Consider the following 230,686-nt stretch of genomic DNA (forward strand, 5'->3'; position numbering starts at 1 on the left):
TCTTACACAACAGATCAAAGTCTTCATGACCAGCCCCATAAGGATTTACGCCGTGCAAGAGGTGCAAGTCAGTCAATTGTTCCAACAACTACAGGTGCAGCTAAGGCATTAACAAAAATTTTTCCTAAATTGCACAATAAAATCGGAGGATGCGGTATTAGAGTACCCGTTCCAGATGGTTCATTAACAGATATAACCTTTAATGTAAAACGTGCAGTAAGCATTGAAGAAATAAATAAAGCATTTAAAGAAGCCTCAAAAACAAATTTAAAAGGAATATTAGATTACACCGAAGATCCTATTGTTTCGGTCGATGTAATTGGCAATACACATTCTTGTTTATTTGATGCGCAGTTAACTTCAGTTATCGATAAAATGGTAAAAGTAGTAGGCTGGTACGATAACGAGATTGGCTATTCATCAAGATTAATAGATTTAATTTTACTAATAAGAAAAAAATAAGGTTCATTGTAAAAGCATTGCCATACATGAAATACTGTCTTTTTATTGTTGTTTGTTTTCTTACCCCGTTTTTGTATTCTCAAACCAAAAAGAATACAGATAGCATTAGCTATTATAACAAACTGGAAGCCAGTAACCTTACCAATAAAAATCGCAGTCAGGTACAGCTTCAAAGCCAAAAATCTATTAATTTTTGCGAAGTCATCGGAAAAAAAGAAAATCTAGCCAACCAGACTTTAAAGCTTGGCAAAATTTTTTACAATAAAGGAAAATTTGAAGATGCTTTAAAAAACTTTCATAAAACGGTTTCTTTTTACGATACATTACAGCCAAGCTGTATTAAAGCTTTGGCTTTGTACTATATCGGCGTAACTAATACTGCGAAAGGTGATTATAAAACAGCTGATGTGTACTATGGAAAAGCGCAGAATTTACTAAAAGAGCTTAACCTCACGGATCAAGCAGAATCTCTTCACTATCAAAAAGCATTAGCACAAAAGAAAAATAATGACCTTCCTCTAGCAGCAAAAACTTTTATAAGCATAATTAAAAAACCAGATAATTCAAGTATAATAAGAACAAAAGCAGATTCCTATTATCAGCTTGGTTTGATAGAAACTCAACTCAAACGGAATGATTCTGCCATAATATATTTCGACAAAGCATTAGACTACAACTCTAAGATTAATGATTTTCAAAAAAAATCTAAGATCGTTTTAGCAATAAGCCAATATTATAAGCAAAATAAAAATTATGATATGGCTTATTCTTTTTTGGATGAGCACTATCAGCTGGAAAATTATCTTTTACGTTTAAAAAATGCTAAAGTAGATTTAAATGAATTCGAAAAATTCAAAAAAAATCAATCTTTAAACAATACTATACAAAGAGAAAGCGAAGAAAAAATTCAGCTAAAAACCTATCGGTATTCTAAGTTAGTCAGTATTTTAGCGATTGCGCTGATTTCGATTTTATCTCTTCTAAGTCTGGCATTGTACAAAAACAATATCATTAGAAATCAGAATAATTTATTGCTCCGCGAAAAAAATAAAGAATTGATTTTAGCCAAAAACAAAGCTGAAAAAGCTTCAAAAGCAAGATCTGAATTTTTATCAACTGTTAGTCACGAACTCCGGACACCATTAAACGCAATTAACGGAATTACCCATATCTTACTAGAAGACAAACCGAAGAAAAGACAATTAAAATATTTAGAGTCTTTAAAATTTTCTGGTAACTATTTGACCACTTTTATTAATGAAATCTTAGAAATTAATAAAATTGACTCCACTAAAGTGGAAGTAGAAAACATAAGTTTTAATCTTAAAGAACTGCTATTCAACATTCAAAGTTCACTGAAGGAATTGGCAACAGCCAATAAAAATTATTTCAATTTAGAAATAGACAAATCTATTCCCGACAGCCTCATTGGCGATCCAACCAAATTATCTCAAATCATACTTAATTTAATCAATAACGCTTTAAAGTTTACAGAAAACGGACATGTAAGCGTAATTGCAAAATTGTATTCGCAGGAAAACGAAAACGCTGTCATTTATTTTGAAATTATTGATACGGGAATTGGAATCCCAGAAGACAAACTTCAAAGTGTTTTTGAAAGTTTTTCTCAGGGTTCTATTGAAGTGAATAGAAAATACGGCGGCACTGGTCTTGGTCTTACAATTGTAAAAAAACTAATAGAACTTCTGGGGGGCGAAATAAAACTAAAAAGTGAAGTTGGTAAAGGCTCTACTTTTACCTTCAAACTAAATTTCAAAATTAACAACGAACCATTGGAAGTAATTGAAGAAATAAAATCTTATAACGACAAACAATTGAAAAACAAATCTATTTTATTGATCGAGGACAACAAAATCAATCAAATGATAACTCGTAAAATGCTTGAGAACAAAAACATTAACTGTGAAATCATAGATAATGGAGAAGATGCAGTCGAGCTTTTAAAGATTAAACGTTTTGATATGGTTTTAATGGATGTTCACCTGCCTGGAATTAATGGCACAACGGCTACCAAATTAATTAGAGAATTTGACAAAACAACTCCAATTATTGCATTAACCGCTATTTCGCTTGACGAAAACCGAGATATGCTTCTTTCTTTCGGAATGGATGATGTCATTACAAAACCTTTCGTTCCAGACGAGTTTTATGCTATTATTGCGAAGTTTTTCGATTAATTAAGTTCCTAAGAAGTTAAGACACTAAAGTTTTAAATCTTGCATTTAGGCACATATTTCTACATACTCCAAAATAGCAGTATCAAAATCTTTTTGACTATTAATAAAAGAACTTCTTATTGGCAGATAATATAATTGTGAAACCAATTTAGAATCTTTTAAACGAACATAATCTTTTTCTGTTGTAATAATTTTTCTTCCATTTGCTTTAACCTGAATTGCTTCTAAATCGGCATCGGAAAAATGATGGTGGTCAGGAAAAGTAAGACATTCATCATTTTCATTCTTTAAATAATCATAAAATGGTTTTGGTTTTGCAATTCCAGCCAAAAGCAATTTAGATTCAGATTTGATTTCGCTGACTGAAATTTTTTCTTTCTTGCTGTAGATTTCTTCATCATAATCTATAAAAGTAAAAAAGACTTGTTGGGAACTGCTTAATTTAAGTTTTAATCTAATTGCAGTTTGTTGTTCCTCAGATAAATTTTTAGGACATTTTGTAACCACAACAATGCTGGCTCTTTCTGCTCCGCTCCTGCTTTCTCGCAGATTTCCTGTTGGAAGCATAAAATCATCTGCATATAAATCCCCATAAGAAGTCAGCAAGATATAAAAACCTGCTTTTACTTTTCTGTGCTGATAAGCATCGTCAAGCAGAATAATTTCTGGTTTTTCCTTTTGTGAAAGTAATTGCTGAATTCCATTTGTACGATTAGCATCGACAGCAACCAGAACATTTGGAAATTTTTGATAGAACTGAAAAGGTTCATCACCCAAAATTTCAGCATTTGAATTTTCATCAGCCAAAACAAAACCTTCCGATTTTCTTTTATAACCGCGGCTTAAAGTGGCAACTTTATATTTATCTGACAACAATCGAATTAAATATTCTATTTGAGGCGATTTACCTGTTCCACCTACACTTAAATTTCCAACAGCAATAACTGGAAGGTCAAATGAAGTTGATTTTAAAATTCCTTTGTTAAAGAGAAAATTACGAATGCTGGTAATAAAACCATATAAAATGGCAAAAGGGAAAAGTATTTTTCGAAGTAAGTTCATAGAATTATTTATCTGAGTAATGACCCATTGCAGAAACTATAATAACGGTGACAATCTCTTCTTCTACGCGATAAACCATTCTATCTTTTTGATTAATTCTTCTAGACCAATACCCATTAAGGCTATACTTCAACTCCTCTGGTTGTCCTTCTCCAAAAAAAGGGGTTTCAGTTAGTTCTAAAAGTATTTTTTCAATCTTTTTTATGGTAGCTTTATTTCCTGATTTATAGTGATTTTTCAAATCTTTACGAGCAATATCGTCAAATTCTACAAAATACTTCCCCATATATCATCTGGATTTAATCTTGTCGTTTTTCCTTGTTTAATATTCTCTTCTGCTTTTTTAACTTTTTCAATAAATTCAGCACTATAAATACTTTGCTCCTCATTAACCTGTCCATAACTATCCGTTTCAACAATTTCAATACCATCAAGACCTTTAAAGAAAGTTTCGAACATTTCCATAAATGCTTTTCCTGTCTTCGTGTGTTCGTTAATTTTTATAGTTGTCATCACTTATAAATTTTATATTACAAATGTACTAAATTTGTACTTTTAGTATCAACTATTATTACCATTAGTATAAATAGTTGTTATCAACAAAAATTTGGAAAAACTGAAAATGAAAATCAAAAATATTATATCGTCTCTTGAAGAAATGGCTCCTTTGGCTTATGCCGAAGATTTTGACAATGTCGGACTTTTAGTCGGAGATTCTGAAACCGAATCTACAGGAGTTTTAGTCTGTCATGATGCCTTAGAAAGTGTTATCGACGAAGCTGTTGCTAAAAACTGTAATCTAGTCGTTTGTTTTCACCCGATATTATTTTCTGGAATTAAAAAAATTACAGGCAAAAATTACGTAGAGCGCGCAATCTTAAAAGCCATAAAAAATGATATTGCCATTTATGCCGTTCATACTGCCCTTGACAATCATTCTCAAGGTGTAAATAAAATTTTCTGCGATGCTTTAGGATTAACCAATACCAAAATATTGATTCCTAAAAATAATTTCATTCAAAAATTAGTCACTTTCACTGTTCCTGATAATGCTGATAAAGTTCGAAATGCATTATTTGAAGCTGGGGCCGGCAATATTGGAAATTATGACAATTGCAGCTTTAATACTCAAGGTTTTTTTACTTTTCAGGGAAATGAAGAAAGCAATCCTGTAATTGGAGAAAAAGGGAAACTGCATACTGGGGAAGAAATTAAAATCGAAGTTGTTTTTGAAAAACATATGCAATCAAGAGTTTTAAAAGCTCTTTTTGCAAACCATATTTATGAAGAAGTTGCTTATGAAATTTATGATCTTCAAAATCCCCATCAAAATATTGGATTAGGAATGGTTGGTGAATTTGAAAATGAAATGGATGAAAAAGATTTTCTTCTTTTAGTAAAAGAAAAAATGACTGCCGATGGAATTCGCCATTCTGAGTTTTTAGGAAGAAAAATTAAGAAAGTTGCCGTACTTGGAGGTTCTGGAAGTTTCGCCATAAAAAATGCCATTCAAGCTGGAGCTCAGGCTTTTTTAACTGCGGATTTAAAATATCATCAATTTTATGAAGCCGAAAATAAGCTTCTTTTAGCAGATATTGGTCATTTTGAGAGTGAACGCTATACAAAAAACTATATTGTTGATTATCTTCGAAAAAAAATTCTTAATTTTGCGATCATTTTATCGGAAGAAAATACAAATCCAGTTAAGTACTTATAGAATATGACGAATACGAAAGAATTAAGTGTTGAGGACAAGTTAAGAGCAATATATGATTTACAGCTTATTGACTCTAGAATTGACGAAATCAGAAACGTTAGAGGTGAGCTTCCTTTAGAAGTTGAAGATTTAGAAGATGAAGTTGCAGGTTTGAGCACTCGTTCAGAGAAACTGAAAGGTGAACTTGAAGTGATTGAGGAGCAAATCAAAGCGAAGAAAAACGCTATTGATGAGCATAAAGAGGTTATCAAAAAATACACAAAACAACAGGAATCTGTACGTAATAACAGAGAATTTAATTCTTTGACAAAAGAGGTTGAATTTCAAGAATTAGAAATTCAATTGGCTGAAAAGCAAATAAAAGAAATGAAAGCTTCTATCGAGCACAAAAAAGAAGTTATTTCTAATTTAAAAGAAAAACTTGACGCTAAAAGCTCTCATTTAAAACATAAAAAATCTGAATTGGATGCAATTATGGCTGAGACTCAAAAAGAAGAAATCTTCTTAACTGAGAAATCTGCTGAATTTGCTGGACAAATCGAAGATAGATTATTGGCTGCTTACAACAGAATCAGAAGCAGTGTTCGTAATGGTTTGGCTGTAGTTTCTATTGAAAGAGGAGCTTCTGCTGGGTCTTTCTTTACAATTCCGCCTCAAACTCAGGTAGAAATTGCTTCAAGAAAGAAAATCATCACTGATGAGCACTCTGGAAGAATTTTAGTTGACAGTGCTTTAGCTGAAGAAGAGAAAGAAAAAATGGAACAATTGTTCTCAAAATTCTAAATAAACGGTCCCGATTTAATCGGGACTTTTTTTTATATTATTTGCCACAGATTAAAATGATTTACACAGATTTAAAATATCTCGCGATTTTGAGATTAAAATCTTTAAAATCATTTTAATCTGTGGCAAAACTTTTTTTAGCAGGCGTAAAGTCATATTTTTTACCTTTACTAAAAATCTAAGTTTTGAAAATTAAAAAAGGAATTCGTTTTATTACATTAAAATCTGTTGGATCATACATTAACTTTTTGAGTTATGTTCGTCCGCAAAGAGCCACCGAACTTTCTTATGCGCTTTTTAGCCAGCCGCGAATTGGCAGGTTCAAAAAAGAAACTCTTCCAAAAGTGCTGCAAAACACAGAAACAGAAATTTTTCATCATAACGAACATCATTTTCAAACCTATATCTGGAAAGGAAATGAAACCAAAATTTTACTAGTTCACGGCTGGGAAAGTAATGCCTCGCGCTGGAAAAAAACTTTACCACACTTACAAAAATCTGGAAGTACTATTATTGCAATTGATGCACCAGCACACGGACAAAGCAGCGGAAAAGAATTTAACGTGCCGCTTTATGCGGAATTTATTAATAAAGCGGTTGAAAAATATCAGCCGACTATTATTATCGGGCATTCTATTGGCGGCGCTGCCTGCGTGTATCATCAGTATTTATTTCCGAATACGAGTATCAATAAAATGGTAATTCTTGGCGCTCCATCAGATCTCAAAACTTTGATTGATAATTATATTTCAATGCTGAGCCTGAACACTAGAATGTTATCACTCTTAGAAGGTAAATTCATAAATCGATTCAACTTTAAACTAGAAGAATTTTCAGGACAAAAATTTGCATCCCAATTTACTATCCCAGGTTTCATTGCCCATGATACTTCGGATAAAATTGTTGCTTTTGAAGAAGGAAAAAAAATCGCCAGTAATTGGAAAAACAGTCAGTTCATCGAAACTAGCGGTTTAGGCCACGGAATGCATGATGATGAATTGTATGAGAAAGTGATTGAGTTTTTGTTTGCTTCTGAAGGGTCAAAGTAACAAAGGAGCAAAGGTTTTCTTTACAATTCATATATAACTTATAACTCAAAAAAAATGATCGCCGTAATTTTCGAAGTCATTCCCAATGAAGGAAAAAAAGAAGAATATCTGGATATTGCTGCTAGTCTCCGCCCTGAATTAAATAGTATTGATGGCTTTATTTCTATAGAAAGATTTCAAAGTTTGAATGATCCTGGCAAAATTTTGTCTTTATCTTTTTGGAAAGATGAAGAAAGTATTCAGCAATGGCGAAATCTCGAAATGCATCGTCACGCGCAATCAAAAGGAAGAAATGGAATTTTTAAAGATTATCATTTACGAATTGCAGCTGTAGTTCGCGATTACGGAATGTTTGAAAGAAAAGAAACTCCTGACGATAGTTCCATTTTTCATGACTGAGAAAAGGTGCAAAGGTTCAGAGGAACAAAGTTTTCTTAGATTCTGAGTTGCTAATTCTAAGTTTTGCTTAACAAAATCTAAAATTCTAAGAAGCCTAACAATCTAAGAAGTCCTAAATTTTAGCTACTTTTACAGTATGGAAGAAAATCTAAAACGTCTTAATAAATTTATTGGCGAAACGGGCTATTGTTCTCGTCGTGAAGCCGATAAATTGATCGAAGAAGGACGCGTAACAATAAATGGCGCTGTGCCAGAAATGGGGACTAAAGTTTCTCCACAAGATGAAGTGCGTATTGACGGAAAACTAATTGTTGAAAAACATGAAAAATTGGTTTATCTGGCATTTAACAAACCAGTCGGAATTGAGTGCACAACCAATCTTGAAGTTAAAAATAATATCGTAGACTATATTAATTATCCGAAACGTATTTTTCCAATCGGAAGATTGGATAAAGCAAGTGAAGGATTAATTTTCATGACAAATGATGGTGACATCGTCAACAAAATTCTACGCGCCAGAAACAATCACGAAAAAGAATATACCGTTACTGTTGACAGACCTATTACAGATCGATTTATCCAGCGTATGGGAAATGGTGTTCCGATTCTAGATACGGTTACCAAAAAATGTAAAGTAGAACAAATCAGTAAATACACCTTTAAAATCATTTTAACGCAGGGATTAAACCGCCAAATTAGAAGAATGGCAGAATACTTGGGTTATGAAGTTACGGCGCTTAAACGTATCCGAATTATCAATATTTCTTTGGATGTTCCTGTTGGGCGTTACCGTGATTTAACTGATGATGAGATAAAAGAATTAAATCAGTTGATTGAGCCTTCTAGCAAAACTGAAGAAGCGAGTTTTCCAAAAGTGGAAAACCTGAATAAAAATTCAAACCAAAGTTCGAGTCGAAGAACAACGTTTATTTCTAAACATGATCCTCGATTTAAAAAAAGAGGAGATCAATAAATATCAAAAGTCCCATTCTTTGAAAGAATGGGACTTTTTGGTTATTGGATAATTTTATCAATCTTATCATGAAGATTTTTCTTTATCCAAATATTCATTTCAGTTTTATTTTTAGAATTACTAGCGTGCATAGGAGATTCTTCATTAATCAAAATCTTATCACGCTCTAAATCAATCAAAGAATGATAAAGACCTCCTCTTTGCATTATTAAATAATGCTTTTTTACAAAAATCTTAATTCCATCTATATTTTTTGGGCCTTCATCATAATTGAAACATACAAAATTAAAATTAGCACTTTCGTCTTTTTTATTTCTGACATTTTCTACCAGCTGCTTGTCAATTCTTTCTAGATTTTTCCATTTTCCCCTTTTCCATTTTAGAATACACCATTCCGTATCATCGAAACCAGCCATAGAAAAATATAAAACATATGTTTCATTTTTATAATTTATATGCTGCTGATACAGATAATCTTTAAAATATGTTTTTAAAAGGTTCATTTTTATATTCAAGTAGAGATCTTGTCCAGCTTGGTTCAATCCGTTTTCAGCTTTCTTTTTATACTTTTTTGCAATATTTAAATTTCCATCTAAAAGCCCCCTATCTTGACTTTCTTTAATTTCAGCTTTCTTCAAAATAGAAAAATAATAGTCTACGCTTCGATATTTTAAATTCTGAGAATTTGTAATAAATGAGATAAGAAACAACATCGAAAAAATAAAAATCCTCTTCATTTACTTATTCTTTTCATTTAAAAATTCATAATACAAAGCTTTAGATAAAAAACTTTCATTCTGATAGTTCAAAATCATTTCCTCCCTGCTGCTTTCATCATAGCCGCCATTTAAATTATTTTTTAAAAAATATTCGCGTCGGGCGTCATCATTAAAGTTAAGTCCACTTAAAAATTTGGGTTCGGTACATTTATTTACAGAGATATTATAATTTGTAATCAGATTCCCCCAGTTCACAAAACTGCATAATAACAATGTTCCATAAAAATACCAAATCATATTATTTACCAGATAAGAATTTGTTTTTTGCTTTTTAATTTTTAGAAAAACAAAAACCAAACCTACGATAGATAAAATCAAAAAGGCATATACACCCAATCTTTTATAAGTTAAACCAAAGACAGAAATGTATTCTGAGTTTTTAATTATGGCGCTTAAGATTAAAAAACCATTTAAAACAATCCAAATTTTAGCAAGTTTCTTTAAGCGTGCTGCTTTTTCATCAAAATTAAATCCGCCTTTAAAGTAGAACATGATTAATCCTACTGCCATCAAGATCGAAAAAATTACTGAGTTTACTCGTTCGTGCGTATCTGCGCTTAAATTTGTTTTCTCTACCACTTCAAAAAACTGTTCATAATTATAAGTACCGATAAAAACCAAAAGCATAATATTTAATAAAACCAATGTGATTTCACCGCTTTTTCTCTCGAAATCAAGATCTAGAAATGAAAATGTACTTTGATTTTTTACTTCAGAAATATTAGTAAAATCATTGCTTAGTTTTGAGTTGTATTGATAACAAACGTCTGGAACCCAATAATTCCAAAAACTGAAAGAAATATAAAATCCCAAGATTGTAACCAATATTAATTGCGGCAGATTTATATCTAATTGATAATCGGTAAATAATGACGCAAAATGATTACTTCCGAAAGAATAAGCGATGAAAAACAATCCTAGAAAAATAACGGGAATAACTACAAAGGCAACAAATTTCTTTGCAAAATCATTATGAATTTTTCGTTCTGGAAGCCATTGGTGAAAAAGAAAAATACGTCCTAGAGAAGTGATTCCGTTTAAGAAAATTAACGGAAAAACTTGTACGCTTTTAAGTTCGCCGTCTTGAGTTTTAAATTGTAAAAACAGAATTGAAAGTGCTAAAGCAAAAAACGAAGCGGCATCTCCGTACCACGCAAAAGCAAAACAAGACAAAATAGAAGTCATAACTAAAACCAAATGTGATCGGTCCACAAATTTCTCCTGAAAGAAGTAACTAATTAAAAGAGTGAGAACTACTCCAAAAATAGAGAGATTAATACCAACAGATTCGTTGTAAAAAAGCAGGATAAAAACTGCTGTACAGGCAAAGATAATTTGATGTTTTTTCATTTTAATAGCATTTTTAGTTTGTTATTTATTTTTAAAAGTACTTTGTATTTCAAAGTTTTTAGGTAAAAAAATAGAGCTGCTAAGATCTCATCAATTTTTCGAGATAAGATAAATGTTCCTTAAAAGCCACGCGCCCTAAGTCGGTTACTTGGTAAGACGTTCTTGGTTTTTTGCCTACAAATTCTTTTTTTACTTCAATATAACCGGCTTTTTCTAGCGCAGAAGAATGACTGGCTAAATTACCGTCGGTGATATCTAATAGCGTTTTCATTTCGGTAAAATCTACCCAATCATTGACCATCAGAATAGACATAATACCTAATCTGACACGACTTTCGAAATCTTTATTTAGTTTATCAATGATTCCCATTTGGCTGGTTTATTTATATTTTTTGAACATGATTAATCCGTACAAAATATGTAAAATTCCAAAACCAATGATCCAAAATAGTAAGCCATATCCAATAAGAAAAAGAGAAATTAATCCTAAAAAAAGTTCACAGAAACCTAAATATTTCACATCTGAAAAAGTATACTTTTCTGCATTAATAAGCGCTAAACCATAAAATATCAAAGTTGCAGGTGCCACTAAACCATAGGCTTGATGATACTGTAAAGCCAAGCAAAAAATTCCTCCGGCAATTAACGGAATTGCCAGATTAAATAACATTTTTTTTGTTGCCGATGTCCAAATTGGCAGATTGTATTTTTTACTTTTTCTAATGGTAAAAAATATTCCAAAAGCAAGAGCAAAAAATAGAATAACAAAAGCTGTATAAATTACCTCTGAAACTAAACTACCCGAAAGCAAAATGTGCTCATCGGTAAAATATTCGATTCCATTTGCTTTAAATAATTGATAAACGTACATACCACCAATCAACGCAGAGAGACCTGCAAAAACGCCTGATAGTCCGCTTAAAGATATAAATCTGGAAGAACGCTCCATCATGGAACGAATATGTGCTAAATCTTCTTGGTGCTTTTGATTCATAATTAAAGTACTTTGCAGTACAAAGTTATTATTTATTTTGAATTGACAAATGAAAAAGTGATTTTTTTTATTTCAACAAGACCTAACAGGTTTTAAAAACCTGTTAGGTCTATTATTCGCATAGCTGCGTGAGGGATAGGAGCAAGCTACCGAAGTAGCGCGGATAGCCCGACCGTAACGAGATAAAAAGGCGTATATGCGCAAAGTATGTTTGCCTTTTTATCTCGTTACGGTCACGCCCAAATTATAAAAACGAAAAAAGCCTATTCTTAACGAACAGGCCTTTTTACTGTTTTGAGATTTTAAATTAAAACCATCTTCTTCTTTTGAATAAAAAGACCCCAAAACTGGATAGGATTATAGAAACTAAAAGTAAAATCCAGATTCCGTATCTGCTTTCTTCCAGACCATTTGGGACGTTCATTCCGTACAAACTGGCAATTAGGGTTGGAATCATTAAGATGATCGAAATGGAGGTCATCTGTTTCATAATGTTATTCATATTATTTGAAATAACCGAAGCATAGGCATCCATCATTCCGGTTAGGATGTTGTTGTAAATATTGGCCGTATCCTGCGCCTGATTTAATTCGATTTCGACATCTTCCAGTAACTCGGGATCGTAATTGGCTTTGTGCGCTTTTAGATTTTTAATTCTTTGAAATAAAACGTCATTTGCTTTTAAAGAGGTGATGAAGAATACAAAACATTTTTCGATTTGAAGCAGAGCTTGTAATTCTTCATTTTTGATAGATTTCTCTAAATTATCTTCTGCCAGTTTTATTTTTTGATTGATTTGTTTCAGATATTTTAAGTACCAGACGCTTGATGACAAAAGCAGTCTCAGTACTAAATTGAAATTATCTTCGATTTCGATATTTTTGCGCTGTGAATACGAAACAAAGTCGGCAATGATTTCTGTTTTATAAAAACTGATTGTAACACAGATATCATCTTTAAAAATTAGTCCGAGAGGAACCGTATGAAAGGGTATTTTTACATCTCCACTTTTAATGGGGATTCTCATGATAATTAACGTCCAGCCATCTTCGACTTCTATACGAGGTCTTTCGTCGATGTCCTCAATATCATTGTAAAATGCTTCGGGAATTTGAAGTTCTTCTAGTAAGTAGTTTTTTTCTGTTTCTGTTGGAGATTCGATATGAATCCAGCAATTAGAAGTCCATTTTGGGATTTCAATCAATCCGTTGTTGTTTGTGTAAAAGGCTTTCATTTCAAAATACAGGATTTTATCGCAGCATTTTGAAATTTTCAAAAGCTGCTTAATTTAATACTAACGAATAATAATAATCGTCCATTTGGAGAAGTGTTTTTTAAGTGGTGCAAAAGTATCCTTTATTTTTAAGAACCGAAACTTTAAAGTATTAATAATATATTAAAGTGTTAGTTTGATTGGTTTTTAAACACATAGAATCATAGAAATGCTAGTTTTAGAAAAGGTATTTCATTTGCATTAATTCACATAGCTATGGTGTTAGAAAGTTTAGCACAAAAAAAGCCTGTTCAATTGAACAGGCTCTATATTATTTTGAAACAAAATTACTTGTTTTTTGCGCTTCTCATTTTTCTTGCTAATAGTGTATTTTTTAACAACATTGCAATTGTCATTGGTCCTACTCCACCTGGAACTGGTGTAATAAATGATGCTTTTTTGCTTACGCCGTCAAAATCTACATCTCCTTTAATAACATATCCTTTTGAGTTTGATGCATCATCAACACGCGTAATTCCAACATCAATAACTGTCACTCCTTCTTTTACCATGTCAGCTTTTAAAAATTCTGGAACTCCTAATGCTGTAATAATGATATCTGCATTTTTAGTAAATTCTTCTAAATTTTTAGTTCGGCTGTGTGTTAGTGTAACTGTAGAATCTCCTGGATTTCCTTTACGGCTCATTAAAATACTCATTGGACGTCCTACAATATGGCTTCTTCCAATTACTACGGTATGTTTTCCTGCAGTTTCGACTTTGTAACGCTCTAACAATTCCATAATTCCGAATGGTGTTGCTGGAATAAAACTTTCCATTTCAAGCGCCATTCTTCCAAAGTTAGTTGGATGGAATCCGTCTACATCTTTATCAGGATCGATTGCTAATAAGATTTTTTGCTCGTCGATATGCTTTGGCAATGGTAACTGAACGATATACCCGTCTAGATTATCATCTTCGTTTAACTCTTTAATTTTTGCCAGCAATTCTTCTTCGGTAATGGTTTCTGGCAGACTTACTAAAGTTGAATCAAATCCGATTTCCTGACATGATTTTACTTTACTTCCTACGTAAGTTAAACTTGCTCCATTATTTCCAACTAAAACTGCTGCTAAATGAGGCACTTTTCCTCCAGCTGCTTTTATAGATTGAACTTCGGCTGCAATTTCGTTTTTAATGTCGTTAGATGTTTTTTTACCGTCTAGTAGCTGCATTATCTTGTAGTTAAATGTTTCAGGTTTAAAGTTTCAAGTTTTAGAACTTGTGTTTATTTATTGAAAAAAGTTTCAAATTTCAGTCCCATAACTTGAAACCTGAAACTTGAAACTTTTATTTTTTTTATTTCGGCATTCCTCCTGGCATTCCTTTCATGCCTCCCATCATTTTCATCAGATTTTTTCCGCCTGGCCCCTGCATCATCTTCATCATCTTGCTCATTTGGTCAAACTGCTTCATTAACTGATTTACCTGCTCGACTTTTGTTCCCGAACCTTTTGCAATTCTGGCCTTTCTTTTTACGTCGATAATCGCTGGTTTGCTTCTTTCGATTGGTGTCATCGAGTGAATAATTGCTTCGATATGTTTAAAAGCATCATCTTCAATTTCAACATCTTTCATGGCTTTTGAAGCTCCTGGTATCATTCCTACCAAGTCTTTCATATTACCCATTTTCTTTACCTGCTGGATCTGCGTTAAGAAGTCATCAAAACCAAATTCGTTTTTAGCGATTTTCTTTTGAAGTTTTCTAGCTTCTTCTTCATCAAATTGTTCCTGAGCTCTTTCTACAAGAGACACAACGTCTCCCATACCAAGGATACGCTCAGCCATACGTTCTGGATAGAAAACATCAATTGCTTCCATTTTTTCTCCAGTACCCACAAATTTGATTGGTTTGTTTACAATCGATTTGATTGAAAGTGCTGCTCCACCACGAGTATCACCGTCTAATTTCGTTAAGATAACTCCATCAAAGTTTAAGATATCGTTGAAAGCTTTTGCTGTATTTACAGCGTCTTGTCCTGTCATAGAATCGACAACGAACAATGTTTCTTGTGGTTGAATTGCTTTGTGAACACGTGCAATTTCATCCATCATTTCCTGATCTACTGCCAAACGACCTGCTGTATCGACAATTACAACATTGAATCCGTTTGCTTTGGCATGCTTAATTGCGTTTTGTGCAATTTCTACAGGATTTTTATTTTCTGGTTCTGAGTAAACCTCAACACCTATCTGATCTCCAACAACATGTAACTGATTAATCGCCGCTGGACGGTAGATATCACACGCTACAAGAAGTGGTTTTTTATTTTTCTTTGTTTTTAAGAAGTTGGCTAATTTTCCTGAGAAAGTTGTTTTACCAGAACCTTGAAGTCCTGACATCAAAATAACAGTTGGAGTTCCAGATAAGTTAATACCAGCAACATCTCCACCCATTAATTCTGTCAACTCGTCTTTTACCAGTTTAACTAATAATTGTCCTGGCTGTAAGGTTGTAAGTACGTCCTGACCAATTGCTTTTTCTTTTACTTTAGCCGTAAAATCTTTAGCAATTTTAAAGTTAACATCGGCATCAAGTAAAGCACGACGAACTTCTTTTAAGGTATCGGCAACGTTTACTTCTGTAATTTTACCGTGTCCTTTTAATATATGGAACGCTTTATCTAACTTATCACTTAAATTATCAAACATATCATTTTCTTTATTTGAAGTGCAAAGATAATCTAATTAGATATTTCAGGCAATTTATTTTTAAGGTTCATAGCCGCAAAGACACAAAGTCCCAAAGTTTTTCTTTTAAAGATTTAATTAAGATAAAAATCTCGCAGATACTCTAAGGCGTAAAGTTATTTTCGCCACGAATTGCACCAATTTCCCGAATTATTTTTCTCTCGCAGATTTAGCAGATTGTAATGATTTCTATTAAAAAAATCTGCTAAATATCCGTGAAACAAAAGACTTCGTGCCGTAGCGTCTTCGTGGCAAAACAAAAAAAAGGCGCAAAGAATAAAATCTCTGCGCCTTTGTGCCTTTGTAGCTATGAACCTTTGAACCTTTAAAATTAAAATTGGAAGTAAATAAACGGCTGTGAACCTGCTACTGCTGTCGCGTAAACAATCCAGTAAACAAATCCCAGAATTATTGCTTTTACTAATAATGGTGTTTTATCAAAAACAGATTTCATTCCGTTTGTAAAAGCTTCTGGCAAGAAATGCCAAACGTAACCGAATAACATCAATCCGAAAACATTTTTATAACCTAATACAATTGTTTTCCAAAGTTCTGGTTCAAATGTTAGTTGACCAATATTGTTAATTACCTGTAAAGCTGTTTCGAAATCTCTTGCGCGGAAGAAGATCCAGCAGAAAACCACAAAATGAAAGGTAATTAGAATAGAGAAAAATCTCCACAAGAAATTTGGACTTTTATCTTTTTTCGAAGGAAAGAATTCCATAAATATTTTATGAACTGCCAAAGCTAATCCGTGAAGCGCTCCCCATACTATAAACTGTGCTCCTGCTCCATGCCATAAACCTCCCAAAAGCATTGTAGTAAACAAATTAAAATTGGTTACTAAGGTTTGTTTTATTTTGCTTGAAAGTAAAAATGACAAACAGAAAACTAAAATACTGCTTCCCGCGATTATCAGCGGCATTATGCTTTCATTATAGTTTGAAATTCCCCAAAGCAATAAGCCAAAGAAAAATAAACTTGGGAATAAATATCCTGCGAAAGAGCCTTGTCTGTTTCCTCCAATAGAAATGTATAAAAAGTCTTTTAACCAAGTGGATAGTGAGATATGCCATCTTCTCCAGAAATCGGTAATCGAAGTTGATTTATAAGGTGTTCTAAAATTGGCGGGCAATTTAAACCCTAATAATAATGCAATACCAATTGCCATATCTGAATATCCAGAGAAATCACAATAAATCTGAATGGCGTATCCGTAAGAAGCCATTAAATTTTCAAATGAAGTATAAGTCATCGGCGTATCAAAAACACGATCGACAAAGTTTACCGAAATATAATTTGAGATTACTGTTTTCTTGATAAGTCCGCCAATAATCAAAAACAAGGCGTTGTTTACATCTTCTTTTGTCAAATTTAGTTTTTGATAAATCTGAGGAAGAAAATCTTTTGCGCGCACAATTGGTCCTGCAACTAACTGCGGGAAAAATGATACGAAGAATAGATACTCGATGTAATTTTTCGTCGGTTTGATTTCTTCTCTGTAAATCTCGATTATATAACTCATCGATTGAAAAGTATAGAACGAAATTCCAACAGGAAGAAAAACATTATGAAGTGCAAAATTACCATGAAACATATCATTGTAAGTCACAATTAAAAAGTTCATGTATTTGAAATAGCCTAAAAGTGCTAAATTCAAAATAACACTAATAACCAAATAAAGTTTCTTTACGCTGTCTCTGCTTTCTTTGTAAATAATCTGGCTCAGACCATAATCTACAACAGATGAAAGTAATAATAACAGAAAATAAATCCCACTCGATTTATAATAAAAGAATAATGAGAAGAGAATAACATAGGTTAATCTCAAATAAAATGTTTTGCGTAAAAAACCATACACAAAATAGAAAACCAAAAAAAGGCCTAAAAATAAACCAGTATTGAATAAAAGTTTTTCTTCTGGATTGTAAATAAACCAGCTTTTAACTTGTTCTGTTGTAATTGCACCAAAATTTTGAATGAACCAATTATTAATGCTATCTATTGTTGTCAACTTAATTCTTTAATTTAAAATTATCGTATGTCTTTAAAAACGCCTGCGTAAACAAATTTCCTTGTTTCTCATATCCTTTTTTGGAGTAATGAACCCAGTCTGGACCAATTAATCCCTGCACTTTCAGTTGTTTGATACCGCTCATGCCGCCAAATTCATCGTACAAATCCCAAACGGCAAAGCCATCTTTTTGGGCTATCTCAATAATTTGTCTAGTATAATCATCTATATAAGTATTTGGCTTTCTTCTCAGCAAAGAGGGCGGCGGCGTCATAATTATTATTGGTGCATCAATTTTCTGCGCTTTAATATTACTTATAAACTCCCTCAATTCTTTAATGAAACTTCCAGAATTCAAATGATCATAACTTTCATTTGTTCCTAGTGAAAAAACAAGAAGATCTGGATGTAATGCTTTTAGCTGTTCAAAAAATAATGGATATTTATTATAATCTGAAAACTTGGCTCCATTTACTCCTATACCACTGTAGATAATTCCCGGAGCATCTTTTTCTAAAACCAATCCGTTTAATTCATAATTAGATGCTTCTTTATTCGGAATTAAGAAAATTCGACTAAGCGCATTGTCTGAATTATAATAATGAGTGTAAGAATCTGACTCCACGGCTAATGGAACAAACTCAGACATAGAAATTGTTTTTGCCCTTGTTTCATTAGTCGAAATTTTTAAAGTTCTCCCTGCTCGAATATTATTTGACTTTAAACGATTGTCTCTTTTTATTTCAGTAACCGAAACATTGTATTTATCTGCAATAGTCCCAAGAACTTCTCCTTTTTTAATTTTATGCGTTATAACTTTTCGCTCAGTCGTTTGAATTGAATTAATCTTAGAAGAAACCGCCAAATCAAACATATTCTGATTTTTTGGCGTTATGATTTTTATCGTATTAAATTTATACGCGGGATCTTTTATATTCATTTCCATTACAAAACCGCCAGAATCTCTCCAAAGTCCAATCCCGCTTAATCCAACTGGATTATTTTTGAATGGATAAATATTTCTATAGCTTTCCCAAACTCGATTCGATTTGAAACGCTCGTTATAAGACCCGTTTGTTTTTGCGAGCTGATACGGAAATACTAAACCACGTCCTGCATTACCAAATTTTTGCTGCAAGTTCTTTCTGATTTCATTCGTCATCAAGTCACCTTGAATATGCGAATCTCCTATATGGACAATATTAATTTTTTGGTTTTTCTGATTTTCATTTTCTTCTAATTTCTGAAAAAAATCTTTTAATACTTTGGCATTATAAATCTGACCTTCTACGGGAGTTTCAATTGCTGCGGCATCTACTTTTTGAATCATACTTTTAGGAATTTGAGGTACATCTGTTTTTGAAGTCTTTTCATTCGTAGAGAATAAAAGACAACAAAAGAAAAGAATAAGTTTATTTATCATACGCTGTCTTTTGTTACGGAAACGGAATCTGGTCTGGCCCTTCTTACTGGTTTTGGCTTAGTTCCGCCAGCATCCCTTTTTTCTCTGAGTACTTTATATTCTTCGTATCCTTTGTTTAATTGCTCATATAATAAATTACCAATTGCCTTTGCACCTCGCTGATTAAAGTGCGTATAATCTTTATTGGCTTTTGCCGGTGTTTCATCGACCCATTTTATCATAGAACCGTCTCCTCCCATTAAGGTGTATAAGTTTACAAACCCTGATTGGGTTTCCAGTGCGTAATGTTTTTGCGCTTTCATTAATGGAACTACAGCAGAATCTGTTTTCATTTCCAATTCATATTTGGTTGATTTATCGGCAGTAGAAACAATCAATATTGAAACACCTGGAAAAGATTCTTTTATTTTATTTACAGTTTTAGTCATTCCTTTTTCGTACCAAGAATAATTTTTGGTTCCGTAATTCAAAACATTTGTTCCGTAATGCAGAATAATTAAATCATAATTCAGATTATTATTAAAAGCTCTCATAACATCTGCATTGAACATTGAAATTGGAAGTCCTGAATTTCCTCGTTGCGAGAAATTATCAACGTGAACTCCCATTCCGTTATCAAAATTAAATCCGTAAATCGGAATTGAATCTGCATGCACAAAATTCGCTTTAAAAGCTTTTAAACTTCCAGAAGATACCTTTATTGTGTTGACTAAATTGTTTGGAGAAAGATTCTTTTTAAGAGTGTCTTTGCCAATGATAAAATTAACTTTTCCTGTTTTAGAGGATCGCCCGTAAAACAGGGTTGCGTTATCTAAAGAAGTAGAAAACTTTTTAAGTCCCGCTTCGTATTGAACCCATGTTGGATTTGACGGATCGTTTGCAAAAAACACGTGACCGTTAATTCCAAAAGGGCTTGTTGGTTTTTTGACATTTAAATATGACTGTGTTTTCCAGTTTTTCGAATAAGTAGATTTTACAGAACCTCGCGATGCAGCCGATTCTGAAGTAATTGGAACAAATCCAACTCCATTTCCTCCAAAACGTTCTTGATAATTGGCACGCACATCCTGAACGATTAAATCTCCATCTGTCATAGAATCTCCGTAATAAGCAATTCTAACTTTGTTCTGCGGATTTTTCTCTAACTGATATAATTTTTCGTAAAAAGAAATCAGGTATTGATATCCTTTGTAATTCTCGAAAGTTTCTGCGGGAAATTCAATTCCCTCAGTTTCATCAAAAACAATTTTTTGACTGTTTAATTTTCTTTCACTTTCAGCAATACTATCATCATCCAAAGAAAGTGAATCTTCTGCAACAGATTCTAAAAGTAAACTGTCAATTAATATGTTTTTAGAATCTAGTTTACTGTCTGAAAATATTTTATCTGGAAGGATTTGTTTAAATCCAATAAAGGCAACCAGCGCTAACGCTACGATCGCAAAAGACTGAAAAAAATAAGATTTTGTATTCACCTAATAATTATAAAATATGAAGAACTGCAAATCAAAAATTAAACCAATTAAGTTATCGTTAATTTATTGCAGAAAAAATTTGTGCAAAGATAGAATAACATTTTGTTTCTAATTCATTTTAACAAGAAAGTAGGCAAAAAAAAGAGGTTAGATAAATCTAACCTCTAAATCAAAAAAAAATAAAAAAAACAAAGCTAATGATTAACTAAATTTAATGCGATGCATTATAGTTTTAGAATGAAATACTCTTTATAATTTTTAGATTTTCATTTTAAAATTATTTTAAGATAGCATACTCTAAAGTAGCATGACCTCTTTCACCTGCATCATTTGTCATTGCAAGGAATTTTACTTTGTAGTAGTTACCCGCAGCATCTTTAATTATATAAAAACGATCTGTTCTAATACTTGGTAAGGTAAATGGTCCTCCACCGCTTCTCCAGTTTGCCCCAATAATTCTTTGATCTGTAGCAGAAACAGTAAAGTTTGCTTCTAAAACATCTGCCTTAACAAAAGCTTCGTAAGTTTTATCCGCAGTCAGCACTTGATAAGCTTGAGTACCGCCTTTCATGTTAGTCACAATGAAATCAGAATATCCGTAAGTTACTTCTGTTTCACCACTTAAATAATTTGTAAATGTAGTAAAGTTAAGATCCCATTTTGTTTTTTGAGGCTCAACAGAAACTGTATTTCCTGTTGTTAATGAGAAAAAAGCAAAATTAAAATCAGCTTCTTTAGCAACTGTTTTTTCAGTAAAAGTAGTAGATGCTAAATCGGCGTACTGAATTTTGTAGCCATTCCCATTTCTTAAAATTCTAACTTTTTTCCATCCTCTAGCATCTCCATCAACACTAACAGAACCTGCCGCCGGCTTTGCTGTTGAAACAGCATATCCTAAGTTTACTAAATAAACTTTGTTATCAGCATCTGTTGCAGAAATTTCAGCAATTGCCGTTCCTATTCCTGCTCCAGCTCCTGCTAAAACTCCTGTAGGATTATCTACAAACCCATTTGAAGAAGCAGTTGTTCCTGCACCTACAGTCACATTCGCATCAATTTCTTGAGCTAAAGTTATATCAGAAGTCGATAATTTTTTTACAGCCATTTTTAGAGATCCGTTAATTACTACTCTAAAATCCGAACCACTTGAAAATCCGAAATCCCAACTTTGTCTGTTTATAGATTTAGATTCTCCTGTACTCAAATCTAAATATAATTGATTAGGCTGATTTGCACCTCCAACAGAAGCAGGAATAGTAGCACCTACAGAAGGAACTTCAGGAGCTGTATCGTCATCACTTGAACAAGCTCCAAGTGTCAGTAAAGCGAATGATAAAAGTAAAAATGTTTTTTTCATGGTATTAAAATTATTTATTAAAGATTTAGATTATAAGTCAATTTGATAAAGTAGGAACGTCCATATGCGAGCATTAATTCAGATGAGCCAGCGTGACCCGCACTTTGATTGGTATTGGTCTGTCTAACATTAGTTATATTGCAAATATTTCTGGCTCCAATTGTAGCTTCCAGCTGATTTTTGAAAAAGCCTTGGCGGATAGAAGCATCCAGCCAGTGACTTGGATCAATATCTGACAAAATATAAGAAGAGGTTCCTTCTATAAATTGTTGAGTTTTTCCATTGAATTTGTAGTAGGCAGAAATAATAGTATTCCATTTTGGAAACTGATAAGAAACACTACTGTTGATATTGAAAGAATATAAAAATTTGTCATCTGAAGCAAAAACTTCATTTTCAATTTTTCTTGAAACCCCAATAACAGATGCGCCAATGTTAAAATTAAAATTATCAATTGTGAATTGATTCATGGTAGAAAAATTCCACATCTTATATTTACTTATATTAATATATTGATATTCCGGGTTTCCTGTATCTGGATTAAATCGCACTAAAGCCATATCGATTCTATCATTTACATCAAGAAAGCTTCCTGCAAATGTGCTCGCGTACCTTAAACCAGAATTAAAAGATCCAGATTTCTTTAAACTTGCCTCGTATGAAGTACTAGTTTCTGGAATAAGATTTTCATTTCCTGTAAAAAAGTGACCATCAAAAATTTGTTTGGTGTATAACTCATCAAAAGTTGGTGTTCTAAATGAAGTGCCATAAGAACCCCGAAGTTCAAATCCGTTATCAAACAAATATCTCAATCCAAGCGAAGATGCATATTGATCTTTAAACTGAGACTGAGCAGAAAAACGAAGACCTGGACGAACAGAAAATCTTGATGTTGCCATGATTTCAGAAGAAGCAAAAAAATCGTAGTTTTCCAATGTTTTACGAACGGGAGAATAAATATTATTCCCTTCTTGAACTAAAGCAAACCCTTGATTATTTACAAACTCATAACCAATCTGTAAATCTATTTTTTTATTCGTGAAAAAATTATTTACTGTTCCTGTAGAGTAAAGAACTTCCATCGATTGGTCTTTAGCTCGTACATTATTTGCTTCACTTTTAGTATATAAATAGTACCAAAAATCTTCTACATTTCTTTCTTGCTTTTGATGAGAAAGAGAGACATTATAATTCAATCTGGTAAACATTTTTCCAGAAGCATTTAAGTTATGGAAATACCTATTACTTAAGTATCTTTTATCATTAGCATAGCGATAAGAACCTAATTGTGAGTTGTATCCTGACTGTACTGTTGAATTATAATAATCAACGTCTTCATCTAAATATTCAAATTTGTAAAATATTCTAAAATTATTTTTAGAATAAGAAATTAGGGCATTTCCGTTCAACTGATCTTTCGGAAGCCATCTGTAACCTCTAGTCTGATCATTCTCAAAATAGTCTTTTCCGTTTTTATCATCTAAAAAACCTTGAAAATCATTGCGATTTGCACCAATACTTACAAACCAATTTTCATTAAAAGTATGCGCTGCCCGAATAGATTGTATATGACGTCCTTTATCAAAAAGAGCATATTCATCTTTTACTGTTTCTTCTTGAACTGAAGCCGTTATATTCCATTTATATTCAGAAGATTTTTTAGTAATAATATTCAAAACACCACTTACAGCATTAGCTCCGTAAATTACTCCCATCGAACCTTCAACTATTTCTATTCGTTCAACATCGTTTAAATTAATCTGTGATAAATCTGTATTATTCCCTAAACCAGCTTCATTGACTAACGGAACATTATCTACTAGAATTTTAAAGTATTGAGCATCTAATCCAAATAATGACACTGTAGAACGACCACTGGTGCCACTTGGTCTAACTGTGATATTTAAGTATTGATTTAAAACATCAGCTAAGTTATTTGCCACTAAATTTTTAATGTCCTTACTTGAAATCACTCGAACATTAAATACGGATTTTTTTATGGATTGTGGCTCAAATTGTCCTGTAACAACAACTTCCGATAATTTTTCCTGTGAGTTAATAGTATCTTTTTGCTGAGCAAAAGAACAAGTACAAAAAAGAAGTCCAGCAAAAAGGGTAAAATTTATTTTCATTATTTTTATTCAGTCTTAATAATCAATGCAAATATATAACTATTTTTAATTGTTCTAAATAAAATTTATATATTTGCCAAAATTTAAAAACAAAACAATAAGTTATGATTTCAAAAAGCCTTTTTTTGTCAGCCGCTATGGCTTTAACATGTGGTCTTGGTTTTAGTCAGGACAAAAAACAACAAGACATAAAATCGATTAAATCTATGTGCGGTTGTTATGAAGTAAAGTTTAATTTCACCGAAACATTCTCATACCCAAAAGACACTCTTACCTATAAACCATCTGAAACGAAACACGAATCTGCTTTAGAATGGGTAGAGTTATTACAAGATACTCCTAACAAAATTGTTATGCAGCATTTACTTATTGTCAGTGATGATATGATCATTAAACACTGGAGACAAGATTGGCTATACGAAAACACAGACTTATATTCTTTCGACAAAGGAACTTCTTGGAAATACAAAAAGTTAGACAAAAAAGCTGTTAAAGGGCAATGGACTCAAAAAGTATATCAAGTAGATGACAGCCCGAGATATGAAGGCTCTTCAACTTGGGTACACGTTGATGGAAAAGACTATTGGGCAAATGTAGCGGATGCTCCGCTTCCTAGAAGAGAGCAGACAAAACGTAACGATTACAATGTTTTAAAAAGAAGAAACATTCACGAAATCACTGCTACAGGATGGAACCATCAGCAAGACAACGATAAACTGGTTCGTGACGATGCTGGAAAAGATGTTTTGTTAGCACAAGAAAAAGGATTTGATGTTTACACTAAAGTTCTAGATGTTAAATGTATTGCTGCTCAAAAATGGTGGAAAGAAAACAATGCACTTTGGAAAAATGTTCGTGACAAATGGCAGACTCTTTTTGACAGAAATAAAGATTTGAACTTAGAAGCTAAAGTTGACAGAAAAGCACTTTACTCTCTATTATTTGATTTAAAACCAGATACTGCTAAAGCAGAAACAGATAAAATCATTGACAAATTTGTTAAGTAATTAGAATTAGTTGTACTTAAAAAAGCCGGAAGTTTTGAGACTTCCGGCTTTTTTTTGCTGTAAAAATTTATCTAATTTTTATCCCACCAAACGTTGGTTGTAACATTACTAACTACTGTAGCATTTGGATTATATTGTCTTTCATCAGATGGAGTTGGAAGCCTCAGAGGAATAAACTTTATATTTGATGACTGATTTGGCTCTAAGGCAGGAAAACCAGTTCTTCTATAATCGTTATAAGGTTCCATAGTTAAGAAAAGAGCAAGATATTTTTGCTGCATAATAGTTTCTAAACTTACTGTTGCAGTTGCTGCAGATAAAAATTCGGTTGTTGGTGTGGTACCAGTAACTTTTAGTACCGAGGCCTTTACCGCGTCTTGTAATGATTGTGCTGCATCTTGTCCCAATCTAAATTTAGCTTCAGCTTCTATGAATTTTGCTTCAGCATATGTAACTATTCCAATTGACGAAGTAGCACTCGCAAATGCAGAACCTATGTAAGAAGACGAAGTGGTATCTAAATCATCTGCCGTGTTTCCTGTATAATTACCGTTCTTATCTTTAGCAATAGCAAATGACAATCTCGGATCTTGGGTTTCTTTTAAAGAGTTAACGAAATAAGCTCCCGTTTTTAAGTAATTTGCACGACTATTTTCAAAAGCATACCATTGATTAAGACCGTTTGATGTTCCAGGGAAAAAAGTATTCGCGTCATCACTGTTTGAACTTATACCTGAAGCAGTAATATAATTTAGTGCTTTTTGCGCCGCCTGCGTATCAACCTGCGTTAATCGTAATGCATATCTTGCTTTCAACACATACGCAACTTGAATCCATTTTTTTGTATTTCCATTAAATATGTAATCATCATCTCCAGGAACGGTCAGATTACTTGACTCTGTTTTTTGCAAGTTTACAATAGCATCATCCAAAATACTTTGCAATCTCTCATAAATTTCCTGCTGTGTATTATACTTAGGAGCTCTATTACCTTGTTCAGCCTTAAATGCCTCATCATAAGGCACGTCACCCCACAGATCCGTCGCATAACCTAAATTTATAGCCGTTAAAACCTGACCAATACCATTGTAATATGGATACTGAGCAGCAAAATCACGATTTAAGAGGTAGCCATTCATTAAAGTTGTACTATACAAAGTATTCCATTCGTTATTTACATCCTGCTCACTAATAAAATAACGCTGAATGTCTCCTAATTGTCCCACACTTGTTCCAGCAAGATGCTGATCTAAAATATTTGAAGTTCTAATCAGTCCTGTTGTATGTGTTGAAAAGGTAGAGACTTCCATTGCAGAGAGCAACAAACTCGGTGTAGTCGAAATAGATGAATTAGGATTCTCGTTAAAGTGGTCTAATTCAGACTGACAGCTGGTAAAAAGGCCAAAACCTACAGTGGCCAGTATTACACTTTTTATATATTTTTTCATTTTTATTAATTTAGAATTTAAAATCCAACTTTAAGAGTCATTATAAATGATTTGCTTCCAGGATTATTAAAGTAATCTAATCCATTAATTTTTGAACCTGCACCTGTTAAACTAGTTTCCGGATCAACACCTTTATAATTGGTATTTAACCATAAATTTCGACCTGTAAATGACAACTGCGCTGAATTAATCGCTGTAATTTTTTTCACATTAAAATCGTAACTCAAAGTAACATCACGGAGTCTTATCCAATTTACATCTGTTATGGCTTCTTCAGCAGCTCCTCCACCGTCACCTAAGTATTTTTGGTAATAATTTTTAGCTGATATTGCAATATTATTTGGAGTTCCATCTTCTTTCACACCATCAATAACATAACTATGCTCTCTATCTGCAGAAGCTTCAGAAACACCAAAATTGTGTAATCTTGCCAATGTACCATTATACACGGCACCGCCATGTCTAAAATCTAATAACCCTGACAAACTAACTCTTTTATAAGTAAATGTATTTCTTAAACCTCCTGTCCATTTTGGAGCAGAATTACCTAAATTTCCTGTTTCTTCTGCTACTAACGGTAAACCATTAGATCCAATTATTTTTTGTCCATTTTCATCACGCTGCCATTTTGTACCATAAAAACTTCCTAATGGCTGTCCTTTAACAGCATAATATCCAATAGAACCAAAAGCAGTTTCAATAGAGATTTCATTTAAGTTTCCGTAAATATCAGTTACCTTATTTTCATTTTTAGACCAATTCAAATTTACGTTCCATTGAAATGGTTTATTTTTTTGAAAAATATCATACCCAAGCTCTATTTCAATACCTTTATTAACTAATTCTGCTGCATTTTGATAAACTAATGCATAGCCACTTGATTGCGGTAATGGTAATTCTATTAATAAATCTTTAGATGTTTTGTAATATAGATTTAAATCGAATGAAAGACGATTATCAAAAAACTTACTATTAAATCCAAGTTCATGTCCTAATACTCTTTCAGGTTTTAGCTGTTGATTTCCTAAAACTCCAGAAACTCCCATACCGTTTACCCCGTTGTAAGGAAAACTTAGTCCATCTGTAAAACCATCTGTCATAAATGGCTGAGAAAATGTACTTATTGTGTAATATGGCTGTGGAGCAATACCAACTTCTCCATATCCATAAGTCAATTTCATAAAGTTTACTGACTCTGGCAAATCGAAAGAGCTTGACAAAACCCATGAAGCGGAAGCTGCTGGAAATAAAGCGCTATTTGCGTCTGTTCCGTAAGTAGAAGACCATTCTTTTCTAAGCGATCCTGTAATAAAAAGTTGATTCTTAACATCAAATTCTAATTGTCCAAACAAAGCTCTGGACATAATATTAGATTCTGCGTTTGATGCATACAATTGTGTCGCATTTGACAAATTATAAAGGTTTCTCACAGCAAGATCTTTTCCTCGAGAAAAAACATCTGTGTTCTGAGAAGAACGTAAGTTAAGTCCTGCAGTATAATTTATTTTTAACCATTCTGATTTTAAAGGCAATAATCCTGTTGCTATAAAATCACCATAGAATTGTTTGTTATTAATATTATTAAAAGCAACTTCACCCATACCTGCAAGATTATCTCCATTAGATGAAATAGCGTAAACTTGTTTTCTATAATCAGAATAAGTATCTATCCCTCCTTTTGCAGTAAAAGACAACCAATCTGCTGGTGAATAAGTAAGGTACATATTTCCAAAAACACGATTTACATCACTTGTCGCAGGATTTTCATTGACTGTAAAATATGGATTATCATACGAATTATAATAATTCATATTATTACCCTCTTCATCCTTATAGTTTCTTAGATCATAATTTGAAGGAGAACGAAGCAAACTTAACATTACGCCAGAAGAATTACTTCCATTTTGTGCCAATGTATTGGTAGTGTGAGTATATTGTAAGCTACCCCCTGTTTTCCATTTGTCATTTAGTTTCAGATCTCCAACAACTCTTAAAGTATTTCTTTTTAAACCTGTTTCAGGGATCATACCTGTTTGTGTAACATTACCGTAGGAGGCTCTATAAGTAGCTTTTTCATTCCCTCCATAAAAAGAAATGTTGTTTGTAAAAGTTAATCCTTCCTGAAAGAAATTTTTAACATTGTTATACATCGGAATATTTAGCGACTCTGCCGAAGGCCCCCAGCTTTGAGGAGTATTTGGGTTTACAGCAGTTGCTGCAGCGCTAGTACCTTGAACATATTTATTCTGTCTAGCCGGTAATTGACTTACATGATCAATTGCCAATGCAGTTGAGTAATCTATTCCTAAACCTTTTCCGTTTTTACCTTTTTTTGTTGTATAGATAATAACTCCGTTACCAGCTCTCTCACCGTATAATGCCGCAGCCGCAGGGCCTTTAAGTACTGATACACTTTCGATATCGTCAGGATTAATATCCAAAGCACGATTAGAGTTGTTAATACCTGACAAGTTTGCATTAAATGGATTATCACCTGCACTTGTCTGACTTGTTGCATTATCAATAGGAATACCATCAACTACAATTAGAGGATCTGAATTTCCTTTAATTGTGTTTACTCCTCTAATGATTATTTTACTAGAAGCACCTGGAGTTCCACCCGTACCTATAACCTGAACACCAGCCGCTTTTCCTGCAAGCGCCTGCAAAACATTTTGTTCTCCAGATTTAGTTATTTCATCCGAAGTAATTTTTGAGACAGCGTATCCCAGTTTTTTTTCTTCTTTTTTAACCCCTAAAGCCGTCACCACAACCTCTTCTAGTTGTTCTCCTCCATCCTGCATCTTTACATTTACAGTAGACGAATTACCTATAGTGATACTTTGATCTTTCATTCCCATGTAAGTAAAAACTAAAACATCACCTGTTTTTGCTTTTATCTTATACTTTCCATCAAAATCTGACTGCACACCATTATTTGTGCCTTTCACCAAAACATTTACTCCTGGAATTGGTCCAGCTGCATCCGACACTATTCCTGAAATTGTCTTTTCCTGCGCAAAAAATAATTGCGTTGTAAAAACAAAAACCAGAATAAGTAATCCTTTAATTTTTCCTTTCATTATAGTTTATTTGAATTTAGGGGCGCAACTTATAAAATTAATTTAATTTTAACAAGAATTTATTTCTTTTTAACAAGTATTAATCAAATATTATTCCTACAAATAATAAAATAGAGAATAAAAAAAACCGCCTAAAATTAATTAGACGGTTATCCTTATTTTATTTATTTCTCACTAAAAGGGTTACTAATTCAAAATAGTTAAAAAATGAATATAAGGAAGTATTGTGTATTCTTACATCTGTAATTTAAGCGATGAGTGTTTAAAACTTATAACATTGTTTTTAAACAAGGTAGAAGTTATCATTTCAATGAGGCAAAAAAATACCATTATTTCAAAGTGCAAAATTAACACGAAAAATCATCAATTCATATACTTAATTCTTATTTTGCTGAAAAATGTCTTATTCTGATACTTTTCATTTTTTTAGGGGCAGTTATAAAACAAAAAAGCCGATAGTTAAACTATCGGCTCAGCAGTCTTCTAAAGGTTAGAAACCCTTAATATAATATTATATTATTTAGCTTCTGCGCACTCAGAATATGTGATAACATGTTTTGTTAAATCTGTCCATTTTGGTTCTGGATTTGCAGAAATAATTTTCTCACAGCTTCCCCACAAAGGGACAAATTCTTTTTTATAGTCTTTTTTCTTTAATAAAAATGCTGGTGAATCTTTTTTAGCAACGTAGTAAGATTTAGCATCTCCTCCCACAAATTTTACACCGCCAACGCCTAATGATGTAGTTTCTTTAGCATAAGGATCACAGTATACTTTAAATTCTTTACTAAATCCAGGGTTTAAAAGCTGCATTAATAACTTTGAATTTTTCTTTTTAATCTTCACATCAGCAGTTTCAAAGTAAGCATAACCTTGGTTTAAAAAATCTTGATTTAATTTTTCATCATTCCATTTTTTAAAGTCTTCAAGGAAATTAAGTTTTTTACCTAAATTATCAAGCCCGCTTGGTGGTAAATACATAAACTTAATATCTTCTGGTTTCAATTTGTGTTTTTTGCCAGCTCCGTCTTGTAATTTAATAAATTCAATTAATCCTTTGTCTCTATCGATATCTTTGATAGTTCCGTTAATTTCAGTTCCATCAGCTAAAGTAATGTAAGCTGTTTTACTGTGTGAAAATCCATAAGATGGAGAAATTAAATCTTGTGCATTCATTGCTGTAAAAGCAAAAAACAGCATCATTAATAGTAAAGGTTTTTTAATCATGTTTTTGGGTTTAAAATTTTGCTTACTCTTACGATTTTCAGCTTCCTCGATTATTTTTTTAACATTAGTAAATGTTAAAACGCTTATATTCACTAGCATTTCAAGCTGTTATTATCACTAAATTTCTTACTGTAAACATAATTATAAAAAGCATATATCCAAATGATATTTACTCTTTTTTACACGAAAATTCACTCAGCAGAATTCATAACGTTTTGATAATAATAATTTTTGTTATTCTTAAACCTTACCACAAAAAAAAAGAGCCGATAACTATTCAGTAATCGGCTCTTTGCACTATTTTTAAAAATTTACATTCTCTCTGGAACTTCTATTCCTAATAACTGGAATGCAGAGTTTATTACCTCAGCTACTTTTTGAGACAACTGCACTCTAAATATTTTTTTTGTCAAATCTACTTCACCTAAAATATGAACTGATTGATAAAACGAATTATATTCTTTGACCAAATCGTAAGTGTAATTCGCAATTAAAGCCGGGCTGTGATTTTGAGCCGCATTCTGAATTACTTCTGGGAAAAGTTCGATTTGTTTCACCAATTCTTTTTCTTTTTCATGAAGTTCTTCTATTTCAGTTTTAGCAGTAAAATCAAAATCTGCTTTACGGATTATCGATTGAATTCTCGCGTATGTATATTGAATAAATGGCCCTGTATTTCCTGCAAAATCCACAGATTCTGCTGGATTAAACAAAATGCGTTTTTTAGGATCTACTTTTAAAATATAATATTTCAAAGCTCCAAGACCGATGGTTTTGTACAATTTTGCTTTTTCTTCGTCAGAATAGTAATCAAGTTTTCCTAAATCTTCTGAAATTTGTTTGGCTGTATCAGTCATATCCTGCATTAAATCATCTGCATCTACAACAGTTCCCTCACGGCTTTTCATTTTTCCAGAAGGTAAATCAACCATTCCGTATGATAAATGATATAAGCTTGAAGCCCAGTCAAAACCAAGTTTTTTCAAGATTAAGAATAGTACTTTAAAATGGTAATCCTGCTCGTTTCCTACAGTATAAACCATTCCTCCCACATCTGGCATATCTTTTACACGTTGAATTGCAGTTCCAATATCCTGCGTCATATAAACAGCAGTTCCGTCAGAACGTAAAACAATTTTACGATCAAGACCTTCGTCAGTCAAATCAATCCAAACTGAACCGTCGGGATCTTTTTCGAAAACACCTTTATCTAAACCAACCTGAACAACATCTTTTCCTAATAAGTATGTGTTGCTTTCGTAGTAATATTTATCAAAATTAACTCCAAGATTTGTATAAGTAGTTGCGAAGCCTTCATAAACCCACTCGTTCATTTTTTTCCAAAGCGAAATAACTTCTTCATCTCCAGCTTCCCACTTCTTAAGCATATCTTGCGCTTCGATAATAATCGGCGCTTGTTTTTTAGCTTCTTCTTCTGTTTTACCAGTTTCAATTAAACTGTTAATTTCTGCCTTATATGCTTTGTCAAATTCTACATAATATTTACCAACCAATTTATCTCCTTTTAAACCAGAAGATTCTGGAGTTTCTCCGTTTCCGAATTTTTCCCAAGCCAGCATTGACTTACAAATATGAATTCCTCTATCGTTGATAATTTGAGTTTTGTATACTTTTTTACCAGATGCTTTTAAAATTTCAGCAACAGAATATCCTAACAAATTGTTACGAACGTGTCCTAAGTGCAGCGGTTTATTGGTGTTTGGCGAAGAATATTCTACCATTACAGCTTTCTCCTCAGGATTTGGAGTTACATACCCAAATTGTTTATTATCTTTTATTCCGTTAAAGAAATCTAGATAATAACTATCTGAAATTACAATATTCAGAAAACCTGAAACTACGTTAAAGCGCGCTACTTCAGAAACATTTTCAACTAGATAATTTCCAATTTTATTTCCCAATTCTGCCGGATTACTTTTAATCAATTTTAGCAGCGGAAAAATTACCATCGTGATATCGCCTTCAAACTCTTTTCTAGTAGTTTGAAACTCGATTTTATCAACAGTAACATCAAATAATGCTTGTATTGCTTTTTGTATAGAAGGTGTAAGAATTTGTGGTAATGACATGTAAACTTATTTTAAAGTGAGCAAAGATACTGCTTATTCATCAATTACAGAAAATCAAAAACATATAAAATTCAAGAAAAGAATTTGAATTTGATAAAAAAGTCACATTTTCAATTGTTAAAATTATCAAAAAATCAAAACCATAATCTCTTACAAAACAGGGCATGACATTTTTTTTGTGTTTTTTTTCACAATTTCTTGTAACATATCAATCACAAAAGAGTCTTAATAGAGACTTCAAATTCATTTTGAGGCAGCAAAAGAAAAAAAACAAAAAACTAACAAAAACAGAATCATCATCAATCAAATCAAAATAATCAACAAAGAAATCATGAAATTAAAATTCTTTCTGTTCGCGTTATTGGGGATAATCGCAACAGCACAAGCTCAGAATACGGGAAGTGTTTCTGGAAAAATTACGGAAAAGTCAAATAGTGCACCTATTTCTTATGCAACTGTTTCACTTAAAGAAAATGGAAAAGTAGTTTCTGGCGTTAATACAGACGACAATGGAAATTTTTCATTTAAAAATATTGCTTTAAAAAGCTACACAATCGAAATTCAATACATCGGATTTAGAAAATATATTGGATCTGTTATTTTAAGCGAAAACAAAAAAGCTGCAACTGTAAATGTTTCTCTTGAAGAAGAAGCAACACAGCTTCAAGGCGTAAATATTGTTGCCGAACGCTCTACAATCGAACAAAAAATCGATAGAAAAGTAGTTAACGTTGGTAAGGATTTAACAACGGCTGGAGCTTCTGCATCTGACATTATGAATAATATTCCTTCTGTGAATGTCGATCAGGATGGAAAACTTTCGCTTCGCGGCAATGATAATGTTCGTGTCTTAATTGACGGACGCCCTTCTAATATTGACCCAGCGCAGTTATTGAAACAAATTCCTTCAACTTCTATCAAAAAAATTGAGTTGATTACAAACCCAAGCGCAAAATATAATCCAGAAGGAATGTCTGGAATTATTAATATTATTTTGCACAAAAATGCGAATACTGGTTTTAACGGAAGTTACAGCGGTGGAATCACTTTTGGAGAAACTGCCAAATACAATCAGTCTTTAGATTTAAACTACAAAACAGGAAAAGTAAATTTCTTTGGGAATGTGGGACAAAACTTTGGAACGTATTACAATGATGGTTTTATCAAAAGATTTGACCAAGATATTGTTCAAAGAATTGACGTAATAAATGATAACGACTCTTATTTGTATAAAATTGGGATGGATTATTTAATTGACGAACATAACACTTTATCTATTTACACCAACCAAAACAAGTCGAACGGAAAAGGTTTTGTGAATACTGATATTGACTATAATAATGTAACTAATTCTGATATTTCAAACATTTTTCAAAAATCAAGATATTGGGGACCAGACCAAGTAGGAACTTACAATTTAGCCTACAAACACATTTTCAAAAAAGAAGGTCATACGTTAGATTTCGAAGGAAACTACAGCGATAACAAAGAAACTCAAAATGCTTCTTTTGACACAAAAACAACTAATATTGACAATACAAGTTCAGATTTATTGTATAATGATCTACTGAAAGGTACTCGAAAATTAACAACTTTAAATATCGACTACGTTAATCCTTTAAACGAGAAAACAACTCTTGAAGCTGGAGCCGAAGCAAGGATCACAAGAACAGGTAATGACTACACTACAGGAAATCCATTAATTCCAGCTGCAAGTCAGAATTCTCATTATACTTATGATACAGATATTTATTCTGCATATGTGACTTTTGGACAAAAATTCAAAAAATTCAGCTACCAAGTTGGCGCACGTTTTGAGAGTTATAAAGCTGCGGCTAACTTAAATTATGGTGAGACAACATTTGATGATGATTATATTACATTGTATCCATCTGCTTATTTGACCTACAATTTAAATGAGAAAAACACTTTACAATTCAGTTACAGCCGACGTGTTGACCGCCCAAGTTTAGAGCAGACTAAACCAATTCGTGAATTTGCTACTCCGCTGGTTACATCATTAGGAAATCCTGAATTAAGACCTCAGTTTACTAATTCTGTTGAAGTAAATTATACTAAAACACTTGAAAAAGGAAGTTTTACGGCGGGTGTTTTTGTAAGAAGCATCAATGATCAAATTAGTAGAATTTTATATCCAGACCCAGCAGATCCAAATAAAGAAAAGCAGATTATGACTTTTACAAACTACGATCATAATACAGCTTACGGTTTTGAAGTTTCATTTAACTATAAAATCACAAAATGGTGGGATATTCAACCTTCTATAGACTTTTCAAGCATCAATCAAGAAGGAATTGTGTTTCAATACGATCCTGCAGCAAACACAAGTAATCCTGTTGAAAGAAAAATTACTGTTGCAGCATTCAACGGACGTATGAATTCTAACTTTAAAGTAAATAAACGTTTGAGTTTCTTAGCTTTCGGATTTTACAGAGGCGCTGTAGACGGGCTTCAAAACAACAGTCACGAAATGTACAAAATGGATATTGGTTCTCGTTACACATTGTTAGATAACAAAATGAATATTAGTGTACGTTTCAATGACGTTTTCAACACTATGAAATATGCTTTTGATACAATGTATCCTTATCCTCAAACTGGGCAGTTTACATGGGAAAGCCAAACAGTTTATGTGGGTTTAACCTATAACTTTGGTGGTGCAAAAATCAAAAACCTGCAGCGCAAACAAAGAGAAGACAATACGAATAAAGGTGGAGGCGGAATGTTTTAACCTCTTTTCTTAAACTAATTTTTAATATTTTTTGAATAATTTTTGAATAATTTTTGAATAATTTTTGTAGAAAAGTCTGGAGATGCCACTCCAGACTTTTTTTTATAAAAAGTTACGAAGTTCTTTTATTTCTTCAGGATTTGCAATCTCAGAGTCATTTGTAATTGCTGACGAATGATAAAAAGTCAGGTCTAATTTTTCTTGTAATAATTTTATGTTTGAAGATCTTAAACCGCCGCCAGGCATAATTTCGATTCGATCTCCGGCAAGTTTTTGAAGTTTTTCTAAAGTCCAGATTCCTTCTGCTACATTTATCCCCTGACCCGATGTTAAGATGGTTTTAAAACCGCATTCAATAACATCTTCAAGTGAATTTTCTACATCTTTTACCACATCAAAAGCACGGTGAAATGTACAAGAAAGCGGATGTGCCAAATGCACTAATTCTTTGTTTTGTTTTTTATTTACCTTTCCGTTTTCTTTTAAAATCCCAAACACAAAACCATCAACTCCTAATTTTTTAAATTGTTTAATATCTTGCTTCATTTCTGTAAGTTCTTCATCAGAATAAACAAAATCGCCGCCTCTAGGTCTGATAATCACATGCATTTTGATTTTTAAATCCTCACGGACTTTTACCACCAATATAGAATTTGGCGTAGTTCCTCCAAGTTTCATGTTTTCGCACAGCTCAATTCTGTCCGCACCATTTTCCTGAGCAATAAGTGCAGATTCGTAATTAAAACAAGCTATTTCGAGTTGATTTTTTTTCATTGGGTTTCTTTATTAAAAAGGATTTCAACTTCATTCAATTAAACAGAGAGTTTTCATAATTTTAACTCGACTGTCATCCTGGGCGAAGTCGAAGGCTAATTTACTACTAAACGTCCTTTTTATAAAAATTTTTATGACTTGTTTTATTTAAACATTGTGAAAGTTTTTTCAAATCTTCCCATTTATCATTTATAATTGCTTCTTTCTTATTTCTGCTCCAGCCTTTTACTTGTTTTCAAATGCAATAGCTTGAAACACATCATTAAAATCTGTACAAAAAACCAATTCCAAAGGTCTTTTATTGAAAGTGTAACATTCACTATTTACTCCAAAATTATGTTCATTCAATCTTCTTTCAATGTTATTTGTAAATCCTGTATAATAACTATTATCAGAACATTTTAATATATAGACGTAATATCTTTTCATTTATTTAAAGTTAACTGCATCAAATTTCCAAACACAAAAGTAAGAAAATATCTCTATTTTTTTTCTTTTAGAATATTAGTAAACGGTTTCAGGCTGAGCGAAGTCGAAGCCTCAATCCTATCGGTGCGTATTTTAATTAAGTCGCGAAATTTTATTTTTGAATGAAGCTAAAAAAGCTGACAATTATGACTTTGAAAATTGGAAAGGGCTTCGACTTCGCTCAGCCTGACAGACTAACTTTACTTGAAATTTTTACCAATAAACCAATAAGAATGTATGTTTCGACTCAGCTCAGCCTGACAAAGTTTGTCAAACCGTCTCATAAATATTCCCCTGTTATCACCCTGAGCGAAGTCGAAGGGCGCCCCTATTGGAACGCGGGCTTCGACTTCGCTCAGCCTGACAAATAGGAAATCTTAAAGAAGAAAAAAAAACCTGCTCCAAAAAGAGCAGGTTTTAAAATATAATGCAAGATGAATTAAATTACCATTTAATAATAGCGCTAGCCCAAGTAAAGCCACTTCCGAAAGCTGCTAAAACTACGGTATCGCCGGATTTAATTTTACCTTCTTCCCAAGCTTCGGTTAAAGCAATCGGAATAGAGGCTGCAGTTGTGTTTCCGTATTTTTGAATATTATTATGAACTTGATCGTCTGTCAATTTGAATTTGTTTTGAATGAATTGCGAGATTCTCAAATTCGCCTGATGCGGAATCAACATATCAATATCTGAAACTTGAAGTCCATTTGCTTCCAGTCCTTCGTTAATTACTTCTGCAAAACGAACTACAGCATTTTTAAACACAAACTGTCCGTTCATATACGGATAATAACTTTCGTCATTAGGATCATTATCTGCAATAATATCAGTTACCCAGCGCGCTCCCATTCCAGGTGCCTGCAAAGCTAATTCTTCTGCATGTTGTCCTTCAGAATGTAAATGAGTAGAAAGAATTCCTTTTGTCAAATCTTCTTCACGGCTTAAAACAGCTGCTCCTGCCCCATCTCCAAAAATTACCGAAACACCGCGTCCGCGAGTTGTCATATCTAAACCTGTAGAATGAACTTCTGAACCAATAACCAAAATGTTTTTATACATTCCAGTTTTAATATATTGATCTGCAACAGAAATTGCATAAACAAATCCTGAACATTGGTTTCTAACATCTAAAGCACCAACTGTTTTTAAACCTAAATCTCTTTGCACCAAAACTCCTGGTCCTGGAAAATAATAATCTGGACTTAATGTAGCAAAAACCACAAAATCAATATCTTCTTTAGCAACTCCAGAACGCTCGATTGCAATCTTAGCCGCTTTTACTCCCATTGAGGTTGTAGTATCTTCTCCACGAATGATATGCCTTCTTTCTTGAATTCCTGTTCTTTCCTGAATCCATTCATCATTGGTATCCATGATTTTAGACAAATCATCGTTTGTCACAACATTTGAAGGAACGTAGTATCCTAAGCCTGTTATTTTTGAATGATACATATTGTATTGTTATTTGTTTGAAAATTTAGAATGCAAATTTAAGCATACTTTAAAATATAAGACTACAAATTACTCTTTTTTTCGTTATTAGCAATTTAATATACTTGAATTATAAGACTGTATAAAATCAATTACTTCTCAAAAAGATAAGCTTTCTACCAAATTCTTGAATAAAATGAAAAATACTATCCAAAATGTAACAAGATATAAATATCTTAGACAAACATTTCGAATACTATTTTTAAACCCAAAAAATTCAAACTATGAAATTAAAGGTTACTTTGTTCTTACTTTTCAGTTTTGGTTTTTACTCTTTTGCCCAAGAGAACCTGACATACCAGAAACCATCAAAATCTATTCTAGATTTAGCAGATTACCAAAGAGCTCCAACAGTATCTATGGATACCAAAAAAGAAAATATGCTCTTAATGTATCGAAACACTTATAAAACTCTTGATGATTTAAATCAGGACGAAGTTCGTTTAGCCGGTTTAAGAATCAATCCTATTACTAATATTTCGAGCACTGTAACTTATATCAATAATCTTAAGCTGCGAAAAATTAGCGGTAAAGAGGAAGTTCAGGTTGCAGGTCTGCCAGAAAATCCAAAAATTACAAATATCCTTTGGTCTCCAAATGACAAAAAGATTTTATTCTCTCACACTACAAATTCTGGCGTAGAACTTTGGGTTTTAGATGTAGCATCGGCGCAAGCTAAAAAACTTACAGCAGCAACTGTAAATGCTAATTTAGGAAATCCTTTCAGCTGGTTTTCAGACAATGAAACGATTTTGGTAAAAATGCTTCCCAAAAACAGACAGCCGCTGTTAGATTCTAAAAAAGATCTGCCAACAGGACCAATTGTATCTAATACTTCGGGAGAAAAATCTCAAAACAGAACTTATCCTGATATGCTTAAAAACAAAAATGATGAATTCAATTTTGAAAACAGCGTAACTTCTGAATTATATAAGGTAAAATTAAATGGAGAAGCTGTCTTGTTTAAAGAAGCTGCGATGTTTGCAGGAGAAAGAATTTCGCCAGACGGTAATTACATTATGCTGACTACAATTCAGAAACCATTTTCTTATGTTGTGCCTTTAAACAGATTCCCTTCAACAACTACCGTTTATGATATAAGTGGAAAAGAGATTAAAGTCGTAAACGAAGTTCCTTTAAACGAAATTATGCCAAAAGGTTTTATGGCTGTTAGAAAAGGTAAAAGAGAAATGGCTTGGAGAAATGACAAACCAGCTACTTTAATGTTTGTAACTGCGTTAGACCAAGGAGACCCTGCTAATAAAGTTGAATTTAGAGATGAAGTTTTTCTATGGGATGCTCCTTTTGAAAAACAACCTTCTTCGTTAGTAAAAACACCACAGCGTTTTAACACCATCACATGGGGGAATGACAATCTTGCAGTTATTTCTGATGAATGGTATGATACTCGTAATACGAAAACATATTTAATAAACCCATCAAATCCAAGTCAGCAGCCAAAATTAATTACCGATCGAAATTCACAAGATGTATATTCAGATCCAGGTATTTTTGAAACTAGAAAAAACGAATACAATAAATATGTTCTGGCGCTCGAAAAAGATAACCTTTACCGAATTGGCGACGGTTATACTAAAGAAGGACAATTCCCTTTTATTGATGAATTTGACTTTAAAACTTTAAAGACAAAACGTATTTATACCTCTCCATATAAAGATAAAAAAGAAGATATTTTAGAAATAGAAGATTTTAAAACCGGAAAAGTTTTAGTTCAAATTCAGTCAAAAACAGAATATCCAAATTACTATTTTAGAAATATTAAAAAACAAAATAGTTTAACACCAATTACTGCTTTTAAAAATCCATTTGAAAGCATTAAAAATGTAAGCAAAGAAGTAATTAAATACAAACGTAAAGATGGATTGGAACTTTCAGGTACTTTGTATCTTCCTGCTGGTTATGATAAAGTAAAAAAAGAAAAACTTCCATTATTAATCTGGGCTTATCCAGCAGAATACAAGGATAGAAACAGTGCTTCGCAAACTACACAAAACTCAAATGAATTTACTTTCCCATATTATGGATCATTTGTTTATTGGGTAACCAAAGGATATGTTGTTTTAGATGATGCAGCGTTTCCAATTATTGGAGAAGGAAATACAGAGCCAAATGATAATTTCGTTTCACAATTAGTAGACAATGCGGCCGCAGCAATTGATGCAGTTGATGCTTTAGGATATATTAATCGCAAAAAAGTGGCTGTAGGCGGACATTCGTATGGTGCATTTATGACAGCAAATTTATTGACACATTCTAATTTGTTTGCCTGTGGAATTGCAAGAAGCGGTGCTTACAACAGAACTCTAACTCCGTTTGGTTTTCAAACTGAACAGCGAAATTACTGGGAAGTTCCTGAAGTTTACAACACGATGTCGCCTTTTATGAATGCAGACAAAATGAAAACTCCTCTATTACTGGTTCATGGCGAAGCCGATAATAATCCTGGAACTTTCACATTGCAGACAGAACGTTATTTCCAAGCGTTAAAAGGTTTAGGAGCACCTGCAAGAATGGTAATTCTTCCAAAAGAATCTCATGGTTATGCTGCTAAAGAAAATATTTTACACCTTCTTTGGGAACAAGATCAGTTTTTAGAGAAATATTTAAAGAATTAATACCTCATTAATTTCAAAAAACAAACCCGACAGATTTTTAAAATCTGTCGGGTTTGTTTTTTTGTATTTTCTACTTTCTCGTTTTATTTACAAATAATTCAAAGCCAAAAACACTTCCTGTTCAAGCGGTAAATCTATTTCGCTTTCAAAGAAAATTAATTGTCTTTTATAAACAGTTTCAATTAAATAATGACTTCCTCGAAAGTAAGTTCTTCGAATTTTTACCATCAACTTAGATTCTGAAACCATCTTAAATTGATGCGGATACACTAAAGTTTTATGCGTCTCGTCTTCGTATGATAATAATAAGTGAGTCGGAATCTCATTTACTTCTCCAAATAAAGAAGCTACATATTTAATTTTTGGATCTTCGTAAATTTTTGCAGGCTCATCTTTTACAATTAATTCTCCGTTTCGCATTACAATTGCCTGATCTGCAAATGACAAAGCATCTGTACTATCGTGTGTTGCAATAATACAGGTAATTCCTTTTTGTTTCAAATAACGAAACAAATTACGGCGAAGTGCATTTTTTCTAAAAGCATCGATCTGGCTAAAAGGTTCATCTAATAAAATTACTTCTGGTTCTAAAGCCAAAACTCTAACTAAAGCTACTCGCTGCTGTTGACCTCCACTCAAAAACTTTGTTTTTACATTAGAAAATTGTTCCATTTCTACCATCTCCAACAATTCCTGAACACGTAGTTTTTTCATATTGGCGAATCCATTAGAAAGGAATTTTCCAACATTTTCTGCAACTGTTTCATACGGAGACAAATCGAAATCCTGAGCTAGGTATTTCATATATGGCATTCCCGGAATCAAATTAAATTTTGGACCTAAGACAGGTTTATCACCATAAAAAATCTTTCCTTCATCCAAGTCATACAAACCATAAATTAATTTAAGAAGCGTACTTTTTCCGCATCCGCTTTCGCCGATAATGGAAATATTCTGCCCTTTCTCAATAGTAAATGAGATGTCTTTTATAACGGGTTTGTCTGTATACGAAAAGGATATATTTTGAATGTCAAGCATGAGTTGTAATATGAGAGGTCAAATTTACAATGTTTAATTTCTAATGTCAAAAAAAAGCTGCTTCAATTAAGACTTTTCATTTTAATTGTTTATAAAGAAAAAATAACCAAAAGTATTTTTCTTTTCTTCCTTCAACAACAACTTTGCTAGCTTCAATACTATTTCAAGCGTTTCCTTCATTTTAGCTCTTTAATTCGGCTAATATTTCTTCCGAAATGCTTTTTTTAATGTAGTACTACTTAATTAGAGATAGTTAAAGTATTAAAACAAAAATATTTTTTACAATAAATATTTTTGTTTAGTAACTTTTTACTTACATTGTCTTTGTTTTGTAAAAATTAAGATTTACAAAACAAAACAGCACTAATTTTCCCAAAATTGAACAAAATGGATTTTGGTACCCTATGAGTTCTTCTGAAGTTTATAAATTAGTAGGAGGTTCTCTTTATAATAGTTCTACAAACGAACAGACAAAAAATCAATATTCAAATGCCTGCGCTATAAGAGGATCCAGAGCATTATTATATTCTGGAATAAGTATACCTGTATTAAAATATGGTACTCCACCGTTACAGGCAACACAGAAAGGAGGAGATAATCTAAATTACATTTTATCAGCAAATAGCTTTAATAAGATTATGATTGATAAATTTGGAGACACAACAGATAAACTTGAAGGTGATGATGCAAATGATGCTGCCAAAATAGCTGATATACTTCGTGGAAAATCAGGAATATATGTTATTATAAATAAAAATCCTGGCATAAGTGGTGCAGGTTATTCAGGACATGTCGATGCAATTGTAAATGGTATTTGTATTTCAAACGCATATACGCAACCTAAAGGAGGCATATCATCAATAAGAATATGGACATGAATTAAAAAAATATGAGAACAATAACTATACTTTTTTTTGTATTATTTTACAATATGCTTTCATCTCAAATTATTAAAGGAGAAGAAACTTATTATATAGCAAATCAAGAGAAAAACTACTCTACTTACCATTTTGTAAAAAGCGAATACAGTATACGCTCATTTCAGATATTTGTCGTTAATATGATAAATTTTGAAAAAATAAAATCGAGTATACCCAAAACATTCTCAAGAAGACCAAAACAAGATTTCACTGATATTTATGTTTTAGGTATAGAGAATTTTGACAAGACTCAACTAATGGAAAATGAAAAAAAAATAATTGAAAATTATATAATTGAAATCAATAAGTATAGAGCTTTTTATAATTTATCTGTCATAGAAGATAGAGAGTTTATAGAAAAAAACTTTCTTCATTATATTGACAATGAAAAAGATTTATGTTTATACATGCTATGTCCGGACAAAAACTAAAAAGATAATGTCAATAATTTTAGTTTCATGTATTAGCTGTTGATTATATGGATTTTAGATTAATAATTATGAAAATAAAAATAAAAAATATAATCTTCTTGGAATACTTTATTCGTCAACAGCATTTGAATATCAACTTGGAAAAGATGAAAATCAATGGATAAACATGTATAAAACAGAAGTCTTTTTTAGCTGCCTTAAAAAGGGATAGAATGACCAAAGTGTTTTTTGATTTAATAGCAAAAAAAGATCTTTTTGTTCCTTATGAACCAATTTATGGAGAATACAATAAAATTGATTTGCTGACATCTAAAATGATAAAAGATATTCAAAATCCTATTTTATCCACATTGTAATGATTGTACTGAAGAAGAGAATCAAGAGATTCTAAAAAAGAATTATATCTGTGTAACTTGTTTAAATTATTATGCAAGCAGGGAACTGGATTTAATTGCCCAAAAAAGCATATGAAAAATTATTTAAGATCTGAGAAGAATAATTCTGATTAGAATTAGAATTTATTAATTCAATCATCAAAAAAAAGCTGCTTCAATTAAGAAACAGCTTTTTTTATATTTTATTTTATTCTGGTATTATTTTCCAGCTTCAGCTTTTGCGTCGTTAACCATTTTGTCATTTGCTGTAATTGAGAATTCAACACGACGGTTTTGAGCTCTTCCTTCTGGAGTATCATTTGTTGCAATTGGATCTGCAATTCCTAAACCTGAAGTTTTGAAACGGTTCGATTTTAAGCCTTTTGCAACTAAATAAGCCTGCACAGATGCAGCTCTTTGTCCAGAAAGTGTTAAGTTATATTCTGGTCTACCAGTATTATCAGTATATCCAAAAATCTGAATATCTGTATCTCCATATTCATTAAATACTGGAACTAATTTATCTAAGTTTGCTTTCGCTTGAGTTGTTAGAGTTGATTTATTAGTATCAAAACGAACTGAATTTTCATTTAAAGTTAAATGAATACCTTCTCCAACTCTTTCTACAGAAGCACCTGGTAAAGCTTGATCGATTTCACGAGCTTGTTTATCCATTTTGTTTCCAATAAGTGCACCAGTTCCACCACCAACAGCAGCTCCAATTGCAGCGCCTAAAGCAGCGTTTCCGCCTTTTCCTAAATTATTTCCTAATACAGCACCAATCACACCTCCGGCCACAACTCCAATTCCAGCACCTTTTTGTGTATTATTTGCATTTTTTACTGAATCACAACTAGTAAAAAAACTAGTTAGAACTAGTAAACTACTTAAACCTAAAACCGTTAACTTTCTCATCTTTTATATTTTTAAATATTAATTGGCTCTTTGAAATTGGTAAACCACGTCTTTAACCTGACCACCTACGTTAATGTTATCAATTAACTGAAATGAAGTTTCAGTTACACCTCCAACTTTTAGTAAATAACCATCTCTTACTTTCTTAGCTTTTTCACCAGCATCAAGAATTTTAAGTACTAATAAACCTTGGTTGTTGATACTCCATACAATTGGAGAAGAAAAGGCAGTACAACTTGGCGATGTTAAAGCCATAGTTCCTTTATTATTATTTGAGATAAAGCTCCAAGTACTTCCGATAAAACATTTTGAATCTGCTAGATCAAATGAATTTACTTTTATGTAATCTGAACCTGGATAAGATACATTGGTAAGAACCCAATTACCTTTTAAAGCTACTTGTGTTTTCTTGTCAAGTTTAGTTGAAAGAGCTGTTTCTGTTGAAGCTGTCGACGAAGCAGATTTACACGCAAAAAACAATGCGGCAATCATGCATATTAAGATACCTTTCTTCATTTTGTACAATTTTTTATAGATTAATACTTGCCTTTTTAACAATTATTGTACCACAAATATACGATTCATTCCAGAAAAAAATCTTTTACAATCTATTTATTTTCTTTCAGAATTAACATTTCCGACATTTTGTCACCCCAAAAACAATTGGTATTCTATTTGAATAAGTGAAAATCATCACATTAAAATAAAAATTAAAAATATGGCAACAGGTAAAATTAATGTTTCAGTAGAAAACATTTTTCCTTTAATTAAAAAGTTCTTATACAGCGACCATGAAATCTTCTTACGCGAGCTTGTTTCTAACGGTACCGATGCTACTTTAAAATTAAAACATCTTATCAGCATTGGCGAAGCTAAAGTAGAATATGGCAATCCGATCATTGAGGTTAAAGTGGACAAAGAAGGTAAAAAAATCCACATTATCGATCAAGGTTTGGGTATGACTGCTGATGAAGTAGAAAAATACATCAATCAAGTTGCTTTTTCGGGCGCTGAAGAATTCTTAGACAAATACAAAGATTCTGCTAAAGATTCTGGAATTATCGGACATTTTGGTCTTGGTTTTTATTCAGCATTTATGGTGGCTGAAAAAGTTGAAATCATCACAAAATCATACAAAGATGAACCAGCTGCGCATTGGACATGTGACGGAAGTCCTGAATTTACTTTAGAACCAGCTGACAAAACTTCACGCGGAACTGAAATCATTCTTCACATCGCAGAAGATTCACTTGAGTTTTTAGATGATTCTAAAATCAGTGGTTTATTGAATAAGTATAACAAGTTTATGCCTATTCCAATTAAATTTGGAACAAGAACAGAAACGCTTCCAAAACCAGAAGATGCTCCAGAAGATTACGTGAATGAAACTGTTGAAACTGACAACATCATTAACAACCCTAATCCAGCTTGGACAAAACAACCTTCTGAGTTATCTGAAGAAGATTATAAAAACTTCTACAGAGAATTATACCCAATGCAGTTCGAAGAACCATTGTTCAACATTCACTTAAATGTAGATTATCCGTTTAATTTAACTGGTATTTTGTATTTCCCGAAATTAGGAAACGATATGCAGATCCAGAAAGATAAAATTCAGCTGTACCAAAACCAAGTTTACGTTACCGATAACGTAGAAGGAATTGTACCTGAATTCTTGACAATGTTAAAAGGGGTAATCGATTCTCCAGATATCCCATTAAACGTTTCTCGTTCTGGTTTACAAGCTGACGGAGCGGTTAAGAAAATCTCGAACTACATTACTCGTAAAGTAGCTGATAAATTAAAAGCTTTATTTAATGAAAACCGTGCTGATTTTGAAGCGAAATGGAACGACATTAAAATCGTTTTAGAATACGGAATGTTGTCTGAAGATAAATTCTACGAAAAAGCCGGTGCATTTGTTTTATATCCAACTGTAGATGACACTTACTTTACTTTAGATGAATTAAAAGAAAAATTAAAAGAAAACCAAACTGATAAAGATGGTAAATTAGTAGTTCTTTATGCAGGAAATAAAGATGCACAGCACTCTTACATTCAGGCAGCAAAAGATAAAGGTTACGAAGTATTACTTTTAGATTCGCCAATTATTTCACATTTAATTCAAAAAATTGAAGGCGATAACAGCGGCTTAACTTTTGTTCGTGTGGATTCTGACCATATTGATAATTTAATCAAAAAAGACGAAAACACGATTTCTAAGTTATCCGACGAAGAAAAAGAAACTTTAAAAACTTCGTTAGAAGCTTATATTCCAAAAGCTTACAGCGTACAATTGGAAGCTATGGACAGCCAGGCAGCTCCATTTATCATTACGCAGCCAGAATTTATGCGTAGAATGAAAGAAATGAGCCAGACAGGCGGAGGCGGAATGTTCGGAATGGGCAATATGCCAGAAATGTACAATTTGGTTGTTAACACAAATTCTGATTTAGCTTCAAGCATTTTAAATACTGAAGATAAAACGCATCAAGAGCATTTGGTAAAACAAGCTTTAGATTTAGCTAAATTATCGCAAAACCTATTAAAAGGCGAAGCGCTGACTGCTTTCGTAAAAAGAAGTTTTGAAATGATTAAATAATCATTCGAAAAGAATATTTTGAAAATCCTGCAAATTAAGTTTTGCAGGATTTTTTTTGCTCACAATTAACCTCTAAAAAAGGGTGATTCTCCCCTTTTTCAAAAGACTACCTTTGTATAAATTTGAAAATCAATAAATTACTAATAATTTATAAATTCTAGAAATTATGGACAAAAGAAAATTTACGGAAAATGGCGCAGTTCTAGCAATTATTAAAGATTTAAAAGAACAAATAAAAGGCAAAAAATTCTCTGATATAATAGACAATAACAACTACCAATATGTTGATCTGGTTCAGGAAGGCGGCGGCGTTCTTGGAATTGCTTTAGTCGGATATGTGTATGTTCTGGAAAAAATGGGAATCCGATTTTTAAGTTTAGCAGGAACTTCTGCAGGAAGCATTAACACCATGCTTATGGCGGCCGCAGGAACTTGTGACGTAGAAAAATCGGAATGGATTCTAGACTGTCTTTGTAATAAAAATTTATATGATTTTGTTGATGGAGACCGAGATGCCCGTGAATTTATCGATGCTCTTTTAAGTGATGCCGGTAATTTAAAATTAATCATTAAAGGTTATCAGGTAGTTGATAATTTTAAAGATGATTTGGGTCTGAATCCAGGAAATAATTTCCATCAATGGATGACTAATTTACTTTCGCAAAAAGGAATAAAGAATTATGCCGACCTAAAAGCGTTAAGAGAAAAAGGAGTTTCAGATAAGAATAAATTATATCGAATAAATAAGGTTAATCCTGGCGATAAAGAGGAATACAAACGTATAGATCATTGGAGTGAAATGGCGATCATCGCCGCTGACATTACTACTGAAAGCAAAATCATCTTCCCGAAAATGATTGATCTCTTTTATTCTAATCCGGAAGTTCAAAATCCAGCCGATTTTGTTCGGGCTTCCATGTCGATTCCGTTGTTTTTTGCTCCTTTTAAAATAAAAAATATTCCAACTGGAGCTGATGCTTGGAACAAATGGAATGAAGCAACTTGTCTGCGCACTTCTGTACCGTCTGAAGTGATGTTTATGGACGGAGGAATTATATCCAATTTTCCTATTGATATTTTCCACGAAAATTTAAATGTTCCCGCTTCTCCCACTTTTGGAATTAAACTAGGCTATGACAAAAATGAAATCAATAAAAATGAAAAATTCCCTAATTTAATAAGTTCAATGTTTGACACAGCGCGATACGGTTATGATGCTGAATTTTTAAGAAAAAATCCAGACTTCAAAAACCTCATCGGCTATATTGATACAGGAAGTCATAATTGGCTAAATTTCAATCTGACCGATGATGCTAAAATTGATCTTTTTATTCGCGGTGCACAGCACGCCGCCGATTTTTTAAACCGTTTTAATTGGGAGGAATATAAAAAAATCAGAAAAGCAAAAAGTGACTATTACAAATCAGTTTAGAATCTCATAGAATACTCATTAATAAATCATTATCCATAATTTTTCTTTTGTAAAATCGTTATAAATCCTGTAACCAAGTCTTACAGGATTTTTTATTGCGATTCACTTTTTTTATTACATTTGAATGCCTTTTTTATCTAACACAAAACAAAACCACTATGAAAAAAACCATTATTTTAATCACAACAATTTGTACAACAGTCCTTATTGGTGTTTCATGCTCAAACGACAGCAATGAAACCACAACTTCAACAGATGTAACAACGGTTGGCGCATCTCTTGCTATTGATGCTGCTAACGAAATGGATCTTAACACCGGACTCTTAATAACCTCAAATCCATCGACAGCAAAAACCGCAGAAACTCCTCCAGCAGGAACAACATGTGCTTCAATTACTGTCACAACGCCAAACGGAACAGAATACCCTAAGGTGTTTTTAGCTGATTTTGGAACAGGATGCGAAAGCGATAATCTAAAAAGAAAAGGAAAACTAAAAATAACTCTTTCTGGAGCAATAATTACAACCGGAAGCAAAATGACTATTGAAAGAATTGACTACTCTATCAACGGTATAAAACTAGAAGGAATTATAGAATATACAAATACTACAACTGTAGAAACAGTGCCGCAATGGACAAGAAAAGTAACAAATGGCAAATTCACAGACAACCAAGGCAAAGTATACACTAATTCCGGAATCTATACTACAAAACAAACTGCAGGTGTTGGAACTCCTTTTGTTTTAGCAGATAATGTTTATGAAATTCCAGAAGGAACTCATACCGTAACAGCAGCCGACGGAACTACTTTAACCTTGACCGTAAAAGAAACTTTAATTAAAAAATACTCATGTTTATTTATTTCTAAAGGTCAATTACGAATCGAAGGCGGTATTTTTGATGGTGTTGTAGATTACGGAAACGACAGCTGCGATGCCGTATATACTTACACACATGAAAATGGCAGTTCATTTAATTTATCAATGTAAAACCTTTGCCCAGCATACTTTAAATCCCAATTTAGAAATAGATTGGGATTTATTTTTTTTTATAAAAATAAAACTTCACTCTCTATACATTTAAACTATTTTCTTTATTTTGCACCCAAATCTAATAAACCACCAATGAAAAAAACATTAATAGCTTTTGTTACTCTTGCTATACTTGCATCTTGCAGCAAAAAAGAATCTACTGGTAACGTACATATTACTGGAAATATAAAGGGATTAAAAAAAGGCACTTTATATATCCAAAGAATTGTTGACACATCGCTTGTTGCAATTGACAGCATTAAAATAGACGGAAACCCTGCTTTTGAAAGTAATATCACTTTAGATTCACCAGAAATGCTATATTTATTTTTAGATCGTGGTGTAACTAATTCATTAGATAACAATATTATGTTTTTTGCCGAGCCTGGAAATATTACTATTGAAACTAATCTAGACAACTACATCTCTGGCGCTAAAATTACAGGATCGAAAAACCAAGAATTATACGAGCAATATTCTAAAATAAACAGCCGTTTTATAGATGAAAACCTTTCTTTGGTAGAACCTCGTTTTAGAGCAATCAAAAGACAAGATTTAAAAGCAGTAGACAGCATCACTAAATTGCAGGAAAACAATATTAAAAGAAAATACTTGTACGCTACAAACTTTGCATTAAACAACAAAGATCATGAAGTGGCACCTTATATTGCTTTAGCAGAGATCTACGACATCAATTTTAGGTTTCTAGATACAATTCAAAAATCTATGACACCTAAAGTAGCTAAATCATTTTACGGAAAAAAACTGACCAAATATGTTGGCGACTTAAAGAAACAACAGCCAACTCAAACACCAGAATAACTTCTGACTATCATATTCATAGAAAAGCCCTGAAAATTCAGGGCTTTTTTGCTTTTATAAAGTAATATTTTTATTTGGAACTATCTGCCCATTAATCCTCCAAGGATAGCAAACACAAAAAACAGTGCATAAATACTTAAAAGGATAATCATTAAAATTCCAAAAAATTTGTAATGTGATTTTAAATAGCCGAATGATTCTGTTAAAGCTGCTGAATCATTATCTCTAAAGGCTTTTTTAGCATTTGAACTAAATTTAAACAAATAATACACTGGAAAGAAGTAAAGAGCTGCCATTAAAAAATAAGCTGCTCCCATAGCCGCACCAAAAGACGCGCCCATACCGCCCATTCCTTGCATTGTGCCAAGTGCAGAGAAAATTGTTCCTGCAAAAACAGCTATTAAAAGTAAAAAGCCGATCCCGATGAAACCGATAATTGATAAGAAATAAGCCCATTTGGCTGTTTCTTTTAAAAAGTCTTTTGCAGTTGAATCTAACTGCAATTCAAATTTTTCAAATGCTGAAATTTCTTCCATTAGGTATAATGTTTTTAGGTTATCAAACAAACATAGGAAAAATATTCTTAAAAATAAATTCTAAAAATAAAAAATCCAAATTCCAAACTAAACCTGAAACCTGAAACCTGAAACTTGAAACCTGAAACTTAAAATTTGGAATTTCCGTAAATAAAAAAAACCATTCACTTTGTGAATGGTTTTTTGAGCCGATAGAGGGACTCGAACCCACGACCTGCTGATTACAAATCAGCTGCTCTAGCCAGCTGAGCTACATCGGCCTATTTTCCGGGTGCAAAGATAAAATTGTTTTTTAATATTCCAAAAAAAATTTCACACCTCTCTCTATAATTAAAAAAACCATCACATTTCTGTGATGGTTTCCGTTGAGCCGATAGAGGGACTCGAACCCACGACCTGCTGATTACAAATCAGCTGCTCTAGCCAGCTGAGCTACATCGGCCTCATTACGGGTGCAAATATAAAGCGGTTTTTCGTTTTCCCAAAATAAATTTGCACTTTTTTACACTTTTTTTTGCTTATAAAGCGTTGATTTTTTCAATCAATTGATTAGCAGTTTGTTCTAATTCAACATTGATTTGTTTGAAGTGTGCTTTTTTATTTTCAACGTTCTTTGCGTTCACTTTTGTAATCAAAGTATCGAATGCAGCAATAGCCTCATCGATCAAAGCATTCGTTTCTGGAGTTGGATTTCCTGTTGTTGACATCTCAAACAAGTAAACTGCCTCAATAATATCTCCTAATACGAAGTTGATGTCTTTCTTTAAATTCTTAACGTTTGCCATTTTTAATATAATTTTAATTTGCGTCTGCAAAAGTACACATAATCCTGAAATTACGTGCTATGAAATGTAAATTTCTAAAATAGAAGCTTTTCCGCTTAAATTAAATGCATTTATCGCAGCTGGAACCAACACAGTATCTCCTTTGATGTACGTGTGTTTAAATCCGTCGTATTCGATTTCGAAACTTCCTTCAATACACATATAAACTGTAAATGTTTCGCCATTTTTAGACACAGTAACTTTATCTTCTAACGGAATAAAATTGGTTGTAAAGTACGGGCAGTCAACAACTGTATTAGATGTGTTTGCTTCAGACTCGTATTTCTTTTGGGTATCTACTTTATTATAATTGATTGCGTCTAGTGCTAAATCAACGTGAAGCTCTCTTTTATTTCCGTTTGCATCTACCCTGTCAAAATCGTATAAACGGTACGTTATATCAGATGTCTGCTGAATTTCGGCAACAACCAAACCTGCTCCAATTGCATGAACGGTTCCTGTTTCTAAAAAGAAAACATCGCCAGATTTTGCTTTCACATCGTCTAAAATCGAAACCAAAGTATTGTCATGTAAATGTTTTAAATATTCCTCTTTACTTGAATTTTCTTTAAAACCAACAATAATTCGTGCATCTGCATCTGCCTGCATTACGTACCACATTTCTGTTTTCCCGAATGAATTATGACGTTCTTTAGCCAATTTATCATTTGGATGCACTTGAATAGAAAGATCCTCTCTCGCATCAAGATATTTAAAAAGCAGTGGAAATTGTTTTCCAAAACGCTCATAAACTTTAGATCCTAAAATTGCGTCTGGCGTTTCATCAATAAGATCCATTAAAGATTTTCCTTTAAGATCTCCATTTGCTACCACGCTTACATCTCCTTCTACAGTAGATAATTCCCAGCTTTCGCCAGTAATTTGAGAAACGATTGGTTTATTAAGAATTGTTTTTAGTTTTTCTCCCCCCCAGATTCTTTCTTTCAAAATCGGTTCAAATTGCAAAGGGTATAAAGTTTGGCTCATTTTTTTTAAAGGTTTTAGGCTAATATTTAAGGTTAATTAATTTTATTCTACTATTATTTATCTAATTTATAATACTAATTCTTTGACTGTTTCCAAGGCTTTTGGTATATGTTTAGCAGCATTTACGCTGTCAAATATCGAAATTACCAAACCATTTCTATCTATAATATATGTGACACGTCCCGGCAGCAGCCCGAACAAATTGTTTCGAACACCAAAAAGTTTTCTTAATCTTTTATCTTGATCCGAAAGTAAAATAAAAGGCAATTGATGTTTAGCAGCAAATTTGTGATGTGATTTTACACTATCACTGCTAATTCCAATTACCTCAGCTCCCAGATCCTTAAAATCTTCATATTGGTCCCGAAAACTGCAGGCTTCTGTTGTACAGCCAGGCGTATTATCTTTTGGATAAAAATAAATCACCAGTGGTTTTCTTCCTAAAACACTCTGGCTTTGAAAAATTTCTCCATGATTGTCTTTCGCAGTAAAATTCGGAACTATATCTCCTATTTTTAATGACATTTTTTATTCTCCTTTATAAGTTACAAAATTGCGGTCGGTTTCGTTCAACACTACTTCTAAATCAAAGTCAGTGTGAATTCGTTGTCTAATTTTATTCCATATCACAACTGCAATATTTTCTGCAGTTGGATTTAAATCTAAAAATTCTGGTACGTCCAGATTTAGATTTTTGTGATCAAACGGAATTTCTACTTCTTCTCGTATAATATCCGCTAATACTTTCACATCTAAAACAAAACCAGTTTCCGGGTCAATTTTTCCTGTAACACTTACTGTTAAACCATAATTATGACCATGAAAATTAGCATTGTTGCATTTTCCAAAAACAGCATCGTTTTTTTCAAATGACCAATCTTTTCGATGTAGTCGATGTGCAGCATTAAAATGTGCTTTTCTTGATATGGTTACTCTCATTCTAGGTTTTTGGTTAGTTTGGATTAAAGTTTATGATCTTCTAAAAAATGATAAAATTCATCAAAAATTATTTTAAACCAAACGGTATATATTTCTGGCTGTTTCTGAATATCGTTTTTTACATCCTCAATTTTCATCCATTTCCAATCTTCAACTTCTTCTGTATTGATATCTGGATTATCATTATAATAACCAATCATTACATGGTCTAATTCATGCTCCGTTAATCCGTTGTCAAAAGGTGCTTTATAAATAAAATGAAACAAATCTTTTAAGTCTGTTTTAAACCCCATTTCTTCAAACAATCTCCTGCTTCCCGCTTCAATATTGGTTTCGCCTTCGCGCTGGTGGCTGCAACAGGTATTTGTCCACAGCAGAGGAGAATGATATTTTTGATGCGCTCGCTGCTGCAGCATTATTTCATTCTGTTCATTTAAAACAAAAACTGAAAATGCACGATGCAAAAGCGCTTTTTCGTGTGCTTCTAACTTTGGCATTAAACCAATCTGCTCATCATTTTGATTGACTAATATTACGTTTTCTTCTGTCATAGTGCTTCTTAATCAAACAAAAATACAAAAAAAGATATGGCTTAAAAATCTTGAATACAATTGTAAAAAATCTAAAACCTCTCCTAATTTTTATTTTTCTGATTTACAACATTATAAATTGAATCTAAAAATTAAAAGCTGTTAAAATTAAGACATAAAAACTAGATTGTATTGTTTTACGTAACTAATAAAAAGTTAAAACACACTTAAAAAAATCTGAATTATTTTAAAGTCAGCTTTTTGAGGCAAATCTCATCGTATCTTTGAGAGACAAATTTTTAAAGCCTCAAAAAAACCTGATTGAATACCTTAAACTTTTACTATTTGTTTATGAAATCAAAAACTCAATTTATCAGCCTTTGCTTTTTATTACCGCTTTTTATTTTACAGGCTTGCGGACAAAACACTAAAAAGCAGACAAAATCGACTTCTATGGAAAATAATATCATTACTAAATCTGGAAATCCTTATTATTCTAATACCGACACTACTAAATTGAATGTTAGTGATGCGGAATGGAAAAAAGTTTTACCAGCAGACGTTTATGCGGTAATGCGTGAAGCGGATACCGAAAGACCTTTTACAGGAAAATATTGGAACACAGACGAAAAAGGAACCTATTACTGCGCTTCTTGCGGTAATAAACTTTTTAGGTCTACAGCAAAATTCTCCAGCAGCTGCGGATGGCCGAGCTTTTTTGAACAAGACGATAAAAAAAGTATTGTTTTTAAAGAAGATAACTCTATCGGAATGGAAAGAATTGAAGCTTTATGCGGTCGCTGCGGTGGACATTTAGGACATTTATTTGATGATGGCCCTGCTCCTACTGGAAAACGTTACTGCATGAATTCGATCGCTCTTGATTTTGTTCCAGATTCTAAATAATTTAATTATGAAAAATATACTTTTAATATGTTTTTTGGCGCTTTCGCTGAATGGCTTTTCGCAAAACAAAAAAACTTCTAATCTCGAAACGATTACACTTGGCGGCGGCTGTTACTGGTGTGTTGAAGCCGTTTACGAAGATTTAAACGGAGTAAAATCTGTCGTTTCTGGATTTTCTGGTGGCAAAAGCGCTAATCCTACTTATGAAGACGTGTCTACTGGACAAACAGGTCATGCAGAAGTGGTGCAAATTACTTACGATAAAAACGTTACTAATATTAATGAAATCTTCAAAGTCTTTTTTACCGTTCACGATCCAACGACTTTAAATCGTCAGGGTGCAGATGTTGGAACACAATATCGTTCTGTAATTTTTTATAAAAATGCCGAACAGAAAAAAGCGGCTGAAAGTATTATTGCAGAGTTAAACAAAGCAAAAGCTTACAAAAACCCTATTGTTACTAAAGTAGAGCCTTTTAAAGCTTTTTATAAAGCCGAAGATTATCATCAAAATTATTATGCAAACAATAAAAACCAGCCGTATTGCAAAATGGTAATTCAGCCTAAATTAGAAAAATTTGAAAAGGTCTTTAAAGACAAACTTAAAAAGAAATAAAATTCACAAAAAAGGGAAATGAATTCAACTTCATTTCCCTTTTCATTTATAGTAATTTTAAAACTATTGTTTTGCCACTTTTTTAAATCGCATCATTGGCACATCGCCCTGAATCAAATTCAGCTTTCCATCTTTGTCAATAGAATAACTGGTAATTTGTTTCATTTGTTTCAAAAACTGCTGTTCGCCGCCTCCTTCACAAAACATCATGGTGCTCGGCCCTGGCTCTCCAAAAGTTAACGTTTTTCCGTTTAAAGTAAATGGGGCGCTGTAGCCATTACATCCATTATTACCATAAACATTTTTTTCTTTTTCATCAAAAGTAATTTGCGGCTTTTTATTTGGATATAATCCTTCAAAAGCAATTCTTGGTCCAGAAATATATTCTAATTCCCAAGTTGTATCGTATAAATTACCAGCACTTTTACCATCTTTTGATGCCATACAAGAAGTCAATAATAAAGTTAAAACTGAAAGAACCGCGAGTGTGTATTTTTTCATAAATGTGTTTTTAAAGATTAATATAATTTGTTTTTTGAAGATTGAAATTCTCTACAAGCATACTTTCTCAATATTCGTGCCTAGTCAAGAGATTTTCTAGAATTTTAATTGATAATAAAATGTAATTCGTGATTCTAAGTTACGTTATTTTATTCAAAACTCTACCAATCAAATATTTAAAATCCCAATTGTGATTGCATTTTTTTTGTAATTTGCATCGATCATAAAAAACCAAAAACATCAATCAAAAACCTAAAAAAAATGAAACAATTTCTCTTATTGTTTGTCTTCTTTCTCAGTTTATCGCAAATTCAATCGCAAGAAAATCTTCCAACAGATTATCTTTCAAAAGAATTCCACAAAGAACGCCGTGAAGCATTTAGAAACCTACTGCCTGCCAATTCTGTTGCAGTAGTTTTTTCATATCCGGAAAGAGTATTTTCAAAAGACATCAATTATAATTTTCACCAAAATCCTGATATGTATTACTTAACAGGATACAAAGAACCAGATGCTGTCTTATTAATTTTTAAAGATGCACAAGGCACCGAGAAATACAATGAGGTTCTTTTTGTACGTGAAAGAAATGCTTCGCAGGAAACTTGGACAGGAAGACGTCTTGGTGTAGAAGGTGCTAAATCTAAATTAGGATTTACGAATGTCTATAACGGAAAAGATTTTAATGATTTTGCTATAGACTTTAAGAAATTTGACAAAATTGTATATGATAAAATTCCAACCGACATTAGAAAAAACAGAACTGGTTTTGATCTTTTCGGCTTAATCGAAACTTTCAAAACTAAAGCTTCTATAGCAGCAGAAAATGAATCTTCTGTTGAACTTTTCAATAACATAACTAATTCTTTAAGAGAAATAAAAACTCCAGAAGAAATAGATTTAATGAGAAAATCGGTAAAACTTTCTTGTATTGCACATAACGAAGTTATGAAAGCTGTTGGTCCAGATATGAGCGAAAACGAAGCAGACGGAATTCATGCTTACGTTCACAGACATTATGGTGCAGAAGGAGAAGGCTATCCGCCAATTGTTGGCGCTGGAGCAAATGGCTGTATTTTACATTACGGAGAAAACAATTCTACAAAAATTGACAATCAATTGTTATTGATGGATGTAGGTTCTGAATACCACGGGTATTCTGCCGACGTTACGCGAACAGTTCCTGCAAATGGAAAATTCAGCGAAGAACAAAAAGCAATTTATCAATTAGTTTACGAAGCGCAGGAAGAAGTTTTTAAAATTTGTAAACCAGGAACTCCTTTTCAGGATTTAAACAAAAAATCCCGAGAAGTTATCGCTGCAGGATTAATTAAATTAGGAATTATTACCGATCCAAAAGATGTTAGAATTTATTACCCTCATGGCTGTTCGCACTTTCTTGGCTTAGATGTACACGACAAGGGTAATTATATGAGTAAATTAAAAGAAAATATGGTATTTACTGTTGAACCAGGTATTTACATTCCCGCAAACAGTAAATGCGATAAAAAATGGTGGAATATTGGCGTACGTATCGAAGATGACATTTTAATTACAAAAGATAATTATGAAAATCTTTCTTCGGAGTCGCCAAGAAAATGGCAGGATGTTGAAGCGTTAGCTAAGCAAAAAAGCACTTTTAATGAAATGAAATTCCCTAAAATATAATTTTAATTTGCCTGAGATTAAAAAAACAAAGCTTCGTTTATAATTTAAACGAAGCTTTTTTTATCTGCTTATATAATTGTTTAGTTTGAAAACAAATCATTCTATTTTTTTAATCTGTGCCAAAAAAACATATTTAAATGAAAGCTAATTTTCACGTACTTTGCATTCATAAATTAGTTTAAAATGAAAGCCCTTACCTTCTCTTCATTTGGAAATTCAGATGTTTTAGAATATATCGAAATCCCAAATCCGCAGTTAAAAAACGATGAGATTTTAGTCGAAATGAAAGCCATCGGATTAAATTTTGCAGATGTATATAGACGAAAAGGAAATTATCATTTAAAAGGAAATCCACCTTTTATTGCGGGTTATGAAGGTGCTGGAATTGTTGTTGACACCAATAATCACTCCGAATATAAAGTTGGAGATCGTGTGGCTTTCGCCGATGTTCCTTTCGCAAATGCCGAATTAGTTGCTGTAAACACCAATCATGTTTTGCCTTTACCAGAAAACATTTCTTTTGAAACCGCAGCATCTGTTTTACTGCAAGGTTTAACAGCGCATTATTTAGCAACTGACAGCCACAAAACTCAAAAAGGAGAAACTGTATTAATTCACGCAGTTGCTGGTGGCGTTGGTCAGATTCTAACACAAATAAGTAAACTTTTGGGTGCGAATGTTATCGGTTTGACATCATCTCCTGAAAAAGCAAAAACTGCATTAAAACAAGGTGCCGACCATGTTTTTCTATATAATGAAGACTGGAAATCGGAAATTTTTAAAGTAATACCAAAAGGCGTTGATGCAGTTTATGACAGCATCGGAAGCACTTTAACTGACAGTTTTGAAGTCACTAAAGAATGCGGTCAAGTTGTTTTCTTTGGAATGGCGGGCGGCGATCCAGAACCTGTAAACCCGAGAATGTTAATGGACACCTCGAAAACTTTAACCGGCGGCGATTTATGGAGTTATTTAAATTCTAAAGAAGAAAGAATCAAAAGAGCCAGTCAATTATTCAATTGGATTATTGATGGTAAAATAAAACTTTCTGAGCCCACCTCTTTTAAATTATCGGAAGGCAAATTGGCACACGATTATTTAGAAAGCAGAAAAAGTACAGGAAAGATTATTTTGATTCCTTGATATTTAATTTTCAGTTTTCAGCACAATCTTGTCATCCTGACGAAGGAAGGATCAGACTTGGAATGTCTTCAATCTTCGTCGAATTTCTTGTGTGATCCTTCCTTCGTCAGGATGACAAATATTATCTACAATTGATTAACTTCAATCTTCGTCAATTCAGATAATTCTAAAATTCTTTCAACTTCATCTTTATTGGCAACAAAAAACAAATAATTGTCTCCATAAGTTTCATAAGTCAATAATTCGAGATTTGATCTTTCTAATTCCGATTGAATGTAAGGAAACAATTCGTGACTATAGGTTTCTTCAGGATATTCGAAGGTAAAATCTTCACCAATTAAATCCGAGATAAAATATTCCGCATCTTCGGGATCAAATTTCCAGTCGCTGTTCCAGGCATCAATACTTTCAAAAAAAGCAAAATGATCTTCTACAATACTGTGATATTCTTTTGCTTCTTTTTTATAATTTTTAAAAAGCTTTTTAGATTGCTTTTTCAGTTCTTTTTCTTCGATATTTCCTCTTGAAACCAATTTTATAAACTCTTCAAAATCTGCTTCTGTCGCTTCTTCATTGGCTAGTAAATTTTCAGTTGAAGGAAGCTCAACAGTTTCTGGAATTTCAAGATCTAAGTACTGGCAGATTCCCTGCAGCACCTTTTTAAAATCTTTAATTCCAATTTGCTGAGTTTCGGTTTTAGGATTATCAATATCCAGTTTTTCGGTATCTAATAATCCTTTTGTGTAATCCAAAAAGTGCGTGCTTGAATATAAAATTTTAAAATCATTTGTTTCTAAACTATTGGTACAGCAAAAGAAAATGATAAAGTTATTGATAACACGTTTCAGATATTTTTTCGTTTCTGGACCTGGTTCAGAATAAAACTGAATATGAATAAAGTCATATTCTAATCCCTGCTGCATAGTTTCTTCAGAAAGTGCTCCAATATCAATCTTTTTATAAAGTTCATTTAAAACTTCATAAGCATTATTGAAACCCGCTTTTTTAATTTCTTCCCTGCCTTCTTCATGATCCAGTGAATACGGAAACGAATAAAGATTCACCAATACAGAATCGTAAATTCCTTTCATCTTAAATTCTATACTATTTGACTCGTGATACAAATAGCCGTAAATGGATTCAATTACATCAAAAGAAATTATAGATTTCGGATCGTTATTTCTATTAAATAAGTTGGAAAAGATATTTATCATGGAAGGCGTTTATAAATTTATAGTAAAAACTTAGTCGTTTGAATATTTAAAACTTTGATTCATTTTATCAAAAGGAATAACATCATTCACAATCGATTCCAGTTCTATATCCGTTAATAATCCTCTTGCAGATTCTTTTATTTTTGGAGAAACATTGATTTCGTACTCAATAATATCGCGCTTCAATATCTCTGATAAAATTTCTTTCTGACGATCAGTCAAATACTTTTGATGAGATTTAAAAACCAATTCCAGCTCACTTCTAAATTCTTCATCACTGAGTTCATTGTAAATATCCTGCTTTGACATATCAATCAATAAAACTTTAAAAATAAAATCCTGAAGGTTTTTTGCTAGATAATTAACTTCATTCATGTCATGCCAGACAAAAACAATTGGCACATCTCCGTTATTTTCTTCATTTAAGAAAAAACAATAATGGTCGCCTCCGCCGCTTTTTGCAAATGGAATAAATTTAAATTCAGAATTGATGTTACGGTAATCCTCAGGATCTCGAAGTTCTTCTATTTCTTCGGCTACAGATTTTAAATTTAGTGATTCAAAATCGTAAGAATGCAAAAGCAAAGGAGGATTCTCTTTCAAGGTAGGATAAACTTCTGCGTACCAATTTGGACCGTATTCTCCAATATTGAGCATTCCGTCGGAATCTAATTGTTTGTATAACTGCGGAAATTCAAATCCGTATTTTTTCTCGATTTCTTGTATGGTCATCTTTGGGGGAGTATTCTATTAAAATCAGAATACTAAGATAACAATCTTTTTACTACACCAAAAATACAGAGGTCAATTATTTCAAGGATTCCGCAATCATTAACGCACATTTTTCACCGTCAATTGCTGCAGAAATGATTCCGCCGGCATAACCCGCTCCTTCTCCGCACGGATACAATCCTTTGATTTGTAAATGCTCATAGGTTATAGGATCTCTCGGAATTCTAACTGGCGATGAAGTTCTGCTTTCTGGCGCGTGTAAAATAGCTTCATTGGTTAAATAACCGCGCATTGATTTTCCAAAATCCTGAAAACCCTGACGCATAATCTGCGTTAAAAACCCGGGAAAAACCTGCCCCATTTCTACAGAAGTAGTTCCTGGAACATAAGATGTTTTTGGAATATCTGATGAAACTTTACTTTGCGTAAAATCAATCATTCTTTGTGCTGGAACTTTTTGAGTCTGCCCCGCCAAATGCCATGCTTTTTGTTCGATACTTTTTTGAAATTCCATTCCGGCCAAAGCGCCGAATTTTGCGAAAGGTTTAAAATCTTCCAATTTTAATTCAACTACAATTCCAGAATTTGCCGTTGATTGGTCACGCTTAGATGGTGACCAGCCGTTTGTAACCACTTCTCCTGGACTTGTTGCACAAGGAGCGATTACACCACCTGGACACATACAAAATGAATACATGCCGCGGCCGTTTACTTGTTTTACGATAGAATATGGCGCTGGCGGCAAATGTTCGCCGCGATAATCACAGCTGTACTGAATACTGTCTATTAATTCTTGCGAATGTTCTGCACGAACTCCTAAAGCAAAAGGTTTTGCTTCTATTAAAATTTTCTTTTTATCTAATAATTCAAAAATATCCCGCGCAGAATGTCCCGTTGCCAAGATCAATTTATTGGCGTGAATTTTATCTCCATTTTGAGTTACAATTCCTTCAACTTCATTGTTTTTTACCAGAATATCACTTACTCGGGTTTCAAACAAAACCTGACCGCCAAACTCGATAATTTTTTCACGAATGTCTTCAATAATTTTAGGGAGTTTATTGGTTCCAATATGTGGATGCGCTTCTACCAAAATATCTTCTGAAGCCCCAAAAGCCACTAAAAGTTCTAAAATTCTAGTTACATCGCCGCGCTTTTTAGATCGAGTATATAATTTTCCGTCAGAATATGTTCCTGCTCCTCCTTCACCAAAACAATAATTTGAGTCTTCGTTTACGATATGTTCCCTGTTAATTGCTTTTAAATCGCGTCGACGTCCGCGAACGTCTTTTCCGCGTTCCAGTACAATTGGCTTTAAACCTAACTCAACTAATTGCAATGCTGCAAAAAGTCCAGCCGGACCAGCGCCGACAACAATAACTTCTTGAGCATTGGAAACGTCTTTATATCTTGGAAGTTCGATTTTGGTTTCCTGAAAAGGTTCGCCTTTTAGATAAATAAGAACTTTTAAGTTAATTTTAATAGCCTTTTGACGTGCATCAATCGAGCGTTTCAAAATAGAAACATGCTGAATTTCTTGCGAAGAAACCTTTATTTGTTTAGACAAATGGTCTTTCAACAATGATTCGTTTGCAGCAATTTCTGGTGTAACTTGAAGTAAAAGTTCTTTAGGCATTTTTTCTTTTTTATTCTATTAGCTTTTCTTTCTATGAAAAGAACATGCAAAAATAGTATTTTGAACTGACTTTATGTAATGAACCGCAAAGTGCGCTAAGTTTTTTTTAGGTATGGTTTTACAAAAATACAAAGTTCACAAAGCTTTGTGTTGATGCAGCTTTGTGAACTTTGTGTTTTCTATAAGTAATGAAAATTAAATCTCAGCGTACTTTGCGGTTAATTATTAAGTCTCAGATTATTTAGATTAAAGATTTAGATTACTAAAGAACAGTTAGACGCACTGCAGTGCGTCTCTACAGAAATAACTCAGAACCTGAGCATCTTAGAACCTTAGAACTTTTTTTTCCAAATAGACTTTGTACCTTTGCAGCTTAAAACCTTAGTACCTTAAGAAAAAAATGTCTAGAAAAATAAAATTGATTTGGGATTTCCGCGGACCGGCTTCTGCAAAAACGGCAGAACATCACGAAATTCATTTAAAAGAATATATTATTATCGAAAAACTACCTTTAAATATCACTGGTTTTAACATCATAAATGACATGCATGCAACAGCATTTATGGTTGTTGAAGAACCCAATATGATTCAGGTGAGAGATGCTTTGAAACCGCATCGAGGGGAAGTTTTTGAAGGTTAAAATTACAATAAAAAAATTCCAAATTCCAGTTGTTTCGAAAACTTGGAATTTGGAATTTATATTTTACTATTTGTTTTTTTGGAATTTGGAATTTGAAAAATTGAAAATTATTATTTTTTTAATTCGCTACTTCACTAATAAATTTAATACGCATTAAACGCAATTCATCAATATCGTAATCGCCATCAAATTCTTTTAGCGCGTCTTCGATTTTATCCGATTCTGATTCCATGAAATAATCGTGAATTTCTTCCTGCTGATCATCATCAAGCATGTCATCAATCCAATATTTGATATTTAGTTTCGTTCCCGAATATACGATTTGCTCCATTTCCTTAATCAAAGTATCCATTGTTAAACCTTTTGCAGATGCAATATCGCTCAATGGCAGTTTTCGATCAATATTTTGAATAATGTATAATTTGTTGGCAGAATTTACTCCTGTCGATTTTACGACTAAATCGTCTGGACGAATAATATCGTTGTCTTCGACATATCGACTAATTAAAGCAACAAACTCGCTTCCGTATTTTTTTGCTTTTCCTTCTCCAACTCCATGAATATTATATAATTCAGTTAGTGAAATTGGATATTTTAAAGCCATATCTTCAAGAGAAGGATCTTGAAAAACAACAAAAGGAGGAACGCCTAATTTTTTAGCTACTTTTTTACGCAGTTCGCGCAGCATGCCCATTAAAACTTCATCGGCTGTACCAGTTGATTTTGATGATGCAACAATTGCTTCGTCATCGGCTTCGCTGTACTCGTGGTCTTCCGACATCATAAACGAAACTGGACTTTGGATAAAATTCAAACCTTCCTGCGTAATTTTAATTACACCATAAGTTTCAATATCTTTAGACAAATAGCCCGAAACCAGAACTTGTCGTAATAATGCCATCCAATATTTTTCGTCGTAGCCGGAACCAGAACCAAAATACGGCTGTGTATCTGTTTTGTGAGCTTTAATAACCGCATTGATGCGTCCTATTAAAGTAAACACAATTTCTTTTGATTTGTAAATATGTTTGGTGTCGCGAACAATTTCAAGCAGCTTAACTACTTGTTCTTTCGCTTCGATTTTGTTTTTAGGATTACGAACGTTGTCGTCCATATCAGCGCCTTCGCCTGTTTCGCTGTCGAATTCTTCACCAAAATAATGGAGCAGGAATTTTCTACGCGACATTGAGGTTTCGGCGTAAGCCACAACTTCCTGTAAAAGTGCAAAACCAATCTCTTGTTCGGCAACTGGTTTTCCAGACATAAATTTCTCTAACTTTTCTACATCTTTATAGGAGTAGTAAGCCAAACAATGTCCTTCTCCGCCATCACGTCCTGCACGACCTGTTTCTTGATAATAACTTTCTAATGACTTTGGAATATCGTGGTGAATTACAAAACGAACGTCTGGTTTGTCGATTCCCATTCCAAATGCAATTGTTGCAACTACCACATCTACGTCTTCCATCAAAAACATGTCTTGATGTTTGGCACGGGTTTTTGCGTCTAAACCAGCATGATACGGAACAGCACTAATTCCGTTTACTTGTAAAACTTCGGCAATAGATTCTACTTTTTTACGACTTAAGCAGTAAATAATTCCAGATTTGCCTTTATGTTGTTTGATAAATCGAATAATATCCGACTCAATATTTTTAGTTTTTGTTCGAACTTCATAATATAAGTTCGGTCTGTTGAATGATGCTTTAAAAGTATTAGCATCAGACATATCCAAATTCTTTAGAATATCTTCCTGAACTTTTGGAGTTGCAGTTGCGGTAAGTCCAATAATTGGCACTTTACCCAATTGCTTAATTATATGTCGCAGATTTCTATATTCTGGCCTAAAATCATGACCCCATTCTGATATACAATGCGCTTCGTCAATAGCAACAAAAGAAATTGGCACACTTTGTAAAAAAGCGACGTATTCTTCCTTGGTTAAAGATTCTGGGGCAACATATAAAAGTTTGGTTAAACCGGAAGTAATATCTTTTTTAACCTGAGCAATTTCTGTTTTGGTAAGAGAGGAATTTAATACATGTGCGATTCCATTTTCTGACGAAAGACTTCGAATTGCATCGACTTGATTTTTCATCAAAGCGATCAGGGGAGAAACAACAATTGCTGTTCCTTCCTGAATTAAAGCTGGTAATTGATAACAAAGAGACTTTCCACCGCCTGTCGGCATAATTACAAAAGTATTTGTCTTACCTAAAATACTTGTAATGACTTGCTCCTGCAAGCCTTTAAATTGGCTAAAGCCGAAATACTTCTTTAATTCTTTATGTATTTCAATTTCGTTTGAATTCATTCTCTATATTAATGGTATTTTGTATAAATTTGCAACACATAAAGATACAACTTTCTTTTATACATACAAATTTTAAATATTCTGATTTGATCTCAAAAGAAAATATATTGGCGATAGCCAAAAAAACAATACTCTCTGAAAGTGAAGCAATTACAAAACTAATTGATTTTCTAGACGAAAATTTCTACGAAGCAGTTCAGCGTATCTATGAATCTAAAGGCCGTCTAATCGTTACCGGTATCGGAAAAAGCGCCATTATTGCTCAAAAAATGGTAGCCACTTTTAACTCCACAGGAACTCCTTCTATGTTTTTACATGCTGCAGAAGCGATCCACGGAGATTTAGGAATGATTCAGAAGGACGACGTTATTATCTGCATTTCTAAAAGCGGTAACAGTCCAGAAATTAAAGTGCTGGTTCCTTTATTAAAACGATTCGGAAATACTTTGATCGCTATAACCGGAAACATCACTTCCTTTTTAGCAAAAGGTTCAGATTATATTTTAAACACTACAGTTAACACAGAGGCTTGTCCTATTAATTTAGCTCCAACAAACAGTACTACAGCACAACTCGTAATGGGCGATGCATTGGCAGTTTGTTTAATGGAAATGCGCGATTTTAAACCTGAGGATTTTGCAGTTTATCATCCAGGAGGTGCTTTAGGAAAAAAACTTTTGCTCCGCGTAAAAGACATGATCGAACATTCATTAAAACCAGCTGTCACTCCCGAAACCTCTATCAAAAAAGCAATTTTCGAAATTTCTGAAAAAAGATTAGGTGTAACGGCAGTAATTGAAGACAATAAAATTATTGGAATTATTACTGATGGAGACATCCGACGAATGCTAAACGACGTAGATACTATTGCGGACTTAACTGCAAGGGATATTATGTCTAAAAATCCTAAAGTAGTTTCGTCTGAGACTATGGCAGTCGACGCATTAAATATTTTAGAAGATTTTTCGATTACGCAATTGATAGTTGCGGATAACGGAGAATATAAAGGAGTTTTACATTTACATGACATTTTAAAAGAAGGAATCGTATAATGGCAAAGAAAAATCTTGGCGAGATGTCATTTTTGGATCATCTTGAAGAACTTAGATGGTTATTAGTTAGAAGTACAATTGCAATATGCATTATGGCATTTGTTACTTATTTTGTTAGTGATTATTTATTTGATCAAATTATTTTAGGTCCAATCCGACCTACATTTTTTACTTACGTATGGTTCTGCGATTTATCGCATCAATTGAATTTTGCAGAAAGTATATGTATTACGGAACTGAATTTTATTATTCAGAATACCGAAATGGAAGGTCAGGTCAATATTTTTGTATGGATGTGCCTTTTAGCAGGTTTCATCCTAAGTTTCCCTTATATACTATGGGAAATTTGGAAATTTATCAGCCCTGCGCTTTATGAGAAAGAAAGAAAAAATGCAAAATTATTCATCTTCGTTTCTTCCTTACTTTTCTTTTTAGGAGTTCTTTTTGGATACTTTGTTGTAATTCCGATGTCTGTAAATTTCGTGGCGACTTTCTCTGTGAGTGATGTTGTAAAAAATCAATTTACGCTTGAATCTTACATGGGAATGGTTAAAACAAGTATTCTTGGAAGTGCCATATTTTTTGAATTACCAATCGCCATTTATTTCTTAACGAAGTTAGGATTGGTAACTCCAGAATTTTTAAGAAAGTACTGGAAATATGCCGTAGTACTTATTTTAATTATTGCTGCTATTGTTACACCGCCAGACGTTGTAAGCCAGACGATTGTAGCAATTCCAATGTTAATTATTTACGAAGTCAGTATTCTGATTTCGAAGGTTGTTTATAGAAATAAATTAAAAGAAAATGTCTGATATCATTCAAGAATTTAATGACTATCGTTCTAAAATGAACGAAAAACTGCTTGCTGACAATAACAAAATTGTAAAGCGAATTTTTAATCTTGATACCAATGCATATGCGCCGGGAGCTCTAGATGTAAAAACAAAAGAACTTTTAGGTTTAGTTGCATCTGCTGTTTTAAGATGTGATGACTGCGTAAAATATCACTTAGAAACAAGCCATAAAGAAGGTGTTTCTAAAGAAGAAATGATGGAGGCTATGGGAATTGCAACTCTTGTTGGAGGAACTATTGTTATTCCTCATTTAAGAAGAGCTTACGAATTCTGGGAAGCTCTTGAAGAAGCAGGGAAATAATTAGAAAATGTGCCAATTTGATAATTAGATAATTTCTCTAGAAATAAGTTAATTATTTAATTGTGAAGCACAAATTCTAAATTTGAAAAACGCAATAATTTGTTAATTGATTTATCAAATCGATTATTTTAAATTTATTTTGTCTTTCAAATCAAAATTATAAAATTGAATTTGAGATCGTTTTTTCATTATCTCATTATCTAATTTTCAAATTATCTAATTAAAAAAAATGAAGCTAAGAGCCGATAATTTAATCAAAACCTATAAAGGGCGAAGTGTTGTAAAAGGAATTTCTGTTGAAGTAAATCAAGGGGAAATTGTGGGGCTTTTGGGTCCAAATGGTGCGGGGAAAACAACTTCTTTTTACATGATTGTTGGATTGGTAAAACCAAATCAAGGCAACATTTATCTTGATGATTTGAATATTACCGATTATCCTATGTACAAACGTGCACAGCAGGGAATTGGTTATCTGGCACAAGAAGCTTCTGTTTTTAGGAAATTAAGTATTGAAGATAACATCTTGAGTGTTTTACAATTAACTAAACTTTCTAAAGAAGAGCAAGTTGCTAAAATGGAAAGTTTAATTGAAGAATTCAGTTTAGAGCATATTCGCACGAACCGAGGAGATTTACTTTCCGGAGGTGAGCGTCGCCGTACTGAAATCGCACGAGCATTGGCAACCGATCCGAAATTTATTTTATTGGATGAGCCTTTTGCAGGAGTTGACCCAGTTGCGGTTGAAGATATTCAGAGAATTGTAGCACAATTGAAAAATAAAAACATCGGAATCTTAATTACCGACCACAATGTTCAGGAAACCTTAGCGATTACCGACAAAACCTACTTAATGTTCGAAGGAGGAATTCTTAAAGCTGGAGTTCCAGAAGAATTGGTAGAAGATGAAATGGTTCGCCGCGTTTATCTTGGACAAAACTTCGAGCTTCGTAAAAAGAAACTTGAATTTTAAGAAAGTTATATCTGAATGGTAAAAAGTAAAATGCAAATTTCTTTTTACCATTTTTTTTTTAATCTAATATTCTTAAAAAAGTTACGAATGAAATCAGAAAAACCAACTCAGGAAGATTACGATAATTGGCATAAAGATCCAAAGAATTGGTATTTATTCAATACCTGTTATTATAATCCGAAAGACAAAAGATTACTTCCTCCCAAAAAGATTCAATGGATGGGCTACACTATAAATTTTGCCAATCCATATTCTGTCATGCTCCTATTACCTTTTATAATAATTGTTATTTTAGTTTTATTGAAATAACTTTTAAAGTATTCCAATTACTCAACCGTAATAAAATGCAATTGTTCTAAATCGCCATTGTAGATATTAACATCAACTCGATGTTTGATTCCCGGCAGAGAAGCTTTTTCTGTAAACTGCCAAAAGAGCCAGTCATCTTCAATTTTTTCTCTGTAGAAATTATAATTGGCAATCCAGAAAAGGTATTCGCTAAACTCTTCTTTTAGAAAATCAGAATAATATCTTTCTCCCGAATAAATTATTGGACGAACTTGATAATGTTTTTCAACTTTTGTCAGCCATCGTTTTAATCCTACTTTTAAACTGTCCAAAGACTGATTTTTAGGTAATTTTTCAATATCCAAAACTGGTGGAAGATCTCCTTTTTGAAGCTTCACAGTTTTTATAAAAAGATCGGCCTGCTCGATAGAGTTTTCGTTTGGACGGTAATAATGATAGGCGCCGCGCATCATTTTGTTTTCTTTAGCACCTTCCCAATTTTTTTTGAATTGCCTGTCAACACGATTATTTCCGGCTGTAGCGCGAATAAAAACAAATTGAACGGGATATTTTTCGTCCAAAATCTCAACTTCTTCCCAATCTATTTTTCCTTGAAATTCAGATACATCAATTCCAATAACTTTTCCTCTATGGTTTTCGAGTACGCGAATATTTCTAACATCCGAAAGATGTTTATCAACCTCATCTTCATCTAAAACTTTTTCAGATTTAAACCCTAAATAGTAGGCCAATCCGTTACGATAATGATAAATAACACCAATGAATAAAAGCGCTGAGAAAATTAACAAAAGTCCTCGAAAAAGCCTGCTTAGAAAAGATCTTCCAGCTGGTTTCCTTGAATATGTTTTACGATAAGTCGTTTTTCTTGCCATGAAAATTGAACTACTTCTTCAAAAACAGATTATTAATAATTGACAATAAAACATAGAAAACAATAATCAACGGAATTGCGATGTATTGCAGTAAAACAACTAACAATACTGAAATTGTCAAAAACACAATTTGAAGTGCATTTTCTTTTAAACTGAATTTTTTAATTTTTAAAGAAAACAACGGAATCTCAGCATTCATAATATAAGCACTGCATAAAGTAATAAGCAATAAAACCCATTCATTAGTTAAGATTTCAAGCATCAATAAAGAATCTGAAAATTCTACAACCAAAGGAAGGCTTAAAATAAACAATGCGTTTGCGGGAGTTGGCAAACCAATAAACGAATCTGTCTGGCGAGTATCAATATTAAAGTTAGCTAATCTATAGCAAGCGCCTAAAGTTATGATAAATCCTAAAAAAGGAATAATTTCTTGATTTCCTAATTGATGACCGCTTCTTGTAAACATACTGTACATTACATAACCTGGTACAACACCACTTGTAACCATATCAGCCAAAGAGTCTAATTGTAACCCCAGCGGACTTGAAACTTTAAATAATCTTGCAAAAAAACCATCAAAGAAATCAAAAAAGATTCCTAAGCAAACCATGTAAAAAGCCATCAGAAAGTAAAAAGAATCTTGAAAAGAATTAGCTTTAGATACAAAAACTAATGCGACACAGCCACAAAAAAGATTTATTAATGTAATTAGATTTGGAATGTGCTTTTTAATATTCATAGCTTTAATTTTTGATAATGCAGAGAACAAATTTAGCATAATAACTGGATGCAAAACGAGTTTTTCTAATAGTTTTTTATTTCGCGGCAAGACTTTCAGAATATTTAAGACAACGAACTTAATAGATGATTAAAATATTATATTTTTGATAAAAATTTAAAACCCATATGGGTCAATAAAAAAAGATCTTTTGAAAAAACTTTTAGCATTTCTATTCTTTTGCAGTCTTAGTTCGCAATATGCCCAAACTGTTCGAAAATATTCGAATGAGTTTATGAATATTGGGGTCGATGCTGCAGCATTGGGAATGTCTAGTACGGTAACCGCATCGACAAATGATGTTAATTCAGTTTATTGGAATCCAGCAGGTTTGACACATCTTGAAGATCATCAAATTTCGTTAATGCATGCCAGCTATTTTGCCAATATTGCGCAATATGATTATATAGGTTACGCAAGTCCAATTGATGAAAGAAGTGCCTGGGGAATTTCAATGATTCGTTTTGGAGTTGATGATATTATGGACACCACACAATTAATCGATAATCAAGGAAACATCGATTATAATAGAATCAGCTTATTTTCTACTGCAGATTACGGCTTTACTTTTTCTTACGCCAGGAAACTGCCTGTTGAAGGATTTCAATATGGCGTAAATGCCAAGGTTATTCGAAGGATTATCGGGAAATTTGCCAATTCTTGGGGATTTGGGTTTGATATCGGCCTTCAGTTTGAAAGAAATGATTGGAAATTTGGTTTAATGCTTCGCGACATTACAACAACTTACAATGTTTGGAATATTGATGAAGAAGAATATGAAAAAATCGCCAATGCCATTCCAGGTGAAAACAATACATTACCAGAAAGCACAGAGATTACGCTGCCAAAAGCACAATTAGGGGTTTCCAAAAGATTTGATTTTCATAATGAATGCAGTTTGGTTACTTCTGCAAATTTAAATATGAGATTTGAACAAACGAATGATATTATATCCTCAAAAATAGTAAGTATAGATCCTGCAATTGGATTTGAATTTGGATATACCGATTTGGTTTTTGTGAGAGCGGGCGCAGGAAACTTTCAAAACGTAACGCAGTTGGACAATACTGAAAAAGTAAATTTCCAGCCTAATATCGGTCTTGGTTTTAGATACAAAGGCATACAAATTGATTATGCTTTAACAGATTTAGGAAACCAAAGCACTGCATTGTATTCTAATATTTTTTCACTAAAAGTAGATTTAGGTATCTTTAGATAATCATAAAACCATAAAATCTTAAAAAATTAAAACATGAAAACTGTTATGTTCAAAAAAACACTTTTTATTTTATTCTTCTTATCTAGTTTTATTGGTTTTAGCCAAAGTCTGCCTTTGTCAAAAGATGCTAAAGTAAGTGTTTTAACCTGCGGTCTTGGAAATGAGAGTTATTCATTATTTGGGCATACGGGAATTCGCGTTTCAGATCCGGGAAACAATTTTGATGTTGTTTATAATTATGGAACTTTCGATTTTAGAACACCAAATTTTGTTATGAAATTTGCAAAAGGAGATTTACAATATTTTGCAACTGTACATTCTTTTTCTGATTTTTTAAATGAATATACTTATGAGAAAAGAAGTATTCTCGAACAAGAACTGCTAATTTCACCAGAACTAAAACAACAGCTTTTTGATAAATTAAATTCCGTTTTAGCCTCTGACGAACGTTTTTATACTTATAAATTTATAGATAAAAACTGTACTTCGATGGTTGTTGATGTTATCAATAATACCTTAAAATCTAACTTAATTGTCAAAAAAGAAGATACCGACAAAACTTATCGCACAATACTTTTCCCTTATTTTGACGGACACTTTTACGATCAATTAGGAACAAGTATAATTTTTGGAACAAAAGTGGATCAAATGGGAACGAGAATTTTTCTTCCTTTTGAATTGAAAAACAGCTTAGAAAAAACGATATTTCATAATAAGCCTCTTTCTGGGAAGACCAAAACATTGTTAGAATTTAAAAAAGAAACTCCAAAATCTTGGTGGAATAACATCTATACTTATCTTTTAATCTTGCTGTTTGTCATTTTAGCAAAAGATAAAATAGTCGACAAAATCTATTTTTTGATTTTATCATTAATAGGAATCTTTTTTGTAATAATGGGATTTTATTCTTTTCACCAAGAACTGGCGATGAATTACAACGTTTTACTTTTTAGTCCGCTTTTATTGCTTTTAATTCTGTTTTCTATCTTCAAAAACAAAAAATGGACTTATAGATTTTCTCTTATAAATTTTGTTCTTTTGGTAATCTACTTTTTGTTTTTGATTAATAAAGCACATTTCTTTATAACACTGCCGTTGATTATTACCAGCGGAGTAGTTTTAGTAAGAACTGCAATCCGCAACAAAAAGCCAATTCCGATTATAATATAATGTTATTGGCCTCGGTAGAACAAAACTGTAGTAATAGTTTTGAAAGTGATACTTAAATCGAGAAAGATACTTCTATGTTTGATATAATACAAATCGTATTGAAGTTTAACTAAGCTTTCGTTTATCGATTCTCCGTAAGAATAATTTACCTGAGCCCACCCGGTTAGTCCTGGTTTAATAACATGACGAGTCTCATAAAAAGGCATGACATTTGCAATTTCCTGTACAAAAAATGGTCTTTCTGGTCTTGGCCCAATAACGGCCATATCGCCTTTTAAAACATTAATAAACTGCGGTAATTCATCTATTCTTGATTTTCGCATAAATTTACCAAACGGAGTTACTCTTTTATCGTCATGAGCTGCAAAAACTGCCCCATTGATTTCAGAGTTCTCAGTCATTGTCCTAAACTTATAAATTTTAAAAACAACTCCGTTTTTACCAACTCTTTCTTGTGTATAGAAAAGGCTGCCTTTATTAGCAAAGAAATTACAAAGAGAAATAATAGGAATAAAGATTCCGCAAAAGACAAGTCCAATAAAAGAAAAGAAAAATTCCATTATACGAATTAAAAGCAAGTACAATTTGTTATTATTGCTTCGGCTAAATGGGAAAAATCTATAAAAATCCCGACCAATATAATGAACGGGGATTCGCTGTGTTTTGCTTTCGTAAACCTGGGTATATTCACGAATAATATTACCGCTTTCTAATAAATGGAGTAACTGCTGATATAAATCGGGTGTTATACCGTCTGTTTTCTGAGATGCGATTATAATCTCCGAAACATTATTTTTAGTGACAAATAACTCTAAATCTTCTTTTTTTATTTCTTTCCCGTAATTAAAATCTAATTTTTCATTTGCAGAAGCATCAGAATTTACAAATCCTATAATTTTATAATGTGGATCTACACTTTCTAGTCCTAAAATCAATTCGTCAACCTCGCTTTGATCACATATCATTACTACATTTTGCGAGAAGCGATATGAGGCTAAAAAATAAACATAAAAAAAACGCCATAAGAGTAATGAACTTAAAACCGCAAAATAAAAAAGGACTATTACGATACGCTGTTTAGGAAGTTCTGGCGATAATATCGGTGTAAATAAATACACTGTAACTGCTGTAATTGAAGTTAGAATTACACTTCGCAGTATATGAAGCTGATTACTTGCTGTCTGGAGATTGTACATTTCGAAAATAGCTCCAAAGATGTACACATAAGCAATTAGTAAAAAAGTTTTTAAGAATCGATATTCAGTTAAAACATAATACTGATAATCGAAAAATAAACTCAATAAAAACAATGCGGTAAATATAAATGCGGCGTCAAAAAGAGAAAGCAGAACTTTTCTTTCCGAAATTTCGAAATGCATTTTTCTTTTTAAAAACATTTTAAAAGTTTGTTAGGGGCTTAAACTTGAGGCAAATGTATTATAAAAAAAGAATTAGTCATTATCCATTTTCTTTTTTTTCAGGAATTTTTACCCGAACAGAAAGAAGACATAATGCATAAACAAAAGAAGGGGCTGCAATTCTCATAGCAGCGTGATTTATTGTTAGAAGCCAAAAAAGAAAGAAAGAGAAAAAATATAAATGTTGTCTATTATTTACATAAAGAACAAAAGGCACAAAAAGTAAAATAAGAAAACTAAAGATCCCTAACAAACCATGTTCACTAAATAAACGCGAAATTTCATTATGCGCCGCAACTGCTTGCCCCAGTGATTCTTTTCTATTTTCTTTTCCCATTCCCACACCAATTCCCAAAACAGGATTATCTAGAAACAATTTTAAGTCTGTATCAATAACTGCTTCCCTACCCCCAAGACGATCTTTTTTATCTCTTCCTCTAGCATCCTTATTTGCATATCTTTTTTCAATAAGACCATAGGTTTGAAACGAAGTATAGGAAAATATAGAAACTCCAAGAATTCCTGCTAATACAAAAACAACAGTTATTTTTTTTCTGCCCTTACCATTTGAAAAGGCATAAAGCAACACTAAAAAACAAAAAATCATCACAGCTCCTGTTATTACTCCACCACGCGAAAATGTTGCTATAGCTCTATAACTGATGAAGATTAATAAAATAGCATTTAAAATGATCTCTTTTTTTGATTTTGAAAAAAAAATCAGCTGCGAAAAAAAAATAAACATTCCCAGTCCTAAAATTGTCGATACCTGATTAGGGCCAAATCCTCCTGAAGTTTCAAAATTAGATTGAGTTCCTGTTACTACATCTCTTACACTTGGGTTGTATAAAAATAAATAAATAACTGTTGAAATAATCGGAAGACCTATTGCAATCAAAACATTTTGCAATTCTGAAAACAATAACCGTTTTTGAAACATGTAGATAGAAGCAATTGCTAAACACCACGATCCTGATAAGTTAAATACTACAGCTTTTTTGAGATCAAAATCGAAGTTTTCGTTTGAAGTAGCTACTAAAATTCCAGGAATTAATAACAATAAAAAAATAACGTATAAAAATGATCGTATTGAGAAATTGTTATATAACATTCCAATTATCATAAAAAAAATCACGAGAAATTTCACATATTCATTGTTAAAATTACCTCCCGTCATACGAAGAAACACCTCAACACCAACAAGATATGCTGACACAAAAATTACCTCATTATTTTTATTTCGATTTCGAATTACAATAGAAAGTCCTACAATAGGTATCAATAATGCATAAATTTTAGACAAAAAAGGCATTACAAAAATAATTAATGCTAATAATGCATGAAAAAAGATTATCGCTAAATAACTAAATTTTGTATTTTTCATTATAAATATTTTACTTAGTAAAAATAATTAAAGATTTCAACCATGTTATGTACTCCTTTAAAATTGATTTTTCACCAAAATTTTCATTTACAAAAAGATTTAATTGGTTTCCCATTGAATTACGGATATGTTGATTCTCAATCAATAATTGAAGAGAATCTACAAATTGACTTAAATTATTCGAATCAATTATCAACCCTTCTTTAGGTGAAGGGATTACCTTAGAAATTTCCCCCACATTTGTTGCTATAACAGGTAAATTTGCTAATCCGTATTCTAAAACAGCCAAAGGAAGTCCTTCTGAGAAAGAAGTCAAAACTGCTATCTCGCACTGTTTCAACAAATCTTGAACGTTATTTACCGCACCGTAAAAAAATACTGTATGAGAAAGTCCATTTTCCTTTACTTTTTCTCTTAATATTTTACTATAAGAATCCTTAAAATCTTTACCTATTAAATGAAAAGTCCATTCTGGAAATTTTCGATGAATTTCTATTACGCCATTAATGAGTAAGTTATGGTTTTTTTGAGGTCGCAAATTTGCAACACAAATTATTCTTTCGCCCTCTTTTCCTTTTAACTGACCTATGCTTAGAGACGTTGCGGACTCAATTATAAAGTTTGGAAAGTAAATAATATTTTTACAATTCAAATAATTCTTTGCCCATTTTTTAAGAGAATCATTTACCGAAATAATTCCTAAAAAAAGAAAAGACGAAAGTTTTAATACTAAATTTTTTCTTAATGATAGATTTTGGGAAATTCCATAATGATCATGCCAGATTACCTTAAGCTTTGGCATTGTAACTTTTACTAAAACTGAAATAAAAAAAGAAGAGCTATGTGCATGAATAAATTCAACTTTATTCTTTTTGAGATAATTTCTTAATCTAAAAATTGCCCCTAAATCTAAAGTAGATTTTTTCTTTAAAAATAAATAGATAACTTTTTGATCTAATTGATCTAGAAGCAGACCTTCGTTTCTTGTTGATATTAATCCTGAAAATTCAATTTTGTCAGCGAGTGAATTTGCATAATTTACAGCCATTCGTTCTGCACCACCAACGTCTAAGGAATCTATAATCTGTACAATTCTCATTTTATCAGCAATTTTGCAATTTCATTTTCAAAAACATCAGTAGTAAAATTGCGTGACCAGCCGGCAGCTAGCTGACTTTTGTCAAAAAAGGATTTTTGGTTTATTATTAAATTCTCTAGTTGAACTATATCTTTACTTAAATTCATTTCGAGTAAAATCCCGTGTTTATTAAAATTTAACATATATGGTACGCATGAAACTTTTGTAGCAATAGGAACACATCCCCAGAACATACCCTCTGCGATGGCTTTTGGCCAACCTTCACTTTTCGATGGTAAAATTACAAAATGACTTTTTTGATATGCTTTTATTAAAGTTTCCTTACTATGATTACCCCTTAAAACAATCTTAGTATCCAACTTATTCATCTGAATGTAATTTTCTAATGAATTTCTTTCTATTCCCTCTCCGTACAAATCTAATGTTACATCATTTCCGTTCTTCAGAAGCAACTCAACTAACTTAACCGCATATAATGGATTTTTTCCAACCACTAAATTTCCAACAAAAACAAATTTTATTCCGTTCTTAAAATCAGCTTTTTCAACACTGCTTTTTTCAGATTCTGAATAAGTAGCTGTAAAAAAAGATTTTATATTTTTCGATTGATTTGGCCATTCTCCATATACCAAAACCTTCATATTTCTTGTTAAAAATGCATTACTAAGAATCCATTTTTGAAAGCGATAGCTCCAAGGCTGTTTACTTTTAGGATCCCAATTTCCTGCATACTTTGCTGTCTTTTTCTTAAACGGAAAAAATATTTGAATCATACATCCTAGCAGGCCCATATTACCGGGACATCTTAAATGTATATGATCCGCTTTTTGCATCGCGCAAAATATTCTCCAAAGAATAATCGGAATTTTAAATATAAAAAATACACTGCTTTTGAAACTAGTAAGGCTAAATTCTGGTACAGACAAAAAATCAATATTAGCATGCTCATAAGGTGCATCTATTGCCGATGTTTTTCCTTTTGTCACTGGTGCTACTACTATTAATTGACTTACATTTTTTAGCCACATATTCATTTCACGAATATATGGTGCATAACCAAAATACTGGCAGTCGTTTCTCAGATGAACAACATGTGTAATAATAGCAAATTTCATTATTATTCTTTTATGACTTGGCTATAGATAAAATTCTTTTTATGTAATTTTTTGGATGTAAATTTTGACTGCTCCATATAAAATTATTATGCCTCATCTTTAGATATCTTTTTTCGTTAAGCAGATTTTCAATTTTTTCTGGTAGTTGATTGTAAGCATTTCTAGCGCTCAATTTTTCATAATTGACATGCTCACTAAAATCTTCTATAACAACATTTAATGGAGTTGACACAATTGCTTTTCCAAATAATAGATATTCTCCGATTTTCCATCCAGGAGTATCTTTTAATCCATCATCTGCAATACCAATGTCTGCTTTTAGTAGTGAATTAAAATATTCTTTTTTTGATGTTTTTTTTAAATCCAGCAATAAATCTGGAGCTTTTTTTTGTGACAGGGCATCTGAAAATATCCCAACAGAAGAATTTTTAAAATTATTTTTTATAATTCGACAAGCTTCAATACGAAATTCATTTTGAATCTCTCTTCTTTGTTTTTCTTCAGAATCAGAGTGATTGCTTGCATCCCACAATCTTGTATGAAAAATTATCATTCCGCCATTATCTTTCACTTGATTAGGAAAACCTCTGACATCCATCGCATTATGCGACAAATTGGTTCCTAAATTAAAGTAATCAACTGCGCGTACAACTTCAATTCTATTTTTATTGTTAATAAGATCTTTAAAACCAAACTTTAATAAAAGCTGTAAAGACTTATACGAAAAATTCACTTGAAAATTAAGGGGGTATACATTTTTTTTGTAATCTACCTGTAATAATGATCTTTTAAAATAGAAATCATATTTGTCTGGATTTTCAATAAACAAAATGTTGTCTGAATAATCAAAAAAGATTTTTCTTCCATTTATATGAAGAACTGCTCCGCCAGTCATTATCTTATTGTTAAAAACAATATCGAAATCTAAATTTTGTTCTTCGCAGTGATACATTACCGAATAAATCAGCATATTATGATGAGAAGTCCATTTAGGTAATTCAAGTTTCATTAAAATCACTGTTTTTGTAATACTTCTAAAAGTAAATCATTCCATTGATTCATAACTCTTTTTTTAGAAAAACGTTCTAATTTACTTTTTTGATTTAAAATAGTACTAGTTCTTAATTCTGGAGAATTTATCAATAAATCTAATTTTTCTGCGAATTTGATTTTATCATCTAGAGGAACTATAAATCCGTCTTTTTCATTAGAAACAATAGTCTTTGGCCCATGTGGAGAATCATAAGAAATAATTGCAAGTTCTGCCTGCATTGCTTCTAACAATACCATTGGGAAAGCTTCTGATTTAGAAACTAATACAAAAATTTTAGCCTGTTGCATTTTATTCTTAATTTCTGCAGTTCCAGGAAAAACTTTAAAACTTTGTTCAATCTTTTTTTCAAGAATTTTTTTCTGCAAATTTTTAATATTTCCATTTCCATAAACATGAACTTCCCAATTTAAATTTTCAGAGTGTATTATAGACCAGATATCAACCAAATGATCTAATTGTTTTTCTCCAACTATTCTCCCTGCCGAAATTATTATATTTTTTTTAATTGAATTCGATTCTTTAGATTCCTCTGTATCAATAAAATTTGGAATTACAGTTAAGTTTTTTAAATCGTAATAATCAAGTTCATATTTACTTAACAAAACAACTTTATCATATCTATTGATAATTTGATTTTTTAAGAACCATCCTTTTTTCTTATTAGCGTAATTTGATCTGTGTATTTCTGTTATTTTAGGGATTTTAGTAGCAATAAAAGGAATGATTAAGGAATCAATACTAATCATATTCGTAAATAGAACCTCTATTTTTTCACGCTCTATTATATCTTTAACTTTACGGTATAATTGTATAGCTTTAGGAATATTTTTTACATATTGAGTAATTCCGCCTCCTAATTGGGCAGAAATATTTAGATTATAACGTTTACAATTTGAATTTATATTATAAAAAAAAGGCATATCGATTTCTTTCTTAGTTATTAAAACTACCTCATAACCAAACATTTCAATCCATGCATTAATTTTTTCAGCTATGATTCGCTCAGTTCCTCCTATACCCGCCATTCTATAAACTAAAATTCCAATTTTCATTCTGAGACTATTTGAAATTGATCTGTATTTTTTTTATTATTCTGATTTCCTCTACAAAAGATTTGTATAATCTAAAAATTCTATTTTTGGCTCCGAACTGACTAAGTCAATTCTAACAATTGTAAAAGAATTTTTAGATATTAATTACTTTTTTGCTAAAATTTCCAAAATTAAATCATTCCACTGATTCATAACTCTTTTTTTGGAAAACATATCCAGTTTCATCCTCTGATTTTCAATGAAATTTTCTCTCAGTAATGCATCATTAATCAGTAATTCTAATTTTTCGGCAAAAGATATTTTATTATTCAATGGCACTATAAAACCATCTTTTCCATCAGTAACCATGCTTTTAGGTCCATTTGGCGAGTCATATGAAATGATAGGCAATTTTGCATTCATGGCCTCCAACAAAACCATTGGGAAGGCTTCGGTGGCAGAAACTAATGCAAAAATACTTGCATCCTGCATCTTGTTTTTTATTTGCGCTGTCGAGGGGAATATTTTAAAACTATCCTGCAAGGACATTGCATTAATCTTTTCTCTTAAAATTTCTATTGGACCGTCTCCATAAAGATGAACCTCCCATTGATCATATTTTGAAGCAATTATAGACCAAATATCTATTAAATGATCAAATTGCTTTTCTCTTGAAATTCTACCAGCTGAGATTATAATATTTTTTTTATCGTTTTTAGAATAATTATAATCTGAATTATCAATAAAATTAGGAATTACTGCAATGTTATCCAGTGGATAATAATCAACTTCACTTTTATTGAGCACTACAAATTTTTTGTATCTATTGATAATTAAACTCTTTAAAATCCAAGCTTTTCTATTATGTGCAAAACCAGACCCATGAATCTCAGAAACTTTAGGAATTCTTATTTTAACAAAAGGAACTACTAATGAATCAATTCCTCTCATGGTTGTAAATAAAACATCAATCTTTTCTGATCTCATTACTTTATTTAATTCAGTGTAAAGCTTAAAAGCACTAGGGATATTTTTTATGTAATTTTTGACACCTGATCTTAATTTAGCAGGAATGTTAAGATCATAACGTTTACATTTCTTATTTATCTCATAAAAAAAAGGAGTTTCTGCTTCGCATTTTGTTATTAAAACTACATCATATCCATAACTCTCTATCCATGCATTTACTTTTTCGGAAGTAATTTTCTCAACTCCTCCAACACCTGACATTTTATAAACTAGTATTCCAATTTTCATTTTAAGATTATTACTATTTAGCATTTATTATTCCTCCAAAGAACATTTCAAATAATTACTATTTAAATACTATATTTCTGTAAACATTTATATTTTGGAGAATTATGTTTTCAAGTTTATATTTGTCAAGTACGAATTCTCTGGCTTTGAAACTCATCTTTAGAGCCTTCTCTTTGTTGGAAAGTACCCAAATAATTTTTTCAGCAATATCTTCCGGATTATGTGGATCACAGAGCAACCCAGTTTTGTAATCCTCTATTGCTTCAGGTCCAGGACCATATTTAGTGAAAATTACCACTTTTTGCATTGCCATCGCTTCTGGAGCTACTAAACCTTGCGTTTCCATATGCGATGGAAAAACACATACAGAAGCTTCTGCATACACTTTCGGAATATCATGATACGAAACTAATCCATGAAAATGAATGTCGATTGCTAATTCACCTAATTGTGGTATTTCCTTATCTTTAAGCATGTCAGTATATGAGCTTCCATCTGGAAAAGACCAATCTCGACCATAAATTTCCAGAGTTGCATCTGGAAATTCTCTTTTTACAAATGGAAAAGATTGAATTAATTGACGCACACCTTTTTTTTCGCAGACTGTACCAGCAAAAACAATTCTATTTTTATATTCTTGTTTGCTTTCAAGTGGTTTAAAAAAATCGGTGTCAATGGGATTACTTATATAGTCTACTTGCTTATTATTAAAGCTCAAATATTTCTCTGTATGACTTTTTACATACTTTGAAACTGCAATAAATGCATCAGCTTTTTTAAAAGATCTTTTTTCTTGAAATCCCTTCCATCTATTGATTTCTCTTTTTTCGCTTTCAGCAAAAAAATGATGCCCACCATGAAGCCTTATAATATATTTTACAGCTTTTATTTTAGAAAGAAATGCAAGACCCAGTTCAGAAGATTCAATAATATCAATTCTTTGTTTTTTATGGATTTCTCGAAGTTTTGCATCAATTGCCTTTGAATTTAAATACCAAGATATGCCTTTTATTTTGTTTGGTTTTAATCTATAAATTTCAACTCCTTCAATATTTTGAGTTTCGTTTTCTGAAGTATAATTAATTCCAACAACCGATACTTTAATTCCTTTTTTGACTAATGCTATAGAAATTGTCTTAACAAAACTGCCAATTCCTCCATGTGGAAATCCTTCTTTAGGAAATTCATTTGTTAAGAAACAGATGTGCATTTTGAACTTTCTTTAATAACATTTTGGACTTTCTCTGAAGAATTTTCATAATCTTCCAGTACAAGGTCTTTCCATTTTAGCATACTTGTACTGCATTTTTTTTGAAAAGTAATTTTACTTACTGTTTCCTCTTTACTATTTAGCCAAATAACGGCATCAGAATCTGGCATACTTTTGAAATGTTGATAGTTGTAAACTGTTTTTACTGACCAATCATTTACGGTTTTATTATCTTGATCGTAATTAATAAACGCACAAGGTTTATTAAACATAGCAAAATCAAAACCCATTGTCGAACCAACATTAACAACTATATCGGAATAAAAAGCTGTACTCACTAATAATTTTACATCTTCGACTGAAGGATACACCACATTCCATTCTTTTGACACGGTGAAATACCATAAAGGAGCTACTTCTTTAATTAAATCTTTGTACTGATTTAAAAGCTCATCAAATCTACCAGACAAATCTACAGGACATCTTCTCAAAAGTATCTGATATTCATTTTGCAGATTAGCTTTAGTAATTTCTTCTGCAATATCATTTAAGTAAGATGGATCATCTGGAGATGTTTTTGTGTCATCGCCCGAAAAACAAATAATTTTTTTATTAGGGTCTAGATTATACTTTTTATAAAAAACTTCTTTATCAATTATATTGTCTGAATCGCTATAACATTCAAATTGAGGAGTTCCAGTGATATGAATCTGCTCTAGTTTTATTTCTGGATAATACAAGTTTAGTTCTTTTTTCATGTAATCTGACCAAACCAAATAATCATCAGCTCGTAATGCCAAACGTGCCTTTGGTAGATTATCCCACGAATATATAACGGTTGCTGTTTGAATATTCAAGTCTGCAGCAACACTAAATATTGTAGCAGCCTTTAATGCTCGTTGATGAGAACAAAAAACAACTGAAGGTTTGACTTCTTCCAAAATATCTTTAACCTCTTTATAAAACTTATTTTTGCGGATAGCTTGCTGATATTTTTTTTCAAGCTTTAAAATTCTATGATAGCTTTTAAAATAGGGTGCTAAAATCTCGATTATTTTGTAAAAAATCTTCTTAGAAAATGAATTCTGATTCCAGTTCCAATTGGATAATAACGTCGGATTATTAACCTTTGAATCGTTATAATACAACCTTGAAAGACATATCAATTCTCGAAGAAACTTTTCTTTGACAGATTCCTTATAATTTGGAATTACAATATCTTCATTAATTGATGTATTCTCTTCAATTGCTTTTATAGTTTCTGAATCGAAATTATGGAAGAGAATTAAATCTCCATGAAAGTTTTTAAATACATTTGAATAAAGATAATTCCTTATACCAACACCGTCAGGAAACAATAATAAAACTTTATCTTTTTTCATTCTATTTTGTTGTAAAAAAGTCTTTCAATATCCTTGCTGTAAAGATCTTTGCCCCAGCATCATTCATATGTCCGCAAGATGAAAAGTACTTATCCTCTACAACAACATTTTCATAATTATGAATTTCTGGATATGCTTTTTTTACTTTATCAAAATAATCCATTCCTTTCACATTCTCGCACATTGGCGTCATAAGTGCAATAAAATTAACATTATGACTTTGACAAAGATTTTTTATTTCTTCATAGTATTTATTATGCGGTAATGGGTTTAAATTGACAATATTATTTTTCATATTACCATTTTTATGTTTTTGTAAAGGATAATATCCTAAATTATCCAAAGCATTTGTTTTTTCGTTTGAAACAATTTTATAAACTTCACGAAAGCCAATTTTACCATCATACTTTACATATCGATAGAATGGAATATAATACAACTCGCTAAAATTTTCTTCTGAAGCAAAATGTTCTTTTATAACTTCAGAATTACGAATGTAAGGTAAAAATTTTGCTGAGACTCCATCTGATTCCTTATCATTAGAAAGATTTAAATCGGCTTCAAGGATAATATTTTTTATTTCGTATTTTCTTTCCAACATTAATTTTAGTATTAATGATGCCTCAAATAAATGTCCTCCACTCATCCCATAATTAAATGCTTTTAATCCTTTGTCTTCAAACATTTGGGCTACAAAATGATTATTTGCTCTCGAAGATCCCAGAATAACAACATCATATTTTTGAGCTTTTGAACTAAAAACCTGCTCAATTTTCCCTCTCTTATTAGATTGCATAAAGACATACGTATAGATTCCGTCTAAAAGAAATGCTATTAACATAATCAATAAAACAATTTTAGCTGTATAAATTAAAAATTTATTCATTAGAATTGAAAATATATAAATTCTTTATAATCTGAAAAAGTTCCAAAAGCAATTATTGCTAAAATTGCAAAAGCTGTTTTCAACGTGCTCATTTTCCCTGAAAGTGGTTCTACTTTAGAGCGATTATTCCATTCTATTAAAACAAATAAACCAATCATCAGTAACAATTCATAACTATAACGTTCATTATCGAGATACTGAAAACTGAAATCTTTACTTGTTACAATACGTTTGAGATATGAAACCGCATCTGTTATTGTTCTCGCCCTAAAAAAAACCCATGCTATACAAGTTAATATGAATGTATACAATATGCTAGCAAATATCTTTACCGAATCAAAATTGAATTTCAATTGAATTGTATCCATATTGTTTCGATTGCTGTTTGATAAAAGTAAGGGTAGAAAATAAACCGCATTTATAAATCCCCAAGCGATATAGGTCCAGTTTGCTCCATGCCAAAAACCACTAACTACAAAAATTATAAAAGTATTTCTAATTTTCATCCACAATCCTCCTTTGCTTCCACCTAACGGTATATATAAATAATCTCTAAACCAAGAAGAAAGTGAAATATGCCAACGACGCCAGAACTCGGCTATATCTCTTGAAAAATATGGATAATTAAAATTCCTCAGCAAATCCAAACCAAATAGTTTAGAAACTCCTAGAGCAATATCAGAATATCCTGAAAAATCTCCGTAAATCTGAAAAGCGAAATAAATAGCCCCCACAATAAGTGAGAAAGAATTCATTGAAGTATAATTATCAAAGATAGCATTTGCGTAAGGTGCGCACGTATCTGCAATAACCACTTTTTTGACTAGCCCCCAGATAATTTGATAAATTCCTTCTTTGGCTGTATGATAATTGAATTCTCTTTTTACTTTTACCTGAGGTAATAAATGCGTTGCTCTTTCTATTGGCCCAGCAACTAACAGTGGAAAGTAGCTTACAAAAAGTGAATAGTCTACGAAATTATATTCGGCTTTTATTCTTTTAAAATAAATGTCAATTACATACGAAAGTCCGTGAAAAGTATAAAATGAAATTCCTACCGGAAGAATAACATTTAGAAGAATTGGACTTGCCTTAAATCCTGCCGAAGTAAATAATTCAGCAAAGGAAGCAGCAAAAAAGTTGTAGTATTTAAATACTCCTAAAAACCCCAGATTAACCAAAATGCTTAACCAAAACCAAAACTTTCTATTTTTTTCTGACTTTCCTTTTTCGATCTGAATTCCTGTATAGTAATCTAGGAAAGTTGAAAAAACTAATAGAAATAGAAATCTCCAATCCCAGCAAGAATAAAAATAATAACTGGCAATAATCAGCAGAGCATTTTGTGTGCTTTTGTTTTTATTAAAAACAAACCAATACAGGAAGAAAACGATTGGCAGAAAAATAGCAAATGCTATAGAATTAAAAAACATAAATATTTTTAAGTGATATTGATAAAATCAGACATTTATATATCTCTAAATTGTTTTTGATGGTTGAGATGCCAAATATCGTTTTTCTTTAATGATTGTAAAAATAATTCACTGCTATTTCCTGTACCAAAATCATTATCTGAAATATTAATTTTATGAGAATCAATTTTTGAAAGAGCTTCATTTATCTTTTCTTCTGAATAATCTACATTAATAATATCTGCATGAACAGCTCTGTTTTGCTGACGTGTTCCTATATTTATAATTGGGATTCCATAATACGGAGCCTCTCGAATTCCAGCACTACTATTTCCAATTATGAACTGACAGTTTTTTAATAATGTTAAGAAATATTCAAATCTTAGCGAAGGAAAAACCCTAAATCTTTTATTATTTTCTAATCTTTTAAATGCATCGAGAATATATTGGCTTCCTAAATCATTATTTGGATAAATAACAATGTAATTATGATTGTCATTTAATAAACAGTCAACAAAATCGGAGGCATACTTTTTCATGGAGGAAAACTCTGTGGTCACAGGATGAAACATTACAACTGCATATTGATCAAATTGAATATCGTAATATTTTTTTGCTGTTTCTAAAGAAGGTAGATTTTCCGAAAACATAATATCTATATCTGGAGAACCTATTGTAAATATAGATTCTTTTACTTCTCCCATTTGAAGCAGTCTTTTAGCCGCTTCTTTATTAGACACAAAATGGATGTGACTTAATTTACTGACACTATGACGAATTAATTCATCTACAGTTCCCGAAACTTCGCCTCCTTCTATATGAGCTACCAGAATGTTATTTAGAGAACCTACTATAGCGCCAGCCAATGTTTCTACGCGGTCACCATGTACGACAATCATATCTGGATTTACTTCTTTACAATAGTTAGAAAGTCCTTCAATAGTTTTGGCAAGTGTCAAATCCATTGTAGTCTCGTGAGTATGATTTTTGAACGTATGTACATTTTTAAAATTACAGCGTTCAATTTCTATCAAGGTATACCCATATACTTCCTGAAGATGCATTCCCGTTACAAAAACAAAAACCTCAAATTCTCGCTCTCTTTCAAGTGTTTGAATTAATGATTTTATCTTACCAAAATCCGCTCGGGTACCTGTTAAAAAAAGAATTTTTCTAGTAGAATTACTCAAAATCAGCAAAATCTAATTGTTCATCATTTTCGATATCTCTTGAAGCAGTTTTACCAATTAAGTCATTAAAGTGTTCTGCCAAGATTTTACCCGTACCTGGTCTTTTTACCCAAATATTTTCTTTAGAAAAAATTTCTCCTTTTTTAATTGTTTTAATACTACAAACTGTAGCAAAAGCAAAATCAATGGTAACTTGTTCTTCAAAAGCTGGTTTTTTAGTTCCTCCTCTCATCAATGCAATTTCACTACTAGACACAATAAGTTCAGCACAGGCTTTTTCATCCATGCTGCAGACAATATCTGGTCCTTGTCTCTGCATATGATCTGTAAAATGTCTCTCTAAGATACTAGCCCCAAGAGCAACCGCACCTAAACAAGCGTTATTATTTAATGTATGGTCACTTAACCCAAATACTTTATCAGGAAAATTTTGGTGCAATTCAGTCATTGCTCCAAAACGCACTAAGTGAATAGGTGTAGGATAAAGATTAGTTGTGTGTAATAAAGCTACAGGAACATTATATTTGTCGAAAATGGCAACTGCTTTTTGAATACTTGCAATTGTATTCATTCCAGTGCTTAGAATTACAGGCTTTCCAAAAGATGCAATATGCTCTAATAAAGGATAATTATTACACTCCCCTGAACCAATTTTATAAGCTGGAATATCAAACTTTTTTAATCTTTCGGCCGCTGCTCTAGAAAATGGAGTAGAAATAAAAATCATTCCTTTACTCTCTACATAATTCTTTAATTCCAATTCTTCATCTTCGTTTAAAGAACATCTTTCCATTATTTCATAGATTGAAACATCTGCATTTCCTGGAATTACTTTTTTAGCAGCTCCGGACATTTCATCTTCAACAATATGAGTTTGGTGTTTTACCACCTCAACTCCTGCTCTGTGAGCGGCATCAACCATTTCTTTGGCTACTTGCAAAGAACCTTCATGATTAATACCAATTTCGGCTATAACTAAAGGAGGAAAATCAGATCCAATTTTACGGCCTGCGATTTCTACAAATGGATTCATTAATTTCTTGGATTTGGGATTTTTTATTTCTTTTGATAGAGATATTTCGCATAATCTAAATCATCTTGAGTATCGATATCAACTTGTGCAAAAATATGATTTACTTTGAATGGTAATGCATTTTCTGAAATAATTATATCATTTAAGATTAAAGTCTTTTTTGTAATATAAAGAAGTCCGTTTTCAAAGTAAAGTGGCTCTAAATCTTGGCTTCTCTGTCCGTAAGAATAATTAAATGGAATAAATTTATCATTAATAATTTTCCCAAACTTTTGATGATTTCTTGAAACTGTAAATAAACTGTCTCTATTATTCATCAGGAATTTTTCAAAAGCTTCTCGTAGTAAATTTTCAGGACGCAGTGGATTTGTTGGCTGCAATAAAACTACATTCTCTATCTGATCAGAATCTATATTTTCTAAAACATGCTTTAAAGCAGAAACAGTTGGTTCCAAATCTCCTGAAATTGATTCTGGTCTATCGAGAATCTTTGCACCAAATTGCAAGGCAATTTGTTTGATTTGATCATTATCAGTAGAAACATAGACTTCATCAATTATATCTTTATTTTCTTTTGCATAAATAATGGAATGACCTATCAGCGGTAAATTCCCCAGAGTCTGAATGTTTTTTTCTGGAATTCGTTTAGAGCCTCCTCTTGCAGGAATTATAGCAATTGTTTTATTCATATACGCGGTCTTATATTCAAAATCTTTAAAAAACAACGATTTCTTCTTCTAATTCAGATTTCGAGTAATTCTTCTGTCTTGGATTACATCTGAAAATTTAATTTTACTGTCAAACCTATTACATCTATTAGAAACTGCATTTGCATTATTATCAAAAACTACACTTTTTTAAGCCGCCAGAAAATCAAAAAAAAACATTAATAACAAAATATCCGGACTCTTTAAAATTTTAAATATTAGTTTTTATTTTTTTTATTCGTTTTTATTGAATAAATCTTAACCCCCTTTTTGTTAATTTAAAAGAAATATATCCAATGTTAAATTTCAGCAACCATTTTAGGTATAATACACTAAAATTAAATGTTTTACCAATTAATTTTAAATATAACCTAAAACATTTTGGATGCTCATGTAAAACAATTACATTTTGAACTTGATGTTTAAAAAGGTGATTTTTTATTGTGACTGATAATTTTCCTTCTTGTTCTAAAGAATGTATAATTTGTAGAATAGCATTATGTCGAGATTCAGCTACATTACAGTTAGAGTCGGCAGATTTTGATTTTTCATGAATTCGATATAAGGTTAAATATTCATTGCAAAGAAACAGGGTCGGCTCTTCTATTAATCTTCTGATATGAAAATCCCGATCCTGCATTTTCATCAAATTCTCATTGTATAAGACCTTATCTTTCAAAAAGCTTTTTCTCCATAAAATATCGTGTATATACCATGAAACCTTAAGTGAAATAAAATCCTCAAGTATATTATCCGTCAATACTGTTCTTAATTCCTTTTTAACCACTTCTTTATTATTACTTACCATGATCGTTTTCGAAACTACACCATCAATCTGATGAATATTTGTAAAAACATCTATTTTTTTAAAAAGATGATCTGGAAGTAACAAATCATCCGAATCTAGAAACATGATAAAATGACCCGAACTTTTTTCTATTCCGTAATTTCTGCATGAATTTGACCCCTTGATTCTTTCTGCTGGCCTTTTAAAAAAACGTATTCTTGAATCAGAATTATATTTAGATACAATTTCCTCAGTATTATCTGAAGAATCATCATCGACTATTATACACTCCCAATTTTGATAAGTCTGAGCTAAAACACTATCTAAAGTTTCTGCTATTAGATTTGCTCTATTATATGTTGCGATTATTATTGAAACTAAATTAGTATTGATCATAGTTTAATTATAAAAATTAAATTTCTTCAGAACTCTTACAAGCAAGCTCTTTAAACTATATGGTATTAAAACATACATTTTTTTTGAGTTTTGATAATCAATATCCATTTTGTGAACAAATACTTCTTTTTCATCAATCCAGTTTGGCAATGAATTTCCTAAATGGTAGACAAAGGCCTTTAACAATGAAACTCTGTAATATCCTAATTTATCTATTGGGATATCTAAAAAGCTTAGTTCTCCCCCTGGAAAAACATAAATAGGCTTTTCGAAAGGAAGCTTTTTAAAAATTTCTTTTTTATAAACAGAAGCAAAATGCGCCGCTCCAACAACTACTTTTGTTGTTTTTGCTTCTAAATAGAACTGCTTTTCTTTCCAATTTTTAGTCTTAGTTACAAAAAAATTCTCTTTATTAACGCCTGCTTCAAATAATTCCAAGTCCCTATCTTCGACGACTTTACCTTTCTTTACAAATAAAAATTCATTTGCAAAGAGAGAATTATTGCAATAAAATGTTGTATTGGGATTAGGTGTTAAACCAACAACACCTACATTTTTAAAACTTTTAAAAACTGATAATACTTGATTTTGCCATCCAGAAAAGAAAAAAACATCTGAATCTATAATTGCAATAAAGTCTTCGTAACATCCTCTAGCTTCCTGAAGAACTGTTTGAACTTTTCCGTAGTTTTCTTTACAGTGAATATGCCTGTCAATGTCTTTGTTTAAAAGTAATAGATTTATATAATCCGTAACTTCTTTTTTACTATCATTATTGATTATCGAAATATTTGTGTTTTCCACATCTATAGTCTTTAATAATGAGTCTATGCATTTTTTTAAGACAGAAAAAGAATTTTTAAAATACTCCGATTCATCATCTGGAATATATACAGGAATTATAACCCTAAAAATTTTATATTTAAGTTTCTTCGATTTTTTCTTTTCTGGATTTTCACCTATACGCATATGCCTAATGTCTCTTCAACAATCTTTAAGTATTTATTACTTATTATATCGATTGAATACTCTTCTATATATTTTCTTCTTAGCTCTATAGATATATTTTTTACTTCTAACTCTTTTAAATCTTTAACTTCAAAAAAAACTTTTTCAAAAGATTTAAAATCGTTATAGTCAAACCAATAATCATTTGAAGTTCCTTGCAATCTTTCTTCCATTGCTCCAACTCTAGTAGAAATCACGATTTTACCTGCACACATTGATTCAATTCCTACTAAAGGTCCTGATTCTTCGGGAGATGGTATTATTAAACAATCAACGGATTTAATTAAATCCGAAAGTTTGCTTCCACTTAGAAATCCAAGAAATTTAACATTCCTTGAATTCTTATATTTTGTTTTTAAATAAATTTCCAGAATACCATTTCCAGCAATAAAAAGGATATCCCTTTCAGAACTAACTTTTAAGAAAGAATCTATTATTTCTTCAACCCCTTTTTCTTGGGAAAGTCTGCTCAATATTAAAAAATTACAAACTTGCCTTTGAGAAAGTGGAATATTTAACAAATCTGACTCATTATTTGCACACTGGTCGATAACGGCAAATTTTTTACTTTTATTTATTCTACTCGCATTATTATACGAATGATGTATAAAGCAATCTACTAATTCAATATAATCATAATCTGAAAAAGTTATAGTTCCAGTTGTTCTAAATAGAACCTTTTTATTATCCTTTTTGGCTAATTGAATTATTTCGCTTACTAATCCTGAAGAAAGTTGAGCGATTATAAAAACAGCGTCAAAATCAGAAATCAAATCTTTCAAAACAATTTCTACTTTTTCATCATATTGAAAAAACTTTTTAGCAAAATAATTTTTTACATAATTGCTTACTTCTCCTTTGCAGGTGTTTTTAAAATAAGATAAAAAGCCTGCGATTTTTAATATAAAAAAACGATTAAATAAAAGTTCTTTAATACTAAAAACTCTCTGATTTTTATTAAAATTAAAAAGTTGTGATTTATTAGTTATTGTTCCTGTGCTGCAAATTGATACTTCATACTTGGAAGATAAAACCAAAGCAATTAAACCACATTCAATTTCTCTTCCTCCATAGTCTGCAATTGGACCAAATAATAATATTTTTTCTTTAAACGAATCCACCAAAAACTATCTTATAATTTTCTTTATAATATCCTTAAACATTACAAAACCAACTTTGCCTTTTAAGCCAAAACATATACAATTATATACTACTTCTTGGAGTCTATATTTATCGATCTGTTTAGAATAGCCTATCAAATATAAGTAAGATTTATAGATATAAACCTCTACATTAGCGTCCTTAATTTTTTTTAGGTTATGATATATTACTTTCCAACTTTTCATCAATTTATCAAACTCTTCCTTATTTCTAATGGAACTGGTATTTGATTCATGAATTCTATAGGCAGATAAGACTTCTGGAATCATAATGATTCTAGGTTCTTTCTTTAAAATTTCGGACAAAAAGACAGCATCATCATTCGGACTGTCTTGCCATTTCAATTCACTCAATAATTCCTTTGAAACCAACCAAGATGATGTTGCTATAAACCCTCCAGATTGTCCAAGTTTTTGTATTAATTTATTAGCACTTAATAATTTGTTGGTAAATAAACTTTTAAATGGAAAATTATAATTATCACTCACATCTTTAGTAAATTTCTTCCATTCGCAAATAATAAGTTTATAATCATACATTACCTCATTTAACTGTTTCTCAATTTTAGCTGGAAACAAATAATCATCATAATCTAGAAACTGAATCCAATTTCCTTTAGCAATCTCTAAAGCACAATTTCTAGCATTATCTCGACCTTGAATTGTTTTTATAAACACCAATCTATGATCATTTATATCTAAAAATTTTTTACATTCATTTATTTCTAAATTTCCATTACAAGCGAGTATTACTTCAATATTTTTATGGGTCTGAGATAAAGCACTTTCTACACAACTTATAAAAAAAGAATGAGTCTTATGAACCGGTATTATTATTGAAACTAAAATTTCATTGTGATTTTCAACCATCATTCTAAAATTCTTTCAATATTCCTAACTTAATTAATATTTTTATTTTTCTTGAATTTCTTATTCTTGAAAGTATTTTTCTTAATTCATTTAATTCAATTAATTCATTACTATCTAAAATAAAAGCTTGAAAGTTTGATTTTAACACACTTTCAACTTCACAAGATATCGTATCGTGATTTTTGAAATCCGAACTTAATCCATCTAAATAAAATTTAGTTAAAACTGTGTCAATCCAAATGTAAGAAGAATTGAATTTACAAATACTCTCTATAAAAAATTTCCAATCCGATACAAATCTTAGACTTTCATCATATAATCCCACTTTATCAAATAAGGATGCGTTGATAAAAGTTGCTGGATGAGGCAAAGTACTTTTCATAAAATAAGAAAAAGACAATTCGTTAGGATATTTTTTTACAAACTCTCTATTTTCACCACTCACTTGAAGGTTAAAATAGATTATATCCCTCAATCCTAAATATTTATAATTTTGCTTCAATACCTCATTGTTAAAGAAATGATCCCCACTATTTAAAAATAACAAATATTCTCCTGTAGCCTTTACAATTCCTTTGTTCATAGCATTATAAACACCTTTATCAGTTTCACTGATCCAAAAGTCAATATTTCCACTTTGGCTTTCAATATAAGCATCACTACCATCTGTGGAGCCTCCATCAATAATTATATATTCAAAGTCACGCCAGCTTTGATTTAAAACACTTTCCACAGTACGTTTCAATCCATCGATATTGTTATAATTAATGGTAATTATAGATAGTTTTGGAATGCTCATTTCAAATTATTTTTTTTAACCAAAATTTCTTGTTTGCCTCATAAGGAAAATCTTCTCGAAACCAAGCATGACAACCAAAAGGAGTATCATTTGTTTGTTCATACATATAAGATGGATGTCTGTCCCATGAAAAAGTTAATGCCTCTCCTATTAAAGGCATTTTAAAAATTTTATTCCTTTCATACATTTCAATAAAATAAAAATCTTCATTAAATTCATAATTATTAGCACAATATGAATAATTATTTTTATATCCTATTACATATAACGGCAAGAAAAATAATTCTCTAATCAATTGTACCCTACTAACATTCATCATTTTTTTTTTCTCTTGAAATAATTCTCTAAAATTCTTTATTGTTTTTTTAGACGATAATATTTTTATTGCACTATCAATTTTACGCAAAGAAAAACCTCCATTACCAGCCTTCCACATCTTTGCACCTAAATACGGATTCCCAACAAAACCTTCAAACCAAATACCACCAATGTAATCAAAACCTTTTTTAGCCCACATCAATAATTCATCTCTAAAAACATAGCAATCAGTCTGATAAACGAGCATATAACTAAATGTATCAAATGTTTTATAAAACTCTGAATTCAGCATCAACTTATTATAACCTTTTAGGCTTTCAAAATAGTTCTTATCAAAGAAAATAGTTTTTGGTATTTCACTAAATTTTTTTTCATAAAATTCTATCTTTAATCCTTCTGGCGCTATGAAATATATAGAATAATCCGACAATACCTTTAAGCATTGCAAAACAGATTTTGTTTCTGACAAATTCAATTCTTCCTTATAAATCGGAATTACAATACATATTTGATTCTTTTCCATTTAATGTTTAAATTTAATCTAAACTATTGTAAATTCAGATAGGGTATTACTCAATAGAAATTGAAATATATTACTATTGATTATTTTCAATTACAATATCGAATCGTTTTTCAAATGGAAAAACGTCAAAATAAGAAAATGGATCACCATTATAAACTTCTAGACCTAATGATTTGGCTTCAACTTTCAAACTTTCATACTGCTGATAAAGTTCATATTCCTTATACAAACGTTCTTTTGGAAAAGGAAGCTTTTGCTCTTCATAACTAATTTTTATTCCTTCACTTTTTAAGTAATATTCTAATGAAGGTTTATTGTGATCATAAAAATGAGTATATGGATGAATACATTGCCAGTCATGATGAATCCCTAGCAAAACAATTTTAGGAATTCTACAATAAATAGCTAATTGCAATCCTACTACAGTAACACTCCAAGGAGAAAGTATTTTTTTTGTAAAATCTACTGGCAAATTTCCACCATAAGAATAAAAACAAATTTTACGACCTTTAAATACTTCAACTGCAATATCTCTATCTCTTTTTTCTATTAGGAGCCAAGTTTCTTTTGGCAATGTTTCATTGCATCTTTCCCACCACGAGCGAAGGACTGTTTGAGTAATTGGGGAATGCGAAGCAGCGAAAACATGAATATTAGGATTAATTTCTTTAATCTCCGGGTGCTCATAAAAGTTTCCCATTGTAATAATGAAATTATCCTTAATTTTTTTTAAATCAAACTTAGAAATAGAAGGTCCTGAACCTAAAATTATTGCCTGTTTATAATTCTTGAATTTTGTTTTAAAAATTAGATTTTCCTTATTCACATATGAAGAAGTAAAATAACTTTTAATGTTATTCTTTATTTTCTTTATTAATACTTTCATATTAAATTATTCTTTAAACATTCCATCTATAATAGCTACATTAGTCGCTCTATTAATTTTATTACCTCCCCAATAATTACTTGCAAAAACATTAAATACAAAAACATTATGTAACAAATCAATTTGATTTACTCCTATTTTTCCATTTTGCACTACTATGTCTAAATTATACTGACCACCTCTTAATAAAAGTTTGGGAATTTCTAAATCAACATATCCATTCTTTAAAATATTATTGAATTTCACTCCCATTTCATCCGAATAAAAATCAGCAATTTTAACTTCATTATTATCTCTAAAAACTACTCCAAAAACTAAGCTTTCAACGGAAATTTCTTTCACTATTTCGAAATAAAATCTAAATTTAGAATATTCTCCAGAAAATAATTCGTTAACATTTTGTCCTTTATCATTAAAAAGCATGACGTTAGAAAATTTCAATTCCCCACTTCCTTTTCTATCTCTTCTTGTTAATAAATTATTTCCTGTTTTCTTGTTTTCATTTGCTAGATAGTAATTTACAGCTTCATGTGAATCACCCTTAAAAATAATCTTTCCATACTCCATCACAATCCCCGTAGTACATAAACTTTTCACAGCTGTCATATTATGACTCACAAACAAAACAGTTCTTCCTTCTCCTTTTGCAATATCCTGCATTTTACCAATAGCTTTTTTCTGAAATTCAGAATCACCTACAGCAAGTACCTCATCAATTACTAAAATTTCAGGTTCAAGAAATGCCGCTACGGCAAAAGCCAAACGCACTGTCATTCCCGAACTATATCGTTTAACTGGAGTATCTATATAACGTTCACAACCCGAAAATTCAATAATTTCATCAAGCTTAGAAAAAATTTCTTTTTTAGTCATTCCTAAAATGGCTCCATTAAGAAATATATTTTCTCTCCCTGTCATTTCACCATTAAAACCAGTTCCAACTTCTAATAAAGAAGCTATTCGCCCTCGAGATTTTATACTGCCTGTTGTAGGTGCAGTTACTTTTGAAAGAATTTTTAAAAGTGTGGACTTTCCTGCTCCATTTTTACCAATAATCCCTAAAACTTCTCCTCTCTGAACCTCAAAATCAATATCTTGTAGAGCCCAAACATAGTCTGATTTTCCTTTTGTAGAACGATCATTTGTGTCCCCAATTTTTAAATAGGGATTTTCTTTTCCACGAATTTTATGCCACCATCTATTTATGTCATGACTTAGAGTTCCAGTTCCAACCTGACCCAAACGGTATTGTTTGGAAATATTTTCGGCTTTTAAAATAATATCTTTCATGTAGAATAAAATGTAGACTTAAAACAAGTAATGAACTTTTAGTGTTTAATTTTTATTATTTAATTAAACTGTGTCTATAAAACTTTTTTCTGTTTTATTAAAAACTAGTAATCCAATAAAAAAAACAATTGATGTCACAACTATTGTATAAACTAAACCATAAATTGAGATATTACCAATATCTAAAAGCATAAAACGAGATGTCTCAATTACATATGCTAGTGGATTATATTGAACCATCCAGCCTACATTTGGGATCTTTTCTTTTATTAATTCCATGGGGTACATTACTGCTGATAAATACATTAACAATTGTATCCCAAAACCGACCAAATTATTTAAATCACGGTACTTTGTAACCATCGAAGAAATCAGCATTCCTAATCCTAATCCTAAAATCCCCATAAATATAATTAACATAGGAAAAAAAAATATTGATGCATTTAAACTCAATTTCGCGCCTTGGAAATAGTAGAAAATATAAAAAGCAACGAAAATACCAAATTGAATGCCAAATTTGATTAAATTCGAAACTACAATGGACAAAGGTGTAATAATTCGGGGAAAATAGACTTTTCCAAATATAGAAGCATTGCTTTTAAATGTATCTGAAGTACCTGTTAAACATGAAGTAAAATAATTCCATACTGTAATACTTGCAAGATTAAATAAAAAAGGAGGAATTACTCCTGTGCTAATTCCTGCAACATTATTGAAGATTATAGTAAAAGTAATAGATGTAAATAACGGCTGAATTAAATACCATAACGGCCCTAAAACCGTTTGTTTATATACAGTTATTATATCCCTTTTTACAAAAAGCATTAATAAATCTCGATACTGCCAAATTTCTTTGAAGTTAAGTGAGAAAAAATTATTCTTGGGTGTTATTTCAAACAACCATTCATTTGTGTTTTTAGAATCCATTTAAAAGAACTTGAATGTCTTGCTTTATAAAATTAACAAGATTTTTAACATTTTAAAAATTATTTAAAAATGCGAAAAGGCGTTTTTTTAAAAAAACACCTTTTCATTATACTTTGAGATTTATATTATAATTATTTGTCTAAGACTTCAAAAGTTGAGTTCATGCTTTTAAACTCTGGAACAATTTTTTTCATTTTAGAGACTATATCATCATTTTCATAAAAATCAGCTATGCCGATAAGTTCATCTACATCAATATGCAAATTCTCATATTCATCTTGAATTTCTTGTGCAATCATGATTTTCTCATGGTAAGTCGGCAATGTTTTAGAAGTGTCATTTAACAATTCTTCGTACAATTTTTCGCCAGGCCTTAGACCAACAATCTTGATTTTTATTTCTTTATCTGGAATAAAACCAGCAAGTTTAATCATTTTTTTAGCTAAATCAATTATTCGAACCGGCTTACCCATATCAAATATATAGATCTCCCCCCCATTACCCATTGCTCCAGCTTCCAAAACTAATTGGCAAGCTTCTGGAATAGTCATAAAATAACGAATAATATCTTGATGTGTTATTGTAACAGGTCCTCCCTCTGCAATTTGTTTAGTAAACAAAGGAACAACCGAACCATTTGAACCTAAAACATTACCAAAACGAGTTGTAATAAACTTTGTTCCGCCCTCAATATTTTCTCTTTGATTTTTTAAAAATAAAGATTGAACATATTTTTCAGCAATACGCTTACTTGCGCCCATTACATTACTTGGGTTAACAGCTTTATCTGTAGAGACCATAACAAATTTCTTTACATGGTACTTACAAGCTAAATCTGCTAAATTTTTGGTTCCTTTAATATTAGTTTGAATAGCCTGAGAAGGGTTTTCTTCCATTAAAGGCACATGTTTATATGCTGCCGCATGAAAAACAACATGTGGATTATAATTTTTAAATACCTTTTCTAAAGCTTTTTTACTTCTGACATCAGCAATTACTGCCACAATCTTTGCACTAGAATTCATAGCTTGAGTTTCTAGACATAAATTATGCAATGGCGTTTCTGCATGATCTAAAACTATAACAGTTTTTGGATTAAAGTTTAGAACCTGTCGGACAATTTCGCTTCCAATAGAGCCAGCAGCTCCTGTAATTAAAATTGTCTTATCTTTTAACTGTTTAGAAATTGATTTACTATCAAGAACTATAGGTTTTCTTTCTAATAAATCTTCAATCTGAATATTCTTAACTTTTTGAGAAATTTCTTTTTGATTTTCCCAATCTGAAATTAAAGGAACTGTATATACTCTGTAATTAAATTCCAAACATTGATCAACAATGATTAGTTGTTCTTCCTTGCTTAAACTTTTATCAGCAATAATTACACCTTCTGCAGCGACAGATCGCATTAATGCTGGAAGCTTTTTTCTTAATATCAAAATAGGAAGATCAAGCATACGCTTCGAAGCATTCTGATTGTTCTTATCTACAAATCCTACTATTTTAAATCGAGAAGGCGTTTCAAACTTAAGAGCATTTGCTACAGAAATTGCATTGGCATCTGTACCATAAATAACTGTTCTAACCAATTTTGTGGTCGCTTTTTCTGAAAAGTACATTTCAAAAGTCTGTTTTACTATTACGCGATATAAAAACAAACCACAAAATGACAAAACTAAATTTATAAACAGTGCAGTATTCAAAAAGGCTTTATGCCCAGTGTACAATTCAAAAACTAAATTTATAAATAAGAAAAACACCAAAACCGACATTTGAGAAAAAAGCAGTTTTATTGCATCTATATAACCAGAATGCCTGATAATTCCTGAATATGTCCGGAAGAGCCAAAAGAAAAATACGTTTACAAAAATTAAACTTGCAACAAAATAAAAATCATGAGATGTAATGATATATCCAATTGCAGTCCCTTCAAAAAGCAAATACGTAAAAGAGAATGAAAATAACAGAATCATCACATCGATAGCAATGATTATCCATCTCGGCAGATAACTCAGGTTATTAATGTTAAACCTAATATTCCTTGGAGAAAAGGTTTTATACAATAAAGATGTAATACTATTTGGTTTATCTGTACTCAATTGGGTTTTTATTTAAATATATGAAATCTGAATGGTGTACAAAAATACAAATTAAAGGTTTTAAATAATTAATTATATAGGCAAATTAAATTTTAACACCTTTTTTCTTTTGTTTTAAAAAATCGATCAAATATTTTCCATAACCAGATTTAACTAAAGGCAACGCTAATTCCTCAAGCTGTTCATCGTTAATAAAACCTTGCCTCCATGCAATTTCTTCAATACACCCAACTTTCAATCCTTGTCTTTCTTCTAAAACCTGCACAAATTGTCCTGCCTGCATTAAACTATTAAAAGTTCCTGTATCAAGCCAAGCTGTTCCTCTACTTAAAATTCCAACTTTTAATTGTCCCTTTTCAAGATAAACCTTATTAACATCAGTTATTTCATATTCACCACGAGCACTTGGCTTAATGTTTTTAGCTATTTCGACAACACTATTATCATAAAAATAAAGACCTGGAACTGCATAATTTGATTTCGGCTCTAAAGGCTTTTCTTCAATAGAAATTGCATTTTTAGCTTCGTCAAATTCAACCACCCCATATCTTTCAGGATCAGACACATGATAAGCAAAAACAACGCCACCATCTGGATCAGCATTATCTTTTAACAATTGCTGCATATTTGTTCCAAAGAAAATGTTATCTCCTAGTACTAAAGCAACTTTATCTTTCCCAATAAATTCTTCGCCTATTACAAAAGCTTGAGCTAATCCATTAGGATTTGGCTGTTCTGCATAACTAAATTTACAACCAATTGTACTTCCATCTCCTAAGAGTTTTTTAAAATGAGGTAAATCATGAGGGGTCGATATAATCAAAATTTCATTGATACCTGCCATCATCAAAGTAGATAATGGATAATAAATCATTGGTTTATCATATACAGGCATTAATTGTTTACTTACTGCCAATGTAAGGGGATGCAATCTTGTGCCAGAACCTCCTGCTAAAATAATTCCTTTCATAAACTTAATTTTAGATTGTGATTTTAGATTTTAGATGTTTAATTTTTCAAACCTCTAGAATTCTAATCTAATTTTTTAAACAAACATTTTTTTTAAGCTTTCTTTATAATTTGGAATATTTAAATTATAAATTGCTTTTATTTTTTCTTTACTTAACAATGAAAAGCTTGGTCTTTTTGCCGGAGTTGGGTACAATGCTGATGGAATTCCTCCTACTTTGCAATTATAACCTCCAAATTCTTTTATACTTAATGCAAATTCGTACCAGCTAATTTCTCCTTCATTCGAATAATTATAAACTCCAGGAATCCACTTTGAAGATTCAATGATGTCAATCATTGCCTGTGCCAAATCTGCCGCATAAGTTGGCGAACCAATTTGGTCGTTTACAACATTAATTTCATCTCTTTCCTGCATTAATCGCTGCATCGTTTTTACAAAATTATTTCCAAATTTGCTGTAAACCCAAGAAGTTCTAATAATAATCGATTCAGGATTTTCTTTTAAACATGCGATTTCACCGGCTAGCTTACTTTCTCCATAAACATTTATTGGATTAGTTTCAGCCTCTTCATCTAAAACAATTGATGAACAACCATCGAATACGTAATCTGTCGAAATTTGAATTAATCTAGCATTATTCTCTCTGGTAAATCTTGCTATTAATTCTATTGCTAAGTGGTTCACTCTAAAAGCTAAATCTTTTTCTGATTCAGCTTTATCAACAGCAGTATAAGCTCCACAATTAAATATAATATTAGGACGAATTGCCTCTAATTGAGACTGAAGCATTTCTAAGTTATCTAATGTAATTTGAGTTCTATCTGCAAATACCCATTTATATTGAGGATAAGAAGATGCTAAAACTGAAAGTTCAGATCCTAATTGTCCCGTTGCACCAGTTACTAGAATTTTTTTCATTAAAATAAACTATTACAATTTTCAATAAAAGGAAGAATTTGATCTTTTTCTGAAACTATTGCTTCTTCCAGATTCATTCCCCAATCAATATTCAAAGACGGATCATCGTATTTAATTCCGCCCTCAGAGGCTTTGTTGTAAAATTGATCACATTTATACATTACTGAAGCTGTTTCGCTAATAACAGAAAATCCGTGTGCAAATCCTTGAGGCACTAATAATTGTTTTTTATTCTCGGCTGATAATAAAACACTAAATGCTTTTCCATAAGTAGGAGAATCTTTTCTTAAATCTACCGCAACATCAATAATTTCCCCTTCTAAAACACGAACTAATTTTGTCTGCGCGAAAGGAGGATTTTGGTAATGTAAACCTCTTAAAGTTCCTTTCTTTGAGAATGATTGATTATCTTGAACAAATTCTATATTAATTCCTAAATCATCAAATTTTGTTTTACTATAAGATTCAAAAAAGTAACCTCTTTCGTCTCCAAATACTGTTGGTTCTACAATTACCAAGTCTTTTATATATGTTTCTTCAATTTTCATTTTTAATTTTATATTCATTTAAAGAAATTAATAATAACCTCCTTTATTCTATTTTTATCTTCTTGTGTAATGTTTGACCCAGATGGCAGACACAATCCTTTTTCGAATAATTTTTCTGCAACTTTATTTCCATAATATGGATATTGCTCAAAAACTGGCTGTAAATGCATTGGTTTCCAAAGAGGTCTGCTTTCAATATTTGCCTTTTCAAGAGCAAGTATTAGATCATCTTTATTTTTCTGATTTTTTGTTTCAATCAAAATAGTATTTAACCAATAATTTGAAAAATAATCTTTATTTACAACTTCAAAAATCTCAACACCATCGATATTTCTGAAAATCTCCTTATAAAATTTATGATTCTCTCGTCTGCTTTTCACATTTTTATCCAAAATTTTTATTTGTCCTAAACCAACTCCAGCGCATACATTGCTCATTCTATAATTATAGCCAATTTCACTATGTTGATAATGAATTGCATTATCTTTAGATTGAGTAGCGTAAAAAATAGCTTTTTCTTTTACTTTTTTGGAGTTTGTAAGTAATGCGCCTCCGCTAGAGGTTGTGATAATTTTATTACCATTAAATGATAAAACTCCAAAAGTACCGAAAGTACCGCATTTTTTTCCCTTATAAGAACTTCCTAAAGCCTCTGCACTATCTTCAATAATTGGAATTCCATATCGATCCGCAATGGCGTGAATTTCATCTACTTTATACGGGTTACCATACAAATGAACCGTAATAATTGCTTTAGGTTTTTTGCCTTTTTTGATTCTATCCTGAATAGCAATTTCGAGAAATTCTGGACAAATATTCCAAGTATCTTCTTCGCTATCTACAAAAACAGGAGTTGCTCCCTGATATAAAATAGGATTCGCTGATGCCGAAAAAGTCATGCTTTGGCAAATAACTTCATCATTCTTATTTACTCCCAACAAAATTAATGCTAAATGAATTGCTGAAGTTCCAGAATTTAAGGCCGTGACAAATGATTCATCATCAAAATAATTTTGTAAAGAACTTTCGAACTCATCTACATTAGGACCGCCTGAAGTTATCCAATTTGTATCTAAAGCTTTGTGAACATATTCATGCTCAAAACCACTTTGCTGCGATAACGAAAGAAAAATCCTTTTACTACTCATTTAATCTCCAATAAGTGGGATCATATCTTACATCGTCTTCACTCACATTTGATAAAGGTAATATTGAAAATGAAATTAATTTTGAATTACTTTCTAGTGATTGTATTGCATTTGCATAACCTGCCGGAATATGAACTATTTTACTATCTGACTCAGATACCAAAACAGTCTCAATACTTAAATCTTTTGAAGGATTTTCCCAATTATCAATTTTTACAAAATGAATTTTAAAAGATCCGCTCAAACAATAAAAATTTTTAGCATCTAATTTATGACCTTGCCAGGCACGTATAGGGTTTTCATCAGAATTGCTTATGATGTAAAATCTTTCGATGTCTTTAAATGAAAAGTCGTTTACGTAAGAAATCGTTCCGCGATGATCTGAGAAATTACCTCCTTGAATTATTTTTGGAATCATGCCTTTAATTTTAAATTGATTTTATTCAACAAATAAAACTTTAAGCTATATAATAAAAGTAACGGTGTAACCACTATTATAAATAGTACTATATCATTAACTTTTTGATATAAAAAGATAACTAAGGCTGATACTGCAGTTTGAGCGATTGCATAGTATAAAGACACCAAACGATGTTGTATCTTATATTCATTACTTAAAACTTGATATAAATGAAGACGATGCGCTTCAAAAATATTTTGTTTTAAATATAGTCTATGGATAATGGTACAAACAGCATCAACACCATAAATAGCCAGAAACAACAACCAAATAACAGAATTAGTTATTAAAATAAGTTTTAAAACTAAATAAATTATCCAAAATGCAATAGCTATACTTCCTACATCTCCGGCAAAGCATTTAGCCTTTTTTCTATAATTAAAAAATAGAAAAACAAGACTTGCAATCATTCCGTATTTGATAAAATTACCGTCGGTAAATAATTGCAATTTTGTATTTACGTATAGCAAAGCTCCAAGAACAATTAAAGTGTAAAGACCAGTTATTCCGTTTATACCATCCATGAAATTGTAGGCATTAATGAGTCCTATAGCCAAAACATAAGCGATTAATACTCCCCAAATTGGAACCAAACTAAACAGTCCCAAATCATAAAATATCAAAGTAATAGCTACAAAGTGCACTGAAATTCGGATTTTATTTGACAGACTTTGAATGTCATCCCAAAAACTAACCAAACTAACTAAAGTTATTCCAGTAAAAAAGAAATAATTGCTTTCAATATGCTGTAGAAAATACATTAAAGCAGCAAACCAAAAAATGATTCCACCGCCTCTTAATGTAATCTCTGTATGAGAACTTCTTTGATTAGGCTTATCAATAATATTAAAACGATCTGCTACTTTAAAATAGAGCAGCATTAAAATCATCAAGAGAATTCCGAGTATTGTGTATTCCATTATTTATTTACAAAATTTATTGTACAAATTAATGTAGAGTGCAAGTTACTTACTCCCAATTTGTATCTTTAATTTCATCGTAAACTTTTTGAATACCTTCTTCTAAAGTTATTTTTGCCTTCCAGCCTAAACCACCTAATTTAGAAACGTCCATTAATTTACGAGGAGTGCCATCAGGTTTTGTCTTATCTGTCAGAATTTCTCCTTCAAAACCAACAACTTTTTTTACCAGTATGGCTAAATCTAAAATTGAAATATCATCTCCAATTCCAATATTAACCAGACCTGAATCATTATAGTTTTCCATTAAAAACAAACATGCCTGAGCTAAGTCATCAGAGTGCAAAAATTCTCTCTTAGGGCTTCCTGTTCCCCAAATTGTAACTGATGAATCTCCGTTACGTTTAGCAATGATAAATTTTCTTAACATTGCAGGTAACACATGAGAATTTTTTAAATCATAATTGTCATTCGGACCATACAAATTAGTTGGCATAACAGAAATAAAATTACATCCAAATTGATCTCTATATGCATCACACATTTTAATACCTGCAATTTTTGCGATTGCATATGGCTCATTTGTAGGCTCTAATTCTCCCGTAAGCATGTACTCCTCTTTCAACGGCTGAGGAGCCATTTTAGGATAAATACAAGACGACCCAAGAAACATTAATTTTTTTACATCATTTAGGTACGATTGATGAATTACATTATTCTGAATCATCAAGTTTTCATAAATAAAGTCCCCTCTATAAGTATCGTTGGCAATAATTCCACCGACTTTTGCAGCTGCTAAGAAAACATAATCTGGTTTTTCTTTTTCAAAAAATTCTGCAACAGCCTGCTGGTTTCTTAAATCCAGCTCAGAAGAAGTTCTTAAAACAAAATTGGTATATCCTTCAATTTTTAATTGACGTAAAATAGCTGAACCTACCATTCCACGATGTCCAGCTATGTATATTTTATCATTTAAATTCATAATGACTGCTTCTAATTCAAGAATAATGCTATTCTTAGTTATTTGGAATTAATAATTAATACTAGATCTTACTTCTTTTAACATTTTCTCTTTTAGGACGTACTGGAGATCAGACGCCATCATTTCTTTAACTAATCCGGCCAAATCATATTGCGGCACCCAGCCTAATTGAGTTTTTGATTTTGTTGGGTCTCCAATTAATAAATCTACCTCTGTTGGACGGAAATATTGTGGATCAACAGAAATAACTTGTTTACCCAACTCAATTTGGTAAGCAGGATTGCTACAAGAAGCTACATATCCTTTTTCATTTACCCCTTCTCCTCTAAATTCGATATCTATACCTACTTCGGCAAATGACATTTTAACAAAATCACGTACATAAGTAGTTTCTCCCATAGCAATAACATAGTCCTCAGCAACATCTTGCTGCAGGATACGCCACATTGCCTCTACGTAATCTTTAGCATGTCCCCAGTCACGTTGGGCATCAAGATTTCCTAAATACAAGCAGTCTTGTTCTCCTAATGCAATAGCTGCAGTTGCCATTGTTATTTTGCGAGTTACAAAAGTTTCTCCTCTGCGTGGTGATTCGTGATTAAACAAGATTCCGTTGCAAGCAAACATATTATATGCCTCTCGATAGTTTTTAGTAATCCAAAAACCATAAATTTTTGCTGCCCCATAAGGTGAACGCGGATAGAAAGGTGAGTTTTCATCATAAAACCCTTTTGCATTTTTATTTTCTGCTAAACCACCATACAGCTCAGATGTCGACGCCTGATAAATACGCGTTTTCTTCTCTAATCCTAAAATACGAACTGCCTCTAGAATTCTTAAAGTACCAATACCATCAACATTTGCAACATATTCTGGAGAATCAAAAGAAACCTTTACGTGACTCATTGCTCCTAAATTATAGATTTCATCAGGCTGCACCTCTTGAATGATTCTAATAATATTTGTTGAATCTGTTAAATCTCCGTAATGCAGCTTAAAATTCACATGAGTTTCGTGTTGATCCTGATAAATATGATCAATACGTTGTGTATTAAATGAAGAAGCTCTTCTTTTAACACCATGAACCATGTAACCTTTCTCTAATAATAGTTCTGCTAAGTAAGAACCATCTTGTCCTGTAATTCCTGTTATAAGTGCAATTTTCATTTTTTATTTATTTATTTTTTCTTAAAAGATTCAAATGTTTTAATTAAACCAGCTTCAGCTGATACCGGTAATGACTTTCCTAAAGCGCTAATTACCTTCTTATTGCTTACAACATAATTTTCGGTTAACTTCTGCAGCCGTTCTGAGTTTAGTGGCAAACGTGAATAATCCCCAAATCTGGCTACCATTTTTATAAAGGATGAATTAAGATTCCATATTGCGCTATTTTTATCTAGACTTCTCGCTAATAATCTGATCAAATCATTTGTTGATAATGATTTATCATCAGCGATTTGATATATACCCGACGGAATTTCTCTATTTTCCAATAATTCTTTAATAACAAAGCAAAGGTTTTCAATACTTAAAAAGGAGCGTTGGTTTTCAAAAGCTCCAAGTGGCCAAGGTATACCTTTTGAAACAATTCGATATAGCAAGTTAAGATTGCCTTTATTTCCAGGGCCATGTATCATGCAAGGTCTAAGAATATAAACTCTTTTTTCATCAGGCAGTTTCTTGCTTAAAATATATTCCTCTGCTTGATGTTTAGCTATTCCATAATGAGTTTTAGGATTTGGAGTCATTTCTTCTGTCAAAGTACCATAAACTATATCTGCTACTGCTTTAACTGTACTCATAAATATAAAGACCGAAGCTTCTGAGACTAAAAAAGCATCAAATAATTGTTTTGTAAGCTCGAAATTAGCATCATAATAATCTTTAGGATTACTAACTTTTTTTATATCATGAGCTTTACCTGCAAGGTGAATTAGTGCATAAGTATTGATTTGAAAATATTGAACAGATTCATACCGAACACTCAATGAATCAATTTTATAATTATTATCTAAATGTCGTCGAAGATTAGTTCCTACAAAACCTGAAGCTCCTGTAATTGTAATTCTCATTATTTAAATTGAGATAAGGCTTGATCATTAATTTTTTTTCTTTCTAAATCAAAAAACCAGCCCCATTTATTGAAATAGATAATTGCTGATCTTACAAATATTTTAAACAATCTTTTACTTTTATTAGCACCAGACTCATAATCGTGATATACAGATACTTTTGGGAAATATATGGTTTTAAAATGCTTATGGATTCTTCTGGATAAATCCCAATCTTCGAAATACATAAAAAATCTATCGTCATACATTCCAACTTTACTTATTGCCTTTAAATTAAGTAGTGTAAAACATCCTGACAAGATTGGCGTATTATAAGTAAAATCTCTAGGAACACAACGTAACTCGTATTTACTTATAAATTTTTCATACTTCTGCTTTGGCATTTTAATTTTCCTCATCAGAATACTCGTTGGAGATGGTAAGAGCTTTGGCAAATTTTGGATACTTCCATCTTCATTTAAAATTTGAGGCATCATCATACCGATACTTTCATCATTATCCATATGTTGAATCATTGATTCTACAACATCATTTTCAAAATAAATATCAGGATTAACAATAAAGTGATATTTTGAACCCAAATCTATCGATTTTTGAATTGCAACATTATGTGCTGCACCAAATCCAGGATTAGCAGGATTATGAAAATATAATATTCGCTCACCTTCTACTATTATCTTTAATTCATTAGTTGGGGAATTATCAACTAGAATAAGCTTACTAATAGAATTCGTTTTAAGTAATGATTTTATTGCTTTACTTAGTATATTTATATCATTTAAATATAAAACAATACTCGCAGTTATTTTATTATCGTTCATTGTAATGTTTTTCCCATTTTTTGGAATCAAAATTATATTTCTTTATGACTTTGGCTGGTGCCCCAACAGCAATCACATGATTAGGCAAACTTTTAGAAACCACGGAACCGGCACCAACAATTGTTCCTCTACCAATAGTTACACCAGATAACACAGAAACAAATTCTCCTAACCATACATTATCTTCAATAATTACAGAATTGGAATATAATTTTCTACTATTTGGTGGGGTCTCGGGAGAATCATGAATTTCATTATTCCCATAACTTCCATGATTTAAATCTGATATAAAAACTTTACTTGCAATTAGAACATTATTTCCTATACTCACATTTTGATTTGCAGAAATATGTACATAATCATTTATCTGAACATTTTCGCCAATAAATAATACTTTGATATCTTCATTTGGATAAGCTTCTAATCTACATCCTACTCCTGTGGTAAAACCTTTCGAAATTTGCATATATCTTTTTCCTCTTAAATCAAAAGGAAACCTTATTATTCTAGCATTCCACCAAATAAATTTGGTTCTAATTAACCAAAATGCTAATTTTATCTTGCCTAAGACTGTATAACTATTTCTCAAAATATAATTCTTTATAAAAGTTAGTAGTTTCTTTATATGTTTTATCCCAACTAAAGTTTTTTGATTTCTCAAACCCCATGTCTACACTCTCTTTTCTTAAACTACTATTTATTGAAAGTTCTAATATTTTGTTAGTAATTTTTTGGGCAGTAGGCTCTTTTACTGCCAAATAAATATTACCTATAACTTCTGGTATAGAAGAACAATCTGTCGAAACAACTGGACATCCCGCTCGTTGAGCTTCAATAACTGGTATTCCAAATCCTTCGTAAAGGGAAGGATATAGAAGACAATATGCCTTATTGTAATAATAATTTAAATGCTCCACACTTACTCCAGTGAGCCATTTAAAATTTGCTAACCCAATTTTTTTTTTGAGAATTTGATTTTCTTCTTCAGTTAGTTGTCCACCACCAACTAACAAAAGTGGAATTTTAGACAAAGCACTTGCTTCAACAACCATTCTGAAGTTTTTATGTATTGATTTCCGATCACCAACATAAAGTAAATAATTATAATCTTCAAAAGGATGTTTTTTTTCTAAAATTTCATTATCCTCTAGTACTCTGAATGTTTTATCAACTCCATTATAAATGACCTTAATTTTCTCTTGTTTTATATGTGGCAAAAATCTTAATAAGTCCTTTTTCGTACTTTCTGAAATACATATAATGCCATCCGAACTATTAATTGCTAAGTTTTTTTGAAAAGAATGTACTTTTCTTGCTAAACCCTTAACAAAATACTCATAAGTAAAATCATGAACAGTAGTTATGTTAATAACATTTTTTGCCTTTTCTACCCTATAATGTGATGAATGAAATATATGCTCATCCTTGGCTTTTGAGTACAAATTTATATATCTCTTTAAAAACAAATATTTAGAATCCAAAATATTTACCGTATCATTCTTAAGAGATAAGTTTTTTCTAAAAAAATTATCTACTGCATTGTCATATTCTAAAAATTTACATTTGAAACTATCATCTTTTAGCAATCTTTCTAGATGTTGTTGCCATACAACCGATGCTCCACCTGCTCTCTGTAACGAAAAAATTATATTGTCTAACAGTAAATTCATTATTTAATTATATTAATCTTTACGTGTATTAAAATTAAACTATTTCCAATGGTTTAATTTCCATCAATTATCAATCCTAAACTAATCCTAAAACTCTACGTGTATAATATTTTAATTCAGCCATATACATATCCCACTTTGCTTCTATAATCGTTCTTGAACCATTTCTCACCTTTGCTTTAAATGTTTCTTGAAATACAATTCTACTTTGATTACTTACCCCTCCAACTGTCATTTTCGCCGTTACATTATCAATGTATCCAGTTCTTAAATTTTTATTTGCCCTTAAAAGAAGCTCATAATCACCTACTATTTTAAATTCAGTGTTAAATTTTCCATATTTAGTAAATAATTTAACTGAATGAAGAGTCCCCACATGAGATGTATTCATATAAATTTTAAATTTATTCCAATTCCAAGGTTGACCAATAATTCGTAAAGTTTTTTTATCAGAATTAATTAATTCGACTTTTGATGAAACAAATTCTAAATTATCACCTTTTCTCTCATTAATATAATTAACATAATTTAATATTGCATTCGGCAAATATTCGTCATCAGAGCCTAAAAAAGAAATCCAATCTCCAGAAGCCATTTCTAGCCCTTTATTCCAAGCATCATATATGCCTTGATCCTTTTCAGATAAAAATTTTAATCTACCCTCAAACACCTTTTCGTATTTTTTTACTATAGAAATGGTATTGTCAGATGACCCCCCATCAATAATAAGATATTCAATATTTAAGTAAGTTTGTTTAAGTACAGACTCAATAGTTTCTTTAATTGTTTTCTCTGAATTATATGAAGCGGTAATAATAGTAATTTTGGGTATTTTCATAGAGTTTTTATTATAAAACTAACATTTAAGTTAAACGGTAATTAAAATTATAATTGATACTTTCATTCCTTACATAGTAAATGATGCAAATAAAGGTCAACAAAGTAAAAACAGAAGACATTTCAGGTCTAGTATAAAAATTTAAAAGTATCAAAAATAAAAATTTTAAATAAAAAAACTTTTTGCCATTATTGAGCAAGATAATTTGAAACATAAAATAGACTAAGAATGCATAATAAAATAACGCACCAAAAACGCCATATTGGGCTAGTACAGAAAATAAGTTCGCGCCAGAAATATTCTCTTTAACCGTACCAGAACCTAACAAAGGATATTCAGAGAAAATCTTCTTGTCGTTCTCAATTAGTGGCGCTCGATTATTCTCAGCAAGTCCACTATCATCTATTTCAAATCTCTTAAAGGTAAAATCATATAATTTACTAACAGACCCATCATCTTTATTTTCAATAATGTAATATGAAGACACTCCCAACAAAAATAATATTACTAATACACTTTTTAGGTTCGATCGTGTTAAATAGAAAAATATGAAATAAACCAAAATAGAAATATAGAAAGCTATTGAAAGAGTAAAAATCGTAAGTATTATAAGTCTTAGCTCCATCTTTTTTTGCTGAAAATAAATCTTATTAAGAATGATTGCAAAAAATGAAAATAAAGCAAAAGTTCCAGGCTCATCAAAAAAACCTGAATAACGAACAATTCGGATATCAAATTCATTCAAATAGAGATTTGATGTTGTTAGCCACAAAAAATAAGACTTACCTGATGCTGAATATTGTACTTCAAATAAAGAAGGAACACCAACAAATAAATGAGCAAAAAAAATTATTGTTCCGCCTAATCCCATATAATAAATAACAGAGATATAAGATTTAACAAACTTATCAATTCCAACAAAACCATTTATGTAGGTTACTAAAATAAATAGTGAAATTAACTGAATACATAAATTTATATTTGAAAAATCAAAATGATAAAAGCTTATAAAGATATAATAGGTGATTTGTAATAATATTACAGACAATAATTTAAAGTCAAATATTTGACGAGAACTTTTCATTGCAATTTGAACAACCATTAACAATAAACATAAAAATGTTAAAATTTTATATGGATGTCCAGGCCAAGAGTAGAATATAAATGGAGCAGTACTTGTTAAGGTTATCCATAATAACAGCAAAGATTTATTACGTCTAATTATCTGGAAGCTTTTAAAAAACATTAGTTTTTAAATTTGATATTATATTGAAAATGTTAAGAAAAAACAATTACTCATTATCGAGGTTCATAATTACTGATAATTCTCCAATATTTTTAATCCAAAAATCAAAATCATACCTTTCCCATGCATGACAGCCAAATGGTAACTCATTATTATTACGTTTTAAGCAAATTGCTGGATAGTCTTCAAAAGCAAACTTCAGAGAATCTTCTACAGTAGATAATTTAAAATTTTCAGTAAAAAACTTAGCATAAAAAGCCCAAAATACATCTTCATTCTGTTTATAAAAAAACAAAAAAATTGCTCTAAAATTAAATATTGGTTCTAAAAATTTTAGCTTGTAAAATAATTTCAAAATAATCATCTTTTTTAGACCTGCTCTCATACTGGTTTCCATAAATTTAGTATCTGTAAAAAGAATTTTTTTTGATTTTAATACATTGATAAATTTGGAAATTTTTCTTAAAGAAAGACCTCCATTTCCCATCGAATCTATGATTTTATACTGGTCATTTGTCAACCATGGCGCACCAACATAGTCATATTCTTTTGAAATCCAATAAGATAAATCATCAGAAAAAACTAAAGCATCAAGTTGATATACAAGCATATATTGATAATGAGAAAATGCTTCATAAAAAGACAAATTTAACATCAACTTATTATATCCTTTTATACCATTGAAAAATTTATTTTCAAAATACACAGACTTTAAATCATATTTTTTCAGAATGTCTAAGTACTTCTCATCATACTTTAATGACTCTGGAGAAATGACTTTCAACTCATATTTGTTTAAATATTTTTCACAAAAATATAAGGAAGCTTTATCAGCACTATTTAAACTATTTTTATAAATTGGAATTACTACAACTAAATTATTCATGTATATATAATCAAATTATCAATTTAATTTTAGAAAAAATTAAATTGTTTTTTCAGTTAACTTATCTACTATCTTAAATGGATTTATCCCAAGAACCTTAGACAAGGCTATTATTACTACTATAATAGAAAAAAATTTTACTATAATCGAAATAAGTATATGATCTATACGAAGAAAATAAACCAAGAAACATGTTGAAAGACCTACTATTATAACGCTAAATAGAGGTTTTTTATGATTTACCTCTAATTTAGAGTACCACATTAAAATACATAATTCTACTGTTAAAGCTAAACTTGAAACTATAGCTGCTGACAATAAACCTAATATTGGCAGCAATGTAATATTAAGCGATATACTAATTGTAGCACCTACTATACTTACAAGTGAATTTATTTTAGTTTTTCCTTTTGCTGTAATAACTGTACCATATAACATACTAATGGATGAACTATATACACCAATTATTATAAGTGGTACATAAAGATATGCTTCACGAAATTTTGCTCCAGACATTATTTGGAAAAATTCTTTAGAGAATACTGACAAACAAAGTACTCCAATAAGCAAGACGTAGATGAAAGCGTTACGTATACTTTCAAAAATTTTTAAAAAACCATGACTTCCCCAATTTTTAAAAAGATAGGGTTCAAAAGCTTTGTAAGCACCATACGAGAATATATTTAAAATTAACGCTAGTGTAACAGCCGTACTGAAAATACCAAGATCTGCTAAACTCAAAAATCGATCAATTAAAACTCGATCTGAAATGGTGGTAATATAATATGCTAAAGATCCCGGAAGAAGAGGAAGAGAGAAATATAGAGCCTCTTTAATTTTATTAAAATCTAAATTCCAAATGATATAATTGCGAGAAATATAAATAAAAATAAATGCGTAAATAAAGTTGACAAGTAAATTAGCATACAAAACACCAATTGCAGAATAATCATAATAAATCACTAAAACCAAAGTTAAAATTAATATTAATAAGCCTTTAGAAATAGTTAATAGAGTAAGAAGTAATGGTTTTTCGAGTAGTCTATATAATGCAGATGGTAAAACTCCAAAAATACTAAAAAAATTAGTTAGAACTCCTATTAATATATATGGGAAAAAGGATATTTTACTTCCAAGTAAACTAAACAAACTTTTCCCAAACAATAGAGACAGAACAACTAGAAAAAAATTAAATAAAATTACAAAACTTGACAAATTACCCAATAATTTCTTTTGTTCTATACTATCTTTACACCTGTAATAAAAAACTAAATAGTAAGTATTTATACATAAAAAACCAAAAGCCAATAGAAAAGTAGTCAAAGTACTTACATAGTTAACTATACCATAATCTGCAGGGCTTAAGTACCTAGTAAGTATAGGAAATGAAATAAAACCCAAAATTCTTGGCACAATATCACCCAGCGCATAAATAGTGGTATTTTTGATTAAGTTTTTGCCGTCCTTCATAAATTATTACTTAATCAATTCTTTTAAAACATCCTCATCGAAATCCTGTATATATTCAAATATTACATTATAATCTGTAACAGCATTAAATTTCAAAACTTTTTCTAGTTCAGTTTCATCATTTGCAATTACAATTTTTTTTTCGGAACCATCAAAAGGAGGCACTGTTTTAAATGCAGCCATATTAATGCCATTTTCATCTTTTGGCTCAAAAACCACATAATTTACTCCATTCATTAAGGCTTCAAACAAAACCGTAGAGGTCGAACCTATTACAAGAGTCGATTTATCAAGAGATGTTTGTAAATCTTCTTGATCACATATGTAAAAATCATGATCTAAAAAAGCATGAATCCACTCTTTATTTACAGAAGGATGTGGTCTATATTTTGCTTTCTTAATACCTAATTTTTTTAATACATTTTGTACTTGATATAGATATAATACTATCATGCTTTTATCAGTAAGTACGATATTATCATATCCATATTGGTGCCAATTTGCAGATGAAATTGGTATAACCAAAACATCCGTGAGTGAAGATCTTAAAATTTTGCTTTTTGGTAAATTTGCGAACTTTGAACTTCCGATAACTTTAACCTTTGATTTGTCAAAACCAGCGTTAATATAATTATTCTTTATTTTTTCACTCCAGACCATTAAATAATCTGCTCTATGGTCAACATCACGTGAGTATAATCCTGGCAATCCATGTGAAAAAACAAAAGAGGGGCGATCCATTTTTTTAAAAACATCAATAAAATATTTACTGTAAAAATATTCATCTGTACTAAGGAATAAAGCTCTAAAATCATTTTTAGTATATTGTTCTATAAAATGACTTTGATAACTTTCTAATTCTTTATGAAGTTCTTTATTTAAGTATAAATAAAAATCTTCATTTCGAATTAAATTCTGGATCTTTAAGTGAAATTTCAGTGAAGTATAATTACCACTAATATTGTTTTTACCTAAAGCACTCCAAATAGGAGAATATAGTTTTATTCCGAAATCTGAAAAAGAATTCTTATTAGAAAAATTAACTGCTGTTAAAACATTTAATTTGTCAGACTCTTTGACAGAATTACTGGATAATAAAGCATTAGAATATTTGTATAAATCTGTAATTTTTTGTTTGAGAGTAATCTTTCTATCCCTGTGACAAACGTTTGCTATATGCCTTTCAGAATTATATATATGCCAATCCAATTCAACTTTCAAAAAATCAATATATTTTTTCGACAATTCACTTTCGGAATTTTCTTTTAAATATTTAATTAGGTATTTCTGCATTATGATACTAAAATTTAATTTTGCTATTTAATATTATTATTCGTGAAAGATTCTAACAATATTATTCTGAATACTCAACACTAACTAGTAATTCCAATTAGGATTTGATTTATTTAATGTTTAAGAACTAGAGTCGAAATTTTCTACTTTCATACTTGCAGTGAATAACTTTAATTTTTGCTCCTAAAGGTCCATTTTTTTTACAAATTAATTATTCAGCATCCAAGCTGTTTACAGGATAATAATTGTTTTAAAATTTTCATCATGTATTTGTCAACAAGTTGTCATTAAATCTTTAAAAGTTTTTTGAAAATTCCATATTAATAATTCCTTTATGCATAAAACCTTTCGGATATAGTTCTCCTTTTATTTAAAAGCATAAATACAGCACATATTATTAGATGTAAGGGTAGGAAGCTTGAATAGTCCCTAGCAAAAAGATCATATTTTGACTTCATTAGTTAAATTATGTCCTTAGTAAATCTACTTCCACGTTCGACATCTTTTTTAAATTTCATTCCCAATAAATCATTTAAATATTTTGGATGTAATCCAAAACCTGGCCTAATTGATTTTACATTTTCTTCGGTAATTAAATCCCCAGCTACAACATCTTTTACAACATAAAGCGATCGAGAAAAATCTTTCCCTTTAGCTTGTTTCTCAGTCAAGCTGTAGTCAACTTTTCCAATGGCGCTTTCAGCTTCACGTACGGCCTTAACCATAGCTGTAAATTCTTCTTCATTCATTGAAAATGAAGCATCCGGCCCCCCAACTGATCGGTCTAAAATAAAATGTTTTTCAATTATTTTAGCACCAAAACAAGTTGCTACTATAGGAACTGTTGCGCCCATAGTATGATCCGACAAACCACTTATTACGTTATATCTTTCGGCTAAATCCTTAACCATGCACATATTTGCTTCATCAATTGGAGCTGGATAGCTTGAAGTACATTTAAGTAAAGCTATATTGTCATTACCCATTTTTTTACAAGCTTGTAATGCTAACTCTATATCTTCTTGTTCAGCAATGCCAGTCGACAATATAATAGGTTTTCCTTTTGAAGCAACATATTCTATTAATGGTATGTCCGTAATTTCAAAAGAAGCGATTTTATATGCGGGAACCCTTAACTTTTCAAGAAAATCTACTGCTGTTTTGTCAAATGGTGAAGAAAAGCAAAGTAAGCCTTCTTCAGCTGCGACATTAAATAATTCCTCATGCCATTCCCATGGTGTATAAGCTTCTTGATACAATTTATATAAATTTTTCCCCTCCCAGATTGTTCCTTTAATTAAAAAATCTTCCTTATCGCAATCAATAGTAATTGTTTTCGCTGTATATGTTTGGAGTTTTATGCAGTCAGCTCCTGCTCTTTTTGCAGCTCTAATAGTCTCCTTAGCAGTTTCGATACTTCCGTTATGATTTGCGGACAATTCTGCAATAATAAAAACTTTACTTTCTTTATCTATTTGATAATTACCAATTTTCATTTTTTATTTTTTATTTTTATATAATGATAGCTAACATGATCTTTATAAGTTGTCATTTCAACAAAATCGAATCCTGCTTTTTCAAAAGCAAACTTTGAATGCAAATTTTGGCTTTTAATATAAGCATGAATACAAAATTCCGGATTTTCGCTTAAAAAATAATCAGAAGCTAATTCTAACATTAATTTTGCATAACCCTTACCTCTATGCTCTTTTCCAACAGAAATACCTATAATTACATTTTTATCACTCTCTTCTTGAATCCTTACTTGTCCAACATTAGAACTAACATCGTTGAAAATTAACATCAAACATGATGGATTATTAACTCTATCTAAAAACCAATTACAATGTTCTTCCCAAGAAATAACTTCTGAATTGAAAGATTGATTCCTAACTACTTCATCATTTGTCCATTCAAAATAAACCGCGGAATCATCTAAAATAGCTTTTCTAAATTCTAACATTTATTAAATTTTGAATGAATAACAACATCTTTATATTCGCCTTCAAACAAACAATGCTCTTTAAGTACTGCTTCTTTTAAAAAACCAGCATTCTCGACAACCGGATAAAGGTGGGGCCTCAAATCAAAAGCATAAAGAAAAACTTTATGAAAATTTAATTCATCAAAAGCCAACTTTTGTATTAATGCGAGATAGGTTGTCCAATGCTTGCTGAAATACTGTTTTTCTAAAGACGTTTCCATAATGAACGAAATCTCAGCATTTTTATCTATCCAGTTAATATGTACTAATCCCCCGTAACCAATACATTTACCATTTTCTAAATATGAAAAAAGAATTTGATTCGGTTTTTCGTTATCAAACAAGCTTCGCACAACTTTATCATAATATACGTTTTGATCTTTTTCTGTCAATAGCCTATCCTGTCGAAGGTGAAAAATTTGTTCATTACGCCATTTCATAATTTCAAATCTATCTTCCATTCGAATCGGAACGATAGTGTAAGAATCTTGAGAAAAAATTTGCTTACGTAAACATTTATAAATCATGAGTTTACTTTCTAATATTTACACCTGAATTTAAGATATGAGAGCGTGTTTGCATAAAATTCTGGTCCCTATGGGCAAAAAAAGTACCCGCCGAAACGGCATTCGCTTTCCCAATAAGAAAACCGTCAGAAAAATCTTTAGCAAGACCACATCCTCCAGCTGTAATAACAGGCAAAGTTACATTGTCACAGATTTCCTTTGTAATTTGAAGATCAAGTCCATTTTTCATACCATCATTATCTATTGAAGTCAATAATAGTTCTCCCGCCCCAAATTCTTGTGCTTTGATTGCCCATTCTACAGGATGAAAGGGAGTTTTTTCTTTTCCACCATTGATATAAACAAAATAGTTTCCGTTTGCATCTTTTTTATAATCAATACTCACGACAACACATTGAGCGCCAAACTTATCTGCAGCTCTTGTTATTAGACCTTGATTTAATACTGCTGCCGAATTAATTGAAATTTTATCTGCTCCATTACTCAATAAGAGCCTAAAATCTTCAATTTTGTTAACCCCGCCACCAACAGTTAAAGGCATAAAAATTTCCTGCGAAACTTTATTTATTACATCTGCCAGTGATTTAATTTCTGAACTATTTTTTTCATCTATGTTTACAAAAATCAACTCATCAGAAGCTTGATCCTGAAAAATTTTAGCCTGAGAAACAGGATCTCCAATTTCTGTAACATTTCCAAATTGTCTTGTAACAACAAGTACAAGCTTATTTGGATTATAAGAAGCCGGCTTCAGCTGAAGTTTAGGTATAAGTCTTAATTTTGACATACTATGGTTTCCATTTAATAAAATTATTAAGGAGTTTCAATCCATTATCTTGACTTTTTTCAGGATGGAACTGAGTTGCAAAAACGTTATCTTTCAAAACGGCTGCTGTTATTTGATTATCACCATATTGATATGTAGCTACAATATCCTTTTTTTCAACACAATTCATATAAAATGAGTGAACAAGGTAAAAATCTGACATATTGGTAATTCCCTTAAAAAGAGGATGGTCTATTTTCTGCTCGATTTCATTCCATCCAATATTTGGCAATTTTAATTCGGTATCCTTAATATCAATTTTTATAACTTCTGAATCAAACCAACCAAGTCCCAAATGCTCTCCAAATTCGTAACCTTTTCTAGCCATTACTTGCATACCTAAACATATTCCTAAAGTTGGCTTGCCATTTTTGATAACCTGAGTTCGCAATTCTTCATTGAAACCACTTTCGGTTAATAAATCGATGCAATCTTTAAATGCGCCAACCCCTGGAATCACAATATGATCCACATCTTTAAGATTCTCTGGGTGTGGGCAAATTTTAACATCTTCGCCTAAGTAATCAAATGCATTGTAAACAGATAAAAGGTTACCCATTCCATAATCAATAATACCAACCATTACTGTGTTTTCTTCCAGTTATCTATCTGAATGTCTGCATCTTCCCTTTTCATTTTCCCTGCTCTTGACCAAGAATCAAAATCTGGCAACTTACCTCCGACTTCTTTCTCAATCGCACTAAATTTCCAAGGTGACACTGTATGACTTTCACATATTTTATAAAATTCTTCTTTAGTTAAACCAACTAGTTCTAAAAATATTTCTAGACTTGGTGGTTCCTTTCCTTCAAATCTACCTATCATTAATTCCCCTTCTTCTCTAGACATTCTATCATTTCGAATATCAATAGAAGCTAAATGTGTTGGACGTGTATATCCTCTTTTTATATACTTAATGTAATCTCTGACACCTTGCATATAACATTCTATCTTTTCATAGTTATATTGTTCAGGAACATTTTCAACAAGATCTCCTTGCCAACCAAGTTCTTCTTGAATAATTTTTGATTGTGTCTTTACATCCCAAGGTATATATGATCCTAAACAAACTGATCTATATTGAAGTTTTCGAAGATCTTTCAAAGGTGGGTAAGAATAAGGTTTAAAGTCTCTTTCATCTAATGCACCTCCTAATCTAACAGCCATATCAACAGCATTTATTCCAAGATTAACATATCTATTAAATCTTTTTTCATCAACCTCTTCCTCTTCTTCATAACTATAATAAGAAGTATATTCTGAAGATGGCTCTCCCCAAAGTATCAGCGGGACGTTGTATCTTAAAGCAACATGCATTGGGTATGAAAAAATACCTGTATGACAATGCCAACAAAAATCTCCTTTCTCTAGGAAACTCTGAAGCATTAATTTTTGCACTACTTTCCAATTTGGAGTAAAAGTATGAAAATCAGCACCTAAATTTCTTAATACTTTAATTGTATTTTCATTTAGATTTGGCCTTAAAAAACCATGATCAAATCTTACAACTAAAGGTTTAATTTTAAATTCTTTCATCAGATAGTAAAGAGTCCAAACACTATCTTTACCTCCACTAAAGGGTACAATACAATCATAATCATATTTCCCTCTATAACTTTCTATAAGTTCTTTAAGCTCTTCTTTTTTAGCTTCCCAATTTATTTTATCTTTTTTATATTCTACTTGTCTACATATACTACAAACACCATTCTCATCAAATGTAATACTTTCATGCGTTTCAGGCAAAAGACATTTTGTGCACTTTTTCATATTATACTTTTATTTTAATTTTAATTTAACCTTTTAAAACCACCGTGGCAAACAGGGCCTTTCAATAAACTCTCAATTTTTAAACTTTCATTTTCACATTTAGCTATTAACGTATATACTTCATCTAAAGCATTAAAATACATTTCTAACTCTTTATCATTATGAACCGTAGAAGCATAAAAATTTGTACTTGCTAAAAATCCTTTATCTAACATTTCCTGAGCTATTAAAGTTTTATAAGATAACTGATTTGGGCTATCAAAGCTATAAGTACTAAGCGCCGGTATACCAGATATTTGAATCTCTAAATTATGTAAATCTGCTAATTTTTGCCAACCTTCACGCATTTTGTTCCCTGTTTTTGTAATAATTTCCCACGATCTTAATCTTTCCATTACACTTAAAGTTGCCAATGCAGCAGTTGGCCCAATTCTTTCGGTCCAAAAAGTACTGCTTATAAAAGTTGTTTGAGCAGCTTCCATCACCTCACGCCTTCCAACAACGGCAGTTAATGCATAACCATTCCCAATTGTTTTACCATACATTGCAATATCTGGCTCTACATCATATTTCTTATAAATACCCCCAAATGTTTCTCGAAAACCAGAAGTGCACTCATCAAACACCAATACGATATTTCGCGCTGTTGCTAAATCTCTAACTTTTTGCAGGAAATTATTTTCAGGGCCAAAATTCCTAATTACCTCCATTTTGATAACTCCAATTTCATTATTTTCAACAATGGACAACAACTCATCGTAATTATTATAATTGAAGGGATAAACTGTATCTTTCAAATTCTTTGGAACTCCCTTAGGGCTTAAACCAGCTAGAAGATGTCCTGACAGATCATCCCCTCCATTGTGATTAGCTGATAAATACCAATCATGCCATCCGTGATAGCCACAAATTGCAACTTTATCTTTTCCTGATGCTGCTCGCGCTATTCTAATTGCAATTGAATTAGCTTCACCACCACTACGAGCAAAACGAACCATATCTGCCCACGGGTTTAACTCAATCAACTTTTCTGCTAAATAAACTTCTTCTGGACAGCTCAATGTACTCATATTTCCATTTTTAACAATTTCGAGTACAGCAGAATCCACTTCATCATTACCATATCCTAATGTATTTGTTCCAATTCCCATTATAGACATGTCAGTTAATTCTTTTCCATCCAAGTCCCAAATTCGACAACCTTTTGCTTTAGAAAAATAAGCTGGCCACAAATCCGGTAAAAACATTTCAGGCCTTTTCGATAGTAGCATGGTACCACCCGGAATCAAAGTCTTAGCTTTTTTATATAGTTCTTGTCCTTTTCCCATTATTTATCATTTTTTAAAGACTTTATAAGGCCTTCATTTCGAGTAATTTGATTATTTATTAATATTAAATCATTATCAATAATATAATTTGTATATTCTAACCACGTTTTATTAGTACCTAAATTTTCAATTAAAATTTTAATTAATTCAAAATCATTATTTTCATCGACTGTCATTCTGATTTTTGAAAAGTCCCACTCACAGGGAAAATTTGAAGCTGTAAACTCATTTCCGTTTTTAAAGTCAGAGTTATTTCTAATATATAGAGTAACATGTTCCCTTTCAGACAATAATTTTGCATTTCTCCATGCTTTTTCTAAAGCCGAAAATTTAAAAACTTCAATATCTTGTCCATCAGGATAATTTTCTATAAGTACATTCGAACAATAATCTACTTTCTTTACCTGAGCAAAATTAATTACTTCATCTATTAAATTTGGATCAATTAATGGGCAATCCGAAGTAACTCTTACTATCCATTCTGGAGATTTATCTTTCACTGATTGATAAAAACGATCCAAAACATCATCTTCAGAACCTCTAGTCGCAATAAATCCCCATTCTTGTACTTTATCGTATATAATTGAATCGCTATCGTTTAATGTCGTAGCGACAATAATATCAGAAACTTTTTTACATTGATGAATTCTCTCTAAATGAATCTGCAAAAGCGTTTTTCCTTTTACTTCTTTTAAAACTTTGCCAGGAAGTCTAGTGCTGTTGAAACGAGCTTGAGTTACTACTATTATATTTGATTCCATAATGATGGATTTAATAATTGCTTGTTTTGAACTTTTATACTTTTAATTTTGTTATTTGCACTTACTGGTATAGTATAGCTTACAGCATTTAAATTTTCTTCCAAGTGCGCTACAGAATCTACACCTATTAACACATTATCGATATTTCCTTGTTTTAAGCAATAACTTAATGCTAAATTTAGCATTGTTGTATTTTCTTCTAAAGCAATATTTTTTAAAACTGTTAATTCATTAGCCAAGGCCTGAGAAACTGGATTATCGTTTGAAATTTCTTTAAAAAACAAACCTTGTAAAAATGCAGAACGAGAATGAACAATTTTCCCTTTGGCTTTCAATTGAAGTATTAGCTCTCCTCTGATAATCTCATTATCTAATAAATTAAACGGAAGCTGAACAACATCTATAGAATTATCATGTAAAACCTCTCCAATTTCCTCATTTGTATAAACAGAAACTCCTAGATGTTTTATTTTGTTTTTACTCTTCAAATTCATTAAAACATCTATCGATTCTCTGTTATTCTTATAAGCTTCAAAGGAATGAAACATTAAAACTTCTAATCTTTCTACATTAAGTTCTTTTAAATAATTCTCAATCTTTGCATCAATTTGATTAGATACAATATCATGCGGCATTTTAGTAATAATTTTAAATTTATTCGGAGAATTTATCCGATGGTAAGCTCCTATTACTTGATGCGCATTACCATAAGCCTCGGCTGTATCTAATGTTGTTATTCCTTTTTCAAAAGCTGTTTTTAAAATTTGACAACAATCATCAAATTTAATCTTACCACTTGGATTATTTATACCATAATCCAATCCCATTTGAACGGTTCCTAAAATAAGTTTATTACTCATTACTATTTTCTAAATTCATGCGAAGCAAATTACTTTCTTTATTATCATAAATTCCATAATTAGAAAATGATTCACTAATGTTAAAACCAAGTCTTTTGTATAAAGATACAGCACTTAAGTTATTCTCGATAACACCTAAAGTTATTTGTTTTAAACCCAAAATTTCGAAACAGTAATTTATCACGATCTCTGAAGCTTCTTTTGCATATCCCTTACCCCAATACTTTTTATTTCCCATTAAAATTCCATATTCTCCAGAATTATTTTCAATATTTATTGGATCGATTTTAATATTACCAATGTGTTCATAATTTTCTTTCAAATGAATTGCCCAGAAATAAATATCTTTTTCTTCTTGATCAATCAAAAAAGATTCCAATTTTTCAAGTGTATAATTTCCTTTCGTTTCTAGATATTTATTTACATCATGATCATTTAACCAAGAAACATATTGATGTGAAAGATGATTAATCGATAATCTTTTCAACAACAGTCTATCACTTACAATGTCTTGCGCTTTCATTCGTAATATCTAATTATAGTAGATATAACATAACTTAGCTCATCATCTTTCAATGTTGGATACATTGGTAAGCTTATACAATTTTTATAATATTCTTCTGCATTTGGCATATCACCTTCATTCCATCCAAGGTCCCTGTAATACGGCATTAAATGACATGGAATATAATGTATCTGTGCAAAAATTTTATTTTCTCTCAAATAATTATAGAGACCTAACCTATCCTCTACTTCAATAACATACAGATGATAAGCATGTCCAATTATAAATCCCGAATGACCTTTTATAAATGTCTTATTTTTGAAACTTTCGTTATAGATGCTTGCTATCTTTTTTCTTTTTGAAATACCTTCATCTGCTCTGCTTAATTGACTTAATCCTAATGCGGCTTGAAAATCCGTCAAACGATAATTAAAACCCAAAGTTTTCATTTCCATGTACCAACTAGGATAGTTAGTCTCTAAAGACTGTACTCCATTTGCAAAACTAATCGGATTAACATATTCTAATTCATTTTTGGTTATTCCATGGGTACGCAATTCCAAAAGTTTTTTATATAATTCCTCATTATTTGTTGTCACCATACCACCCTCACCACATGCAATATGCTTTACAGGATGAAAAGAAAAAATAGCTAAGTCAGCATAATTACTATTTCCACAATTTTGACTTACATCATTAGAATCTGTAAAAAAACCACCAGGAGCATGACAAGCATCTTCAATTATCCATAAATTATATTTGTCAGCCAACTCTCTGTAAGCTTGCAAATCAACAGCTCTACCAGCAAAATCAACAGGAATGATCCCTTTATAAGTCCCTTCTGGAGACTTTTCTAATAATTGTCTTACACCCTCTATATCTAAAAGATAGTTTTTTGGATCAATATCTGAAAAAACAACTTCTCCTCCACAATATCGAACGCAATTTGCTGAAGCTGCGAAAGTTATTGGGGTTGTAATTATCTTATCGCCTTCTTTCACATCTAATGCTAGCGTGCACAAATGTAATGCAGCGGTTCCATTTGAAACAGCAACAGCATATCTACTTCCAACATAGTTTGCGAAAGCATTTTCAAATTCTGAAATTTTAGGACCTTGAGTTAAGTAATCAGATTGCAATGCTTCAATTACAACTTCAATATCTTTTTGAGTTATATTCTGGCGACCGTATGGTATATTCTTCATTTTAAAAGTTTGAATCTACATGTTCTTTAATTAGATCTCTTAGACCTTCAACAGTTTCCCATTCAGTATTAGTTCCTGAATTATAAGTAAATCCTTCAGGCACTTTTACAGCATTAAAAGAAGTTATAAAATTATCCAAATTAAAATTTGGAATTGATGGCAATATCGTATAATATCGTCCTAAATCATAAGTATTATATGAATCTGAAGATGTAATCATTTCCTCGTGTATCTTTTCTCCAGGTCTAATGCCTACAATTTCTAAATTACAATCAGGTGCAACAGCCTCAGCTACATCGGTAATTCTATATGATGGAATTTTGGGAATAAATATTTCACCACCCCATGCTTTATCAATCGCATGCATAACCATATCTACTCCTCCTTGAAGTGATATATTAAAACGCGTCATTGTAGTATCAGTTATTGGTAATTTTCCTTCTAGTTTTTTCTTCATAAAAAATGGTATAACAGACCCATTTGATCCCATTACATTACCATATCTTACAACCGAAAACTTAATCGGATTAGTTCCTTTAATATTATTCGCTGCTACAAATAACTTATCAGAAGTTAATTTAGTAGCACCATATAAATTAATAGGTGCACAAGCTTTATCTGTTGATAAGGCAACAACATTGCCCACACTAGTTTGCAAAGCTGCATGAATTACATTTTGCGCTCCTCCAACGTTTGTTTTTATACATTCATCTGGATTATACTCTGCTAAATGCACATGCTTCATTGCTGCTGCATGGATTACAATATCTACTCCATGAAATGCACGCACCAATCTTTGTTCATCCCTAACATCTCCCAGCAAAAATCTAATTTGTGGAAATTTACTTTCGGGAAATTCATGTGACATTTGAAATTGTTTTTGTTCATCCCTCGAGAAAATGATAAGTTTTTTTATGTTTGGGTGATTTTTGAAAATATGAGTAGTAAGTGCTTTTCCTAGTGAACCTGTTCCTCCTGTTATTAAAATTGTCTTATTTTCGAGATTCATTTTATATTTATTTTTGAATGGATTTTTTAAGTTAATTTCTAATAATTAGAATAAAATTAATTCTTTAATAGTTTTTTTATTATTTTTCTTGCGATTAAAAAAAATGTCATTATAAAACCGGCCAAAAAACCACCAGCCACTATTCCTTTTACTTTACTAAATGATTCTTTTGGAAGAGGAAAAACAGGACGGTCAATAATTTGTATTAAGGGAGTTTCTTTGCGTAAAGCAACTTTAGCTAACTCTGTCTGCTTTACTAATTCAGTTAATATTGCAGTATTTGCCTGTACATCAACTTGGCGTCGTGCAGAGGGTGCTCTTTTAACATTTAAAGCAGGATTTAGCATAAATGTATTATCATTTGCCACTGCCACCCCAGTAATAGCACTGTTTAACTCTTGACGAATAGAATCTGTTTGCCGTTCTAGAATACTCATATTAATTCTAGCTTTTTTGCTTTTAGTGGTTACATAGAAGTCAGCAACTTCCTTTGCTAAACCTTCGCAAAAATAACGAGCAAAAAATTCATCATCAGATGACACATCAATAGATATGATTCCAACTTTTTTGTCTTTTTGAGCTACTGACAAAGATGCTTTAGTTAATTTATAATATATTTCTCCCAAGATACTATCATGTACTCGAGTGAAATATTTTCTGTTATCTTGTGGCAAAAATTGTAATTTGCTCAATTTAGGTTTATTGTTCCATTTACTTCTCCAGTTATTATTTTGTATAAACATCTCTGCTAATGACATTTCTTTTCCATTAACAATCACTGGAGATAATAACGTCTTTTCAACCATTGATCTTGATTTAAACAACTCAGTTAAATTAGATCCAGTAAAAATTCCTCCACCACTTCCTCCTAAATCTAAGCCAAATGAACTTGCCAATCCGAGTGCTCCTCCTAACCCCCCACCAGTTTTCTCATCTTCTAATGCAAAAGATAAAGTTGCTGTGTAAACTGGTTTTTTAGTAAAAGAATAGGCTAAACCTATAGAAGCTCCAATTATACCAGCTAAGAAAATGATTTTCCATTGTGACAAAAGGTAAGCATACCATTCTTTTAATTTAATTATTAATTCCTTTAACGATATTTCATCGTTTTGTACAGGTGTATTATCCATTAAAATATTATTTAAATGCTGTCACGATTAACAATGCCAAACTAGCAAACGCAGTTCCAAGACCAGCCCACTCTCCAGCACTCATTTTTTTTCTCTCAGGCTTCTCTGGAACAACAATTTGTGAATCTGGCTCAACCTTAGGATATGATCTAAAAAATAAAAATGAAGTTGTTACATCAGCTTTTCCATTTGGATAAATTATATATGCTTTTCTCTTCCATCCCTTACTATCTACACCACCAACAGAATTGATATAATATTTAAAACCTTTTCCACTTCTATATGGTATTTCGGAAGTCAACAATACATTTCCTGTCACTTTTACACCTTCATTATATACCGCTACATCTATCTCATCTCCAGGAAATAATGTAACATTCGAATAATGATTTTTATCCTTTACAATTTTTTCCCAATTCACAGGAATTGTTACGTATTTTAAATCTTCACTTAATTTTTTGCTTAATTTTTCTTTGATTGTATCACTTTTTGATAAATTTAGATCAACTCGTTCTAATTGTTCAATTTGTTCTTTTTTAATTGGTCGTTTGATTTTCATACCATCTAGATTAGCAATAGAAGTTAGTCCACCAGCTCTCATTACCACATTATAAACTGTTTCTTTCTTATTCGCTAAAACGTACTTACCTGGGTAACTTACTGCGCCAGTAATAGACACCATTTCAGGTTTTTCATAAACCGCCATTCTTCTTATATTAATAACATCGAATGGTTTTAAAACAAAGTTTTTTATTTGCTCATTATTATCTGCTGTAATTTCCAGTTCAACCAATTCAATGCGTTTAGGATCTGCGTCATCAATTTCATCAGATTTTACCATTCTGGCAATTTCAACTCTTTTAGAAGCTGAACCAGTTAAACCTCCTACCTGAACTACTAAGTCGTTAAGTGTTAAATTATCAAAGTATTCATATTCTCCTGGATTTTTTACTTCTCCATCTATGGTTACTTTATATTCTTCTCTAAAATCTAATATTGAGTAAACCGTTACAATATCTTCTCTTTTCAATTCAAGGTCGGCACTTAAATCCCCAGAAAGCGCTGCACTTAAATCTACATTTACAATTTCTGTTGTTAAATCTGTTTTTAAACGAATAATTCTTGCTCTTTTGGTATAAGCATCCTCTTTCAAGCCTTCTGCTCTTGTAATAAGATCAGAAATTCTCATTCCTTCAGTGTACGAATAATAATCTGGCCTAAAAACTGCACCTTCAATTTTGATACGATTTTCAAAACGGTTTAGAATTTTAGTAACTCGAAATACATCTCCGGATTGTGGTTGATAAGTAATATATTCACTCTCGTTTATATCATGAACCTTAAATTCTTTACCCGTTTTTTGCAAGACATTTACAGATGCAGTGTATGCAAATTCGTTAAATCCGGATGCAAAATTCAATAGATCAGAGAATTTTTCTCCTTTTTTCATTTCAAAAATCCCTGGACGCTTAACTTCCCCTTCAACTGTAACTCTTTGACTGTAAGCAGGAATTCTAATTACATCATTATCTTTTAAACTAACATTGTCAGATTGATCTCCCTTTACTAAAAAGCGGTAGATATCAATATTTCTATAAACTTTGTTATACCTAATTAATTCAATGTTTCTGTAACTTCCATTTTTCCCAGGTCCTCCAGCCAAATGCAATGCATTATAAACTGTTGCTAAAGAAGAGATAGAGTAGTTACCTGGCTGTTTACCTCCAACAACGGTAACTTTAATAGTACGAATACGTCCTAAACTTACACTTACTTGAGATTGTCCAGACGAAACTGTACTATATACTCTTGCTATAGCTGCCTTAATTTTTTGAGTAGCCGCTTCAATTGACATCCCTGACACAGAAATTTGTCCGACATAATCAATTGTAATTTTACCTTCAACACTAACAGGTATGCTTGCATTATATTCCTGAACTCCATATACACTCACTTGCAATTCATCTCCAGGCCCTAAAACATAGTTCATTGGTGTTGCTAATTTCAAATCTGGTTCAAAATTTAGCGTAGGATTATCAAACAATTCTGAGCCAAAAATTAAGGCATTAGCTGAATCTTTAACTTTTTCATTTTTAATTTCTTCCTGCTTTCTTCCTGAATCCTTGGTTCCTATTTTGGATTTATTATCTTTATCCTTTGCGTTCCCTTTAGAATTTTTCTTCTCAAATTCACTAAGTTTAATTCTCAGCTTATTAAATTCTGTTTGACTCATTCCTTTAGAAAGTGCCATAGATTCTACTTGATCAATAGTAGCATTATTACTTTTCAGCTGCGCACTTATTTTAGCCAAGTCATCATCCGATAAATAGTCAACTTTTATTGTACTTAAATCTTTCGATTTAAGAATATCTTGTGCATATCCATTAAAAGAGAACAATAAACTAAAAACCAGAATAAGAACGTATATTATTTTTTTCATATTTATTAATCTTAAAAGAACTAAGTTTTAATTAAAATTGTCTTTTTATGAATATTGTTTTTCATAGTATTCCTTATAAGAGCCAGATGTTACATTCTGCAGCCACTCTCCATTATTAAGATACCAATTTATAGTTTTTTCCAAACCTTGTTCAAAAGTTACAGATGGCTTCCATCCTAGCTCTTTATTTATTTTTGAAGCATCGATAGCATATCTTAAATCGTGACCAGGTCTGTCTTTAACGTAAGTAATCAAATTTTGGGATGTTCCGGGTTCTCTTTCTAATTTTTGATCCATAATCTTACATAATAATCTAACCAAATCAATGTTTTTCCATTCGTTAAATCCCCCAATATTATAAGTTTCGTGATTTTTCCCTTGGTGAAAAACTAAATCTATAGCAATTGCATGATCTTCTACAAACAACCAATCACGAGTGTAATTTCCGTCACCGTAAACTGGTAAAGGTTTATTATTAATAATATTATTTATAAAAAGAGGAATTAATTTTTCAGGAAAATGGTAGGAACCATAGTTATTAGAGCAGTTAGTTAAAACATATGGAAGACCATAAGTTTCGCCATAAGCTCTTACAAAATGATCTGAACTTGCTTTCGATGCTGAATATGGTGAATTTGGGTCATAAGGAGTTGTTTCTGTAAACAACCCTTCGGCACCTAGAGAGCCGTAAACTTCATCCGTGCTGATGTGATAAAATCTCTTCCCACCAAAATTTGCTTTCCACTGATTTTTTGCAGCGTTCAGTAAGTTCATTGTTCCAATAACATTTGTTTTTACAAATGCTAATGGATCTTCAATAGAACGATCTACATGAGATTCTGCAGCTAAGTGCAAAACTCCATCAAAATTATGTGTTACAAAAAGCTCATTGATGAAGACTTCATCGACTATATCACCTTTCACAAAAGTGTAATTGGATTTACTCTCAATATCTTTTATATTCTCTAGGTTCCCAGCATAAGTTAAGGCATCCAAATTAAAGATTTGATAATCTGGATATTTATTAACAAAATGTCTCACGACATGAGAACCAATAAAACCAGCACCGCCAGTTATAAGAATTTTTTTCATTTTAATTTTATTAATTTAATAAATCTGAATTTATTTTTTCCAATTCACTGTAGATATCTTTAACATCTTGTGAATTTTCTTTTTGCAAAATTAAATTAGCACTATCTGTATAAACAAAAATAGTGTTTTTTAATCCCAGAAAAGTTGTATGTTTCCCAGAACCAATAACCATATTACCGTTCTTATCAACTGGATGCCCCTTCAATATTAAATAATCATAAACTGATTCAAAAGAGCCTAAATCTGACCATGAAAAAGAAGCAGGAACCACTTTTATTTTTTTACTACGTTCCATAACAGCATAATCGATACTAATGGATGGAATTTGCATTGATAATTCTAAATCTAAAAATCCTTCTTTAGATGCTTCCCAAACTGCTTTTGATTTTTCGTAAACATCTGGCTGAAATTGTTTTAATTCATCTAGCAGTACTCCTGCCTTAAAACAAAACATGCCGCTATTCCATAAAAAATTACCTTTTGCAATAAATTCTTTTGCTGTTGTTTCATTAGGTTTTTCACGAAATGATACCACTTTATCACCTTTCGATTCAATATAACCATAACCTGTTTCCGGCTTTGTAGGTATAATTCCAAATGTTACTATGAAACCTTCGTTTGCTTTTGAAACTGCTTCTTGAATAGCATTGTTATAATCATCCATTTTATCAATAATATGATCAGAAGGAGTTATAATTAAAACGTCATCAGGATCTGATGCAAAAGCCGCAAATGCTATGGCAGCAGCTGTATTTCTTGGTGTAGCCTCAACAATATTCAAATACGTTGTATTGGTTTTATCCATTACTTTACCACTCAAATGATGGTTGTCAACATTTCCTACCACCATTACTTTATTTGCTAAATGACTATTGCGTTCAACAGTCATTTCAAACAAAGATTTATTTTCAAATATTTCTAAATATTGTTTAGGCTGACTTTTACGGGAAAGTGGCCATAATCTACTTCCTACTCCGCCAGTTAGAACTACATGTATAATTGAATTATTCTTTTCCATTTTTATTTTTAAAATTAAAAAGTTTCAAATGCTATAACCTATTATCAGCTATATCACCTAAAACTCCTTTTACGTCATATAATAAACTATTTGAATTTTGCAGTTCAACAAAATCTAATTCTAAAAATTCCTTATGAGAAACACCTAGAACTATCGCATCAAATTTATTATTGGGCATAGTGTTCAATGTTATTAAATTATATTCTTTTATTACATCATTTGCATTTGCCAGTGGATCATAAATTGTAACTAAAATTCCGTAATCTTTTAGAGCCTTCACTACGTCAACAATTTTAGTATTTCTAACGTCGGGGCAATTTTCCTTGAATGTTATTCCGAGCATCAATAATTCTGCGCCATTAACAGAAATACCTTTTTTTATCATCAACTTCACTATTTGTGAAGCTACATATTCACCCATGCTGTCATTTAAACGTCTTCCTGCCAAAATTATTTCGGGATGATAACCAAATTCCTGTGCTCTTTGTGCTAAATAATAAGGATCTACCCCAATACAATGTCCACCAACAAGACCTGGTTTGAAGGGTAAAAAATTCCATTTTGTTGAAGCTGCTTCTAAAACCTCTTGCGTGTCAATATTCATTAAATTGAATATTTTAGCTAATTCGTTTACAAAAGCAATATTAATGTCACGTTGCGAATTCTCAATAACTTTTGCTGCCTCTGCAACTTTAATTGATGGTGCTAGATGAGTTCCTGCAGTGATTACTGACTTATATAAAGCGTCAACTTTTAAACCTATTTCTGGAGTTGAACCTGATGTAACTTTTAAAATTTTTTCAACAGTATGTTCTTTATCACCAGGATTTATTCTCTCGGGAGAATATCCTGCAAAAAAGTCTTCATTAAATATTAAACCTGAACATTGTTCTAAAACGGGAACACATTGCTCTTCTGTAACTCCGGGATATACAGTTGATTCATATATAACTACATCTCCTTTTTTTAAGACTTTTCCAACTGTCTCGCTAGATCTGTATAAAGGAGTTAAATCCGGTCTGTTATTTTTATCTACAGGTGTGGGAACTGTAACTATATAATAATTACAATTTTCAATATCATTCAATGAAGTTGTACAGTATAAACCTTTTTCTTGATCCGGCTCAGCAACTAAGACATTTTGCAAAACATCATCTTCAACTTCTAAAGTTGTATCTGTCCCGGATTTTAAAGAATTTACTCTAGATTCATTTATATCAAAGCCAACAACTGAATATTTTGTAGCAAATAATCGAGCTAAAGGCAATCCTACGTAGCCTAAACCTATAACCGCAATTTTTACTTTCTTTTCTAATTCCATTTTTAAAATTTATTTAGGTCATTAAAATTCACGGCTTCGCCGTTCTGAGTCACAAATCTTTGACTCAGATACCTAAATTAATCATTTTCGGCAAATATAGTACAATAACTCTACTTTTTCAATACGGTTTCCCGTAATACTTAAAAAGTAATTGTTAATAAAAAACCCCCTAATTCCCAATACGTTATTAATCAGGGCGTAAATAATTACTTTATAAAAAAAACAGAAGAAAAAAATCTAAAAAAGATTCTCTCTTCTGTTAATTTTACTTGAATAACGCTATTATTTATATTTTATTTTCAAAACACACCCTAATGTTTCCAATACAAGAGTGTAATAACTATTTGATATTTCTTGTACAATTGCATTTTGATTACTAAATGCCCCTGATTCTAATTTGATTTTATCTCCTACCTGAATTGCCGAAACAGTTACATCACTAATATTAGGAGCTTTAAGACTCTTTTTTATAATTTCGATTTCCTGATCTTTCACTATGGCGGGTTTTCCCAGCCAAAATAGATACCTCACCACACCAGCGACTTGAAAGACTGAATTTCTATCAGAATCTGACAATTGAACAAAAACATAGGAATTAAAAAGTGGCAATTCAATCTTTTTCTTTCTATCTGACCATTGTTTAACTTGAGTAATTAAAGGACAATAGGTTTCAATTCCCAATTGGCTCAACTTGTCTGCAACTTTCTTTTCCCATTTAGGCTTTGTATAAACTACATACCAATTCATCTTTTTATATCTAAGGAAGTAAATTTTTACTACTTCACATTAATCACTTCAATTTTTACTTCACTGTTAAGAGCAGTTTACGAACCAATATTACTATAAACAAAACCGATTGACTCTAACTCTTTTCCATTCAAAATATTTCTCCCATCAAATATGAAAGCTGGTTTATGCATTGACTCATAGACCTTTTTCCAATCATAAGTCTTAAATTCATCCCATTCAGTTAAAATTGCAATGGCATGTGAATTCTCACACGCTTCATAAGCATTATCAAATACATTTACGGCATTTCCATTTTCTTCTTCTGACCTTGATTCCAAATAATTCAAATCAGCCAGCATTTTATTTCTCGAAACTTTCGGATCGTAAACTGAAATTTTAGCTTGCTCATTAATTAAGTCATCCGCAACATAAATTGCTGCAGATTCCCTCGTATCGTTTGTGTCTTTTTTGAAAGCCCACCCTAAAAAAGCAATTTTCTTGTCAGCTACTGTATTATATAATGTTTGAACAATTTTGTTTGAAAATCTTCTTTTCTGATGATCGTTCATAATAATTACTTGTTCCCAATAATCTGCAACTTCATTTAGCCCATATGATTTTGCTATATATACTAGATTCAAAATATCTTTCTGAAAACAAGACCCTCCAAAACCTACAGAAGCTTTCAGAAATTTTGGCCCAATTCTACTATCCATTCCAATTGCTTTAGCAACTTCATTAACATCTGCGCCTGTTTTTTCGCACAACTCAGACATTGCATTTATAGATGAAATTCTTTGTGCCAGAAATGCATTTGCAGTAAGCTTCGACAACTCTGACGACCAAACATTTGTTGTTAAAATATTCTCTACATCAACCCAATTTGAGTAGACATCAACAAGAGCATTAATTGCTTCTTGACCTTCTGGAGTTGTATCTCCTCCAATTAGAATTCTATCTGGATTTAACAAATCTGTAACCGCTGTTCCTTCTGCCAAAAATTCTGGATTAGACAAAATCTGGAATTGAACCCCATTTCCAGTATTATCTAAAATACTTTTAATTGCCTCAGCGGTTCTAACCGGTAAAGTTGATTTCTCAACTACAATTTTATTTTGTTTTGCTACTCTTGCAATTTGTCTAGCGCATAACTCGATATATTTTAAATCAGCCGCCATTCCTTTTCCTTTTCCGTAAGTCTTAGTTGGCGTATTTACAGAAATAAATATCATTTGAGCTTCGTCGATTGCTTTATCAACATCAGTAGAAAAAAACAAATTTCTTCCTCTTGCCTCTGCAACAATTTGAGAAAGTCCCGGCTCATAAATTGGAATATTCTCAGGATTTGGATCATTCCAGTCAGCGATTCTTTGTTCGTTTAAATCAACAACCGTAACTTGAATATCTGGACATTTTTGAGCAATAACTGCCATTGTTGGTCCGCCAACATATCCTGCACCTATGCAGCAAATTTTTGTAATTTTCATTTGATCTATTATTATCTTGATCTTTTATTTATTTTAAATTCTCCCAGTACCATACAACAGCCTCTTTCAATCCTGCCTGTAGTGAATATTTTGGATCATAACCTAATATACTTTTGGCCTTTTCGATACTAGCTAATGAATGAGGAATATCTCCTGCTCTATTTTCTCCGTATACAACTTGAACGTCATTTATTTTTGAATCAAATTCAGACAGATACTCTTTTAGATATTTCACTAAATCATTTAATGTATTTCTGTCCCCAAAAGCCGTATTGTAAACAGTATTTACAGCTTCTGGATTTGAACAAGTCATTGCAAGTTCATTCATCTGAATTACATTATCTATGTAGGTAAAATCACGCGAATAATTTCCATCTCCATTAATTACGGGACTTTCGTAATTCATAAATTGTTTTACAAATTTTGGAATAACAGCCGCATAAGCTCCGTTAGGATCTTGCTTTCTTCCAAAAACATTAAAATAACGAAGACCGATTGTTTCTAACCCATATGTTTTACTGAAAATTTCAGCATATAATTCATTTACATATTTAGTTATAGCATACGGCGACAAAGGTTTTCCTATTACCTCTTCTACTTTAGGAAGTCCTTGTGAATCTCCATACGTTGAAGAACTCGCCGCATAAACGAAACGTTTTACTTTAGCATCTCGAGCCGCGGTAAGCATGTTTAAGAAACCTGAAACATTTACATCGTTTGTAGTGATAGGATCTTTTATTGATCTAGGAACAGAACCTAGAGCTGCTTGATGTAAAACATAATCTACTCCCTCAACTGCCAAAACACAATCATCTAGATTTCGAATATCGCCTTCTATTAATTTAAAGTCAGGATTATTTAAAAAATCTTTTAAGTTATGTCGATGCCCGGTAGAAAAATTATCTAAACAAATTACTTTATGTCCTAATCCCAAGAAATATTCAGTCAAATTAGAGCCAATAAATCCAGCTCCTCCAGTAATTAAAATTATATTTTTAGGTGCGTTTTCCATTTTTTTTTTAAATTAACTTCTTTTAAATCTATTTAAAAGTGTTCTCCAAAATCCTAACTTAACTTCTTCTTCATGATAACCATTTGCATACGCACCATATCCATACCCATAACCGTAAGCTGCACCATATTTAGCTTTATTTTCATAGCCATTTAGAACAATACTTACATTATTTAACTCACCACGCTTAATTCTGTTATTCAATAACATTATCATTTCTTTTTTGGTATAATTTTGTCTTACAATATATAGTGTAACGTCTGCAAATTGAACTAATTCTAAAGAATCTGCTACTAGACCAACTGGCGGTGTATCCAAAATTATATAATCATATTTCTCTTTTAATTCATCAATTAACTCTTTCATCGCATCACTTAAAATAAGCTCAGATGGATTTGGAGGAATAGGACCAGAAAGAATTACATCTAAATTTGGAATTTGAGTTGAATTCGTAATTTCTTCTAAGGTATTTTGCTTAATTAAATAATTAACAACCCCCAAAGGTGTCGTCAATTGAAACTCATCTGCCAATCTAGGTTTTCTTAAATCTAAACCAACTATAACCGTTTTCTTTTCACTTAATGCAAAAACTGTTGCAATATTTATCGAGCAAAATGTTTTTCCCTCCCCGCTGATTGAAGAAGTAATCATTAATGTTTTTGACCCGCTGACCTGCTGTTTTTTGTATAAAAACTGAAGTGAAGAGCGTATCCCTCTAAAAGCCTCGGAAAGAGCAGACTTTGGTTTATCAAAAACTGCAAGACTTCTTAAATCTTTATTTACGCCAATTACTCCAAGCAAAGGTATTTGAGTCAATTTGCTTATATCATCGGTATTCTGAATAGAATTATTTATAAAGAAAATTGCAAAGACAAACAATAAAGGTATCAAAGTACCTAAAAATAAAGCTAATACATAATTGGCTGAAGTTTTCGGACCAATTAAACCATCTCCAATATCTTTGGCCGGATCTATAAAATGAATATCTGATAGATTAGATGCTTTTACAATTTCAGCTTCGTTTCTTTTTTGCAGAAACTCAGTATAAATATTATCGTTTAAATCATATTTTCTCTTGATTTTTAACAACTCTTGCTGCTCTCCAGGAAGTTTTCGAACTGTGCTTTCCGCCTGTCCAATTTTTGCATTTACTAAAGATAAATCATAAAGAAGAGACGTTTTTGCTGTTGCAATATTTTCTTGAAGAACATTTTTTACAGCTGCCATTTGATTGTCAAAATCTTTAAAGATTTTTTCGCTTTTTACAGCATAAGCCATTTCAGATCTTTGAGTTGAAAGTGCTATTAATTTTGAAACGCTTGCAACGATGTTTGGATCCTCAATTCCTGCTACTGAGGGCGCTGGCAGTCTTGAATAATCATTACTACTGTTTAAATAAGATTTCAATGAATTGTAATATGCAATTTTTCGAGTTACTTCATCTTTTTGAACATCAAAATTCATTATTTTATCAGAAACTCTAGACCCGCCATCTTCTATTTGAAAGATATTTTTATCTTTTTGAAAAGATTTTAATTCGTTGCCCGTTTGCTTCAGCTGTGATTCCATGGCAACCAAAGTACTGTCAATAAACCTGATAGTATTTGTTGCAAATTGGTTTTTACCATCTAACTGTATTTTGATAAGCATCTTTACAGTTGAGTTCAAGTAATCAACCATCCTTGCTTTATTTGTCCCCTGCATTGATAACGTCAGCAATGAGCCGCTTCCTTTATCCCCTTCAACGTTTATACCTCTATATCTAGAAACGGTACCGTCAAAATCATTAAATCTGACGAAATACTCTTTTCCTTTGTAAAAGCCTGGATTGTCTTTTATTTCAAGTTTCCAATTTAAAAAAGGCAGACTTACACTTTCCCCAACTTTATATTTTTTTGAAAAATTTCCTAGTTGTACAGATGTATTAGTATAATTGTTAGTCGAGTAATTTATCAATGAAACAGAATTATTTTCGAAAGGAATTTCAATCTGATATTCACTTTCACTTATAAATTTTACTGCTATTAATGTATTTGCTATCTGTCCTTTTGATTTATCTATATTTATATAAAACGGAACGGCCCCGTAGGAGTCAATTAAATTATATTTCCCTTGCTCTAAATAATCAATATAAAACTGAAGTTTATCAACAACTAGTTCGTTGTGGGATCGTGATTTTAAAATTGTAGAAATTCCATTTACTTGATCTGAAATCCCTCCCCAATTAAAAACCAGACTCGTATTAGAAGTAAAAAATGGATTGCTCTCTTCTTTGATAGAAATCATAGTCTGCATTCCGTAAATTTTTTCTTTACGAATGTTTACCTGATACGCAATTGTAAAAGCTATTATTAAACTAATTAAAAACCATTTCCAGTAACTGACAATTTTCAACAACAGCCCCTTAAAATCAAAATTGGAATGATTTTCAAAAATGGAAAAATCTTTAATATCTAACATTTTCTAAATCTGTTTAATTTTTAATAATGAGATAAACTGTTGTTGCCAAAGATAATAATGTAATGATAGTACCAATAGACTGAATACCAGTTTGACCTGTCCCCCATGTTTTCTGCCTCAATGGTTTTACATAAATGTAATCGTTTGGCTGTAGATAATAATAAGGGGATTTCATTACATTAACATCGGTAAGATCAATATTATTCATTTGAACACCAGTTGGAGATTGGCGAATAATTGTTACCGCCTTTCTATTACCAACTGTAGTAATATCTCCAGCATTTGCAATTGCCTCTAAAATTGTAACATTATCTTTAAATAAAGTTTTGGTTCCAGTAATTGCTACCTCTCCATTGATCGTATATCTAAAACCTGCCAGCTTTACAGTTACAAAAATATTAGCTTCGTTTTTAAAATATTCTTCTAGTAGTTTTTTTTCAATTTTAACTCGAACCTCCTCAAGAGTATAACCAATTACATTTATCTCTCCTAAAATTGGCATTCTTATATTTCCATGGTCATCAACTGTAAATCCGTCAAAGTAAAGACTTGCTTCTGACTTAGTACTTTGCGATCCTTCTGTACTTGCAGTATTAAAAATAGAAACCAGTTTTGGGTCAATTGCTTTTATATTTATACTTAAAACATCGTTAACTTGTAATCTATAAGGTTTTGATTCTACAGCGGCAATGGAATTTTGCTCACTTGAAGTACTTTTATCCTGAAGATAAACTAAATCTTTAATCGGAATACATGATGTAAATAATACCGAGATTAATAAAAATAGATAAAAGCTGTTTTTTGTCATTGGTTTAATTTTATCGCAAATATAGTTTTTCCATGAATCTTGGAAAATATATATTTTTATTTGGGGTTCTTGTTAATTATTTTTAAATGTTTTTTCAAAAGGAACTCTATGCAAAATACTTCTTCCTAATGTTACTTCATCTGCATATTCTAATTCATCGCCAACAGATATTCCTCTTGCAATGGTTGATATTACAATATTTGAATCTCCAATCTGCTTATATATATAGAAATTTGTAGTATCTCCTTCCATTGTTGAGCTTAGCGCAAAAATAATCTCAATCACTTTCCCAGATTTTACTTTATCAACCAAAGTCGAAATATTCAGCTGATTTGGTCCTACTCCTTCAATTGGTGATATCTTTCCTCCCAAAACATGGTAAATACCTTTAAATTGTCCTGTATTTTCAATCGCCATTACATCTCGAATATCTTCAACCACACAGATTGTCTCATGATTTCTGAGGACATTGGCGCATATATCACACGTTTTAGTATCTGAAATGTTATGACAGCTTTCGCAAAATTTAATATCCTCCCGCATATTTAACAATGCTTGAGATAAAAAAGACGTCTGTTCCTTAGGCTGTTTTAACAGATGCAACACCAATCGAAGTGCTGTTCTCTTACCAATACCAGGCAATTGCGACATTTCGCTGACCGCTTTTTCGATTAATTTTGATGAAAATTCCATGACGACAAAAGTAATACTTTTAATGGTTAAGCGAGCATTGGCGTAATTAAATTCAACACTCTTAAGTATTGATTTCAATCAAAAAATAAGATTTAAAATTCTATTAAAATCTCACAGCACAACAACTTCTTTTAACCATTTTTAAAATCAGATTAAAAGGTTTTTTTTTAATATTGACTTGTAGCCAACAAAACTAAAGTACAAGCTACTTCAACCTGAATATCATTTAATTCTAATAACTGATACAATTCTGGATTTTCGGTACCCGGATTAAAAATAACCCTTTTAGGTTTTGCTTCGATAATGTAATTATAATAATCTCTTTGACGTCCAGGATTTAGATACAGAGTTATCGTATCGATATTTTTAACTGGTATTGCTTTAGTTTGAATTTTTACTCCCGCAACTTCTCCAACTTTTTGCCCTATCGCCAAAACTGAATGTCCTTTTCCAACCAACATATTTACAGCTCTATAAGAATAACGCTCTGGATTTGTTGATGCACCTATAACTAATGTTTTTTTACTTTTCATTATTTTAATTTAGAAATGCAAAAGTAATCAAAAAGAACGATTTAATCTTTATGTATTTGATTCATAATCTGTAGCAATTAAAACATTATCCTAACATTATTTCAATCAAAAAACATTAAAAAATAACTACTTTTACTTTATTAACCCAAACCAATATGGAATTATTCATTTATTTATTTGCTGCTTTATTCTCTGTCCTAAACCCAATTGGAACTGTACCCATTTTTGTCGGCCTTACTCAACATGACTCACAAAAAGAACGCTCCCGAATCTCTCTTTGGACTGCCATTAATGTTTTTATAATATTATTAGTTTCCTATTTCATTGGTCAATATGTATTGACTTTTTTTGGAATCAGTATTGATGCTTTAAGAATTGCCGGCGGAATTGTTATTGTAAACTCTGGTTTTTCGCTGCTCTCAGGAAAATTCAATAAAAAACGAGGAATCAATAAAAAAATTGAAAATGAAGCACAACAAAGAAATGACATTGCTCTAACGCCTTTAGCAATTCCAATGCTTGCTGGCCCAGGATCTATGTCACTTTTAATTGCTTTTTATCAAGAACATCATGAAATACACGAAATAATAATTTCATCATTGGCCATTTTAGCAATTGCAGTCTCAATTTTTGTAATTCTAAAAAGTGCTCATTATTTAGCCAGAATTTTAGGAGCTTCTGGAATTGTTGCTATTTCTAGAATTGTGGGTTTTATAGTTATTTCTATCGGAATTCAATATATTGTTAGTTCAATAGTAAATATCATCAAAGGAAATTTGATGTAAAATAATTAATAAACAAAAAAGGGATAAATCACAATTTTTTATGATTTATCCCTTTTTTATTTACGACATTTTATATCTCTAACTTCTAGGCAAGAAAACTTCAGCCATCATGCATCTTGCACTTCCACCGCCGCAAGCCTCAATTGTATCAAGACTTGAACTTAAAATTTCGGCATGATTTTCTAATTGAGCAATTTGCTTAGAAGTTAAACTTTGATGCGCCGACGCACTCATGACAATATAGCGCTTATCATCGTTTCCTCTAACTTCTAACATATTTCCAGCAAAATTATTTACTTGAGCTTCGGTTATTAAAATGATTTCTTTTTGATCTTGTTTAAGATTATCCAAAACCATTTTACGTTCTTTTTTATCATCAATAGAATCGGCACAAATAACAGCAAAAGTTTCACCCAAACACATCATTACATTCGTATGATAAATAAGTTTACGCTCTCCATCAACTGTTTGAAAAGCTTCAAAAATAACTGGAGCATAATCAAAATCTTCACAGAATTCTATAAATAACTCTTCGTCTGCTCTTGGAGATAATGCACAGTAAGCTTTTCCGTTTGCTCTATCCAACAATAAACTTCCTGTTCCTTCTAAGAAAATACCATCTTCTTCTGCAGAAGTATAATCCATTATATTAGTAATCTCAAATCCTTTTTCTTCTAAAGTATCTAAAATGTCTTCGCGACGTTCTTGACGGCGATTTTCAGCAAACATTGGATAAAGGGCAACATCACCATTTTCATGAAACGAAACCCAATTGTTTGGAAAAATACTATCTGGAGTATCGGTTTCCAAACTATCCTCTATAACCGTAACATCCACACCAACAGCTCTCAGTTTTTCAACGAAAGCATCAAATTCTTGCTGGGCTTTAGCATTTACAGTACTTGGCAATAATCCGTCTAGTACTTTTTGGTAATAATTATTTACAGCCGTCTGCTCATTCATTCTAAAAGCAACTGGACGAATCATTACGATTGCATTTGTTGTTTGTCTCATTTTATTTATTTTTTGTTTCAGGTTTCAAGTTTTTATCGTTAAATCTGAAACTTAAAACTTATTTTCTAGTCTCTAATTAATGGAAGGGTTGAGCATCTCAATAAACCTTCTTGCTTTGCAATTTCAGCATACGGAATTTCTTCTACAGTAAATCCGTTTGAACGAAGCCAATTATTTAATCGGGTAAAATTTTTCTCAGAAACCACTACATCTTTATCAATCGAAAATACATTTGAAAACATATTATACATTTCTTCTCTCTCGATATGAAATAAATTTTCTTTCCCAAATAAATTTACCAAATACAAATAATCTGCTTCTTCACGAAAACCTCTCTTGTAGATTATTCCTTTGTCTTTTCCAACCGGCTGAAAACAGCAGTCTAAGTGTAATGCATTGTCGCGGGCTTCTAATTTGGATTTAACCAGATCAAATTCTTTTACAATTTTATTCGGAAACAATTCTTTTAGAAAATTGACACCATGCATATTTGTTCTTGCAGTTATATAATCTTTGTAATCGCTTCCTTTATAAGTACCAATAAAGACATGATCATTCCAAAGCATAACGTCACCACCTTCAATATGAACTTCTTCTGGTGGTCGTACGACTTTTAAAGGATCTATTTGATCAATTACGTATTGAATTGCATCCAATTCACGTTCGCGATCTGGTAAAATATTAGATTTAATAAAAATATCATCAATTACAAATCCAATATCTCTTGCAAAAATCTGATTGTAGTTTTCTATCAATTCGGGGCGATAAACAGTTACATCATACTTTTGAAACACAGCATTAAAAGCATCCATTTCAGCAACCATATCTTTTTCGATAGGATATGTTCCTGCCTTAATATGTTCCAATGATTTAGGATCGTAGGCTTCATCTAATGATGGAGTTGGCCCATTATGAACGGCAGAACCCAAAACTACAGCGCGCAGTCTTGACGTTTCGTTCTTTACATTTAATTGCAACATAACTTTATTATATTTTGGACAAAGATAAAAAAAGCTTCACAGTTAAGTGAAGCTTTAGTTTTTTATTTATTCGACTTAAAGTCTCTTAAAGGATGTCCTGTATAAACTTGTCTTGGTCTTCCAATTGGCTCCTTGTTTTCACGCATTTCTTTCCATTGTGCGATCCAGCCTGGTAATCTTCCAATTGCGAACATAACAGTAAACATATCCGTTGGAATTCCTAATGCTCTGTAAATAATTCCAGAGTAGAAATCAACGTTTGGATATAAGTTTCTCGATTTGAAGTAATCATCTTCAAGAGCTGCTGCTTCTAATTTTTTAGCAATTTCTAAAATCGGATCTTCAACACCTAAAGTTTCTAATACTTCCTTAGCTGCTTTTTTGATGATTTTTGCTCTTGGATCAAAGTTTTTATAAACTCTGTGACCGAATCCCATTAAACGGAATGGGTCATTTTTGTCTTTTGCTTTCGCCAAAAATTTATCCGTATCACCTCCGTCTTTGTTAATTTCTTCTAACATTTCAAGAACTGCCTGATTTGCTCCACCATGAAGAGGCCCCCACAGTGCAGAAACTCCTGCAGAAATTGAAGCAAATAATCCAGCGTGAGAAGAACCTACCATTCTTACCGTAGACGTAGAGCAGTTTTGTTCGTGATCTGCATGAAGAATAAATAATTTATCTAAAGCATCCACAACTACAGGATTAGCTGCGTAAGGTCCAGTTGGTAATTTAAACATTAACTGCATGAAATTATCAACATAACCAGTTGTGTTATCATAATAATTCAATGGATACCCCATAGATTTTCTATATGTCCATGTAGCAATTACAAGAAATTTACCCATTGTTTTACAAATGGCTTCGTACATTTCTTTTTCGTTATCAACATTTACAGCTTTAGGATTAAATGCTGTTAAAGCACTTGTTAAAGCAGATAAAACGCCCATTGGGTGAGCTGTTTTTGGAAAACCATCTATGATATTTTTCATCTCTTCGTTTACCAAAGTATGTTTTTTAATACCATTTTCAAACTGCTCTAATTCTTGAGCTGTTGGTAATTCTCCAAAAATCAAAAGATAAGACACTTCTAAAAAGTTAGCTTTTTCTGCCAAATCTTCGATTGAATATCCTCTGTAACGTAAAATTCCTAATTCTCCATCAAGGAAAGTGATTTCGCTTTTACAAGATCCAGAATTTTTATAACCTGGGTCAATTGTAATAAAACCAGTTAAATCACGTAATTTGTTAATATCGATAGCTGATTCGTTTTCACTTCCTGTGATTACCGGAAGTTCAATCTTTTTACCATCTATTTCTAATGTAGCTATTTTTGACATAATATTTTGGAAATAATTCTTTAAATAATAATTTACCAAATCTAATGAATTTAAGACTAATTAAAAAAAGAATACTGCTATGAATTTGTTAAAAGTCCAAAAAAAAAACCATCTGCAAAAACAGATGGTTTCTTTTTCAATATATAACTTTTACAATTATTTGATTTTAAAAGCATTTAAACCCGGGAAATATGCAGTACTTCCTAATTCTTCTTCGATTCTCAATAATTGGTTGTATTTCGCCATACGATCTGAACGAGATGCAGAACCTGTTTTAATTTGTCCACAGTTTAAAGCCACAGCTAAATCTGCAATTGTATTATCTTCAGTTTCTCCAGAACGGTGAGACATTACAGATGTGTAACCAGCATTTTTCGCCATGTTTACAGCTGCAATTGTTTCTGTCAAAGTACCAATTTGGTTAACTTTTACAAGGATAGAATTAGCAATTCCTTTTTCAATACCAGTTGATAAACGAGCTACATTTGTAACAAATAAATCATCACCTACTAATTGTACTTTGTTTCCAATTTTTTCAGTTAAATATTTCCATCCATCCCAGTCATCTTCGTACATACCATCTTCGATAGAAATAATTGGATATTTAGAAGCAAGGTCAGCTAAATAATCAGCCTGCTCTTCAGATGTTCTGATTTTTCCAGTTTCTCCTTCAAATTTAGTGTAATCGTATTTACCGTTTACATAAAATTCTGAAGCAGCACAATCAAGAGCAATCATAATTTCGTCACCGAAAGTATATCCAGCTTTTTCAACAGCAAGTTTGATCGTATCTAAAGCATCTTCAGTACCACCAGCCAAGTTTGGAGCAAAACCTCCTTCATCACCAACAGCAGTACTTAAACCTCTGTCATGTAATACTTTTTTCAAACTGTGGAAAATTTCAGTTCCCATTTGCATAGCATGTGTAAAAGAAGTTGCTTTTACTGGGAAAATCATAAACTCTTGAAATGCAATAGGAGCATCAGAGTGAGAGCCTCCATTAATGATGTTCATCATTGGAACTGGAAGTGTATTAGCAGAAACACCACCTACATATCTGTATAATGGCAAACCTAGTTCGTTAGCAGCAGCTTTTGCAGCAGCTAAAGAAACTCCTAAAATTGCATTAGCTCCTAATTTAGATTTGTTTGGAGTTCCGTCCAAATCAATCATTAATTGATCAATTGTGTTTTGTTCGAAAACAGAAGTTCCAACTAATTCTTCAGCAATAACAGTATTTACATTGTTCACTGCATTCAAAACACCTTTACCTAGATAAGCTTTACCTCCATCACGTAATTCAACAGCTTCGTGCTCTCCAGTTGATGCTCCAGAAGGAACAGCAGCTCTACCTAAAACTCCGTTTTCAGTTACTACATCAACTTCAATAGTAGGATTCCCTCTAGAATCAAGAATTTGTCTTGCGTGAACTTTAATTATAATACTCATTATTTTTGTTTTTTATTAATAAATTATATTTTTTTTCCGAAATTATAAAAATATTTAATACTATAAACGCATTTTAGTTATTAAACACCTTTATTTATTAACTACATCGTTTTAGACCCAGCAAGTTTAATATTCTCAACAAACTGATCAAACAAGTATGAAGAATCATGCGGTCCCGGGCTAGCTTCTGGATGATATTGCACTGAGAAACAATTCTTATTCTTCATTCTCATTCCAGCAACCGTATCATCATTTAAGTGTATATGTGTAAGCTCTAATTCGGGATGACCTTCTAAAGCTTCTCTTTTTACAGCAAAACCATGATTTTGAGAAGTAATTTCACCTTTGCCTGTAATAAGATTTTTCACTGGATGATTAATACCTCTGTGTCCGCCAAACATTTTATAAGTTTTCACTCCATTAGCAAGTGCAATTATCTGATGCCCTAAACAAATACCAAATAAAGGTTTATCATCAGCAATAATTCTTTTTGCTACTTCGATCGCACCAAAAAGCGGATCAGGATCTCCAGGTCCGTTTGACAAGAAATAACCATCAGGATTAAATCCAGTTAAATCTTCGTAGGTTGAGTCGTATGGAAAAACTTTAATGTAACAATCTCTTTTTGCAAGATTTCTTAGAATATTCTTTTTAATTCCAAGATCAAGTGCCGAAATTTTATATGTAGCACTTTCATCTCCTACGAAATAAGGTTCTTTTGTAGAAACTTTTGAAGCCAATTCAAGTCCTTCCATATCAGGAACATTTGCTAACTCTTTTTTCAAGTCTTCCACAGAAGTTCCATCTGTACAGATAACCGCATTCATAGCTCCATTATCACGAATATAACTAACAAGAGCTCTTGTATCAACATCAGAAATACAAATAAGATTTTGTTTTGCAAAATAATCCTCTAAGCTTCCAGAAGCACCTTCTCTAGAATAGTTAAAGCTAAAGTTTTTACAAACTAAACCGGCAATTTTAACACTCTCTGACTCGACTTCTAAGTCATTGATCCCGTAATTACCTATATGCGGATTAGTAGTAACCATTATTTGTCCGAAATAAGAAGGATCAGTAAAAATTTCCTGATATCCCGTCATTCCAGTATTAAAACAAACCTCACCAAAAGTTTTACCGCTGATTCCGATAGACTTTCCGTGAAAAATTGTTCCATCACTAAGTAATAAAATGGCGCTTTTTCGTGTTGTGTATTTCATTATTTAATTTGTATTGTTTTTTATTCAAGTTATAAAACCAAAATTGTGGCTTTAAATGTAATTAGAAATTTTGCAAATTTACTTCTTTAAAGAAGCGCATCCAAGATTTTTTAAAACTTTCACTCATAAAAATAAAACCTATTATTTTAAATATGTTACACTTTTAGATTTTAAAAAATCAAAAAAAAAGGATAAACTAAAAATTAGTTTATCCTTTAATATTATAGAATGATTACTTTCATAATTATTCAGAAGCTTCAGTAGTCGTTTCTGATTCAGCAGCAGGAGCTTCTGGAGCAGCAGTTTCAGCTTTTTTAGCTTTACCACCACGACGGCTTTTTGCTTTTTTAACTTCTTTTTTACCTCCGTTGTAAAGCTCATTGAAATCAACTAGTTCGATCATTGCCATATCAGCATTATCCCCTAAACGATTTCCAACTTTAATGATACGAGTGTATCCACCTGGACGGTCTCCAACTTTAGCAGCCACATCTCTGAACAAGTCAGTTACAGCGTATTTGCTACGTAAGTATGCAAAAACAATACGACGATTGTGAGTCGTATCTTCTTTTGATTTTGTGATTAAAGGCTCAACGAATTGTTTAAGCGCTTTAGCTTTAGCAACAGTAGTGTTAATACGTTTGTGCTCAATAAGAGAACAAGCCATATTAGCCAACATAGCTTTTCTATGCCCAGTCTGTCTGCTTAAGTGGTTGAATTTTTTTCCGTGTCTCATGACGTGTTTTTTTTATCTTCATCTTGCTGCAATCCACTATGGAGAGCAAAATATGAAGTAAATTATTCTTTATCTAATTTGTATTTAGCTAAATCCATTCCGAAAGTTAAATTCTTCACTGCAACAAGTTCATCAAGTTCAGTTAAAGATTTTTTACCAAAATTACGGAATTTCATTAGGTCATTTTTATTGAACGATACTAAATCACCAAGTGTATCAACTTCAGCCGCTTTCAAGCAATTTAATGCTCTCACAGATAAATCCATATCAACAAGCTTAGTTTTAAGCAATTGTCTCATATGCAATGACTCTTCATCATACGATTCTGTTTGTGCAATTTCGTCAGCCTCAAGTGTAATTCTTTCATCAGAAAACAACATGAAATGGTGAATTAAAACTTTAGCAGCTTCAGTAAGAGCATCTTTTGGATTAATAGATCCATCAGTTTTAATTTCAAAAACCAATTTTTCGTAATCTGTTTTTTGCTCTACACGGAAATTTTCGATTGCATATTTTACATTTTTTACCGGAGTAAAAATAGAATCTGTAAAAATCGTTCCAATTGCAGCATTTTGTTTTTTGTTCTCCTCAGCAGGAACGTATCCTCTACCTTTTTCGATTGTTAAATCGAAGTTCAATTTGATTTTAGAATCTAAATTACAGATAACAAGGTCTGGATTCAAAACTTGAAAACCTGAGATAAATTTTTGAAAATCACCTGCTGTTAATTGATCTTTACCAGAAACAGAAATAGTAACTGATTCATTATCGATATCTTCAATTTGACGCTTGAAACGTACTTGTTTCAGATTAAGGATAATTTCGGTAACATCTTCAACAACACCTGAAATAGTAGAAAACTCATGATCTACACCTTCGATACGAACAGATGTAATTGCATAACCTTCTAATGCTGAAAGCAAAACTCTTCTAAGTGCATTACCAACTGTCAATCCGTAACCAGGTTCTAAAGGTCTAAATTCGAATTTACCTTCAAAATCGGTTGAATCGATCATGATAACTTTATCGGGCTTTTGAAAATTAAATATTGCCATAAATTTCGACTAAGTCAATTATTATTTGTTGTACAACTCTACGATTAATTGTTCTTTAATGTTTTCTGGAATTTGAAGTCTCGCAGGTACAGAAACAAAAGTTCCTTCTTTAAGATCATTGTTCCAAGTAATCCATTCATAAACATGACTTGAATTTGATAAAGAACGTTCGATAGCTTCTAAAGATTTAGATTTTTCACGAACTGCAACTTTATCACCAGGCTTAAGGTGGTAAGAAGGAATATTAACAACCTCTCCATTTACAGTAATGTGTCTGTGAGAAACGATTTGACGCGCACCTCTTCTAGATGGAGCAATTCCCATTCTAAAAACAACATTATCTAATCTAGCTTCGCATAATTGTAATAAAACTTCACCAGTTACTCCTTTAGTCGCTGATGCTTTTTCGAATAAATTTCTGAATTGTTTTTCTAAAATTCCATAAGAATATTTAGCTTTTTGCTTTTCCATTAACTGAACAGCATACTCAGATTTTTTTCCTCTTTTTTTAGCCATCCCGTGTTGTCCAGGTGGGTAATTTCTTTTTTCGAAAGATTTATCATCTCCGAAGATTGCCTCGCCAAATTTACGAGCGATTTTGGTTTTAGGACCAGTATATCTTGCCATTTTAAAAAAAATTTTAAGGTAGAAATTATGAATTCAGGTCTAATCCTTCGATAATTTATGTTCTACCTTGTTTATACTATAAAAATAAAAAATTAAACTCTACGTCTTTTTGGAGGACGACATCCGTTGTGAGGCATTGGAGTAACATCGATAATCTCTGTAACTTCAATTCCACCATTATGAATAGAACGAATAGCAGACTCACGTCCGTTACCTGGTCCTTTTACATAAACTTTCACTTTTTTAAGTCCTGCCTCAAGTGCTACTTTAGCGCAATCTTCTGCTGCCATTTGAGCTGCATAAGGAGTGTTCTTTTTAGAACCTCTGAAACCCATTTTACCAGCTGAAGACCAAGAGATAACTTCACCTTTCTTATTAGTCAAAGAAATAATAATGTTATTAAAAGTGGCAGAAATATGAGCCTCACCCGTTGATTCAACGATAACTTTACGTTTTTTTGCAGTTGCTTTAGCCATATTAATTATTATTTAGTTGCTTTTTTCTTGTTAGCAACAGTTTTTCTTTTACCTTTTCTTGTTCTTGAGTTGTTTTTAGTTCTTTGCCCTCTTAATGGAAGACCAGATCTATGACGAATACCTCTGTAACATCCAATATCCATTAAACGTTTAATGTTTAAAGATACTTCAGAACGTAATTCTCCTTCGATTTTGTAAAATGAAACAGCTTCACGAATTGCTCCGATCTCATCATCATTCCAATCTTGAACTTTTTTATCTTGGCTAACTTGAGCTTTTTCCAAAATCTCAATAGCTCTACTTTTCCCTAATCCGAAGATATAGGTAAGTGCAATAACACCTCTTTTGTTTTTTGGGATATCTACCCCTGCTATTCTTGCCATAATTATCCTTGTCTTTGTTTAAATCTAGGATTCTTTTTGTTTATTACGTACAGTCTCCCTTTTCTACGCACGATAATGCACTCGGCACTTCTCTTTTTTACTGATGCTCTAACTTTCATAGTGAATATCCTTTAATATCGATAAGTAATTCTTGCTTTTGACAAATCATAAGGACTCATTTCTAGTTTCACTTTATCACCAGGTAATAACTTGATGTAATGCATTCGCATTTTTCCAGAAATATGAGCAATTACGATATGTCCATTTTCTAACTCTACACGGAACATCGCATTTGACAATGCTTCAATAATTGATCCGTCTTGTTCTATTGCTGATTGTTTTGCCATAAATATATTAAGCTACCGCTTTTCTATTTTTACCAGTCTTCATTAAACCATCATAATGTTTGTTTAACAAGTATGAATTGATCTGTTGAATAGTATCTATTGCAACTCCAACCATAATTATTAATGAGGTACCTCCAAAAAACATTGCCCAAGATTGTTGTACATCCATAATACTTACAACAATAGCTGGGAACACAGCAATCAAAGCAAGGAATAAAGATCCTGGGAAAGTTATTAAAGACATCACTTTATCAAGAAAATCAGAAGTTTCAGCTCCTGGACGAACGCCTGGGATAAAACCACCGCTTCTCTTTAAATCATCAGCCATTTTGTTAGTAGGTACAGTGATTGCAGTATAAAAGAATGTAAATACAATAATTAAAGTTGCAAAAACAAAATTATACCAGAAACCAAACATATTACTAAATGCACCAACAATAGATTGTGATGTGTCTGATTTAGACAATCCAGCTACAGCCGCAGGAATAAACATAATTGCCTGAGCAAAAATAATTGGCATAACTCCAGAAGCATTAAGCTTTAGAGGAATCCATTGTCTATTACCTCCTGCCAAATCTTGCTCGTAATCTCCAGTTGTTGTACGACGAGCGTATTGAACTGGGATTCTACGCACTGCCATTGTAAGCAATACACAAGAGATGATAACTAACAGCCAAACAATAATTTCAATAACTAATAACATTGGACCTCCATTGTTATTGGTAACACGAGTTGTAAACTCTTGGATAAAAGCTTGTGGTAAACGAGCTAAAATTCCAACCATAATTAACAATGAAATACCATTTCCAATACCTTTATCTGTAATTTTCTCTCCAAGCCACATAGCAAAAATTGTACCAGTAACTAAAATTATAACTGAAGAAAACAAAAATTCAGGAGAATTAAAGCCTAGCAAAAATGCATTACTAGGCAATGTTCTGTATAAATTATAGATATAAGTTGGACCTTGAACCAATGTGATAGCGATTGTCAACCAGCGAGTGATTTGATTAATCTTTTTTCTACCACTTTCTCCATCATTTTGAAGTTTTTGTAAATATGGAATCGCAATTCCCATCAACTGAACAACAATAGACGCAGAAATATAAGGCATGATACCTAAGGCAAAAACTGAAGCCTTAGAGAAAGCACCCCCGGTGAACATGTCTAGAATAGATCCTAGACCATTTTTAGTTTGTCCCGCTAAACCAGTCAATTGCGTTGCGTCAATTCCAGGAAGCGTAACGTGTGCTCCAAAACGATATACTAAAAGTAAACCTAATGTAATTAAGATTCTATTTTTTAGTTCTTCGATTTTCCAAACATTACTTATTGATTCAATAAATTTCTTCATCTTAATAGATAAGTTATATAGTTACAGCTTCTCCACCAGCAGCCTCAATAGCCGCTTTTGCAGTTGCAGTAAATTTGTGGGCAGTTACTTTTAATTTTGCTTTCAATTCTCCTCTACCTAAAATCTTAACGATTTCATTCTTAGTAGCTAAACGATTTGCCACGAAATCTGCCATAGAAACAGAATCTGTAATTGCACCGTTATCAACTAATAATTGAAGAGTATCTAAATTAACACCTTCGTATTCTTTACGATTGATGTTTTTGAAACCAAACTTAGGTACACGTCTTTGAAGTGGCATTTGCCCTCCCTCAAAACCAATCTTTTTAGAATAACCAGAACGAGATTTAGCTCCTTTGTGTCCTCTTGCAGCGGTACCACCTTTTCCAGAACCTTCTCCTCTACCTAATCTTTTATTTTGATTGTGTGTAGAACCCTCAGCAGGTTGTAAGTTACTTAAATTCATAACAGTATTTGTTATTTAGTTTCTTCAACAGAAACTAAGTGTTTAACTTTGTTTATCATCCCAAGGATAGCAGGATTTGACTCATGCTCCACAACTTGTCCAATTTTACGTAGACCTAAAGCTTCTAATCCTCTCTTTTGAGAAAGAGGACAGTTGATTTTGCTTCTTACTTGTTTTACTAATAATTTAGCCATAATTTCCTTGAATTAACCTTTAAAAACTTTTTCTAAAGAAACACCTCTTTGTTTTGCAACAGTATGAGCGCTTCTCATTTGCAATAAAGCATCAAAAGTTGCTTTTACTACGTTATGTGGATTTGATGATCCTTGAGATTTAGACAATACGTCGTGGATTCCTACTGACTCAAGAACTGAACGAACAGCTCCACCAGCAATAACTCCAGTACCATGAGATGCTGGAATTAAAAACACACGTGCACCACCAAATTTTCCTTTTTGTTCGTGAGGAACAGATTGACCATTTAAAGGAATTCTAACTAAATTTTTCTTAGCATCTTCTACTGCTTTCGCAATTGCTTCAGAAACATCTTTAGATTTTCCTAATCCGTGACCAACAACTCCATTTTCATCACCTACAACTACAATAGCAGAAAAACCGAAAGCTCTACCCCCTTTTGTAACTTTAGTAACACGATTAACACTTACCAGACGATCTTTAAGTTCAAGACCACTTGGTTTTACCAATTCTACATTTTTGTATTTAGACATAATATATTAGAATTTAAGTCCAGCCGCTCTTGCGCCTTCTGCTAATGATTTAATACGACCGTGATATAAATATCCACCTCTATCAAAAGTAATGGTATCAATCCCAGCTTTTAACGCTTTCTCTGCAACTAATTTTCCAACAGCAGCAGCAATTTCAACGTTAGTACCTTTTCCTATTTCTTTTTCTCTCGAAGATGCAGCTAATATAGTAACTCCATTTACATCATCAATAAGTTGAGCATAAATTTCTTTGTTACTTCTAAATACAGATAGTCTTGGTTTAGCAGCAGAACCACTAATCGTTTTTCTAATTCTGAATTTAATTCTCTGTCTTCTTTCAGATTTTGTTAATGACATAATCTTATTTTTTAAGCTGATTTACCTGCTTTTCTTCTTAATACTTCACCCACAAATTTAACACCTTTTCCTTTATATGGCTCAGGCTTACGGAAACCTCTGATTTTCGCAGCAACTTGACCTAAAAGTTGTTTATCAAATGATGTTAATTTTACGATTGGGTTCTTACCTTTTTCAGATATTGTTTCTAAAGATACTTCTGGAGCAATTTCTAAAACAATATTGTGAGAATATCCAAGAGCTAAATCTAATTTTTGACCTTGGTTTGAAGCTCTATAACCAACTCCAACTAATTCTAGTTCTTTTGTAAAACCTTCAGAAACACCAATAATCATATTATTGATCAAAGATCTAAATAATCCGTGTTTTGCTCTGTGGTCTTTATGATCAGACGATCTTTCAACTGAAACTTGATCGCCTTCAACAGTTACATTTACGTCCGAAAACTCCTGAACTAATTGACCTTTTTTTCCTTTTACTGTAATAATACCGTCTTTAACTTCTACAGTTACACCAGCAGGGATTACAATTGGGCTTTTACCTATTCTTGACATCTTATCTAGTGTTTAAAATTAGTATACGTAACAAATTACTTCACCACCTACATTTAACTGCTTAGCTTGTTTTCCTGTCATCAAACCTTTTGATGTAGAAACAATAGCAATTCCTAATCCGTTAAGGATTCTTGGTAATTTGGCAGCACCTGCGTACTTACGTAAACCAGGTTTACTAATTCTTTGGATATCTTTAATTACAGGCTCTTTAGTATCTTTATCGTACTTTAAAGCAATTTTGATAGAACCTTGAACAGTGTTCGTTTCAAATTTGTAACTTAAGATGTAACCTTGATCAAATAAGATCTTAGTTATTTCTTTTTTAAGATTAGAAGCCGGAATTTCAACAACTTTGTGGTTTGCAGCCACAGCGTTACGAACTCTAGTCAAATAATCTGCAATAGGATCTGTATACATATGTATTTGATTGCGATTATGGTTTTCAGGAAGCACTCTGCCTCCTGAACCTTTAATCAATTTATAAACTTTTTTAAATTACCAGCTGGCTTTTTTTACACCTGGAATTAATCCATTGTTAGCCATTTCACGGAAAGTTACACGTGAAATACCGAATTGACGGATATAACCTCTTGGTCTACCTGTTAATTTACAACGATTGTGCAAACGAACTGGTGAAGCATTTTTAGGTAATTTTTGTAGACCTTCATAATCTCCAGCTTCTAATAAAGCTTTTCTTTTTTCAGCGTACTTAGCTACCGTTTTCTCTCTTTTAACCTCGCGGGCTTTCATTGATTCTTTAGCCATGTCTTAATTCTTTTTAAAAGGTAATCCTAATTCAGCCAATAATGACTTTGCTTCCTTATCTGTTTTTGCAGTAGTAACAAAAGTAATATCCATTCCTGAGATTTTGTTTACTTTGTCAATATCAATTTCTGGGAAAATGATTTGCTCCAAAACTCCAAGATTGTAGTTACCTCTTCCGTCGAAACCAGTAGCTTTAATACCACCGAAATCTCTAACTCGCGGTAAAGCAGAAGTAATAAGTCTATCTAAAAACTCATACATTCTTTCACCACGTAAAGTAACTTTTGCTCCAATAGGCATCCCTTTTCTCAATTTGAAAGACGCAACGTCTTTCTTTGAAATTGTAGATACTGCTTTTTGTCCAGTGATCTTTGTTAACTCATCAACAGCATAGTCAATAAGTTTCTTATCAGATACAGCTGCACCAACTCCACGGCTCAAAACGATTTTTTCAAGTTTTGGAACTTGCATAACGTTTGTATATCCGAACTCTTCTTTAAGAGCAGAGATTACTCTACTCTTATATTCTTCTTTTAGTCTAGGTGTATATGCCATTACTATAGTACTTGATTAGATTTTTTTGAAAATCTTACTTTCTTATCTCCTTCTACTCTAATACCTACTCTAGTTGTTTCCTTAGTTTTAGGATCAATTATTGCAATGTTAGAAATTTGAATAGAAGCTTCTTTTTTAACGATACCACCTTGAGGGTTTTTAGCACTTGGTTTTGTATGTTTCGAAACCATGTTTACACCTTCAACTATCGCTTTATTTTTCTCACGGTAAACACGTAGAACTTTACCTTCAGCACCTTTATGGTCTCCAGCAATAACTCTTACGATATCTCCTGATTTAATTTTTAGCTTTATCATCTTAAAACGAATTAAAGCACTTCTGGTGCTAATGATACAATTTTCATGAATTGTTTTTCACGAAGTTCTCTTGCTACCGGACCAAAAACACGAGTTCCTCTCATTTCCCCTGCAGCATTCAAAAGAACACATGCATTGTCATCGAAACGGATATAAGAACCATCAGCTCTTCTCACTTCTTTTTTGGTACGTACAACAACTGCAGTTGAAACAGCTCCTTTTTTAACGTTACCGTTAGGAGTTGCATCTTTAATAGATACTACAATCTTGTCACCAACAGAGGCATACCTTCTTTTGGTACCTCCTAAAACACGGATAGTTAAAACTTCTTTTGCTCCCGTGTTATCTGCTACTTTTAGTCTTGATTCCTGTTGTACCATAATTATTTAGCTCTTTCTAAGATTTCAACTAATCTCCAACATTTTGTTTTACTTAAAGGACGCGTTTCGCTAATTCTTACAGTATCTCCAATGTTACAGTCGTTTGTTTCGTCGTGTGCAACATATTTCTTAGTTTTCAACACGAACTTACCGTATAATGGGTGTTTTACTTTTCTTACTTCAGCAATAACAATAGATTTATCCATTTTATTTGAAGTAACAACACCTATTCTTTCTTTTCTTAAATTTCTTTTTTCTTCCATCTTTCAGCAGAATACAATTATTGTAACTCTCTTTTAGTTAACTCTGTAGCTAATCTTGCAACTGTTCTTCTAACGCTTCTAATTTGAAGTGGGTTAGCAATTGGAGAAATAGCGTGAGCCATTTTTAGGTCAGCATATACTTTCTTAGTTTGACTAAGTTTTTCTTGCAACTCCGCTGCAGAAAGATCTTTTATTTCTGATTGTTTCATAATAAATATAAATTATGCTTCGAAATCTCTAGCAACGACGAACTTAGTTTTTACTGGAAGTTTCTGAGCTGCAAGACGTAAAGCCTCTTTTGCAACTGATAACGGAACTCCTCCAACTTCAAACATAATTCTTCCTGGTTTAACAACAGCAGCCCAATACTCAACTGCTCCTTTACCTTTACCCATACGTACTTCAAGAGGTTTCTTAGTAATAGGTTTGTCTGGAAATATTTTAATCCATAATTGTCCTTCTCTCTTCATGTAACGAGTTGCAGCGATACGTGCAGCTTCAATTTGACGAGAAGTTAAGAACATACCATCTTCATGTACAGATTTAATACCAAACATTCCATTTGAAAGTTCGTGCCCTCTTTGAGAGTTACCTTTCATTTTACCTTTTTGTACCTTACGGTATTTTGTTCTTTTAGGCTGTAACATTTTTCTTTAGTTTAAAAATTTACTTTCTTTTACGAGCGTCTGGTTTTCCGCCTTTGTTAAAGTTAGATTTGCCTCTAGGAGCATCTCCACCTTTTCCACCACCTGTACCAGATTGTTTTTTGTCCATTCCAGCAAGCGGAGAAAGCTCTCTCTTACCGTAAACTTCACCTTTCATGATCCATACTTTGATACCCATTCTACCATAAGTAGTGTGAGCTTCAGCCAAAGCATAATCAATATCAGCTCTGAAAGTTGATAGAGGAATTCTACCTTCTTTGAAACCTTCTGAACGCGCCATCTCAGCACCATTCAAACGTCCAGAAATCAAAACTTTGATACCTTCAGCGTTCATACGCATAGAAGCAGCAATAGCCATTTTGATTGCACGTCTGTAAGAAATACGGCTTTCGATTTGACGAGCGATGCTTGTCGCCACAAGATAAGCATCTAATTCAGGTCTTTTAATTTCAAAAATGTTAATTTGAACCTCTTTGTCAGTAACTTTCTTAAGTTCTTCTTTCAACTTGTCTACCTCTTGCCCGCCTTTTCCGATAATGATACCAGGTCTAGCAGTAGTGATAGTAACGGTTACAAGTTTCAAAGTTCTCTCGATGATTACTTTTGATACACTAGCTTTTGATAAACGAGCATGGATATACTTTCTGATTTTGTGATCTTCGGCAAGTTTATCACCGTAATCATTTCCACCATACCAGTTTGAGTCCCATCCTCTGATGATACCAAGTCTATTTCCAATTGGATTTGTCTTTTGTCCCATGCTGCTTAAGAATTGCTTTGTGTGTTATTGATAGCTCCAAGCACGATTGTAACGTGATTAGAACGTTTTCTTATTCTGTGTGCACGACCTTGTGGAGCTGGACGAAGTCTTTTCAACATCATTCCACCATCTACTCTGATCTCTTTAACAAATAATCCAGCCTCTTCTAAATTACCTTCACTATTTTTTTGCTCCCAGTTATTGATTGCAGATAATAATAGTTTTTCTAATTTTCTTGAAGCTTCTTTAGAACTGAATCTTAAAATGTTAAGTGCTCTTTCTACCTTCTGACCTCTTACCAAGTCCGCTACTAAGCGCATTTTTCTAGGTGAAGTAGGGCAGTTATTCAATTTTGCGAAAGCAATAGACTTATTAGCCTCTTTTCTCGCATCTGCTGTTTCTCTTTTACGAACTCCCATTGCTTCTTATTTTTTACCTTTATTTTTTGCTCCAGCATGACCTCTAAAAGATCTAGTTGGTGAAAACTCTCCTAATTTGTGACCTACCATGTTTTCTGTTACGTAAACTGGTACAAATTGACGACCGTTATGAACTGCGATAGTTTGTCCAACAAAGTCAGGAGTAATCATAGAAGCTCTAGACCAAGTCTTTACCACTCCTTTGTTTCCGTTTTCAATGTTTTCTTGAACTTTCTTGTCTAATTTATAATGAACGAAAGGTCCTTTTTTTAATGAACGTGCCATATCTTATTATTTCTTTCTACGTTCTACGATATACTTGTTACTCGGGTTTTTCTTAGAACGAGTTCTGTAACCTTTAGCTGGCAATCCGTTTCTTGAACGTGGGTGCCCTCCAGAAGAACGTCCTTCACCACCTCCCATAGGGTGATCAACTGGGTTCATCGCTACTGGTCTAGTTCTAGGTCTTCTTCCTAACCATCTTGTTCTACCTGCTTTTCCAGATACAACTAATTGGTGGTCAGAATTAGAAACAGCTCCAATTGTAGCCGAACAAGTTAACAAGATCAATCTTGTTTCTCCAGATGGCATTTTAATTGTTGCATATTTCCCGTCTCTTGCCATTAACTGAGCAAAAGTTCCAGCTGAACGAGCAATAACAGCTCCCTGTCCTGGACGTAACTCAATACAAGATATAACAGTTCCAAGAGGAATTCTGCTTAAAGGTAATGTATTACCAATCTCAGGTTGAGATTCTGGACCAGAAACTAATTTCTGACCAACTTTCAATCCGTTTTGAGCAATTACATAAGTTTTCTCTCCATCAGCATAAGCTAATAAAGCGATAAATGCAGTACGATTTGGATCATATTCGATTGATTTCACTGTAGCTGGAATTCCATCTTTAGTTCTTTTGAAATCAATAATACGATATCTCTGCTTGTGACCACCACCCGTATAACGCATGGTCATCTTTCCTTGACTATTTCTACCTCCAGAGTTTTTTATCGGTGCTATCAAAGAGCGTTCCGGCTTATCAGTTGTAATGGCGTCATAACCATTCACAACTCTAAATCGCTGACCTGGGGTAATAGGTTTTAATTTTCTTACTGACATTTTTCTATCTTAGATATTGTTGTAAAAATCAATTGTTTCTCCTTCTTGTACTTGAACAATTGCTTTTTTAATTGCATTTGTCTTTCCACTGATTAAACCACTTTTAGTGTATTTAGTAGATCTATCTGGCCTTACGTTCATCGTGTTAACCGAAACGATAGTTACTCCATAAGCAGCTTCAACAGCTTTCTTAATTTGAACTTTGTTTGCTTTTTTGTCAACAACGAATCCGAAGCGATTTAGAACTTCACTTTCTTTGGTTACTTTTTCCGTTACTATAGGTCTAATTATGATACTCATATTCCTATTATTTACTTAAATTTTCTTCAATTAACTCTAAAGAACCTTCCAAAAGCACTAAATTATTAGCGTTTAATATTGCGTAAGTGCTTAATTCTGAGCTAGTTACGACGCTAGAAGCCTTTAAATTGCGTGACGACAAATATACGTTTTTATTTGACTCTCCCAACACAAATAGAGATTTTTTATTTTCTAACCCTAAAGCTTTCAAAACGTTAATGAAATTTTTAGTGTTTGGCGCTTCAAAATTAAAGTCTTCAAGAACAACTATGCTTGATTCTTTTGCTTTGATTGAGAAAGCTGATTTTCTAGCCAATCTTTTTAAGCTTTTATTCAATTTAAATGAATAACTTCTTGGTCTTGGTCCGAAAACTGTTCCACCACCTTTAAACAACGGATTCTTAACACTTCCTGCACGAGCAGTACCAGTTCCTTTTTGTTTTTTAATTTTACGTGTACTTCCAGTTACTTCAGCTCTTTCTTTAGCTTTGTGAGTACCTTGTCTTTGATTAGCAAGATATTGCTTAACATCAAGATATACAGCGTGATTGTTTGGTTCAATTGCGAATACTGAATCAGAAAGTTGAACTTTTCTACCAGTATCTTTTCCGTTGAAATCTAATACTTTTACTTCCATTACTTCTGAATGATTACATAAGAGTTTTTATGTCCAGGAACACATCCTTTAATAACAAGTAAGTTCTTTTCAGCAACCACTTTTAAAACTCTAAGGTTTTGAACTTTTACATTTTCTCCTCCCATTCTTCCAGCCATACGCATTCCTTTGAATACTCTAGATGGATAAGAAGAAGCTCCTACAGAACCTGGCGCTCTTAAACGGTTGTGCTGACCATGAGTAGCTTGTCCAACACCACCAAAACCGTGACGCTTAACAACACCTTGGAAACCTTTACCTTTAGACACACCTTGTACATCTACAAATTCTCCTTCTTCAAAAATAGAAACATCAATAAGATCTCCTAATTTTTGTTCAGTTGCGAAATCTTGGAATTCAACGACTTTTTTCTTAGCAACAGTTCCAGCTTTTTTAAAGTGACCTAAAGCCGCTTTAGTAGAATGTTTCTCGTTTTTGTCATCGAAACCTAGCTGCAACGCTTCGTACCCGTCAACACCTTTGGTTCTGACTTGGGTAACAACACATGGACCAGCTTCGATTACTGTACAAGGAATATTTTTCCCGTTTTCGTCAAAAATACTAGTCATGCCGATTTTCTTACCAATTAACCCAGACATAAATATTAATTATTAATTACTAAAATTCCCTTCAATTTGAAAATAACAGAAATTTCCAAACAGGGAGTGCAAAAGTAGACATTAAAATTGAATATACCAAACAGTTATAAAAATTAAATCGCTCATAATCAAAATCCAAGCATCAAATGAGCCACAAAAGAAACTTCTTGTCACACTAAACTAATAGGCTTTATTCCAATAATAAGCAGGACAACACTTAACAATTATTTAATCAAAGAAAAATAGAAAACATCGCCAGCACCCTAAAACAAAGAGAATTACGTCCAGCAACAAATCAAAAAGCTAACAAAAAAGAAAGCTTCCGAAATTTCAAAACCTAAAAAGTAAAACAAAAAAAGCGAGACAGAAATGCCTCGCTTTTTATATATAAAATATAATAAAAAATTATACTTTTATCTCTACTTCAACCCCACTTGGCAATTCAAGTTTCATTAAAGCATCAATAGTTTTAGATGAAGATGAATAAATATCAATCAATCTCTTGTATGACATTACTTCAAATTGCTCTCTCGCTTTTTTGTTAACGTGCGGAGAACGTAATACAGTGAAAAGTTTTTTGTGAGTTGGCAACGGAATTGGACCTGTTACAACTGCTCCAGTAGTTTTTACTGTTTTCACGATCTTTTCAGCAGATTTATCTACCAACATGTGATCGTAAGATTTTAGTTTTATTCTGATTTTTTGACTCATTTTCTTAAAATTAAGCGTTACCTTTTGCTTTTTTGATTACCTCTTCTGAAATATTAGAAGGTGTTTCTGCATAGTGAGAAAACTCCATAGTTGAAGTAGCTCTACCAGAAGATAATGTTCTTAATGTAGTTACATATCCAAACATTTCTGATAAAGGAACATCAGCTTTAATAGTTTTAGCACCATTTCTATCACCCATGTCATTAACCTGACCTCTACGACGGTTCAAGTCACCAACGATATCACCCATATTTTCTTCTGGAGTAATAACTTCAATTTTCATGATTGGCTCAAGAATAACAGCTCCAGCAGCACGTCCTGATTCCTTATAACCCATTCTTGCAGCTAATTCAAAAGAAAGAGCATCAGAATCCACAGGGTGGAAAGATCCATCTAATAAAGTTACTTTTAAACTATCAACAGCATATCCAGCTAATGGACCTGTTTTCATAGCCTCACGGAAACCTTTCTCAACAGCAGGAATATACTCCTTAGGAACGTTACCACCTTTTACTTCATTAACAAACTGTAATCCTACAGGAACTTTACCATCAACTTCATCAGCAGGCTCGATTCTAAATACGATATCACCGAATTTACCACGACCTCCAGATTGTTTCTTGTAAGTTTCTCTATGCTGAGCAGATCTTGTAAACGCTTCCTTATATTCAACTTGAGGCTCACCTTGGTTCACTTCAACTTTAAATTCACGTTTCATACGATCAACTAAGATATCTAAGTGAAGCTCACCCATACCAGAAATAATAGTTTGACCTGAAGCCTCATCTGTTCTAACTGTAAATGTCGGATCCTCTTCAGCTAATTTAGCCAAAGCCATACCCATTTTATCAACGTCAGCTTTAGTTTTAGGCTCGATAGCAATACCAATTACCGGCTCTGGGAATTTCATAGATTCCAAAATAATTGGATTCTTTTCATCACACAAAGTATCTCCAGTTTTAATATCTTTAAATCCTACAGCTGCACCAATATCTCCAGCCTCAATATATTCGATTGGATTTTGTTTATTAGCGTGCATTTGGTAAATACGAGAAATTCTCTCTTTATTACCTGAACGAGTATTTAAAACATAAGAACCAGCATCTAAACGACCAGAGTAAGCACGGAAGAAAGCTAAACGACCTACGAATGGGTCAGTAGCAATTTTAAACGCTAAAGCAGCAAAAGGCTCTTTTACATCTGGCTTACGCAAGATTTTAGTTTGATCTTCTTCTAACAATTCAGCATCATCAGGGTGAATACCCTCAATACCTTCTTTGTCTAATGGAGATGGTAAATACTTACATACAGCATCTAACATAAATTGAACTCCTTTATTTTTGAAAGAAGAACCTGCAAGCATTGGAATGATAGCCATATCAATAGTAGCAGCTCTTAATGCATTGTTGATTTCTTCCTCTGTAATAGAGTTTTCATCTTCCATGTATTTATCCAAAAGATTCTCGTCATAAGTAGCGATCTCTTCGATAAGGATAGAACGGTAGTGTTTTACATCATCAACCATATCAGCAGGGATATCAACGATATCAAAAGTTGCTCCTTGAGTTTCATCATGCCATACGATAGCTTGATTTTTCACTAAGTCAACAATACCTTTAAAATCTGCTTCATCACCAATAGGTAAAGTAATTGCAACCGCATTCGATTTCAACATATCTTTAACCTGTCCGCATACAGCTAAAAAGTTAGCACCTTGACGGTCCATTTTGTTTACGAATCCCATACGAGGAACTCTATATTGATCAGCAAGTCTCCAGTTAGTTTCTGATTGAGGCTCAACACCATCAACAGCACTAAATAAGAAAACTAATCCATCAAGTACACGCAAAGAACGGTTTACCTCTACAGTAAAGTCAACGTGTCCAGGAGTATCAATAATATTAAAGTGATAAGGCAATGATTCTGGAAGAACCTTACCTTGCTCAGTTGGAAAATTCCAAGTACAAGTTGTAGCAGCAGAAGTAATTGTAATACCTCTTTCTTGCTCTTGTGCCATCCAGTCCATTGTTGCAGCACCATCGTGCACTTCACCAATTTTATGCGACTTTCCAGTATAAAAAAGAATACGCTCAGTAGTTGTTGTTTTACCAGCATCAATGTGAGCAGCAATCCCGATATTTCTTGTATATTTTAAATCTCTAGCCATTTCTTTACGAATTAAAATCTAAAGTGAGAGAATGCTTTATTAGCTTCTGCCATTTTGTGAGTATCCATTCTTTTCTTAACCGCAGCACCTTCTTCTTTAGCCGCAGCTAAACATTCTGAAGCTAAACGCTGTGCCATAGATTTTTCATTTCTTCTTCTTGAATAAAGTATTAACCACTTCATTGCCATAGAAATTTTTCTGTCTGGACGAATTTGCATTGGAATTTGGAATGTAGCTCCACCAACTCTACGGCTACGTACTTCTACGTGAGGCATAACGTTTGTTAAAGCATCTTTCCAGATCTCTAATGAAGTCTTTTCATCATTTTGCTTTTTAGTTTCGATGATATCAATAGCATCATAAAATACTTTAAAAGCTGTAGATTTCTTACCATCCCACATTAAGTTATTCACAAAACGCGTTACCAATTGATCATTAAACCTTGGATCTGGTAAAAGTGGTCTTTTCTTTGCCGCTCTTTTTCTCATGTCTTTTTCTTAAAAGTTTTTAAATTACTTTTTTGCTTCTTTTGGGCGTTTAGCACCGTACTTAGATCTTCTTTGCGTTCTTCCCGCAACACCTGACGTATCAAGCGCTCCACGAACGATATGATATCTAACACCTGGTAAATCTTTTACCCTTCCGCCTCTAACTAATACTATCGAGTGCTCTTGTAAATTGTGTCCTTCTCCAGGGATGTAAGCATTCACTTCATTACCATTTGTCAAACGTACACGCGCAACTTTACGCATTGCAGAGTTTGGTTTTTTTGGTGTAGTAGTGTAAACACGCGTACAAACCCCTCTTCTTTGAGGACAAGAATCTAAAGCAACCGATTTACTCTTCTTAGTTATCTGAGTTCTTCCTGTTCTTACTAATTGTTGAATTGTTGGCATAATTAATACTAAAAATTAATATGATATTAAATTCCCGCTTTTTACGGGGTTGCAAATGTATAAAATATTTTTCAGTATACAAACGTTAAATCATTAATTTTCAATAACATTATTTATATCTATGATTTCACAAAGAAACATTGGATATTTGCTTTTTCATAAACTAACAAAATAATTGCATTTGAAACAATTAGCCTACATACTTTTTTTCCTTTGCGCCTCCAATTGTTTTGGACAATCTTTTTATTTAAACATAAATGGCATAAACAAAGAACAAAGTCAAACTATTGATTCGCTTTCTTTCAAAAAAAAACATACCAATCTTAAGTCACTCTATAACGAACTAGAAATAGTTTCAAACAACCTAACAAAACAAGGATATACAGATGCCATAATACTGGAAAACAGTAAAATAAATGATAGTTCATACACGGCATTAATAGACTTAAAAAACAAGATAAAAGAAGTACATATATATATAGGTATAAATGATTTTTTTTTCAACGAAAAAAAAACAGCGAATGACAGCATAATAATCCCATATCCCGAGCTTGAAAATTTTCTAAATCAACAAATTCTAAAGAGCGAAAAAGCAGGTTTTGCTTTTACAAAAATAAAATTAGAAAATATTACAAAAAAGAATTCCATAATTTATGCTCGTTTAAATCTTAATTCCGAAAAAAAAAGATTGCTAAATTCAATTATTATAAATTACACAAATCCTAATTTAAAAAATTATTTCCCGAAAGGAGCTTTAAAACAGCTAAACAAAAAATATTCAGACAAAACATTCAATCAAGAAATGATCAAAAATATCAACAGCGACATTAATAGTTTTGATTTTATTTCTCAGACAAAATATCCCGAAGTACTATTCACTAAAGATTCTACCAAAGTATTTACTTATATTGAAAAAAGAAAAGCAAACACTTTTGATGGCTATATAGGATTTTCGAATGATGAAAACAAAAAACTTATTCTAAATGGTTATCTTGATATTTCTTTAATTAACACTCTTCGCGCTGGAGAAAAATTTTCTTTGTATTGGAAGAGCGACGGCAATCAACAAAAAACTTTTAATACTAAATTAGAAATCCCATATCTATTCCAATCCCCAATTGGAATAAAAGCTCAATTAAACATATTTAAACAAGACAGTACTTTTCAGAATACCAAGACAGATATAAATTTGGGGTATTACTTAAATTACAATTCCAAAGTCTACATCGGTTATCAATCTACAGAATCAAGCGATATTCAAAATATAAACAATTCGACGATCAGCGATTATAACAATTCATATCTCACAACAACACTTGATTTCCAGAAACCAGATTATAACAATTCTTTATTCATCCATAAAGCTTTCATTTTTACCTCTCTTGGATTTGGAAAAAGAACTACAAATAACGATCCCGAGACTGCGGAAACAAGTAATCAGCTTTTCGCAAATATTAATCTTAAGTATAATTTTGAACTAAATGCTAAAAATTTCATTAACATAAATTCACAAAATTATATCTTAAAGAGCAAAAGTTATACTTCTAACGAATTATTTCGATTTGGCGGAACCAACTCAATTCGCGGATTTTTAGAAAATAGCCTGCAAGCTAACTTCACTTCGATGATTCTTACAGAATACCGTTATTTATTATCACAAAGTCTTTATGTCAATTCAATTCTAGATTATGCGTTATACCAAGATATGACAAGCACTTCGAATAAAAATCAAATAAAAAAATTAATAGGAATCGGCATTGGAACAACTATTCAAACAACAAGTGGAATATTGAAAATAAACCTTACAAACGGCGGAGAGAAAACTTCCGATTTGCAATTATATAACACTATCATAAACATATGTTATAATGTTAAATTTTGATGTTTAACGAAAAAAATATTTTTTTTACTAGGAAAGTTAACAAATTATTAAGAGTTTTGCGATACTAATTCAAAATATTTAAAAATGAAACTAAAGTTCAATGGATTCTTAGTGCTTTTACTAGTACTAGTTGCGCAATTATCATTTGCGCAAGAAAGAGCTGTTTCTGGGACAGTTTCTGATAATGCCGGAATGCCTTTACCAGGTGTTAGTGTATTAGTTAAGGGAACTAAAGCGGGAACACAAACTGATTTTGATGGTAAATTTTCTATCAAAGCCTCACCAAGCCAAATTTTGGTATTTAGCTACATTGGGATGAAAACTCAAGAGATAGCTGCAACTTCAACTACAGTGAACGTTAAATTAGCTGACGCTTCTGTAGAATTAGAGAGTGTAGTAATTACAGCTGCACTTGGTATTAAAAGAGAGAAAAAATCTATTAGTTACGCTGCACAAGATTTAAAAGGAAGTATTATTAATGAGGGAGGTACAAACAATGCAGTATCAGCTTTATCTGGTAACGTTGCAGGTTTACAAGTTACTTCTCCTTCTACAATGGGAGGTTCTACAAGAGTTGTACTTAGAGGTGTTGGATCTGTAACAGGTGAAAACAGACCTTTAATCGTTATTGATGGTATTCCATTAGACAATGGTAACTACAACAGTTCAAACACTCAAAGAGGTGCTGGAGGTAGAGATTACGGTGATGCATCTGCGGATATCAACCCAGACGATATCGAATCTGTAACTGTACCTAAAGGAGGTCCTGCTGCTGCTCTTTACGGAAGTAGAGCTGGTAACGGTGCGATTTTGTATACTACTAAATCTGCTAAAAAATCAGGTGGTAAAGCAGAAATTGCTTTCAATACAGGTATTACGTTCGAAAACGTATATATCATGCCAAACCTACAACATGAATACGGAGGAGGTAGTTCATCTACTTTCCAACAACAAGTTATCAATGGCCAAACTTATAACATTGCTGACTACGCTACAGACGAAAGCTGGGGACCAAAATACGATCCAAACTTAAAATATTTACCTTGGAATGCATTTGATCCAGAATTTTCTAATGATTACTTAAAAGAAAAATCTTGGGTAAATCCTCAGAACGATGTTAGATCTTTCTTTAATACTGGTATTACAAGAACTAACTCGATCTCTTTTGCTAAAAACACTCAAGATTCTGGAGTTAGATTTGCATTTACAAACCAAAAAACAGAAGGTATTGTTCCTAACTCAAGCTTAACAAAAAACACATTCACTTTAAACGCTAACACTAAAATGAGTGATAAGCTTAAAGTTGAAAGTATGGTTACTTATGTTCAAACAAGAGGTTTCAACAGACCTGAAGTTGGATATGGTGATAATGGTTTAGGACAAAAATTCTTCCAATGGGGTCAAAGACAATTGGATTATGATGAGTTAAAAGACTACAAATTATCGACTGGTGAACAAAGATCATGGAACAGAAAAGCATGGAATAACGCTACACCAAACTATTCTGACAACCCTTACTGGATTATCTACGAGAACACATCAAACGATACAAGAAATAGAATCTATGGTAATGGTAAAATTACTTACAACATTACTCCAGACTTATATGCTGTAGGTAACGTTTATGCTGATATCTACAACTTAGGTATCCAAGAAAGAGTTGCCATCGGTTCACAAGCGCTTCCAAGTTTTACAACTAGTTCAAGAACATTAACTGACTTCAACTACGAAGGACGTCTACACTATGACAAGAAATTTGGTAAATTTAGCCTTGCTTCTTTTGCTGGAGCTAACAGAAGAAACTCATTCTTAACAAGAGTTTCAGGAAATACTGTTGGAGGTTTAGTACTTCCAGGTCAATACAATTTATCTAACAGTGCAAGCCCTGCACAATCTACTAATGAAGACATCAGAGACAGAACAAATAGTGTTTATGGATTCGTTTCATTAGGATATGATGACTTTTTATTCTTAGAAGCTACAGACAGACAAGACTGGTTTAGTACAGTATACAAGCCTGTTAACTACGCATCTGTTACTGGAAGTTTTATCTTCTCAGAATTAACTAACGTATCTTGGTTAAACTACGGTAAAGTTAGAGGTGGTTGGGCACAAGCTGGTAACGCAACTACAGCGTACAGATTACAAAACTATGCTGATATCGCAATTCCATTTCAAGGAACTCCAAGATACAGCCAACCAGGAACTGCAGGAAATCCATTCTTAAAACCTGAGTTAAAAACTACTAAAGAGGTAGGTTTAGAATTAAGCTTATTTGACAGAAGATTAGGTGTTGATGTAACTTACTACGATGTTGTAACTACAGACTTAATTACTCCTATCCAAGTTGATCCATCAACAGGTTTTAACTTTGCTTTATTTAATGCAGGTAAACTACAAAACAAAGGTATTGAAGCTACTGTAACTGTTAATCCAGTAAGAACACAAGATTTCAGATGGGACATTACTTGGAACTTTGCTAAAAATGACAACAAACTACGTGAATTAATTCCTGGAGTTAACGAATTAACTATTGCAAATGCTCCATTCCAAGCTAGATTATTAGCTGTTGTTGGACAACAATATGGTCAAATCTATGGAACTGACTTTACTTACGATGCTAACGGAAACAAAGTAGTTGATGCTGAAGGAGCTTACATTCCAACTGCACCTAAAGCTTTAGGAACTATTACTCCTGATTACAATATGGGTCTAAGAAACAACTTTAAGTACAAAAACTTAAACTTTGGTTTCTTAATTGATATGCAAGAAGGCGGAAGTTATTTCTCTACTTCACACATGTGGGGATCTTACTCTGGTATGTTAGAGCACACTGCTACTCCAGGATTGAGAGAAAATGGTATTGTGGTTGATGCAGTATACGAAAATGGAGCACAAAACACTTCTGTACTACCTGGACAAACTTGGGCTCAACAACACTATGGACTTGATGCTATGAACGTTTTTGATGCGAGCTATGTAAAATTAAGAGAGGTTACTCTTGGATATACTTTACCAAAAAGAATTATCGGACCTTTCGCTGACATTAGATTCTCTCTTTTCGCAAGAAACTTATTTACATGGGGATTAGATTGGAAAGGAATGGATCCAGAGATGGCTTCATATGGTAGTGGTAACACTCAAGGTTTAGAGGGAGGTTCTTTGCCTTCAACTAGAACATACGGAATGAATCTAGAATTAAAATTCTAAAAAAAAATCAAGATGAAAAAAATATTCATATCAATATTATCAATTGCAACACTACTTACTACTACTGTAAGCTGTGATGATAAATTAGAAGAAATAAACATAAACCCTAACAGGCCAGACATATTAAATACTACATCTGTTGGTGTTTTCAACGGTGCTGTATACAACTTAATGACGAATTCTAGAGGAAGTTTTTCTTCGGGTAGAATGGCATTACCATGGGTTCAATATTCCGCACAAAGAAACTACACTGAAGAGGATCGTTTCCAATTTAGAGAAGTTACAAATCAAAGTTTATACGGTGATTATTACTTATCAGCTATCGATTTTAAAACTGTTATTCAAATGAATACAGATCCAGAGCTAAAAATTAAAAATGCTGCTTACGGTAGTAATAATAACCAAATCGCTGCAGCTAGAGTAATGTTAGCTTATACTTTCTTACAACTTGTAGATGCTTATGGCGACGTTCCTTACTATTCTTATGGAACTACTGACCCAGATTTCCAAGCTTTACAAAAAGATACATATATCAAGCCTAAATTTGCTCCTGCAGTTAAAATTTACGCGGATCTTATGAAGGAATTGAAAGAAGCTGTTGCAATGGTTGAAACAAATCAAACAGTATTTTCACAAGGTGACCGTCTTTTTGGAAGCCCTGCAAAACTTATTAAATTTGCTAACTCTTTAAGATTAAGAATTGGAACTAGAGTTAAAGGTGTTGTTCCTGGAGCTGAAGCACATATTGCTGAAGCTATTGCTGGTGGAGTTATGACTTCTAATGCTGATACTGTTGGTTTAACATACCAAGCAGACAATGTACTACCTAGTCCATTCTACAATGATTTCTTTATTGGAAACAGAACTGACTTTGCTATTTCAAATACATTCGTTGAACTATTAAAAGGACAAACTGGTAATTTTGGAGTTGATCCAAGATTACAAAAGTATGCAGCACCTATAACAGCTTCTGAAACAGCTGTTAAAAACAAAACGTATGCTGAAACAGATGATTTAACACAGTACGTAGGTATGCCATATGGTATTACAAGTGCTCAAGCAGCTGGACAAAGACCAGGCACTTCTTTCTGGAGTTCAAATGTTTTAAAACAAGATTACACAGAAGTTTTAATGGAGTATGCTGAAGTTGAATTCTTATTGTCTGAAAACAATGGATGGAGTGTTGCAAACTACCAAAATGGTGTAAGAGCATCTATGCTACGTTGGGGAGTTACTCCAGCTAAAATTGATGCTTATATTGCAACATTACCTGCACCAACGCAAGAAAATGTAATTACTCAAAAATACATCGCTCTTTTCATGCAGCCATATGAGGCATATGCTGAATATAGAAGAACTGGATTCCCAAGTACAATTCTTAAACCTGGTCAATCTCATCCTTTCAATGTACCACAAGCTGGAGTAACAACTTATACATTTGTTGCTTTAAACGGTTTAAGTGCAATGCCAGACAGATTTACTTACCCAGTTAACTTACAACAGTTGAATGGTGAGAATGTTGCTGCTGCTGCTGCTGCAATTGGTGGTGATGAATTAGACACTAAACTAATTTGGGCTAAAAAATAATTTTTAAACTCAATAATATTTTAAAACCGCTCTGTTAATTCAGAGCGGTTTTTTTATATAAACATATTACCTATATTTGCCTCATGGAAAAAGAACATCAAATATTTGGCATTAGAGCCATCATAGAAGCAATTCAAGCAGGAAAAGAAGTAGATAAAGTCTTTATTCAGAAAGAGATTTCTGGTGAGTTAATGAAAGATTTAATGAAGGTAATGAAACGTGCCAACATTAACTTCTCTTATGTCCCTGTTGAAAAACTAAACCGTCTTACTCCTAATAATCATCAAGGTGCAGTTGCAACTATTTCTCCTATTGGTTTTATAGATTTAGAACATCTTGTTGAATCAACTATTGAATCTGGAAAAAAACCATTATTTTTAATATTAGATCAAATCTCTGATGCTAGAAATTTTGGTGCCATCATAAGAACAGCAGAATGCACAGGTGTAAATGGCATTATTGTACAGAAAGCTGGATCAGCCCCTGTAAATGGAGACACCGTAAAAACTTCTGCTGGTGCAGTATTTAATGTGCCCATTTGCAAAGTTGAACACATTAAAGATGCTATCTTTTATTTGCAAGGGTCTGGAATTAAAACAGTAGCTGCAACTGAAAAAACTGATCAAAATATTTATGATATCACGCTTACAGATCCCTTAGCAATAATCATGGGTTCTGAAGACAGAGGAATAAATCCGTCAGTCTTAAAGATTGTCGATGAAAAAGCAAAACTGCCAATGTTTGGTTCAATAGGATCTTTAAATGTTTCTGTTGCTTGCGGGGCATTTTTATACGAAGCCGTTCGCCAAAGAAGTTAATTTGCATTGAAAATAAAGATTAGAATGAATAATTAAAACTTTAATTAATGCTTTCAAAATCTAATCCAAATCAAATAATTACCATAATCCGATGCTTGTTTGTAGTCTTGATGATTACAAACAGCTACGGACAAAATACTACATATAATCAATTTTGGAATGAGTTTCAGTTTAATCAAACTCTAAGCAAAAAATGGTCGACCGAAATTGATTTAGGAGCAGCATATAGCAGTACTGCATCTTCATCAAATTTATTCGAAAATACAATACAAAGATCTGTAAGAGGCTGGGCACATTATTACTACTCCCCTAGATGGAAGCTTTCAACTTTCGTTGCGCATTACAACAACAGAGATGTTCCGGAAATTGGACAATTTGAATCTCCTGAATGGCGTTTTGCTCTTCAAGGGATTTACTATTTTCACAAAACAGGATATACTTTAAGTACGAGAATGCGAACAGAATTTCGTCATATGAGAAATCAGGACGATGATTATGAAAATGTATTCAGATACCGCCAGCAAATAAAATACCTGCAGCCTATAAATAGTAAAGTTTTAAGAAAGGGTGTTGTTTATGCTGTGGCTTCTGATGAAATTTATTTCAAGTCAGGAGCTAAAGTTACAGGAGAAAGTTTCTTTGATAGAAATAGACTAAACATTGGTGCTGGTTATTTATTTTCAGATGACATTCAAATTGAATTATGTTATGCCAACGAATATCTCCCAAGGAATAGCGGTACCCAAATAACCAATGCTGCTTCGCTTACAGTAAGCTTTAATAATCTTTTGAGAAATATTCAGAAGGAAATTGCCAGCAAGAATGATCATCATTTAAAAGATGAAGAAGAATGATTATTGCTCTTCATTCTTTAAAAAACAATTAAGCTGATGCATAATTGCATTTTTATGAAGTTTAAAATTATAACTTCTCACAAACTCAGTCCCTTTCATATTAATCTCTGCAGTTACCGCTTCATAATTCGAAAAAGCATCCACATCTTTTTCATCAATTAAATAAAGCACCTGCATTATAGAATCGTTTCTGCGGTATTGAGTATCATAATGTGTTAATTTATACGTATTCTTATCCGCAAGATGAATTACTAAATCATCATTGATCTTTTTACCAATTTTTTTATCTGGAAATGGTGTTGGCTGCAGAGCAACAAAGTAATGTTCCTTGTCTGTAACTATATTAATTTTCAACGACTTTGATTTGGTAGTGTAGAATACGGCAGGATCAAAATAATATTCCATACTTCCATCCGCCTGTACCCTATTTTTAACCTCACATTGAGCAATAGATTTACTACTAAAAACGAAATATAAGAAGAGAACTAAAATCCTTATTTCTTTCATAATAATGTAGATTAAATTGTTACACTAACAAATTTAAACTTTTTCATTATAATAAACTATCAAATCAATCTTCAGAATCTAATTCTGATTTTCGTACCACAATATAATTAACAGGATAACTAGATGAAAAATATTCCTGATTCTCTTCTTCATGTGAAATATTCACAAAGTTCCCTTCTTCATCAAAATGTTTCATAAAAGGATCGTTACTGGGATCAAAATCTGGACGCTGCCACTCGTAAACAATTGGTTTTGCATATTCTGGAGTTCTGTAGAATAATGTCAACACAAAACCACTAATAAGACCTGCCAAGTGGCCTTCCCAAGAAATAGATTGATCAACATCAGGAAAAACATACCAAATCATTCCGCCATAAAGTAAAATTACGGTTAAAGACAAAGCAACTAATCTATAATATTTAGTTTGAATTCCTTTAAAGAAAATAAAACTTACCAAAACATAAATTAGACCGCTGGCTCCGATATGAAAGTTCTCTCGCCCAACTATCCACGTAATTACTCCAGAAAATAATATTCCATAAACAATTACTCCAAATGTTAGTTTTGGATAAAAAAACTGTATTGCTGCGAGTAAGATTAAAAGCGGAATACTGTTATTATATAAATGGTCTAAATTTTCATGAATAAACGGACTGAACAAAACACCCTGCAATCCCAAAAAATCTCGTGGATAAATTCCGTATCGATAAAAATCAAAATCAAATCGAATCTGCATCCAATAAATAATCCATAAAAAAAGGACAAAAAATAAAGGAAGTCCAATTACAGAATTTGAAAATTTAAAATTAGTATCGCTCATATTTTTTATCAATAATAATGTTGAGAACTCAAAAAACTATCCAAAAATATTTTACTGATATTTTGTCATATCTCAAAACAGCAAAATTGTTTCAAATTGTAACAATCCTTCTTGTAATCAACTGTTTTAACTTTCAATAAATAAAATTTAAAAGTTAAAATACTAATTTTGCAGAATGGAAGCACCTTTAGCAGAACGCATTCGCCCGCAGCAATTAGAAGATTATATTAGCCAGCATCATTTGGTTGGTCCGACTGGTTCTTTAACACAGCAAATTTCAAAAGGAATAATTCCTTCTTTGATTTTTTGGGGACCTCCAGGCACAGGAAAAACAACCTTAGCACAAATTATAGCACAAGAATCAAAAAGACCATTTTACATTTTAAGTGCTATAAATTCTGGAGTAAAGGATATACGCGATGTTATAGAAAAAGCAAAACAGAGCGGTGGATTGTTTACAGCCAAAAATCCGATTCTTTTTATTGATGAGATTCACAGATTTAGTAAATCACAACAAGATTCACTTTTAGCAGCTGTCGAAAAAGGCTGGATAACTTTAATTGGAGCTACGACAGAGAATCCAAGTTTTGAGGTGATTCCTGCACTATTGTCACGTTGTCAAGTTTACATACTAAATGCTTTCACAAAAGCCGATTTAGAAGCATTATTACAGCGTGCAATGAAAACCGACACCTATTTGCTGACAAAAAATATAAATCTTAAGGAAACTGAAGCTTTATTACGCCTTTCTGGCGGTGACGGAAGAAAATTGCTAAATATTTTTGAATTGGTAATTAATGCATCTGCAGGTGACGAGATACTAATTACCAACGATCGCGTGTTAGAATTGGTACAGCAGAACACTGTTCTCTACGATAAAACAGGCGAACAGCATTACGATATAATTTCTGCTTTTATAAAATCAATTCGCGGGAGCGATCCAAATGGTGCTGTATATTGGCTGGCGCGAATGATTGAAGGCGGCGAAGACGTTAAATTTATTGCCAGAAGAATGCTTATATTATCGAGCGAGGATATTGGCAATGCCAATCCGACAGCTTTTATTATGGCCAACAATACTTTTCAGGCCGTTACCACTATTGGGTATCCTGAAAGCCGAATTATTTTAAGCCAATGTGCTATTTATCTTGCGACATCTCCTAAAAGCAATGCCTCTTATATGGCAATTGGCAATGCGCAGCAATTGGTAAAGCAAACTGGAGATTTACCAGTTCCAATTCATTTGCGAAATGCACCAACCAAATTAATGAAAGAATTAGGTTATGGCGACGACTACAAATATTCTCATGATTATGCTAATAATTTTGCAGAGCAAGAATTCTTGCCAGATGCTATAAAAGAAACGGTTCTTTATAATCCTGGAAGCAATTCTAGAGAGAACAGCAACCGAGAATTTTTAAAGAACCGTTGGAAAGATAAATACGGCTATTGAACCGGATTTGTATTTTAGAATTTAACTACAATTTTTTCTGAAACCAATTTATCATTTTGATAAGATTCGAAGTACCATTGTCCATCATCTTTTAAAATCAACGACCCTTGAACATTATCTTTTATAGCGATGAAAACATTAGTTTGAGAAGTTTTAAGAAGCTTCATTACTACTTTTGGTGTTTTGTCTATTAACTGGTAACCAGATTCCGTTGGCTGTGCATATAATAAATTCGGATCTTTTAGGTCTGGTGAGGGAGCAGCAACTGCAAGTTGAGACGCTGGTGGTGTATTATTTGCAACTGTATTATTTACAGCTGTCGTAGTGGCAGCAACTGATGCAGTAGTTTTAACTGCAGCTGGCGTTTTGGCAGCAGCAACTGGATTTCCACTATATTTATAATTAAGTGCATAAACAGATTTAAAAGCATTATCAAGTGCTTCTTTATAAGCTACTTCATATTCTTTTTCTCGGCTTTTTCCCACTTCTGAAGTAAATACAACTTGTCCGAAACAATCTTTTAACTGTACAATAAGCTTAGTTACCAAGAATGCATTATCTCTCACTACATCAATATATAGAACCTGACAGCGATCTGTATAGCCTTCAGGAAGCTGCTCGTTTGCATAAAAGCCCTGAAATCCAGCTTTAACTAAATTTTGTTTAGTTAAAGTAGCTAGACGATATTGATTATCGGTTTTTATAAAATCGTATTTTAGAGGGATAATTACAGCTTTGTAATCATTAACAGACTGCGCAAATCCAGCAACTGAACATAAAATTGCAGTTAGTAAAAATTTAATTTTCATCATTATAAATATTTTTTTAGTTCTAATAAATGGTTAATTTGTTTATAATTTCCAGAAATATCCAGTTTTTTTTCATTGAAAAAAATAGCATCTAGGCCAGCGTTTAAAGCACCAGTAACATCAGCTTCAAAGTCGTCTCCGATCATGATGCTGTTTTCCTTTGCCGTATTAGCAAGATTTAATGCATAATCAAATATAATACTATTTGGTTTCTTAACGCCAGCCAACTCAGAATTTGTAATCGTAGAAAAATAACCTCCTAGAGAAGCATTTTTTATTTTCTTTTCCTGAACATTTGCAAAGCCATTAGTAATAATATGAAGTTTATATTTAGGTTTTAAATACTCCAAAACTTCTAAAGCGCCGTCGAAAAGATAATTATTATCGGTCAGAAACTCGATATAATCATTGGCAATTTCAAAGATATTTTCTTCGGAAATCACATAGTTCAAAGCATCAAAAGAAAACTTCAAACGATTGTAACGCAATTCCTGATGCGTAATTTTATCGTTTTGATATAATCGCCAGCATTCTTGGTTTATAGGTATGTAATTTTTAATAAAATCTTCAGTGCTGATTTCTGTATATTTTTCTCTAAAAATACGATTGAAAGCCATTTCTGAATTTTTATCAAAATCCCAAAGAGTGTGATCTAAATCAAAAAAAATGTCTGTAATATTGGTATTCATACATTAAAAAATTCCTTCATCTACAAAACTATAATATTTTGATTCAGTAATAATCAAATGATCTAAAACTTTAACATCTAGACTTTCTCCGGCCTGCTTAATTTTCTTTGTAATTTGCTTATCAGCCTCACTGGGAGTCAGATTTCCTGATGGATGATTATGACACAAAATCAAAGCTGTAGCACCGTTTTCCATTGCTAATTTAAAAACCAATCTAACATCTACAACAGTTCCTGTAATACCTCCTTTACTCAATTGAGACTTTGAAATAACACTATTAGAATTATTAAGAAAAAGGATCCAAAATTCTTCATGAGGAAGTTGTCCAATAATTGGCTGCATTATCTCGAAAACAGCTTTACTAGAAGATATTTTTTTGAATATTAGCGCATCTTCACTTCTTTGTCTTCTGCCCAATTCTAATGCAGCAACTATAGAAATTGCTTTTGCCTCACCTACTCCTTTAAATTGCATTAAACTTGAAATAGACAATTTTCCTAAAGCATTAAGATTTCCTGCACTTGATAAAATTCGCTTACTTAAAGAAACTGCAGATTCATTTCGACTTCCCGAACCAATTAAGATTGCAATTAATTCGGCATCACTTAATGCTTCCTTTCCTTTCAACATTAATTTCTCGCGAGGCTTATCATCTTCGGACCAGTCCGTGATTGGAAAATTAGATTTTTCCATAATTTAGAATAATTTTATAAGAAGCGAAGATATTAAAAAGAAGAAAAATCTTTCAAACAAATACAATCAATTTTAAATTTGATTACCTTTAAAAACTAATCTATCTCAAAATGAAATCATTATCTATTACAATTTTCTTGCTACTCTTTGTTTCTTGTCAGCAAAAAGAAACCAAAAGCCTGGCACTTTCCAACCAAAATCTGCCCACAGATTTTCCCGAAAGATTGTCGCAAGCTGCAATTTCTATAATAGATCCTTCAGTAGATTATGATCCGTCTTATTTTAAAATTGAATATCCAAATGGTGATGTCCCAAAAGGCAAAGGAGTCTGTACCGATGTAATAATTCGTTCTTACCGAATATTAGGTATCGATTTGCAAAAGGAAGTTCATGAAGATATGGTGGCTAATTTTTCTCTTTATCCAAATCTTAAAAAATGGGGAATGTCAAAAACTGACACCAATATTGATCATAGAAGAGTTCCAAATCTAGAAGTTTTTTTTGAACGAAAAGGCACAAAATTGCCAGTTACGCAAAATGCAAAAGATTACAAAACTGGTGACCTTGTTACTTGGATGATAAACGATAAATTGCCGCACATTGGAATTGTAACCAGCAAAAAATCCTCAGATGGAAAACGAAATCTTATCGTACATAATGTTGGAGGCGGACAAGTTTTGGAAGACTGCCTGTTTGATTATACAATTGTGGGACATTTTAAATATGATAATTTGAATTAGAAAATGTTTCAATTTGAAAATTAGATTTAAAAAAAAAAATGCCGACTGCATAAAGCGATCAGCATATTATCTAATTTTCAAATTGACATATGATCTAATTAACCAATCCTTTTACATCATCGAAGTTTAATCCTCCGTAATTTCCAGAACTCATTAATAAAAGTGCAGAATTATCGAGATTTAAATTGAATAAATAATCTTTAAATTCAGCTGGATTGGTATAAATAATTAAATCTTTTCTATTGAAAGAAGTTGCAATTTGTTCATAGGTAACTTCCTCTAATTGTTTAATTTTCACTGCATCTGGAGAATAAAAAACTACTGCAACATCAGCGTATTCTAATGCTCCTTCATATTCTTTTAAAAACTCTGCGTTTAAACTGCTGTATGTATGCAATTCTAAACAAGCTACTAAAGTTCTGTCTGGATATTGTTCTTTTACCGCTTTAGTTGTTGCAGCTACTTTACTTGGCGAATGGGCAAAATCTTTATACGCTACTTTTCCTTTTCCTTCTGCAATTTTCTCTAAACGTTTAGACGCACCTTTAAAACTTGCAATTGCTTCATAGAAATCTTCTTCGTCTACTCCCATATTTTGGCAGATCCATTTTGCTCCGGCCAAATTATTCAAATTGTGCGCTCCAAAAACTTCAATCGGCATATCGCCTTCTGGAGTTTTCAGTAAAGTTACACCATCACTCACAGAATATTCTGGAGTTGAATACGCAATTTTTCTAATCGGATTTGTCGCTGCTTCAGAAACACGTTTTACTTCTGGATCATTTTCGTTATAAACCAAAATTCCTCCATTTGTAATTTTTTCAATAAAAATTTCAAACTGCTCTACATAGTTTTCGTACGTTGGAAAAACATTAATATGATCCCAGGCAATTCCAGAAATCAAAGCAATATTGGGTTGATACAAATGAAATTTCGGACGTCTGTCAATTGGAGAAGATAAATACTCATCTCCTTCTAAAACCATAAAATCATTTTCTTCTGTAAGATGTACCATAGTATCAAAACCTTCCAGCTGTGCTCCTACCATATAATCGACAGCGATATTATGATAATGCATTACATGAAGAATCATCGAAGTAATGGTTGTTTTTCCGTGCGAACCACCAATTACAACACGAGTTTTATTTTTAGATTGTTCATATAAAAATTCTGGATACGAATAGATTTTCAAACCTAATTCCTGCGCCTTTAATAATTCAGGATTATCCGCTTTTGCGTGCATTCCTAAAATAATCGCATCAATATCCGAAGTAATTTTTTCTGGAAACCAGCCCATTTCTGCAGGAAGAATTCCTTTTTTCTCTAATCTTGATTTTGAAGGTTCAAAAATAGCATCATCACTTCCTGTAACCTGATATCCTTTATTATGTAATGCTAATGCAAGGTTGTGCATTGCGCTTCCGCCAATGGCGATGAAATGTGTTTTCATTGAATACGTTGAATCGTTTATATGTTGAACCATTAATTCGATTAAACGAATACACAATTCAACGATTAAACCAGTTAATTATTTTTCAAAAATAAGGAAATATAGTATGCTCTATTTGGTTTTAAAAATAAATTATTAATTTGTGCGAAAATTATTTCATAAATAATTCCAATCTTTACCAACCTTTCCTAAAAAATAATCATCTATAGATTAAAACTTTACTATGAAAAATATAATCTTTCTACTTTTTTTGATCTCTTCAGTAATTTTTGGACAAGAGAATAATAAAAAATGGACTCAAGTCATTTCATTGGAAAATGAAGGAAAAGTAAAATCTGCAAGTGAGATCGTTGCAAAGATTTATAAAAAAGCAATAAATCAAAAAGATGAAGTTGAGATGATACGATGCTTTTTCTATCAATCTAAATATCTACAGGTATTTGATAAAAATGCGCAGACCAAAATTTTAAACAATCTCAAAACAGATATTAACCGGGTTTCTATCCCGTCGAAGGCGATTTTGAATTTGGTTTATGCGAGATGTTTGAATGATTATTATCAAGAAAATAGCTATACAATTCAAAAAAGAACGAATACAGCTTATCTAGACAATGATTTTTTGACTTGGACTGAAATAAATTTTATTAATGAAGTAAATGAAGCGTCAAAAAAATCGTTGGAAAATGAAATTGTTTTAAAAAGCACATCGTTAACAAAATATAAAGCCATTTTTGATTTTTCAGAAGAAAACAAACAGCAAGATGAAACTGTATTTGATTATGTTTTAAACGAAAATATAAACATCTATACTCAAAAAATTAAAACTTGGGAAATTATAAAAAATGATTTCATCCCTTACAAAAAAGACCTTTTAGGAAAATCAAATGATTTCATTAAATTGAATTTTGATTTTGTCAAAAATCAAAACCTTAGGTTAGCACTTAGGCTATATCAAAAAAAAGAATCAGACAATCCAACTTTAGAAAACAGCTTTGACCGCTTAAGATTTTGTAAAATTTATTTAATTAATTTAGATGAGCACTATACTAATGCATTAATAAATCTTCAAAAAAGCACAAGTAATGCACTGTTAATTCAGAAAATTCAATTAGAAAAAGCCATTAGTTTACATCAGCAAGCCTCAAAAGAAAAACATCCAGATTATAACATTCAAGCTATTGCAATATTGGATAGTATATTTAAAAATGACAATAGCTCTAATGCTTTTAAATTAGCGATTCGATTAAAAGAAAATATACTTTATAAATCTTTAAGCGTACAGATTCTACGAAACAGCTACGTAAACGAAAACACAAGAGCCTATATTCAATATAAAAATGTTGATCGCTTAAGAATTTCATTTTATAAAATCAATCAAAAACAGCTTGCTGAATTTAATAATTCTTATACCAAAAGAGACAGTATAACAACTTCAATTCTTAAAAAAAATTCGTTATTTACAAGTCAAACCTATTCACTTATAGACAAAAAAGATTATTTCGATCATACTACAGAAGTAGTTCTGCCTAAATTGGAAACAGGTTCTTATTTGGTTGAATTTGAAAACAATTCAGATCAAGATAAAAAATTAGCAATTTATGGAAGCATAACAACCTCCAACATAACCGTTTTAGCCACTCAAAACAAATTAAAGCAAACCTTTCAAGTTTTGGATCGAAAAACAGGAAAACCAATTGAAAACGTAAATATAAAATCTCAAAACTATACCATTAAAACAGACAAAAATGGTTTGGCTTATTATATGGTAAGTAATGACATTAACGATAGCTATAACATCGAATTTTCGACAATAAATGACACGCTTACTACCAGCAAAAGCTTTCAATATTATAATAATAAAACAAATACGAAGGATAAAATAAAAGGGAAAGTACAATTTTATTTAGATCGTGCTATTTACCGTCCTGGACAAATCGTTTATTACAAAGGAATTGCAATTAAGAAACAGAACGATATATCTAATGTTATTTCAAATACTTCTTTTAAAATTACTGTTCAAGATCCAAATTATAAAGATATTTGCGAATTTGCAGTCAAAACAAATGATTTCGGATCATTTTCTGGTAAATTTCTTCTTCCTAAATCCGCACTAACAGGTAATTTTATTATTAAAGCACAAGAGTCTGATGCAATAGAAAAAGACACACTTTACAAAAAAGAGCAAGGTCACCCATTTTGGGATTACGTTAACTTTGAAAGTTCTCAAGCTGGATTTAAAGTTGAAGAATATAAACGTCCTAAATTTGAAGTTACATTTGAGCCTAAAAAAGAAAGTTTTAAAATTAACAAATCTGTTAAGATAAAAGGAAACGCTAAAGCATTTGCAGGAAGCAATATCTCTGATTCAAAAGTAGTTTATACAGTTACTAGATACACACGCAATTTTAGAGAATATTATACTCCAGAAGAAAGCGAAATTATAGCGTCTGGAGAAACTACAACTGATGCTTTGGGTAAATTCAGTATTGATTTTATCGCTTCGCCTTCTAAAAACAGTGATAAAAAACAATTACCTGTTTTTAACTATCAAATAAAGGTGTCTGTTACAGATATTAACGGAGAAACTCATGATAAAGAAACAAATGTAAAAATTGGTTATCACAATTTGGTTTTAAACGCCACACTTCCTGCTGAAATCCAAACAAAAAACAAAAATGAGATTAAGATATTAAGCACAAATTTAAATGATGAATTTTTAGCAACAAAAGGCGACATCAAAATATATTTTGAAACGCCTCTTTCTAATAAGTTTAAAAAAAGAATTTGGGGAGTACCCGATGTAGAAACTATTCCAAAAGAAGAGTTTGACAAACTATTTCCTTACGAAAAAACCGCAACAGCAAAAGTCGAAAATACAACAGATAATTTAGTTTATTCTAAAAAAATTGACACCAAAAAAGACAAAAACTTAATCTTAGATTTTATCTCAAATTATAAATCGGGCAACTACAAAATTGTTTTTTCGGCAAAAGATGATTTTGACAATTTTATTGAATCGACAACCAATTTTAAAATAATACAAAGTAAAGATAAATTTGATCCAAGTAAATTATTTAAGACGGAGCAAATTAATGCTGATCCTAAAAAAGATGGTTTTGTTTTTCTAAAGTTAACTTCTGTCATTCCAGAACTTTATATTATAACAACAGGAAATTATGAGAGTAAAATATTTTTTGAAGAAACTTTTCATCTTCAAAATCATGAAACATTTATAAAAATACCACTAAAAAATGAATTCAAAAACTCGATTAAGATTAGTTTCCAATCTGTTTTTGAAAATGAAAATTTCAACTCAGAGTTAAACATCAATTTAAAAACGCTAACGCAAAAATTAGAATGGGATATAGAAAGTTTCAGAAGTAAAATTCAGCCTGGAAGCAATGAAAATTGGTCATTCAAACTAAATGCAATTAATACAAAAAAAGAATCCGAAGTTTTAGCTGCAATGTATGATAGTTCATTAGATCAATTTGGCAAAGAAAACTGGGAAGCGTTAGGTTTTAACGATTTCTCTCACAACCTAGTTAATTACAAAACCATCTTAGGTTTTGACATATTATACAACAATATTCCCCTTTTAAATTCGAATTCGATTCTTACAAGACTGCGTAGCGAAAAAACTTTTCTAAATACTTTTGGATTCAACATTCTCAACAGAATTTATGAAAATCCTCACGCTGTTCTTACTGTAGATGAACCTGTCGGAAGCGGTCCTTCATCTGCTTTAATTGAAGAGAGCGCTCCGGTTTATAATTATTCGTCAAATGTTGTTCAAACTGTAAAAGGAATTAGTACAATTAGAAGTCCTTTGAATAAAATAATGATTCGCGGTAATAGTCAATCTGATAATGCAAATATCTTATATATTGCTGATGGAAAAATTATATCTGAAAACGATTTTAAAAATATTAATCCAAATGAGGTCCTTTCTGTTGAAACTTTACAATCAAATAAAGCAACAGCACTCTACGGAAGCAAAGCTGCAAACGGCGTAATACTCATTACAACTAAAAAAGCTCTTGAAGCCCTAACACAAGTAAAAGCGAGAAAAAATCTTTCTGAAACGGCTTTCTTTTTTCCGAATTTAAAAACCGATTCTAAGGGAAAAGTAAGCTTCAATTTCACATCTCCAGAAGCTTTAACGGCTTGGAAACTTCGTTTATTTGCGCACAATAAAGATGCAGTTTCTGGTTATTTGGAAAAAAGTGTCATTACTCAAAAAGAATTAATGGTTTTACCGAATTTCCCGCGCTTCTTTAGAGAAAAAGACACTATTGTAATAAGTGCAAAAATTTCAAATGTTACTGCTGAAGCAAAAACTGGAATCGCAAGTTTACAGTTTTTTGATGCGGTAACAATGCAGCCAATCGATGCCAAAATGCTGAATGCGAAAAACATCAAAAACTTTACAATTCCAGCTTACGGAAATACAACAACAAACTGGACCATAACAATTCCTGAAGGTTTACAAGGTATTCAATATAAAATCGTCGCAAAAGCAGGTAATTTTTCTGATGGAGAAGAAAACATTCTTCCTGTTCTGACCAATAATATGCTCGTGACAGAAAGTATTCCGATTTGGGTTCGTGAAAATTCAACTAAAGAATACACTTTCGAAAACTTAAAAAACAATAATTCAACGACTTTAAAGAATCATCAGCTTACGCTCGAATATACTTCAAATTCAACTTGGATTGCCGTTCAATCTTTACCCTATTTAATGGAGTACGAACATGAATGTGCAGAACAAACTTTTGCAAGATATTATGCCAATGCTCTAGCCTCGGAAATCATTTCCAGTAATCCAAAGATTGCTGCGGTATTTGAAAATTGGAGAAAAAATGGAAAACCAAATTCAAAACTGGAAGAAAACGAGGAATTAAAATCACTAATTCTGGCTGAAACGCCTTGGCTGAATGACGCTCAATCTGAAGATGAAAAGAAAAAAAACTTATCTCTCCTATTTGATTTGGAGAAAATAAGAACGTCGCAGGAAGCGGCTTTCGAAAAATTAAAACAAAAGCAAAAACCATCAGGAGGATTTTCTTGGTTTGACGGCGGTTCTGAAAGTGAATATATTACCAGACATATTTTGGCGGGTTTAGGACATTTAGAAAAATTAAGCAAAACGAATACAGCCAAAATCAGTGAAATTACTAAAACTGGAATTCCGTTTTTGGATGACAAATTCTTGGATTATCATAAAATGAGAACCAAGAACTTAAAAGCAGTCGATAAACTAATCTGGATCAATCCGTATTCTGATTTACATTATCTGTATACTAGAAGTTTTTATTTGGAGAAATATCCTCTTTCTGACACATTAAAAAAAGTGACAAAATTATATCTTGAAACTGCCAAAAAAGACTGGCTGAATTATTCGATCTATGAAAAAGGTTTAGCCGCTTTAACTTTAAACCGATTTGGAGAAAAAGAAAGTGCAAAAAAAATTATAGAAAGCCTAAAAGAAACTTCTTCAAATAATGAAGATTGGGGAATGTACTGGATTGCCAATAAAACAGGTTGGTACTGGTATCAGGCACCTATAGAAACTCAGGCTTTATTAATTGAGGCTTTCGCCGAAGTTATTCAAGATATAAAATCTGCTGATGCGATGAAAGTTTGGTTATTAAAAAACAAACAAACTAAAAACTGGCCCACCACAAAATCTACAACTGAAGCAATTTATGCTTTATTAATGCAGGGAACCGACTGGCTTTCTGTAAAAGACAATACTGTGATAAAATTGGGAGATGAAAAAATCATGACCAAAAAATTATCCGAAAATGAAAAAGAAGCAGAAACAGGTTACATCAAATTAAACTGGAAAGCCGATGAAGTAAAAAAAGAAATGGCTTCGATCAAAATTCAGAACAAATCTAAAGTCCCTGCTTTTGGAGGTGTGTATTGGCAGTATTTTGAAGATTTAGACAAAATTAAAAACAACACAGGATCGGTCTTATCGGTTTCAAAGGAATTATATCTCAAGAGAAACACCGTGAAAGGGAATGAATTAGAAAAAATCACAACTAAAAATCATTTAAAAACTGGAGATTTAGTTACAGTTCGATTAATTATTACAGCTAAAGAAGATACAGAATATATTCATTTGAAAGATATGAGAGCTTCTTGTTTTGAACCTGTAAATGTACTTTCTGAATATCAATACAAAGATCGACTCGGATTTTATATGAGCACAAAAGATGCGGCAACACATTTCTTCTTTGATCAAATAAACAAAGGAACTTATGTTTTAGAATATGACATTCGAGTAAATAACAGCGGAGAATTCTCAAACGGAATTACAACAATTCAAAGTATGTACGCTCCAGAATTTGCAAGTCACACAAAAGGAATTCGAGTAAAAGTGAATTAGAAATTCCAATTTTTAAATTCCAAGGAAAGTATATAATCTATATTTTTGTCAGTCTGAGCGAAGTCGAAGACCCGTTCCAATTGTCAAGCCTTAAGCTCAGGATGAAATACTGTACAAAAGTTAAAAACAATAAAAAACCCGATAAGTTTTCAGAAGAAACTTATCGGGTTTTACTTTTAAATAAAAATCAGATTATTTCACAATCGTCAATTCATCAATAATGTTTTTAGCTCCAGCGTATTTGTCAATAATCCAAAGTACATAACGAATATCAACGTTGATAGTTCTTTGTAATTTAGGATCAAAGATAACGTCTCCAGCCATAGCTTCGATATTTCCGTCAAAAGCAATTCCGATTAATTCTCCTTTTCCGTTAAGAACCGGCGAACCAGAATTTCCTCCAGTAATATCGTTATCAGTTAAGAAGTTTACTGGCATGTAACCTGCTTTGTCAGCATATTGTCCGTAATCTTTTTTCTTGTTTAACTCTAATAAACGAGATGGTAAATCAAATTCTTGATCTCCTGCTTTGTATTTTTTAACCATACTTTCCATTGTTGTATAGTTATTAATTTTAGCATCGTTATTACGAGAATCAGCAGGTAAAGCGCGAACTTTTCCGTAAGTCAATCTCAAAGTAGAGTTTGCATCTGGATATTTAATCGCATTTAGTTTTGACTCTCTTAAACCTTCAACCAATTTACGGTAAGCAGTTGCAAAACCATCATCAGCTTTTGCCTGATCATCTGTTTTAGAACGGTATTTCGTCAATAAATCATTAGAAATAATATACAACGGATCGTGTACAATTGCCAATGGTTTTGGATCTGCTAAAAACGCCAATACTTTTTCTTTATTAGTAAAATAACTAATTTCTGTTGCTTTTGCTACATCTGCAGTAAAATCACCATTATTAGCAGTTTTCATTTTTGCAACTTCAGAAGCAAGTCCGTACTCGGCAGCTTTAGAAGCGTATAAATTTAACTGTGCAGTTAAAACATCTTTTTCTAACGGAGCGTAAAATTCACCATAGATACTTTCAACCAATGCATTAATTTTAGGAAGCATTTCTGCTTTCTTAGCATCATTTTCTTTGTAGTAAGCAATTAATGCATTTCCTAAATTAGCAGGTCCAGTTGCATAACTAGAAGTACGTAAAAGCTGTGTCAAATAATTATCGTGACGCGCTTTTAAGTTGGTTTCTCTGTAATAATCGTTGATAGTCGGAATTACATTCTCATACTTTTCTTTGTTTGCAGGTTTACTTGCCCACTCGTAGAATTTATCTTCTTGTTCTGCCTTTGTATCAACAGTTCCAGCTTTTGTCAACGCATCAATCATACCTTGACGGTTTTTCCAGTAGTTTGCAGTCGAAGCATATTTAGAAGCATAGTCTAAACGAACAGTTGCATCTTTATCCATATACTTTTTCATTACGTCCATTCCGGTTTTTGCACCTTCAACCCAAGCAGGATAAGCATATTTAATGTTTTGCTCAATTCCTCCAGCTGGCATCCAACGGTTTGTTCTTCCTGGATAACCTAAGATCATTGCAAAATCATTTTCTTTTACTCCTTTTAAACTTACAGGTAAATGGTGTTTTGGCTGCAAAGGCACATTGTCTTTAGAATATGCCGCAGGATTTCCGTTTTTATCTGCATAAACTCTAAACATAGAGAAATCTCCAGTTTGACGAGGCCATTCCCAGTTGTCTGTATCTCCACCAAATTTACCAACACTTTCAGGAGGAGTTCCCACTAAACGTACATCTGTGTAATCTTGGTAAACAAAATAGTAATATTCATTTCCTTGAAAGAAAGGACGAACAGAAACAGTGTATTTTCCATTTTCGCTGTTTTCTTTTTCAATTAAAGCGATTTCTTGCTGAATGATTTTGTTTCTTTCCGTTTCTGTCATAGTATCATTTACTTTAGACAAGATTCTTTTTGAGACATCATCCATACGAACAAAGAAACGAACGTATAAAGATTTAGGCTTTAGTTCTTCTGAACGATTTTTTGCCCAGAAACCATTTTTCAAATGATTTTGTTCTGCTGTTGAAAGTTCTGCAATCGCGCTATATCCACAGTGGTGATTAGTCAATACCAATCCGCTGTTTGAAACGATTTCAGCTGTACACCCTCCATTGAATTGTACAATCGCATCTTTTAAACTATGATTGTTAATGCTGTAAATTTCTTCGGCTGTCAATTGCAAGCCCATTTTCTCCATATCTCTATGGTTCAATCTTTCGATAAACATCAAGAACCACATTCCCTCATCGGCTCTTACTGGAAAAGCCATAAGGCACATGGTCAAGAATAAAACTACTTTTTTCATGTTATTTTGTTTAAGTGATGCGAATATAACTCATTTTCGCAAAAAAAATAACCATAACTCCAAAAAACAAAACATACTAAATCAAACAAAGTCTGATTTTGCGAAATTCATAATTTTAGTAAGATGTAAGTAAATATTAAATTCAATACTTTAAACACATGAAAACAACCAAAAATCTCTAAAAAAGTTATTTTAAAAATTAAAATTTAATATTATTTGTAAAAATTAACTTTCATTATAAAATTTATTATCTAAAATATTTCTTACAAATTGTTTTGTTTTAAATTTGCCATCCAATTTAATAAATGAAAAATGAAAAAATTATTACTAGCCGTTGTAATACTTGTTACAACTATTGCAAGTGCGCAGAAAAACTCGATTTTATTGGGTGGAAATGTTGGATTCTCTTCGGAGAAAATTGGGGATTCTAAACTTGAAAATTTTGAATTCTCTCCAAAAGCTGGATATCAATTTGCTGAAAAATGGACAGCTGGGGTCGAAGGTTCAATCATGAATGTAAAAAGTACAGGAACTGACAAGACAGAAAAATATAAAATTGGAGGTTTTGTGCGTTACTCGACACCACTTTCTCAAATGTTTTCTTTCTACACAGATTTAGGCGTAGGATACCAAAACACTTCCTTAAACAATGCAAAAGGAATGTATGCAAGTTTAACACCTGCTTTATTTATCAATATGAAAAACGGATTTGGTTTGAATTTTTCTATTGGAGGAATTAACTACGATAATCTTGACGGAAAAAATGATCCAAGACAACAACGTTTAGGTTTTGATTTTGGAAAAACATTAAACATTGGAGTTTCTAAAAACTTCGCATTATAGTTATAGGATTTAGTTAAGAAGTAAAATCCTTTCTGCTTTTTGTTTTCTGCACAAAAAGTAAAAACCCGACAATAGAAATTGTCGGGTTTTATATTTATAGAATGGTACGTATTGTATTATTCGTTAAGCATTTTCCAAAGTTTATCTTTCAGATCAGTCAAACCTTGCTGAGCAACTGACGAAATAAACATGTAAGGAACATCTTTGAATGTTACATCTAATTCTGCTTTTAACTCTGCTTTTAATTCATCATCCAGCATATCGCATTTTGAAATTACTAAAAGACGTTCTTTATCCAGCATTTCAGGATTGTACTTCGTCAATTCATTAACCAAAATATCGTATTCAGCTCTAATATCTGGCGTATCAACCGGAACTAAAAACAGTAAAGTCGAATTACGCTCAATGTGTCTTAAGAAATAATGTCCTAAACCTTTTCCTTCTGCTGCACCTTCAATAATTCCAGGAATATCAGCTATTACAAAAGATTGAAAATCTCTGTACGCAACAATTCCTAAATTAGGTTTTAATGTTGTAAAAGGATAATCTGCAATTTTGGGTTTTGCCGAAGTTAAAACAGATAATAAAGTAGATTTTCCTGCATTTGGAAAACCAACTAAACCAACATCTGCCAGAACTTTAAGTTCCAAAATTACATCCATTTCTATACCAAGCAAACCTGGCTGTGCGTAACGAGGCGTTTGATTTGTCGAACTTCTAAAATGCCAGTTTCCTAAACCTCCCTTTCCTCCTTTTGCAAGAATTTGTTTTTCTCCGTGTTCTGTAATTTCAAAAAGCGTTTCACCAGTTTCTTTGTCTTTTACAACAGTTCCTAGCGGCACTTCAATAATTTTATCTTCTCCATCTGCACCTGTACTGCGGTCTCCACCACCATCTCCACCGTGTCCAGCCTTAATGTGACGTGCAAATTTTAAATGAAATAATGTCCAAAGTCCTTTATTCCCAACTAAATATACATGCCCTCCGCGGCCTCCATCTCCTCCGTCTGGACCACCTTTTTCAATAAATTTCTCTCTATGTAAATGCGTAGATCCTTTTCCTCCTTTTCCGGAAGAAACATATATCTTAACGTAATCTACAAAATTCCCTTCTGTCATTTTTGTTTGTTTATGTGTAGTTTCTAAGTTTCAGGTTTCAAGTTTCAAGTTAAGTGCGTTGCGCTAACCTGAAACCTGAAACTTTAAACTTGAAACAAATTCTCTCTACTCTTTAAGCGCTTTTACAAGCACTTTATCAATTTTTACGCCGTCCATGTCGACAACTTCTAATACGAATTTCTGCCAGACTAATTTTTCTCCTTCTTTTGGAATATGAGAAAGCTCCGTCATAATCATGCCGCTTACAGTGTTTACTTCGTAATCGTTTGTCAACTCGTCTAACTCAAAATAAGTTAAGAAATCGTGTAACGAATAATGCCCGTCAACCAGCCAAGAACCATCTTCTCTTTCTATAAGCTGAAACTCATCTTTATAAAATTCAGATGCATCTCCAACTAAAGCCTCCAGAATATCATTCAACGTGATCAAACCTTGAAAAACTCCATATTCGTCTGAAACTAAAGCATAATGAACGCCAGTTTTCTTGAAATTTTCCAACGCTTTGTAAGCTGTTGTCTGCTCCATTAAATAAGGCGCATCAGAAACGATAGCTGATAAATCAAAATTATCATTTTCGATACTAGCGAAGATATTTTTAAGAGTTACTACTCCAACTATATCATCGTAATTATCATTATAAACTGGGTAAACCGTATGCAGATCCTGAACCACCAATTCTTTAATCTTTTCTTTATCTGCTTTTAATGGCAGCATATCGACTGACTTGCGATGCGTCATTAAAGAGTTTACTTTTCTATCACCAATATGAAAAACACGTTCCACAATATCTTGTTCAATTTCTTGAACTTCTCCAACTTCGGTTCCTTCTTTAATTATGGCTTTAATTTCTTCTTCTGTAACTTTTCCGTCAGCGGTTGGTTTTATCTGAAAAACATTCAATAGAAAATCTGTTGAAGATGTTAAAAGCCAGATAAAAGGTGCTGTAATTATAGAGATTACTTTCATTGGCATTGCTACCATTTTTGCAATTGCTTCTGGATAATTTAATCCGATTCGTTTTGGAAGTAATTCTCCTAAAACCAATGAGAAGAAAGTTAAAATTACAACTACAATTCCAACAGCTACTGAGTGTGCATAAGGTTTTAGAAATGCAAAACCGGCAACGAAAATTTCAACATCTGCAGTTACTTTATCTCCAGAATAAATACCTGTCAAAATTCCGATTAAGGTAATTCCAATTTGGACTGTAGATAAAAATTTGTTTGGCGAATTGGCTAAATCGAGTGCTGTTTTAGCACTTTTATTGCCTTTTTTCGCGGCTGTTTCAAGCCTGTTTTTACGGGCAGAAATCAAAGCGATTTCGGACATGGAGAAAACTCCGTTTAAGAGAATTAGAAAAAATATAATTAGTATTTCCAATTGATAGGGGATTCGTTATAAAATGGTCTTGTTAAATGCAATTTGTACTCTCAATTTATTCTAGCCCAGATGGAAGTAAAAAGCCCGGAGCTAAAAAAACTAATTTTTCCTGCCATAAAACAGCGACCAGCGGAAGCTCGTTTTAGGGTTTGGAAAAATAGTTTTTTTAGCGAGGACTTGTAACGTACAGCTGGAAAAAGCTTCTACAAATTATCTATAACTGACGTTAAGCGCTCTGTAATTTGTTCAATCGTTCCGATACCGTCTACGGCATGAAACTTATTTTGTTCTTTATAATATCCAATTAGCGGAGCTGTTTTCTCGTTGTATTCTTGATATCTTACACGAATTTTCTCTTCGTCTTGATCATCAGCTCTTCCACTTGTTTTTCCTCTTTCTAATAAACGTGCTACTAAAATCTCGTCATCTGCTTCTAAAGCGATTGTTGCAGTTACGCTTGACCCAATTGTTGGCAGAAATTTATCTAAAGCCTCAGCCTGGTTGATTGTTCTTGGATAACCGTCGAACAAAAATCCAGCTGTATCTGGATGTTTTTTTACCTCATCAATTAACATTGCAGTTGTTACTTCGCATGGAACTAATTCTCCATTATCCATAAAAACTCTTGCTTTTTTACCTAGTTCTGTATCATTTTTTAAATTAAAACGAAAAATATCTCCTGTTGAAAGATGTGTTAAATTATATTTTTCTTTTAAAAATTCTGCCTGAGTTCCTTTTCCTGCTCCAGGCTTTCCAAATAAAACAATGTTAATCATAATTGAAATGAGTGTTGTTACTTCTAATTTTTGTCAGAAGTTTTTAAATGAATATATAGTTGTGTTTTTTTATTCTGCTAATTTATAGACTTCGGTTAAATTTCTTCCTAAACCATCGTAGTCCAAACCGTAACCAACAATAAATTTATTTGGAATACGAACTCCAACGTAATCTATCTTAATGTCTTTTTTATAAGCTTCTGGTTTAAAGAATAAAGTGGCAATTTTAAAATGCTTTACATTTTTTTCTTTAAACAAACGTTTCAATTCTTCGATCGTATTTCCTGTATCGATAATATCTTCAATAATTATAACCGTTCTTCCAGTCAAATCCTGATTGATTCCTATTAATTCTTTAACAGAATTAGTACTTTCAGTTCCTTCATACGATGCCATTTTTATGAATGAAACCTCGCATGGTTTTTTGTATTTCTTCAAAAAATCTGACACTACCATAAAAGCGCCATTCAAAACTCCAATAAAAATTGGTGTATCATCTCCAAAATCATCCTCTACCTGAGCCACTATTTTAGTTAAAGCAAAATCGATTTCTTTAGCCGAAATAAACGGAACAAATTGTTTATCGTGAAGTTGTATCATTATTTTTCTTTTTAAAATAATGCACAAAGATACAGAATTACAACGTAACTGCTTCTATCAAAATAAACTGTATACCGATATTTTTTACGAATGTTAAATATCAGTTAATAATTACAAATTATTATTTGACGCTATTTTTAATTTGAGTAAATTGTTGTTATATAAATATTTAACTCCAAAGAATTCAAATGAAAAAATCTTTACCGCTATTTTCTATATCATTACTGGCACTAATGACCGCATGCAACGGACAAGTTAAAAAAGAAGAAAAGGAAGTTTTAGCCAAACAACCCAATACTGTTGTAAAAACTGCAATTGGTGATTTAACGCTTCCACCGCCTTACGCAACTGAATCGAAAACGAACAATAGTAAAGTTATAGGCTGGTCTGAAGGCAAAACGCCAAAAGCACCAGAAGGTTTTACTGTAACTAAATTTGCTGACGGATTTGAAAATCCGAGATGGACTTATATTGCACCCAACCAAGATATTTTTGTTGTCGAAAGCGGTACGAGATCCAGCAAAAATCAAATTACGGTTTTACGCGATAAAGATAAAGACGGAAAGTTTGAAAGCCGTCAGGTTTTTGTAACTGGTTTAAACAAACCTTTTGGAATGCTGGTTTTAAAAGACTTTTTCTACATTGCTAATACCGATGGATTATACCGTTATCCTTATAAAAACAATCCGTTGAAATTGGAAACAAAAGGCGAAAAAATTCTTGAACTTCCTGCCGGCGGTTACAACAATCACTGGACAAGAAATTTACTAGCAAGTCCTGATGGAAGCAAAATCTATGTTTCTGTAGGTTCTGGAAGTAATGTGGGCGAAAACGGAATGGACAAAGAAGTTCGCCGTGCTGCTATTTTAGAAGTTAATCCTGATGGAACTGGTGAAAAAATCTATGCTTCGGGATTGCGAAACCCTGTTGGAATGGACTGGAATCCAGCCAACAAAGAATTATGGACTGCTGTAAATGAGCGCGATGAATTGGGCGACGAACTGGTTCCAGATTATATTACAAGTGTAAAAAGAGATGGTTTCTACGGATGGCCGTATTCTTATTTTGGAAGTATTCCTGACCCACGATTGAAAGGTGAAAGAAAAGATTTAGTCGAAAAAGCTATTGTTCCTGATGTTCCAGTAGGATCTCACACTGCTTCTTTAGGATTGGCTTTTTATACCAAAAATGCTTTTCCTGCTAAATATAAAAACGGAGCTTTTGTAGGGCAGCATGGTTCTTGGAACCGCTCTAAAATTTCAGGTTATAAAGTACTTTTCGTTCCTTTTAAAGATGGAAAACCTTCGGGAAAACCAGAAGATTTCTTAACTGGTTTTATTTCTGATTCTAATAAAGCTGAAGTTTACGGACGCCCAGTTGCGGTAACGGTTATGAATGACGGATCGCTTTTGGTAAATGATGACAGCGGAAATACTATTTGGAAGGTTACTGCGAATAAATAAAGTTATTAAAAATAAAAATTCCAAATTCCAAACTATAAAAATTAAACACGTAGAGACATAGATTTTTGTTTCGTAGATTAAGATTAAAAAGAAACTCGTTTTCACACATAGCTATGTGACTTTAGGAAAAGTGAAACGCCTTTTTTGCCTCAATGAAACCTATGTTTCTATGTGTTAAATAAAACTGCATTTTTAACCCAGCCATTTTATGCCCTCCAAAAAATACCTTCTTTTTTTCTTTATTCTTTTTATTTCTAAAAACATTTTAGCACAGGAAAAAGAAGTTCAAAATATTGATTCTTTCAAAACCCAAAAACTGAATGAAGTTTTAATAAGTCCGCTCCATATTAACCGAGATTTACAAAACAGCCCTGCTTCTATTGGCATTTTATCCGAAAAAGAATTACTTCGAAATAACACTACAGACATTAGCAATGTAATTAATACTATTCCAGGCGTTTTTATGCAATCGTCAAATATTACTACAACCCGAATTTCGATTCGAGGTATTGGCGCCAGAACTCCTTACGGAACAAATAAAATTAGAGCTTTTTACGGAAGCATTCCGCTAACATCTGGAAACAGTGAAACGGTAATTGACGATATCGATCTTCAAAACATTAATCAGATTGAAGTTATAAAAGGACCGCTTTCGAGTATTTATGGCGCAGGATTGGGCGGTGCGATTTTAATTTCACCACAAACCTTAAAAAATGGGCAGTATCAAGCTGAAGTAAGTTCTGTTTTTGGTTCTTTTGGATTACTGAAAAACAGAGTCAGTTTTGATTTGAATGAAAAAAGCTCTTCTGTAAGTCTGAATTATCACAATTTAAAAACAGACGGCTGGCGCGAAAACAGCGCCTATAATCGTGAAGGAATTACACTTTCTGGAGAATTATTCCGAAAGAAAAACAGCAAACTCACTTATTTTTCTAATTATACTTATTTGAAAGCTTATATTCCAAGTTCCATAAACAAAACGGCTTTCGACAATAATCCGCAGTCGGGCGCACCAACTTGGGTTGCTTCGAAAGGTTTTAAAGAATATAAATCGACTCTCGGCGGATTAGCTTATGATTTCAAAATAAACGATCACCTCACCAATTCGACTTCTGTTTTTATCAATTATAAAGACAGCAACGAACCTCGTCCTTTTGACGTTTTACGCCAATATACTTTTGCATCGGGTGTCAGAACTCAATTTTCTGGTGATTTTACAATTGGAAAAATTAAAAATCAATTTATTGGCGGAATTGAATATTTCAGGGATAATTACAGTGGTAATACTTTCGAAAATCTCTATCAGCAAAATAATGGAAACGGAAGTTTACAAGGCGATCAGCTTACGGCAACCGATCAAAAAAGACATTTTTACAATATTTTTTCGCAAATTAGGACTTTACTTTCCGATCAATTTGAAATTCAAGCAGGATTAAATTACAACAAAACCAAATTTAAACTGCAAAATGATTTTCCCGTTTCGGCGAATGATCCGAAGGAAAAATACAGTTATGATGGAATTTTTTCACCGCAGCTTTCTTTTTTATACAAACCGAATGAAGTTCGCACTTTTTACTTTTCTGTAAGCCGAGGATTTTCTCTTCCTGCAACCGAAGAAACTTTAACCTCAACAGGAAACATTAATCCCGACATTAAACCTGAAACGGGTTATAATTTTGAATTGGGCGGAAAATTGCATTTTTTCAACAAAAAATTGTATACTCAAATTGCCGTTTACCGAATGGAAATTAAAGATTTATTGGTTGCGAAAAGAATTGGCGACGACCAATACGAAGGTGTAAATGCTGGAAAAACTTTTCATGAAGGAATCGAAATTTCACTCAACCACAATTGGCTAATTAATTCCATTTTCAATTTAAGTTCTTATATCGGAGCATCGATTGGAAATTATGAATTTAAGGAATTTGTTGATAATGGAAATGATTTTTCTGGAAACAAATTAACCGGAGTTCCTGCCAATACAGCAAGCGCTGGTTTTACCTTAAATACGAGTTCAGGATTTTACTTTACAGCCGATTTTCAGTTTACTGACAAAATTCCGCTAAATGATTCTAACGCAGACTTTTCTGACTCTTATACTTTATTAAATTTAAAAACTGGTTATCAATTCGAAATTTTATCGGGTTTAAAAGCTCATATTGATGCTGGCGTAAATAATGTCACAAACGAAAAGTACGCTTCGATGATTTTGACCAACGCGACCGCAGTAGGAAATGCACAGCCAAGATTTTATTATCCCGGATTACCAATAAATTATTTCGGAATTATCTCACTAAATTACTTATTTTAGCAGAGTATTTAATACCACAAAGATGCCGTCTGAATTGCAAAAAAAATTGGATTATGTAAATGCTTATCGGGAAAATCGTCTCATAGCTGCACAGGATATTTTAGAAAACCCATCACTTTTTGGTGAATTGGTTTCAATTTGTTTTACCCCATCAGACAAAAATAATCATAAAGCCTGCTGGATTTTAGAATTTGTTTCTTACGAAGAATTACTTTGGCTTCAGCCTCATCTCGATTTTTTCTGTTCCAATTTGAAAGTTTTAAAAGATGAAAGTTCGCTTCGCCCAATTGCAAAAGTGGTACAGCTTCTTATAAAATCGCATTACAAGAAAAACGAAAACTGTATTAAACTTTCTGAAGAAAATTTACAAGACTGCATAGAAGCTTCTTTCGACTGGTTAATTACCGACGTTAAAGTTGCTACGAAAGCCTACTCAATCCGTACTTTATATATTTTAGGAAATCACTATGACTGGATTCATCCAGAACTTAAGGTTATAATTGACAAGGATTATGCAGATCATTCTGCCGCTTATAAAGCCGTAGCAAAAGAAGTTTTAAAAAAAATAAAATAGGTTTTGCCACAGATTAAAAGGATTAGAATGATTTATACTTTCTTTTTTCACCACAAATTTTTAACAAAATGCAATTCTTATAAATTCGTGTAATCCGTGGCAACTTAAAAAATCTTTTTTAATCCTTTTAATCTGTGGCGGAAAAACTAAATTTTGGCTAAAAAAGATTAAAAGGTATCTTTGCAAAAACACAACACAAAATGAATTATTTTTCTTCTGATTTTAAATTAGGAATATTAGGCGGCGGACAATTGGGTAAAATGCTTTTGTCTGACACCAGAAAATTTGACATACAAACTTATGTTTTAGATCCAAGCGATGAAGCACCGAGCAAAATTGCCTGCAATAAATTCTTTCAAGGCGATTTGATGGATTATGAAACGGTTTACAATTTTGGAAAACAAGTCGATGTTTTGACTTTCGAAATCGAATTGGTAAATCTTGAAGCTTTAACGCAATTGGAAAACGAAGGTGTAAAAGTATATCCGTCTCCAAAAACTTTAAAAGGAATTCAGAATAAAGGAACTCAAAAAGATTTTTATACCGAAAGTAATATCCCAACGGCATCCTATCTACGTTTTGATAGTCCAGCACATTTGCAAAAATCAGTTGGAAACAATGAAATCACAATTCCGTTTGTTTGGAAATGCACTGAATTTGGTTACGACGGAAATGGCGTAAAAGTAATTCGTCAAATTTCTGATATGGATGATTTACCAAATGTAGAATGCATTGCAGAAACCATGGTTCCTTTCAAAAATGAATTGGCGGTAATTGTGGTAAGAAATCCATCTGGAGAAATTAAGACGTATCCGGTTGTAGAAATGGAATTCCACCCAGAAGCAAATCAGGTTGAATACGTGATCTGCCCTGCAAGAATCGACGAAAAAGTAGCCGAAAAAGCCCGAGCAATTGCTTTAAATGTTTCTGAAAAATTCAATCACGTTGGACTTTTAGCTGTAGAAATGTTCCAAACCAACGAAGATGAGATTTTAGTGAATGAAGTGGCTCCACGTCCGCACAATTCTGGACATTACTCAATTGAGGCAAGTTACACTTCTCAATTCGAAAATCATTTACGTGCTATTTTAGATCTTCCTTTAGGAAATACAGACAGTAAAGTGGCCGGAATAATGGTAAATTTAGTAGGCGCCGAAGGTTTTTCTGGAGATGTTGTTTACGAAAACATCGAAACTATTTTAGGATGGAACGGCGTTACTCCTCATATTTACGGTAAAAAACAAACGCGTCCTTTCAGAAAAATGGGCCACGTAACCATAGTAAATGAAAATGTGGTTGAAGCAAGACGAATTGCAGAAGATGTTAAGAATACTATTAGAGTAATTTCTCAATAGTTTTCAGTCGCAGTTTTCAGTTTTCAACAACTTGAAACCTGAAACCTCAAACAAACCAAATTAAAAAAAAAATAAAATGAGCAAAGTAGCTATTATAATGGGAAGCATCTCAGACATGCCAGTCATGCAGGATGCCATCGACATACTAAAACAATTCAATGTAGAAGTTGAAGTAGATATTGTTTCGGCACACAGAACTCCGGAAAAATTATTCGATTTCAGTAAAAATGCACATACACGCGGGATTTCGGTAATTATTGCCGGAGCTGGAGGCGCTGCGCATTTACCTGGAATGGTCGCTTCAATGTCACCACTTCCTGTAATTGGAGTTCCTGTAAAATCTAGTAATTCTATTGATGGCTGGGATTCGGTATTATCGATTCTGCAAATGCCGGGCGGAGTTCCTGTCGCAACTGTGGCACTAAACGGAGCAAAAAATGCCGGAATTTTAGCAGCACAAATCATCGGAAGTCATGATAAAAAAGTGCTTGATACGATTATTTCTTATAAAGAAGAATTGAAAGCCGCGGTTAATAAAGCTGCAGAAGGATTGAAATAGTTTACAGTTTTCAGTCACAGTTTTGAGTATAAACTGTGACTGAAAACCGCGACTAAAAAATTAAATTACGCTTCATCTTCCACTTCCTCCAAAACAGATTCAAATTCAGATTCTTGTATATCATCTTTATTGATCCAATTTTCTGAAGTAACCAAATTGTAATTTATATTATCTTCAGTTGTCAATTCCCAAATAATACTTTCGGCTTCAGGAAATGGAATGTTTTGAGAAATTTGATTTTCGAATAATCTCTTAATAAGATTTCTATCAGACAAACCTTTATTCAATAATTTCAATACATTTTCGGAAGTTAACTTTTGCACTTCGCCCTCAGTTGGTGTCATAGAAAAATGAACAATCGAAGCTTTTGCATTCGGAAATTTCCCATTGTAAGCTTTAAAAAGTAATTGATTAACATGAAACAAAGTTCCTTGCATGTGTATTTCTGGATATTCTTCACAAACTTTATCTATTAACATATTGTTCGATATCTGTTCAATCTGTCCATCACTTAATTGCTCTCCTAATTTATATTCTAAAACAATCTGGGCAGCTTCGTTAGGCTCGTAATCAGAAATAGCCATTTCTAATAATTCTGGTAAACTCGATTTATCTGCTGTCGCTCCGTCAGGATAATTGAATTTTTCTAATAAGGCAATCAAATCTTCATCAGACCAATATCCTTCCACTTCATTTACCGTATCAATATTATTTATTACAATTTGATAATTCATATCTTTTTATTTTTATAATTATGATCAGCATTTTATATGCTAAATCCTATTTTCTCAATTTACGCTTTTAAAACCGTCTGCAGGAATAAATAACATATCTATAACACAATTTAAGAGGATTTTATGCCGAGAATCGATTTTGTTTAGATGATTACATTTTTATAAATTGCTATCTTTGGAATTCAAAAATTTGACTTCAATTAATAAAAAATAGTATATCATAATGAGTGTTTTACTTTCAAAATTTATAACGAAACATAATACTGCCCCTTTTTCTCAAATTAAAATCGAAGACTACGTTCCGTCTTTTCAAGAAGGAATTGCTTTGGCGAAAGCCGAAATTGATGCAATCGTAAATAATCCGGACGCGCCAACTTTTGAAAACACAATTGTGGCGATGGACTTTTCAGGCGATATTTTAGATCGCCTTTCGAGTATTTTTTTCAATTTGAATTCGGCTGAAACCAATGACGAAATGCAGAAAATTGCTCAGGAAGTTTCACCTCTTCTTTCAGAATTTGGAAATGACATTCGCTTAAATGCCGATTTGTTTGCGAGAGTAAAAGCAGTTTACGGTCAAAAAGATAGTTTGAATCTCAACGCAGAGCAAACGACTTTATTAGACAAAAAATATAAAAGTTTTTCTAGAAACGGAGCTAATTTACCTGAAGACAAGAAAAATCAGTTAAGAGAAATTGACAAAGAATTATCTAAGTTGAGTTTACAGTTTGGCGAAAATGTTTTGGCGGAAACTAACAACTTCGAATTACATTTAACCAATGAAAAAGATTTATCAGGTTTACCAGAAGGAACAATCGAAGCCGCTAGATTATTAGCTAAAAACCAAGAAAAAGAAGGCTGGATTTTCACTTTAGATCACCCAAGTTATGTTCCGTTTTTGACTTATGCAGATAATCGCGAATTGCGTAAAAAAATGGCTATTGCTTTTGGAGCAAAAGCATTTCAGAATAATGAATTCGACAATCAGGAAAATGTTTTAAAAATTGCGAAACTGCGTTTTGAAAGAGCCAATTTATTAGGTTATAAAACTCACGCACATTTTGTTCTGGAAGAAAGAATGGCCGAAAGCCCAGAGAAAGTTTTCTCTTTCTTAAATGATTTATTAGCAAAAGCAAAACCAGCAGCTCAAAAAGAGTTTGCAGAATTAACCGCTTTCGCGAAAGAACTGGACGGAATCGAACAATTAGAAAAATGGGATGGCGCTTATTATTCAGAAAAATTAAAACAACAGCTTTTTAATTTAGACGATGAAAAACTGAAACCTTATTTTCAATTAGAAAAAGTATTGGACGGTGCCTTTACAGTTGCCAAAAAATTATACGGTTTAACTTTTACGGAAGTTTTTGATATTGATAAATACCACGAAGAAGTTACAACTTATGAAGTAAGAGATGCTGAAAACAATTTAGTTTCTATTTTCTACGCTGATTTCTTCCCAAGAAAAGGAAAAAGAAATGGTGCATGGATGACTTCATTCAAATCACAATATGTAAAAGACGGCGTAAACGAAAGACCACACATTTCGAATGTTTGTAATTTCACAAAACCAACCGAAACAAAACCTTCATTATTGACTTTTAATGAAGTTACGACACTATTCCACGAATTCGGACATGGTTTACACGGAATGCTTGCTGATACAACTTATCCAAGTCTATCTGGAACTTCTGTTTATTGGGATTTTGTAGAATTACCAAGTCAGATTATGGAAAACTGGTGTTACGAACCAGAAGCTTTGGCTTTGTTCGCTAAACATTATGAAACGGGAGAAATTATTCCGATTGAATATGTACAAAAAATTAAAGAAAGTGCGAGTTTCCAAGAAGGTTTGGCAACTTTACGTCAATTAAGTTTCGGACTTTTAGACATGGCTTGGCACGGACAAGATCCAACCAATATTACAGACTTAAAAGCTTTTGAAACGGAACAATTTGCCAATACACAATTGTATCCAGATGTAAAAGAAAATGCAATGAGTACGGCTTTTTCGCATATCTTCCAAGGTGGTTATTCTTCAGGATATTACAGCTACAAATGGGCAGAAGTTTTAGATGCAGATGCTTTTGAATACTTTCAGGAAAAAGGGATTTTCAATGAAGAAGTAGCGAAAAAATTCAAAGACAATGTTCTTTCTAAAGGAGGAACAGAACATCCTATGACTTTGTACAAACGTTTTAGAGGTCAGGAACCAAAACCGGAAGCGTTATTGAAGAGAGCGGGATTGGTTTAATATTTAATATCTTTGTATATTATTAAGTCTTTTGAAAGAAAAAAATTTATATATAATTGCGGGTTGTAATGGAGCTGGAAAAACAACAGCTTCATACTCAATCCTGCCTGAAATTTTAGACTGTAAAGAATTTGTAAATGCTGATGAAATCGCAAAAGGTTTATCACCATTTCAACCTGAAACAGTAAGTTTTGAAGCTGGAAGAATAATGCTTAATCGAATAGATGAGCTATTACAAAAGGAAGTGGACTTTGCTTTTGAGACAACTCTTTCTGCAAAAAGCTATATTTCTATTGTAAAAAAAGCACAAAGTCAAGGCTATTTTGTAACATTAATTTTCTTTTGGCTCAACTCTATTGAATTAGCAAAACAAAGAGTTAAAGTAAGAGTAACGGAAGGTGGACATAATATTCCTGAAGATGTTATAGAACGAAGATACATTCGTGGTATTAAAAATTTCTTTGAAATTTATCTTCACAAGTGTAACAATGTAATGTTGTTTGATAACTCAAATAAATTACCAATACTTGTTGCCGAAAAAGAGATTAACGAAGAGATTCAAATTACCAATGAAAATTTATTTGATGAAATAAAAACTTTTTTAAAGATATGACAAAAGATAAAATCAAAGAGTTACAACATAAAATTGTTGAAGGCTTAAAAGTTTCTTCAAAAAAAATGATTGAAAACAAAAAGAAAACCAATGGAAAAATTGTGGTTTTTGCTGATGGAAAAATCCAAACAATTAACGCCGTTGACATTAAAGATTAATACCAATCAAACTTGAAAAAATATTTCAAAATCCTCCTCTACTTAGCAATTATTGGATTATTTGCAGTTGTTTCTGTAAATTATTACGTTAAATCTTCCACTAAAAAACATATTTATAATTCACTTAAAAGATTTCCTAAAAATGATGTCGGAATTATTTTTGGTGCCGGAATTAACGGAGATCAGCCAAGCAAATATTTAAAAGACAGACTTGATGCAGGGATTTTATTATGGAAAGCAAAACGAATCAATAAAATTTTACTTTCGGGTGATAATGGCCGTGAAGAATATGATGAATTGACTGTTATGAAAAACTACTGTTTTAATCACGGAGTTGATACCACAAAAATATTTATAGACTATGCCGGTTTTGATACTTACTCTACAATGTATCGCGCCAAACATATTTTTAAAATTAAAAAAGCAACTTTAATATCTCAGAAATATCATTTAAACAGAGCAATTTATATCGGACAAAAACTCGGTATAAAATCGGTTGGTTATTCTGCGAATAAGGGAGAATATTTAGGTTATCAATATGTCACTTTTAGAGAATATGGTTCAATCTTCAAATCTTTTTTTGATGTTTTAAGAAATCGAGAGCCTCGCTTTTTAGGTGGAGAAATTAATATTAATGGAGAATCAAATTATTCTAAAGAAGACAAACGATGAAACTCTCAGAGGTATCGCTCCGCTGGAGCTGTAAATCGTAATATAAAAAAGCAGAGGTTGTTTCAATATTGAAACAACCTCTGCTTTTTTACGTCAATCTGTATTTATTCTTTCTCTAAAACTCGTTTCGCTAATTTGCCAACTGTCAGTCCTTGCACTACAATTGAAAACAGTACAACAATATAAGTTACTTCCAGTAATAGGTTTTTATATTCTCCTTCTGGCATAGAAAGAACTAATGCAATTGAAACTCCTCCACGAATTCCTCCCCAAACTAAAACCATCAAAGAACCTTTGTTATAGGCCGATTTGATTCCGAAGAACTTAAAAATATCGAAGAATTTCCAAGGCAGAACTATCGATGTTAATCTTGAAAAAAGTACTATAAAGATAGCTACCAAACCTGTCAGCAATTGTTTGTTTAAATCTGGAAGCAATAGTAATTCAAAACCAATAAACAAGAATAGAATAGCATTCAGAATCTCGTCAATAAGTTCCCAGAATTTCCCTAAATAGTCTTGAGTTACTTCGCTCATCGCTACTTTTTTACCATAATTACCAATAATCAATCCGGCAACAACCATTGCCAGCGGACTCGAAACGTGTAAACTTTGGGCAATTAAAAATCCTCCCATAACAATCGAAAGTGTTATCAAAACCGAAACTTTATAATCATCGATTTTCTTCATAACTCTTGATGCTGTGTATCCTAAAACGGCTCCTAATAAAAGTCCGCCAATACCCTCTTTTGCAAATAACCATGCGATAGATCCAAAACTCATATCAAATGCTGGATCGGTTGCCATTTTTAAAACAACGGCAAACATTACTACTGCTACTCCATCATTAAACAATGATTCTCCAACAATTTTGGTTTCTATTCTTTTAGGAACTTTGGCTTGTTTTAAAACTCCTAAAACCACAATTGGATCGGTTGGAGAAATTAATGTTCCAAAAACTAAACAAAATAAGTAAGGGATTTTGATTCCGAAAAGTGGTGCGATATAAAAAAGCAGAACAGAAATAATTAATGCCGACAATACAACACTTACAGTGGAATAAATCATAATCGGAACTTTTTGTTCTTTAAGATCTGACATATTTACGTGCAGTGCGCCGGCAAATAAAAGAAAATTCAACATTGCTCCCATTAAGATTTCGTTGAAATCAAATTCTTTGATCAAATCAAAAAAATGTTTTGTGGTTGCAGGAAAATAAGAATCTCCCAAAAGGCGAATTCCTACCGAAACCAGCATAGCAATAATCATGATTCCGATCGTTCCCGGAAGTTTTAAAAATCTTAAATTTAAATAGGCGAAGAAAGATGCCAGTACGATAAGTACTGAAAAGGTGTAGTATAATTCCATAAATGTGATTTTTACAAAAATAGCTGCATCATTATTTAATCAAAATTTAAGGCATTCAATTAACATAACTTTATAATTCGTTAAATAACTTTCATTTATTTTTGAAAGTTTAAAAACTTTTACTTACATTTGATCCATGGAATTCAAAGAAGCAAAAAATAAGTTTGTACAAACATGGGGAGCGTTAGGTTCTCAATGGGGAATTAATAAAACGATGGCACAAATCCACGCTTTATTAATGGTTTCAAACGACGCTGTTTCTATGGAAGACATTATGGAAGAATTGCAAATTTCCCGCGGAAACGCCAGCATGAACCTGAGAGCTTTAATGGATTGGGGAATTGTTTATAAAGAGTACAAAGCCGGAGAAAGAAGAGAATTTTTTACTGCCGAAAAAGATTTAGACGAATTAGCTGTAAAAATTTCAAGAGAACGAAGCAAAAGAGAAATCAAACCTGCGCTTAAAATCTTAAAAGAAGTTTCGACTATTGAAGCAAAAGATTCTGCAGAAGAAAAACACTTTGTGGATCAAACTACTAAACTGTACGATTTCGTTTTAAAAGCAGATAATATGTTAGACAAAATGACTGAATTTAATGATAACTGGCTTGGGAGGCTGGTTTTAAAAATAATGAAATAAAAAAATTTAATTAAAACTTTCATTTTTTTCTGAAAGTTTAAAAATTTAAAAAACAACTCTTATGAACTTCTTAAAAGCAGAATGGAAAAATTTAGCACTTTTCAATTATGAAGTTGATGCCGAAATTTTAGAAAAATATCTTCCCGCAGGAACCGAAATTGATATTTGGAACAACAAATGTTACGTAAGCTTGGTTGGTTTTATGTTTAAAAACACCAAAGTTTTAGGATTGAAAGTTCCGTTTCATGTAGATTTTGAAGAAGTCAATTTGAGATTTTACGTAAAACGTTTTGAAAATGGAGAATGGAAACGCGGTGTAGTTTTCATTAAAGAAATTGTTCCTAAAAAAGCGATCACATTTATTGCGAATACTTTGTATCAGGAACATTATGAAACTCAGAAAATGAGATATGAAATCATTGAGAATAAAAATACTAATACTTTTATTTACCAATGGAAAAAGGATAAAAAGTGGAATACCATTCAACTGGAAACTACAAATGTTTTAAAAAAAATTGAAGTCGATTCTGAAGCTGAATTCATCACGGAACATTATTTTGGATATACCAAAATCGATGAAGAAACTACTTTTGAATATGAAGTTCAACATCCGAGATGGGAACAATTGGAAGTTTTAAATCACAATATTGAAATTGATTTCGAAAAAATTTATGGAAACGATTTTGGATTTCTTCAAGATTCAAAACCAACTTCAGTTTTCTTAGCAAAAGGTTCAAAAATTACAGTTAAGAATAAAAGAAAACTGCAATCAATTCCAGTTTTAGAAGAAATGTACTAATCAAATTATTTACGTTAAAACCAAAAATCATGAAAACGCTCGAAAACCAAACCTTACTTTATGACGAAGATTGTCCGCTTTGCAGTTTATACACAACCGGCTTTGTAAAAAGTGGTATGCTCGATGAAAATGGAAGAAAATCTTATTGTCAGCTTTCTGATGAAGAACAAAGTTTTGTAGACTTAAAACGAGCGCCAAATGAAATTGCGTTGATTAATAATAAAACCAAAACAGTCACTTACGGAGTTGACAGTTTGATAAAAGTCATTGGATTTTCTTTTCCAATAATTGAAGAAATTGCAACTATAAAACCGATTCATTTCATCTTAAAAAAAATGTATTCTTTTGTTTCTTATAACAGAAAAGTAATCATTCCAGGAATTGTAAAAGAAGAAAACAAATTAGAATGCACGCCTGATTTCAATTACAAATACAGATTTATTTTTATTGGATTCGCATTAACTATTACGAGTTTGGTTTTATTTGGATATTCTAATTTGATTCCGATTTTACCAAAATCAAATATTACAAGAGAAATTATTTTGGCATTTGGACAGATTGTTTTTCAAAGTTTATTTCTTTTAAAATTCGATAAAAAAACTATAATCAATTATGCTGGAAATTTAATGACTGTTTCTTTAATGGGATCTTTGATCTTAGTTCCGGTTTTGATTCTGAATCAATTTATCAATCTTCCGGAAATGTTTGTCTTAGGTTGGTTTGGAATTACGGTTTTGATTATGTGTGCAGAACATTTTAGAAGAGTCAAAGTTTTAAAACTTCCCTTTCATTTATCTTACACCTGGATTTTATATCGAATTCTTGCTTTGCTTTTTATTTTAAATTAAAGTCTGCCACGAATTACACTAATCTCCACTAATTTTTAAATTGTTTTGATAATATTAATTCGTGAAAACTTGTGCAATTCGTGGCGAAAAAAATTAACAACATGAACAAACTCATAATCGCAGCAGGAACCGGTTTTCTAGGACAAGTTTTAGTCGATCATTTCAAAAATAAATTTGAAGAAATTGTAATTCTGACTCGTGGAAAATCAAAAATCATAGACGGAATTAAATATGTAAACTGGAATGCCAAAACTTTTTCGGGCTGGGAAAAGGAATTAGAGAATGCAACGGTTTTAATAAATCTTGCCGGAAAATCTGTTGATTGCCGTTATACCAAAGAAAACAAAAAAGAAATCCTTTTATCCCGAATTGAAAGCACAAAGATTTTAAACAAAGCCGTTTTAAATTGCCAAAATCCGCCGAAACATTGGCTGAATTCATCAACCTCAACTATTTATCGTTTTTCTTTAGACAAGCAGATGGATGAAGCTGATGGTGAAATCGGAAATGACTTTTCTATAAACGTAGCGTTGTCTTGGGAAAAAGCATTTTTTAAAACTGAAACTCCAAACACTTTAAAAACCGCTTTGCGAACTTCAATTGTTTTAGGGAAAAATGGTGGCGCTTTTATTCCGTTAAAAACTTTGGCAAAAATTGGTTTTGGAGGAAAACAAGGGAACGGCAATCAGTTTATAAGCTGGATTCATGAAGAAGATTTTGCAAATGCCATTGATTTAATTATTCAAAAAGAAATTGACGGAATAATAAATATCGTTTCTCCAAAGCCAATCAGAAATGCTGATTTTATGCAGAGACTTAGAAAAGCAGTTGGTTTTCCTTTCGGAATTCCGATGAACAAATTTTTTCTTGAAATCGGATCTTTCTTTATTAGAACAGAAACTGAATTGGTTTTGAAAAGCAGAAATGTGATTCCGAAACGACTTTTGGAAAATGGTTTTCAATTTAAGTTTGGAGATATTGATGAGGCTTTTAAAGATTTAATTTAGGTATTATTTGTCATTTCGACGAAGGAGAAATCACACGAGTAATTCCTCAAAGAGAATTGCCAATCTTTGTCGAATTCCTAGTGTGATTTCTCCTTCGTCGAAATGACAAGATTCTGTAAAAAAAATGTAAATCATGCCAACTATAAACTTAATTACCAAAATAAGCGCACACAAACAAATCGTTTTTGATCACTCAAGAAATATTGATATTCATCAACAATCTGCGAGTAAATCAAAAGAAAAAGCTATTGTCGGCGTGACATCTGGTTTGATCAATTTAAATGAAACAGTAACGTGGCGAGGCAAACATTTTGGTTTTTATCTCACACATAAAAGCCGAATTACAGCTATGAATTTGCATGATTATTTTGTGGATGAAATGGAACGGGGCAAATTCAAGTCTTTTAAACACGAACATTTTTTTGAAGAAGAAAATGGAATTACGATCATGAAAGATAAATTGCAGTATGAAACTCCGTTTGGCATTTTTGGAAGTTTATTTGATTTTTTATTTCTGAAAAAGCACTTAACGAATTTCCTTTTAGAGAGAAATAAAATCCTTAAAGAAGTCTCTGAAAAACAGTTTTAAAATAAATTTCTTACTTTTAAGAAAGTATCTAATTTAAAACCAAACTTATGAAATTAAAAACTAAAGTTTTATCGATAGCATTTTTCGCTTTTTCTATTGTTGGATTTTCTCAAAGCAATTGTACAACTTTAAAAGGCTGTGAAAGAAAATTATGCGAATTAAACACAAAATTAGCTGCAGCTAAAAAAGCTGGAAATCAAAATCAGATTAAAGGAGTTGAAGATGCGATTGCGCAGACCAAGAAAAACTGCACCACCAAAACGGTAAATAAAGATCTTGACAAAAAAGTAAAAGAGAAACAGCAAAAAGTAAATGAAAGAACTGCCGATTTAAACGAAGCAATTAAAGACAAAGAAAGCAAAGAGAAAATCGACAAGAAAAGAAAGAAACTAAATGAAGCAAAAGCCGATTTGAACAAAGCTTTAGCTGATCAGAAAACAAAATAGATTAGTTGTTTTTTGAATGATTATCAAAAGTTATTTTTTTACGCAAATTTAGCAGATTTAGCAGATTTTTGAATCTAGTGACTTGCCTCCAGCTTTAGCTGGAGGAGAAATAAGGTTGAATACTATTGGCTTTAGCCAAACTTTATCATTTGGCTAAAGCCAGATTGGAGACACTTTTTACCTCCAGCTAAAGCTGGAGGCAATTCAAAAGTTAAACTTATTTAATGGTTTTAATTGTTTTCTTTTGAAAATGATTTTTCTTGTTTTACGGTTTGCGTGAGGGATAGAAGCTAGCTACCGAAGTAGCGCGGATAGCCCGACAGCATCTTGTTAAAAGGGCGTACAAGCGTAAAGTGAATTTGCCCTTTTACCAAGATGGTGGCACGCCCAAAATGTTTTTATAGAAACGCAATCATAAGCCACCAAAAAATCGGGACACTTTCGACCCAAAAAGAAGTGTAATATTTGGAGCGGTTTGTGTTGGCAAATAAAATAAACAACATTAAGGTCACAACCATAATGAGGTTGATGATAAGATCGTGAAGGGTAAAAGTCAAAATTCCTAAAACCCAAAACGGAACTAGGAGCGAGAATCCTAAAATCTTAGTCCGCTTAACGCCTATTGTCTGCGGAACGGTTTGTAAATGCGGATCGTCATTGGCTAAATCTAAAATCTCAAAAACTAAAATCAGCACAAAAACCAAGACAAAACGCTGCAGGCATTTTATAAAAAAGTTGGCTGTAAAGGGAACTTCGGCATTTATGTAGGGCAAAACCAATGTCGCTCCTACCCAGCAAAGCGAAACAATATAAATTTTTACGCCTGCCCAGTTTCGCGCATTTTTTTTATTCGGAAAAAATGGCAGAGTATAAAGTGCGGTTATGGCAAAAATTCCAACAGAAACGATTTGTGTAATTCTTTTTAAATGGAAAAAATAATAGCCGACTAAAAGCAGCGAAATGAAACTTAAAAGAGCAATAATTTTTAGCTGCTTTCCGATTGGTTTTTTCTTGACGCGAACTAAGGCGTCGTATTTTACAAAATTATATCCTACAATTGTTCCAAAAAAAACGAACAAAGCCATTGGCTCATCATATTGAAGATGAAAGAAATAAAACGTAATTCGAACCAAAGCATAACACGATAAAGCCACGTGAATACTGCTGTTTAAATAAAAATCGAAAATTTGTTTTAAAAGTTTCATGCCTCAAATCTAATCAATTGGTAACAAATCAACTCTTTAGTTGGAAATTTGATAAAAATTGAAGTTAAAAATATCCATTAAATTATTAATAATACTTAATTTTGCGCCACAAAAAAACAACACATTTACTATAAAATGTAATAAACCCTGTGAAATCAAATAAAACACTCGGCAAATTACTTTTGATCTTTAAAAAATAGACTGCTACAAATGAAAACAGATGCTTTTGCTTTAAGACACATTGGTCCAAGAGAAACAGATCTTCAACACATGTTACAAACCATTGGTGTTGAATCGATTGAACAACTTGTTTATGAAACCCTTCCGGACGATATTCGTTTAAAAGCGCCTTTGAATTTGGATCCTGCAATGACGGAGTACGAATTTGCAAATCATATTCAAGAATTAGGAAAGAAAAATAAAGTATTCAAATCTTATATTGGTTTGGGTTATCATCCAACTATCGTTCCTGCTCCAATTCAGAGAAATATCTTCGAAAATCCAGGATGGTATACAGCTTATACACCTTATCAGGCAGAAATTGCTCAAGGTCGTTTAGAAGCTATTTTAAATTTCCAAACTACTGTTATTGAGTTAACTGGAATGGAAATTGCCAATGCATCTTTATTAGATGAAGGTACTGCTGCTGCAGAAGCAATGGCTTTACTGTTTGACGTTCGTACACGTGATCAAAAGAAAAACAACACCAATAAATTCTTCGTTTCTGAAGAAATTTTACCGCAGACTTTATCTGTACTTCAAACACGTTCAACTCCAATTGGAATTGAATTAGTTGTTGGAAACCACGAAACATTTGATTTTTCAAATGAGTTTTTTGGAGCTATTTTACAATACCCAGGAAAATATGGTCAGGTAAACGATTACAGCGCTTTTGTTGCTAAAGCAAAAGAAAACGAAATCAAAGTAGCTTTTGCTGCTGATATTTTGTCACTTGCTGCTTTAACTTCTCCAGGAGAAATGGGAGCTGCAGTAGTGGTTGGAACTTCACAACGTTTTGGTGTACCGATGGGTTACGGTGGTCCTCACGCTGCTTTTTTTGCAACTAAAGATGAATATAAAAGATCAATGCCAGGTCGTATCATTGGAGTTTCTATTGATGTAAACGGAAATCGTGCTTTACGTATGGCGTTAGGAACTCGTGAGCAGCACATTAAACGTGAAAAAGCAACTTCAAATATTTGTACCGCTCAGGTTTTATTAGCGGTTATGGCCGGAATGTACGCGGTTTACCACGGACCAAAAGGATTACAATATATTGCAAACAAAGTTCACGCATCTGCAGTTACGACTGCTGAAGCTTTAAATAAATTAGGAGTTTTCCAAACCAACACAGCTTTCTTTGATACTATTTTGGTAAAAGCAGACGCTCAAAAAGTAAAAGCTGCTGCGGAGAAAAACGAAGTAAACTTCTTTTATGTTGATGCTGATACAATTTCGATTTCATTAAACGAAACGACTTCAATTGCTGATATCAACCAAATTATTGCCATTTTTGCTGAAGCTCTAGGAAAAGAAACTTTCACTGTTTCTGAATTAGCAACTTCAAGTCAATTACCGGCTTCATTAGAAAGAACATCTTCTTTCTTAACGCATGATGTTTTCAACAATCATCATTCAGAAAGTCAGATCATGCGTTATATCAAAAAATTAGAGCGTAAAGATTTATCATTGAATCATTCGATGATTTCATTAGGTTCTTGTACGATGAAGTTAAACGCGGCTTCTGAAATGTTACCTCTTTCAATGCCGAACTGGAACAGCATTCACCCGTTTGCACCAGTAGAACAAGCTGAAGGTTATATCACGATGCTTAAAAAATTAGAGGAGCAATTAAATGTAATTACCGGATTTGCCGGAACAACATTGCAACCTAACTCTGGAGCTCAGGGAGAATATGCTGGTTTAATGGCTATCCGTGCTTACCACTTATCCAGAAACGAGGGTCACCGTAATGTATGTTTAATTCCTTCATCTGCTCACGGAACAAATCCTGCTTCTGCAGCGATGGCCGGAATGAAAATCATTGTTACTAAAACTACTCCAGAAGGAAATATTGATGTTGAAGATTTAAGAGAAAAAGCAATTGAGCATAAAGATGATTTATCTTGTTTAATGGTAACGTATCCTTCTACTCACGGAGTTTTCGAATCTTCAATTATTGAAATCACTAAATTAATCCACGAAAACGGCGGATTAGTATATATGGATGGTGCCAACATGAACGCGCAAGTTGGATTAACAAATCCTGCTACAATTGGCGCTGACGTTTGTCACTTAAACTTACACAAAACATTCGCTATTCCTCACGGTGGTGGCGGACCTGGTGTTGGGCCAATTTGTGTGAACGAAAAACTGGTTCCATTTTTACCAACAAACCCAATCTTAAAAGTTGGTGGTGAGCAAGCTATTACAGCTATTTCATCTGCACCTTACGGATCTGCTTTAGTATGTTTAATCTCTTACGGCTACATTACAATGATGGGTGCTGAAGGATTAAAAAGCGCTACTGAGCATGCGATTTTGAATGCTAACTATATGAAATCTCGTTTTGAAGGTCACTACCCAATTCTTTACACTGGAGAATGCGGAAGAGCGGCCCACGAAATGATTTTAGATTGTCGTTCATTCAAAGAAAAAGGAATCGAAGTTGGTGATATCGCAAAACGTTTAATGGATTACGGTTTCCACGCTCCAACGGTTTCTTTCCCAGTAGCAGGAACTTTAATGATTGAGCCTACAGAATCTGAAGATTTAGCTGAGTTAGATCGTTTTTGTGATGCTCTTATTTCAATCAGAAAAGAAATTGAAGCTGCAACTGCTGATGATAAAAACAATGTATTGAAAAATGCACCTCACACATTGGCAATGTTAACTACTGATTCTTGGGATTTCCCTTATACTAGAGAAAAAGCAGCTTATCCATTAGATTACATTGCTGAAAATAAATTCTGGCCATCTGTTCGTCGTGTAGATGATGCATACGGAGACAGGAATTTAATTTGCAGCTGTGCTCCTATCGAAGCTTACATGGAAAACTAAAAAATTAGTTTTCTTATACATATTCAAACCCGACAGGTTTTAAAAACCTGTCGGGTTTGTTTTTTGTTTCAGGTTTCAGGTTTTAAGTTTCAATTTCTACAGAAACCTGAAACCTGAAACTTGAAACAATTTTTTTTCCACCTTTTTCTTCAATCGTTTGAAATCTCGGAAAAATTAAAAAATCATTAAAAAATAAACAATATATCTAAGAAAAAATCGTTTATTCATAATTATATGCATGCATAGTATTTTTTATGATAGTTATCATATTTTTATTTATACTTTAGCATGAAATTTATCGGATAATTTAAGGAAAGAAATGAAAATAAAAATTATTGGAATTGGGAGTTACATTCCTAATTTAGAAGTAAAGAACACAGACTTTGATAAACATATTTTTTTAAATGAAGATGGAACTCCATTTGGTTACCCTAACGAAGTTGTAATTAAAAAGTTTAAAGGCATTACCGGAATTGAAAATCGCCGCTATGCAGAACCTGAATACACTGCATCTGATTTAGCCTTTTTTGCTGCCGAAAAAGCAATCGCAAATGCTGGAATCGATGCTGAGACTTTAGACTACATTATTTTTGCTCACAATTTTGGTGATGTAAAAACGGGAACACATCAAACAGATATTTTACCAAGTTTAGCTACAAGAGTTAAAAATAAATTAGCCATCAAAAATCCTAAATGCGTTGCTTATGATATTCTTTTTGGATGTCCAGGCTGGATTGAAGGTGTTTTACAAGCAAATGCTTTTATCAAATCTGGTATGGCAAAAAGAGTTTTAGTAATTGGAGCCGAAACTTTATCTAGAGTTGTGGACGATCACGATCGTGATTCGATGATTTATTCTGATGGTGCAGGTGCTTCAATCTTAGAGGCTTCTACGGATGAAACTGGTTTATTATCTTATGAAAGTGCCACTTTTGCAAATGATGAAGCGAATTATCTTTATTTCGGAAAGTCTTACAATCCAGATTTAGATCCAGATATCAAATACATTAAAATGTACGGCCGTAAAATTTACGAATTTGCATTAAGTCAAGTTCCATTGGCTATGAAAAGCTGTCTAGATAAAAGTGGTATTGGAATTGACGAGGTTAAAAAAATCTTGATTCATCAGGCAAACGAAAAAATGGACGAAGCTATTATCGAACGTTTTTACAAATTATACGACAAGACATCACCTAAAGATATTATGCCAATGAGCATTCACGATCTAGGAAACAGCAGTGTCGCCACCGTTCCAACTTTATACGATTTGATTCTGCAGGGAAAAATAGAAAATCACGAAATCAACAAAGGAGATGTAGTCATTTTTGCTTCCGTTGGGGCTGGAATGAACGTTAATGCTTTTGTTTACAGATACTAGTATTCAGTCAAAGTTTACAGCCGCAGGAATCAGTTCGACAAACTGCGACTGTAAACTGAAAACTTAAAAAGTCCGCATTTTAAAATGCGGACTTTTTAGTATATTTGCGACCTAATTAAAATCAAGAACGAGAGATTGTTTCGTTCCTCGCATTACTATGTACGAAAAAACGTTTCCGAATAAAAGATTCAAACTTACTTTAGAATTTTTACAAAAGCACGTTAGCACATCAGAAACCATTTTTGATTTTGGAGTACCAAATCCATTTTCTAAAATAATGGAAGAAAATGGCTATACGGTAAAAAATACCAAAGGAGAAGATTTAGATAACGATCAAACCGCTTTGCAAACAGAAGAATATACTGTTTTTACAGCATTTGAAATTTTCGAACATTTGCTAAATCCTTATACAATTTTACAAAACGTAAAATGTGATAAACTTTTAATTTCAATTCCGTTACGTTTATGGTTTTCGCCTGCTTACCGTTCTAAAACAGATATGTGGGACAGACATTATCACGAGTTTGAAGATTGGCAGTTGGACTGGCTTTTAGAAAAAACGGGATGGAAAATCACAGATCGTCTGCAATTTACACATCCTGTAAAAAAGTTCGGATTCAGACCTTTACTAAGATATTTCACTCCAAGATATTACATTGTTGTTGCTGAAAAAATAAAATAAAATTCCAAGTTTAAATTCCAAATTCCAATTTTACCGACATGGTTAAATTGGAATTTGGAATTTTAGAAAGCTGGGATTTATTCTCATCAATTGGAATTTGGAATTTAAAAAAATTGGAATTTAAAATGAAGTATTACATCGTCATTCCCGCGCATAATGAGCAAGATTTAATTGGCTTGACTTTACAATCTTTGGTTTCACAAACTGTTTTACCATCAAAAGTAGTCGTGGTAAATGACAATTCTACAGACAAAACAGAAGAAGTTGTTTTGAGTTTTGCAAAGGAGAATCCGTATATTTCTGTTGTAAATAAAACTTCAGATGCGATTCATCTTCCGGGAAGCAAAGTAATTCAGGCTTTTCAAAAAGGTTTTGAAACTTTGGATTCGGATTATGATATTATTGTAAAAATTGACGGTGATTTAATTTTTCCTACCAATTATTTCGAGACCATAATCAAACATTTTGAGTCTGATCCTAAAATTGGAATGGTCGGCGGATTTTGTTATATTGATAAAAACGGCGAATGGGTTTTAGAAAACCTTACCGATAAAGATCACATTCGCGGCGCTTTGAAAGCCTACAGAAAAGAAACCTTTCAGCAAATTGGTGGTTTAAAACCTGCAATGGGCTGGGATACTGTAGATGAATTATTGTGTAAATTTTATAACTGGAAAATTGTTACAGACCAGTCTTTACACGTAAAGCATTTGAAACCAACTGGTGCAAATTACAATAAAACAGCTCGTTATAAACAAGGCGAAGCTTTTTATACTTTAGGTTATGGTTTTTGGATTACCGCAGTTGCATCGGCAAAACTGGCGATGATGAAGAAAAAGCCATTCCTGTTTTTAGATTATATTAAAGGATTTTTAAAAGCAAAAAAAGCAAAAACTCCTTTACTCGTTAACCCTGAACAAGCTAAATTTATAAGAAATTATCGTTTGCAAAAAATGAAAGAAAAGTTAATTTGATCTTTAAAACGACCGAAAAACTTGAACTCATGACCCAAAACTCATAACTTCTTTTTACCTTAGCCAATATTTGTAAAACTTATGATGCTAATTCGTTATTTATCCCAAATAGGAAGATATTTTTTAATGCTTAAAGAAATTTTCAATAAACAGACCAAATGGCCTGTCATGAAAAATTTGATTTTCAAAGAAATCGATGATTTAATAATCGATTCTCTTGGTATCGTTTGCTTTATTTCTTTCTTTATTGGTGGAGTTGTAGCTATTCAAACTGCTCTTAATTTAACTAATCCCTTAATTCCAAAATATTTAATTGGTTTTGCTACACGTCAATCTGTAATTTTGGAGTTTGCTCCTACTTTTATTTCGGTTATTATGGCTGGAAAAATGGGATCTTATATTACTTCAAGTATCGGAACAATGCGTGTTACAGAGCAAATTGATGCTTTAGAGGTTATGGGTGTTAATTCATTAAACTATCTTGTTTTCCCTAAAATTGTAGCTTTACTAATGTACCCTTTTGTAATCGGGATTAGTATGTTCTTGGGTATTTTTGGAGGATGGCTTGCATGTGCTTACGGAGGATTCTCAACTAGTCAGGACTTTATTCAAGGTGCTCAAATGGAATTTATTCCTTTTCACATTACCTATGCTTTTATTAAAACTTTAATTTTCGCAATGTTATTGGCTACTATTCCATCTTTTCACGGATATTACATGAAAGGCGGTGCATTAGAAGTGGGTAAAGCAAGTACAGTATCGTTTGTATGGACATCAGTTTGTATCATTCTTTTTAATTATATATTAACTCAATTATTGTTAGGATAATGATAGAAGTAAAAAACATAGAAAAATCATTTGGGGACAGTAAGGTTTTAAAAGGTGTTTCAACCGTTTTTGAAACTGGAAAAACCAACTTGATTATTGGACAAAGTGGATCTGGAAAAACAGTTTTACTAAAAACTTTATTAGGAATTCATACGCCGGATTCAGGTACAATTGAATTTGACGGCAGAGTTTATTCTGACTTAGATCCAGATGAGAAAAGAGCACTAAGAACAGAAATTGGAATGGTTTTTCAAGGAAGTGCGTTGTTCGACTCGATGACTGTTGAAGAAAATGTTGCTTTCCCTTTAAAAATGTTCACCAATGATAATAGGGCAAAAATCAAAGAAAGAGTTGATTTTGTTTTAGAAAGAGTAAACTTGGTTGAAGCACATAAAAAACTGCCCTCAGAGATTTCGGGAGGTATGCAGAAACGTGTTGCAATTGCGCGTGCAATTGTAAACAATCCAAAATATTTGTTTTGTGATGAACCAAACTCAGGTCTGGATCCTAATACGTCAACTTTGATTGATAACCTTATTAAGGAAATTACAGAAGAATACAATATCACAACCGTAATTAATACGCACGATATGAACTCTGTAATGGAAATTGGCGAGAACATTGTTTTCTTAAAAAAAGGTGTGAAAGCGTGGCAGGGAACCAAAGAAGAGATATTTGTAACTGATAATAAAGATATTGTCAAATTTGTTTACTCTTCAAACCTGTTTAAAAAAGTAAGAGAAGCTTATTTGAAGGGCTAAAAAAATAAAATTCCAAAAAATTTAAATCCCAAATTCCATGCTGTTCAAATTGGAATTTGGGATTTTTTTATTATAATTTAACTCATCAACTCCACTTCCGCATTCGGATTAAAAAGATAGGTTTTTCCAGAACTTATTTCGATGCATTCGAAACGTTTTGTTCTCACAGCTAACTTCTTGAATACTTTACCATTTTTGATTCTGAAAACACTTCCAAAAGGGATTTCAAAAACATAATTCTTATCGTTGTCTGCATCAAATTGCTTTAATGCCAAAGACAATGTGGTATCCGTATCGCTGCTTGCAGAAGGGTTTTTAAAATGCCTTGCCAGCAGAGGTAAAATCTGACTTGGAAATATTTCAGGCCTTATAAACGGAACCATTAATCGTTGAAAAGTATATTTCCATTCGTTTCCGTGAGGTTTTATATTTCGCCCAAATTTTTCAAAAGCAACCAAGTGTGCAATCTCATGAATAAGCGTAATCATAAACCTGTATTTATTTAAGCTTGCATTAACTGTAATTTCATGTTTACCGCTTGGTCCTCTTCTATAATCACCATGACGCGTCTGACGTTCGTTTACGATTTTCAAATGTACCTGATTGGCCACTATCAAATCAAAAACAGGTTTTACCGCATGTTCGGGAATATATTTTGCTAAGGTTTCGTTCAAGATAATGTAGTTTGATTAACTCAAAAATACTTCGAAATATATTTTTATAAAGTTAAATATTTAAAATATTGACTGTTGACGTCTTTTTTTATCTCACCAGCTGTATCAAAAAAAACATTTCGTTTAGCTTCTCTGGCTTTTACTCCCTCTTCAATACTTCGCACCTTACCCTCTTGATATTTTAAAGCATATGCTTTCTGAATATATTCTAAACTGCTTTTCGAATTATTCAAAACTTCAAAACCAGAAGCCATATTGATATAACAAGCCCACAAAGCAGCTTTTTGTCCTTTATCATTTTGATCCAGCTGTTTGGTGTACTGATCCATTTTTAGGATAAAATCTGTAAAAACCTTTTTCTTATTTAGAAAATTTACATAATCCTTCAAACGTGTTTCATCCTGAAAACGTTTTGATTCGTCTTTTATTACCAAATTGTTTTTTTCGATAAATTCTCCATTAGAACCAATAAGTGCGTCATCTAAAGTTGGTTCTGCTTTTCCTTTAGACCATTTTTCAAGGACATCAACATCTTGATTTAGTTTGACAAAAATGGGGTTTTTATCTTCTTTAGAAATTTTTGAAAAATAATAACTGTCTTGATAATACGCAATATCTAACCAAGAAACCAATCTTACTCTTGTGTTTTGTTGAATATTTTTAACCAACTGATTATAAAGCAAGTCCCTATCAATATTTGCAGTTAAGTAATTAACCATTTCACCTCTGGTTTTACCCGCAACTTTAAAACCTTCAAAACTACCCGAAACATTTGTCAGCTCTTTAACGTTAAATGATTTCTCCATCACAACTTCCTTAGTAAGACTGTTTATTATTTTGAAGACTTGATCATATCTATAATAGATCTCATATGAAAATGGAAGTTCATTAGTCGTAGTTTCCTTAATCGTCGCTGTATAAGCAATATTTTGTACGGAAACATCTACTATAAAATGATCTTTAGATTCCCCATCTCTTTGTGTATAACCCAATTCTATTATGGTTGGAATATGATAACCTTTCATATCAGGTTCTGTATCTGTGCCTATTATGGATCTTAGTAAATCTTTTTCTTTAAAAAATTCATTATAAGATAATGGCGGACGAGTTCCTTTTTTTTCTCCATCAATAAATACAGTTATTAAATCTGGAGAAAGATGTAATTTAACTCCATAACTGTAATATCCAGCTGGAAGATAGTTTTCTGGAAAAACATAACTGTAAAAACTTAAAACTTCAGATTTGTATGACTGTGCAGCCATTTTTATGTTGAAAGAAACAAAGAATAAAGAAACTAAAAGAATAGTAATTTTTCTTTTCATAGAGTAGATATTTGATTTGGGTTAAAAACAGTAATCTTAATTAAGGATTCGTAGATGAAACTTCAAGTACTTTTCCGTTAAAATATTTATTTCCATTCAATGTAAAATCATAAATATAAGTCGCCATTCCTTCAGCAGAAATTGGAGCCTGATAACCTGCAAAAGCTTCGTTTAACATCTCAGTTTGAACTGAACCTAAAGCCAGCACATTAAACGAAATACCTTGGTCTTTATATTCCTCGGCCAATAATTCCGTTAAAGTAATTACAGCTCCTTTACTAGAACTGTAAGCTGCTAATCCTGCAAATTTAAGACTTCCGCGAACGCCTCCAATTGAACTGATAGTAACAACATGACTACCGCTTTGCAAGTAAGGAAGACAGATTCTAGTAAGATTAGCAACGGCGAAAACATTCACTTTATAAATACTTTCAAAATCGGCTTGTGTAGTCTCTGCAAAGGGTTTTAAAAGTAAAGCTCCTGCATTATGAACAACTGCATCTACTTTTTTCCAAGTCGAAGAAAGAAATTGATCTACTTCTTCTAAAGCTTTCTCATCTGCTAAATCAATTGAGAAGCAAGTTACATTTTGGTGTTCCAAAAGTGTTTTTGGTATTTTTCTTGAAATGGCTAAAACCTGATTGCCTGCATTTGCGAACTGCAGCGCAAGTTCATAACCAATTCCTCTACTCGTGCCGGTAACAATAATATTTTTCATGGAGCAAAAATAATCAAATGCTGTAAAACGACCTCTTATTTCTTCATGGTAATTTCCTGCGTTGAAGTAACTGCAATTTTAGTAACTGCCGGTAATAATTCTTGTGTAAATGAAGTGATATGCGGAATATCCATCAATTTAAATTCATCTGAAACGTGGTGATAGAAATCAAAATTTTCAAAATCGAAAGTACTTATAGACTGGCATGGTTTGTCAAAAGCCTGAAAAAAAGAATAGTTGTCAGATCTGTAAAATAATTGATATTCTGCTTCTTTTGGCAAAAATCCGATGGTCTTTTTTCCTGTATATTCATTTATTTTATCTGCCATATTCGATTTATCAAAACCTGTAACATAAGCTAAATAATCTCTTTTCATCGGCACACCAATCATTTCGATATTTAATTGCGTGTAAAGATTAAAATTCTGTTTTTTCAATTTTTCAACTAAACTCTTTGAACCTAACAGACCTTTTTCTTCACCAGCAAAAAACACAATTAAAATGCTTCTTTTATTAGATTTTGTTTCGCTAAAATATTTTCCAATTGCTGCAACAGCAGTCACGCCCGAAGCATCATCATTAGCCCCATTATTTATTTTATCGGCTTGCTCTTTTTTCTCAATACCAATATGATCGTAATGAGCACTTAAAACAACATATTCTTTTTTTAATTCTGGATCTGTTCCTTCAATAACTCCAACGATATTAAAAGCTGGACTTTTAAAATTTGTCAAAGTATCGCGGTAGGTTTTAAAGTATGGTTTGATGTTATTTTTCTTTAAAAAATCTTCTAAGAATACAGCCGCTTTTTCAATTCCTTTCGTTCCAGTTTCGCGGCCTTCCATATCATCTGAAGAAAGATATTTTAAGAAATCCGAAATCTCCGTTTCGCTTACTTTATAATTAATTCCAATTGGTTTCGAATTGGATTGAGAATCTTTTTCACTTGTAGTTGTAGTGCTTGATTTACATGCTAGAAAAATAAAAGGAAGTAAAAAGTATAGTTTTTTCATAATGGCTGGTGTTTGATTTAAAATTGAATGAGAATGAATTCTACTTAAAAGTATAAACTTATGAAAAGTAATAGAATATTCATAAAAAAAACCCTTTCAATCTAAAAAGCTGAAAGGGTTTTGAATATAATTGAGTAAAATCTATCCTGCAATAACTGATCTAGAAATTACAATCTTCTGAATTTCTGAAGTTCCTTCGTAAATCTGAGTGATTTTTGCATCACGCATCATACGCTCCACATGATATTCTTTTACATATCCGTTTCCGCCGTGAATTTGAACTGCTTCTACTGCAGTATCCATTGCTACTTGCGAAGCAAATAATTTTGCCATCGCACCGCTAACGTCATAATTTTTATGCTGGTCTTTGTCCCAAGCCGCTTTCATACATAAATGACGTGCTGCTTCTATATTAACTGCCATATCGGCCAATTTAAAAGCAATTGCCTGGTGGTTGCAGATTTCAGTTCCAAATGCTTTACGCTCTTTAGAATATTTTAATGCTAGCTCATAAGCTCCAGATGCAATTCCTAATGCTTGAGAAGCAATTCCGATACGACCTCCCGCAAGGGTTTTCATTGCAAACTTAAATCCGAAACCATCTTCTCCAATTCTATTTTCTTTTGGAACTTTTACATCAGAGAACATTAGAGAATGTGTATCAGAACCACGGATTCCCATTTTTTGTTCTTTAGGACCAACAGAGAAACCTGGCATATCTTTAGTCATAATTAAGGCATTAATTCCTTTATGCTTTAATTCAGGGTGTGTTTGGGCAATTACTAAATAAACTGAAGCGGTATTTCCGTTTGTAATCCAGTTTTTAGTTCCATTAACCAAATAATGGTCACCCATATCAATGGCTGTAGTTTTTTGAGAAGTTGCGTCACTTCCTGCTTCTGGCTCACTCAGACAGAACGCACCGTGAATTTCTCCAGAAGCCAGACCTGGCAGATATTTTTGTTTTTGTTCTTCTGTTCCATATTCTTGTAATCCCCAGCAAACCAAAGAATTGTTTACAGACATTACAACAGAAGCCGAAGCATCTACTTTAGAAATTTCTTCCATCGCAATGACATAAGAAATTGTGTCTAAACCGCTTCCGCCATATTTAGGATCAACCATCATTCCCATAAACCCTAATTCTCCCATTTTCTTTACTTGCTCTGTTGGGAAAATTTGTTTTTCGTCGCGTTCAATAACTCCCGGCAGTAACTCATTTTGAGCAAAATCTCTTGCTGCCTGCTGAATCATTAAATGTTCTTCGGTAAGATTAAAATCCATAGTAATTTACTTTAAGTGTTTTTTCAACCAAAAATATTTAGTCGATAGTTAGTTTAGTTTTTTGTGTTTTTCGGGACCTTATTTTTTTATTCAAAGGCTTTCAAAGATACTTTTTAAAAGTCAGTTTTACAATGCACGCATATAAAATTAATAGATCAACAAAGATAACGATAACGTTTTCGTAATAATTTATGTTTTCACTTAAACGAACAATAATTTTGCAGCAAAATTTCTAAAATTTAAGATTCAAATTTTAATTTTTTTAGCTGAAAAAAGAGCTATAAATATAGAATTTTAACAAAAAAAGATTAAACAATCCTTAAAACCCGTAAAACTACGTAAAACATATCTTACTAATTTGATTTTTAATGCAATAGAAAAATTAAAGATGTAATACTGCATTAAAAAACATTTTAAAAATGAGCTAAATATTGATAAATTAACATTATTTTTGCCCAAAAAATAAATAATTGACAGAACATGAAAAAGATTTTACTATTACTTACTCTCCTTTTAAGCTTACAATTTTCGACCGTTTCAGCTCAGACACAAATCGACGTTAACGGTGTAACTGTTCCTAGAAAAATAGAATTTCAAGGTAAAACTTTACAGCTTAATGGCGCGGGCGGAAGATCAAAAATGTGGTTAGAAGTTTATGTGCAGGCATTATATTTATCTCAACTAAGTCAAGACTCTCAATTTATTATTGACAGCGATACTGAGATGGCTATTAGAATTGAAATTACTTCATCAATGGTTTCTTCTAATAAATTAACTAAAGCCATGAATGCAGGTTTCGAAAAATCTGCTGGGGAAAATCTTGATCAACTGCGTCCTAGAATTGAAACTTTTAAAAGTTATTTAAGCGATGCAATCACAGAGAAAGATGTATTTGTATTGGCTTACAATCCCTTAGATCAAACAATAAATGTTTTCAAAAATGAAGTTTTAAAAGGTAAAATCCAGGGATTCGATTTCAAAAAAGCTTTGTTTGGGATTTGGCTTTCTAATAAACCAGTAGATGAAACTTTGAAAAAGAATTTATTAGGAATGTAATTTCTTAAAATATCATACAATTACAAAGCCGAAAGCAATTTGTTTTCGGCTTTCTCTTTTGTTTTATATATTTGACTCGAAATACATTATTCGCATTATTCTATTTTATACATTTACGCAAAATAAACATATCACAACAAAATGAAAGATTTATTACAACAATTTGAAAACAAGACTCCTGAAATTGTTTTCAATTGGAAAGATTCAGAAACAGAAGCCGAAGGGTGGACAGTTATTAATTCACTTCGTGGTGGAGCTGCGGGTGGAGGAACCAGAATGAGAAAAGGTCTAGACATGAACGAAGTTTTGTCACTGGCTAAAACTATGGAAGTAAAATTCTCTGTTTCCGGTCCTGCAATTGGCGGGGCTAAATCTGGAATAAATTTTGACCCGAATGATCCTCGCAAAAAAGGTGTTTTACAGCGTTGGTACAAAGCAGTTTCTCCTTTGTTAAAAAGTTACTACGGAACTGGTGGAGATTTAAATGTTGATGAAATTCATGAAGTAATTCCAATGACAGAAGAATGCGGTGTGTGGCATCCGCAGGAAGGTGTTTTCAACGGACATTTTAAACCAACTGAAGCTGATAAAATTAACAGAATTGGTCAATTACGCCAAGGTGTAATTAAAGTAATCGAAAACCCAAAATTCTCTCCAGATGTTACCAGAAAATATACAGTTGCAGATATGATTACTGGTTTTGGCGTTGCAGAAGCAGTTCGTCATTTTTACGCGACTTATGGCGGAGACATAAAGGGTAAAAAAGCAATCGTTCAAGGTTTTGGGAATGTAGGTTCTGCAGCTGCTTTTTATTTAGCTGAAATGGGAGCGAAAGTTATCGGAATTATTGATCGCGACGGTGGATTGATTAAAGAAGAAGGTTTTTCTTTTGAAGAAATCAGAACATTGTTTTTAAATAAAGATGGAAATAAATTAGTTGCTGATAATATGATTTCGTTTGAAGAAATTAATTCAAAAATCTGGACAATTGGTGCTGAAATTTTCACTCCTTGTGCTGCTTCAAGATTAGTGACGCAAACTCAAATTGACAGCTTAATCGCAAACGGATTAGAAGTAATCTCTTGCGGTGCAAATGTTCCTTTTGCTGATAAAGAAATTTTCTTCGGTTCTATTATGGAAGAAGTGGACAGTAAAGTAAGTTTGATTCCTGATTTTATTTCAAACTGCGGAATGGCTAGAGTTTTTGCTTATTTCATGGAGAAAAAAGTTCAAATGACAGACGAGGCAATTTTTAATGACACTTCTGAAATTATAAAAAATGCGATTGTAAAAGCTCACGCTTTGAATTCGTCTAAAACAAATATCAGTGCAACTGCTTTTGAGATTGCATTAAAACAATTAGTGTAATTTTTTTACACTTTATTACAAAAGGATCAAATTTAAATTTGGTCCTTTTTTGTTTCTCGTAGATTTTTTTAACGCAAAGCACGCTAAGATATTTTTATTCAGAGCGCAAGTCATATCTAAATATTAAGTTCGCAAAGCTTTGTGTACATCTAGCTTCGTGAACTTAAATAGGAGATGTGCTCAATTTGAGATAAATTAAACTTTGCGTTATAATTATAAGCATTTTTTTAACGCAAAGCACGCTAAGATATTTTAATTCAGAGCGCCAGAAATATCTAAATATTAAGTTCGCAAAGCTTTGTGTACATCTAGCTTTGAGAACTTAAACTGAGATTTGCTCAATTTGAAATAAATTAAACTTTGCGTTTGTTTGCGTAAACCTTTGCGAACTTTGCGATCAAATTCTCTCGCACATTCTAAACAATTTTTAGTACTTTTAAACGTTTTTAAAATATACATTACGTAAAATTCAGAATACTTAGAATTGCATGAAAGCGAATCCCTATAAAATCAATTCAGACAGAGCAGATGCTAATAGTTCTTTAGATAAGAAGAAGTCGCTAGCGCTTACTACTATGATCTATGCAGCACTAATTTTACTGCTGTTTTTTATACGCTTTTGGCCTCCTTATAACCCAGAAAACAATGCCGCTTTAGTTGACGGCGGCGGAGGTGGCGGCGGTGTTACTGTAAATTTTGGTGATAGTGATCTTGGTTCTGGTGCCAATTATAAAAGTGAGGTTCTGGATGTTAAAAACAATGTAAAACAAGCACCTGCAAAATCAACTCCAGAGGAAGCTATTATTACACAGGAAAACACAACTGCAGATAATGATGTTGTAATTCCGACAAAAGAAAAGCCTAAGAAACCTGTTCCTGTTGAAAAACCTGTACAAAAACCTGTTCCTGAAAAACCAAAAGTTTCTAATTCGACAAACGATGCACTAGCAAGCATCATGAAAGGTTCCAATAAAGGTGGTGACGGAGATGATAAAGCAGCTGGAAATAAAGGAAAAGCAAACGGAAGTTTAAACTCAAATGGCTACTACGGTTCTGGAGGTTTTGGCGGAGGAACCGGAGGCGGTAACGGAACTGGAAATGGTATTGGTACCGGAAGCGGTTACGGAGCTGGAAGTGGCGGAGGATCTGGCGGAGGATCTGGATATTCTCTAAACGGAAGAAAAGCATTATCTAAACCTGCTCCTAAATATACCTGCAACGAAGAAGGAAAAGTAGTTGTAGAAGTTACCGTTGACCAAAATGGAAAAACGATAAGTGCTACGGCCGGAGTAAAAGGAACAACCAATACAGCAAGTTGTTTATTAGAACAAGCTAAGATTGCTGCAATGAACACCAAATGGTCTGCTGATGCGAATGCTGCAGCCAAACAAGTGGGAAAAATTATTTATAATTTTAGTTTGGATTAAAATACGAATTGCACAGATTTACACTAAATCTGCTATTATAAAAAAAGGCTTTCAGATTTTCTGAAAGCCTTTTTTCTTTTTCTCTATTTTGTCATTTCTGTAAAACTGTGACGTATACTATTAATATATTGGCTTCGTAATGACATAAATCACGTTTGCTAGCGTGAGGGATAGAAGGAAGCTACCGCAGTAGCCCGTATAGCCCGACCGTAATTAAATCTACTTCGGACTTGTTGCAATTACGAACTTCAAATTGTTCTTAACTCCTATCTGCAAGACATCTACCAAATCTTGTACTTGCAAATTAAACGGGATTCGAACAACAACGGTTTGTTCTTTATCTGTTCCTATTTTAGACATTAAACTTGTTTCCAGGTTTTCAAAATCAACCTCTTGTTTGTCAATGTAGAACTTTTTATCTTCTGTAACCGACAAACTAATTAATTGTTTATTGGTTTTTTCATTCGCTTTCGCTTTTGGCAATGTCATCTTAATAACATTCGGATTCGCCAGTGTTGAGATAATTAGGAAAAACAACAGCAGGAAAAACATAATGTCACTCAAAGATGAAGTCGCTACTTCGGCGTGAAATCTTCTTTTTCGTTTAATAGACATAACTTATGCTCTTTGAATTATGTTGACAAATTCTAAAATCTGCTTTTGAATTTTTAAAGCAAAATCATCAATTTTTCCGTTTAATAAGTGGTAAGCACTATAAGCGATAATACCCACAATTAATCCAGAACCAGAACTGATCATTTTTTCATATAAA

Annotated in this window: 223 protein-coding genes, 2 tRNA genes and 1 pseudogene (2 of these 226 only partly in view); 63 read left to right on the top strand and 163 right to left on the bottom strand. The window is 32.2% G+C overall.

The window, feature by feature from the left end; translation table 11 throughout:
- A protein-coding gene (gap, locus tag HYN86_RS01130) for a type I glyceraldehyde-3-phosphate dehydrogenase (protein WP_113676407.1) crosses the window boundary here: on the top strand, positions 1-462 show its 3' end. 537 nt of this gene lie to the left of the window's left edge; the window shows 462 of its 999 coding nt (coding positions 538-999); the start codon falls outside the window, past its left edge; it ends in the stop codon at positions 460-462.
- 26 nt (positions 463-488) lie between these two features.
- Complete coding sequence (locus HYN86_RS01135; RefSeq protein ID WP_113676408.1) at positions 489-2,660, top strand: tetratricopeptide repeat-containing hybrid sensor histidine kinase/response regulator; 2,172 nt, start codon at positions 489-491, stop codon at positions 2,658-2,660.
- A gap of 45 nt (positions 2,661-2,705) precedes the next feature.
- On the opposite strand, the gene lpxK is transcribed toward HYN86_RS01135, so the two are convergent.
- The 3 genes from lpxK to HYN86_RS01150 are packed head-to-tail and all read right to left on the bottom strand — an operon-like array spanning position 2,706 to position 4,235.
- Positions 2,706-3,722 carry a tetraacyldisaccharide 4'-kinase gene (gene lpxK, locus HYN86_RS01140; RefSeq protein WP_113676409.1) on the bottom strand — a complete coding sequence of 339 codons (1,017 nt, stop codon included), beginning with the start codon at positions 3,720-3,722 and terminating at the stop codon, positions 2,706-2,708.
- A 4-nt stretch (positions 3,723-3,726) separates the two neighbouring features.
- The gene (locus HYN86_RS01145) at positions 3,727-4,008 is read right to left on the bottom strand and encodes a Txe/YoeB family addiction module toxin (RefSeq protein WP_113676410.1); all 282 of its coding nucleotides are present in this window, start codon (positions 4,006-4,008) and stop codon (positions 3,727-3,729) included.
- Positions 3,990-4,235 (bottom strand): DUF2683 family protein, encoded by a 246-nt coding sequence (locus HYN86_RS01150; RefSeq protein ID WP_113676411.1) that lies wholly within the window; start codon positions 4,233-4,235, stop codon positions 3,990-3,992. Before HYN86_RS01150 ends, HYN86_RS01145 begins: the two co-directional genes overlap by 19 nt.
- Before the next feature lie 109 nt (positions 4,236-4,344).
- Between HYN86_RS01150 and HYN86_RS01155 the strand changes: the two genes are divergently transcribed.
- The 5 genes from HYN86_RS01155 to rluF all read left to right on the top strand — a co-directional run bounded on the left by HYN86_RS01155 (position 4,345) and on the right by rluF (position 8,643).
- The gene (locus HYN86_RS01155) at positions 4,345-5,439 is read left to right on the top strand and encodes a Nif3-like dinuclear metal center hexameric protein (RefSeq protein WP_113676412.1); all 1,095 of its coding nucleotides are present in this window, start codon (positions 4,345-4,347) and stop codon (positions 5,437-5,439) included.
- 3 nt (positions 5,440-5,442) lie between these two features.
- Complete coding sequence (locus HYN86_RS01160) at positions 5,443-6,222, top strand: zinc ribbon domain-containing protein (RefSeq protein WP_113676413.1); 780 nt, start codon at positions 5,443-5,445, stop codon at positions 6,220-6,222.
- A 185-nt stretch (positions 6,223-6,407) separates the two neighbouring features.
- On the top strand, positions 6,408-7,271 hold the full coding sequence (locus tag HYN86_RS01165) for an alpha/beta fold hydrolase (RefSeq protein ID WP_113676414.1): 864 nt from the start codon (positions 6,408-6,410) through the stop codon (positions 7,269-7,271).
- A 54-nt stretch (positions 7,272-7,325) separates the two neighbouring features.
- Positions 7,326-7,670 carry an antibiotic biosynthesis monooxygenase family protein gene (locus tag HYN86_RS01170; protein ID WP_113676415.1) on the top strand — a complete coding sequence of 115 codons (345 nt, stop codon included), beginning with the start codon at positions 7,326-7,328 and terminating at the stop codon, positions 7,668-7,670.
- 136 nt (positions 7,671-7,806) lie between these two features.
- Positions 7,807-8,643 (top strand): 23S rRNA pseudouridine(2604) synthase RluF, encoded by an 837-nt coding sequence (gene rluF, locus HYN86_RS01175; RefSeq protein ID WP_113676416.1) that lies wholly within the window; start codon positions 7,807-7,809, stop codon positions 8,641-8,643.
- 41 nt (positions 8,644-8,684) lie between these two features.
- On the opposite strand, the gene HYN86_RS01180 is transcribed toward rluF, so the two are convergent.
- The 12 genes from HYN86_RS01180 to HYN86_RS01235 all read right to left on the bottom strand — a co-directional run bounded on the left by HYN86_RS01180 (position 8,685) and on the right by HYN86_RS01235 (position 24,131).
- Positions 8,685-9,281 (bottom strand): hypothetical protein, encoded by a 597-nt coding sequence (locus HYN86_RS01180; protein WP_162789246.1) that lies wholly within the window; start codon positions 9,279-9,281, stop codon positions 8,685-8,687.
- 99 nt (positions 9,282-9,380) lie between these two features.
- On the bottom strand, positions 9,381-10,772 hold the full coding sequence (locus HYN86_RS01185) for a DUF4153 domain-containing protein (RefSeq protein WP_113676418.1): 1,392 nt from the start codon (positions 10,770-10,772) through the stop codon (positions 9,381-9,383).
- Between the two features lie 79 nt (positions 10,773-10,851).
- A complete protein-coding gene (locus HYN86_RS01190) occupies positions 10,852-11,142 on the bottom strand; it encodes a winged helix-turn-helix domain-containing protein (RefSeq protein ID WP_113676419.1) in 291 nt (96 codons plus the stop codon).
- Positions 11,143-11,151: 9 nt separating this feature from the next.
- Positions 11,152-11,766 carry a hypothetical protein gene (locus HYN86_RS01195; protein WP_113676420.1) on the bottom strand — a complete coding sequence of 205 codons (615 nt, stop codon included), beginning with the start codon at positions 11,764-11,766 and terminating at the stop codon, positions 11,152-11,154.
- A 307-nt stretch (positions 11,767-12,073) separates the two neighbouring features.
- Positions 12,074-13,042, bottom strand: a complete 969-nt coding sequence (locus HYN86_RS01200) for a magnesium transporter CorA family protein (RefSeq protein WP_230406415.1) — start codon at positions 13,040-13,042, stop codon at positions 12,074-12,076.
- Positions 13,043-13,326: 284 nt separating this feature from the next.
- Positions 13,327-14,214, bottom strand: a complete 888-nt coding sequence (locus tag HYN86_RS01205; protein WP_113676422.1) for a bifunctional 5,10-methylenetetrahydrofolate dehydrogenase/5,10-methenyltetrahydrofolate cyclohydrolase — start codon at positions 14,212-14,214, stop codon at positions 13,327-13,329.
- Positions 14,215-14,338: 124 nt separating this feature from the next.
- The gene (ffh, locus tag HYN86_RS01210; RefSeq protein WP_113676423.1) at positions 14,339-15,691 is read right to left on the bottom strand and encodes a signal recognition particle protein; all 1,353 of its coding nucleotides are present in this window, start codon (positions 15,689-15,691) and stop codon (positions 14,339-14,341) included.
- A 370-nt stretch (positions 15,692-16,061) separates the two neighbouring features.
- On the bottom strand, positions 16,062-17,744 hold the full coding sequence (locus HYN86_RS01215) for an MBOAT family O-acyltransferase (RefSeq protein ID WP_113676424.1): 1,683 nt from the start codon (positions 17,742-17,744) through the stop codon (positions 16,062-16,064).
- A 1-nt stretch (position 17,745) separates the two neighbouring features.
- Positions 17,746-19,167, bottom strand: coding sequence for a GDSL-type esterase/lipase family protein (locus tag HYN86_RS01220; protein ID WP_113676425.1), 1,422 nt, complete (start codon positions 19,165-19,167; stop codon positions 17,746-17,748).
- Complete coding sequence (locus HYN86_RS01225; RefSeq protein WP_113676426.1) at positions 19,164-20,642, bottom strand: SGNH/GDSL hydrolase family protein; 1,479 nt, start codon at positions 20,640-20,642, stop codon at positions 19,164-19,166. The genes HYN86_RS01220 and HYN86_RS01225 overlap by 4 nt, the downstream gene beginning before the upstream one ends.
- Positions 20,643-20,919: 277 nt before the next feature.
- A complete protein-coding gene (locus tag HYN86_RS01230; RefSeq protein ID WP_113676427.1) occupies positions 20,920-21,999 on the bottom strand; it encodes an HmuY family protein in 1,080 nt (359 codons plus the stop codon).
- 17 nt (positions 22,000-22,016) lie between these two features.
- Complete coding sequence (locus HYN86_RS01235) at positions 22,017-24,131, bottom strand: TonB-dependent receptor plug domain-containing protein (protein WP_113676428.1); 2,115 nt, start codon at positions 24,129-24,131, stop codon at positions 22,017-22,019.
- 104 nt (positions 24,132-24,235) lie between these two features.
- On the opposite strand from HYN86_RS01235, the gene HYN86_RS01240 reads away from it, so the two are divergent.
- Positions 24,236-25,138 (top strand): DUF6607 family protein, encoded by a 903-nt coding sequence (locus HYN86_RS01240; RefSeq protein ID WP_113676429.1) that lies wholly within the window; start codon positions 24,236-24,238, stop codon positions 25,136-25,138.
- A 71-nt stretch (positions 25,139-25,209) separates the two neighbouring features.
- On the opposite strand, the gene HYN86_RS01245 is transcribed toward HYN86_RS01240, so the two are convergent.
- From HYN86_RS01245 to argS, 4 genes are all read right to left on the bottom strand, one after another.
- Positions 25,210-26,586, bottom strand: coding sequence for a SusD/RagB family nutrient-binding outer membrane lipoprotein (locus tag HYN86_RS01245; protein WP_113676430.1), 1,377 nt, complete (start codon positions 26,584-26,586; stop codon positions 25,210-25,212).
- A gap of 17 nt (positions 26,587-26,603) precedes the next feature.
- The gene (locus HYN86_RS01250) at positions 26,604-29,669 is read right to left on the bottom strand and encodes a SusC/RagA family TonB-linked outer membrane protein (RefSeq protein WP_113676431.1); all 3,066 of its coding nucleotides are present in this window, start codon (positions 29,667-29,669) and stop codon (positions 26,604-26,606) included.
- A gap of 516 nt (positions 29,670-30,185) precedes the next feature.
- A complete protein-coding gene (locus HYN86_RS01255; RefSeq protein WP_162789248.1) occupies positions 30,186-30,896 on the bottom strand; it encodes a hypothetical protein in 711 nt (236 codons plus the stop codon).
- A gap of 311 nt (positions 30,897-31,207) precedes the next feature.
- Positions 31,208-32,986 carry an arginine--tRNA ligase gene (gene argS / locus HYN86_RS01260; RefSeq protein ID WP_113676433.1) on the bottom strand — a complete coding sequence of 593 codons (1,779 nt, stop codon included), beginning with the start codon at positions 32,984-32,986 and terminating at the stop codon, positions 31,208-31,210.
- Positions 32,987-33,317: 331 nt separating this feature from the next.
- On the opposite strand from argS, the gene HYN86_RS01265 reads away from it, so the two are divergent.
- The gene (locus tag HYN86_RS01265; RefSeq protein WP_113676434.1) at positions 33,318-35,738 is read left to right on the top strand and encodes a TonB-dependent receptor domain-containing protein; all 2,421 of its coding nucleotides are present in this window, start codon (positions 33,318-33,320) and stop codon (positions 35,736-35,738) included.
- 102 nt (positions 35,739-35,840) lie between these two features.
- On the opposite strand, the gene HYN86_RS01270 is transcribed toward HYN86_RS01265, so the two are convergent.
- The 3 genes and pseudogenes from HYN86_RS01270 to HYN86_RS01285 all read right to left on the bottom strand — a co-directional run bounded on the left by HYN86_RS01270 (position 35,841) and on the right by HYN86_RS01285 (position 38,432).
- Positions 35,841-36,512: a copper homeostasis protein CutC gene (locus tag HYN86_RS01270; RefSeq protein ID WP_113676435.1), complete on the bottom strand. Its 672-nt coding sequence runs from the start codon at positions 36,510-36,512 to the stop codon at positions 35,841-35,843.
- A gap of 106 nt (positions 36,513-36,618) precedes the next feature.
- Positions 36,619-36,941: pseudogene (locus HYN86_RS01275) on the bottom strand (GIY-YIG nuclease family protein).
- Positions 36,942-37,424: 483 nt separating this feature from the next.
- Complete coding sequence (locus tag HYN86_RS01285) at positions 37,425-38,432, bottom strand: 3-oxoacyl-ACP synthase III family protein (protein WP_113676437.1); 1,008 nt, start codon at positions 38,430-38,432, stop codon at positions 37,425-37,427.
- Positions 38,433-38,695: 263 nt separating this feature from the next.
- On the opposite strand from HYN86_RS01285, the gene HYN86_RS01290 reads away from it, so the two are divergent.
- Positions 38,696-41,107 (top strand): alpha/beta hydrolase family protein, encoded by a 2,412-nt coding sequence (locus HYN86_RS01290; protein ID WP_113676438.1) that lies wholly within the window; start codon positions 38,696-38,698, stop codon positions 41,105-41,107.
- 87 nt (positions 41,108-41,194) lie between these two features.
- Here HYN86_RS01290 and HYN86_RS01295 read toward each other — a convergent pair whose 3' ends face one another.
- Positions 41,195-42,145: an ABC transporter ATP-binding protein gene (locus HYN86_RS01295; protein WP_113676439.1), complete on the bottom strand. Its 951-nt coding sequence runs from the start codon at positions 42,143-42,145 to the stop codon at positions 41,195-41,197.
- 404 nt (positions 42,146-42,549) lie between these two features.
- Here HYN86_RS01295 and HYN86_RS01300 point away from each other — a divergent pair, with 404 nt between their 5' ends.
- The 3 genes from HYN86_RS01300 (at position 42,550) to HYN86_RS20925 (ending at position 43,852) form a co-directional block, all read left to right on the top strand.
- A complete protein-coding gene (locus HYN86_RS01300) occupies positions 42,550-43,023 on the top strand; it encodes a T6SS effector amidase Tae4 family protein (RefSeq protein WP_113676440.1) in 474 nt (157 codons plus the stop codon).
- Positions 43,024-43,034: 11 nt separating this feature from the next.
- Positions 43,035-43,496: a hypothetical protein gene (locus HYN86_RS01305; protein ID WP_162789250.1), complete on the top strand. Its 462-nt coding sequence runs from the start codon at positions 43,035-43,037 to the stop codon at positions 43,494-43,496.
- A gap of 212 nt (positions 43,497-43,708) precedes the next feature.
- Positions 43,709-43,852, top strand: a complete 144-nt coding sequence (locus HYN86_RS20925) for a hypothetical protein (protein ID WP_162789252.1) — start codon at positions 43,709-43,711, stop codon at positions 43,850-43,852.
- 237 nt (positions 43,853-44,089) lie between these two features.
- On the opposite strand, the gene HYN86_RS01310 is transcribed toward HYN86_RS20925, so the two are convergent.
- Together HYN86_RS01310 and HYN86_RS01315 are read right to left on the bottom strand one after the other, a co-directional pair.
- Positions 44,090-44,785: an OmpA family protein gene (locus tag HYN86_RS01310; RefSeq protein WP_113676442.1), complete on the bottom strand. Its 696-nt coding sequence runs from the start codon at positions 44,783-44,785 to the stop codon at positions 44,090-44,092.
- A gap of 18 nt (positions 44,786-44,803) precedes the next feature.
- Positions 44,804-45,301, bottom strand: coding sequence for a lipocalin family protein (locus HYN86_RS01315; protein WP_113679819.1), 498 nt, complete (start codon positions 45,299-45,301; stop codon positions 44,804-44,806).
- A gap of 202 nt (positions 45,302-45,503) precedes the next feature.
- On the opposite strand from HYN86_RS01315, the gene htpG reads away from it, so the two are divergent.
- From htpG to HYN86_RS01335, 4 genes are all read left to right on the top strand, one after another.
- Positions 45,504-47,387 carry a molecular chaperone HtpG gene (gene htpG, locus HYN86_RS01320; protein WP_113676443.1) on the top strand — a complete coding sequence of 628 codons (1,884 nt, stop codon included), beginning with the start codon at positions 45,504-45,506 and terminating at the stop codon, positions 47,385-47,387.
- 166 nt (positions 47,388-47,553) lie between these two features.
- The gene (locus HYN86_RS01325) at positions 47,554-48,819 is read left to right on the top strand and encodes a patatin-like phospholipase family protein (protein ID WP_113676444.1); all 1,266 of its coding nucleotides are present in this window, start codon (positions 47,554-47,556) and stop codon (positions 48,817-48,819) included.
- A gap of 158 nt (positions 48,820-48,977) precedes the next feature.
- Positions 48,978-49,808, top strand: coding sequence for a hypothetical protein (locus tag HYN86_RS01330; RefSeq protein ID WP_113676445.1), 831 nt, complete (start codon positions 48,978-48,980; stop codon positions 49,806-49,808).
- A 135-nt stretch (positions 49,809-49,943) separates the two neighbouring features.
- Positions 49,944-50,672, top strand: coding sequence for a DUF4369 domain-containing protein (locus HYN86_RS01335; RefSeq protein ID WP_113676446.1), 729 nt, complete (start codon positions 49,944-49,946; stop codon positions 50,670-50,672).
- An 80-nt stretch (positions 50,673-50,752) separates the two neighbouring features.
- Here HYN86_RS01335 and HYN86_RS01340 read toward each other — a convergent pair whose 3' ends face one another.
- The 8 genes from HYN86_RS01340 to idi all read right to left on the bottom strand — a co-directional run bounded on the left by HYN86_RS01340 (position 50,753) and on the right by idi (position 54,509).
- Positions 50,753-51,208, bottom strand: coding sequence for a DUF5362 family protein (locus tag HYN86_RS01340; protein ID WP_113676447.1), 456 nt, complete (start codon positions 51,206-51,208; stop codon positions 50,753-50,755).
- A 186-nt stretch (positions 51,209-51,394) separates the two neighbouring features.
- Positions 51,395-51,468 (bottom strand) — tRNA-Thr (locus HYN86_RS01350).
- A gap of 108 nt (positions 51,469-51,576) precedes the next feature.
- A tRNA-Thr gene (locus HYN86_RS01355) sits at positions 51,577-51,650 on the bottom strand.
- A 76-nt stretch (positions 51,651-51,726) separates the two neighbouring features.
- Positions 51,727-51,993 carry a hypothetical protein gene (locus HYN86_RS01360; RefSeq protein ID WP_012022371.1) on the bottom strand — a complete coding sequence of 89 codons (267 nt, stop codon included), beginning with the start codon at positions 51,991-51,993 and terminating at the stop codon, positions 51,727-51,729.
- Between the two features lie 57 nt (positions 51,994-52,050).
- Positions 52,051-53,019: a type I phosphomannose isomerase catalytic subunit gene (locus tag HYN86_RS01365; protein WP_113676449.1), complete on the bottom strand. Its 969-nt coding sequence runs from the start codon at positions 53,017-53,019 to the stop codon at positions 52,051-52,053.
- A 66-nt stretch (positions 53,020-53,085) separates the two neighbouring features.
- Positions 53,086-53,544: a peroxiredoxin gene (locus HYN86_RS01370; RefSeq protein ID WP_113676450.1), complete on the bottom strand. Its 459-nt coding sequence runs from the start codon at positions 53,542-53,544 to the stop codon at positions 53,086-53,088.
- Positions 53,545-53,547: 3 nt separating this feature from the next.
- Entirely contained in the window at positions 53,548-53,958 is a 411-nt protein-coding gene (locus tag HYN86_RS01375) for a 6-carboxytetrahydropterin synthase (RefSeq protein ID WP_113676451.1), read from the bottom strand.
- A 23-nt stretch (positions 53,959-53,981) separates the two neighbouring features.
- Complete coding sequence (gene idi, locus HYN86_RS01380) at positions 53,982-54,509, bottom strand: isopentenyl-diphosphate Delta-isomerase (protein ID WP_113676452.1); 528 nt, start codon at positions 54,507-54,509, stop codon at positions 53,982-53,984.
- 330 nt (positions 54,510-54,839) lie between these two features.
- On the opposite strand from idi, the gene msrB reads away from it, so the two are divergent.
- Both msrB and msrA read left to right on the top strand, forming a co-directional pair.
- On the top strand, positions 54,840-55,394 hold the full coding sequence (gene msrB / locus HYN86_RS01385) for a peptide-methionine (R)-S-oxide reductase MsrB (protein WP_113676453.1): 555 nt from the start codon (positions 54,840-54,842) through the stop codon (positions 55,392-55,394).
- Between the two features lie 7 nt (positions 55,395-55,401).
- Positions 55,402-56,010 carry a peptide-methionine (S)-S-oxide reductase MsrA gene (gene msrA / locus HYN86_RS01390; RefSeq protein ID WP_113676454.1) on the top strand — a complete coding sequence of 203 codons (609 nt, stop codon included), beginning with the start codon at positions 55,402-55,404 and terminating at the stop codon, positions 56,008-56,010.
- A gap of 63 nt (positions 56,011-56,073) precedes the next feature.
- Here msrA and HYN86_RS01395 read toward each other — a convergent pair whose 3' ends face one another.
- Positions 56,074-56,511 (bottom strand): META domain-containing protein, encoded by a 438-nt coding sequence (locus HYN86_RS01395; protein ID WP_113676455.1) that lies wholly within the window; start codon positions 56,509-56,511, stop codon positions 56,074-56,076.
- Positions 56,512-56,772: 261 nt separating this feature from the next.
- On the opposite strand from HYN86_RS01395, the gene HYN86_RS01400 reads away from it, so the two are divergent.
- Positions 56,773-58,176 (top strand): aminopeptidase P N-terminal domain-containing protein, encoded by a 1,404-nt coding sequence (locus HYN86_RS01400; protein WP_113676456.1) that lies wholly within the window; start codon positions 56,773-56,775, stop codon positions 58,174-58,176.
- 183 nt (positions 58,177-58,359) lie between these two features.
- On the top strand, positions 58,360-59,319 hold the full coding sequence (locus tag HYN86_RS01405) for a quinone oxidoreductase family protein (protein WP_113676457.1): 960 nt from the start codon (positions 58,360-58,362) through the stop codon (positions 59,317-59,319).
- Between the two features lie 125 nt (positions 59,320-59,444).
- Here the strand turns inward: HYN86_RS01405 and HYN86_RS01410 are convergent, their stop codons facing one another.
- From HYN86_RS01410 to HYN86_RS01420, 3 genes are all read right to left on the bottom strand, one after another.
- Entirely contained in the window at positions 59,445-60,533 is a 1,089-nt protein-coding gene (locus tag HYN86_RS01410; RefSeq protein WP_113676458.1) for a DUF6630 family protein, read from the bottom strand.
- A gap of 30 nt (positions 60,534-60,563) precedes the next feature.
- Positions 60,564-61,265: an SMI1/KNR4 family protein gene (locus HYN86_RS01415; protein ID WP_113676459.1), complete on the bottom strand. Its 702-nt coding sequence runs from the start codon at positions 61,263-61,265 to the stop codon at positions 60,564-60,566.
- Positions 61,266-61,341: 76 nt separating this feature from the next.
- On the bottom strand, positions 61,342-62,901 hold the full coding sequence (locus HYN86_RS01420; RefSeq protein ID WP_113676460.1) for an NAD(P)/FAD-dependent oxidoreductase: 1,560 nt from the start codon (positions 62,899-62,901) through the stop codon (positions 61,342-61,344).
- Between the two features lie 400 nt (positions 62,902-63,301).
- On the opposite strand from HYN86_RS01420, the gene HYN86_RS01425 reads away from it, so the two are divergent.
- Positions 63,302-63,541: a hypothetical protein gene (locus HYN86_RS01425; protein ID WP_113676461.1), complete on the top strand. Its 240-nt coding sequence runs from the start codon at positions 63,302-63,304 to the stop codon at positions 63,539-63,541.
- A 118-nt stretch (positions 63,542-63,659) separates the two neighbouring features.
- Here HYN86_RS01425 and recQ read toward each other — a convergent pair whose 3' ends face one another.
- Complete coding sequence (gene recQ, locus HYN86_RS01430; RefSeq protein WP_113676462.1) at positions 63,660-65,855, bottom strand: DNA helicase RecQ; 2,196 nt, start codon at positions 65,853-65,855, stop codon at positions 63,660-63,662.
- Between the two features lie 86 nt (positions 65,856-65,941).
- On the opposite strand from recQ, the gene HYN86_RS01435 reads away from it, so the two are divergent.
- The 5 genes from HYN86_RS01435 (at position 65,942) to HYN86_RS01455 (ending at position 69,344) form a co-directional block, all read left to right on the top strand.
- Positions 65,942-66,907 (top strand): KpsF/GutQ family sugar-phosphate isomerase, encoded by a 966-nt coding sequence (locus tag HYN86_RS01435; protein ID WP_162789254.1) that lies wholly within the window; start codon positions 65,942-65,944, stop codon positions 66,905-66,907.
- The gene (gene tatC, locus HYN86_RS01440) at positions 66,907-67,722 is read left to right on the top strand and encodes a twin-arginine translocase subunit TatC (RefSeq protein WP_113676463.1); all 816 of its coding nucleotides are present in this window, start codon (positions 66,907-66,909) and stop codon (positions 67,720-67,722) included. Before HYN86_RS01435 ends, tatC begins: the two co-directional genes overlap by 1 nt.
- Complete coding sequence (locus HYN86_RS01445) at positions 67,715-68,065, top strand: carboxymuconolactone decarboxylase family protein (RefSeq protein ID WP_113676464.1); 351 nt, start codon at positions 67,715-67,717, stop codon at positions 68,063-68,065. Before tatC ends, HYN86_RS01445 begins: the two co-directional genes overlap by 8 nt.
- A gap of 229 nt (positions 68,066-68,294) precedes the next feature.
- On the top strand, positions 68,295-69,035 hold the full coding sequence (gene lptB / locus HYN86_RS01450; protein WP_095952286.1) for an LPS export ABC transporter ATP-binding protein: 741 nt from the start codon (positions 68,295-68,297) through the stop codon (positions 69,033-69,035).
- 87 nt (positions 69,036-69,122) lie between these two features.
- Positions 69,123-69,344 (top strand): DUF5808 domain-containing protein, encoded by a 222-nt coding sequence (locus HYN86_RS01455; protein ID WP_113679821.1) that lies wholly within the window; start codon positions 69,123-69,125, stop codon positions 69,342-69,344.
- A 17-nt stretch (positions 69,345-69,361) separates the two neighbouring features.
- On the opposite strand, the gene HYN86_RS01460 is transcribed toward HYN86_RS01455, so the two are convergent.
- The gene (locus tag HYN86_RS01460; RefSeq protein ID WP_113676465.1) at positions 69,362-70,216 is read right to left on the bottom strand and encodes a glycoside hydrolase family 25 protein; all 855 of its coding nucleotides are present in this window, start codon (positions 70,214-70,216) and stop codon (positions 69,362-69,364) included.
- A 10-nt stretch (positions 70,217-70,226) separates the two neighbouring features.
- Positions 70,227-70,958, bottom strand: coding sequence for a CDP-alcohol phosphatidyltransferase family protein (locus tag HYN86_RS01465; RefSeq protein WP_113679822.1), 732 nt, complete (start codon positions 70,956-70,958; stop codon positions 70,227-70,229).
- Between the two features lie 190 nt (positions 70,959-71,148).
- Here HYN86_RS01465 and HYN86_RS01470 point away from each other — a divergent pair, with 190 nt between their 5' ends.
- Together HYN86_RS01470 and HYN86_RS01475 are read left to right on the top strand one after the other, a co-directional pair.
- Entirely contained in the window at positions 71,149-72,216 is a 1,068-nt protein-coding gene (locus HYN86_RS01470; RefSeq protein ID WP_449404022.1) for a putative type IX sorting system protein PorV2, read from the top strand.
- Positions 72,217-72,249: 33 nt separating this feature from the next.
- The gene (locus HYN86_RS01475; protein WP_113676467.1) at positions 72,250-73,386 is read left to right on the top strand and encodes a lipoprotein N-acyltransferase Lnb domain-containing protein; all 1,137 of its coding nucleotides are present in this window, start codon (positions 72,250-72,252) and stop codon (positions 73,384-73,386) included.
- 2 nt (positions 73,387-73,388) lie between these two features.
- Here the strand turns inward: HYN86_RS01475 and HYN86_RS01480 are convergent, their stop codons facing one another.
- The 65 genes from HYN86_RS01480 to HYN86_RS01795 all read right to left on the bottom strand — a co-directional run bounded on the left by HYN86_RS01480 (position 73,389) and on the right by HYN86_RS01795 (position 142,373).
- A complete protein-coding gene (locus HYN86_RS01480; RefSeq protein ID WP_113676468.1) occupies positions 73,389-74,783 on the bottom strand; it encodes a sugar transferase in 1,395 nt (464 codons plus the stop codon).
- A 61-nt stretch (positions 74,784-74,844) separates the two neighbouring features.
- Positions 74,845-76,188 (bottom strand): O-antigen ligase family protein, encoded by a 1,344-nt coding sequence (locus HYN86_RS01485; protein WP_113676469.1) that lies wholly within the window; start codon positions 76,186-76,188, stop codon positions 74,845-74,847.
- Positions 76,189-76,198: 10 nt separating this feature from the next.
- The gene (locus HYN86_RS01490; RefSeq protein ID WP_113676470.1) at positions 76,199-77,287 is read right to left on the bottom strand and encodes a glycosyltransferase; all 1,089 of its coding nucleotides are present in this window, start codon (positions 77,285-77,287) and stop codon (positions 76,199-76,201) included.
- On the bottom strand, positions 77,284-78,402 hold the full coding sequence (locus HYN86_RS01495) for a glycosyltransferase family 4 protein (protein WP_113676471.1): 1,119 nt from the start codon (positions 78,400-78,402) through the stop codon (positions 77,284-77,286). Before HYN86_RS01495 ends, HYN86_RS01490 begins: the two co-directional genes overlap by 4 nt.
- Before the next feature lie 10 nt (positions 78,403-78,412).
- Positions 78,413-79,411 (bottom strand): hypothetical protein, encoded by a 999-nt coding sequence (locus HYN86_RS01500; protein ID WP_113676472.1) that lies wholly within the window; start codon positions 79,409-79,411, stop codon positions 78,413-78,415.
- Between the two features lie 5 nt (positions 79,412-79,416).
- Positions 79,417-80,508 carry a glycosyltransferase gene (locus HYN86_RS01505; protein WP_113676473.1) on the bottom strand — a complete coding sequence of 364 codons (1,092 nt, stop codon included), beginning with the start codon at positions 80,506-80,508 and terminating at the stop codon, positions 79,417-79,419.
- Between the two features lie 144 nt (positions 80,509-80,652).
- Positions 80,653-81,744 carry a glycosyltransferase family 4 protein gene (locus HYN86_RS01510; protein ID WP_162789256.1) on the bottom strand — a complete coding sequence of 364 codons (1,092 nt, stop codon included), beginning with the start codon at positions 81,742-81,744 and terminating at the stop codon, positions 80,653-80,655.
- Positions 81,745-81,802: 58 nt separating this feature from the next.
- Positions 81,803-82,954 carry a glycosyltransferase family 4 protein gene (locus HYN86_RS01515; RefSeq protein WP_113676475.1) on the bottom strand — a complete coding sequence of 384 codons (1,152 nt, stop codon included), beginning with the start codon at positions 82,952-82,954 and terminating at the stop codon, positions 81,803-81,805.
- Positions 82,936-84,336 carry a UDP-glycosyltransferase gene (locus HYN86_RS01520; RefSeq protein WP_113676476.1) on the bottom strand — a complete coding sequence of 467 codons (1,401 nt, stop codon included), beginning with the start codon at positions 84,334-84,336 and terminating at the stop codon, positions 82,936-82,938. Before HYN86_RS01520 ends, HYN86_RS01515 begins: the two co-directional genes overlap by 19 nt.
- Before the next feature lies 1 nt (position 84,337).
- Positions 84,338-85,222 carry a hypothetical protein gene (locus tag HYN86_RS01525; protein ID WP_113676477.1) on the bottom strand — a complete coding sequence of 295 codons (885 nt, stop codon included), beginning with the start codon at positions 85,220-85,222 and terminating at the stop codon, positions 84,338-84,340.
- Positions 85,222-86,655: an MBOAT family O-acyltransferase gene (locus tag HYN86_RS01530; RefSeq protein WP_113676478.1), complete on the bottom strand. Its 1,434-nt coding sequence runs from the start codon at positions 86,653-86,655 to the stop codon at positions 85,222-85,224. Before HYN86_RS01530 ends, HYN86_RS01525 begins: the two co-directional genes overlap by 1 nt.
- Before the next feature lie 35 nt (positions 86,656-86,690).
- Positions 86,691-87,824, bottom strand: a complete 1,134-nt coding sequence (neuC, locus tag HYN86_RS01535) for a UDP-N-acetylglucosamine 2-epimerase (RefSeq protein ID WP_113676479.1) — start codon at positions 87,822-87,824, stop codon at positions 86,691-86,693.
- Positions 87,817-88,857 carry an N-acetylneuraminate synthase gene (gene neuB, locus HYN86_RS01540; RefSeq protein ID WP_113676480.1) on the bottom strand — a complete coding sequence of 347 codons (1,041 nt, stop codon included), beginning with the start codon at positions 88,855-88,857 and terminating at the stop codon, positions 87,817-87,819. The genes neuC and neuB overlap by 8 nt, the downstream gene beginning before the upstream one ends.
- A 23-nt stretch (positions 88,858-88,880) precedes the next feature.
- Positions 88,881-89,546 (bottom strand): acylneuraminate cytidylyltransferase family protein, encoded by a 666-nt coding sequence (locus HYN86_RS01545; RefSeq protein WP_113676481.1) that lies wholly within the window; start codon positions 89,544-89,546, stop codon positions 88,881-88,883.
- A 262-nt stretch (positions 89,547-89,808) separates the two neighbouring features.
- The gene (locus HYN86_RS01550) at positions 89,809-90,747 is read right to left on the bottom strand and encodes a glycosyltransferase family 2 protein (protein ID WP_113676482.1); all 939 of its coding nucleotides are present in this window, start codon (positions 90,745-90,747) and stop codon (positions 89,809-89,811) included.
- 3 nt (positions 90,748-90,750) lie between these two features.
- Positions 90,751-91,716: a glycosyltransferase family A protein gene (locus HYN86_RS01555; protein WP_113676483.1), complete on the bottom strand. Its 966-nt coding sequence runs from the start codon at positions 91,714-91,716 to the stop codon at positions 90,751-90,753.
- Positions 91,707-92,876 carry a glycosyltransferase family 4 protein gene (locus HYN86_RS01560; RefSeq protein WP_162789258.1) on the bottom strand — a complete coding sequence of 390 codons (1,170 nt, stop codon included), beginning with the start codon at positions 92,874-92,876 and terminating at the stop codon, positions 91,707-91,709. The genes HYN86_RS01555 and HYN86_RS01560 overlap by 10 nt, the downstream gene beginning before the upstream one ends.
- Before the next feature lie 6 nt (positions 92,877-92,882).
- Complete coding sequence (locus tag HYN86_RS01565; protein WP_113676485.1) at positions 92,883-93,788, bottom strand: glycosyltransferase family 2 protein; 906 nt, start codon at positions 93,786-93,788, stop codon at positions 92,883-92,885.
- 1 nt (position 93,789) lies between these two features.
- Positions 93,790-94,584, bottom strand: a complete 795-nt coding sequence (locus HYN86_RS01570) for a glycosyltransferase family 2 protein (RefSeq protein WP_230406417.1) — start codon at positions 94,582-94,584, stop codon at positions 93,790-93,792.
- A 1-nt stretch (position 94,585) separates the two neighbouring features.
- Complete coding sequence (locus HYN86_RS01575) at positions 94,586-95,425, bottom strand: DUF5672 family protein (RefSeq protein ID WP_113676486.1); 840 nt, start codon at positions 95,423-95,425, stop codon at positions 94,586-94,588.
- 73 nt (positions 95,426-95,498) lie between these two features.
- The gene (locus HYN86_RS01580; RefSeq protein WP_113676487.1) at positions 95,499-96,311 is read right to left on the bottom strand and encodes a 6-hydroxymethylpterin diphosphokinase MptE-like protein; all 813 of its coding nucleotides are present in this window, start codon (positions 96,309-96,311) and stop codon (positions 95,499-95,501) included.
- Positions 96,312-96,317: 6 nt separating this feature from the next.
- Entirely contained in the window at positions 96,318-97,601 is a 1,284-nt protein-coding gene (locus HYN86_RS01585; protein WP_113676488.1) for an ABC transporter ATP-binding protein, read from the bottom strand.
- A gap of 63 nt (positions 97,602-97,664) precedes the next feature.
- Positions 97,665-98,528, bottom strand: a complete 864-nt coding sequence (locus HYN86_RS01590) for an ABC transporter permease (RefSeq protein ID WP_113676489.1) — start codon at positions 98,526-98,528, stop codon at positions 97,665-97,667.
- 131 nt (positions 98,529-98,659) lie between these two features.
- On the bottom strand, positions 98,660-100,300 hold the full coding sequence (locus HYN86_RS01595) for a polysaccharide biosynthesis protein (RefSeq protein WP_394336091.1): 1,641 nt from the start codon (positions 100,298-100,300) through the stop codon (positions 98,660-98,662).
- Between the two features lie 412 nt (positions 100,301-100,712).
- Positions 100,713-101,597 carry a glucose-1-phosphate thymidylyltransferase RfbA gene (gene rfbA / locus HYN86_RS01600; protein WP_113676491.1) on the bottom strand — a complete coding sequence of 295 codons (885 nt, stop codon included), beginning with the start codon at positions 101,595-101,597 and terminating at the stop codon, positions 100,713-100,715.
- Positions 101,598-101,672: 75 nt separating this feature from the next.
- Positions 101,673-102,518, bottom strand: a complete 846-nt coding sequence (gene rfbD / locus HYN86_RS01605) for a dTDP-4-dehydrorhamnose reductase (protein WP_113676492.1) — start codon at positions 102,516-102,518, stop codon at positions 101,673-101,675.
- Positions 102,518-103,066, bottom strand: coding sequence for a dTDP-4-dehydrorhamnose 3,5-epimerase (rfbC, locus tag HYN86_RS01610; RefSeq protein ID WP_113679824.1), 549 nt, complete (start codon positions 103,064-103,066; stop codon positions 102,518-102,520). Before rfbC ends, rfbD begins: the two co-directional genes overlap by 1 nt.
- Before the next feature lie 14 nt (positions 103,067-103,080).
- Entirely contained in the window at positions 103,081-104,214 is a 1,134-nt protein-coding gene (locus tag HYN86_RS01615) for a DegT/DnrJ/EryC1/StrS family aminotransferase (protein WP_113676493.1), read from the bottom strand.
- Positions 104,207-104,632: a WxcM-like domain-containing protein gene (locus HYN86_RS01620; RefSeq protein WP_113676494.1), complete on the bottom strand. Its 426-nt coding sequence runs from the start codon at positions 104,630-104,632 to the stop codon at positions 104,207-104,209. The genes HYN86_RS01615 and HYN86_RS01620 overlap by 8 nt, the downstream gene beginning before the upstream one ends.
- Positions 104,629-105,594, bottom strand: a complete 966-nt coding sequence (locus HYN86_RS01625; RefSeq protein WP_113676495.1) for an MraY family glycosyltransferase — start codon at positions 105,592-105,594, stop codon at positions 104,629-104,631. The genes HYN86_RS01620 and HYN86_RS01625 overlap by 4 nt, the downstream gene beginning before the upstream one ends.
- Before the next feature lie 49 nt (positions 105,595-105,643).
- Positions 105,644-106,576 carry a GDP-L-fucose synthase family protein gene (locus HYN86_RS01630; RefSeq protein ID WP_113676496.1) on the bottom strand — a complete coding sequence of 311 codons (933 nt, stop codon included), beginning with the start codon at positions 106,574-106,576 and terminating at the stop codon, positions 105,644-105,646.
- A 48-nt stretch (positions 106,577-106,624) separates the two neighbouring features.
- Positions 106,625-107,743 (bottom strand): GDP-mannose 4,6-dehydratase, encoded by a 1,119-nt coding sequence (gene gmd / locus HYN86_RS01635; RefSeq protein WP_113676497.1) that lies wholly within the window; start codon positions 107,741-107,743, stop codon positions 106,625-106,627.
- Between the two features lie 11 nt (positions 107,744-107,754).
- Positions 107,755-108,651, bottom strand: coding sequence for an NAD-dependent epimerase/dehydratase family protein (locus HYN86_RS01640; RefSeq protein WP_205334622.1), 897 nt, complete (start codon positions 108,649-108,651; stop codon positions 107,755-107,757).
- Positions 108,651-109,472: a glycosyltransferase family 2 protein gene (locus HYN86_RS01645; protein WP_113676499.1), complete on the bottom strand. Its 822-nt coding sequence runs from the start codon at positions 109,470-109,472 to the stop codon at positions 108,651-108,653. Before HYN86_RS01645 ends, HYN86_RS01640 begins: the two co-directional genes overlap by 1 nt.
- Positions 109,462-110,061: an LbetaH domain-containing protein gene (locus HYN86_RS01650; RefSeq protein WP_113676500.1), complete on the bottom strand. Its 600-nt coding sequence runs from the start codon at positions 110,059-110,061 to the stop codon at positions 109,462-109,464. Before HYN86_RS01650 ends, HYN86_RS01645 begins: the two co-directional genes overlap by 11 nt.
- Positions 110,051-111,142, bottom strand: coding sequence for a glycosyltransferase family 4 protein (locus HYN86_RS01655; RefSeq protein ID WP_113676501.1), 1,092 nt, complete (start codon positions 111,140-111,142; stop codon positions 110,051-110,053). The genes HYN86_RS01650 and HYN86_RS01655 overlap by 11 nt, the downstream gene beginning before the upstream one ends.
- A gap of 76 nt (positions 111,143-111,218) precedes the next feature.
- Complete coding sequence (locus HYN86_RS01660; RefSeq protein ID WP_113676502.1) at positions 111,219-111,980, bottom strand: glycosyltransferase family 2 protein; 762 nt, start codon at positions 111,978-111,980, stop codon at positions 111,219-111,221.
- A gap of 25 nt (positions 111,981-112,005) precedes the next feature.
- Positions 112,006-113,226 (bottom strand): hypothetical protein, encoded by a 1,221-nt coding sequence (locus HYN86_RS01665; protein WP_113676503.1) that lies wholly within the window; start codon positions 113,224-113,226, stop codon positions 112,006-112,008.
- A 46-nt stretch (positions 113,227-113,272) separates the two neighbouring features.
- The gene (locus tag HYN86_RS01670; RefSeq protein WP_113676504.1) at positions 113,273-114,112 is read right to left on the bottom strand and encodes a DUF5672 family protein; all 840 of its coding nucleotides are present in this window, start codon (positions 114,110-114,112) and stop codon (positions 113,273-113,275) included.
- Between the two features lie 39 nt (positions 114,113-114,151).
- Positions 114,152-115,582, bottom strand: a complete 1,431-nt coding sequence (locus tag HYN86_RS01675; protein WP_113676505.1) for a lipopolysaccharide biosynthesis protein — start codon at positions 115,580-115,582, stop codon at positions 114,152-114,154.
- A 6-nt stretch (positions 115,583-115,588) separates the two neighbouring features.
- On the bottom strand, positions 115,589-116,875 hold the full coding sequence (locus HYN86_RS01680) for a hypothetical protein (RefSeq protein WP_113676506.1): 1,287 nt from the start codon (positions 116,873-116,875) through the stop codon (positions 115,589-115,591).
- 461 nt (positions 116,876-117,336) lie between these two features.
- The gene (pseI, locus tag HYN86_RS01685) at positions 117,337-118,371 is read right to left on the bottom strand and encodes a pseudaminic acid synthase (protein WP_113676507.1); all 1,035 of its coding nucleotides are present in this window, start codon (positions 118,369-118,371) and stop codon (positions 117,337-117,339) included.
- The gene (locus tag HYN86_RS01690) at positions 118,368-118,838 is read right to left on the bottom strand and encodes a GNAT family N-acetyltransferase (protein WP_113676508.1); all 471 of its coding nucleotides are present in this window, start codon (positions 118,836-118,838) and stop codon (positions 118,368-118,370) included. The genes pseI and HYN86_RS01690 overlap by 4 nt, the downstream gene beginning before the upstream one ends.
- Positions 118,832-119,386, bottom strand: a complete 555-nt coding sequence (locus tag HYN86_RS01695) for a GNAT family N-acetyltransferase (RefSeq protein WP_113676509.1) — start codon at positions 119,384-119,386, stop codon at positions 118,832-118,834. Before HYN86_RS01695 ends, HYN86_RS01690 begins: the two co-directional genes overlap by 7 nt.
- A gap of 4 nt (positions 119,387-119,390) precedes the next feature.
- Complete coding sequence (hisF, locus tag HYN86_RS01700) at positions 119,391-120,173, bottom strand: imidazole glycerol phosphate synthase subunit HisF (RefSeq protein WP_113676510.1); 783 nt, start codon at positions 120,171-120,173, stop codon at positions 119,391-119,393.
- Position 120,174: 1 nt separating this feature from the next.
- Entirely contained in the window at positions 120,175-120,795 is a 621-nt protein-coding gene (gene hisH, locus HYN86_RS01705) for an imidazole glycerol phosphate synthase subunit HisH (protein WP_113676511.1), read from the bottom strand.
- On the bottom strand, positions 120,795-121,982 hold the full coding sequence (locus tag HYN86_RS01710; protein WP_113676512.1) for an N-acetyl sugar amidotransferase: 1,188 nt from the start codon (positions 121,980-121,982) through the stop codon (positions 120,795-120,797). The genes hisH and HYN86_RS01710 overlap by 1 nt, the downstream gene beginning before the upstream one ends.
- Positions 121,983-122,002: 20 nt before the next feature.
- Positions 122,003-123,310 carry an aminotransferase class III-fold pyridoxal phosphate-dependent enzyme gene (locus HYN86_RS21030; protein WP_205334623.1) on the bottom strand — a complete coding sequence of 436 codons (1,308 nt, stop codon included), beginning with the start codon at positions 123,308-123,310 and terminating at the stop codon, positions 122,003-122,005.
- Positions 123,310-124,071 carry a cytidylyltransferase domain-containing protein gene (locus HYN86_RS21035; RefSeq protein WP_205334624.1) on the bottom strand — a complete coding sequence of 254 codons (762 nt, stop codon included), beginning with the start codon at positions 124,069-124,071 and terminating at the stop codon, positions 123,310-123,312. Before HYN86_RS21035 ends, HYN86_RS21030 begins: the two co-directional genes overlap by 1 nt.
- Positions 124,056-124,931, bottom strand: coding sequence for an aldo/keto reductase (locus tag HYN86_RS01720; RefSeq protein WP_113676513.1), 876 nt, complete (start codon positions 124,929-124,931; stop codon positions 124,056-124,058). Before HYN86_RS01720 ends, HYN86_RS21035 begins: the two co-directional genes overlap by 16 nt.
- Complete coding sequence (locus tag HYN86_RS01725) at positions 124,924-125,454, bottom strand: GNAT family N-acetyltransferase (protein WP_113676514.1); 531 nt, start codon at positions 125,452-125,454, stop codon at positions 124,924-124,926. Before HYN86_RS01725 ends, HYN86_RS01720 begins: the two co-directional genes overlap by 8 nt.
- Positions 125,451-126,641: a UDP-4-amino-4,6-dideoxy-N-acetyl-beta-L-altrosamine transaminase gene (gene pseC / locus HYN86_RS01730; RefSeq protein ID WP_113676515.1), complete on the bottom strand. Its 1,191-nt coding sequence runs from the start codon at positions 126,639-126,641 to the stop codon at positions 125,451-125,453. The genes HYN86_RS01725 and pseC overlap by 4 nt, the downstream gene beginning before the upstream one ends.
- A 1-nt stretch (position 126,642) precedes the next feature.
- Positions 126,643-127,650 (bottom strand): UDP-N-acetylglucosamine 4,6-dehydratase (inverting), encoded by a 1,008-nt coding sequence (gene pseB, locus HYN86_RS01735; protein ID WP_113676516.1) that lies wholly within the window; start codon positions 127,648-127,650, stop codon positions 126,643-126,645.
- Between the two features lie 56 nt (positions 127,651-127,706).
- Positions 127,707-128,780, bottom strand: a complete 1,074-nt coding sequence (locus tag HYN86_RS01740) for a Wzz/FepE/Etk N-terminal domain-containing protein (RefSeq protein ID WP_113676517.1) — start codon at positions 128,778-128,780, stop codon at positions 127,707-127,709.
- Positions 128,781-128,787: 7 nt separating this feature from the next.
- A complete protein-coding gene (locus HYN86_RS01745; protein ID WP_113676518.1) occupies positions 128,788-131,220 on the bottom strand; it encodes an SLBB domain-containing protein in 2,433 nt (810 codons plus the stop codon).
- Between the two features lie 45 nt (positions 131,221-131,265).
- Complete coding sequence (gene rfbB, locus HYN86_RS01750; RefSeq protein WP_113676519.1) at positions 131,266-132,312, bottom strand: dTDP-glucose 4,6-dehydratase; 1,047 nt, start codon at positions 132,310-132,312, stop codon at positions 131,266-131,268.
- A gap of 10 nt (positions 132,313-132,322) precedes the next feature.
- A complete protein-coding gene (locus HYN86_RS01755; protein ID WP_113676520.1) occupies positions 132,323-133,330 on the bottom strand; it encodes a mannose-1-phosphate guanylyltransferase in 1,008 nt (335 codons plus the stop codon).
- 31 nt (positions 133,331-133,361) lie between these two features.
- Positions 133,362-134,651, bottom strand: a complete 1,290-nt coding sequence (locus HYN86_RS01760) for a nucleotide sugar dehydrogenase (RefSeq protein WP_113676521.1) — start codon at positions 134,649-134,651, stop codon at positions 133,362-133,364.
- A gap of 282 nt (positions 134,652-134,933) precedes the next feature.
- Positions 134,934-135,398: a UpxY family transcription antiterminator gene (locus HYN86_RS01765; protein WP_113676522.1), complete on the bottom strand. Its 465-nt coding sequence runs from the start codon at positions 135,396-135,398 to the stop codon at positions 134,934-134,936.
- Positions 135,399-135,475: 77 nt separating this feature from the next.
- Positions 135,476-136,867, bottom strand: coding sequence for a UDP-glucose 6-dehydrogenase (locus HYN86_RS01770; RefSeq protein ID WP_113676523.1), 1,392 nt, complete (start codon positions 136,865-136,867; stop codon positions 135,476-135,478).
- Positions 136,868-136,895: 28 nt separating this feature from the next.
- Positions 136,896-137,879 (bottom strand): SDR family oxidoreductase, encoded by a 984-nt coding sequence (locus HYN86_RS01775; RefSeq protein ID WP_113676524.1) that lies wholly within the window; start codon positions 137,877-137,879, stop codon positions 136,896-136,898.
- 12 nt (positions 137,880-137,891) lie between these two features.
- Positions 137,892-140,339, bottom strand: coding sequence for a polysaccharide biosynthesis tyrosine autokinase (locus HYN86_RS01780; protein WP_113676525.1), 2,448 nt, complete (start codon positions 140,337-140,339; stop codon positions 137,892-137,894).
- Positions 140,340-140,352: 13 nt separating this feature from the next.
- The gene (locus tag HYN86_RS01785) at positions 140,353-141,147 is read right to left on the bottom strand and encodes a polysaccharide biosynthesis/export family protein (protein ID WP_113676526.1); all 795 of its coding nucleotides are present in this window, start codon (positions 141,145-141,147) and stop codon (positions 140,353-140,355) included.
- A gap of 72 nt (positions 141,148-141,219) precedes the next feature.
- Positions 141,220-141,840: a recombination mediator RecR gene (recR, locus tag HYN86_RS01790; protein ID WP_113676527.1), complete on the bottom strand. Its 621-nt coding sequence runs from the start codon at positions 141,838-141,840 to the stop codon at positions 141,220-141,222.
- Positions 141,841-142,007: 167 nt separating this feature from the next.
- Positions 142,008-142,373: a CoA-binding protein gene (locus HYN86_RS01795; protein WP_113676528.1), complete on the bottom strand. Its 366-nt coding sequence runs from the start codon at positions 142,371-142,373 to the stop codon at positions 142,008-142,010.
- A 155-nt stretch (positions 142,374-142,528) separates the two neighbouring features.
- On the opposite strand from HYN86_RS01795, the gene HYN86_RS01800 reads away from it, so the two are divergent.
- Positions 142,529-143,158 (top strand): MarC family NAAT transporter, encoded by a 630-nt coding sequence (locus HYN86_RS01800; protein ID WP_113676529.1) that lies wholly within the window; start codon positions 142,529-142,531, stop codon positions 143,156-143,158.
- 78 nt (positions 143,159-143,236) lie between these two features.
- Here the strand turns inward: HYN86_RS01800 and ctlX are convergent, their stop codons facing one another.
- The 37 genes from ctlX to rpsL all read right to left on the bottom strand — a co-directional run bounded on the left by ctlX (position 143,237) and on the right by rpsL (position 166,812).
- Entirely contained in the window at positions 143,237-144,172 is a 936-nt protein-coding gene (gene ctlX, locus HYN86_RS01805) for a citrulline utilization hydrolase CtlX (protein ID WP_113676530.1), read from the bottom strand.
- 65 nt (positions 144,173-144,237) lie between these two features.
- Positions 144,238-145,152: a dimethylarginine dimethylaminohydrolase family protein gene (locus tag HYN86_RS01810; protein WP_113676531.1), complete on the bottom strand. Its 915-nt coding sequence runs from the start codon at positions 145,150-145,152 to the stop codon at positions 144,238-144,240.
- A 62-nt stretch (positions 145,153-145,214) separates the two neighbouring features.
- Positions 145,215-146,492 (bottom strand): citrate synthase, encoded by a 1,278-nt coding sequence (locus tag HYN86_RS01815; RefSeq protein WP_113676532.1) that lies wholly within the window; start codon positions 146,490-146,492, stop codon positions 145,215-145,217.
- A 156-nt stretch (positions 146,493-146,648) separates the two neighbouring features.
- Positions 146,649-147,941, bottom strand: coding sequence for a phosphopyruvate hydratase (eno, locus tag HYN86_RS01820; RefSeq protein WP_057114915.1), 1,293 nt, complete (start codon positions 147,939-147,941; stop codon positions 146,649-146,651).
- A 101-nt stretch (positions 147,942-148,042) separates the two neighbouring features.
- On the bottom strand, positions 148,043-149,161 hold the full coding sequence (gene carA, locus HYN86_RS01825; protein WP_113676533.1) for a glutamine-hydrolyzing carbamoyl-phosphate synthase small subunit: 1,119 nt from the start codon (positions 149,159-149,161) through the stop codon (positions 148,043-148,045).
- A gap of 244 nt (positions 149,162-149,405) precedes the next feature.
- Entirely contained in the window at positions 149,406-149,897 is a 492-nt protein-coding gene (rplQ, locus tag HYN86_RS01830) for a 50S ribosomal protein L17 (RefSeq protein ID WP_113676534.1), read from the bottom strand.
- A 62-nt stretch (positions 149,898-149,959) separates the two neighbouring features.
- Positions 149,960-150,952 (bottom strand): DNA-directed RNA polymerase subunit alpha, encoded by a 993-nt coding sequence (locus HYN86_RS01835; protein WP_008464329.1) that lies wholly within the window; start codon positions 150,950-150,952, stop codon positions 149,960-149,962.
- A gap of 21 nt (positions 150,953-150,973) precedes the next feature.
- Positions 150,974-151,579 carry a 30S ribosomal protein S4 gene (gene rpsD, locus HYN86_RS01840; protein ID WP_008464326.1) on the bottom strand — a complete coding sequence of 202 codons (606 nt, stop codon included), beginning with the start codon at positions 151,577-151,579 and terminating at the stop codon, positions 150,974-150,976.
- A gap of 92 nt (positions 151,580-151,671) precedes the next feature.
- A complete protein-coding gene (rpsK, locus tag HYN86_RS01845; RefSeq protein WP_026727866.1) occupies positions 151,672-152,055 on the bottom strand; it encodes a 30S ribosomal protein S11 in 384 nt (127 codons plus the stop codon).
- A gap of 8 nt (positions 152,056-152,063) precedes the next feature.
- A complete protein-coding gene (rpsM, locus tag HYN86_RS01850) occupies positions 152,064-152,438 on the bottom strand; it encodes a 30S ribosomal protein S13 (RefSeq protein WP_095952360.1) in 375 nt (124 codons plus the stop codon).
- A 2-nt stretch (positions 152,439-152,440) separates the two neighbouring features.
- Complete coding sequence (ykgO, locus tag HYN86_RS01855; protein WP_002987490.1) at positions 152,441-152,557, bottom strand: type B 50S ribosomal protein L36; 117 nt, start codon at positions 152,555-152,557, stop codon at positions 152,441-152,443.
- A gap of 12 nt (positions 152,558-152,569) precedes the next feature.
- Positions 152,570-152,785: a translation initiation factor IF-1 gene (infA, locus tag HYN86_RS01860; RefSeq protein ID WP_007136545.1), complete on the bottom strand. Its 216-nt coding sequence runs from the start codon at positions 152,783-152,785 to the stop codon at positions 152,570-152,572.
- Positions 152,786-152,792: 7 nt separating this feature from the next.
- Positions 152,793-154,139, bottom strand: coding sequence for a preprotein translocase subunit SecY (gene secY / locus HYN86_RS01865; RefSeq protein WP_007803669.1), 1,347 nt, complete (start codon positions 154,137-154,139; stop codon positions 152,793-152,795).
- A gap of 13 nt (positions 154,140-154,152) precedes the next feature.
- Positions 154,153-154,605 (bottom strand): 50S ribosomal protein L15, encoded by a 453-nt coding sequence (gene rplO / locus HYN86_RS01870; RefSeq protein ID WP_113676535.1) that lies wholly within the window; start codon positions 154,603-154,605, stop codon positions 154,153-154,155.
- A gap of 11 nt (positions 154,606-154,616) precedes the next feature.
- Positions 154,617-154,799: a 50S ribosomal protein L30 gene (gene rpmD / locus HYN86_RS01875; protein WP_113676536.1), complete on the bottom strand. Its 183-nt coding sequence runs from the start codon at positions 154,797-154,799 to the stop codon at positions 154,617-154,619.
- Positions 154,800-154,811: 12 nt separating this feature from the next.
- Positions 154,812-155,336 carry a 30S ribosomal protein S5 gene (gene rpsE / locus HYN86_RS01880; RefSeq protein WP_085949269.1) on the bottom strand — a complete coding sequence of 175 codons (525 nt, stop codon included), beginning with the start codon at positions 155,334-155,336 and terminating at the stop codon, positions 154,812-154,814.
- Between the two features lie 3 nt (positions 155,337-155,339).
- Positions 155,340-155,690 carry a 50S ribosomal protein L18 gene (gene rplR / locus HYN86_RS01885; RefSeq protein WP_083572173.1) on the bottom strand — a complete coding sequence of 117 codons (351 nt, stop codon included), beginning with the start codon at positions 155,688-155,690 and terminating at the stop codon, positions 155,340-155,342.
- Positions 155,691-155,701: 11 nt separating this feature from the next.
- A complete protein-coding gene (gene rplF / locus HYN86_RS01890; protein ID WP_113676537.1) occupies positions 155,702-156,244 on the bottom strand; it encodes a 50S ribosomal protein L6 in 543 nt (180 codons plus the stop codon).
- Positions 156,245-156,262: 18 nt separating this feature from the next.
- On the bottom strand, positions 156,263-156,661 hold the full coding sequence (gene rpsH / locus HYN86_RS01895; RefSeq protein WP_029272051.1) for a 30S ribosomal protein S8: 399 nt from the start codon (positions 156,659-156,661) through the stop codon (positions 156,263-156,265).
- Between the two features lie 78 nt (positions 156,662-156,739).
- A complete protein-coding gene (rpsN, locus tag HYN86_RS01900; RefSeq protein ID WP_031456037.1) occupies positions 156,740-157,009 on the bottom strand; it encodes a 30S ribosomal protein S14 in 270 nt (89 codons plus the stop codon).
- A 3-nt stretch (positions 157,010-157,012) separates the two neighbouring features.
- The gene (gene rplE, locus HYN86_RS01905; RefSeq protein ID WP_012022484.1) at positions 157,013-157,564 is read right to left on the bottom strand and encodes a 50S ribosomal protein L5; all 552 of its coding nucleotides are present in this window, start codon (positions 157,562-157,564) and stop codon (positions 157,013-157,015) included.
- A 2-nt stretch (positions 157,565-157,566) separates the two neighbouring features.
- Positions 157,567-157,881 (bottom strand): 50S ribosomal protein L24, encoded by a 315-nt coding sequence (rplX, locus tag HYN86_RS01910; protein ID WP_113676538.1) that lies wholly within the window; start codon positions 157,879-157,881, stop codon positions 157,567-157,569.
- An 11-nt stretch (positions 157,882-157,892) separates the two neighbouring features.
- On the bottom strand, positions 157,893-158,261 hold the full coding sequence (gene rplN / locus HYN86_RS01915) for a 50S ribosomal protein L14 (RefSeq protein WP_007803649.1): 369 nt from the start codon (positions 158,259-158,261) through the stop codon (positions 157,893-157,895).
- Between the two features lie 2 nt (positions 158,262-158,263).
- Positions 158,264-158,524 carry a 30S ribosomal protein S17 gene (gene rpsQ / locus HYN86_RS01920; protein WP_007803646.1) on the bottom strand — a complete coding sequence of 87 codons (261 nt, stop codon included), beginning with the start codon at positions 158,522-158,524 and terminating at the stop codon, positions 158,264-158,266.
- Positions 158,525-158,541: 17 nt separating this feature from the next.
- Positions 158,542-158,733 (bottom strand): 50S ribosomal protein L29, encoded by a 192-nt coding sequence (rpmC, locus tag HYN86_RS01925; protein WP_008464297.1) that lies wholly within the window; start codon positions 158,731-158,733, stop codon positions 158,542-158,544.
- Between the two features lie 12 nt (positions 158,734-158,745).
- Complete coding sequence (rplP, locus tag HYN86_RS01930; protein WP_017495016.1) at positions 158,746-159,171, bottom strand: 50S ribosomal protein L16; 426 nt, start codon at positions 159,169-159,171, stop codon at positions 158,746-158,748.
- Positions 159,172-159,190: 19 nt separating this feature from the next.
- Positions 159,191-159,949: a 30S ribosomal protein S3 gene (rpsC, locus tag HYN86_RS01935; protein WP_008464292.1), complete on the bottom strand. Its 759-nt coding sequence runs from the start codon at positions 159,947-159,949 to the stop codon at positions 159,191-159,193.
- A 5-nt stretch (positions 159,950-159,954) separates the two neighbouring features.
- Positions 159,955-160,368, bottom strand: coding sequence for a 50S ribosomal protein L22 (rplV, locus tag HYN86_RS01940; RefSeq protein ID WP_007803631.1), 414 nt, complete (start codon positions 160,366-160,368; stop codon positions 159,955-159,957).
- Positions 160,369-160,374: 6 nt separating this feature from the next.
- A complete protein-coding gene (rpsS, locus tag HYN86_RS01945) occupies positions 160,375-160,653 on the bottom strand; it encodes a 30S ribosomal protein S19 (protein WP_007803626.1) in 279 nt (92 codons plus the stop codon).
- A 6-nt stretch (positions 160,654-160,659) separates the two neighbouring features.
- Positions 160,660-161,484, bottom strand: a complete 825-nt coding sequence (gene rplB, locus HYN86_RS01950; RefSeq protein ID WP_035650459.1) for a 50S ribosomal protein L2 — start codon at positions 161,482-161,484, stop codon at positions 160,660-160,662.
- Between the two features lie 9 nt (positions 161,485-161,493).
- Positions 161,494-161,784: a 50S ribosomal protein L23 gene (gene rplW / locus HYN86_RS01955; RefSeq protein ID WP_012022489.1), complete on the bottom strand. Its 291-nt coding sequence runs from the start codon at positions 161,782-161,784 to the stop codon at positions 161,494-161,496.
- 7 nt (positions 161,785-161,791) lie between these two features.
- Positions 161,792-162,421 carry a 50S ribosomal protein L4 gene (rplD, locus tag HYN86_RS01960; RefSeq protein WP_113676539.1) on the bottom strand — a complete coding sequence of 210 codons (630 nt, stop codon included), beginning with the start codon at positions 162,419-162,421 and terminating at the stop codon, positions 161,792-161,794.
- Positions 162,421-163,038, bottom strand: coding sequence for a 50S ribosomal protein L3 (gene rplC, locus HYN86_RS01965; protein WP_057114922.1), 618 nt, complete (start codon positions 163,036-163,038; stop codon positions 162,421-162,423). The genes rplD and rplC overlap by 1 nt, the downstream gene beginning before the upstream one ends.
- Positions 163,039-163,443: 405 nt before the next feature.
- Positions 163,444-163,749, bottom strand: a complete 306-nt coding sequence (rpsJ, locus tag HYN86_RS01970) for a 30S ribosomal protein S10 (protein WP_007803605.1) — start codon at positions 163,747-163,749, stop codon at positions 163,444-163,446.
- Positions 163,750-163,759: 10 nt separating this feature from the next.
- Positions 163,760-165,916 (bottom strand): elongation factor G, encoded by a 2,157-nt coding sequence (gene fusA, locus HYN86_RS01975; protein WP_113676540.1) that lies wholly within the window; start codon positions 165,914-165,916, stop codon positions 163,760-163,762.
- Between the two features lie 11 nt (positions 165,917-165,927).
- Positions 165,928-166,404, bottom strand: a complete 477-nt coding sequence (gene rpsG, locus HYN86_RS01980) for a 30S ribosomal protein S7 (protein ID WP_026727879.1) — start codon at positions 166,402-166,404, stop codon at positions 165,928-165,930.
- A 24-nt stretch (positions 166,405-166,428) separates the two neighbouring features.
- Positions 166,429-166,812 (bottom strand): 30S ribosomal protein S12, encoded by a 384-nt coding sequence (gene rpsL, locus HYN86_RS01985; RefSeq protein WP_007136570.1) that lies wholly within the window; start codon positions 166,810-166,812, stop codon positions 166,429-166,431.
- Positions 166,813-166,993: 181 nt separating this feature from the next.
- On the opposite strand from rpsL, the gene HYN86_RS01990 reads away from it, so the two are divergent.
- The 5 genes from HYN86_RS01990 (at position 166,994) to HYN86_RS02010 (ending at position 175,163) form a co-directional block, all read left to right on the top strand.
- Positions 166,994-168,694: a BamA/TamA family outer membrane protein gene (locus tag HYN86_RS01990; RefSeq protein WP_230406418.1), complete on the top strand. Its 1,701-nt coding sequence runs from the start codon at positions 166,994-166,996 to the stop codon at positions 168,692-168,694.
- A gap of 84 nt (positions 168,695-168,778) precedes the next feature.
- Positions 168,779-171,904 (top strand): SusC/RagA family TonB-linked outer membrane protein, encoded by a 3,126-nt coding sequence (locus tag HYN86_RS01995; protein WP_113676541.1) that lies wholly within the window; start codon positions 168,779-168,781, stop codon positions 171,902-171,904.
- Positions 171,905-171,916: 12 nt separating this feature from the next.
- Positions 171,917-173,491, top strand: coding sequence for a SusD/RagB family nutrient-binding outer membrane lipoprotein (locus HYN86_RS02000; RefSeq protein WP_113676542.1), 1,575 nt, complete (start codon positions 171,917-171,919; stop codon positions 173,489-173,491).
- A gap of 83 nt (positions 173,492-173,574) precedes the next feature.
- Positions 173,575-174,309: a 23S rRNA (guanosine(2251)-2'-O)-methyltransferase RlmB gene (rlmB, locus tag HYN86_RS02005; protein ID WP_113676543.1), complete on the top strand. Its 735-nt coding sequence runs from the start codon at positions 173,575-173,577 to the stop codon at positions 174,307-174,309.
- 47 nt (positions 174,310-174,356) lie between these two features.
- Positions 174,357-175,163 (top strand): DUF2490 domain-containing protein, encoded by an 807-nt coding sequence (locus HYN86_RS02010; protein ID WP_113676544.1) that lies wholly within the window; start codon positions 174,357-174,359, stop codon positions 175,161-175,163.
- Here HYN86_RS02010 and HYN86_RS02015 read toward each other — a convergent pair whose 3' ends face one another.
- Together HYN86_RS02015 and HYN86_RS02020 are read right to left on the bottom strand one after the other, a co-directional pair.
- Positions 175,164-175,670, bottom strand: a complete 507-nt coding sequence (locus tag HYN86_RS02015; protein ID WP_230406419.1) for a hypothetical protein — start codon at positions 175,668-175,670, stop codon at positions 175,164-175,166.
- 64 nt (positions 175,671-175,734) lie between these two features.
- On the bottom strand, positions 175,735-176,490 hold the full coding sequence (locus HYN86_RS02020) for a rhomboid family intramembrane serine protease (protein ID WP_113676545.1): 756 nt from the start codon (positions 176,488-176,490) through the stop codon (positions 175,735-175,737).
- Between the two features lie 175 nt (positions 176,491-176,665).
- Here HYN86_RS02020 and HYN86_RS02025 point away from each other — a divergent pair, with 175 nt between their 5' ends.
- The gene (locus tag HYN86_RS02025; protein WP_113676546.1) at positions 176,666-177,943 is read left to right on the top strand and encodes a replication-associated recombination protein A; all 1,278 of its coding nucleotides are present in this window, start codon (positions 176,666-176,668) and stop codon (positions 177,941-177,943) included.
- 14 nt (positions 177,944-177,957) lie between these two features.
- Here the strand turns inward: HYN86_RS02025 and HYN86_RS02030 are convergent, their stop codons facing one another.
- Genes HYN86_RS02030 through radC form a run of 3 tightly spaced genes read right to left on the bottom strand, consistent with a single transcriptional unit; the run spans position 177,958 to position 180,134 of the window.
- Positions 177,958-178,755: a hypothetical protein gene (locus tag HYN86_RS02030; protein WP_113676547.1), complete on the bottom strand. Its 798-nt coding sequence runs from the start codon at positions 178,753-178,755 to the stop codon at positions 177,958-177,960.
- Complete coding sequence (locus HYN86_RS02035) at positions 178,755-179,441, bottom strand: YjjG family noncanonical pyrimidine nucleotidase (RefSeq protein WP_113676548.1); 687 nt, start codon at positions 179,439-179,441, stop codon at positions 178,755-178,757. The genes HYN86_RS02030 and HYN86_RS02035 overlap by 1 nt, the downstream gene beginning before the upstream one ends.
- Positions 179,442-179,444: 3 nt before the next feature.
- Positions 179,445-180,134 carry a RadC family protein gene (radC, locus tag HYN86_RS02040; RefSeq protein WP_113676549.1) on the bottom strand — a complete coding sequence of 230 codons (690 nt, stop codon included), beginning with the start codon at positions 180,132-180,134 and terminating at the stop codon, positions 179,445-179,447.
- A 110-nt stretch (positions 180,135-180,244) separates the two neighbouring features.
- Here radC and HYN86_RS02045 point away from each other — a divergent pair, with 110 nt between their 5' ends.
- On the top strand, positions 180,245-180,874 hold the full coding sequence (locus HYN86_RS02045) for a DUF1287 domain-containing protein (protein WP_113676550.1): 630 nt from the start codon (positions 180,245-180,247) through the stop codon (positions 180,872-180,874).
- Between the two features lie 94 nt (positions 180,875-180,968).
- On the opposite strand, the gene HYN86_RS02050 is transcribed toward HYN86_RS02045, so the two are convergent.
- Positions 180,969-182,324: a UDP-N-acetylmuramate--L-alanine ligase gene (locus HYN86_RS02050; RefSeq protein ID WP_113679827.1), complete on the bottom strand. Its 1,356-nt coding sequence runs from the start codon at positions 182,322-182,324 to the stop codon at positions 180,969-180,971.
- Positions 182,325-182,547: 223 nt separating this feature from the next.
- Between HYN86_RS02050 and HYN86_RS02055 the strand changes: the two genes are divergently transcribed.
- Complete coding sequence (locus tag HYN86_RS02055) at positions 182,548-188,721, top strand: alpha-2-macroglobulin family protein (RefSeq protein ID WP_113676551.1); 6,174 nt, start codon at positions 182,548-182,550, stop codon at positions 188,719-188,721.
- A gap of 192 nt (positions 188,722-188,913) precedes the next feature.
- On the opposite strand, the gene HYN86_RS02060 is transcribed toward HYN86_RS02055, so the two are convergent.
- Entirely contained in the window at positions 188,914-191,061 is a 2,148-nt protein-coding gene (locus HYN86_RS02060) for a S46 family peptidase (RefSeq protein ID WP_113676552.1), read from the bottom strand.
- 312 nt (positions 191,062-191,373) lie between these two features.
- Between HYN86_RS02060 and HYN86_RS02065 the strand changes: the two genes are divergently transcribed.
- Positions 191,374-191,904 (top strand): outer membrane beta-barrel protein, encoded by a 531-nt coding sequence (locus HYN86_RS02065; RefSeq protein WP_113676553.1) that lies wholly within the window; start codon positions 191,374-191,376, stop codon positions 191,902-191,904.
- A 116-nt stretch (positions 191,905-192,020) separates the two neighbouring features.
- On the opposite strand, the gene obgE is transcribed toward HYN86_RS02065, so the two are convergent.
- The 4 genes from obgE to hpt form a co-directional block, all read right to left on the bottom strand.
- A complete protein-coding gene (gene obgE / locus HYN86_RS02070; protein WP_113676554.1) occupies positions 192,021-193,022 on the bottom strand; it encodes a GTPase ObgE in 1,002 nt (333 codons plus the stop codon).
- A gap of 105 nt (positions 193,023-193,127) precedes the next feature.
- Entirely contained in the window at positions 193,128-194,402 is a 1,275-nt protein-coding gene (locus tag HYN86_RS02075) for a hemolysin family protein (protein ID WP_113676555.1), read from the bottom strand.
- A gap of 203 nt (positions 194,403-194,605) precedes the next feature.
- Positions 194,606-195,178: an adenylate kinase gene (locus HYN86_RS21095; RefSeq protein WP_057114947.1), complete on the bottom strand. Its 573-nt coding sequence runs from the start codon at positions 195,176-195,178 to the stop codon at positions 194,606-194,608.
- Positions 195,179-195,247: 69 nt separating this feature from the next.
- On the bottom strand, positions 195,248-195,778 hold the full coding sequence (gene hpt, locus HYN86_RS21100) for a hypoxanthine phosphoribosyltransferase (protein WP_230406421.1): 531 nt from the start codon (positions 195,776-195,778) through the stop codon (positions 195,248-195,250).
- Between the two features lie 188 nt (positions 195,779-195,966).
- Between hpt and HYN86_RS02085 the strand changes: the two genes are divergently transcribed.
- The 5 genes from HYN86_RS02085 to purE all read left to right on the top strand — a co-directional run bounded on the left by HYN86_RS02085 (position 195,967) and on the right by purE (position 202,040).
- Positions 195,967-197,241, top strand: a complete 1,275-nt coding sequence (locus HYN86_RS02085) for a PQQ-dependent sugar dehydrogenase (protein ID WP_113676556.1) — start codon at positions 195,967-195,969, stop codon at positions 197,239-197,241.
- A gap of 208 nt (positions 197,242-197,449) precedes the next feature.
- Positions 197,450-199,552: a TonB-dependent receptor gene (locus HYN86_RS02090; protein ID WP_113676557.1), complete on the top strand. Its 2,103-nt coding sequence runs from the start codon at positions 197,450-197,452 to the stop codon at positions 199,550-199,552.
- Positions 199,553-199,574: 22 nt separating this feature from the next.
- Entirely contained in the window at positions 199,575-200,126 is a 552-nt protein-coding gene (locus tag HYN86_RS02095; RefSeq protein WP_113676558.1) for a hypothetical protein, read from the top strand.
- Positions 200,127-200,326: 200 nt separating this feature from the next.
- Positions 200,327-201,481, top strand: a complete 1,155-nt coding sequence (locus HYN86_RS02100) for a 5-(carboxyamino)imidazole ribonucleotide synthase (protein WP_113676559.1) — start codon at positions 200,327-200,329, stop codon at positions 201,479-201,481.
- 76 nt (positions 201,482-201,557) lie between these two features.
- Positions 201,558-202,040, top strand: coding sequence for a 5-(carboxyamino)imidazole ribonucleotide mutase (purE, locus tag HYN86_RS02105; RefSeq protein ID WP_057114953.1), 483 nt, complete (start codon positions 201,558-201,560; stop codon positions 202,038-202,040).
- A 65-nt stretch (positions 202,041-202,105) separates the two neighbouring features.
- Here the strand turns inward: purE and HYN86_RS02110 are convergent, their stop codons facing one another.
- The gene (locus tag HYN86_RS02110; RefSeq protein WP_113676560.1) at positions 202,106-202,774 is read right to left on the bottom strand and encodes a hypothetical protein; all 669 of its coding nucleotides are present in this window, start codon (positions 202,772-202,774) and stop codon (positions 202,106-202,108) included.
- Positions 202,775-202,997: 223 nt separating this feature from the next.
- Here HYN86_RS02110 and HYN86_RS02115 point away from each other — a divergent pair, with 223 nt between their 5' ends.
- Genes HYN86_RS02115 through HYN86_RS02125 form a run of 4 tightly spaced genes read left to right on the top strand, consistent with a single transcriptional unit; the run spans position 202,998 to position 206,468 of the window.
- Entirely contained in the window at positions 202,998-205,025 is a 2,028-nt protein-coding gene (locus tag HYN86_RS02115) for a M3 family metallopeptidase (protein WP_113676561.1), read from the top strand.
- Between the two features lie 31 nt (positions 205,026-205,056).
- Positions 205,057-205,638 carry a zeta toxin family protein gene (locus tag HYN86_RS02120; protein ID WP_113676562.1) on the top strand — a complete coding sequence of 194 codons (582 nt, stop codon included), beginning with the start codon at positions 205,057-205,059 and terminating at the stop codon, positions 205,636-205,638.
- Positions 205,635-205,796: a hypothetical protein gene (locus tag HYN86_RS20930; protein WP_162789261.1), complete on the top strand. Its 162-nt coding sequence runs from the start codon at positions 205,635-205,637 to the stop codon at positions 205,794-205,796. The genes HYN86_RS02120 and HYN86_RS20930 overlap by 4 nt, the downstream gene beginning before the upstream one ends.
- Before the next feature lie 12 nt (positions 205,797-205,808).
- Positions 205,809-206,468, top strand: a complete 660-nt coding sequence (locus HYN86_RS02125; RefSeq protein WP_113676563.1) for a SanA/YdcF family protein — start codon at positions 205,809-205,811, stop codon at positions 206,466-206,468.
- A gap of 104 nt (positions 206,469-206,572) precedes the next feature.
- On the opposite strand, the gene HYN86_RS02130 is transcribed toward HYN86_RS02125, so the two are convergent.
- The gene (locus HYN86_RS02130; protein ID WP_113676564.1) at positions 206,573-207,835 is read right to left on the bottom strand and encodes a cation:proton antiporter; all 1,263 of its coding nucleotides are present in this window, start codon (positions 207,833-207,835) and stop codon (positions 206,573-206,575) included.
- A 136-nt stretch (positions 207,836-207,971) separates the two neighbouring features.
- Here HYN86_RS02130 and HYN86_RS02135 point away from each other — a divergent pair, with 136 nt between their 5' ends.
- The 6 genes from HYN86_RS02135 to HYN86_RS02160 all read left to right on the top strand — a co-directional run bounded on the left by HYN86_RS02135 (position 207,972) and on the right by HYN86_RS02160 (position 212,164).
- On the top strand, positions 207,972-208,475 hold the full coding sequence (locus tag HYN86_RS02135) for a GbsR/MarR family transcriptional regulator (RefSeq protein WP_113676565.1): 504 nt from the start codon (positions 207,972-207,974) through the stop codon (positions 208,473-208,475).
- A 61-nt stretch (positions 208,476-208,536) separates the two neighbouring features.
- On the top strand, positions 208,537-209,274 hold the full coding sequence (locus tag HYN86_RS02140) for a YqjF family protein (protein WP_113676566.1): 738 nt from the start codon (positions 208,537-208,539) through the stop codon (positions 209,272-209,274).
- A gap of 29 nt (positions 209,275-209,303) precedes the next feature.
- On the top strand, positions 209,304-210,122 hold the full coding sequence (locus HYN86_RS02145) for a thiol-disulfide oxidoreductase DCC family protein (protein WP_113676567.1): 819 nt from the start codon (positions 209,304-209,306) through the stop codon (positions 210,120-210,122).
- A gap of 101 nt (positions 210,123-210,223) precedes the next feature.
- Complete coding sequence (locus HYN86_RS02150) at positions 210,224-211,129, top strand: TIGR01777 family oxidoreductase (protein ID WP_113679828.1); 906 nt, start codon at positions 210,224-210,226, stop codon at positions 211,127-211,129.
- 133 nt (positions 211,130-211,262) lie between these two features.
- Positions 211,263-211,718 (top strand): SRPBCC family protein, encoded by a 456-nt coding sequence (locus HYN86_RS02155; protein WP_113676568.1) that lies wholly within the window; start codon positions 211,263-211,265, stop codon positions 211,716-211,718.
- 47 nt (positions 211,719-211,765) lie between these two features.
- A complete protein-coding gene (locus tag HYN86_RS02160; protein ID WP_113676569.1) occupies positions 211,766-212,164 on the top strand; it encodes a DUF1090 family protein in 399 nt (132 codons plus the stop codon).
- A gap of 398 nt (positions 212,165-212,562) precedes the next feature.
- Here the strand turns inward: HYN86_RS02160 and HYN86_RS02165 are convergent, their stop codons facing one another.
- Positions 212,563-213,369 (bottom strand): UbiA prenyltransferase family protein, encoded by an 807-nt coding sequence (locus HYN86_RS02165; protein ID WP_113676570.1) that lies wholly within the window; start codon positions 213,367-213,369, stop codon positions 212,563-212,565.
- Positions 213,370-213,579: 210 nt separating this feature from the next.
- Here HYN86_RS02165 and gcvP point away from each other — a divergent pair, with 210 nt between their 5' ends.
- The 6 genes from gcvP (at position 213,580) to HYN86_RS02195 (ending at position 221,052) form a co-directional block, all read left to right on the top strand.
- Positions 213,580-216,429, top strand: a complete 2,850-nt coding sequence (gene gcvP, locus HYN86_RS02170; RefSeq protein WP_113676571.1) for an aminomethyl-transferring glycine dehydrogenase — start codon at positions 213,580-213,582, stop codon at positions 216,427-216,429.
- 319 nt (positions 216,430-216,748) lie between these two features.
- Positions 216,749-217,807: a 3-oxoacyl-ACP synthase III family protein gene (locus tag HYN86_RS02175; RefSeq protein WP_113676572.1), complete on the top strand. Its 1,059-nt coding sequence runs from the start codon at positions 216,749-216,751 to the stop codon at positions 217,805-217,807.
- A gap of 157 nt (positions 217,808-217,964) precedes the next feature.
- Positions 217,965-218,489 carry a methyltransferase gene (locus HYN86_RS02180; protein ID WP_113676573.1) on the top strand — a complete coding sequence of 175 codons (525 nt, stop codon included), beginning with the start codon at positions 217,965-217,967 and terminating at the stop codon, positions 218,487-218,489.
- A gap of 125 nt (positions 218,490-218,614) precedes the next feature.
- Complete coding sequence (locus HYN86_RS02185) at positions 218,615-219,463, top strand: glycosyltransferase (RefSeq protein WP_113679829.1); 849 nt, start codon at positions 218,615-218,617, stop codon at positions 219,461-219,463.
- Between the two features lie 81 nt (positions 219,464-219,544).
- Positions 219,545-220,291: an MlaE family ABC transporter permease gene (locus HYN86_RS02190; protein WP_053470782.1), complete on the top strand. Its 747-nt coding sequence runs from the start codon at positions 219,545-219,547 to the stop codon at positions 220,289-220,291.
- Complete coding sequence (locus tag HYN86_RS02195) at positions 220,291-221,052, top strand: ABC transporter ATP-binding protein (RefSeq protein WP_113676574.1); 762 nt, start codon at positions 220,291-220,293, stop codon at positions 221,050-221,052. Before HYN86_RS02190 ends, HYN86_RS02195 begins: the two co-directional genes overlap by 1 nt.
- Positions 221,053-221,129: 77 nt before the next feature.
- On the opposite strand, the gene HYN86_RS02200 is transcribed toward HYN86_RS02195, so the two are convergent.
- The 5 genes from HYN86_RS02200 to HYN86_RS02220 form a co-directional block, all read right to left on the bottom strand.
- Positions 221,130-221,726 carry a SprT-like domain-containing protein gene (locus tag HYN86_RS02200; RefSeq protein ID WP_113676575.1) on the bottom strand — a complete coding sequence of 199 codons (597 nt, stop codon included), beginning with the start codon at positions 221,724-221,726 and terminating at the stop codon, positions 221,130-221,132.
- 44 nt (positions 221,727-221,770) lie between these two features.
- Entirely contained in the window at positions 221,771-223,048 is a 1,278-nt protein-coding gene (locus HYN86_RS02205; protein WP_113676576.1) for a hypothetical protein, read from the bottom strand.
- A gap of 40 nt (positions 223,049-223,088) precedes the next feature.
- Positions 223,089-223,766 (bottom strand): SDR family NAD(P)-dependent oxidoreductase, encoded by a 678-nt coding sequence (locus tag HYN86_RS02210; RefSeq protein ID WP_113676577.1) that lies wholly within the window; start codon positions 223,764-223,766, stop codon positions 223,089-223,091.
- Between the two features lie 35 nt (positions 223,767-223,801).
- Positions 223,802-224,779 carry a M28 family peptidase gene (locus HYN86_RS02215; protein ID WP_113676578.1) on the bottom strand — a complete coding sequence of 326 codons (978 nt, stop codon included), beginning with the start codon at positions 224,777-224,779 and terminating at the stop codon, positions 223,802-223,804.
- Positions 224,780-224,920: 141 nt separating this feature from the next.
- On the bottom strand, positions 224,921-226,063 hold the full coding sequence (locus tag HYN86_RS02220; protein ID WP_113676579.1) for an acyl-CoA dehydrogenase: 1,143 nt from the start codon (positions 226,061-226,063) through the stop codon (positions 224,921-224,923).
- A gap of 480 nt (positions 226,064-226,543) precedes the next feature.
- Between HYN86_RS02220 and HYN86_RS02225 the strand changes: the two genes are divergently transcribed.
- From HYN86_RS02225 to HYN86_RS02235, 3 genes are all read left to right on the top strand, one after another.
- Complete coding sequence (locus HYN86_RS02225; protein ID WP_113676580.1) at positions 226,544-227,119, top strand: chalcone isomerase family protein; 576 nt, start codon at positions 226,544-226,546, stop codon at positions 227,117-227,119.
- A 141-nt stretch (positions 227,120-227,260) separates the two neighbouring features.
- Positions 227,261-228,487: a Glu/Leu/Phe/Val dehydrogenase dimerization domain-containing protein gene (locus HYN86_RS02230; RefSeq protein WP_113676581.1), complete on the top strand. Its 1,227-nt coding sequence runs from the start codon at positions 227,261-227,263 to the stop codon at positions 228,485-228,487.
- Positions 228,488-228,975: 488 nt separating this feature from the next.
- Positions 228,976-229,914 (top strand): energy transducer TonB, encoded by a 939-nt coding sequence (locus HYN86_RS02235; protein ID WP_113676582.1) that lies wholly within the window; start codon positions 228,976-228,978, stop codon positions 229,912-229,914.
- A gap of 219 nt (positions 229,915-230,133) precedes the next feature.
- Here the strand turns inward: HYN86_RS02235 and HYN86_RS02240 are convergent, their stop codons facing one another.
- Both HYN86_RS02240 and HYN86_RS02245 read right to left on the bottom strand, forming a co-directional pair.
- Positions 230,134-230,529, bottom strand: coding sequence for an ExbD/TolR family protein (locus tag HYN86_RS02240; protein ID WP_008464192.1), 396 nt, complete (start codon positions 230,527-230,529; stop codon positions 230,134-230,136).
- Between the two features lie 3 nt (positions 230,530-230,532).
- Positions 230,533-230,686: the 3' end of a MotA/TolQ/ExbB proton channel family protein gene (locus HYN86_RS02245; RefSeq protein ID WP_113676583.1), read on the bottom strand. It continues 539 nt past the right edge of the window; 154 of the gene's 693 nt are visible here — the last part of the coding sequence; its start codon lies off the right edge, out of view; the stop codon is at positions 230,533-230,535.

Source organism: Flavobacterium fluviale, assembly GCF_003312915.1.
GTDB lineage: Bacteria > Bacteroidota > Bacteroidia > Flavobacteriales > Flavobacteriaceae > Flavobacterium > Flavobacterium fluviale.

Bases quoted from the DNA above. Each gene is read 5' to 3' on its own strand.
- HYN86_RS01135 (WP_113676408.1), top strand. From the start codon at position 489: ATGAAATACTGTCTTTTTATTGTTGTTTGTTTTCTTACCCCGTTTTTG.
- lpxK (WP_113676409.1), bottom strand. From the start codon at position 3,722: ATGAACTTACTTCGAAAAATACTTTTCCCTTTTGCCATTTTATATGGT.
- HYN86_RS01145 (WP_113676410.1), bottom strand. From the start codon at position 4,008: ATGGGGAAGTATTTTGTAGAATTTGACGATATTGCTCGTAAAGATTTG.
- HYN86_RS01150 (WP_113676411.1), bottom strand. From the start codon at position 4,235: ATGACAACTATAAAAATTAACGAACACACGAAGACAGGAAAAGCATTT.
- HYN86_RS01155 (WP_113676412.1), top strand. From the start codon at position 4,345: ATGAAAATCAAAAATATTATATCGTCTCTTGAAGAAATGGCTCCTTTG.
- HYN86_RS01160 (WP_113676413.1), top strand. From the start codon at position 5,443: ATGACGAATACGAAAGAATTAAGTGTTGAGGACAAGTTAAGAGCAATA.
- HYN86_RS01170 (WP_113676415.1), top strand. From the start codon at position 7,326: ATGATCGCCGTAATTTTCGAAGTCATTCCCAATGAAGGAAAAAAAGAA.
- rluF (WP_113676416.1), top strand. From the start codon at position 7,807: ATGGAAGAAAATCTAAAACGTCTTAATAAATTTATTGGCGAAACGGGC.
- HYN86_RS01185 (WP_113676418.1), bottom strand. From the start codon at position 10,772: ATGAAAAAACATCAAATTATCTTTGCCTGTACAGCAGTTTTTATCCTG.
- HYN86_RS01190 (WP_113676419.1), bottom strand. From the start codon at position 11,142: ATGGGAATCATTGATAAACTAAATAAAGATTTCGAAAGTCGTGTCAGA.
- HYN86_RS01195 (WP_113676420.1), bottom strand. From the start codon at position 11,766: ATGAATCAAAAGCACCAAGAAGATTTAGCACATATTCGTTCCATGATG.
- HYN86_RS01205 (WP_113676422.1), bottom strand. From the start codon at position 14,214: ATGCAGCTACTAGACGGTAAAAAAACATCTAACGACATTAAAAACGAA.
- ffh (WP_113676423.1), bottom strand. From the start codon at position 15,691: ATGTTTGATAATTTAAGTGATAAGTTAGATAAAGCGTTCCATATATTA.
- HYN86_RS01220 (WP_113676425.1), bottom strand. From the start codon at position 19,167: ATGATAAATAAACTTATTCTTTTCTTTTGTTGTCTTTTATTCTCTACG.
- HYN86_RS01230 (WP_113676427.1), bottom strand. From the start codon at position 21,999: ATGAAAAAAACATTTTTACTTTTATCATTCGCTTTACTGACACTTGGA.
- HYN86_RS01235 (WP_113676428.1), bottom strand. From the start codon at position 24,131: ATGAAAATAAATTTTACCCTTTTTGCTGGACTTCTTTTTTGTACTTGT.
- HYN86_RS01240 (WP_113676429.1), top strand. From the start codon at position 24,236: ATGATTTCAAAAAGCCTTTTTTTGTCAGCCGCTATGGCTTTAACATGT.
- HYN86_RS01245 (WP_113676430.1), bottom strand. From the start codon at position 26,586: ATGAAAAAATATATAAAAAGTGTAATACTGGCCACTGTAGGTTTTGGC.
- HYN86_RS01250 (WP_113676431.1), bottom strand. From the start codon at position 29,669: ATGAAAGGAAAAATTAAAGGATTACTTATTCTGGTTTTTGTTTTTACA.
- HYN86_RS01255 (WP_162789248.1), bottom strand. From the start codon at position 30,896: ATGATTAAAAAACCTTTACTATTAATGATGCTGTTTTTTGCTTTTACA.
- argS (WP_113676433.1), bottom strand. From the start codon at position 32,986: ATGTCATTACCACAAATTCTTACACCTTCTATACAAAAAGCAATACAA.
- HYN86_RS01265 (WP_113676434.1), top strand. From the start codon at position 33,318: ATGAAATTAAAATTCTTTCTGTTCGCGTTATTGGGGATAATCGCAACA.
- HYN86_RS01270 (WP_113676435.1), bottom strand. From the start codon at position 36,512: ATGAAAAAAAATCAACTCGAAATAGCTTGTTTTAATTACGAATCTGCA.
- HYN86_RS01285 (WP_113676437.1), bottom strand. From the start codon at position 38,432: ATGTATCATTCAAAAATAACAGGCTTAGGATACTACGTTCCTTCAAAT.
- HYN86_RS01290 (WP_113676438.1), top strand. From the start codon at position 38,696: ATGAAATTAAAGGTTACTTTGTTCTTACTTTTCAGTTTTGGTTTTTAC.
- HYN86_RS01295 (WP_113676439.1), bottom strand. From the start codon at position 42,145: ATGCTTGACATTCAAAATATATCCTTTTCGTATACAGACAAACCCGTT.
- HYN86_RS01300 (WP_113676440.1), top strand. From the start codon at position 42,550: ATGAGTTCTTCTGAAGTTTATAAATTAGTAGGAGGTTCTCTTTATAAT.
- HYN86_RS01305 (WP_162789250.1), top strand. From the start codon at position 43,035: ATGAGAACAATAACTATACTTTTTTTTGTATTATTTTACAATATGCTT.
- HYN86_RS20925 (WP_162789252.1), top strand. From the start codon at position 43,709: ATGACCAAAGTGTTTTTTGATTTAATAGCAAAAAAAGATCTTTTTGTT.
- HYN86_RS01310 (WP_113676442.1), bottom strand. From the start codon at position 44,785: ATGAGAAAGTTAACGGTTTTAGGTTTAAGTAGTTTACTAGTTCTAACT.
- HYN86_RS01315 (WP_113679819.1), bottom strand. From the start codon at position 45,301: ATGAAGAAAGGTATCTTAATATGCATGATTGCCGCATTGTTTTTTGCG.
- htpG (WP_113676443.1), top strand. From the start codon at position 45,504: ATGGCAACAGGTAAAATTAATGTTTCAGTAGAAAACATTTTTCCTTTA.
- HYN86_RS01325 (WP_113676444.1), top strand. From the start codon at position 47,554: ATGGACAAAAGAAAATTTACGGAAAATGGCGCAGTTCTAGCAATTATT.
- HYN86_RS01330 (WP_113676445.1), top strand. From the start codon at position 48,978: ATGAAAAAAACCATTATTTTAATCACAACAATTTGTACAACAGTCCTT.
- HYN86_RS01335 (WP_113676446.1), top strand. From the start codon at position 49,944: ATGAAAAAAACATTAATAGCTTTTGTTACTCTTGCTATACTTGCATCT.
- HYN86_RS01340 (WP_113676447.1), bottom strand. From the start codon at position 51,208: ATGGAAGAAATTTCAGCATTTGAAAAATTTGAATTGCAGTTAGATTCA.
- HYN86_RS01360 (WP_012022371.1), bottom strand. From the start codon at position 51,993: ATGGCAAACGTTAAGAATTTAAAGAAAGACATCAACTTCGTATTAGGA.
- HYN86_RS01365 (WP_113676449.1), bottom strand. From the start codon at position 53,019: ATGAGCCAAACTTTATACCCTTTGCAATTTGAACCGATTTTGAAAGAA.
- HYN86_RS01370 (WP_113676450.1), bottom strand. From the start codon at position 53,544: ATGTCATTAAAAATAGGAGATATAGTTCCGAATTTTACTGCGAAAGAC.
- HYN86_RS01375 (WP_113676451.1), bottom strand. From the start codon at position 53,958: ATGAGAGTAACCATATCAAGAAAAGCACATTTTAATGCTGCACATCGA.
- idi (WP_113676452.1), bottom strand. From the start codon at position 54,509: ATGACAGAAGAAAACGTAATATTAGTCAATCAAAATGATGAGCAGATT.
- msrB (WP_113676453.1), top strand. From the start codon at position 54,840: ATGAAATCAAAAACTCAATTTATCAGCCTTTGCTTTTTATTACCGCTT.
- msrA (WP_113676454.1), top strand. From the start codon at position 55,402: ATGAAAAATATACTTTTAATATGTTTTTTGGCGCTTTCGCTGAATGGC.
- HYN86_RS01395 (WP_113676455.1), bottom strand. From the start codon at position 56,511: ATGAAAAAATACACACTCGCGGTTCTTTCAGTTTTAACTTTATTATTG.
- HYN86_RS01400 (WP_113676456.1), top strand. From the start codon at position 56,773: ATGAAACAATTTCTCTTATTGTTTGTCTTCTTTCTCAGTTTATCGCAA.
- HYN86_RS01405 (WP_113676457.1), top strand. From the start codon at position 58,360: ATGAAAGCCCTTACCTTCTCTTCATTTGGAAATTCAGATGTTTTAGAA.
- HYN86_RS01410 (WP_113676458.1), bottom strand. From the start codon at position 60,533: ATGATAAATATCTTTTCCAACTTATTTAATAGAAATAACGATCCGAAA.
- HYN86_RS01415 (WP_113676459.1), bottom strand. From the start codon at position 61,265: ATGACCATACAAGAAATCGAGAAAAAATACGGATTTGAATTTCCGCAG.
- HYN86_RS01420 (WP_113676460.1), bottom strand. From the start codon at position 62,901: ATGCCTAAAGAACTTTTACTTCAAGTTACACCAGAAATTGCTGCAAAC.
- HYN86_RS01425 (WP_113676461.1), top strand. From the start codon at position 63,302: ATGTCTAGAAAAATAAAATTGATTTGGGATTTCCGCGGACCGGCTTCT.
- recQ (WP_113676462.1), bottom strand. From the start codon at position 65,855: ATGAATTCAAACGAAATTGAAATACATAAAGAATTAAAGAAGTATTTC.
- tatC (WP_113676463.1), top strand. From the start codon at position 66,907: ATGGCAAAGAAAAATCTTGGCGAGATGTCATTTTTGGATCATCTTGAA.
- HYN86_RS01445 (WP_113676464.1), top strand. From the start codon at position 67,715: ATGTCTGATATCATTCAAGAATTTAATGACTATCGTTCTAAAATGAAC.
- lptB (WP_095952286.1), top strand. From the start codon at position 68,295: ATGAAGCTAAGAGCCGATAATTTAATCAAAACCTATAAAGGGCGAAGT.
- HYN86_RS01455 (WP_113679821.1), top strand. From the start codon at position 69,123: ATGAAATCAGAAAAACCAACTCAGGAAGATTACGATAATTGGCATAAA.
- HYN86_RS01460 (WP_113676465.1), bottom strand. From the start codon at position 70,216: ATGGCAAGAAAAACGACTTATCGTAAAACATATTCAAGGAAACCAGCT.
- HYN86_RS01465 (WP_113679822.1), bottom strand. From the start codon at position 70,958: ATGAATATTAAAAAGCACATTCCAAATCTAATTACATTAATAAATCTT.
- HYN86_RS01475 (WP_113676467.1), top strand. From the start codon at position 72,250: ATGAAAACTGTTATGTTCAAAAAAACACTTTTTATTTTATTCTTCTTA.
- HYN86_RS01480 (WP_113676468.1), bottom strand. From the start codon at position 74,783: ATGTTTTTAAAAAGAAAAATGCATTTCGAAATTTCGGAAAGAAAAGTT.
- HYN86_RS01485 (WP_113676469.1), bottom strand. From the start codon at position 76,188: ATGAAAAATACAAAATTTAGTTATTTAGCGATAATCTTTTTTCATGCA.
- HYN86_RS01490 (WP_113676470.1), bottom strand. From the start codon at position 77,287: ATGAGAATTGTACAGATTATAGATTCCTTAGACGTTGGTGGTGCAGAA.
- HYN86_RS01495 (WP_113676471.1), bottom strand. From the start codon at position 78,402: ATGAAATTTGCTATTATTACACATGTTGTTCATCTGAGAAACGACTGC.
- HYN86_RS01500 (WP_113676472.1), bottom strand. From the start codon at position 79,411: ATGAAACTTGAATTACCTAAATGGACTTCTCATCATAATATGCTGATT.
- HYN86_RS01505 (WP_113676473.1), bottom strand. From the start codon at position 80,508: ATGAAAATTGGAATTTTAGTTTATAGAATGGCGGGTATAGGAGGAACT.
- HYN86_RS01510 (WP_162789256.1), bottom strand. From the start codon at position 81,744: ATGAAAATTGGAATACTAGTTTATAAAATGTCAGGTGTTGGAGGAGTT.
- HYN86_RS01515 (WP_113676475.1), bottom strand. From the start codon at position 82,954: ATGCACATCTGTTTCTTAACAAATGAATTTCCTAAAGAAGGATTTCCA.
- HYN86_RS01520 (WP_113676476.1), bottom strand. From the start codon at position 84,336: ATGAAAAAAGATAAAGTTTTATTATTGTTTCCTGACGGTGTTGGTATA.
- HYN86_RS01525 (WP_113676477.1), bottom strand. From the start codon at position 85,222: ATGAATAAATTTTTAATTTATACAGCTAAAATTGTTTTATTGATTATG.
- HYN86_RS01530 (WP_113676478.1), bottom strand. From the start codon at position 86,655: ATGTTTTTTAATTCTATAGCATTTGCTATTTTTCTGCCAATCGTTTTC.
- neuB (WP_113676480.1), bottom strand. From the start codon at position 88,857: ATGAATCCATTTGTAGAAATCGCAGGCCGTAAAATTGGATCTGATTTT.
- HYN86_RS01545 (WP_113676481.1), bottom strand. From the start codon at position 89,546: ATGAATAAAACAATTGCTATAATTCCTGCAAGAGGAGGCTCTAAACGA.
- HYN86_RS01550 (WP_113676482.1), bottom strand. From the start codon at position 90,747: ATGATCAATACTAATTTAGTTTCAATAATAATCGCAACATATAATAGA.
- HYN86_RS01555 (WP_113676483.1), bottom strand. From the start codon at position 91,716: ATGCGTATAGGTGAAAATCCAGAAAAGAAAAAATCGAAGAAACTTAAA.
- HYN86_RS01565 (WP_113676485.1), bottom strand. From the start codon at position 93,788: ATGATGGTTGAAAATCACAATGAAATTTTAGTTTCAATAATAATACCG.
- HYN86_RS01570 (WP_230406417.1), bottom strand. From the start codon at position 94,584: ATGAGCATTCCAAAACTATCTATAATTACCATTAATTATAACAATATC.
- HYN86_RS01575 (WP_113676486.1), bottom strand. From the start codon at position 95,425: ATGGAAAAGAATCAAATATGTATTGTAATTCCGATTTATAAGGAAGAA.
- HYN86_RS01580 (WP_113676487.1), bottom strand. From the start codon at position 96,311: ATGAAAGTATTAATAAAGAAAATAAAGAATAACATTAAAAGTTATTTT.
- HYN86_RS01585 (WP_113676488.1), bottom strand. From the start codon at position 97,601: ATGAAAGATATTATTTTAAAAGCCGAAAATATTTCCAAACAATACCGT.
- HYN86_RS01590 (WP_113676489.1), bottom strand. From the start codon at position 98,528: ATGGATTCTAAAAACACAAATGAATGGTTGTTTGAAATAACACCCAAG.
- HYN86_RS01595 (WP_394336091.1), bottom strand. From the start codon at position 100,300: ATGTCGGTTTTGGTGTTTTTCTTATTTATAAATTTAGTTTTTGAATTG.
- rfbA (WP_113676491.1), bottom strand. From the start codon at position 101,597: ATGAAAGGAATTATTTTAGCAGGAGGTTCTGGCACAAGATTGCATCCC.
- rfbD (WP_113676492.1), bottom strand. From the start codon at position 102,518: ATGAAAAAAATTCTAGTAACTGGTGCAACGGGACAATTAGGATCTGAA.
- rfbC (WP_113679824.1), bottom strand. From the start codon at position 103,066: ATGAAAATTGAAGAAACATATATAAAAGACTTGGTAATTGTAGAACCA.
- HYN86_RS01615 (WP_113676493.1), bottom strand. From the start codon at position 104,214: ATGAGTAGTAAAAGGATTTTTCTTTCGTTATCGCAGCAAAGTGGTTTT.
- HYN86_RS01620 (WP_113676494.1), bottom strand. From the start codon at position 104,632: ATGATTCCAAAAATAATTCAAGGAGGTAATTTCTCAGATCATCGCGGA.
- HYN86_RS01625 (WP_113676495.1), bottom strand. From the start codon at position 105,594: ATGGAATACACAATACTCGGAATTCTCTTGATGATTTTAATGCTGCTC.
- HYN86_RS01630 (WP_113676496.1), bottom strand. From the start codon at position 106,576: ATGAATTTAAATGATAAAATATACATAGCTGGACATCGTGGAATGGTA.
- gmd (WP_113676497.1), bottom strand. From the start codon at position 107,743: ATGAAAATTGCACTTATAACAGGAATTACAGGACAAGATGGTTCTTAC.
- HYN86_RS01640 (WP_205334622.1), bottom strand. From the start codon at position 108,651: ATGAGAATTACAATTACAGGAGCTTCAGGTTTTGTAGGAACTAATCTT.
- HYN86_RS01645 (WP_113676499.1), bottom strand. From the start codon at position 109,472: ATGAACGATAATAAAATAACTGCGAGTATTGTTTTATATTTAAATGAT.
- HYN86_RS01655 (WP_113676501.1), bottom strand. From the start codon at position 111,142: ATGAATTTACTGTTAGACAATATAATTTTTTCGTTACAGAGAGCAGGT.
- HYN86_RS01660 (WP_113676502.1), bottom strand. From the start codon at position 111,980: ATGAAAATACCCAAAATTACTATTATTACCGCTTCATATAATTCAGAG.
- HYN86_RS01665 (WP_113676503.1), bottom strand. From the start codon at position 113,226: ATGTTTTTTAAAAGCTTCCAGATAATTAGACGTAATAAATCTTTGCTG.
- HYN86_RS01670 (WP_113676504.1), bottom strand. From the start codon at position 114,112: ATGAATAATTTAGTTGTAGTAATTCCAATTTATAAAAATAGTTTAAAT.
- HYN86_RS01675 (WP_113676505.1), bottom strand. From the start codon at position 115,582: ATGAAGGACGGCAAAAACTTAATCAAAAATACCACTATTTATGCGCTG.
- HYN86_RS01680 (WP_113676506.1), bottom strand. From the start codon at position 116,875: ATGCAGAAATACCTAATTAAATATTTAAAAGAAAATTCCGAAAGTGAA.
- pseI (WP_113676507.1), bottom strand. From the start codon at position 118,371: ATGAAAATTGGTAATTATCAAATAGATAAAGAAAGTAAAGTTTTTATT.
- HYN86_RS01690 (WP_113676508.1), bottom strand. From the start codon at position 118,838: ATGTTAGAATTTAGAAAAGCTATTTTAGATGATTCCGCGGTTTATTTT.
- HYN86_RS01695 (WP_113676509.1), bottom strand. From the start codon at position 119,386: ATGATTTATAAATGTTTACGTAAGCAAATTTTTTCTCAAGATTCTTAC.
- hisF (WP_113676510.1), bottom strand. From the start codon at position 120,173: ATGTCAAAATTAAGACTTATACCTAAACTTCAGCTGAAGCCGGCTTCT.
- hisH (WP_113676511.1), bottom strand. From the start codon at position 120,795: ATGGTTGGTATTATTGATTATGGAATGGGTAACCTTTTATCTGTTTAC.
- HYN86_RS01710 (WP_113676512.1), bottom strand. From the start codon at position 121,982: ATGAAAAAGTGCACAAAATGTCTTTTGCCTGAAACGCATGAAAGTATT.
- HYN86_RS21030 (WP_205334623.1), bottom strand. From the start codon at position 123,310: ATGGGAAAAGGACAAGAACTATATAAAAAAGCTAAGACTTTGATTCCG.
- HYN86_RS21035 (WP_205334624.1), bottom strand. From the start codon at position 124,071: ATGGAATCAAATATAATAGTAGTAACTCAAGCTCGTTTCAACAGCACT.
- HYN86_RS01720 (WP_113676513.1), bottom strand. From the start codon at position 124,931: ATGAGTAATAAACTTATTTTAGGAACCGTTCAAATGGGATTGGATTAT.
- HYN86_RS01725 (WP_113676514.1), bottom strand. From the start codon at position 125,454: ATGAAAGCGCAAGACATTGTAAGTGATAGACTGTTGTTGAAAAGATTA.
- pseC (WP_113676515.1), bottom strand. From the start codon at position 126,641: ATGAAGAATATACCATACGGTCGCCAGAATATAACTCAAAAAGATATT.
- pseB (WP_113676516.1), bottom strand. From the start codon at position 127,650: ATGAATCTCGAAAATAAGACAATTTTAATAACAGGAGGAACAGGTTCA.
- HYN86_RS01740 (WP_113676517.1), bottom strand. From the start codon at position 128,780: ATGGATAATACACCTGTACAAAACGATGAAATATCGTTAAAGGAATTA.
- HYN86_RS01745 (WP_113676518.1), bottom strand. From the start codon at position 131,220: ATGAAAAAAATAATATACGTTCTTATTCTGGTTTTTAGTTTATTGTTC.
- rfbB (WP_113676519.1), bottom strand. From the start codon at position 132,312: ATGAAAAAAATTCTTATAACTGGCGGTGCTGGTTTTATTGGTTCTCAT.
- HYN86_RS01755 (WP_113676520.1), bottom strand. From the start codon at position 133,330: ATGGAAAAGAATAATTCAATTATACATGTAGTTCTAACTGGCGGAGTA.
- HYN86_RS01760 (WP_113676521.1), bottom strand. From the start codon at position 134,651: ATGGAATTAGAAAAGAAAGTAAAAATTGCGGTTATAGGTTTAGGCTAC.
- HYN86_RS01765 (WP_113676522.1), bottom strand. From the start codon at position 135,398: ATGAATTGGTATGTAGTTTATACAAAGCCTAAATGGGAAAAGAAAGTT.
- HYN86_RS01770 (WP_113676523.1), bottom strand. From the start codon at position 136,867: ATGAAAATTACAAAAATTTGCTGCATAGGTGCAGGATATGTTGGCGGA.
- HYN86_RS01775 (WP_113676524.1), bottom strand. From the start codon at position 137,879: ATGGAAAACGCACCTAAAAATATAATTTTAATTACTGGAGGAGCTGGA.
- HYN86_RS01780 (WP_113676525.1), bottom strand. From the start codon at position 140,339: ATGTTAGATATTAAAGATTTTTCCATTTTTGAAAATCATTCCAATTTT.
- HYN86_RS01785 (WP_113676526.1), bottom strand. From the start codon at position 141,147: ATGACAAAAAACAGCTTTTATCTATTTTTATTAATCTCGGTATTATTT.
- recR (WP_113676527.1), bottom strand. From the start codon at position 141,840: ATGGAATTTTCATCAAAATTAATCGAAAAAGCGGTCAGCGAAATGTCG.
- HYN86_RS01795 (WP_113676528.1), bottom strand. From the start codon at position 142,373: ATGAAAAGTAAAAAAACATTAGTTATAGGTGCATCAACAAATCCAGAG.
- HYN86_RS01800 (WP_113676529.1), top strand. From the start codon at position 142,529: ATGGAATTATTCATTTATTTATTTGCTGCTTTATTCTCTGTCCTAAAC.
- ctlX (WP_113676530.1), bottom strand. From the start codon at position 144,172: ATGAGACAAACAACAAATGCAATCGTAATGATTCGTCCAGTTGCTTTT.
- HYN86_RS01810 (WP_113676531.1), bottom strand. From the start codon at position 145,152: ATGTTGCAATTAAATGTAAAGAACGAAACGTCAAGACTGCGCGCTGTA.
- HYN86_RS01815 (WP_113676532.1), bottom strand. From the start codon at position 146,492: ATGTCAAAAATAGCTACATTAGAAATAGATGGTAAAAAGATTGAACTT.
- eno (WP_057114915.1), bottom strand. From the start codon at position 147,941: ATGAGTATTATAATTAAAGTTCACGCAAGACAAATTCTTGATTCTAGA.
- carA (WP_113676533.1), bottom strand. From the start codon at position 149,161: ATGAAATACACAACACGAAAAAGCGCCATTTTATTACTTAGTGATGGA.
- rplQ (WP_113676534.1), bottom strand. From the start codon at position 149,897: ATGAGACACGGAAAAAAATTCAACCACTTAAGCAGACAGACTGGGCAT.
- HYN86_RS01835 (WP_008464329.1), bottom strand. From the start codon at position 150,952: ATGGCAATATTTAATTTTCAAAAGCCCGATAAAGTTATCATGATCGAT.
- rpsD (WP_008464326.1), bottom strand. From the start codon at position 151,579: ATGGCAAGATATACTGGTCCTAAAACCAAAATCGCTCGTAAATTTGGC.
- rpsK (WP_026727866.1), bottom strand. From the start codon at position 152,055: ATGGCTAAAGCAACTGCAAAAAAACGTAAAGTTATCGTTGAATCAACG.
- rpsM (WP_095952360.1), bottom strand. From the start codon at position 152,438: ATGGCAAGAATAGCAGGGGTAGATATCCCAAAAAACAAAAGAGGTGTT.
- ykgO (WP_002987490.1), bottom strand. From the start codon at position 152,557: ATGAAAGTTAGAGCATCAGTAAAAAAGAGAAGTGCCGAGTGCATTATC.
- infA (WP_007136545.1), bottom strand. From the start codon at position 152,785: ATGGCAAAACAATCAGCAATAGAACAAGACGGATCAATTATTGAAGCA.
- secY (WP_007803669.1), bottom strand. From the start codon at position 154,139: ATGAAGAAATTTATTGAATCAATAAGTAATGTTTGGAAAATCGAAGAA.
- rplO (WP_113676535.1), bottom strand. From the start codon at position 154,605: ATGAATTTAAGTAACTTACAACCTGCTGAGGGTTCTACACACAATCAA.
- rpmD (WP_113676536.1), bottom strand. From the start codon at position 154,799: ATGGCTAAATTATTAGTAAAACAAGTAAGAAGCAAAATCAACTGTCCT.
- rplR (WP_083572173.1), bottom strand. From the start codon at position 155,690: ATGTCATTAACAAAATCTGAAAGAAGACAGAGAATTAAATTCAGAATT.
- rplF (WP_113676537.1), bottom strand. From the start codon at position 156,244: ATGTCAAGAATAGGTAAAAGCCCAATTGTAATCCCTGCTGGTGTAACT.
- rpsH (WP_029272051.1), bottom strand. From the start codon at position 156,661: ATGTATACAGATCCTATTGCAGATTATTTGACTAGAGTTCGTAACGCT.
- rpsN (WP_031456037.1), bottom strand. From the start codon at position 157,009: ATGGCTAAAGAATCAATGAAAGCCCGCGAGGTTAAAAGAGAGAAAACG.
- rplE (WP_012022484.1), bottom strand. From the start codon at position 157,564: ATGGCATATACACCTAGACTAAAAGAAGAATATAAGAGTAGAGTAATC.
- rplX (WP_113676538.1), bottom strand. From the start codon at position 157,881: ATGATAAAGCTAAAAATTAAATCAGGAGATATCGTAAGAGTTATTGCT.
- rplN (WP_007803649.1), bottom strand. From the start codon at position 158,261: ATGGTACAACAGGAATCAAGACTAAAAGTAGCAGATAACACGGGAGCA.
- rpsQ (WP_007803646.1), bottom strand. From the start codon at position 158,524: ATGGAAGAAAAAAGAAATTTAAGAAAAGAAAGAATAGGTGTTGTTACT.
- rpmC (WP_008464297.1), bottom strand. From the start codon at position 158,733: ATGAAACAATCAGAAATAAAAGATCTTTCTGCAGCGGAGTTGCAAGAA.
- rplP (WP_017495016.1), bottom strand. From the start codon at position 159,171: ATGTTACAGCCTAAAAGAACAAAATACCGTAAGGTACAAAAAGGTAAA.
- rpsC (WP_008464292.1), bottom strand. From the start codon at position 159,949: ATGGGACAAAAGACAAATCCAATTGGAAATAGACTTGGTATCATCAGA.
- rplV (WP_007803631.1), bottom strand. From the start codon at position 160,368: ATGGGAGTTCGTAAAAGAGAAACAGCAGATGCGAGAAAAGAGGCTAAT.
- rpsS (WP_007803626.1), bottom strand. From the start codon at position 160,653: ATGGCACGTTCATTAAAAAAAGGACCTTTCGTTCATTATAAATTAGAC.
- rplB (WP_035650459.1), bottom strand. From the start codon at position 161,484: ATGTCAGTAAGAAAATTAAAACCTATTACCCCAGGTCAGCGATTTAGA.
- rplW (WP_012022489.1), bottom strand. From the start codon at position 161,784: ATGAGTATCATAATTAGACCTATAGTAACGGAAAAAGTAACCAAAGAA.
- rplD (WP_113676539.1), bottom strand. From the start codon at position 162,421: ATGGAAGTAAAAGTATTAGATTTCAACGGAAAAGATACTGGTAGAAAA.
- rplC (WP_057114922.1), bottom strand. From the start codon at position 163,038: ATGTCTGGGTTAATTGGTAAGAAAATCGGCATGACTAGTATTTTTGAC.
- rpsJ (WP_007803605.1), bottom strand. From the start codon at position 163,749: ATGAGTCAAAAAATCAGAATAAAACTAAAATCTTACGATCACATGTTG.
- fusA (WP_113676540.1), bottom strand. From the start codon at position 165,916: ATGGCTAGAGATTTAAAATATACAAGAAATATCGGGATTGCTGCTCAC.
- rpsG (WP_026727879.1), bottom strand. From the start codon at position 166,404: ATGAGAAAAAGAGCGGCAAAGAAAAGACCACTTTTACCAGATCCAAGG.
- rpsL (WP_007136570.1), bottom strand. From the start codon at position 166,812: ATGCCAACAATTCAACAATTAGTAAGAACAGGAAGAACTCAGATAACT.
- HYN86_RS01995 (WP_113676541.1), top strand. From the start codon at position 168,779: ATGAAACTAAAGTTCAATGGATTCTTAGTGCTTTTACTAGTACTAGTT.
- HYN86_RS02000 (WP_113676542.1), top strand. From the start codon at position 171,917: ATGAAAAAAATATTCATATCAATATTATCAATTGCAACACTACTTACT.
- rlmB (WP_113676543.1), top strand. From the start codon at position 173,575: ATGGAAAAAGAACATCAAATATTTGGCATTAGAGCCATCATAGAAGCA.
- HYN86_RS02010 (WP_113676544.1), top strand. From the start codon at position 174,357: ATGCTTTCAAAATCTAATCCAAATCAAATAATTACCATAATCCGATGC.
- HYN86_RS02015 (WP_230406419.1), bottom strand. From the start codon at position 175,670: ATGAAAGAAATAAGGATTTTAGTTCTCTTCTTATATTTCGTTTTTAGT.
- HYN86_RS02020 (WP_113676545.1), bottom strand. From the start codon at position 176,490: ATGAGCGATACTAATTTTAAATTTTCAAATTCTGTAATTGGACTTCCT.
- HYN86_RS02025 (WP_113676546.1), top strand. From the start codon at position 176,666: ATGGAAGCACCTTTAGCAGAACGCATTCGCCCGCAGCAATTAGAAGAT.
- HYN86_RS02030 (WP_113676547.1), bottom strand. From the start codon at position 178,755: ATGATGAAAATTAAATTTTTACTAACTGCAATTTTATGTTCAGTTGCT.
- HYN86_RS02035 (WP_113676548.1), bottom strand. From the start codon at position 179,441: ATGAATACCAATATTACAGACATTTTTTTTGATTTAGATCACACTCTT.
- radC (WP_113676549.1), bottom strand. From the start codon at position 180,134: ATGGAAAAATCTAATTTTCCAATCACGGACTGGTCCGAAGATGATAAG.
- HYN86_RS02045 (WP_113676550.1), top strand. From the start codon at position 180,245: ATGAAATCATTATCTATTACAATTTTCTTGCTACTCTTTGTTTCTTGT.
- HYN86_RS02050 (WP_113679827.1), bottom strand. From the start codon at position 182,324: ATGAAAACACATTTCATCGCCATTGGCGGAAGCGCAATGCACAACCTT.
- HYN86_RS02055 (WP_113676551.1), top strand. From the start codon at position 182,548: ATGAAAAATATAATCTTTCTACTTTTTTTGATCTCTTCAGTAATTTTT.
- HYN86_RS02060 (WP_113676552.1), bottom strand. From the start codon at position 191,061: ATGAAAAAAGTAGTTTTATTCTTGACCATGTGCCTTATGGCTTTTCCA.
- HYN86_RS02065 (WP_113676553.1), top strand. From the start codon at position 191,374: ATGAAAAAATTATTACTAGCCGTTGTAATACTTGTTACAACTATTGCA.
- obgE (WP_113676554.1), bottom strand. From the start codon at position 193,022: ATGACAGAAGGGAATTTTGTAGATTACGTTAAGATATATGTTTCTTCC.
- HYN86_RS21095 (WP_057114947.1), bottom strand. From the start codon at position 195,178: ATGATTAACATTGTTTTATTTGGAAAGCCTGGAGCAGGAAAAGGAACT.
- hpt (WP_230406421.1), bottom strand. From the start codon at position 195,778: ATGATACAACTTCACGATAAACAATTTGTTCCGTTTATTTCGGCTAAA.
- HYN86_RS02085 (WP_113676556.1), top strand. From the start codon at position 195,967: ATGAAAAAATCTTTACCGCTATTTTCTATATCATTACTGGCACTAATG.
- HYN86_RS02090 (WP_113676557.1), top strand. From the start codon at position 197,450: ATGCCCTCCAAAAAATACCTTCTTTTTTTCTTTATTCTTTTTATTTCT.
- HYN86_RS02095 (WP_113676558.1), top strand. From the start codon at position 199,575: ATGCCGTCTGAATTGCAAAAAAAATTGGATTATGTAAATGCTTATCGG.
- HYN86_RS02100 (WP_113676559.1), top strand. From the start codon at position 200,327: ATGAATTATTTTTCTTCTGATTTTAAATTAGGAATATTAGGCGGCGGA.
- purE (WP_057114953.1), top strand. From the start codon at position 201,558: ATGAGCAAAGTAGCTATTATAATGGGAAGCATCTCAGACATGCCAGTC.
- HYN86_RS02110 (WP_113676560.1), bottom strand. From the start codon at position 202,774: ATGAATTATCAAATTGTAATAAATAATATTGATACGGTAAATGAAGTG.
- HYN86_RS02115 (WP_113676561.1), top strand. From the start codon at position 202,998: ATGAGTGTTTTACTTTCAAAATTTATAACGAAACATAATACTGCCCCT.
- HYN86_RS20930 (WP_162789261.1), top strand. From the start codon at position 205,635: ATGACAAAAGATAAAATCAAAGAGTTACAACATAAAATTGTTGAAGGC.
- HYN86_RS02130 (WP_113676564.1), bottom strand. From the start codon at position 207,835: ATGGAATTATACTACACCTTTTCAGTACTTATCGTACTGGCATCTTTC.
- HYN86_RS02135 (WP_113676565.1), top strand. From the start codon at position 207,972: ATGGAATTCAAAGAAGCAAAAAATAAGTTTGTACAAACATGGGGAGCG.
- HYN86_RS02140 (WP_113676566.1), top strand. From the start codon at position 208,537: ATGAACTTCTTAAAAGCAGAATGGAAAAATTTAGCACTTTTCAATTAT.
- HYN86_RS02145 (WP_113676567.1), top strand. From the start codon at position 209,304: ATGAAAACGCTCGAAAACCAAACCTTACTTTATGACGAAGATTGTCCG.
- HYN86_RS02150 (WP_113679828.1), top strand. From the start codon at position 210,224: ATGAACAAACTCATAATCGCAGCAGGAACCGGTTTTCTAGGACAAGTT.
- HYN86_RS02155 (WP_113676568.1), top strand. From the start codon at position 211,263: ATGCCAACTATAAACTTAATTACCAAAATAAGCGCACACAAACAAATC.
- HYN86_RS02160 (WP_113676569.1), top strand. From the start codon at position 211,766: ATGAAATTAAAAACTAAAGTTTTATCGATAGCATTTTTCGCTTTTTCT.
- HYN86_RS02165 (WP_113676570.1), bottom strand. From the start codon at position 213,369: ATGAAACTTTTAAAACAAATTTTCGATTTTTATTTAAACAGCAGTATT.
- gcvP (WP_113676571.1), top strand. From the start codon at position 213,580: ATGAAAACAGATGCTTTTGCTTTAAGACACATTGGTCCAAGAGAAACA.
- HYN86_RS02175 (WP_113676572.1), top strand. From the start codon at position 216,749: ATGAAAATAAAAATTATTGGAATTGGGAGTTACATTCCTAATTTAGAA.
- HYN86_RS02180 (WP_113676573.1), top strand. From the start codon at position 217,965: ATGTACGAAAAAACGTTTCCGAATAAAAGATTCAAACTTACTTTAGAA.
- HYN86_RS02185 (WP_113679829.1), top strand. From the start codon at position 218,615: ATGAAGTATTACATCGTCATTCCCGCGCATAATGAGCAAGATTTAATT.
- HYN86_RS02190 (WP_053470782.1), top strand. From the start codon at position 219,545: ATGATGCTAATTCGTTATTTATCCCAAATAGGAAGATATTTTTTAATG.
- HYN86_RS02195 (WP_113676574.1), top strand. From the start codon at position 220,291: ATGATAGAAGTAAAAAACATAGAAAAATCATTTGGGGACAGTAAGGTT.
- HYN86_RS02205 (WP_113676576.1), bottom strand. From the start codon at position 223,048: ATGAAAAGAAAAATTACTATTCTTTTAGTTTCTTTATTCTTTGTTTCT.
- HYN86_RS02210 (WP_113676577.1), bottom strand. From the start codon at position 223,766: ATGAAAAATATTATTGTTACCGGCACGAGTAGAGGAATTGGTTATGAA.
- HYN86_RS02215 (WP_113676578.1), bottom strand. From the start codon at position 224,779: ATGAAAAAACTATACTTTTTACTTCCTTTTATTTTTCTAGCATGTAAA.
- HYN86_RS02220 (WP_113676579.1), bottom strand. From the start codon at position 226,063: ATGGATTTTAATCTTACCGAAGAACATTTAATGATTCAGCAGGCAGCA.
- HYN86_RS02225 (WP_113676580.1), top strand. From the start codon at position 226,544: ATGAAAAAGATTTTACTATTACTTACTCTCCTTTTAAGCTTACAATTT.
- HYN86_RS02230 (WP_113676581.1), top strand. From the start codon at position 227,261: ATGAAAGATTTATTACAACAATTTGAAAACAAGACTCCTGAAATTGTT.
- HYN86_RS02235 (WP_113676582.1), top strand. From the start codon at position 228,976: ATGAAAGCGAATCCCTATAAAATCAATTCAGACAGAGCAGATGCTAAT.
- HYN86_RS02240 (WP_008464192.1), bottom strand. From the start codon at position 230,529: ATGTCTATTAAACGAAAAAGAAGATTTCACGCCGAAGTAGCGACTTCA.